The 228,576-nt window shown below is 60.0% G+C and carries 192 protein-coding genes, 2 tRNA genes, 1 pseudogene and 1 riboswitch (1 of these 196 cut by a window edge); of the genes and pseudogenes, 94 read left to right on the forward strand and 101 right to left on the reverse strand.

Annotation, left to right across the window (positions count from 1 at the left end):
* On the forward strand, nt 1-807 hold the 3' portion of the coding sequence (locus tag FHL07_RS14640) for a glycosyltransferase (RefSeq protein ID WP_095017695.1). The gene continues 78 nt to the left of window position 1, outside the view; the window shows 807 of its 885 coding nt (coding positions 79-885); its start codon lies off the left edge, out of view; its stop codon occupies nt 805-807.
* A 14-nt stretch (nt 808-821) separates the two neighbouring features.
* On the opposite strand, the gene FHL07_RS14645 is transcribed toward FHL07_RS14640, so the two are convergent.
* Together FHL07_RS14645 and FHL07_RS14650 are read right to left on the reverse strand one after the other, a co-directional pair.
* Nucleotides 822-2,030 (reverse strand): acyltransferase family protein, encoded by a 1,209-nt coding sequence (locus FHL07_RS14645; protein ID WP_232527670.1) that lies wholly within the window; start codon nt 2,028-2,030, stop codon nt 822-824.
* A 2-nt stretch (nt 2,031-2,032) separates the two neighbouring features.
* On the reverse strand, nt 2,033-3,898 hold the full coding sequence (locus tag FHL07_RS14650; protein ID WP_138738627.1) for a bifunctional O-antigen ligase/aminoglycoside phosphotransferase family protein: 1,866 nt from the start codon (nt 3,896-3,898) through the stop codon (nt 2,033-2,035).
* 157 nt (nt 3,899-4,055) lie between these two features.
* Here FHL07_RS14650 and msbA point away from each other — a divergent pair, with 157 nt between their 5' ends.
* Together msbA and hldE are read left to right on the forward strand one after the other, a co-directional pair.
* Nucleotides 4,056-5,864, forward strand: coding sequence for a lipid A export permease/ATP-binding protein MsbA (gene msbA / locus FHL07_RS14655; RefSeq protein WP_095000924.1), 1,809 nt, complete (start codon nt 4,056-4,058; stop codon nt 5,862-5,864).
* Nucleotides 5,865-6,031: 167 nt separating this feature from the next.
* Nucleotides 6,032-7,453: a bifunctional D-glycero-beta-D-manno-heptose-7-phosphate kinase/D-glycero-beta-D-manno-heptose 1-phosphate adenylyltransferase HldE gene (hldE, locus tag FHL07_RS14660; RefSeq protein ID WP_095000925.1), complete on the forward strand. Its 1,422-nt coding sequence runs from the start codon at nt 6,032-6,034 to the stop codon at nt 7,451-7,453.
* 110 nt (nt 7,454-7,563) lie between these two features.
* Here the strand turns inward: hldE and FHL07_RS14665 are convergent, their stop codons facing one another.
* The 4 genes from FHL07_RS14665 to FHL07_RS14680 form a co-directional block, all read right to left on the reverse strand.
* Entirely contained in the window at nt 7,564-8,520 is a 957-nt protein-coding gene (locus tag FHL07_RS14665; RefSeq protein WP_095000926.1) for a metal ABC transporter ATPase, read from the reverse strand.
* Nucleotides 8,521-8,561: 41 nt separating this feature from the next.
* Nucleotides 8,562-9,374: an aldo/keto reductase gene (locus FHL07_RS14670; protein ID WP_095017692.1), complete on the reverse strand. Its 813-nt coding sequence runs from the start codon at nt 9,372-9,374 to the stop codon at nt 8,562-8,564.
* On the reverse strand, nt 9,371-10,546 hold the full coding sequence (locus tag FHL07_RS14675) for an NAD(P)/FAD-dependent oxidoreductase (RefSeq protein WP_138738628.1): 1,176 nt from the start codon (nt 10,544-10,546) through the stop codon (nt 9,371-9,373). The genes FHL07_RS14670 and FHL07_RS14675 overlap by 4 nt, the downstream gene beginning before the upstream one ends.
* A gap of 124 nt (nt 10,547-10,670) precedes the next feature.
* The gene (locus FHL07_RS14680; protein ID WP_095000929.1) at nt 10,671-11,003 is read right to left on the reverse strand and encodes a DMT family transporter; all 333 of its coding nucleotides are present in this window, start codon (nt 11,001-11,003) and stop codon (nt 10,671-10,673) included.
* 145 nt (nt 11,004-11,148) lie between these two features.
* On the opposite strand from FHL07_RS14680, the gene waaA reads away from it, so the two are divergent.
* Nucleotides 11,149-12,426: a lipid IV(A) 3-deoxy-D-manno-octulosonic acid transferase gene (gene waaA / locus FHL07_RS14685; RefSeq protein WP_095017690.1), complete on the forward strand. Its 1,278-nt coding sequence runs from the start codon at nt 11,149-11,151 to the stop codon at nt 12,424-12,426.
* Here waaA and FHL07_RS14690 read toward each other — a convergent pair.
* On the reverse strand, nt 12,423-17,105 hold the full coding sequence (locus tag FHL07_RS14690; protein WP_138738629.1) for a dermonecrotic toxin domain-containing protein: 4,683 nt from the start codon (nt 17,103-17,105) through the stop codon (nt 12,423-12,425). The genes waaA and FHL07_RS14690 overlap by 4 nt on opposite strands.
* 113 nt (nt 17,106-17,218) lie before the next feature.
* On the reverse strand, nt 17,219-18,655 hold the full coding sequence (locus tag FHL07_RS14695) for a TolC family outer membrane protein (protein ID WP_095000932.1): 1,437 nt from the start codon (nt 18,653-18,655) through the stop codon (nt 17,219-17,221).
* A 172-nt stretch (nt 18,656-18,827) separates the two neighbouring features.
* A riboswitch (TPP riboswitch) is annotated at nt 18,828-18,933 on the forward strand.
* A 154-nt stretch (nt 18,934-19,087) separates the two neighbouring features.
* On the opposite strand from FHL07_RS14695, the gene thiC reads away from it, so the two are divergent.
* Both thiC and cytX read left to right on the forward strand, forming a co-directional pair.
* Complete coding sequence (gene thiC / locus FHL07_RS14700) at nt 19,088-20,977, forward strand: phosphomethylpyrimidine synthase ThiC (RefSeq protein WP_095000933.1); 1,890 nt, start codon at nt 19,088-19,090, stop codon at nt 20,975-20,977.
* Between the two features lie 140 nt (nt 20,978-21,117).
* Nucleotides 21,118-22,389, forward strand: coding sequence for a putative hydroxymethylpyrimidine transporter CytX (gene cytX / locus FHL07_RS14705; RefSeq protein ID WP_169916129.1), 1,272 nt, complete (start codon nt 21,118-21,120; stop codon nt 22,387-22,389).
* Nucleotides 22,390-22,494: 105 nt separating this feature from the next.
* Here the strand turns inward: cytX and FHL07_RS14710 are convergent, their stop codons facing one another.
* Nucleotides 22,495-23,241, reverse strand: a complete 747-nt coding sequence (locus FHL07_RS14710; RefSeq protein ID WP_095000934.1) for an RsiV family protein — start codon at nt 23,239-23,241, stop codon at nt 22,495-22,497.
* Nucleotides 23,242-23,464: 223 nt separating this feature from the next.
* On the opposite strand from FHL07_RS14710, the gene FHL07_RS14715 reads away from it, so the two are divergent.
* The 9 genes from FHL07_RS14715 to FHL07_RS14755 all read left to right on the forward strand — a co-directional run bounded on the left by FHL07_RS14715 (nt 23,465) and on the right by FHL07_RS14755 (nt 32,770).
* The gene (locus FHL07_RS14715) at nt 23,465-24,082 is read left to right on the forward strand and encodes an NUDIX domain-containing protein (protein ID WP_095001096.1); all 618 of its coding nucleotides are present in this window, start codon (nt 23,465-23,467) and stop codon (nt 24,080-24,082) included.
* Nucleotides 24,073-24,525 (forward strand): DUF1249 domain-containing protein, encoded by a 453-nt coding sequence (locus FHL07_RS14720; RefSeq protein ID WP_095000935.1) that lies wholly within the window; start codon nt 24,073-24,075, stop codon nt 24,523-24,525. The genes FHL07_RS14715 and FHL07_RS14720 overlap by 10 nt, the downstream gene beginning before the upstream one ends.
* Nucleotides 24,526-24,639: 114 nt before the next feature.
* A complete protein-coding gene (gene cpdA / locus FHL07_RS14725; RefSeq protein WP_095000936.1) occupies nt 24,640-25,455 on the forward strand; it encodes a 3',5'-cyclic-AMP phosphodiesterase in 816 nt (271 codons plus the stop codon).
* A 95-nt stretch (nt 25,456-25,550) separates the two neighbouring features.
* Entirely contained in the window at nt 25,551-26,159 is a 609-nt protein-coding gene (locus FHL07_RS14730) for a YqiA/YcfP family alpha/beta fold hydrolase (RefSeq protein ID WP_138738630.1), read from the forward strand.
* Nucleotides 26,160-26,210: 51 nt separating this feature from the next.
* The gene (gene parE / locus FHL07_RS14735) at nt 26,211-28,115 is read left to right on the forward strand and encodes a DNA topoisomerase IV subunit B (RefSeq protein ID WP_095000938.1); all 1,905 of its coding nucleotides are present in this window, start codon (nt 26,211-26,213) and stop codon (nt 28,113-28,115) included.
* Nucleotides 28,115-29,092: an esterase-like activity of phytase family protein gene (locus FHL07_RS14740; RefSeq protein ID WP_138738631.1), complete on the forward strand. Its 978-nt coding sequence runs from the start codon at nt 28,115-28,117 to the stop codon at nt 29,090-29,092. Before parE ends, FHL07_RS14740 begins: the two co-directional genes overlap by 1 nt.
* On the forward strand, nt 29,089-29,610 hold the full coding sequence (locus FHL07_RS14745) for a retropepsin-like aspartic protease family protein (protein ID WP_095000940.1): 522 nt from the start codon (nt 29,089-29,091) through the stop codon (nt 29,608-29,610). The genes FHL07_RS14740 and FHL07_RS14745 overlap by 4 nt, the downstream gene beginning before the upstream one ends.
* Before the next feature lie 11 nt (nt 29,611-29,621).
* Nucleotides 29,622-31,886: a DNA topoisomerase IV subunit A gene (gene parC / locus FHL07_RS14750; RefSeq protein ID WP_095000941.1), complete on the forward strand. Its 2,265-nt coding sequence runs from the start codon at nt 29,622-29,624 to the stop codon at nt 31,884-31,886.
* Between the two features lie 179 nt (nt 31,887-32,065).
* Entirely contained in the window at nt 32,066-32,770 is a 705-nt protein-coding gene (locus FHL07_RS14755; RefSeq protein WP_170943716.1) for a PqiC family protein, read from the forward strand.
* A 121-nt stretch (nt 32,771-32,891) separates the two neighbouring features.
* Here the strand turns inward: FHL07_RS14755 and FHL07_RS14760 are convergent, their stop codons facing one another.
* A complete protein-coding gene (locus FHL07_RS14760; protein WP_095000943.1) occupies nt 32,892-34,439 on the reverse strand; it encodes an AhpA/YtjB family protein in 1,548 nt (515 codons plus the stop codon).
* Nucleotides 34,440-34,571: 132 nt separating this feature from the next.
* Between FHL07_RS14760 and serB the strand changes: the two genes are divergently transcribed.
* Nucleotides 34,572-35,786: a phosphoserine phosphatase SerB gene (serB, locus tag FHL07_RS14765; RefSeq protein WP_095000944.1), complete on the forward strand. Its 1,215-nt coding sequence runs from the start codon at nt 34,572-34,574 to the stop codon at nt 35,784-35,786.
* Between the two features lie 115 nt (nt 35,787-35,901).
* Here serB and asd read toward each other — a convergent pair whose 3' ends face one another.
* Genes asd through FHL07_RS14775 form a run of 3 tightly spaced genes read right to left on the reverse strand, consistent with a single transcriptional unit; the run spans nt 35,902 to nt 39,180 of the window.
* A complete protein-coding gene (asd, locus tag FHL07_RS23675) occupies nt 35,902-36,768 on the reverse strand; it encodes an archaetidylserine decarboxylase (protein WP_095017685.1) in 867 nt (288 codons plus the stop codon).
* 9 nt (nt 36,769-36,777) lie between these two features.
* On the reverse strand, nt 36,778-37,605 hold the full coding sequence (locus tag FHL07_RS23680) for a rhodanese-like domain-containing protein (protein WP_095017684.1): 828 nt from the start codon (nt 37,603-37,605) through the stop codon (nt 36,778-36,780).
* 36 nt (nt 37,606-37,641) lie between these two features.
* Nucleotides 37,642-39,180, reverse strand: a complete 1,539-nt coding sequence (locus FHL07_RS14775; protein WP_095000945.1) for an HDOD domain-containing protein — start codon at nt 39,178-39,180, stop codon at nt 37,642-37,644.
* A gap of 152 nt (nt 39,181-39,332) precedes the next feature.
* On the opposite strand from FHL07_RS14775, the gene motA reads away from it, so the two are divergent.
* The gene (gene motA / locus FHL07_RS14780; RefSeq protein WP_138738632.1) at nt 39,333-40,184 is read left to right on the forward strand and encodes a flagellar motor stator protein MotA; all 852 of its coding nucleotides are present in this window, start codon (nt 39,333-39,335) and stop codon (nt 40,182-40,184) included.
* A 3-nt stretch (nt 40,185-40,187) separates the two neighbouring features.
* Nucleotides 40,188-41,174 (forward strand): flagellar motor protein MotB, encoded by a 987-nt coding sequence (motB, locus tag FHL07_RS14785; protein ID WP_095000947.1) that lies wholly within the window; start codon nt 40,188-40,190, stop codon nt 41,172-41,174.
* A gap of 109 nt (nt 41,175-41,283) precedes the next feature.
* Here the strand turns inward: motB and rsgA are convergent, their stop codons facing one another.
* On the reverse strand, nt 41,284-42,315 hold the full coding sequence (rsgA, locus tag FHL07_RS14790; protein ID WP_095000948.1) for a small ribosomal subunit biogenesis GTPase RsgA: 1,032 nt from the start codon (nt 42,313-42,315) through the stop codon (nt 41,284-41,286).
* Between the two features lie 106 nt (nt 42,316-42,421).
* On the opposite strand from rsgA, the gene orn reads away from it, so the two are divergent.
* On the forward strand, nt 42,422-42,964 hold the full coding sequence (gene orn, locus FHL07_RS14795) for an oligoribonuclease (protein ID WP_086799078.1): 543 nt from the start codon (nt 42,422-42,424) through the stop codon (nt 42,962-42,964).
* Nucleotides 42,965-43,148: 184 nt separating this feature from the next.
* The gene (locus FHL07_RS14800; RefSeq protein WP_019826256.1) at nt 43,149-43,760 is read left to right on the forward strand and encodes a trimeric intracellular cation channel family protein; all 612 of its coding nucleotides are present in this window, start codon (nt 43,149-43,151) and stop codon (nt 43,758-43,760) included.
* Between the two features lie 23 nt (nt 43,761-43,783).
* On the opposite strand, the gene queG is transcribed toward FHL07_RS14800, so the two are convergent.
* The gene (queG, locus tag FHL07_RS14805) at nt 43,784-44,851 is read right to left on the reverse strand and encodes a tRNA epoxyqueuosine(34) reductase QueG (protein WP_095000949.1); all 1,068 of its coding nucleotides are present in this window, start codon (nt 44,849-44,851) and stop codon (nt 43,784-43,786) included.
* Nucleotides 44,852-44,913: 62 nt separating this feature from the next.
* Between queG and FHL07_RS14810 the strand changes: the two genes are divergently transcribed.
* The 13 genes and pseudogenes from FHL07_RS14810 to FHL07_RS24045 all read left to right on the forward strand — a co-directional run bounded on the left by FHL07_RS14810 (nt 44,914) and on the right by FHL07_RS24045 (nt 59,379).
* Nucleotides 44,914-45,774, forward strand: a complete 861-nt coding sequence (locus FHL07_RS14810) for an NAD(P)H-hydrate dehydratase (protein WP_095017682.1) — start codon at nt 44,914-44,916, stop codon at nt 45,772-45,774.
* Nucleotides 45,762-46,232 (forward strand): tRNA (adenosine(37)-N6)-threonylcarbamoyltransferase complex ATPase subunit type 1 TsaE, encoded by a 471-nt coding sequence (gene tsaE / locus FHL07_RS14815; RefSeq protein WP_016783300.1) that lies wholly within the window; start codon nt 45,762-45,764, stop codon nt 46,230-46,232. Before FHL07_RS14810 ends, tsaE begins: the two co-directional genes overlap by 13 nt.
* 2 nt (nt 46,233-46,234) lie before the next feature.
* On the forward strand, nt 46,235-47,656 hold the full coding sequence (locus FHL07_RS14820) for an N-acetylmuramoyl-L-alanine amidase (RefSeq protein ID WP_198417412.1): 1,422 nt from the start codon (nt 46,235-46,237) through the stop codon (nt 47,654-47,656).
* A 14-nt stretch (nt 47,657-47,670) separates the two neighbouring features.
* Complete coding sequence (gene mutL, locus FHL07_RS14825) at nt 47,671-49,569, forward strand: DNA mismatch repair endonuclease MutL (protein ID WP_165446536.1); 1,899 nt, start codon at nt 47,671-47,673, stop codon at nt 49,567-49,569.
* Complete coding sequence (gene miaA, locus FHL07_RS14830; RefSeq protein ID WP_138738633.1) at nt 49,569-50,549, forward strand: tRNA (adenosine(37)-N6)-dimethylallyltransferase MiaA; 981 nt, start codon at nt 49,569-49,571, stop codon at nt 50,547-50,549. Before mutL ends, miaA begins: the two co-directional genes overlap by 1 nt.
* A 90-nt stretch (nt 50,550-50,639) precedes the next feature.
* Complete coding sequence (gene hfq / locus FHL07_RS14835; RefSeq protein ID WP_016783304.1) at nt 50,640-50,900, forward strand: RNA chaperone Hfq; 261 nt, start codon at nt 50,640-50,642, stop codon at nt 50,898-50,900.
* A 13-nt stretch (nt 50,901-50,913) separates the two neighbouring features.
* The gene (gene hflX / locus FHL07_RS14840; protein ID WP_095000953.1) at nt 50,914-52,215 is read left to right on the forward strand and encodes a ribosome rescue GTPase HflX; all 1,302 of its coding nucleotides are present in this window, start codon (nt 50,914-50,916) and stop codon (nt 52,213-52,215) included.
* A gap of 96 nt (nt 52,216-52,311) precedes the next feature.
* Nucleotides 52,312-53,493 carry an FtsH protease activity modulator HflK gene (hflK, locus tag FHL07_RS14845; protein ID WP_095000954.1) on the forward strand — a complete coding sequence of 394 codons (1,182 nt, stop codon included), beginning with the start codon at nt 52,312-52,314 and terminating at the stop codon, nt 53,491-53,493.
* On the forward strand, nt 53,493-54,371 hold the full coding sequence (gene hflC / locus FHL07_RS14850; protein WP_095000955.1) for a protease modulator HflC: 879 nt from the start codon (nt 53,493-53,495) through the stop codon (nt 54,369-54,371). Before hflK ends, hflC begins: the two co-directional genes overlap by 1 nt.
* A gap of 407 nt (nt 54,372-54,778) precedes the next feature.
* The gene (locus FHL07_RS14855) at nt 54,779-55,966 is read left to right on the forward strand and encodes an ATP phosphoribosyltransferase regulatory subunit (RefSeq protein ID WP_095000956.1); all 1,188 of its coding nucleotides are present in this window, start codon (nt 54,779-54,781) and stop codon (nt 55,964-55,966) included.
* Between the two features lie 54 nt (nt 55,967-56,020).
* The gene (locus FHL07_RS14860) at nt 56,021-57,310 is read left to right on the forward strand and encodes an adenylosuccinate synthase (protein WP_016783309.1); all 1,290 of its coding nucleotides are present in this window, start codon (nt 56,021-56,023) and stop codon (nt 57,308-57,310) included.
* A 1,013-nt stretch (nt 57,311-58,323) separates the two neighbouring features.
* A pseudogene (locus tag FHL07_RS24040) lies at nt 58,324-58,473 on the forward strand (hypothetical protein); the annotation flags it as partial.
* Nucleotides 58,474-58,674: 201 nt separating this feature from the next.
* Nucleotides 58,675-59,379 carry a methyl-accepting chemotaxis protein gene (locus tag FHL07_RS24045; RefSeq protein WP_370824333.1) on the forward strand — a complete coding sequence of 235 codons (705 nt, stop codon included), beginning with the start codon at nt 58,675-58,677 and terminating at the stop codon, nt 59,377-59,379.
* Between the two features lie 125 nt (nt 59,380-59,504).
* On the opposite strand, the gene FHL07_RS14870 is transcribed toward FHL07_RS24045, so the two are convergent.
* The 8 genes from FHL07_RS14870 to FHL07_RS14905 form a co-directional block, all read right to left on the reverse strand.
* The gene (locus tag FHL07_RS14870; RefSeq protein ID WP_095017680.1) at nt 59,505-61,058 is read right to left on the reverse strand and encodes an ABC transporter permease; all 1,554 of its coding nucleotides are present in this window, start codon (nt 61,056-61,058) and stop codon (nt 59,505-59,507) included.
* Complete coding sequence (locus FHL07_RS14875) at nt 61,058-62,083, reverse strand: iron ABC transporter substrate-binding protein (protein ID WP_095000959.1); 1,026 nt, start codon at nt 62,081-62,083, stop codon at nt 61,058-61,060. The genes FHL07_RS14870 and FHL07_RS14875 overlap by 1 nt, the downstream gene beginning before the upstream one ends.
* Before the next feature lie 233 nt (nt 62,084-62,316).
* Nucleotides 62,317-63,408 (reverse strand): cytochrome-c peroxidase, encoded by a 1,092-nt coding sequence (locus FHL07_RS14880; RefSeq protein WP_153327244.1) that lies wholly within the window; start codon nt 63,406-63,408, stop codon nt 62,317-62,319.
* Nucleotides 63,405-66,179 carry a TonB-dependent receptor gene (locus FHL07_RS14885; RefSeq protein WP_238705552.1) on the reverse strand — a complete coding sequence of 925 codons (2,775 nt, stop codon included), beginning with the start codon at nt 66,177-66,179 and terminating at the stop codon, nt 63,405-63,407. Before FHL07_RS14885 ends, FHL07_RS14880 begins: the two co-directional genes overlap by 4 nt.
* Nucleotides 66,180-66,324: 145 nt before the next feature.
* Nucleotides 66,325-67,293: a FecR family protein gene (locus tag FHL07_RS14890; protein WP_130872272.1), complete on the reverse strand. Its 969-nt coding sequence runs from the start codon at nt 67,291-67,293 to the stop codon at nt 66,325-66,327.
* A complete protein-coding gene (locus FHL07_RS14895; protein WP_095017676.1) occupies nt 67,286-67,792 on the reverse strand; it encodes a sigma-70 family RNA polymerase sigma factor in 507 nt (168 codons plus the stop codon). Before FHL07_RS14895 ends, FHL07_RS14890 begins: the two co-directional genes overlap by 8 nt.
* Nucleotides 67,793-67,984: 192 nt before the next feature.
* Nucleotides 67,985-68,071: transfer RNA gene (locus tag FHL07_RS14900), tRNA-Leu, on the reverse strand.
* 174 nt (nt 68,072-68,245) lie between these two features.
* Nucleotides 68,246-68,332 (reverse strand) — tRNA-Leu (locus FHL07_RS14905).
* Nucleotides 68,333-68,559: 227 nt separating this feature from the next.
* Between FHL07_RS14905 and rnr the strand changes: the two genes are divergently transcribed.
* The 8 genes from rnr to FHL07_RS14945 all read left to right on the forward strand — a co-directional run bounded on the left by rnr (nt 68,560) and on the right by FHL07_RS14945 (nt 78,428).
* Nucleotides 68,560-71,223 carry a ribonuclease R gene (gene rnr / locus FHL07_RS14910; protein ID WP_095000963.1) on the forward strand — a complete coding sequence of 888 codons (2,664 nt, stop codon included), beginning with the start codon at nt 68,560-68,562 and terminating at the stop codon, nt 71,221-71,223.
* A complete protein-coding gene (gene rlmB, locus FHL07_RS14915) occupies nt 71,220-71,984 on the forward strand; it encodes a 23S rRNA (guanosine(2251)-2'-O)-methyltransferase RlmB (protein WP_138738635.1) in 765 nt (254 codons plus the stop codon). Before rnr ends, rlmB begins: the two co-directional genes overlap by 4 nt.
* Nucleotides 71,985-72,290: 306 nt before the next feature.
* A complete protein-coding gene (gene rpsF / locus FHL07_RS14920) occupies nt 72,291-72,716 on the forward strand; it encodes a 30S ribosomal protein S6 (protein WP_003439045.1) in 426 nt (141 codons plus the stop codon).
* Between the two features lie 28 nt (nt 72,717-72,744).
* A complete protein-coding gene (rpsR, locus tag FHL07_RS14925) occupies nt 72,745-72,975 on the forward strand; it encodes a 30S ribosomal protein S18 (protein WP_003171373.1) in 231 nt (76 codons plus the stop codon).
* Nucleotides 72,976-73,011: 36 nt separating this feature from the next.
* A complete protein-coding gene (locus tag FHL07_RS14930) occupies nt 73,012-73,908 on the forward strand; it encodes a hypothetical protein (RefSeq protein WP_095000965.1) in 897 nt (298 codons plus the stop codon).
* Nucleotides 73,909-73,927: 19 nt separating this feature from the next.
* On the forward strand, nt 73,928-74,374 hold the full coding sequence (gene rplI, locus FHL07_RS14935) for a 50S ribosomal protein L9 (protein ID WP_003439047.1): 447 nt from the start codon (nt 73,928-73,930) through the stop codon (nt 74,372-74,374).
* A 120-nt stretch (nt 74,375-74,494) separates the two neighbouring features.
* Nucleotides 74,495-75,889 (forward strand): replicative DNA helicase, encoded by a 1,395-nt coding sequence (gene dnaB, locus FHL07_RS14940; RefSeq protein WP_016783319.1) that lies wholly within the window; start codon nt 74,495-74,497, stop codon nt 75,887-75,889.
* Nucleotides 75,890-76,121: 232 nt separating this feature from the next.
* The gene (locus FHL07_RS14945) at nt 76,122-78,428 is read left to right on the forward strand and encodes a YgiQ family radical SAM protein (protein ID WP_095000967.1); all 2,307 of its coding nucleotides are present in this window, start codon (nt 76,122-76,124) and stop codon (nt 78,426-78,428) included.
* 350 nt (nt 78,429-78,778) lie between these two features.
* Here FHL07_RS14945 and FHL07_RS14950 read toward each other — a convergent pair whose 3' ends face one another.
* Nucleotides 78,779-78,979, reverse strand: a complete 201-nt coding sequence (locus tag FHL07_RS14950; protein WP_095000968.1) for a hypothetical protein — start codon at nt 78,977-78,979, stop codon at nt 78,779-78,781.
* Nucleotides 78,980-79,311: 332 nt separating this feature from the next.
* On the opposite strand from FHL07_RS14950, the gene azu reads away from it, so the two are divergent.
* Nucleotides 79,312-79,758: an azurin gene (gene azu / locus FHL07_RS14955; RefSeq protein WP_095000969.1), complete on the forward strand. Its 447-nt coding sequence runs from the start codon at nt 79,312-79,314 to the stop codon at nt 79,756-79,758.
* A 57-nt stretch (nt 79,759-79,815) separates the two neighbouring features.
* Here the strand turns inward: azu and FHL07_RS14960 are convergent, their stop codons facing one another.
* The 4 genes from FHL07_RS14960 to FHL07_RS14975 all read right to left on the reverse strand — a co-directional run bounded on the left by FHL07_RS14960 (nt 79,816) and on the right by FHL07_RS14975 (nt 84,136).
* Nucleotides 79,816-80,838: a DUF1338 domain-containing protein gene (locus tag FHL07_RS14960; RefSeq protein ID WP_138738636.1), complete on the reverse strand. Its 1,023-nt coding sequence runs from the start codon at nt 80,836-80,838 to the stop codon at nt 79,816-79,818.
* A 214-nt stretch (nt 80,839-81,052) separates the two neighbouring features.
* Nucleotides 81,053-81,880, reverse strand: a complete 828-nt coding sequence (gene nadE / locus FHL07_RS14965; protein ID WP_095000971.1) for an ammonia-dependent NAD(+) synthetase — start codon at nt 81,878-81,880, stop codon at nt 81,053-81,055.
* A 3-nt stretch (nt 81,881-81,883) separates the two neighbouring features.
* The gene (gene pncB, locus FHL07_RS14970) at nt 81,884-83,098 is read right to left on the reverse strand and encodes a nicotinate phosphoribosyltransferase (protein WP_095000972.1); all 1,215 of its coding nucleotides are present in this window, start codon (nt 83,096-83,098) and stop codon (nt 81,884-81,886) included.
* 141 nt (nt 83,099-83,239) lie between these two features.
* Nucleotides 83,240-84,136, reverse strand: coding sequence for a LysR family transcriptional regulator (locus FHL07_RS14975; protein WP_095017674.1), 897 nt, complete (start codon nt 84,134-84,136; stop codon nt 83,240-83,242).
* Nucleotides 84,137-84,290: 154 nt separating this feature from the next.
* Between FHL07_RS14975 and amaB the strand changes: the two genes are divergently transcribed.
* The 10 genes from amaB to FHL07_RS15025 all read left to right on the forward strand — a co-directional run bounded on the left by amaB (nt 84,291) and on the right by FHL07_RS15025 (nt 95,226).
* The gene (gene amaB, locus FHL07_RS14980; RefSeq protein ID WP_095000974.1) at nt 84,291-85,781 is read left to right on the forward strand and encodes an L-piperidine-6-carboxylate dehydrogenase; all 1,491 of its coding nucleotides are present in this window, start codon (nt 84,291-84,293) and stop codon (nt 85,779-85,781) included.
* 142 nt (nt 85,782-85,923) lie between these two features.
* Nucleotides 85,924-87,207 carry an L-pipecolate oxidase gene (amaA, locus tag FHL07_RS14985; RefSeq protein ID WP_095024339.1) on the forward strand — a complete coding sequence of 428 codons (1,284 nt, stop codon included), beginning with the start codon at nt 85,924-85,926 and terminating at the stop codon, nt 87,205-87,207.
* A gap of 363 nt (nt 87,208-87,570) precedes the next feature.
* The gene (locus tag FHL07_RS14990) at nt 87,571-88,707 is read left to right on the forward strand and encodes a branched-chain amino acid ABC transporter substrate-binding protein (RefSeq protein WP_095000976.1); all 1,137 of its coding nucleotides are present in this window, start codon (nt 87,571-87,573) and stop codon (nt 88,705-88,707) included.
* 1 nt (nt 88,708) lies between these two features.
* A complete protein-coding gene (locus FHL07_RS23685; protein WP_153327708.1) occupies nt 88,709-88,864 on the forward strand; it encodes a hypothetical protein in 156 nt (51 codons plus the stop codon).
* 9 nt (nt 88,865-88,873) lie between these two features.
* Nucleotides 88,874-89,788 carry an ABC transporter permease subunit gene (locus FHL07_RS14995; protein WP_095000977.1) on the forward strand — a complete coding sequence of 305 codons (915 nt, stop codon included), beginning with the start codon at nt 88,874-88,876 and terminating at the stop codon, nt 89,786-89,788.
* Nucleotides 89,789-89,790: 2 nt separating this feature from the next.
* Nucleotides 89,791-91,074 carry a high-affinity branched-chain amino acid ABC transporter permease LivM gene (livM, locus tag FHL07_RS15000; RefSeq protein WP_095000978.1) on the forward strand — a complete coding sequence of 428 codons (1,284 nt, stop codon included), beginning with the start codon at nt 89,791-89,793 and terminating at the stop codon, nt 91,072-91,074.
* Complete coding sequence (locus tag FHL07_RS15005; RefSeq protein WP_095017673.1) at nt 91,071-91,958, forward strand: ABC transporter ATP-binding protein; 888 nt, start codon at nt 91,071-91,073, stop codon at nt 91,956-91,958. The genes livM and FHL07_RS15005 overlap by 4 nt, the downstream gene beginning before the upstream one ends.
* Nucleotides 91,955-92,671 (forward strand): ABC transporter ATP-binding protein, encoded by a 717-nt coding sequence (locus FHL07_RS15010; RefSeq protein ID WP_095000980.1) that lies wholly within the window; start codon nt 91,955-91,957, stop codon nt 92,669-92,671. The genes FHL07_RS15005 and FHL07_RS15010 overlap by 4 nt, the downstream gene beginning before the upstream one ends.
* An 811-nt stretch (nt 92,672-93,482) precedes the next feature.
* Complete coding sequence (locus FHL07_RS15020) at nt 93,483-94,250, forward strand: SDR family oxidoreductase (protein WP_095017672.1); 768 nt, start codon at nt 93,483-93,485, stop codon at nt 94,248-94,250.
* Between the two features lie 70 nt (nt 94,251-94,320).
* The gene (locus tag FHL07_RS15025) at nt 94,321-95,226 is read left to right on the forward strand and encodes a cation diffusion facilitator family transporter (RefSeq protein WP_095000982.1); all 906 of its coding nucleotides are present in this window, start codon (nt 94,321-94,323) and stop codon (nt 95,224-95,226) included.
* Nucleotides 95,227-95,336: 110 nt separating this feature from the next.
* On the opposite strand, the gene FHL07_RS15030 is transcribed toward FHL07_RS15025, so the two are convergent.
* The 6 genes from FHL07_RS15030 to FHL07_RS15055 form a co-directional block, all read right to left on the reverse strand.
* The gene (locus FHL07_RS15030) at nt 95,337-96,470 is read right to left on the reverse strand and encodes an AGE family epimerase/isomerase (RefSeq protein WP_138738637.1); all 1,134 of its coding nucleotides are present in this window, start codon (nt 96,468-96,470) and stop codon (nt 95,337-95,339) included.
* 170 nt (nt 96,471-96,640) lie between these two features.
* Complete coding sequence (gene ureG, locus FHL07_RS15035) at nt 96,641-97,252, reverse strand: urease accessory protein UreG (RefSeq protein WP_095000984.1); 612 nt, start codon at nt 97,250-97,252, stop codon at nt 96,641-96,643.
* Nucleotides 97,253-97,261: 9 nt separating this feature from the next.
* Nucleotides 97,262-97,936 (reverse strand): urease accessory protein UreF, encoded by a 675-nt coding sequence (locus FHL07_RS15040; protein WP_095017670.1) that lies wholly within the window; start codon nt 97,934-97,936, stop codon nt 97,262-97,264.
* Nucleotides 97,933-98,433 (reverse strand): urease accessory protein UreE, encoded by a 501-nt coding sequence (ureE, locus tag FHL07_RS15045; RefSeq protein ID WP_095017669.1) that lies wholly within the window; start codon nt 98,431-98,433, stop codon nt 97,933-97,935. Before ureE ends, FHL07_RS15040 begins: the two co-directional genes overlap by 4 nt.
* Nucleotides 98,434-98,594: 161 nt before the next feature.
* Nucleotides 98,595-99,227 carry a TetR family transcriptional regulator gene (locus FHL07_RS15050; RefSeq protein ID WP_095000987.1) on the reverse strand — a complete coding sequence of 211 codons (633 nt, stop codon included), beginning with the start codon at nt 99,225-99,227 and terminating at the stop codon, nt 98,595-98,597.
* 180 nt (nt 99,228-99,407) lie between these two features.
* Entirely contained in the window at nt 99,408-99,680 is a 273-nt protein-coding gene (locus FHL07_RS15055; protein WP_095000988.1) for a hypothetical protein, read from the reverse strand.
* A gap of 253 nt (nt 99,681-99,933) precedes the next feature.
* Between FHL07_RS15055 and FHL07_RS15060 the strand changes: the two genes are divergently transcribed.
* Complete coding sequence (locus FHL07_RS15060) at nt 99,934-102,000, forward strand: AsmA family protein (RefSeq protein ID WP_138738638.1); 2,067 nt, start codon at nt 99,934-99,936, stop codon at nt 101,998-102,000.
* 166 nt (nt 102,001-102,166) lie between these two features.
* Here the strand turns inward: FHL07_RS15060 and FHL07_RS15065 are convergent, their stop codons facing one another.
* Complete coding sequence (locus tag FHL07_RS15065; RefSeq protein ID WP_138738639.1) at nt 102,167-103,042, reverse strand: DMT family transporter; 876 nt, start codon at nt 103,040-103,042, stop codon at nt 102,167-102,169.
* A 97-nt stretch (nt 103,043-103,139) separates the two neighbouring features.
* On the opposite strand from FHL07_RS15065, the gene FHL07_RS15070 reads away from it, so the two are divergent.
* The 3 genes from FHL07_RS15070 (at nt 103,140) to FHL07_RS15080 (ending at nt 105,469) form a co-directional block, all read left to right on the forward strand.
* Nucleotides 103,140-103,925, forward strand: coding sequence for an AraC family transcriptional regulator (locus FHL07_RS15070; RefSeq protein ID WP_095020793.1), 786 nt, complete (start codon nt 103,140-103,142; stop codon nt 103,923-103,925).
* A gap of 63 nt (nt 103,926-103,988) precedes the next feature.
* A complete protein-coding gene (locus FHL07_RS15075) occupies nt 103,989-104,270 on the forward strand; it encodes a PsiF family protein (protein WP_095000992.1) in 282 nt (93 codons plus the stop codon).
* 188 nt (nt 104,271-104,458) lie between these two features.
* On the forward strand, nt 104,459-105,469 hold the full coding sequence (locus FHL07_RS15080) for an AI-2E family transporter (protein WP_095000993.1): 1,011 nt from the start codon (nt 104,459-104,461) through the stop codon (nt 105,467-105,469).
* Between the two features lie 48 nt (nt 105,470-105,517).
* On the opposite strand, the gene FHL07_RS15085 is transcribed toward FHL07_RS15080, so the two are convergent.
* Nucleotides 105,518-106,783 (reverse strand): Hsp70 family protein, encoded by a 1,266-nt coding sequence (locus FHL07_RS15085; protein ID WP_095000994.1) that lies wholly within the window; start codon nt 106,781-106,783, stop codon nt 105,518-105,520.
* Between the two features lie 269 nt (nt 106,784-107,052).
* Here FHL07_RS15085 and cbpA point away from each other — a divergent pair, with 269 nt between their 5' ends.
* Together cbpA and FHL07_RS15095 are read left to right on the forward strand one after the other, a co-directional pair.
* A complete protein-coding gene (cbpA, locus tag FHL07_RS15090) occupies nt 107,053-107,964 on the forward strand; it encodes a curved DNA-binding protein (protein WP_095000995.1) in 912 nt (303 codons plus the stop codon).
* Nucleotides 107,965-107,966: 2 nt separating this feature from the next.
* The gene (locus FHL07_RS15095) at nt 107,967-108,272 is read left to right on the forward strand and encodes a chaperone modulator CbpM (RefSeq protein ID WP_095000996.1); all 306 of its coding nucleotides are present in this window, start codon (nt 107,967-107,969) and stop codon (nt 108,270-108,272) included.
* 127 nt (nt 108,273-108,399) lie between these two features.
* Here the strand turns inward: FHL07_RS15095 and FHL07_RS15100 are convergent, their stop codons facing one another.
* The 26 genes from FHL07_RS15100 to cbiE all read right to left on the reverse strand — a co-directional run bounded on the left by FHL07_RS15100 (nt 108,400) and on the right by cbiE (nt 133,775).
* Nucleotides 108,400-109,533, reverse strand: a complete 1,134-nt coding sequence (locus tag FHL07_RS15100) for a sensor histidine kinase (RefSeq protein ID WP_138738640.1) — start codon at nt 109,531-109,533, stop codon at nt 108,400-108,402.
* Between the two features lie 105 nt (nt 109,534-109,638).
* Nucleotides 109,639-111,339 (reverse strand): urease subunit alpha, encoded by a 1,701-nt coding sequence (ureC, locus tag FHL07_RS15105; protein WP_095025263.1) that lies wholly within the window; start codon nt 111,337-111,339, stop codon nt 109,639-109,641.
* Between the two features lie 35 nt (nt 111,340-111,374).
* A complete protein-coding gene (locus FHL07_RS15110) occupies nt 111,375-111,683 on the reverse strand; it encodes an urease subunit beta (RefSeq protein ID WP_095000999.1) in 309 nt (102 codons plus the stop codon).
* Nucleotides 111,680-112,213: a GNAT family N-acetyltransferase gene (locus FHL07_RS15115; protein WP_095017663.1), complete on the reverse strand. Its 534-nt coding sequence runs from the start codon at nt 112,211-112,213 to the stop codon at nt 111,680-111,682. Before FHL07_RS15115 ends, FHL07_RS15110 begins: the two co-directional genes overlap by 4 nt.
* Nucleotides 112,210-112,743 (reverse strand): GNAT family N-acetyltransferase, encoded by a 534-nt coding sequence (locus FHL07_RS15120; protein WP_095001001.1) that lies wholly within the window; start codon nt 112,741-112,743, stop codon nt 112,210-112,212. The genes FHL07_RS15115 and FHL07_RS15120 overlap by 4 nt, the downstream gene beginning before the upstream one ends.
* 8 nt (nt 112,744-112,751) lie before the next feature.
* A complete protein-coding gene (gene ureA / locus FHL07_RS15125) occupies nt 112,752-113,054 on the reverse strand; it encodes an urease subunit gamma (RefSeq protein ID WP_016783355.1) in 303 nt (100 codons plus the stop codon).
* Between the two features lie 81 nt (nt 113,055-113,135).
* A complete protein-coding gene (locus tag FHL07_RS15130; RefSeq protein WP_095017662.1) occupies nt 113,136-113,975 on the reverse strand; it encodes an urease accessory protein UreD in 840 nt (279 codons plus the stop codon).
* Nucleotides 113,976-114,020: 45 nt separating this feature from the next.
* A complete protein-coding gene (urtE, locus tag FHL07_RS15135) occupies nt 114,021-114,719 on the reverse strand; it encodes an urea ABC transporter ATP-binding subunit UrtE (RefSeq protein ID WP_095024332.1) in 699 nt (232 codons plus the stop codon).
* Nucleotides 114,720-114,759: 40 nt separating this feature from the next.
* Nucleotides 114,760-115,608, reverse strand: coding sequence for an urea ABC transporter ATP-binding protein UrtD (gene urtD, locus FHL07_RS15140; protein WP_095001004.1), 849 nt, complete (start codon nt 115,606-115,608; stop codon nt 114,760-114,762).
* Nucleotides 115,605-116,684 (reverse strand): urea ABC transporter permease subunit UrtC, encoded by a 1,080-nt coding sequence (gene urtC / locus FHL07_RS15145; RefSeq protein WP_095020797.1) that lies wholly within the window; start codon nt 116,682-116,684, stop codon nt 115,605-115,607. Before urtC ends, urtD begins: the two co-directional genes overlap by 4 nt.
* Complete coding sequence (urtB, locus tag FHL07_RS15150) at nt 116,684-118,186, reverse strand: urea ABC transporter permease subunit UrtB (RefSeq protein WP_138738641.1); 1,503 nt, start codon at nt 118,184-118,186, stop codon at nt 116,684-116,686. Before urtB ends, urtC begins: the two co-directional genes overlap by 1 nt.
* Before the next feature lie 149 nt (nt 118,187-118,335).
* A complete protein-coding gene (urtA, locus tag FHL07_RS15155) occupies nt 118,336-119,601 on the reverse strand; it encodes an urea ABC transporter substrate-binding protein (protein ID WP_095017659.1) in 1,266 nt (421 codons plus the stop codon).
* A 223-nt stretch (nt 119,602-119,824) separates the two neighbouring features.
* Complete coding sequence (locus tag FHL07_RS15160; protein WP_095001008.1) at nt 119,825-120,835, reverse strand: FecCD family ABC transporter permease; 1,011 nt, start codon at nt 120,833-120,835, stop codon at nt 119,825-119,827.
* Nucleotides 120,832-121,782, reverse strand: coding sequence for an ABC transporter substrate-binding protein (locus FHL07_RS15165; protein WP_095001009.1), 951 nt, complete (start codon nt 121,780-121,782; stop codon nt 120,832-120,834). Before FHL07_RS15165 ends, FHL07_RS15160 begins: the two co-directional genes overlap by 4 nt.
* A complete protein-coding gene (locus FHL07_RS15170) occupies nt 121,779-122,567 on the reverse strand; it encodes an ABC transporter ATP-binding protein (protein ID WP_095001010.1) in 789 nt (262 codons plus the stop codon). Before FHL07_RS15170 ends, FHL07_RS15165 begins: the two co-directional genes overlap by 4 nt.
* Nucleotides 122,568-122,650: 83 nt before the next feature.
* Nucleotides 122,651-124,777 carry a TonB-dependent receptor gene (locus FHL07_RS15175; protein WP_138738642.1) on the reverse strand — a complete coding sequence of 709 codons (2,127 nt, stop codon included), beginning with the start codon at nt 124,775-124,777 and terminating at the stop codon, nt 122,651-122,653.
* Between the two features lie 165 nt (nt 124,778-124,942).
* Nucleotides 124,943-126,319, reverse strand: coding sequence for a PepSY-associated TM helix domain-containing protein (locus tag FHL07_RS15180; protein ID WP_138738643.1), 1,377 nt, complete (start codon nt 126,317-126,319; stop codon nt 124,943-124,945).
* 159 nt (nt 126,320-126,478) lie between these two features.
* A complete protein-coding gene (locus tag FHL07_RS15185) occupies nt 126,479-128,536 on the reverse strand; it encodes a TonB-dependent copper receptor (protein ID WP_138738644.1) in 2,058 nt (685 codons plus the stop codon).
* Nucleotides 128,537-128,637: 101 nt separating this feature from the next.
* Nucleotides 128,638-129,003 carry a DUF2946 domain-containing protein gene (locus FHL07_RS15190; protein WP_138738668.1) on the reverse strand — a complete coding sequence of 122 codons (366 nt, stop codon included), beginning with the start codon at nt 129,001-129,003 and terminating at the stop codon, nt 128,638-128,640.
* Between the two features lie 48 nt (nt 129,004-129,051).
* Entirely contained in the window at nt 129,052-129,546 is a 495-nt protein-coding gene (locus FHL07_RS15195) for a copper chaperone PCu(A)C (RefSeq protein ID WP_130872269.1), read from the reverse strand.
* A gap of 48 nt (nt 129,547-129,594) precedes the next feature.
* Nucleotides 129,595-129,993, reverse strand: a complete 399-nt coding sequence (locus FHL07_RS15200; protein WP_095001016.1) for a DUF2946 domain-containing protein — start codon at nt 129,991-129,993, stop codon at nt 129,595-129,597.
* 109 nt (nt 129,994-130,102) lie between these two features.
* The gene (locus tag FHL07_RS15205; RefSeq protein WP_095024324.1) at nt 130,103-130,393 is read right to left on the reverse strand and encodes an addiction module antidote protein; all 291 of its coding nucleotides are present in this window, start codon (nt 130,391-130,393) and stop codon (nt 130,103-130,105) included.
* A 3-nt stretch (nt 130,394-130,396) separates the two neighbouring features.
* Entirely contained in the window at nt 130,397-130,699 is a 303-nt protein-coding gene (locus tag FHL07_RS15210; RefSeq protein ID WP_095020804.1) for a type II toxin-antitoxin system RelE/ParE family toxin, read from the reverse strand.
* Between the two features lie 49 nt (nt 130,700-130,748).
* Entirely contained in the window at nt 130,749-131,477 is a 729-nt protein-coding gene (locus tag FHL07_RS15215; RefSeq protein ID WP_095025272.1) for a cobalt-precorrin-6A reductase, read from the reverse strand.
* Entirely contained in the window at nt 131,474-132,571 is a 1,098-nt protein-coding gene (locus FHL07_RS15220; RefSeq protein WP_095024322.1) for a cobalt-precorrin-5B (C(1))-methyltransferase, read from the reverse strand. The genes FHL07_RS15215 and FHL07_RS15220 overlap by 4 nt, the downstream gene beginning before the upstream one ends.
* Complete coding sequence (gene cbiE / locus FHL07_RS15225) at nt 132,564-133,775, reverse strand: precorrin-6y C5,15-methyltransferase (decarboxylating) subunit CbiE (protein WP_138738645.1); 1,212 nt, start codon at nt 133,773-133,775, stop codon at nt 132,564-132,566. The genes FHL07_RS15220 and cbiE overlap by 8 nt, the downstream gene beginning before the upstream one ends.
* Nucleotides 133,776-133,963: 188 nt before the next feature.
* Between cbiE and FHL07_RS15230 the strand changes: the two genes are divergently transcribed.
* The 6 genes from FHL07_RS15230 (at nt 133,964) to cobJ (ending at nt 147,480) form a co-directional block, all read left to right on the forward strand.
* Nucleotides 133,964-139,183 (forward strand): dermonecrotic toxin domain-containing protein, encoded by a 5,220-nt coding sequence (locus FHL07_RS15230; RefSeq protein WP_138738646.1) that lies wholly within the window; start codon nt 133,964-133,966, stop codon nt 139,181-139,183.
* 96 nt (nt 139,184-139,279) lie between these two features.
* Nucleotides 139,280-143,044: a dermonecrotic toxin domain-containing protein gene (locus tag FHL07_RS15235; protein ID WP_138738647.1), complete on the forward strand. Its 3,765-nt coding sequence runs from the start codon at nt 139,280-139,282 to the stop codon at nt 143,042-143,044.
* 90 nt (nt 143,045-143,134) lie between these two features.
* Complete coding sequence (gene cobG, locus FHL07_RS15240) at nt 143,135-144,466, forward strand: precorrin-3B synthase (RefSeq protein WP_306452848.1); 1,332 nt, start codon at nt 143,135-143,137, stop codon at nt 144,464-144,466.
* Nucleotides 144,459-145,085, forward strand: a complete 627-nt coding sequence (locus FHL07_RS15245) for a precorrin-8X methylmutase (protein ID WP_016783380.1) — start codon at nt 144,459-144,461, stop codon at nt 145,083-145,085. Before cobG ends, FHL07_RS15245 begins: the two co-directional genes overlap by 8 nt.
* On the forward strand, nt 145,085-145,816 hold the full coding sequence (locus FHL07_RS15250) for a precorrin-2 C(20)-methyltransferase (protein WP_086798974.1): 732 nt from the start codon (nt 145,085-145,087) through the stop codon (nt 145,814-145,816). The genes FHL07_RS15245 and FHL07_RS15250 overlap by 1 nt, the downstream gene beginning before the upstream one ends.
* The gene (gene cobJ / locus FHL07_RS15255; protein ID WP_138738649.1) at nt 145,813-147,480 is read left to right on the forward strand and encodes a precorrin-3B C(17)-methyltransferase; all 1,668 of its coding nucleotides are present in this window, start codon (nt 145,813-145,815) and stop codon (nt 147,478-147,480) included. Before FHL07_RS15250 ends, cobJ begins: the two co-directional genes overlap by 4 nt.
* An 81-nt stretch (nt 147,481-147,561) precedes the next feature.
* On the opposite strand, the gene FHL07_RS15260 is transcribed toward cobJ, so the two are convergent.
* The 14 genes from FHL07_RS15260 to FHL07_RS15325 all read right to left on the reverse strand — a co-directional run bounded on the left by FHL07_RS15260 (nt 147,562) and on the right by FHL07_RS15325 (nt 166,309).
* Nucleotides 147,562-148,158, reverse strand: a complete 597-nt coding sequence (locus FHL07_RS15260) for a MarC family protein (protein WP_095001023.1) — start codon at nt 148,156-148,158, stop codon at nt 147,562-147,564.
* 58 nt (nt 148,159-148,216) lie between these two features.
* Nucleotides 148,217-150,997 carry a hybrid sensor histidine kinase/response regulator gene (locus tag FHL07_RS15265; protein ID WP_095001024.1) on the reverse strand — a complete coding sequence of 927 codons (2,781 nt, stop codon included), beginning with the start codon at nt 150,995-150,997 and terminating at the stop codon, nt 148,217-148,219.
* Between the two features lie 99 nt (nt 150,998-151,096).
* Nucleotides 151,097-152,395 carry a phosphoribosylamine--glycine ligase gene (gene purD, locus FHL07_RS15270; RefSeq protein ID WP_095001025.1) on the reverse strand — a complete coding sequence of 433 codons (1,299 nt, stop codon included), beginning with the start codon at nt 152,393-152,395 and terminating at the stop codon, nt 151,097-151,099.
* A gap of 183 nt (nt 152,396-152,578) precedes the next feature.
* Complete coding sequence (gene purH / locus FHL07_RS15275) at nt 152,579-154,186, reverse strand: bifunctional phosphoribosylaminoimidazolecarboxamide formyltransferase/IMP cyclohydrolase (protein WP_095019746.1); 1,608 nt, start codon at nt 154,184-154,186, stop codon at nt 152,579-152,581.
* A gap of 81 nt (nt 154,187-154,267) precedes the next feature.
* Entirely contained in the window at nt 154,268-154,588 is a 321-nt protein-coding gene (fis, locus tag FHL07_RS15280; RefSeq protein ID WP_003439210.1) for a DNA-binding transcriptional regulator Fis, read from the reverse strand.
* Complete coding sequence (dusB, locus tag FHL07_RS15285) at nt 154,585-155,598, reverse strand: tRNA dihydrouridine synthase DusB (RefSeq protein WP_095020812.1); 1,014 nt, start codon at nt 155,596-155,598, stop codon at nt 154,585-154,587. Before dusB ends, fis begins: the two co-directional genes overlap by 4 nt.
* Before the next feature lie 197 nt (nt 155,599-155,795).
* Nucleotides 155,796-157,049, reverse strand: a complete 1,254-nt coding sequence (locus FHL07_RS15290; protein WP_095020836.1) for a DUF3426 domain-containing protein — start codon at nt 157,047-157,049, stop codon at nt 155,796-155,798.
* Between the two features lie 30 nt (nt 157,050-157,079).
* On the reverse strand, nt 157,080-157,958 hold the full coding sequence (gene prmA / locus FHL07_RS15295; RefSeq protein WP_138738650.1) for a 50S ribosomal protein L11 methyltransferase: 879 nt from the start codon (nt 157,956-157,958) through the stop codon (nt 157,080-157,082).
* A 272-nt stretch (nt 157,959-158,230) separates the two neighbouring features.
* The gene (gene accC / locus FHL07_RS15300) at nt 158,231-159,589 is read right to left on the reverse strand and encodes an acetyl-CoA carboxylase biotin carboxylase subunit (RefSeq protein WP_095001029.1); all 1,359 of its coding nucleotides are present in this window, start codon (nt 159,587-159,589) and stop codon (nt 158,231-158,233) included.
* A 17-nt stretch (nt 159,590-159,606) separates the two neighbouring features.
* Complete coding sequence (gene accB / locus FHL07_RS15305; protein WP_095001030.1) at nt 159,607-160,065, reverse strand: acetyl-CoA carboxylase biotin carboxyl carrier protein; 459 nt, start codon at nt 160,063-160,065, stop codon at nt 159,607-159,609.
* Between the two features lie 25 nt (nt 160,066-160,090).
* Nucleotides 160,091-160,546: a type II 3-dehydroquinate dehydratase gene (gene aroQ, locus FHL07_RS15310; RefSeq protein WP_048360251.1), complete on the reverse strand. Its 456-nt coding sequence runs from the start codon at nt 160,544-160,546 to the stop codon at nt 160,091-160,093.
* A 130-nt stretch (nt 160,547-160,676) separates the two neighbouring features.
* Complete coding sequence (locus FHL07_RS15315; RefSeq protein ID WP_138738651.1) at nt 160,677-162,443, reverse strand: protein-disulfide reductase DsbD; 1,767 nt, start codon at nt 162,441-162,443, stop codon at nt 160,677-160,679.
* Between the two features lie 180 nt (nt 162,444-162,623).
* Nucleotides 162,624-164,585, reverse strand: coding sequence for a methyl-accepting chemotaxis protein (locus FHL07_RS15320; protein WP_095024469.1), 1,962 nt, complete (start codon nt 164,583-164,585; stop codon nt 162,624-162,626).
* An 80-nt stretch (nt 164,586-164,665) separates the two neighbouring features.
* Complete coding sequence (locus FHL07_RS15325; RefSeq protein WP_095001033.1) at nt 164,666-166,309, reverse strand: response regulator; 1,644 nt, start codon at nt 166,307-166,309, stop codon at nt 164,666-164,668.
* Between the two features lie 243 nt (nt 166,310-166,552).
* Between FHL07_RS15325 and FHL07_RS15330 the strand changes: the two genes are divergently transcribed.
* The 4 genes from FHL07_RS15330 to speA all read left to right on the forward strand — a co-directional run bounded on the left by FHL07_RS15330 (nt 166,553) and on the right by speA (nt 170,967).
* On the forward strand, nt 166,553-167,620 hold the full coding sequence (locus FHL07_RS15330) for a DUF2333 family protein (protein WP_095001034.1): 1,068 nt from the start codon (nt 166,553-166,555) through the stop codon (nt 167,618-167,620).
* A 3-nt stretch (nt 167,621-167,623) separates the two neighbouring features.
* Nucleotides 167,624-168,157, forward strand: coding sequence for an NUDIX hydrolase (locus tag FHL07_RS15335; protein ID WP_095001035.1), 534 nt, complete (start codon nt 167,624-167,626; stop codon nt 168,155-168,157).
* A 310-nt stretch (nt 168,158-168,467) separates the two neighbouring features.
* Complete coding sequence (locus FHL07_RS15340) at nt 168,468-168,839, forward strand: translation initiation factor Sui1 (protein ID WP_016783399.1); 372 nt, start codon at nt 168,468-168,470, stop codon at nt 168,837-168,839.
* Nucleotides 168,840-169,047: 208 nt separating this feature from the next.
* The gene (gene speA, locus FHL07_RS15345) at nt 169,048-170,967 is read left to right on the forward strand and encodes an arginine decarboxylase (RefSeq protein ID WP_095001036.1); all 1,920 of its coding nucleotides are present in this window, start codon (nt 169,048-169,050) and stop codon (nt 170,965-170,967) included.
* A gap of 77 nt (nt 170,968-171,044) precedes the next feature.
* Here speA and FHL07_RS15350 read toward each other — a convergent pair whose 3' ends face one another.
* Nucleotides 171,045-172,388, reverse strand: a complete 1,344-nt coding sequence (locus FHL07_RS15350) for an MATE family efflux transporter (RefSeq protein ID WP_138738652.1) — start codon at nt 172,386-172,388, stop codon at nt 171,045-171,047.
* Nucleotides 172,389-172,578: 190 nt separating this feature from the next.
* On the opposite strand from FHL07_RS15350, the gene FHL07_RS15355 reads away from it, so the two are divergent.
* Nucleotides 172,579-177,468 carry an alpha-2-macroglobulin family protein gene (locus tag FHL07_RS15355; RefSeq protein WP_138738653.1) on the forward strand — a complete coding sequence of 1,630 codons (4,890 nt, stop codon included), beginning with the start codon at nt 172,579-172,581 and terminating at the stop codon, nt 177,466-177,468.
* An 868-nt stretch (nt 177,469-178,336) separates the two neighbouring features.
* Here FHL07_RS15355 and FHL07_RS15365 read toward each other — a convergent pair.
* Nucleotides 178,337-178,630 carry a hypothetical protein gene (locus FHL07_RS15365; protein WP_095001099.1) on the reverse strand — a complete coding sequence of 98 codons (294 nt, stop codon included), beginning with the start codon at nt 178,628-178,630 and terminating at the stop codon, nt 178,337-178,339.
* A 91-nt stretch (nt 178,631-178,721) separates the two neighbouring features.
* On the opposite strand from FHL07_RS15365, the gene pbpC reads away from it, so the two are divergent.
* From pbpC to FHL07_RS15385, 4 genes are all read left to right on the forward strand, one after another.
* Nucleotides 178,722-181,058: a peptidoglycan glycosyltransferase PbpC gene (gene pbpC / locus FHL07_RS15370; RefSeq protein WP_446730761.1), complete on the forward strand. Its 2,337-nt coding sequence runs from the start codon at nt 178,722-178,724 to the stop codon at nt 181,056-181,058.
* 434 nt (nt 181,059-181,492) lie between these two features.
* On the forward strand, nt 181,493-181,885 hold the full coding sequence (locus FHL07_RS23965; protein ID WP_342354477.1) for a hypothetical protein: 393 nt from the start codon (nt 181,493-181,495) through the stop codon (nt 181,883-181,885).
* The gene (locus FHL07_RS15380; RefSeq protein WP_138738670.1) at nt 181,849-183,000 is read left to right on the forward strand and encodes a collagen-like triple helix repeat-containing protein; all 1,152 of its coding nucleotides are present in this window, start codon (nt 181,849-181,851) and stop codon (nt 182,998-183,000) included. The genes FHL07_RS23965 and FHL07_RS15380 overlap by 37 nt, the downstream gene beginning before the upstream one ends.
* 193 nt (nt 183,001-183,193) lie before the next feature.
* Nucleotides 183,194-184,876 (forward strand): ShlB/FhaC/HecB family hemolysin secretion/activation protein, encoded by a 1,683-nt coding sequence (locus FHL07_RS15385; protein WP_095001041.1) that lies wholly within the window; start codon nt 183,194-183,196, stop codon nt 184,874-184,876.
* 60 nt (nt 184,877-184,936) lie between these two features.
* Here the strand turns inward: FHL07_RS15385 and FHL07_RS15390 are convergent, their stop codons facing one another.
* Nucleotides 184,937-185,350 (reverse strand): response regulator, encoded by a 414-nt coding sequence (locus FHL07_RS15390; protein ID WP_095001042.1) that lies wholly within the window; start codon nt 185,348-185,350, stop codon nt 184,937-184,939.
* A gap of 66 nt (nt 185,351-185,416) precedes the next feature.
* Nucleotides 185,417-185,644: a Flp family type IVb pilin gene (locus FHL07_RS15395; RefSeq protein ID WP_095027242.1), complete on the reverse strand. Its 228-nt coding sequence runs from the start codon at nt 185,642-185,644 to the stop codon at nt 185,417-185,419.
* Between the two features lie 333 nt (nt 185,645-185,977).
* On the opposite strand from FHL07_RS15395, the gene cpaB reads away from it, so the two are divergent.
* Genes cpaB through FHL07_RS15435 form a run of 8 tightly spaced genes read left to right on the forward strand, consistent with a single transcriptional unit; the run spans nt 185,978 to nt 193,412 of the window.
* Nucleotides 185,978-186,907 carry a Flp pilus assembly protein CpaB gene (cpaB, locus tag FHL07_RS15400; RefSeq protein ID WP_095001044.1) on the forward strand — a complete coding sequence of 310 codons (930 nt, stop codon included), beginning with the start codon at nt 185,978-185,980 and terminating at the stop codon, nt 186,905-186,907.
* A 36-nt stretch (nt 186,908-186,943) separates the two neighbouring features.
* Entirely contained in the window at nt 186,944-188,170 is a 1,227-nt protein-coding gene (locus FHL07_RS15405; protein WP_095001045.1) for a type II and III secretion system protein family protein, read from the forward strand.
* On the forward strand, nt 188,167-189,372 hold the full coding sequence (locus FHL07_RS15410) for a pilus assembly protein (protein ID WP_095020822.1): 1,206 nt from the start codon (nt 188,167-188,169) through the stop codon (nt 189,370-189,372). The genes FHL07_RS15405 and FHL07_RS15410 overlap by 4 nt, the downstream gene beginning before the upstream one ends.
* Nucleotides 189,369-190,643 (forward strand): CpaF family protein, encoded by a 1,275-nt coding sequence (locus FHL07_RS15415; RefSeq protein WP_095001047.1) that lies wholly within the window; start codon nt 189,369-189,371, stop codon nt 190,641-190,643. Before FHL07_RS15410 ends, FHL07_RS15415 begins: the two co-directional genes overlap by 4 nt.
* A 10-nt stretch (nt 190,644-190,653) precedes the next feature.
* Nucleotides 190,654-191,538, forward strand: a complete 885-nt coding sequence (locus tag FHL07_RS15420; protein WP_095001048.1) for a type II secretion system F family protein — start codon at nt 190,654-190,656, stop codon at nt 191,536-191,538.
* A gap of 1 nt (nt 191,539) precedes the next feature.
* A complete protein-coding gene (locus FHL07_RS15425) occupies nt 191,540-192,424 on the forward strand; it encodes a type II secretion system F family protein (protein ID WP_095020823.1) in 885 nt (294 codons plus the stop codon).
* A gap of 14 nt (nt 192,425-192,438) precedes the next feature.
* Nucleotides 192,439-193,128, forward strand: a complete 690-nt coding sequence (locus FHL07_RS15430) for a tetratricopeptide repeat protein (RefSeq protein WP_138738655.1) — start codon at nt 192,439-192,441, stop codon at nt 193,126-193,128.
* Nucleotides 193,129-193,145: 17 nt separating this feature from the next.
* On the forward strand, nt 193,146-193,412 hold the full coding sequence (locus tag FHL07_RS15435) for a DUF3613 domain-containing protein (RefSeq protein ID WP_138738656.1): 267 nt from the start codon (nt 193,146-193,148) through the stop codon (nt 193,410-193,412).
* A gap of 73 nt (nt 193,413-193,485) precedes the next feature.
* On the opposite strand, the gene FHL07_RS15440 is transcribed toward FHL07_RS15435, so the two are convergent.
* Nucleotides 193,486-194,268, reverse strand: a complete 783-nt coding sequence (locus FHL07_RS15440; RefSeq protein ID WP_138738657.1) for a response regulator transcription factor — start codon at nt 194,266-194,268, stop codon at nt 193,486-193,488.
* 117 nt (nt 194,269-194,385) lie between these two features.
* Nucleotides 194,386-194,859: a prepilin peptidase gene (locus FHL07_RS15445; protein WP_138738658.1), complete on the reverse strand. Its 474-nt coding sequence runs from the start codon at nt 194,857-194,859 to the stop codon at nt 194,386-194,388.
* A 71-nt stretch (nt 194,860-194,930) separates the two neighbouring features.
* Between FHL07_RS15445 and FHL07_RS15450 the strand changes: the two genes are divergently transcribed.
* Nucleotides 194,931-195,374, forward strand: coding sequence for a TadE/TadG family type IV pilus assembly protein (locus FHL07_RS15450; protein ID WP_095001054.1), 444 nt, complete (start codon nt 194,931-194,933; stop codon nt 195,372-195,374).
* Nucleotides 195,364-198,108, forward strand: a complete 2,745-nt coding sequence (locus tag FHL07_RS15455; RefSeq protein WP_138738659.1) for a PAS domain-containing sensor histidine kinase — start codon at nt 195,364-195,366, stop codon at nt 198,106-198,108. Before FHL07_RS15450 ends, FHL07_RS15455 begins: the two co-directional genes overlap by 11 nt.
* Nucleotides 198,109-198,236: 128 nt before the next feature.
* Here the strand turns inward: FHL07_RS15455 and FHL07_RS15460 are convergent, their stop codons facing one another.
* From FHL07_RS15460 to FHL07_RS15490, 7 genes are all read right to left on the reverse strand, one after another.
* Nucleotides 198,237-200,150 carry a pilus assembly protein TadG-related protein gene (locus FHL07_RS15460; protein WP_138738660.1) on the reverse strand — a complete coding sequence of 638 codons (1,914 nt, stop codon included), beginning with the start codon at nt 200,148-200,150 and terminating at the stop codon, nt 198,237-198,239.
* Nucleotides 200,151-200,384: 234 nt separating this feature from the next.
* Entirely contained in the window at nt 200,385-200,972 is a 588-nt protein-coding gene (locus FHL07_RS15465) for a DUF4136 domain-containing protein (protein ID WP_095001057.1), read from the reverse strand.
* Nucleotides 200,973-201,000: 28 nt separating this feature from the next.
* Nucleotides 201,001-201,615 carry a DUF4136 domain-containing protein gene (locus FHL07_RS15470; RefSeq protein WP_138738671.1) on the reverse strand — a complete coding sequence of 205 codons (615 nt, stop codon included), beginning with the start codon at nt 201,613-201,615 and terminating at the stop codon, nt 201,001-201,003.
* Nucleotides 201,616-201,638: 23 nt separating this feature from the next.
* A complete protein-coding gene (locus tag FHL07_RS15475) occupies nt 201,639-202,388 on the reverse strand; it encodes a methyltransferase domain-containing protein (protein WP_095020826.1) in 750 nt (249 codons plus the stop codon).
* Nucleotides 202,385-202,690, reverse strand: a complete 306-nt coding sequence (locus tag FHL07_RS15480; RefSeq protein WP_095001060.1) for a nucleotide pyrophosphohydrolase — start codon at nt 202,688-202,690, stop codon at nt 202,385-202,387. The genes FHL07_RS15475 and FHL07_RS15480 overlap by 4 nt, the downstream gene beginning before the upstream one ends.
* A gap of 202 nt (nt 202,691-202,892) precedes the next feature.
* Complete coding sequence (locus FHL07_RS15485) at nt 202,893-203,747, reverse strand: MaoC family dehydratase (protein WP_130872249.1); 855 nt, start codon at nt 203,745-203,747, stop codon at nt 202,893-202,895.
* Nucleotides 203,748-203,750: 3 nt separating this feature from the next.
* Nucleotides 203,751-205,103, reverse strand: a complete 1,353-nt coding sequence (locus tag FHL07_RS15490; RefSeq protein ID WP_095039459.1) for a 3-oxoacyl-ACP reductase — start codon at nt 205,101-205,103, stop codon at nt 203,751-203,753.
* Nucleotides 205,104-205,225: 122 nt separating this feature from the next.
* Here FHL07_RS15490 and FHL07_RS15495 point away from each other — a divergent pair, with 122 nt between their 5' ends.
* A complete protein-coding gene (locus FHL07_RS15495) occupies nt 205,226-206,500 on the forward strand; it encodes an acetyl-CoA C-acetyltransferase (protein ID WP_138738661.1) in 1,275 nt (424 codons plus the stop codon).
* A gap of 50 nt (nt 206,501-206,550) precedes the next feature.
* On the opposite strand, the gene FHL07_RS15500 is transcribed toward FHL07_RS15495, so the two are convergent.
* Nucleotides 206,551-207,603, reverse strand: a complete 1,053-nt coding sequence (locus tag FHL07_RS15500) for a bile acid:sodium symporter family protein (protein WP_095001064.1) — start codon at nt 207,601-207,603, stop codon at nt 206,551-206,553.
* An 82-nt stretch (nt 207,604-207,685) separates the two neighbouring features.
* On the opposite strand from FHL07_RS15500, the gene FHL07_RS15505 reads away from it, so the two are divergent.
* Both FHL07_RS15505 and FHL07_RS15510 read left to right on the forward strand, forming a co-directional pair.
* Entirely contained in the window at nt 207,686-208,480 is a 795-nt protein-coding gene (locus tag FHL07_RS15505; RefSeq protein WP_095019800.1) for an AraC family transcriptional regulator, read from the forward strand.
* Nucleotides 208,481-208,606: 126 nt separating this feature from the next.
* Entirely contained in the window at nt 208,607-209,500 is an 894-nt protein-coding gene (locus tag FHL07_RS15510; protein ID WP_016783575.1) for a PA4780 family RIO1-like protein kinase, read from the forward strand.
* 208 nt (nt 209,501-209,708) lie between these two features.
* On the opposite strand, the gene FHL07_RS15515 is transcribed toward FHL07_RS15510, so the two are convergent.
* Nucleotides 209,709-210,572 (reverse strand): MBL fold metallo-hydrolase, encoded by an 864-nt coding sequence (locus tag FHL07_RS15515; protein WP_095020829.1) that lies wholly within the window; start codon nt 210,570-210,572, stop codon nt 209,709-209,711.
* A gap of 92 nt (nt 210,573-210,664) precedes the next feature.
* Between FHL07_RS15515 and FHL07_RS15520 the strand changes: the two genes are divergently transcribed.
* Genes FHL07_RS15520 through FHL07_RS15530 form a run of 3 tightly spaced genes read left to right on the forward strand, consistent with a single transcriptional unit; the run spans nt 210,665 to nt 213,418 of the window.
* The gene (locus FHL07_RS15520) at nt 210,665-210,994 is read left to right on the forward strand and encodes an ArsR/SmtB family transcription factor (protein WP_095001067.1); all 330 of its coding nucleotides are present in this window, start codon (nt 210,665-210,667) and stop codon (nt 210,992-210,994) included.
* A gap of 43 nt (nt 210,995-211,037) precedes the next feature.
* A complete protein-coding gene (locus FHL07_RS15525; RefSeq protein ID WP_095024479.1) occupies nt 211,038-212,603 on the forward strand; it encodes a bifunctional protein tyrosine phosphatase family protein/NAD(P)/FAD-dependent oxidoreductase in 1,566 nt (521 codons plus the stop codon).
* Between the two features lie 8 nt (nt 212,604-212,611).
* Nucleotides 212,612-213,418, forward strand: coding sequence for a sulfite exporter TauE/SafE family protein (locus tag FHL07_RS15530; RefSeq protein WP_095001069.1), 807 nt, complete (start codon nt 212,612-212,614; stop codon nt 213,416-213,418).
* A gap of 124 nt (nt 213,419-213,542) precedes the next feature.
* On the opposite strand, the gene cueR is transcribed toward FHL07_RS15530, so the two are convergent.
* The 3 genes from cueR to FHL07_RS15545 form a co-directional block, all read right to left on the reverse strand.
* Entirely contained in the window at nt 213,543-213,953 is a 411-nt protein-coding gene (gene cueR / locus FHL07_RS15535) for a Cu(I)-responsive transcriptional regulator (protein ID WP_095001070.1), read from the reverse strand.
* A 9-nt stretch (nt 213,954-213,962) separates the two neighbouring features.
* A complete protein-coding gene (locus FHL07_RS15540) occupies nt 213,963-216,344 on the reverse strand; it encodes a heavy metal translocating P-type ATPase (protein WP_095019804.1) in 2,382 nt (793 codons plus the stop codon).
* A gap of 90 nt (nt 216,345-216,434) precedes the next feature.
* Nucleotides 216,435-216,815: a hypothetical protein gene (locus FHL07_RS15545; protein WP_016783583.1), complete on the reverse strand. Its 381-nt coding sequence runs from the start codon at nt 216,813-216,815 to the stop codon at nt 216,435-216,437.
* A gap of 147 nt (nt 216,816-216,962) precedes the next feature.
* Between FHL07_RS15545 and FHL07_RS15550 the strand changes: the two genes are divergently transcribed.
* Both FHL07_RS15550 and FHL07_RS15555 read left to right on the forward strand, forming a co-directional pair.
* On the forward strand, nt 216,963-217,163 hold the full coding sequence (locus tag FHL07_RS15550; protein WP_016783584.1) for a heavy-metal-associated domain-containing protein: 201 nt from the start codon (nt 216,963-216,965) through the stop codon (nt 217,161-217,163).
* A gap of 276 nt (nt 217,164-217,439) precedes the next feature.
* The gene (locus FHL07_RS15555) at nt 217,440-218,636 is read left to right on the forward strand and encodes a multidrug effflux MFS transporter (RefSeq protein ID WP_095019805.1); all 1,197 of its coding nucleotides are present in this window, start codon (nt 217,440-217,442) and stop codon (nt 218,634-218,636) included.
* A 1-nt stretch (nt 218,637) separates the two neighbouring features.
* Here the strand turns inward: FHL07_RS15555 and FHL07_RS23690 are convergent, their stop codons facing one another.
* Both FHL07_RS23690 and FHL07_RS15565 read right to left on the reverse strand, forming a co-directional pair.
* Nucleotides 218,638-218,808 carry a sensor domain-containing protein gene (locus FHL07_RS23690; RefSeq protein WP_130872246.1) on the reverse strand — a complete coding sequence of 57 codons (171 nt, stop codon included), beginning with the start codon at nt 218,806-218,808 and terminating at the stop codon, nt 218,638-218,640.
* 124 nt (nt 218,809-218,932) lie between these two features.
* On the reverse strand, nt 218,933-219,946 hold the full coding sequence (locus FHL07_RS15565) for a zinc-binding alcohol dehydrogenase family protein (RefSeq protein WP_095019806.1): 1,014 nt from the start codon (nt 219,944-219,946) through the stop codon (nt 218,933-218,935).
* Between the two features lie 124 nt (nt 219,947-220,070).
* On the opposite strand from FHL07_RS15565, the gene FHL07_RS15570 reads away from it, so the two are divergent.
* Nucleotides 220,071-220,988, forward strand: a complete 918-nt coding sequence (locus FHL07_RS15570; protein WP_138738663.1) for a LysR family transcriptional regulator — start codon at nt 220,071-220,073, stop codon at nt 220,986-220,988.
* 140 nt (nt 220,989-221,128) lie between these two features.
* Here FHL07_RS15570 and FHL07_RS15575 read toward each other — a convergent pair whose 3' ends face one another.
* The 5 genes from FHL07_RS15575 to FHL07_RS15595 all read right to left on the reverse strand — a co-directional run bounded on the left by FHL07_RS15575 (nt 221,129) and on the right by FHL07_RS15595 (nt 225,244).
* The gene (locus FHL07_RS15575) at nt 221,129-222,082 is read right to left on the reverse strand and encodes an adenosine deaminase (RefSeq protein ID WP_016783589.1); all 954 of its coding nucleotides are present in this window, start codon (nt 222,080-222,082) and stop codon (nt 221,129-221,131) included.
* Between the two features lie 88 nt (nt 222,083-222,170).
* Nucleotides 222,171-222,857, reverse strand: a complete 687-nt coding sequence (locus FHL07_RS15580; protein WP_095001075.1) for an SDR family oxidoreductase — start codon at nt 222,855-222,857, stop codon at nt 222,171-222,173.
* A 157-nt stretch (nt 222,858-223,014) separates the two neighbouring features.
* Nucleotides 223,015-223,617, reverse strand: a complete 603-nt coding sequence (locus FHL07_RS15585; RefSeq protein ID WP_138738664.1) for an IMPACT family protein — start codon at nt 223,615-223,617, stop codon at nt 223,015-223,017.
* Between the two features lie 13 nt (nt 223,618-223,630).
* Entirely contained in the window at nt 223,631-224,281 is a 651-nt protein-coding gene (locus FHL07_RS15590; protein WP_095019808.1) for a TetR/AcrR family transcriptional regulator, read from the reverse strand.
* Nucleotides 224,282-224,323: 42 nt separating this feature from the next.
* Complete coding sequence (locus tag FHL07_RS15595) at nt 224,324-225,244, reverse strand: LysR family transcriptional regulator (protein ID WP_095001078.1); 921 nt, start codon at nt 225,242-225,244, stop codon at nt 224,324-224,326.
* A 124-nt stretch (nt 225,245-225,368) separates the two neighbouring features.
* Here FHL07_RS15595 and FHL07_RS15600 point away from each other — a divergent pair, with 124 nt between their 5' ends.
* Both FHL07_RS15600 and FHL07_RS15605 read left to right on the forward strand, forming a co-directional pair.
* Nucleotides 225,369-226,718: an aspartate aminotransferase family protein gene (locus tag FHL07_RS15600; protein WP_095001079.1), complete on the forward strand. Its 1,350-nt coding sequence runs from the start codon at nt 225,369-225,371 to the stop codon at nt 226,716-226,718.
* An 81-nt stretch (nt 226,719-226,799) separates the two neighbouring features.
* Nucleotides 226,800-228,293, forward strand: a complete 1,494-nt coding sequence (locus FHL07_RS15605; RefSeq protein ID WP_095001080.1) for a CoA-acylating methylmalonate-semialdehyde dehydrogenase — start codon at nt 226,800-226,802, stop codon at nt 228,291-228,293.
* Nucleotides 228,294-228,576 lie beyond the last annotated feature (283 nt).

Raw genomic sequence — 228,576 nt, forward strand, 5'->3', positions numbered from 1 at the left:
AGCGTTCTGGATCAGACTTATCCCAATATCGAATTGCTGGTGATCGATGACGGCTCGCCTGATGACAGCGTGGAGCGTATCCAGCGTTTGCAGGCGGTACATGGTTTCGACTTTCGAGTGCAACAGAACCAGGGCCTGACCAATACCCTCAATGGTGCGATTGCCCGGGCCAAGGGCAGCCTGATCGTGCCCTTCGGTTCCGATGACATCATGATGCCGGACCGTATCGCGGTGCAGGTTGCCTACATGGATGGCAAGCCGGAAGTAGGTATTTGCGCGGGCAATATCGAGTTGATCGATGCCAATGGCAACCTGTTCCCGGAAAAACGCCAGCGCCGTGATGTACCGTTCCGGCGCCTGGACTTCGATGACATGTTCCTGGAGCGCAAACCGTATCCGCCTGCGCCGACCCTGATGATCCGCCGTGAAGCACTGGACAAGGTGGGGGGGTTTGACCCGAGCATTCGCCTGGAAGACTTGTATATCGAGCTGAAGATTACCCATGCAGGGTACTTTATCGACGGCCTGAACGTGGTGATGGCGCGCTATCGCAAGCACGCGACCAATTCGTACAAGAACCACCGGTTCATGATCGACAGCATTCTGCGCATTTATGCCCAGTTCAGCGATCACCCGCTGTACGACGAGGTGCGCTACAAGTTCCTCAATTCCATGTTCCTGAAAACGGCCAACCGCAATCGTGCCCTGGCTCGCGAGCTGTTGGCGCAGATTCCGTTCAAGCGCTGGACGGGCAAAACCTGGCGTGGGCTGGGGCGGCTGTATTTCTCACCCCTGGAAAAAGACTGACGGCGTGCGAGGGGTTATTCCGGCTCGACCTGTGAGGTTGTCCGGGTACGCCGGCGCAGTCGGCGCACAACCCTTTTGCCTGCGGCCATGCCCGGCTTCTCGATGTAGAGGAAGCTCAGGCTGCTGAGCACAATCAACAGGCAGCTGCTCAGGGCCGCCAGCAGCAGGAACACCAGCGGCTCTCTGGTATCCAGTGGCAGCCCCAGTGGCAGGCGTTGCAACATCAGCCAGATCAGGAAGCCGTGTAACAGGTAGGTGCTGTAGCTGATTTCACCCATCCAGCGAATGCTGCGCTTGGCCAATGCGCCAAACAGCGTATGCCCGGAGGCGATGATCGAGAACGCCAGGGTAAGCAACAGCAGCGGGAAGAACGCAAAGCTCTTGCGGAACAGGGTCAGCACGGCCATCAGCACAACCAATGCAATGACCCCTGCAACGGGCGTCCGGCTCCAGGCCAGCAGCCTGGGCGTGCGTACCCAGTACGCCGCGGCCACGCCACCGAGAAAGCTCATCAGAATGTGCTTTTTCAGCGAGTGCTCCCAACCTACCACCTGATACAGCGCATAGATGGCGATCAGGCACAGTGCAGTCTGTCGCCAGTCGCTGCGGTACAGAAACACCATCCCGAACAGCGGCAACGCCATATAGAAGAACACTTCGTAGCTCAGGGTCCAGGTGACGTTGGCAATCAGCCCGCCGGTTTGCGGGAATTGATTGATGTCCGGGCGATCAAAAAACAGCCAGGCCAGTATCTGGCCGGCAATCTCCAGCGGGGTGTCCTTGAGTGTCCAGTCCTGGATGTAGAACACGCTGACAATCACCAGCAGCATCAGCGGCAAATATAGCGGGTACAGGCGGAAAACCCGGGACACGGCGAAGGCCAGCCAGTCGTATTCACGGCCTTTCTCGAGCAAACGCCCCCAGAACAGAAAGGCCGTGATCATGAAAAACAAGGCCACGCTGGCCAGGCCGATCTGGGCGTAGAACCGGGTCGAGGGCATTTCAAATGCCCCGGTATGCAGGAACACCCAGGTAATGGCGGTGTGGTGAATGAACACACCAAAGGCCAAATAGCCGCGCAAGCCATCAACACTGCTATAGCGGCCTTGAGCTGAGTGCTCCAGATTGCGCTGGATGGTCGGCGACCACCGCAGCAGCAATGCTGACGTCATGATCGCCAGGCCATAGGCCAGCACCGCCCACAAGGGGTTACTGCTGTCCAGGCTCAAGGCGCGTTGGTTTGAGCAAGTGCCATAACCTGGTTGCGCAGGCTTGTAACGGCAGGGGCGGGAGCCAGGGTGGCATAACCTTGCAGCAGCTCGGGCAGTTGCTCTTCGAACAGCCAGCGACGGTCTTCGGGGTAGCGTTGCATATGCCGCAAGTTGCGCTGGCGCAGGGCTATGCGCAGTGCCGAAGGATAAAGATGCATGTCGGCGATATCGATCAGGGCGAACTCGCCATCGTCCATCAACAACACATTGCCCAAGTGCAGTGAGCGGAAGTAAACGCCCTTGTCATGCAGGATCGCCAGAAACTTGCCGAAGCGCTCGACCAGGGCCTGGCGCATGGCCGGCGAGCCCATCGACTGCATGACCTGGCGCAGGGTCTGGCCGGGCAGTGGTTGGTACAGCACGGCAGTGCTGCCATTGCGCAACTGAAACAGGTCGAGGATTTTCGGCGCGGGAATGCCCATCGCCTGCAAGCGCTCACTGTTGACGGCAAAACGTTCCGAATAAGGGTTGAAGCTGCCCGAGGTATAGCAGCGGCGTGCGCGGAACAACTTGAGGAAGTTGCCGTTTTGCAGGCGCAGCACCTTGGGCCCCAAGCCATCTTCTTCAATCACCTGGGCATGGCTGGCAAGGGTATTGAAGGCGGCATCGGACAGGCGGTGAACCGGCCTGTCGCGCAGGGTCTTGAGGCGCAGGCCGATATTCAGTGCGGCGATCAGGGCCAGCGGGATCCACAGCAGATACCAGTGTTCCTTGGGGCGCGAGATGATCCCTCCACCCTCGGTCAGGCCGGCACCGATACCGTATACCAGCCAGGCGGAGGCCAGGATGAACAACGGCTGCACGCGGTGACGCCAGCTGCTGTACAGGCCCCAGGCCTGCATGAACAACCAGGGCAGCAGGCCGAGCAAACCGACGTAGAAAAGTACCCCCAGGAAAAAATTATGGGGCTCGCTCAGGGGGTACTCGGGGTGCTCGGACAGCGTCAGGGACAAGTGCGCGTCATAGCCATGGCCGATCCACGGGTTTTGCGCGATCAAGTCCAGCGCCATTTGCCACAGTTCAAAGCGGAACGAGCTGCCACGGCCGACGAGCATGTCCCAGAACAGTGCCGCCACCACCACGCTGCCGATGGCCAGCATACTTATTAGGGCCAGCGAGCGCCGGTTCCAGCAGATGAAGCTGAGCCAGACCATAGCCATCACGATGGCCACCAGTGGAGTTCTGGAACCGGTGGCGATCAGCGCGACGAACATGATGACAAAGGCGGGAATGGCCACAAACAGGGCTGGCGGGCGCTTGCAGGTCATGCCCAGGGTTAGCCAGTAGATGCAAAAGAACCCGAATGCGTGGGAGCTGAGCAGCGGATTGTCGAACGCACCGGCTCCGATCATCCGCAGTTGCGGATCATGGTTGGGGTAGAACATGTACAGGTTGTACAGGGTCGCGACCAGGGCAATGACTGCGGCACCAAAAATGACCGGCTGCAGGCTGTCACTGCGGTATTTGACCAGCAATGTACCGCCCGCGAACAGCATGAACAGGTGCAGCGGGGGTTTGAACAGGCCGAGAATGCTCTCCTCGGTGTTGCTCCAGATCAGGCTGACCATGGCCCAGGCAGCAAACAGCAGGAAGCCTGCGATCAACGGTTCACGCAAGATGTCCCGGAGTTCTTTGGGCCGCAAGACAAGGGCAATCAGGGTCGGAATGCTGAACAGCCCGTAATACAGTTTGTGATGCAGGCTTCGTCCAGGCAGAAAATAAAGGTCGGATAAAAGTAATAAAAGGCCGACAGGCAGCAGCCATAGGCAAATGAAATCAAACACCCGTTGTTTTGAATAATTTAAGTAGCTCAATTGCATGCTGAAAGGTTCGTTCCAGATTTTGGACGGCCATACTAGCGCACTGGCCCTGTAGTGTCGTTTTTACTGCCCCACGAGGCCGGGCTACAAGCGGCAGTCAGTACACCAGAGAAGCTGTGATAAAGTCAGCTTCCTTTTTTACTAACCGCCGCGTGATATGACCGAATCCAGCCCCAGCACAAGCGAATCGAGCTTGAAGATATATCTGCGCCTGCTCAGCTATGTCCGGCCTTATGTCGGCCTGTTCCTGCTGAGTATCGTCGGGTTTCTTATTTTCGCTTCGACCCAGCCAATGCTTGGTTACATCCTCAAGTATTTCGTCGATGGCCTGTCCAATCCGGACGCAGTGCTGTTTCCTTCCGTTCCCTATTTGCGTGATCTGCGCCTGTTGCAGGTCGTGCCGATCCTGATTGTGTTGATCGCCGCATGGCAGGGCCTGGGATCCTTCCTGGGCAACTACTTCCTGGCCAAGGTCTCCCTGGGCCTGGTACACGACTTGCGGGTTCAGCTGTTCAACAACCTGCTGGTCTTGCCCAACCGCTATTTCGACAAGCACAACTCGGGCCATCTGATCTCCCGTATTACCTTCAACGTGACCATGGTCACCGGTGCTGCCACCGATGCGATCAAGGTGGTGATCCGTGAAGGCATGACAGTCGTGTTCCTGTTTGGCTCGTTGCTGTGGATGAACTGGCGCCTGACGCTGGTTATGGTCGCGATCTTGCCACTGATTGCGGTCATGGTGAGCACAGCCAGCAAAAAATTCCGCAAGCAAAGCAAGAAGATTCAGGTGGCGATGGGTGACGTAACCCACGTTGCCTCGGAAACCATCCAGGGCTACCGCGTTGTGCGCAGCTTTGGCGGTGAGGCGTATGAGCGCAAGCGCTTCCTGCAGGCGAGCCAGAGCAACACCGACAAGCAACTGCGCATGACCCGCACCGGGGCTATCTATACCCCGATGCTGCAACTGGTCATCTATGTAGCTATGGGCATCCTGATGTTCCTGGTGCTTTACCTTCGTGGTGACTCGTCGCCTGGCGACATGATCGCCTACATTACCCTGGCCGGCCTGTTACCCAAGCCGATTCGTCAGCTGTCTGAAGTCAGCTCGACGATCCAGAAGGGTGTAGCGGGTGCCGAAAGCATCTTTGAACAGCTGGATGAGAAACCGGAGGTCGATACCGGCACTGTTGAGCGCGACCACGTCACTGGCCGTCTGGAAGTGCGCAATCTGAGCTTCACCTACCCGGACACCGACCGTCAGGTGCTCAGGGACGTGAGCTTTTCGGCCGAACCGGGGCAAATGGTGGCATTGGTGGGGCGTTCCGGCAGTGGCAAGTCGACATTGGCGAACCTGATCCCGCGTTTCTATCACCACACAGCGGGCGAAATTCTGCTCGATGGCGTTGAAATCGAAGATTACCGTCTGCTCAACCTGCGCCGTCATATTGCCCAGGTAACCCAGCATGTGACCCTGTTCAGCGATACCGTGGCCAACAATATTGCCTACGGTGACCTGGCGGGTGCCCCGCGTGCCGACATCGAAAAAGCCGCGCGTGATGCTTACGCGATGGACTTTATCGAGCAATTGCCACAAGGCCTGGACACCCAGGTCGGTGAGAACGGCGTGCTGCTTTCCGGCGGTCAGCGTCAGCGTCTGGCAATTGCCCGGGCGTTACTCAAAAACGCACCGCTGCTGATCCTGGATGAGGCCACCTCGGCGCTGGATACCGAGTCCGAGCGCCATATCCAGGCGGCACTCGACCACGTCATGAAAGGTCGCACCACGCTGGTGATCGCTCACCGGCTGACCACCATCGAGAAAGCCGATCTGATTCTGGTGATGGATCAGGGCCAGATTGTCGAGCGCGGTACCCATGCCGAGCTGATGGCGCAAAACGGTTACTACGCACGCTTGCACTCGATGGGGCTTGATGCGCCTGAGGTCTCCGGCGATATCGCCTGAGGCCTATACTGATACCTGTGGAGGCAGGCCTGCCTCCACGGGGAATCTTCATCTTGAGTCTTGTAGCTCATGTCTGATTCTCATTCGCTGCGATTAATACCGTGAACTGACCTGCGTTCACCCTGTGTTAATATCGCGCCCCTGTTCATTTTGTATGTGGGTTGTCCATGAAGTTGTCCATGCCGCGATTCGATCAAGCCCCTGTCTTGGTGGTAGGCGATGTCATGCTCGACCGTTATTGGCATGGCGGGACCTCACGGATTTCCCCTGAGGCGCCGGTGCCGGTGGTCAAGGTCGAGCAAATCGAAGACCGCCCGGGCGGCGCTGCCAACGTTGCGCTCAACATCGCTGCACTGGGCGCGCCTGCCTCGCTGGTGGGGGTGACCGGCGACGACGAAGCCGCCGACAGCCTGGCCAACCGGCTCAAGGGCGCGGGTGTTCGAGCACTGTTCCAGCGTATTGCGCACCAGCCGACCATCGTCAAGCTGCGGGTCATGAGCCGTCACCAGCAATTGCTGCGTATCGATTTCGAAGAACCGTTTGCCACCGACGCCCTGGCGTTGGGTGCTGAAGTTGAAAACCTGCTTGAAGGCATCAAGGTGCTGGTGCTGTCCGACTACGGCAAGGGTGCCCTGAAAAACCATCAGGTGCTGATCCAGGCCGCACGTGCCAGGGGCATTCCGGTGCTGGCCGATCCCAAGGGCAAGGATTTCTCGATCTACCGTGGCGCCAGCCTGATTACGCCAAATCTCAGTGAGTTTGAAACCATCGTCGGTGGTTGCACCGACGAGGCCGACCTGGTGGCCAAGGGCGCCAAGCTGATGGCAGATCTGGACCTGGGTGCCTTGCTGGTGACCCGTGGCGAACATGGCATGACCCTGTTGCGTCCGGGCTTTGCCGCCATGCACCTGCCGGCCCGTGCCCGAGAAGTGTTTGACGTAACAGGGGCTGGCGATACCGTCATCTCAACCCTGGCCGCAGCCATTGCTGCCGGTGAGGAACTGCCCCACGCCGTGGCCCTGGCCAATCTGGCGGCGGGTATTGTGGTCGGCAAACTGGGTACGGCAGCCATCAGCGCGCCGGAGCTGCGCCGGGCGATCCAGCGCTCAGAAGGGTCGGAGCGTGGTGTGCTGAGCCTTGATCAGCTGTTGCTGGCCATCGAAGATGCGCGGGCGCACAACGAAAAAATCGTCTTCACCAATGGTTGTTTCGATATTTTGCATGCCGGGCATGTGACCTATCTGGAGCAAGCGCGGGCCCAGGGCGATCGTTTGATCGTTGCAGTCAACGATGATGCATCGGTGAGCCGCCTCAAAGGCCCGGGTCGCCCGATCAACAGTGTGGACCGTCGCATGGCTGTACTGGCCGGTCTGGGCGCCGTGGACTGGGTGATCAGCTTTCCTGAAGCCACGCCGGAAAATCTGCTGGCTCAGGTCAAGCCTGACGTGCTGGTCAAAGGCGGTGATTACGGCATCGATCAGGTGGTTGGCGCCGATATCGTGGCCGCCTATGGCGGTACGGTTAAAGTGTTGGGGCTGGTTGAAAACAGCTCGACCACAGCTATTGTCGAGAAAATTCGCGGTCAGTGATCGACCGCACACCCCCTGTGGGAGCGGGCTTGCTCGCGATCGGGTCGACTTGGTCTAACTGAAAAACCGAGTTGTCTGAATCGCGAGCAAGCCCGCTCCCACATTTGTATCTAAGACTTTTTCACCACCTTCCTGAATATCTGCCGCGCCTTGCCGGTCAGGCGCTTGAGCCGTGACTCGGGTTTGGGCGGGGTTAAACCCTGTTGCCGAACCCAATCCTTCCAGCGAATCCGCTCGTCATGGACCACCCAGCCGTCCTGCGGTGCAAAGCTCTCGGCCAGCCGCACGCCACGGGTACTGGCAGGTTGCAGACGGTCTTTGCTCAGGGTGTATAACTCGGCGCAGGGCCGGCCTTCCGTGAGCGGGATCAGGTACAGATCCGGGCGCTTGCGGTCCAGCCGCGCTACCAGTTGATCCCCTTCAAGCCGCTCTTCGACATGGAAAAGGCTCAGGGACTTGGCCTCTTTGGGCACTTCCAGACGCAGGTCGTAAATCAGTTGCAGCGATGCTGTCGGCAAGTGCACGTAGGTCCGTGGCCGCTCCAGCAAGGGCTGGCTGCCACAGCTTACAGGCCGTGTCGCACCGGACAGGGGGGTCAGGCGAAAGGGCATGGCCTCGCGGTAATGCAGCGCGGCGGCGTAGGGCGCAGGCAGCCATGTTTCATTGAACCGCCCGCTCAGCCAGCCTTCGGGGGTTTCCAGCAGGCACTCTTCGGCAATCTCCTGGATGGCTGTGTGCAGGGGCAGGCTGACCTCGTGGGCTGGCACGTAACCAGAGATCAGCTTGAGCACCACATCGCCCCGATCCTGACGACGCTGACGTACCAGCACCCAGTAGTCGCGACCTTGCCAACTCATGGTCAGTCGCACGGATACGCCAAGGTTGGCCAGCTCCAGCGAAAAACGCTCATTATCGGCAACCTTGACCGGGCGGCGCTTTAGCAGGGTCTGCGCGAAGTTCAACGGCATGCCGATGCTTTGATAGCTCAAGCCCTCTGGCGTGGCTTCGACAAATAACGGCAGGGTTTTGAAGTCGCTGGGGTTCTTGCGGATCAGCATGCGCGGCATGTCGGCTCCTCCTTGCGTCGGGGTCGGCCGCGTCGGCGGCTTCAGGTTTTACGCAGAACCTGCGCAACGGTCGCCACGTTATGGGCCAAGTGCAGCGGATTGATGGTGCCGACAATAGCACTGGCAACCCCGTGATGGCCAAACACCAGTTCGAAGCTGGCGCGCACCGGATCGACCCCAGGGCTCAAGCACACATGCCCGCTGGCCAGCGCCTTTTTAACCAGAATGGCCTTGCCGTGGGCCGCGGCGTAATCGATCACCGGCCGCTCGGCCTGTTCATTGAGGTTGTAGGTGACCATCGCGCAATCACCGGTTTCCAAGGCCTTGAGCCCTCCTTCAACGGTTTTGCCCGACAAGCCGAAACCGCGAATCTTGCCCTCGCGTTTGAGTTCGGCCAGGGTCTCGTAGACCTCGCACTCATTGAGAACCGCAAGGTCATTGCCGTCAGAGTGCACCAGCACCAGATCGATAAAGTCCGTTTCAAGACGTTGCAGGCTGCGTTCCACCGAGCGCCGGGTATGTGCGGCGCTGAAATCATGACTCGACTGGCCGTCGACAAACTCTTCGCCGACCTTGCTGACGATCACCCAGTCCTGGCGCTGACCACGCAATAGCGGGCCAAGGCGTTCTTCACTGCGGCCATAGGCGGGGGCGGTGTCGATCAGGTTGATGCCCAGATCGCGGCTGAGCTTGAGCAGCATCTGCGCTTCGTTATCATCCGGAATCTTGAAGCCGCTGGGGTACTTGACCCCCTGGTCGCGACCCAGCTTGACGGTGCCCAGCCCCAGTGGCGAAACCAGCAGGCCGGTACTGCCCAGCGGGCGATGGAAGTCGTGCAGGGTTGGCTGGCTCATGGCAACAGTTGCTCCCACGCGGTTTTTCCCAGGGGTGGACGTGGCAGCGGAGGGAGGGACGGTGCATTGCCCGGTTTGATTCCGTCGTGCTCCAGCGCTTGCAGCACCCGGTCAGAGAAGTCCGGTGCCAGTGCCAGCTTGGTCGGCCAGCCGACCAGCAGACGGCCCTGGTCCGAGAGAAAAGCGTTGTCCGGGCGTACCAGCCCCGACTGCGCAGGCTCGGCACGGTTGACCCGCAACGTGGCCCACTGCGCCTGGCTCAGGTCAACCCAGGGCAGCAGGTTGCCCAGCTCTTTTTTCGCCACGGCGATTTGCTCGGCAGGTTCGCGAGCCACGCCATCGGCTTCGGCGATATCACCGCCCAGATACCACACCCACTCGCCATTGGCCGCGGGGTGAGTGGTTACCGTAATGCGTGGCTTGGGCCCACCGCCCAGGCAGTGGGCGTACAGCGGCTTGAGGCTGGGCCCCTTGACCAGCACCATATGCAGCGGGCGCAGTTGTTGGGCCGGAACGCTGATGCCGACACTGGCCAGCAGCTCGGCATTGCCGCCACCTGCACTGAACACAATACGCTGGGCGTGAATCTCGAGACCGTCGACCCGCAGGCCAATCAGTTCGTCGTTGTCAAACAGCGGCTCAATCACCTGCCCGGCCAGCAGGCCATCCCCCGCCAACTCCGCCAGACGCTCGATCAGGCTCGGGACGTCGACTACCAGCTCCGCCAGGCGATACACCTTGCCTTTGAAACGTGGATCTTGCAGGGCCGGGGGCAACTGGTCGCCCTTGACCTGATCGACCCGGCCACGCACGGCCTTGCTGGCAAAAAAGCTGGTGAGGTTGCCCGCGAGGGTGCCCGGCGACCACAGGTAATGGGCTTCGGAAAGAAGGCGCACACCACTCAGGTCGAGTTCGCCGTCGCCGGCAAGGGCTTCGCGCCAGCGGCGCGGCATATCGGCGATGGCTTCGGACGCCCCGGTCAGGGCACCGTGCAGCGCATATTTGGCGCCGCCATGAATGATGCCTTGAGATTTCACACTCTGCCCGCCCCCCAGGCTTTCACGCTCGACCACAATCGTGGAGAAGCCCTGGCGACGCAGGCGGGCATTGAGCCAAAGGCCGGCAACCCCAGCGCCGACAATCAGCACGTCGGTGGAAATAACAGATGGCATGGGCGACCTCGGCGTTTAAAGACAAAGACCGCAAGTATACAGCCTGATCCACAACCTGGCCTGAGCCTGTAAACCTGCGTAGCAGCTGCCGAAGGAACGAGGTGTGGTGTTTTCGTTGCTGGATTCAATGCCCCGCTGTTTTCGAGAACAGTTGAATCACCACCACCCCCAGCACAATCAGGCCCATGCCGAGCATGGCCGGGATGTCGAGTTTTTGCCCGTAGATAAACAGCGCTGCGACACTCACCATCACAATGCCCATACCCGCCCACACCGCGTAAGCCACGCCCACGGGAATGGTGCGCACCACCAGGGTCAGCATCCAGAATGCCGTGGCGTAACCGGCAATCACCAGGATCAGCGGCAGCGGTGTACTGAAACCCTTGATCGCTTTCATGGAGACGGTGGCGATGACTTCGGCGCAAATGGCAATGGCCAGGTAATAGTAGGCGTTCATGGTGGAGTCCTGAGTGTGGAGCGGGGCAATTTAGCAGCAAGGCATTCTAGTAGTTGTGAAAGTGTGTAGTGCGTTCTGGTTGCGACAGGGTAGGGAGTATTCGGTGCCATCATCGTGAATACTTTTTCAAGTAAACTCCGCACCCATGAATAGAACTCTCTACACCTTGCTGTTTCATCTGGGGCTGCCACTGGTGGCGATTCGATTGTGGCTGCGGGCGCGCAAGGCGCCCGCTTATGCCCGGCGTATTGGTGAGCGTTTCGCCTTGAATCTGCCGACCCTGCAGCCGGGGGGGATCTGGGTGCATGCGGTCTCGGTGGGCGAGAGCATCGCTGCCGCGCCGATGATTCGTGAGCTGCTAAAACGTTACCCACAGCTGCCAATCACAGTGACGTGTATGACACCCACCGGGTCCGAGCGGATCCAGGCGCTGTTCGCGAATGAGCCGCGTATTCAGCATTGCTACCTGCCTTACGACTTGCCGTGGGCGGCCGCGCGCTTTTTGAATCGCGTGCAACCCAAACTCGCGGTCATCATGGAAACCGAGTTGTGGCCCAATCATATCCATCAGTGTGCCAAGCGCGGCATACCGGTGGCGCTCGCCAATGCCCGCTTGTCGGCACGCTCGGCCAAGGGCTATGGCCGCTTCGCCCGCCTGACCCGGCCCATGTTGGAAGAAATGAGCCTGATTGCCGTGCAGACCGAAACCGAAGCCGAGCGCTTTCGTCAATTGGGTGCACGACCTGAGTGCGTTGAGGTCACCGGCTCGATCAAGTTTGACCTGACCATCGACCCCCAGCTGCTGGTCGATGCCCGGGAGCTGCGTGAGCAGTGGCAGGCTCTGGCTCGCCCGGTATGGATTGCAGCCAGCACCCACGAGGGGGAGGACGAGATTGTGCTCGCGGCCCATCGGCAATTGCTTGGCCATTACCCCAATGCGTTGCTGATGCTGGTGCCTCGGCACCCGGAGCGCTTCAATCAGGTATTCGAGCTGTGCCAGCGCGAAGGGTTTGCCACGGTGCGCCGTTCCAGTGGCGAGCCGGTCACCGCAAGTACCCAGGTCATGCTGGGTGATACCATGGGTGAATTGCTGTTTTTGTACGCGCTGGCAGACACCGCTTTTGTGGGGGGCAGTCTGGTTCCCAATGGCGGGCACAACCTGCTGGAACCGGCGGCGCTGGCCAAACCGGTGTTGAGCGGGCCACATCTGTTCAACTTTCTGGAAATCAGCGCGATGCTGCGCGACGCCGGAGCACTGGAAGAAGTGGACGACGCCCAAGGGCTGGCGCTGGCGGTACAGCGCTTGTTCGAGTTGCCGCAAGACGCCCGGCGCATGGGCCAGGCGGGCCTTAAAGTCATGCAGCGCAATCAGGGCGCCTTGCAGCGGTTGCTCGATGGCCTGGGACGGTTGATGTCGCGCTAGTCGGCCAGTGGCAGAAACCAGCGTTCGGCCAGGTCTTTACCAATCTGGCCGCGATGCACGTTTACGATGGCAGGGGCAGTTTTAGCCTTGTCCAGCTGGACGATGTAGCTGAATTTTCGCTGCTCTTTTGTCTTCAAGTGAGCGGCCGTGTAGTTCGCTTTCGGGGTATGGGCCTCGTCATAGTGAAAATGGGCATACCACAGCGGGCTGCCCTGGCGGTCGTTGACGGCGTACTCCTGCATGTAGTCCTGCCGCTCACCGGTTAACGGGATGCGCTTGCCTAGCCCCGCTATCTGGACCTGTTTCTCATCAATCAGGTACTGCAGGTTGCCATGGGTCGGCGGCAGTTCGAAGCTCAACTTGATGCGCATCTCCCTGCCTTCCCTGATCATTTTTTGGGCAGCACTGCGCATGCTGTCGATCAGGGTCTGATCGTCCTGGGACCTTGAATCCTCGGCTTGGGTCTGCAGGGCCAAGTGCAGTTCAGTGGCCAGCTTGTCGAGCTTATTGGCTTCGCGAATGAGTTCTTCCTCGACTTCCTGCGGGTAGCGGGTACTCATGCTGTGCACTGTGGCCTTGTGCAGATGCCACTCGGACAAGGCGTAAAGTTTGCGCGCATCACCCTTGATGATATTCAGTGCCCGTGTGCGCGGTGATTCAGTACGCACGGTTTTAATCTCGATCCATTCGTCCTCGTGCTGCAAATAAGTCGACAGTAATTGCTCGTCATAGTCTGAGCGGATTTCAATGACATCACTCAGCCATTCGTTGTCTGCGGGCCGGAGTTCGCCGATCAATTTGCCCTTGCCACGGACATGAATCACTTTTTTGGAGCGACTGCCAGCGGCAGGTGGTGTGCGCTTTCCAGGTCTTTGTGCGGGGGGCTGCGGGGGCGGCTTGATCTCGGCCGCCAGTTGGCGGGTGACATCCTGATAGAGCTCTGTCAGCAACAGACGAAGTTTTTTGAAGTACTCGGGATCCAGTTCATCGGCATACATCAAGCCAATGCCTTCCAGGGCATCCAGCGCCTGGCCGTAGTTCTCCGCGAGGCTGTCCAGTACCTCCAGGCGTTTGTCAGCGTCGATTTCCAGAGTATTGAGCTGGTTATGGGTGTGGGTGTGCTCATTGAGCGGGTCAATGGCGCTATCAAGGCTTTCTTCTGTGAGACTGCTTGCGGAGGGGGTGGAGCTGGCCTGTTTCAGGCAGTCGAGCTGAAAACCCTTGAGGGTCAGGCTGGTATGTCCAGCCGCAGGTATTGAACGGGCCAGTTCGGTAGCGGCAGCGATGCCCGCTTCGCCGAAGTTGTACAACTGCTCCAGATAGCCGTCTCTTTGCTCGATACGTTCTATCGTGATCTCGTTGATTGCCACCTGCTCGCGGTTTGACTGTGCATACCCCTGGGGGTCTGCCTGTACCGCGGCCTCGATATCAGCGTCCTCTGCATTGAACTGCGGCCACTTGTTGATCAGGGCTCTTTGTTCGTTTGCCGAGACAACCAGGGAGATGATCCGGTTGTCGAAGGACTTCTCCAGCATGGAAATCACGATCGTTTCGTGAAAGGGGATATCAAGCTTGCTGCGTTCCTCGGCAGTGGCCAGCAATGCCTGGTAACCGCTCAACTCCGCGTGCAGTGCGGTTTTGAGCCTCTCGCGTAAAGCGGCGAGCTGCTCGGCAGTGAAGCGTGGGTCTGCCATTGCACTTCTCAGGGCGCTGTGGGTGATATCAACGGCCTTCTGCCGCGGAGCTTCAAGGGGGTAAAAGTCAGTCAGCTGTGTTTGCAGTTCACTTTTACGCCGGGCTTTTTGCGCTTGCAGGGACGCTATGCGTCTGGAGAGGCCCCCAGCCTGTAAACGCAGGCGGGTGTCTACAAACCAATTACCTTTACCATCCGTTCTCAGGTTCGGGCCAATGCGATTGATATCGGTGCTTGAAGAGATGGCGACATTATCTTCGCTGTCGATGTGCACGGGGTACAGCCCTTCACCGAGCAAGGCGTGCCACTTCTGATCAATTAAATAAAGCCCCTTGAACAGGCCGTCGGGTATCGGAGGCGGTAAAGTTTCGGGTCGCGCCACCTTGAAACTGGCCAACAGCTCGCGTCTGCTGGCAGTCAGGCGATCGCTGGCGCTGGCGATGCCCAAGTCCAGCTCGGTGCTGCGGGCACCAGGCAACTCGCCGGGCAGGGCCACGATGCCCGTGACAATTTTGGGCGGCTCCGGCTCCGGCCAGATTTCGGCGATACGGGCCGGCGCCTGCGCTCGCAAGGCCTTGCTCATTAACCCTTCTGGAAGTGGTGTGAGTTTCTGCAGAGCCGTCTGGGACTGGTGGAACAGCAACATGCCCAGGTTAAGCAATACATCGGCGGCTGCCAGCTCGCGAGTCGCGGCGTCACTGCTGGCAAGAGCGGGGATGTCCTGGCTGGCCAGTTTCGCGACACTCAGCAAACCGCCGGTCAGCATGATGGGGGGTGGCAAGCCCGGCAGCAGCAACAGGCTGTTGAAAATCAGGCTGCCACCTTCCAGTAGCACCCCCCAGCGGCTTTCCGTATTGGACACCGAATCTGTGTTCGCCTGCTCCACCAGCGCCCTGGCATTACAGCCAAAGAGGTACTGCATCAACTGGCCGTTCTGTAGAAATTGCAGTAACTCGTCGCTGCCGTTGGTGGCCAGCCTGGCAGGACCCGGCCGTTCAATCGGAGCGAACTCACTGCCCAAACCGAAGCGCAGGTAATGTGGCTCCTTGAAGCCGCCGTTGTCGTAGATCGGACGGGCAATGTCACTCAACCAGGTCAGTACGCTGGTTTGCAGAGGCGAGGGCTCGACAATGGCGTCCAGCAGTGCGTCGCGGGTGCTGAACTCCAGCAGTGATGGCGAGTAAAAAGGCCGGTACAGCACATGTGGCCCATACTCGACGTTGGCCGGCTCGATGATAAACATGTTGCCCACAATGTCGGGCAGGGCTTCGGGGTGGCGTAGCAGGGCCAAATGACGAATGACCACTGCCAGTCCTTCGACCTGTTGCTCAGCGGCGCAGGTGTGTACCACTGCGGCCACATGGCGGGCGCCCAGCGGGGTCAGGCCATTTTGTTTTTTCAGGCTCAGTTCCAGCGCTTCCATCGGCAGTTGCACGCTGGTTTGAGTGGCGAAAAACCTTTCGCGCACCAGGGCGTCGGGTGTGTTGCTCAACAGTGCGTTTTCAAGATACTTGGGGTACACCCTGCCGATATCGACCTTTTCGATCAGCCCGCCGCGTCGGGTGATGTAGTCGGGCGTCAACCATCCTGGCAGTGGCTCCCCCAGGCGATGGCGCAGGCTGAGTGCACCTTCGGGCCGACCGATCAGATTTTTCAGGGACAGCTCGGTCAGGCTCATGGTGGTGCTCTCCACGATGCCGATGGTCCCGGGCAGGCCGGTGGCGGACAGAAAAGTCAGCTCGATATCATTGGGTGCAAACTGATCCATGCGCTCTTGCATGGGGATATCTTGCTCGAATTGTCGCTGGTCGGCGCGCATTTGCCAGTGCAACGCGTCGGCGGCATAGGTGTGGATGTCGCTGATGCCATACAGGTAGGTCTTGCCTTCGCTGGCTTGTTTGGCGGCATACAGGGCAAGGCTGTAATGGCGGTAGCGTGCGATGCTGGCCGCTGACGCGTTATTCAGCCATTCGGGCAAGTGGTTTTTGACCGTTGTAAGGCTCTGCAAGGTGGCTTTGGGCGCGTCGGCAAAGTATGCCGAGGTATCCGTGATGGACCTGTAAACCCTTTGCAGTGCCTGCCAGCCGAGACTGGACGGCACTTTTAGCGTGGCTGTGCGTTCAAGTTGCCGGTTCAGAATGGCGGCGGCGCTGGCATCGAAAAAATTGCCCTCCAGCTCAAATTGCTTCATGCGAATTTCTTTTACGGTGTACGAACTGATGATTTTCCTGGCCCAGGCCTGACCCAGTGTGTCCATGCTTTTAAAGGTGAGGGTGTCGCCGTCAGCTTTGCACATCAGCACCTGGTTTCGGGTGACCAGAGCAATCCTTGTATTGAGCCCGGAGTAAACCACCTCAGGATTCAGCAGGGTTGCTTCGAGCCAATAGGCGCGCACAGCGTTCTCGCCATACAGGCGGATACGCTCTTCGAGGTCAGGCGTGGTGATGACCTGGTTGATGGCAGCAAGGGCGGCCGGGTTCAGACCGGTTTGCCGAATTGCCCCAATCGTCAGGGTGTCCCGCATCACATCGCTGAGCCACCGCCAGCGGCTGGTGCCGGTATCGGTTTTTTTTGTCCACCACTGGTGCAGTGCATTCTGCAGGCCGACGGGCAGGCGCCAGGGGAGTTCCTTGACCAGGCTTTCGATAACCTGCATATCCAACTCACCGTCATCGGGCTTGAGCCAGTCGGGGGCGTTATCGGTCAGGTAGTAGGGTTGTGTGTTGACGGGGCTTAAATCCAGCGTGACACCGCTACCCAGGTAATCCAGCACCCGGGGCATGAACGGCTCCAGCGACCAGCCTCCACCGGGCCTGGGCGCGGCCAGGCGGGTGCGTTCGAGGCTGATTCGCAGTGAGGGATAGCGCTGTGCAATGGCCGCTGCGAGCATTTGCCGGGCGACCGTTGTGAGTGGGGGCGGGTTGGCGAACTGTGCCCGTACGGCATTTTCGGGCAGGGCGAGGGAGGGCGAGGGGACTGTAGGCATGAGCGTTCCTGTGTTGCGTTCCAGAAGGTCATACGACCGATGCCGTATTAACTTCTGGAGCGTTCAAGGAACGGTGTTAGCTGGATATGTCAGCCAATCAAATTGCGCGAAAGTCAGTTGCCCGGCGAGCGCAGATTGGCTTCGGCGGCCTTGGCCAGATCCGGTGGCAGAAAGTCCTTGTCCGGGTTGTAGTCGGCTTTCAAATAATGTGACAGCGCTTCCAGATCCCCCGGGTTCAACGTTCCTGCAGCCTGCTTGAGGCGCAGGTTGTCGAGGATGTAGTCGTAGCGACTGTTGTTGTAATCACGTACCGAGTTGTACAGCTGGCGCTGGGCGTCGAGCACGTCGACGATATTGCGTGTACCCACCTGGTAGCCGATTTCCGTGGCTTCCAGTGCGCTCTGGTTGGAGATGATCGACTGTTTGCGTGCCTGCACCTGTTCAACGTCGGTGTTGACCGCGCGGTGCAGGTTGCGGGTGTTTTCCACCACCTGACGGCGCAAGGCTTCACGTTGTTGTTCGGTCTGGTCCAGGCGCGAGTACGACTCGCGCACCTGGGAGCTGGTCAGCCCGCCGCTATAGATCGGGATATTCAACTGCACGCCGATGCTGCGCTGGGACACGTCGCCGCCGTAACGCTGGTTCAGGGCGTTGGGGTTGCTCAAACCGAAAGCGTCGTTGTCGCCGGTTTTGTACTGTGCCACGGCATCGAGGGTTGGCGCATGGCCAGCCTTGCGCTGCTTGAGGGTTTCTTCGGCGGCGTTTACCGCGTAATTGCTGGCCAGCAGGTTGAGGTTCTGCTGCGCGGCGGTGTCTACCCATGACTTGGCGTCATTGGGCATCGGCGGCAGGATCGGCAAGGTGTGACGCATGCCTTCAATCGCATTGTACTGGCGGTTGGTCAGGGTGATCAGCGATTCAAAAGCGTCTTCGACCTGACGCTGGGCCAGCATCCGGTTGGCCCGCGCCGTATCGTAGCTGGCCTGGGATTGCAGCACGTCAGTCTTGTCCGACAGACCCACGTCAAAGCGCTCGCGGGACTGGTCCAGCTGGCGCTTGAACGCGGCCTCTTCGGCCTTGGTCGCCGCCAGTGTGTCCTGGGCGCGCAGTACCGAGAAGTAGGCATTGGCGCTTTGCAGAATCAGGTTTTGCTCGGTGGCCGAGAGTTGCAGTGCAGCCTGTTCGTTGATCGATTCGGCGGCTTTCAACTGGAACCAGCGGTCAATCCGGAAAATCGGCTGTGCCAGCGTGGCCTGGTAGACCATCGCGCTGCGGGTGGTGGTCAACGATGGCTGGTCGATGGCCGTGCGCACGTTGCTCGACTCGGCCCCCCCTGACAGGTTGGGCAGCAAGCCGGCACGGGCCTGGGGCACCACTTCCTTTTGCGCCTCGTAACCGGCGCGGGCCGCCGCCAGGTCGGCGTTGTTGTCGACCGCTTCGTGGTAAACGCTGACCAGGCCGTTTTGGCTGGACAATGGGGCGGTGGTTTCCAGCGCCATTGCGCTGGACGCCCAAGACACGGCGATAGCCAGTGATAGTTTGCGCAGCATGAGCGATCCCTAGTTCAAGAATGCGAAAAATGAAAGCCCGAGTCCGACTCGCGGTTTCAAGAAGTAGCGAGTGTAGTAGTGGTGGCACCTTGCAACAATGCCGTTCTTGCGCCTTTTATCACGCCATTGATTGAGGGGTTGGCGTTCTGCCTCACTCTTCTCTAGACTGGGCCCGTTCTTGTCGGGGTGCCTTGCTATGAGGCTGAGATCGAATAATTTCGGATCCCGTTGAACCTGATCAGGTTAACGCCTGCGTAGGGAACAAGATTTCTCGTCTCCCGGCGAGTCCTCTTGAGTGCTGTCCGGGATTGATTGGTCAAAAAATGATCAATCATTCGAGGCCGTCACTCAGCACCCAGTCCTTGGGTGCATCCGTACATTTTTCAGGTTCTCCCTCCGACAATCCGCCTGGATGCAGTCTGGAGAGCCGTGATGAGTACAAAACCAAAAAACGCGATCAATCTCAGTGATTCGGCCAAGGTCGATGAGCAGTCGGTCAAGCCGTTTACCCGCTCGCAAAAAGTCTACGTACAGGGTTCGCGCCCGGACATTCTGGTGCCGATGCGTGAAGTCAGCCTGGATGTCACACCTACCGATTTTGGCGGTGAAGTGAACGCCCCGGTATTGATCTACGACACTTCGGGCCCGTATACCGACCCGTCGGTGCAAATTGATGTGCGCAAAGGTCTGGGCGATGTGCGCTCGGCGTGGATTGACGACCGTGACGACACCGAGCGCCTGCCGGGCCTGAGCTCCAACTTTGGGCAGATGCGCCTTGAAGATGCAGAGTTGACCAAACTGCGCTTCGCCCACGTGAAGAACCCGCGTCGGGCCAAGGCCGGTGCCAACGTCAGCCAGATGCACTATGCGCGTCAGGGCATCATCACCGCCGAGATGGAATACGTCGCCATCCGCGAAAACATGAAGCTGCAGGAAGCCCGCGCCGCCGGTTTGCTTGACCAGCAGCATCCGGGCCACAGCTTTGGCGCGAGCATCCCGAAAGAAATCACCGCCGAATTCGTGCGTGATGAAATCGCCCGCGGCCGCGCCATCATCCCGGCCAACATCAACCACGTTGAGCTGGAACCGATGATCATCGGTCGCAACTTCCTGGTGAAGATCAACGGCAATATCGGCAACAGTGCGCTGGGCTCTTCTATTGAAGAAGAAGTGGCCAAGCTGACCTGGGGCATTCGCTGGGGATCGGACACGGTCATGGACCTGTCCACCGGCAAGCACATTCACGAAACCCGCGAGTGGATCATCCGCAACTCGCCGGTGCCGATTGGTACGGTGCCGATTTACCAGGCGCTGGAAAAGGTCAACGGCGTGGCCGAAGACCTGACCTGGGAGCTGTTCCGCGACACCCTGATCGAGCAGGCCGAGCAGGGCGTGGACTACTTCACCATCCACGCAGGTGTGCTGCTGCGTTATGTGCCGCTGACCGCCAAGCGCGTGACCGGGATTGTGTCCCGTGGTGGTTCGATCATGGCCAAGTGGTGCCTGGCGCACCACAAAGAAAACTTCCTTTACACCCACTTCGACGAAATCTGCGAAATCATGAAAGCCTACGACGTCAGCTTCTCGCTGGGCGATGGCTTGCGTCCGGGATCGATTGCCGACGCCAATGACGCGGCGCAGTTCGGCGAGCTGGAAACCCTTGGCGAGCTGACCAAGATCGCCTGGAAGCACGACGTGCAGTGCATGATCGAAGGCCCTGGCCACGTGCCGATGCAGTTGATCAAGGAGAACATGGACAAGCAGCTGGAGTGCTGTGACGAGGCGCCGTTCTACACCCTCGGCCCGCTGACCACCGACATTGCGCCGGGTTACGACCACATCACCTCGGGCATTGGTGCGGCGATGATCGGCTGGTTCGGTTGCGCCATGCTTTGCTACGTGACGCCCAAGGAACACTTGGGCCTGCCGAACAAGGATGACGTGAAGACCGGGATCATCACCTACAAGATCGCGGCCCATGCTGCCGACCTTGCCAAGGGTCATCCAGGCGCTCAGATCCGCGACAACGCCCTGAGCAAGGCGCGTTTTGAGTTCCGTTGGGAAGATCAGTTCAACCTGGGCCTGGATCCGGACACGGCGCGCTCCTATCACGACGAAACGCTGCCCAAGGATTCGGCCAAGGTCGCGCATTTCTGCTCCATGTGCGGGCCGAAGTTCTGCTCGATGAAAATCACCCAGGAAGTTCGTATCTACGCCGCCAACCAGCGCATAGATGCCATCGACGTGGATGTGGCCAAAGGCCTGGCCGAACAGGCCGAGCGCTTCAAGCAGGAAGGCAGTCAGCTGTACAAAAAAGTGTGATGTAAGCAGTCCCCTTGTGGGTGCGGGCTTGCTCGCGATTGCAGCACCTCGGTGATTCAGCTGCACCGAGTTGATTGCATCGCGAGCAAGCTCGCTCCCACAGGTTTTTTAGGCGGTTTTCTCTTTGTGGGATTCATTCCTTGAACACACCCGGTACTTACTCTCCCGACCTTGCTGTCCCTCTGGATCGGCGTGCATTCGGCGGTCGCGATTTGTTCTCCCTGTGGTTCTCCCTCGGCATTGGCCTGATGGTGTTGCAGACCGGCGCGTTGCTTGCGCCGGGGCTGGGACTGTCGGGTTCATTGCTGGCGATTTTTCTCGGCACGCTGGTAGGCGTGTCGCTATTGGCTTCGGTCGGTGTGATTGGCAGCGATACCGGCCTGTCGTCGATGGCTGCGCTCAAGCTCAGCCTGGGCAGCCGCGGTGCCATGCTCCCGGCCATGCTCAACGTGCTGCAACTGATCGGCTGGGGCTCGTTTGAAATCATCGTGATGCGCGACGCAGCCAGCCTGCTTGGCGCCCGGGCTTTTGGCGAAGGCAGCCTGTTGAGCAACCCCCTGTTGCTGACGCTGTTGTTCGGCGCCTTGGCCACCTTGCTTGCGGTGAGCGGGCCATTGACCTTTGTGCGCAAGATTCTGCGCAAATGGGGTATCTGGTTACTGCTGGCGGCCTGTCTATGGCTGACCTGGAACCTGTTTGCCAAAGCCGATCTGCCAGCGCTGTGGGCGCAAAAAGGCGATGGTTCGCTGCCGTTCGCAGTGGGTTTTGACATTGCCATTGCCATGCCGCTGTCGTGGTTGCCGCTGATTGCGGATTACTCACGCTTCGGCAAGCGTGCACAAAACGTGTTCGGCGGCACGGCCTTGGGCTTCTTTATCGGTAACTTCTGGCTGATGAGCCTGGGCGTGGCTTACACCCTGGCATTCGCCCCGAGTGGTGAAGTGAATGCGCTGCTGTTGGCGCTGGCAGGGGCCGGGCTGGGGATTCCGCTGCTGCTGATTTTGCTCGATGAGTCGGAAAACGCATTTGCCGATATTCACTCGGCGGCGGTGTCAGGCGGGATTCTGTTGCGTTTGAAAGTCGAACATCTGGCCCTGGCCATCGGCGTGGTCTGCACCTTGATCGCCTGCTTTGCGCCGCTGGCGCAGTACCAGAACTTTCTGTTGCTGATTGGTTCGGTGTTCGCGCCATTGTTCGGCGTGGTGCTGGTGGATCACTTTATCCTGCGCCAGCGCAGTGCCCGGGTTGCGCCTGAGTTGTGGCGCTGGCCGACGCTGCTGGCCTGGCTGGGCGGGGTGCTGACTTATCACCTGCTGGCGAACGTGCTGCCGGATGTAGGCGCAACATTGCCCGCGTTGTTGCTGGCCGGCGGGTTGCAGTGGCTGTTGGGGCGCGGGTCAAAAACGGCCTAGCACACTGTGGGAGCGGGCTAGCTCGCGATGCTGGCGACGCGGTTTTCCAGTGAAACCGTATCGATCCCATCGCGAGCTAGCCCGCTGCCACAGGGGCGGTTGGCGTTACCCGCGACCCGGAAACCACTCTGGCTTTAAGATCCCGTTCAAACGCGAGTACGGAATCTTCAACTCAACATGGCCCTCAGAATACGGCGCAATGCTGTACACGTCGTACTTGAGCACTACGTTGTCTTTGAGCAGCGCTACATGCGGAGTTTTCTCGAACGGCCAGTTTTTCACGAACTCCGGGTCGCTGCCGTAATGGCTGCTGATCAGCCAGTTGTTGTGAGCCACTTTGGCTGCACCCCAGAAAGCCTGTTCCTGACCCGGCAGCAGCATGTCCTGCAGGGTCACGTCCTTTTGCTGTGAGCGCGAGTAGTTGATAAAGCCGCGGCCCGGCATGCCATGGGCGCCCCCGGTATCCAGGTAGCTGGAAAGCTCGACAATCACCAGACCGTCATGCTGCTCGCGTACCTTGGCCTGCAAATAAGTGCTGTTACGGCTGTCGGCCGTACGCAGGAAGTGTTCGCGATAGGCGTTGAGCGAGGGCGCCAGTTTGTCCTCAGGCGAATTGACGGTCATTCGCAACAGGCGATTTTCGATCAGCGCATCGAGCTTGGGGGCGTCGGGAAAATGCAGTGTATCGATGTTCACCAGCGGGCAATCCTGGCCGGTGCAGCCTGCCTTGACTTGCTCGGAAGCGTCATTGGCAAACGCCAACGGCTTTTGCACCGCAGGCTGGAACACGCTTTGGCAAGCGCCCAGGGTCAGGGCGATGCAAGTCATGGAAGCAAACTTTAAAAGCGACATGGTCGTCCTTCATCGTCGGAAGAGTGGGGGAGTGATGGTGGTTCGACTGCCAGCATGGGCATCGGTTCGCCACTAAGCTTATGTAGAGCCAATTAGAGTTGTTTTGCAGGCGATCCGTCTATCCCCGTGTTAGAAAAGAGGCTGCATCCGCAGTCTCTGGCGCGTTAGGATGCGCGATGCCGAGGGTCCGCCCACGGTGAAATTCGCCAGCAAGGGGTTTGTAATGACTGACATCACCAAGGCCAGGCCAAGCACCGTCGAGATCGTAAAGCGCGAGAACGGTTATCAGGGTTTTTACAAGCTTGATCGGGTGCATCTGCGACACGAACTCTTTGCCGGAGGCATGAGTCGCGAGATCAGTCGTGAGGTGTTTGTACGACATGATGCAGTCTGTGTGCTGCCCTACGACCCGCAGCGTGATGAAGTGGTACTGATCGAGCAGTTCCGCGTCGGCGCCCTGGGCAAGACTGACACGCCCTGGCTGATCGAGCTGGTTGCCGGGCTGATCGACAAGGCTGAAGTGCCCGAGGAAGTGGCTCACCGTGAAGGTGAGGAAGAGGCCGGGCTGACGTTCTCGTCGTTGTGGCCGATCACTCGCTACTTCCCGTCGCCGGGGGGCAGCACCGAGTTTGTTCATCTCTATCTCGGGCGTTGCAGCACTGAGGGCGTCGGGGGCTTGCATGGTCTGGAGGAAGAGGCAGAAGATATTCGTGTAACGGTATGGGCGTACGAAGATGCGCTGCAAGCAGTACGTGATGGGCGTATTTCCAATGCAGCGAGCATTATTGCCCTGCAATGGCTGGCGCTTAATCGCGCTGAAGTGAGGGGGTTATGGTCGTAAATGGGGTTCGCGATCGTTATCGGGTCGATCTGATCGGGCTGCAGGCCGCTTGCGAGGCCAACTATGCGCGCCTGATGCGTTTGTTGCCCGAAATGCGCGAGCAACCCGGCCCGCGCCAGATTGCCGTGACCCAGGGCGATCAGATGCTGGGCGTGCTGACGCTGGAGGTGATCCTCGATTGCCCGTACACCAGCACCCTGCGTGTCAGCCAGGAGCACAGCTTGCCGTGGTTGCCGGTGCCTCAATTGCAGGTGCAGGTGTATCACGATGCGCGCATGGCCGAAGTGGTCGCGGCCGAGCATGCGCGGCGTTTTCGCAGCATTTATCCCTACCCCAATATCGCCATGCACCAGCCCGACGAAAAGGCCCAGCTCAATGTGTTTTTGGGTGAGTGGCTAAGTCATTGCCTGGCCTGTGGCCATGAGTACGCAGAAGTGCGCTGAAATCCTGGCAAGCGCACCAAAAAACTGGCCTCTGGATCAAGGCGCTTACTCCCATAATGGCCATACTCAATGGCATAATCGCGCCATTCACTGACCCTCCCCGGGAGAGCCACCTTGCCGAATGTATCCACGCTGACCACCGAAGACCCGGTGCTGCTGGTGCAGCTCTCTGACAGCCACCTGTTTGCAGAAGCGGATGGCTCGCTGCTGGGGCTCAAGACCGCGCAAAGCCTGCAACAAGTGATTGATCTGGTGCAGGCCGAGCAGCCGCATATTGACGGCCTGCTGGCCACTGGTGATCTGACCCAGGACGGCAGTGTCGAGGCTTATCAACGCTTTCGCACACTGACCGCGCCGTTGGCACCCTTTGGCCGCTGGATCCCCGGCAACCACGATCAAGTTGCGCAGATGCGTGAAGCGGCCGTGCAAAGCCGTCTTCTGGAGCCGGTGGTCGATATTGGCAATTGGCGCATTACGCTGCTCAACTCGGCAGTTCCCCACTCCACCCCCGGTTACCTGGAGGACGATCAGTTGCAATTGCTGGCCCAATCCTTGAGCGAAGCCCCCGATCGCCATCACCTGGTGTGCCTGCATCACCACCCGGTGTCGGTGGGCTGCCCGTGGCTGGAGCCGATCGGTCTGCGCAATGCCAAAGAATTCTGGTCGGTCATGGACCGTTATCCCCAGGCCCGGGCGGTACTGTGGGGGCATGTTCATCAGGCGTTCGACCAGCAGCGCAACGACGTTCGATTGCTGGCCACGCCCTCTACCTGCATCCAGTTCGCGGTGGGCAGCCCAGACTTCAAGGTCAGCGGCGAGGCACCGGGCTATCGCTGGCTGCGCTTGCAACCGGACGGCACTCTGCAAACCGGCGTGTCGCGCCTGGCAGATTTCACCTTTGAGCCGGATTACAGCGCCAACAATTACTGAATTATCTTGAAGCGAGTCATTGCCCCTGAGTCAGGCTAAACTGCGCGCCTTTATTGTTGCTGTGTTCAGCTTAACGGGTCTTCGGGGGTCATCGCATGTCAGGTTCCATCTTGTATATCCACGGGTTCAACAGTGCCCCCGAGTCCAAGAAAGCCATGCAGTTGACGTCGGCTATGCACAGCATGGGCCTTGGCGGGCAGCTGCGGGTGCCTGCCCTGCACCATCATCCGCGCCAGGCCATTGCCCAATTGCAGGGCGTAATCAGTGAGCTTGGCAGCCCATTGCTGGTCGGCAGCTCGCTCGGCGGCTACTATGCGACATGGCTGGCCCGCCAATACGGCCTCAAGGCCTTGCTGATCAATCCGGCCGTCAGCCCGCACCGGATGTTCGACGGCTATCTGGGCACGCAAACCAATCACTACAGCGGCGAAACCTGGGAACTGACCCTCGATCACGTGCAGGCGCTGGCAGAACTTGAAGTGCCAGCCCCTCAGGACGCGCAGCGTTGTCAGGTGTGGTTGCAGACAGGCGATGAAACCCTGGACTACCGCTACGCTGAACAGTACTACGCGGCATGTACGTTGCGTATTGAGGCGGGCGGTGATCACAGTTATCAGGGCTTTGCCCAGCAGCTGCCCGACTTGCTGAACTTTGCAGGGATCGGCGCCGAACAGTTTGAAACCATCGACTTCGCGGCCCTTTAAGGCGCCCGTCGAATGGCCCTTTTTTTCACTTACGACTAACGACGAGACCCTATGGCCACTCCCAGCGCTAGCTCTTATAACGCCGACGCCATCGAAGTCCTCTCGGGCCTCGACCCGGTGCGCAAACGCCCCGGCATGTATACCGACACCAGCCGGCCCAACCACCTGGCCCAGGAAGTCATCGACAACAGCGTCGACGAGGCCCTGGCCGGTCACGCCAAGTCGGTCAACGTCATCCTGCACGCCGATCATTCGCTGGAAGTTAGCGATGACGGGCGCGGCATGCCGGTGGACATCCACCCTGAAGAGGGTGTGCCGGGCGTCGAGCTGATCCTCACCAAGCTCCACGCGGGCGGCAAGTTCTCCAACAAGAACTACCAGTTCTCCGGTGGCCTGCACGGTGTGGGCATCTCGGTGGTCAACGCGCTGTCGACGCTGGTGCGGGTCAAGGTCAAGCGTGACGGCAACGAGTACCAGATGACCTTTGCCGATGGCTATAAAGCCACCGATCTGGAAATTATCGGCACCGTGGGCAAACGCAACACCGGCACCAGCGTGTACTTCGCGCCGGACCCGAAATACTTCGATTCACCCAAGTTTTCCGTCAGCCGCCTCAAGCACGTGCTCAAGGCCAAGGCCGTGCTGTGCCCGGGGCTGCTGGTTACGTTCGAAGACAAAAACACCAACGAAAAGGTCGAGTGGCATTACGAAGACGGCCTGCGCTCGTATCTGGTCGATGCAGTCAGCGAATTTGAACGCCTGCCCGACGAGCCGTTCTGCGGCAGCCTGGCCGGTAACAAGGAAGCCATCGACTGGGCCTTGCTGTGGCTGCCCGAGGGCGGCGACAGCGTGCAGGAAAGCTACGTCAACCTGATCCCTACGGCCCAGGGCGGTACCCACGTCAACGGCCTGCGCCAGGGCTTGCTCGATGCCATGCGCGAGTTCTGCGAGTTCCGCAGCCTGCTGCCGCGGGGTGTCAAGCTGGCGCCTGAAGATGTGTGGGAGCGCATTGCGTTCGTGCTGTCGATGAAAATGCAGGAACCCCAGTTCTCGGGTCAGACCAAAGAGCGTCTGTCATCCCGTGAGGCGGCGGCATTTGTCTCGGGCGTGATCAAGGACTCCTTCAGCCTGTGGCTCAACGCCAACCCCGAGTTGGGCATGCAACTGGCCGAACTGGCGATCAACAACGCCGGGCGCAGGCTCAAGGCCAGTAAAAAGGTCGAACGCAAGCGCATTACCCAGGGGCCGGCCTTGCCGGGCAAGCTGGCGGACTGCGCCGGGCAAGACCCGATGCGCTCCGAGCTGTTCCTGGTGGAAGGTGATTCTGCAGGCGGCTCGGCCAAGCAGGCGCGGGACAAGGAGTTCCAGGCGATCCTGCCGTTGCGCGGCAAGATCCTCAACACCTGGGAAGTAGACGGCAGCGAAGTGCTGGCGAGCCAGGAAGTGCACAATATCGCTGTGGCCATCGGTGTCGATCCGGGCGCGGCCGATATGAGCCAGTTGCGTTACGGCAAGATCTGCATCCTTGCCGACGCCGACTCCGACGGCCTGCACATTGCTACCTTGCTCTGTGCATTGTTTGTGCAGCACTTCCGCCCGCTGGTGGATGCCGGTCACGTCTATGTGGCGATGCCGCCGCTGTACCGCATCGACCTGGGCAAGGAGATCTTCTACGCCCTGGACGAAGCCGAGCGCGACGGCATTCTTGACCGTCTTGTCGCCGAGAAAAAACGCGGCAAGCCGCAAGTCACACGATTCAAGGGGCTGGGTGAGATGAACCCGCCACAGCTGCGCGAAACCACGATGGATCCGAACACCCGTCGCCTGGTGCAACTCACTCTTGAAGACTTCGCCGCCACGTCAGAAATGATGGACATGCTGCTGGCCAAGAAACGCGCCGGTGACCGCAAGTCCTGGCTCGAATCCAAAGGCAACCTGGCGCAGGTGCTGGCCTGATGCGCAGTGCCTTGCTGGGCTTGTTCTGTTTGGGTGCTGCGCCGGTCATGGCCGATACCTGGCCAGAACTGGCGTTGCAGTCAGAGCATCCGGTTGAAGGCATGCGCGGTGGCAATCTGTCCGGGCTGGCATTATGTTCGGGTGAGCTGTGGGCGGTTTCTGATCGTGATGATGATCAGATTTATCGCCTCGATACCCGCGAGTCTCTGTGGCAGGCCGAAACCTTGCCTGTCGATGTGCCGCCAGCGCCGGAAAGCGGCTTGCCGTGGGGCGTGCGCATGATGGGCAAGGCCATCAGCCCGTTGCGCGGCGGCGAGCTAGACTTTGAAGGGATCAGTTGCGATGAGGCGGGCAACCGGTTCGTGGTCAGTGAGTCCCATGCAGCGGTACTGCACATCCCTCAGGCCGGGGCGCCTTCATGGCTTAAAATCGACCCGGCGCTGGTGCGTCAGGCCCGTGCCAGCGGCATGTTGCTGCATTTCAATGCGCTGTTTGAGGGGATTGCCGTCAACCCGCAGGGTAATCAGATATGGCTGGCGGCCGAGCGTGAGCGCCGTGGCTTGCTGACGATTCGCAAAAAACAGAGTGTATGGGACTGCGAAAACGGCTGCGTGCTGATGAGCGAAGGCGGTCTTGAACAGCCGCCGCAACTCAACGCCAAGGCCCAGGCAAAGGACTTTGCCGACCTGGCGCTGTTCGAGGACAAGCTGTTTACCCTTGAGCGCATGGCCTATCGCATTTGCCGGCGTACCCCGGATACGGGCGAGATCGAACGCTGTTGGTCGTTTGCCAATGATGCCCTGACCGATGCCCGGCGTTACAACACCGGCTATGGCAACACCGAGGCCCTGAGCCTGGATGCCAAGGGCGCCTGGGTCGGGGTCGACAACGGCAGCCATAGACGCGCCGATGGCGAAAAACGTCCCATCGTCTGGCGCTTTGCTGCACCGCAAGGTGGCTGGAGTGCCAAACAATGAGCCAGCAAGCACCGGGCAAAGGCGTGGGGCGTATCTTCATGATCGTGGCCTGGTGCGCGGGCCTGTACCTGGCCACGCAGTTTTTCGGGCGCTGGGAACAGCGTCAGCAAAACCCCAATACCGAAGTGACCTCGCAGCAAGGCGAGGGTTATATCGAAGTCAAACTGCTCGGCAACGTGCAGGGCCATTTCGTAGCCAGTGGCCGGATCAACAACGTGCCGGTGGAATTTTTACTCGATACCGGTGCCACCGATGTGGCAGTACCGCTGGATCTGGCCAGGCAACTGGCACTGCCCAAGGGCCTCCCGGTGACTCTGAGCACCGCCAATGGCCGCACCCAGGGCTACCAGACCCGCATCGATCGCCTGCAGCTGGGCGCCATTGTGCTGCGCGATGTGCGAGCTGTAGCGGCCCCCGGGCTGGACGGCGAGCAGGTGCTGCTGGGCATGAGTGCGCTGAACAAACTTGAATTTACCCAGCGCGGCGGCACCATGCTGCTGCGCCAGACAACGAACTGAATGAGGTCCGCATGAGCGACTCCCTTGATCTCAGCCTGGACGGCGTAGAACGCCGGTCACTGGCCGACTTCACCGAACAGGCCTACCTCAACTACTCCATGTACGTCATCATGGATCGGGCCTTGCCGCATATCGGCGACGGCCTCAAGCCCGTACAGCGGCGTATTGTTTACGCCATGAGCGAGTTGGGCCTGGACGCTGACTCCAAGCACAAGAAATCGGCGCGTACCGTCGGTGACGTGCTCGGTAAATTCCACCCTCACGGCGACTCGGCCTGCTACGAAGCGATGGTGCTGATGGCACAGCCGTTCAGCTATCGCTACACCTTGGTCGACGGCCAGGGCAACTGGGGTGCGCCGGACGATCCCAAGTCGTTCGCCGCCATGCGTTACACCGAAGCTCGCTTGTCGCGTTACTCCGAGGTCCTGCTCAGCGAATTGGGCCAGGGCACGGCGGACTGGGTACCGAACTTTGACGGTACCCTCGACGAACCTGCGGTTTTACCGGCACGTTTGCCCAATATCCTGCTCAATGGCACCACCGGCATCGCCGTAGGCATGGCCACCGATGTGCCGCCGCACAACCTGCGTGAAGTGGCGGCGGCGTGCGTGCGTTTGCTCGACGAGCCGAAAGCCACGGTTGAGCAATTGTGCGAACACATTCAAGGCCCGGACTACCCGACCGAAGCTGAAATCATCACCCCGCGCGCCGACCTGCTGAAGATCTATCAGACCGGCCGTGGTTCGGTGCGCATGCGTGCGGTGTATCACATCGAAGACGGCGACATCGTGGTCACTGCATTGCCGCATCAGGTGTCGGGTGCCAAGGTGTTGGAGCAGATCGCCGCGCTGATGCAGGCCAAGCCGACCAAGCTGGCGATGGTAACCGACCTGCGCGATGAGTCCGACCATGAAAACCCGTGCCGTATCGTCATCATTCCGCGCAACAACAAGGTCGATCTCGACGAGCTGATGCAGCACTTGTTCGCTGTCACCGAGCTTGAGTCCACGTTCCGGGTCAACATCAATATCATCGGCCTGGACGGCAAGCCGCAGCTGAAAAACCTGCGTGCCCTGCTGGTTGAATGGCTGGAGTTCCGCGTCAACACCGTGCGCCGCCGCCTGCAGTTCCGTCTCGATAAAGTCGAGCGCCGCCTGCACCTACTGGACGGTTTGCTCACCGCTTACCTGAACCTCGATGAAGTGATCCATATCATTCGCACCGAGGAACACCCCAAGGCCGAGCTGATTGCACGCTTTGCCCTGAGTGAAACCCAGGCTGATTACATCCTTGATACGCGCCTGCGCCAACTGGCCCGTCTGGAAGAGATGAAGCTGCGCGACGAGCAGGATGCACTGCGTAAAGAGCAAGCCAAGCTGCAAGCCCTGCTGGGCAGCGAAGCCAAGCTGAAAAAGCTGGTGCGCACTGAACTGCTGGAAGACGCCAAAACCTACGGCGATGATCGTCGTTCGCCAATCGTGGCCCGCGCAGAAGCCAAAGCCCTATCGGAAAACGAGCTGGTGCCGACTGAAGCGGTCACGGTGGTGCTCTCGGAGAAAGGCTGGGTACGTTGCGGTAAAGGCCACGATCTGGACGCTACCGGCCTGTCCTATAAAGCGGGGGATGGTTACAAAACCGCCGCTGCCGGGCGTTCCAACCAGTTTGCGGTGTTTATCGACTCCACGGGGCGCAGCTACTCAGTGGCTGCGCACACCTTGCCGTCGGCCCGTGGTCAGGGCGAACCGCTGACCGGTCGTCTGACCCCGCCTCCGGGCGCCACATTCGAGTGTGTGTTGTTACCGGAAGACGATGCGCTGTATGTGATTGCTTCCGACGCCGGTTACGGGTTTGTGGTCAAGGGAGAAGACCTGCAGGCCAAGAACAAGGCAGGTAAGGCATTGCTCAGTCTGCCCAAAGGCGCGCAGGTGATGCAGCCGCGGCCGGTGTCCGATCGCGAGCACAACTGGCTGGCGGCGGTAACCACTGAAGGGCGCCTGTTGATCTTCAAAGTCAGCGATCTGCCGCAGCTGGGCAAGGGCAAGGGCAACAAGATCATCGGCATACCCGGCGACCGCGTGGCCAGCCGCGAAGAGTACGTGACCGACATCGCGGTACTTCCAGACAATGCCGCATTGGTATTGCAGGCGGGCAAGCGTACCTTGACGCTCAAGGCGGATGACCTGGAACACTACAAAGGTGAGCGTGGCCGTCGTGGCAACAAACTGCCTCGTGGGTTCCAGCGTGTAGATGCCTTGTTGGTAGAAACCCCCAATTAAGCCTGTTTAGTGCGCCCGGCCTGCGTTTTTAAGCGCAGATCGGCGCGACAGCGCTGGAGTCATGCCCAATATTCGCGGATGATATGCCGCGTTAGCGGCACGGCTTATGGCAATGTGCTTTGCGAGCCTTTCGAGAATTACACTGCGGCTCGCCCTGAGGCGGCCACCTGGATGGAATGATGAACGTTCTACGCCTTCCTATAATTGCGTTGCTGACCGGTGTGTTGGGTCTGGCGGGGTGCAGCACGCACCAGCCGGCGGCCTTGTACCAACTGGACAGCGGCACCCCCGGCCAGCCCGCGCAAAGCGCCGGCATGGCTGTGGTACTTGGCCCGATCAGCGTGGCCGACTACCTGCAACGTGAAACCCTGCTGCAACGCCAGCCTGATGGCAGTTTGAGCGCTGCGACTGACGGAAGATGGGCGGGTAGCCTGTCGGCAGATATCGACCAGCTGCTGGTGCGCCAACTGGCATGGCGCCTGGACAGCCAGCGTGTGGTCCAGGCCCCGGCACCTGCGGGCTTCAGCCCGGATGTGCAAGTGTTGTTGTCGATCACTCGGCTGGACTCGGGCAAGGATCTGCCTGCAGTGCTGGACGCACAATGGCGCTTGATTGACCGTCGCGGGCAAGTGCGTGACAACCGCATCGTGCACCTGGAGCAGCCGCACGGGGGCAGTACGGCGGACCAGGTCAAGGCTCAGGGCAAGTTGTTGCAACAGTTGAGCGAGCAATTGGCGGTGGCACTCAAGCCTCTGGCCAACCAGCCGCCTCTGGTGGAAGCGCCCAAGGCGCCGTCCAAGGCAGCCCCCAAGCAGGGTGCGGATAAACCTCGTATCCCGATGGCCTCACCGATACGCACGGATATGGAAATCTTCCGCTTCTGAGGCTGTAGCCAGAAACAAAAAAAACCCGCACATGTGCGGGATTTTTTATGGCAGGTCAAAAGCCCCTCACCACGCCTCTCCCTCCGGGAGAGGGCCAGGGTGAGGGTGCTCTTGGCTTTGGCTACCCGCGACTCTCATGCATCCGCGCCAGCTGGCGCTCCAGCATCGAAGGGTAAGGCTCCATCAGGCGCTCTACGCAGCAGGCGCCTTCCGGGCTGGCAATCGGGCGGATTCGGGCGCGCTGGCGGATCAGCGGGTCATCGCTGATCTTGCGCTCTACCAGCAACAGGTTGCGGCTGTGTTGCGACAAGGCCAGTGCATCCTGCGCCGTTTCGGTCAGCAGCAGGTCAATCTGACTCATGCCGCTCAGGCCTTCACCCAGCACCAGGCCCAACTGCAATTGCAGGGTAATGCCGCTGTCTGCCACTTCGATTTGCAGGGCGTGACCCAATGCACGCAGCAGCTCGCCGCAGCAAATGGCGTTGGTCAGGTAGTCGTCGCCGCTGTCTTCACTGTGGAACAGCATCAGTGTGCTGCCATCGTTCAGCGTATGCAGTTCGCTTTGGTACAGCGAGGCTGCCTGGTTCAGGCAATCACGATAGCGTTCCAGCAGTTCCATCAATCGGGCGCGGGGCAGGCGGCGCAATTGCTCTTGTGCCCCCAGTTGCACCGCGAGTACGGCACTCGGTTGCGGCGCCGCAGATGCGACCGGTTTTGGCTTGGCCAGGGCAACCGGCGCGGCACTCGCCGTGCTGGTGTCGCGCAGGTCGGCAAACGGGTCTTCGTCGTCGTTCTCGTCTTCTTCGGTGCTCACCAACTGTCGAGGTGCAGCCTTGGGCGCAGGTGCCGCCGCAGTCTCATCGAACGTCGGGTCACTCAGGTTGCGCACTTCAAAGCTCGGCTCGTTGTCTTCGGCCTCTTCGTAGTCGCTGTCGTCGTAGTCGTCTTCTTCTGGTTCCGGTTCAGGCTCTGGCGCCGGAGGGGCCAGGCGGGTGTGGAGCTGACGAGCCAGGTCGCCGATCTCATCCTGACGCTGAATGGCCGGGGTGTAAGGGTCGGGTTCGCGCAGCCATACCCGCAGTTGCAGCAGGGGCGTGGTGATATGACGGCCCAGACGCAAGCTTAAGGCCAGGGCAAGGGCCAGCAGGATGGCACTCAAAATGCCCATGCTTTGCAGGCTGATGGTCATCGGCTGCTCGAACTGGTGCATGTCCAGGCTGATGCGCAGATGCCCGGCGGTCACATCCTGAAAGGTGATCTTGGTTTGATACACACCTTCGGTTTCGCCCAGCAGGCCATTTTTGGGACGTTGCCCGGCTTCGGCGAGGATACGGTTGTCCACGCTATAAATGGCCGCGTGGGCCACCAGCGGGTTTTTGGTCAGGTTGTTGAGCAGCACGTTGAGGCTGAGGATGTCATTTGACACCAGCAGCTCGGTCGCCGAGGTGGCGGTTTGCGTGGTCAGGCTCTGCCCCAGGGCGTCGGCCTGCTCGTGCATGGCCTGCTTGAATTGCAGGCCCATGACCACGGCATAGATGACCAGTGCCAGGGCGACCAGGATCACGTTATGGCTGGCGATACGCAGAGCAAGCGGAACGCGGCGATCGCGCAGGGCCCGGAAGATCAGCAGGAAGAAGTTATCGGTTTTGACAGGCGATGGCCGGTTCACTGAGCGCGGCTCTTAGTCCGTTAAGTTGGTGCGCAGTATAGCGAGCGGCCTGAGGGCGGCAAAGCCTTGGCGGTGCCCGATGGTCACTGAAAGTGGGTAGAATGCGTTTTTTTTAGCGAATGGGGGTGTGCCTTGCGCGAAATCGTCCTGATAAACATCACAGGTGAGGACCGTCCGGGTCTCACTGCGGCCATTACCGGTGTACTGGCCAGCAATGGTGTGAATATTCTCGACATCGGTCAGGCCGCCATCCATGGCGTTTTGTCATTGGGTTTTCTGGTCGAAATTCCACAAGCCGAGCTGGTTTCGGCAGTGCTCAAGGACCTGCAGCCCTTAATCGCGAAGGAAGGTTTGCAGCTGCGTTTCGACCCGATCAGCGAAGAGCATTACCAGCGCTGGGTCCACGAACAAAGCCAGACCCGGCATGTGGTCACGCTGATGAGCCGCCAGGTGACCGCCCATGAGCTGCAGCGCGTGACATCGGTGATCAGCCAGCACGGTTTGAACATTGAGCAGACGGATCGCCTGTCCGGTCGCGTGCCGCTGGATGCGTCGACCGAGTCGAGCAAAAGCTGCATCGAGCTGCGTGTGTGTGGCGAGCCTGTGGATGTTGACGCGCTGCGTGCCGATTTCTTCAACCTGGCCCAGGAGCTGGGCGTGGATATCGCCCTGCAGGAAGACACCCTGTTCCGTCGCAATCGCCGCCTGGCGGTGTTCGACATGGACTCGACGCTGATCGAAGCTGAAGTGATCGACGAGCTGGCCAAGGCGGCAGGCGTGGGGGATCAAGTGGCGGCCATCACCGAGCGCGCGATGGCTGGCGAACTGGATTTCAAGGCCAGTTTCAAGGAGCGCATGGCGCTGCTCAAGGGCCTGGACGTGGGCGTGCTGGATGCCATCGGTGCTTCGTTGCGCCTGACCGAGGGCGCTGAAGTGCTGTTCGCCGAGCTCAAGCGTCTGGGTTACAAAACTGCGATCCTGTCAGGCGGTTTCACCTACTTTGCCAAACAAGTGCAGGCCAGACTGGGCATCGACTATGTCTTTGCCAACGAACTGGAAGTGGTGGACGGCAAGGTGACCGGTGTTGCGGTCGAACCGATTGTTGATGCCCAGCGCAAGGCAGATTTGCTGCGCGAACTGGCACAAAAGGAAGGCTTGAGCCTGGAGCAGACCATTGCGGTCGGTGATGGCGCCAATGATTTGCCGATGCTGGCGATTGCCGGGCTGGGTGTGGCATTCCGTGCCAAGCCGCTGGTCAAGAAATCGGCCAAGCACGCAATTTCGACTTTGGGCCTGGATGGCGTGCTGTACCTGCTCGGTCAGCGTGACCGTAACAGCCAGGGCTGAGCCCCCCTGTGAATGACCTGTGGGAGCGGGCTTGCCCGCGATTGCATCACCTCGGTGAATCAGATGCACCGAGTTGCCAGCATCGCGAGCAAGCCCGCTCCCACAGGGTTATGGGTTATTCGGCGTGCGCCGGTGCACCCATTTTCTGACCCATCATCACCGGCGTTCCTGCCGTCAGGCCTTCGGCCCATTTCACCTGATCCGCGCCAAACAGCACGATCGCCGTCGAACCCAGTTTGAAACGACCCAGCTCGGCACCTTTTTCCAGGTGGATCGGCGCACGGGCAGCTTCGTCGTAACGGAAGGTTTTCAGCTCGCGTTTCGGCGGGGTAACCAGACCGGCAAACACGGTTTCAATGGATGCCACGATCATGGCACCGACCAATACCACGGCCATCGGGCCGCGCTCGGTGTCAAAAATGCACACCGCACGTTCGTTGCGGGCAAACAGCTCCGGCACGTTTTCGGCGGTGGTCTGGTTGACCGAGAACAGGCGCCCCGGCACGTAGATCATTTCACGCAGGGTGCCCGCCAGTGGCATGTGCACGCGGTGGTAGTCCTTGGGCGACAGGTAGATGGTGGCAAATTCGCCGCCCATAAACTGGGCTGCTACTGCAGCATCGCCACCCACCAGCTCCAGCACGCTGTAGCTGTGGCCCTTGGCCTGGAACACGCGGCCGTGTTCGATCGGGCCCAGCTGGCTGACCGCGCCATCGGCAGGGCTTAGCACCGCACCTGGAGTTTGATCCAGCGGGCGGGCGCCGTCTTTCAGGGCGCGGGTAAAGAAGGCGTTGAAGTGCTCGTAGGCGGTCACGTCTTCAACCAGGGCCTGGGACATGTCTACCTGATAACGCTTGGCGAACCAGCTGGTGAACGCATTCTTGAACCAGCGTACGCGGCATTCGGCAATACAGCCGGCCAGGCGTGACAGCAGGTGATGCGGCAACAGGTACTGACTGAGGAGGAACAAACGCTTTTTCATTCAAGGTCCTTAATTTTTTACAGGTAGCTCGACGGGGGTGTCGGGGTGGTTGCCCCATTCGCCCCAGGAGCCGGCGTAGCCTTTGACGCGCGGGTAACCGAGCGCCTTGGCGACGAGATAGGTAAAGCCGGAACGGTGGTGGGTCTGGCAGTGGGTAATCACTTCTTTGTCTGGCGTGATGCCCAGATCCTTGAGGATCTGCGCCATGTCCGGGCGGATACGCAGGTTACGGGTTTTATCCATGCCGGTGGTCCACTCAAGATGCTTGGCCCCGGGGATATGCCCGCCCTTGGCTGCCAGCACTTTTTCGCCGCTGTATTCGGCGGCACTGCGTGCATCCCAGATCGCCAGGTCGGCGGCGCCCAGGCGGCTTTGCAGGTACTCGCGGGTGGCAGTGGGTTCATCGTGCAAGGTCAGCGCCACCGGGCCATTGACGGCGGCAGGCACGTCCTGGCTGAGGGCATAGCCTTCGCCAATCCAGGCGTGAATGCCCCCGTCCAGATAGTGGTATGCCTTGTGCCCGATTACATCAAGCAGCCAGATAAACCGCCCGGCCCAGCCGCCGCCTTCGTCGTCATAGACCACATAGACCGCGTCGGGATTGTGCCCCAGCTCGCCGAACAGGGTTTCGAGTGACGCTTGCGACGGCAGCAGGCCGGGTGCCGGTGGCAAGCCCAGTTGCGTGCGTTTCGGGTCGACAAAACGGGCGCCCGGAATATGCCCGGCCTCGTAGCGTGCAACACTGGTCAGGTCAACCAGGATCAGTTCGGGTGCGTCGAGCCGGGCGAGCAGGTCGCCGGGCTCGATCACTAATGGCAAGCCAGAGAAGCCAGGCATAGGAAGCCTCCAGAGCAAAAAGGGGGGATTGTAGCGCTAGCGCCCGCGACTACTAAAGGTATTCAAGGCTTTCTCGATGCATTGGGCCGTTTTGCCAAAGGCTTGCACGCTGGTTTCGGAAAATGGCCCGCCGCCCTGGTCTGCCAGTATGAGCATGACCACGCGACCGTTATTGCTCAGCGAGCGTAGCAGCAGATGCTCGCCGGGGAACAGGCTGCGCAGGCTGTAGGGCAAGACTGCGGAGATCACCGCGTTGTTTTCGGGCGTCAGGCGCACTTGTGCAGGTTGCATCATCAGGCGTTGCAGCGCGGTGCTGTCACTGATGTTGACGGTCAGGTCGAAGGCGGTTCTGCCTAGGCCGGCAATCTGGTTGACGCTCAGGCTGGTCGAGGTCTTGTCGGGGGTGAGTATCATCACCCGGCGCATGCCGCACGCCTGCAAGGCTTCGCGGGCACAGGTGCTCAGATGCATCGGGTTGCTGAATGCGCTGGGTTGCTCCAGCAGCTGCCCGCAATGTTTGCGCCAGGCGACGAGTGCCTCGGCCGAGGGAGGCGGGGCTGCCTGCGAATTGTCCCCGTTGCGGCGTGAGTCCCACGGCCAGAGCAATGCCTGGGCCGGATGCCAAAGGTCGGGGCTGGAGTGATAGCGCGCGCTGCTCGCGGCCTGCTGGTGTGCCTGCTGCTGAACTTCGTCCAGGGGCATTTGCAGGTAAAGGCTGGTGACGTACTGCCAGCGCAGGTTGTGCGGTGTGTCCCAGCCCTGCTGGGCTGACAGCGCCAGGCAGTTGGCCAGCAACACACTGTTGGCAGGCTGGTTGAGCCAGCGCCGCAGGGCCGGGTCGGCGTCCAGCAGTTGTTGCTGACGCAGGGGGTGATGGGTGTCGCGGGCGATATGCAGCACCCTGACCAGGGTGCGGCGCTCTTCGGTGATCACCGTATAACCTTGCATCACCCACCCCGGCAGACGCCACAGCTCGGCCAGGCTGCGGCAGATATCAAACAGTGGCACACCAAAAAGCTGGCGCTCGACTTTACTGGCGCACTCATTGTGCCCGACCACCCGCCGTTCCCAGGTTTCGAGCAGCAGTGGGTGGGTCAGTGCCAGGGCCCATAGCGGTGACAGAAACAGCAAGCTGCTCCAGTAGATTTCCTGCCAGAGCCGCGCCAGGCGATTGCCGAACAGGCCAATGGCCTGTTGTGCGGCGTGCTGGCTGATCAGCTGGATTTGTCGGTAGGCCAGCGGGATATCCTCGATCGCCAGCGCCGGCACATGTTCGAGCAGCATCTGGGTGCGTTTGAGGCCCAGGCGGTTGATCGCCACTTCAAGGCTCTCGGCCGGCTCGCTCAGGCTGCTTTGGGCTTGCTGGTTGGCCTCGCGGATCAGTCTGAGGGCCAGCGCCGGGCTGTCCTGCATAACCTCGGCAATTTCGCGTAACGAGCGGCGACTGTCGTTGAGGGTCTTGAAGACCCGCGCATGGCTGGTTTGCGGGATCGGCAGATCGACGGCGTCCAGGTGTGCAACCCAGGCATCCAGGGTGGTGGGTGTTGATATCGGTGCGCGGGTTTCGTTGGCCATAATGAGGACGCGATGATCATCCAATCTGGGGGTCGAATGGCTTTTCGGCTCTACCGGCTATAGTCTGGCGCAGATTCGCCGATAAGGAGAAGAAGAGTTTTAGCTACGCTGGAATATGACCTTGAACCGACCCAAGAAGTACTTTTATATCTATGGCTAAAATTATCGGCATCATCGTCGTGTTCGCGAGTGTGCTCGGCGGATACGTACTTTCCCACGGCAAAATCGGGGCGCTGATCCAGCCGTTCGAGGTTTTGATCATCGGCGGTGCGGCCTTCGGTGTGTTCCTGCAAGCCAACCCCGGTTACATGACCATGCATGTGATCAAAAAATCACTGGGCATGTTTGGTTCGCGTTTCTCCCACGCTTTTTATCTCGAAGTGTTGGGCCTGGTTTACGAGATTCTCAACAAAAGTCGTCGCGAAGGCATGATGGCCATCGAGAGCGACATTGAAGACGCGGCCGCCAGCCCTATCTTCGCCAAATACCCCACTGTCCTTAAAGATGAGCGCATGACCGCGTTTATCTGCGATTACCTGCGCATCATGTCCTCGGGCAACATGGCCCCCCACGAGCTTGAGGGGTTGTTTGACATGGAGCTGTATAACCTCAAGGAAGAGCTGGAGCATCCTTCCCACGCCGTTACCGGTATCGCCGACGGCATGCCGGGTTTCGGTATCGTCGCCGCGGTACTGGGTATTGTGGTGACCATGGCCTCGCTGGGCGAAGGTGATCAGGCGGCCATCGGCATGCACGTTGGCGCCGCGCTGGTAGGTACCTTCTTCGGTATTTTGGCGGCCTATGGTTTCTTCGGTCCGTTGGCGACGTCTTTGGCTCACGATGCCAAGGAAGAACTCAACGTGTATGAATCGATCAAGGCCTCGCTGGTGGCTTCGGCCTCAGGCATGCCGCCGTCGCTGGCGGTCGAGTTTGGTCGCAAGGTCCTGTACCCCAAGCACCGGCCCAGTTTTTCCGAGCTGGAACAAGTGGTTCGTGGTCGCTGATTTATGGAAAACAACCAGCCCATAATCATCAAGCGCGTCAAGCGCTACGCCGCAGGCCATCACGGTGGCGCCTGGAAAATCGCCTTTGCCGACTTCGCCACGGCGATGATGGCGTTCTTTCTGGTGATGTGGCTGATGACGGCGGCCACGCCCGAGCAAAAGATCGCCATTGGTGGTTATTTCAAAGATCCGATCGGATTCAGCGAAAGCGGCACGCCCTACGTCATCGACCTGGGCGGCACTCCGGCCTTGGCGCCGGACAACACCCTCAACCCTGAAGAAAAACTGCAGCCCCAGCCCGACAAGATCAAGGTAGATGCCGAGCAGGTTGAAAGCATGGCCGAGCAGGTCGAGAAAGAGCGCCTCGAACTGCTGTTGCAGGAGTTGCAGAACAAGGTCGAAGAAAACCCGCAGCTGCGCAAGTTCAAGGATCAGTTGCTGTTTGAAATCACCCCGGACGGCCTGCGTATCCAGATCATGGATGCCGCAAACCGGCCGATGTTTGACGTGGGCAGTGCACGGCTCAAACCGTACTTCGAAGATATTTTGCTGGCCATGGCCGACACCATCAAGGCAGTACCCAACAAGGTCAGCATCAGCGGCCACACCGATGCCATGCCTTATGCGGGGGGCGGTGATTACGGCAATTGGGAGTTGTCGGCCAACCGTGCCAATGCTGCGCGGCGTGCGCTGGTGGCGGGCAGCTACCCGGAAGGGCAGATTGCGCGGGTGGTGGGTTATGCCTCGTCAGTGCTGTTCGACACGGCTAACCCCAATAATCCGGTTAACCGTCGTATCGACATTGTGGTGCTGAACAAAAAGGCCCAGCAGGCGATTGAAGGCGAGCAGGGTGCGGAGTCAGTCAAGCCCCAGGAACTGCCCAAGGCGCCAGTTGACCCGATCAAGCTGCCCGCCGACAAACAGCCACTGCCGATGCATGAAGAACGGCAGAAGCTGAATCTGTTTGACGACCCGCCGCCCTCACCCTAACCCTCTCCCAGAGGGAGAGGGGACTGAGCGCACGCGGCTTCAAGAACACTGATAATTTGCCCCCTCTCCCTCCGGGAGAGGGCTGGGGTGAGGGGGCTTCTGGCCTGAATCAGTAACTCGACTCAGGCAAGCTGGCAATGATCGAGCGATAGCTGTTCATGCGCTGTTGCTGCACGCGGCCATCTTCCAGGGCCATCAGCAATGCACAGCCCGGCTCGCGGTCATGCTTGCAGTCGCGGAAGCGGCAACGGCCGATCAGGTCGTTGAACTCGATGAACCCCGCCTCGACATCGGCACGGCTGACGTGGCCCAGGCCGAACTCACGAATACCCGGGGAGTCGATCAGATCGCCGCCGCCCGGGAAGTGGAACAAGCGCGCCGTGGTCGTGGTGTGCGTACCCTGGCCGGAAATCTCCGAGAGCGGCCCGACCCGAAGGTTGACCTCAGGCAGCAGGCTGTTGACCAGGGACGACTTGCCAACGCCCGACTGACCCACAAACACACTGATATGGCCGTCCAGTTGCGCTTGCAACTGCTGCATGCCATCGCCGTGATGGGCCGACACTTCCAGCACCGGATAACCCAGTTGACGATAAACCCCCAGCAACGCATTCAGCGCCGGTGCGTTCTGCTCGTCGATCAGGTCAGCCTTGTTGAGCAGCAACAGCGGGCGAATCCCGGCGTGCTCGGCGGCGACGAGATAGCGGTCGATCAGGTTGGCGTGCGGCTCGGGCATGGGCGCGAACACAATCACGATCATGTCGACGTTGGCTGCAACCGGCTTGAGCTGACCACGGCTGTCCGGGCGGCATAGCTCGGTCTTGCGCGGCAACTGGGCGACGATAACGCCGATGCCCTGATTGCCGGCGCGCCACACAACCGTGTCACCGGTTACCAGAGCGGGCAGGTTGGCGCGCAGGTGGCAACGGAACATCTGGCCTTTGAGCTCACCTTCCTGGGCTTCGACTTCGACCTGCACACCAAAGTGCGCGATCACCAGGCCAAGTTGCTCGGGGCCTAAATCGCCGCCTTCAAGCGCTTCGACGGCACTGGATTCGCGTTTGGCGGCGCGGGCAGCGCGCTCGCCCTGGATCTTTTCGATGCGCCAATTCTGACGACGGTTGAGCTGGCGTTTGGCCATGGGTGTTCCGTGTTGATAAAACGATAAGAAGGGTAAAACGCCGGGGAGTTTAGCACGAGGGCCGCGTGCCTAAGCTAAACTGCGCACCTAAGCACTGGAGGCCATTATGCAAAACGCGCAGAACCTGATCTGGATCGACCTGGAAATGACCGGTCTGGACCCTGACAACGACGTCATTATTGAAATGGCCACCATCGTTACCGACAGCAACCTCAATACCCTGGCCGAAGGCCCGGTCATCGCCATCCACCATAGTGATGCCGTGCTGGCGCGCATGGACGAGTGGAATACCCGCACCCACGGCGGCAGCGGCCTGACCCAGCGGGTCAAGGACAGCACCACCACTATGGCCGAAGCCGAAGCGCAGACCATCGCGTTCCTTGAACAGTGGGTACCCAAAGGCAAATCGCCGATCTGCGGCAACAGTATCTGCCAGGACCGCCGCTTCCTGTACACCCATATGAAAGCGCTGGAAAGCTACTTCCACTATCGCAACCTGGACGTTTCGACGCTCAAGGAGCTGGTTGCACGCTGGGCGCCGGAAGTACGCGACAGCCTGGTGAAAAAGGGTACGCATCTGGCGCTGGACGACATTCGCGAGTCGATTGCCGAGCTGCAACACTACCGCAAGCATTTCATCAAATTCTAAGCTGCCGTTGATCCCCCTGTGGCAGCGGGCTTGCTCGCGATGCAAGCGACTCGGTACATCTACCGAACCGCAGCGAAGCCGTCGCGAGCAAGCCCGCTCCCACAAAGAACAGTATTTGTTGCCCGCTTTTGGTGCCAATGCCAACTGAGAGTAGACTGCGCGCCTTCTTGCAAGGATCGCTGCCATGTTGCTGATGCTTTATTTAGTTGCCATTACTGCCGAAGCCATGACCGGCGCGCTGTCTGCCGGGCGTCGGGGCATGGACTGGTTCGGCGTGGTGCTGATTGCCTGCGTCACCGCGCTAGGCGGCGGTTCGGTGCGTGACGTCCTGTTGGGGCACTACCCGCTGACCTGGGTCAAACACCCGGAATACCTGGTACTGACCACGTTCGCTGCATTGGTGACGATCTTTATCGCGCCCTTGATGCGTCATCTGCGCTCGCTGTTTCTGGTGCTTGATGCCCTGGGGCTGGTAGCGTTTACCCTGATCGGCTGCATGACCGCGCTGGAGATGGGCCAGGGCATGCTGGTGGCTTCGGTGAGCGGAGTGATTACCGGGGTCTTTGGCGGCATCCTTCGTGACATCTTCTGCAACGACATTCCGTTGATCTTCCGTCGCGAGCTGTATGCCAGCGTTTCGTTTGCTGCGGCGTGGTGTTTCTTGTTGTGTACTTATCTGGAAATGCCCAACGAACAGGCGATTTTCGTCACCTTGTTCGGCGGGCTGCTGCTGCGTTTGCTGGCGATCCGCTTTAACTGGGAAATGCCCAAGTTCGTTTATAACGACGAGCATTAAGCAACTGTGGCAGCGGGCTTGGCTCAGGCCCGCTTGGCGTGTTGTGTCAGCGCCCACTCCACATGCTCGCGCACCAGCTCCGACGGGTAATCACGCCGCGCATTCAGGGCTTCCAGCACCGGAATCGTCGACGGCGCATTGCCCAGGCCTACCGCCAGGTTGCGCAGCCAGCGTTCGTACCCGGCCCGGCGCAGCGGCGAGCCTTCGGTGCTGCTCAGGAATTTGTCTTCATCCCACATAAACAGCTCGGCCAAGCCGGCATTGTCCAGGTTATGCCGTGGCTTGAAGTCCCCTTCTGCAGTGGTGCGGGCAAAACGGTTCCAGGGGCAGACGATCTGGCAGTCATCGCAACCGAATACCCGGTTGCCGATCATCGAGCGCAATTCTTCAGGGATCGCGGTTTTCAGCTCGATGGTCAGGTACGAAATGCATTTGCGCGCATCCAGCACATAAGGCCCGACAAAGGCATTGGTGGGGCAGATGTCCAGGCAGGCGGTGCAGCGCCCGCAGTGTTCGGTTTCGTGGGGGGCGTCGACCGGTAGCGGCAAATCGACAAACAGCTCGCTCAGGAAGAAGTAGCTGCCCGCCTTGCGATTGAGCACCAGGGTGTTCTTGCCGATCCAGCCCAGACCCGCCTGTTGCGCGATGGCCTTTTCCAGTACCGGGGCGCTGTCGACAAAGGCGCGGAAGCCAAACGGGCCAATGTCCTTCTGGATGCGGTCGGCCAGTTGTTGCACGCGCTTGCGGATCAGCTTGTGATAATCGCGGCCCAGGGCATAACGTGAAACGTAGGCTTTTTCCGGTTGGGCCAGCAGCTGCGCCATATGAGTGTCACCGGGCAGGTAGTCCATGCGCAGGGAAATCACGCGCACTGTGCCGGGCACCAGCTCTTGCGGGTGTGAACGCTTGCTGCCGTGGGCGGCCATGTAGTCCATGTCGCCGTGGTAGCCGGCTTCCAGCCAGCGTTGCAGATGGTGTTCGTGTTCTCCCAGGTCGAGGCCGGCAATGGCGACTTGTTGAAAGCCCAACTCTCGGCCCCATTCCTTGATGGACCGGGCGAGAGCGGGGAGGTCGGCAGTAATAGCAGGCATGGGACAAGAGAAACCGGAGCTGAGATGCGTATAATTCTGCCAGACATCGGAGCCAAACACGCATGCCGCAGACCAAACACCTGTTAGCCGACCCCCAAGCCCTTAGTGCAGATAATCTGGCGCCACTACCTCGCCGAGCCCCGAGCGCCCATAAAGGCCAGTTCGGGCATGTGCTGCTGGTGGGTGGCGATCGCGGATTTGGCGGCTCGATTACCCTCAGCGCCCAGGCTGCACTACGCTGTGGCGCTGGCCTGGTATCACTGGCCACGCGCCCCGAACACGTGCCTGCTGCGCTGGTGCGGGTGCCCGAGGTGATGGTGCTCGGCGTATCGTCGGCCAACCAGTTGATGGGCGTACTGGCGCAGGCTTCGGTGGTCGTGGTGGGACCGGGTTTGGGGCAGGCGCCCTGGGGGCGCAGTCTGTTGTCGGCCGCGGCACAGGCAAAAATGCCGCAGGTGTGGGATGCCGATGCGCTTAATTTGTTGTCCAACGCAGTCATCACGCTGGCACCAGGGTCGGTGATGACCCCGCACCCGGGTGAAGCCGCACGCTTGCTGGGTATTAGCACCGGGCAGGTACAGGCCGATCGACCGGCTGCGGCCAGGGCGTTGGTTAAAAAATACTCAGCAGTGTGCGTCCTTAAAGGTGCAGGCAGTCTGATTGCAGGGCTCAATGGCGAGTTGGCCATTTGCAGTCACGGCCATCCGGCAATGGCTACGGCCGGTCTTGGGGATGTGCTGGCAGGCGTGATCGGCGCGCTGCTGGCTCAGGGGTTGGGCGCTTATGACGCCGCATGCCTGGCAGTGTGGCTGCATGCCCGCGCCGGTGAGCAACAAGGACAATTGGGCCGTGGGCTGGCGGCCAGTGATTTGATTCCAGCCATTCGTCAGTTGTTGGAGGAACACGCACCGTGCACGAAATAACACTGCAACTGGCCGACGAAGAGGCCATGACCGCATTTGGCGCGCGCCTGGCCACTGTCACTCAAGGTCACGGCCTGATTTTTCTCGACGGCGACCTGGGTATGGGTAAAACCACCCTGTCACGTGGCCTGATTCGCGGCCTTGGTCACACGGGTTCGGTCAAAAGCCCGACCTTCACATTGGTCGAGCCCTACGAGATTGGCGATATTCGGGCCTTCCACTTTGACCTGTATCGGCTGGTCGATCCGGAAGAGCTGGAATATATGGGGATTCGCGATTATTTCGACGAAGACGCCCTATGCTTGATCGAGTGGCCCGATAAAGGTGCAGGCTTTTTGCCAAAGCCTGACCTGACCATTACCATTAGGCCGCATAACACCGGGCGTTTGCTGACGCTGACGCCCCAAGGTTCTCGTGGCGAGTCTTGGTGTGCCGCATTGGCGCCGGAATACAAATAATGATGGGGTTTGGTATGCGCTTTCGCGCGTTAGCAAGTGTGGTGGGTGTGTTGCTCAGTGTCATGGCATTCAATGCTGTGGCCGCAACCCAGGTCAAGAGCGTGCGTCTATGGCGGGCGCCGGACAACACTCGACTGGTTTTTGATCTTACCGGGCCGGTGCAGCACAGTGTGTTTACGCTGACTGCACCTGATCGTCTGGTCATCGACATCAATGGCGCGACCCTGGGCGGGCCGCTGAATGTGCAAACAGCCAATACGCCAATCACCAGCATGCGCTCGGCGCAGCGTACCCCCACCGACCTGCGCGTGGTTATCGACCTGAAAAAGGCCGTGACCCCGAAAAGTTTCGTTCTGGCGCCCAATGCCCAGTACGGCAACCGCCTGGTGGTCGACCTGTATGACCAGGGCGCCGATCTGGCGCCAAGCCTGCCGGCCACCAACGTGGCAACGGTGCCGGTGGTGCCGGTGACGCCCGCGCAACCCGACGTTAAATTGCCGCCGATCCCGAGCGGTAAACGCAGCGTGGTGGTGGTGATCGATGCCGGCCACGGCGGTGAAGATCCGGGGGCCTCGGGCTCGGCTGGCCAGCGTGAAAAAGACGTGGTGTTGGCTATTGCCAAAGAACTGCAACGCCAGATCAACGGCATGAAAGGCTTCAGGGCCGAGCTGACGCGTACCGGCGACTACTTTATCCCGCTGCGTGGCCGCACCGAAATCGCCCGCAAGAAAGGCGCCGACCTGTTTGTCTCGATCCATGCCGATGCGGCGCCGTCCAAGGCTGCCTTTGGTGCTTCGGTGTTTGCCCTGTCTGAACGCGGCGCGACTTCCGAGACGGCGCGCTGGCTGGCCGACAGCGAAAACCGCTCCGACCTGATCGGTGGCGCAGGCAACGTCAGCCTCGATGACAAGGACCGCATGCTGGCGGGTGTATTGCTTGACCTGTCGATGACCGCGTCGCTGACCTCCAGCCTCAACGTCGGGCAAAAAGTGCTGAGCAACATAGGTCGGGTCACCCCGCTGCACAAGCAGCGCGTGGAGCAGGCCGGGTTTATGGTGCTGAAGTCGCCGGACATTCCGTCGATTCTCGTCGAGACCGGGTTTATCTCGAACTCCAACGAAGCGTCCAAGCTGGCTTCGAGCAGTCACCAGCAAGCGCTGGCCCGTTCGATCAGCAGCGGCGTACGCCAGTTCTTCCAGCAAAATCCGCCGCCGGGCACTTATATCGCCTGGCTGCGTGACACCGGCAAAATCGCCCAGGGTGCCCGCGAACACACGGTTCGCCCCGGCGAAACCCTGGCGATGATCGCTGTACGCTATCAAGTGGGCGTGGCGACATTGCGCTCGAGCAACAGCCTGAAAACCGATGAGCTGAAGGTCGGCCAGAACCTGAATATTCCGGCAACTGCCCTGGCGGCACAGTAATGAGTGATGAAGCATTGAGCAGCAGCGCGCGGATTGAATTGCTCAGCCCGCGCCTGGCCAACCAGATCGCTGCGGGCGAAGTAGTTGAACGCCCGGCTTCGGTGATCAAGGAACTGCTGGAAAACAGCCTCGATTCGGGTGCCAAGCGCATTGATGTGGACGTGGAGCAGGCCGGGATCAAGCTGCTGCGGGTACGTGACGATGGCAGCGGAATTTCCAGCGACGACTTGCCGTTGGCGCTGGCCCGTCACGCCACCAGCAAGATTCGTGATCTGGAAGACCTTGAGCGGGTGATGAGCCTGGGCTTTCGCGGTGAGGCGCTGGCTTCCATCAGTTCCGTGGCGCGCCTGACCCTGACCTCGCGCACCCGTGGTGCCGATCAGGCCTGGCAGGTCGAGACCGAAGGCCGCGACATGGCGCCCCGGGTTCAGCCGGCTGCGCATCCGGTGGGCACCTCGGTTGAAGTGCGCGACCTGTTTTTCAACACCCCGGCACGGCGCAAATTTCTCAAAACCGAAAAGACCGAATTCGATCACCTGCAGGAAGTGATCAAGCGCCTGGCGCTGGCACGTTTTGATGTGGCGTTCAATTTGCGCCACAACGGCAAGTCCATCCTCAACCTGCACGAAGCCCGCGACGATACTGCCCGCGCCCGGCGTGTTGCGGCCGTGTGCGGCTCCGCGTTCCTGGAACAGGCAATGCCGATCGAGGTTGAACGCAATGGTTTGCACCTGTGGGGCTGGGTCGGTTTGCCGACTTTTTCCCGCAGTCAGGCGGACTTGCAGTACTTCTATGTCAATGGCCGCGCAGTACGCGACAAACTGGTGGCCCATGCGGTGCGCCAGGCGTATCGCGATGTGCTGTTCAATGGTCGCCACCCGACCTTTGTGCTGTTCTTTGAGGTCGACCCCTCGGTGGTCGACGTCAACGTACACCCGACCAAGCACGAAGTACGCTTCCGTGACGGGCGCATGGTGCATGATTTCCTCTATGGCACTTTGCACCGTGCTCTGGGTGACGTTCGTCCCGAAGACCAACTGGCCGCACCAGCGCCGGTGCCCGGGGCCGAGCGCCCGACGGGGCTGGATGCTGGCGAATTCGGCCCGCAGGGTGAAATGCGTCTGGCGGCTAATGTGCTGGAGCAGCCGCAGTCGGCCCCGTCACCGCATGTGGCAGGTTCGGGCGCTGGTGCGGGCTATCAGTACCAATACCGTCCGCAGTCCTCCGCGCCCCCGGTGCCCGTCGAAGAAGCGCGCAATGCCTATCGCGAGTTTTTCGCACCATTGCCTGAGGCCAATGCCGCGCCTCTGCCGGACGGGCAAGGTGATATTCCGCCGCTCGGCTTTGCTCTGGCCCAGCTCAAGGGCATTTATATCCTCGCGGAAAACGCCCAGGGGTTGGTGCTGGTGGATATGCACGCGGCCCATGAGCGGATCATGTATGAGCGTCTGAAAATCGCCATGGCCAGTGAAGGCCTGAGTGGTCAGCCGCTGCTGGTGCCGGAATCGATTGCGGTCAGCCAGCGGGAAGCCGATTGCGCCGAAGAACACGCCGAGTGGTTCCAGCGCCTGGGCTTCGAGTTGCAACGCCTTGGCCCGGAAACCCTGGCCATCCGCCAGATCCCGGCCCTGCTCAAGCAGGCCGAGGCCCAGCGACTGGTTCACGACGTACTGGCCGACCTGATGGAGTACGGCACCAGTGACCGGATCCAGGCGCACCTCAACGAGCTGCTCGGCACAATGGCCTGCCACGGTGCGATCCGCGCCAATCGCCGTTTGGCGATCCCGGAAATGAACGGTCTGTTGCGTGACATGGAAAACACCGAGCGCAGCGGTCAGTGCAATCATGGTCGTCCCACCTGGACCCAAATGGGCCTGGACGACTTGGACAAACTCTTTTTGCGCGGTCGCTGATGACAGGTTCCAACGCTTTACCCCCGGCTATTTTCCTGATGGGGCCGACGGCCGCCGGCAAGACCGACCTGGCCATCGAGCTGAGCAAGGTGCTGCCGTGCGAGCTGATCAGTGTCGACTCGGCGCTGGTCTATCGCGGCATGGACATCGGCACTGCCAAGCCGTCGAAAGAAATTCTGGCGGCTCACCCGCATCAGTTGATCGACATTCTCGACCCGGCCGAGAGCTATTCGGCGGCCGATTTTTGTCGCGATGCGCTCAAGGCCATGGCCGAGATCACGGCGCGAGGCAATATCCCGCTGCTGGTGGGCGGCACCATGCTCTATTACAAGGCACTGATTGACGGCCTGGCCGACATGCCTCCGGCGGACCCCGAGGTGCGCGCGCAGCTTGAAGAAGAGGCGCAGCGCCTTGGCTGGCAGGCCCTGCACGACCAGTTGGCAGCCATAGATCCGGAGTCTGCCGCGCGAATTCACCCCAATGATCCGCAGCGTCTGACCCGGGCGCTTGAGGTTTATCGGGTCAGCGGCATGAGCGTGACGGCCCATCGGCAAAAACAATCTGAACAAACGACTAAAGCAGCGGCTTCTGGGCACAGCCAATTGCCCTATACTGTCGCGAATCTGGCCATCGCTCCGGCGAACCGTCAGGTGCTGCATGAGCGAATTGCACTAAGATTCGGGCAGATGCTGGAACAGGGGTTCATTGACGAGGTCATAAACCTGCGCAACAGAAGTGACCTGCATGCCGGGTTGCCGTCTATACGTGCAGTGGGTTACCGCCAAGTCTGGGACTACCTCGACGGCAAGCTGACAGCGGCCGAGATGCAGGAGCGCGGCATCATAGCCACGCGCCAGTTGGCCAAGCGCCAGTTCACCTGGTTGCGCAGCTGGAATGATTTGCATTGGCTTGACAGTCTGGACTGCGACAATCTGCCACGAGCCTTGAAATACCTGGAATCGGTCTCCATATTGAGCTGAGTCTTGGCAAATGCCGTCTATCCTATGGATGTGGCGACAGCGGTCATCTAATTTTTGTTTCTATTTTTTATCCTTACAGGAGTGCGGCATATGTCAAAAGGGCATTCGCTACAAGACCCTTACTTGAATACTTTGCGTAAAGAGAAGGTTGGCGTTTCCATCTATCTGGTCAACGGGATCAAGCTGCAGGGGACCATCGAGTCTTTCGACCAGTTCGTGATCCTGCTGAAAAACACCGTCAGCCAAATGGTTTACAAGCACGCAATTTCGACAGTCGTACCAGTACGTCCAATTCGTCTGCCTAGCGCAACCGAATCGGATCTGGCAGACGCTGAACCAGGTAATGCCTAAATAGGAGCATCCTTTGTTCTTTGAGCGCCACGGTGGTGGTGAGCGAGCGATCCTCGTTCACTTGGAAGGACAGGACCCTGAGGCGCGCGAAGATCCGCAGGAGTTCCAGGAGTTAGCTGTGTCGGCTGGCGCCGATACCGTCGCGTTTTTTAACGTGCCGCGTCATCGGCCATCGGCCAAATACCTGATTGGCAGTGGCAAGGTCGAGGAGTTGCGCGATCTGGTCAAGGCCGAGAAGGTCGACATCGTGATTTTCAATCACGTACTCACGCCCAGTCAGGAACGTAACCTCGAACGTGTTTTCGAGTGTCGCGTGCTTGACCGTACCGGGCTGATTCTCGATATCTTCGCTCAACGCGCCCGTACCCATGAGGGTAAGCTGCAAGTCGAACTGGCTCAGCTTGACCACATGAGCACGCGTCTTGTACGCGGCTGGACTCACCTTGAGCGTCAAGGTGGCGGCATTGGCATGCGCGGGCCGGGTGAAACCCAGCTCGAAACCGACCGCCGACTGTTGCGTGTGCGCATCAGCCAGATCAAAGCCCGTCTGAAAAAAGTCCGCAGTCAACGCGAGCAGTCCCGTAGAGGGCGTCAACGCGCCGATATTCCTACAGTGTCGCTGGTGGGCTATACCAACGCCGGTAAATCCACGCTGTTCAACAAGGTCACCGGCTCTGACGTCTTTGCCGCCGACCAGTTGTTCGCCACGCTAGACCCGACCCTGCGCCGCCTTGATCTGGGTGACCTGGGGCCGATCGTGCTGGCCGACACCGTGGGCTTTATTCGTCATCTTCCGCACAAGCTAGTTGAAGCATTCCGGTCTACGCTCGAAGAGTCGAGCAATTCCGATCTGCTGCTGCATGTGATCGATGCGCACGAGCCTGAGCGCATGGCGCAGATCGAGCAGGTGATGGTGGTACTGGGCGAAATCGGTGCGCAGGACTTGCCGATTCTCGAGGTCTACAACAAAATCGATTTGCTTGAAGGTGTCGAGCCGCAGATCCAGCGTGATGCCGATGGCAAGCCGCAGCGGGTCTGGTTGTCGGCCCGTGATGGTCAAGGGCTGGAGTTGCTTGAGCAGGCCATCGCCGAGTTGCTGGGCAATGATTTGTTCGTGGGCACCTTGCGCTTGCCGCAACGTTTTGCTCGACTGCGTGCACAGTTCTTCGAACTGGGGGTTGTGCAAAAAGAACAGCATGACGATGAGGGCTCCAGTCTGTTGGACGTACGCCTGCCGCGATCCGAGCTCAATCGCTTGGTCAGCCGCGAAGGGATGCAGCCGCTGGAATTCATCGAAGAACACACTTTGCAATAAAAGCCTCGCAAAGCGGTCGTGCCGCTGTGATAGGCATTCTGTAGCATTGGTCGGCGCGCCGTGGGCGCGTCTTTGCTTTATCAGATGGAGAGCGCTATGGCTTGGAATGAGCCGGGTGGCAACTCGAACAATCAAGATCCTTGGGGTGGCAAACGCCCTAAAAATGGCGACCGCAAGGGGCCACCAGATCTCGACGAGGCCTTCCGAAAGCTGCAGGAAAGCCTGAATGGGTTGTTCGGTGGTGGGAAAAAACGTACTGGCGGCAGCGGCAGTGAGGGTGGTTCGAATGGCAAGGGCGCCGGCTACGGTCTGCTCGGCATCGGCCTCGTCGTGCTGGCGGCTGCCTGGCTTTACAGCGCCGTGTATGTAGTCGATGAGCAGGAGCAAGCCGTGGTGCTGCGCCTGGGCAAGTACTACGACACCGTTGGGCCGGGCCTGAATATCTACTTCCCGCCGTTCGACAAAAAGTACATGGAGAACGTGACGCGTGAGCGTGCGTACACCAAGCAGGGTCAAATGCTGACTGAAGACGAAAACATCGTCGAAGTGCCGCTGACCGTGCAGTACAAGATCAGCAACCTGCGCGACTTCGTGCTGAATGTTGATCAACCGGAAGTCAGCTTGCAGCAGGCGACCGACAGCGCCTTGCGTCACGTCGTGGGTTCCACGTCGATGGATCAGGTGCTGACCGAAGGCCGTGAGCAAATGGCCGTGGAAATCAAGGAACGCCTGCAGCGTTTCCTCGATACCTACAAGACCGGTATCACCGTGACCCAGGTCAACGTACAGAACGCAGCCGCACCGCGTGAAGTACAGGAAGCCTTCGATGACGTGATCCGTGCCCGAGAAGACGAGCAGCGTGCCCGCAACCAGGCCGAAAGCTATGCCAACGGCGTTGTACCGGAAGCACGTGGTCAGGCCCAGCGCATCATCGAAGATGCCAACGGCTACCGTGATGAAGTGGTTTCCCGCGCCAAGGGTGAGGCTGACCGCTTTACCAAACTGGTTGCCGAGTACCGCAAAAATCCTGAAGTGACCCGCGACCGTCTGTATCTGGACACCATGCAGGAAGTCTTCAGCAACACCAGCAAGGTACTCGTGACCGGTAACAAGAACGGCCAGAGCAACCTGCTTTACTTGCCGTTGGACAAAATGATCGAAGGCCGTAATGGCAGCACCCCGGCAACGGGTTCGGCAGCCGCAGCGAGCAATACTGATTCCGGCTCGCACGTCAGCACGGATCTGCCGCCACAACCGCGCACCAGGGAGAGCCGCTGATGAGCAATAAATCGCTGGTTGCCCTTATTGTTGCTGTTGTCGTGGGGATCGTTGCCTGGAACAGCTTCTACATCGTCTCGCAAACCGAGCGTGCTGTACTGCTGCGCTTTGGCCGTGTGGTCCAGGCTGACGTTCAGCCGGGCCTGCATGTGAAGATTCCTTACGTCAACCAGGTGCGCAAGTTCGACGCCCGCCTGATGACGCTGGACGCGCCGACTCAGCGTTTCCTGACGCTGGAAAAGAAAGCGGTCATGGTTGATGCCTTCGCCAAGTGGCGTGTGAAAGATGCCGAGCGCTTCTACACCGCAACTTCGGGCATGAAACAGATTGCTGACGAACGTCTGTCGCGTCGTCTGGAATCCGGTCTGCGTGACCAGTTCGGCAAGCGCACCCTGCACGAAGTAGTGTCGGGTGAGCGTGATGCGTTGATGGCTGACATCACTGCATCGTTGAACAAAATGGCTGAAAAAGAGCTGGGCATTGAAGTGGTCGACGTTCGCGTCAAGGCCATCGACCTGCCAAAAGAAGTAAACCGCAGCGTTTTCGAACGTATGAGCACCGAACGTGAGCGTGAAGCACGCGAGCATCGGGCCAAGGGTAACGAACTGGCAGAAGGCATTCGTGCTGACGCCGACCGTCAACGTCGTGTTCTGCTGGCTGAAGCTTATCGTCAGTCCGAAGAAGCACGCGGTGATGGCGATGCCCAGGCAGCTTCGATCTACTCCAAGGCTTATGGCCAGGATCAGGAGTTCTACAAGTTCTATCGCAGCCTGCGCGCTTACCGCGAAAGCTTCGCGAGCAAGAACGATGTGCTGGTTCTGGACCCAAGCAGCGATTTCTTCCGCTACCTGGAAAAATCCAAGCCTTCACAGCAGTAAAAGCGCTTCAAGCCTGTGGGAGCAGGCTTGCTCGCGATGCAAGCAACTCGGTCTGTCTGCTAAATCGAGTTGATGCCATCGCGAGCAAGCCCGCTCCCACACTGTTTTCAGAAGGGTTGGCATGTTCATCACAGGCCCTGATTCACTCCGCTTGGCGGTCAAATGGCCTCGCAGGGTGATCCTTTTAGAAAACGGGTGTATGATGCGGCAGCCGGGAAATTCCCGGCTTTTTTGCGTCTGCATGTTTGATTGTCCGAATGGCTGTTACAGCATCGGCAGAATTTTCGAGGAATGTGCGAGCCTGTCGTTCAGGCTTTTTTGCTGTGCGCGTTCAAGACGCAGCCACGTTCTGCTTTACTCAAGGCTCGCCTGCTGGCTGGCCGCCCGGATCACAGGGGAATGGCGTAATGGCAACGGTAGACCGCTGGCTTTTGCCAGATGGCATCGAAGAAGTACTTCCACCTGAAGCTGCCCGCATTGAAGTGGCGCGCCGTCAGGTGTTGGATCTGTTCCAGAGCTGGGGCTATGAGTTCGTCGTGACCCCGCATATCGAATACCTGGAGTCCCTGCTGACAGGGGCTGGCCAGGACCTCGACTTGCGTACCTTCAAGGTGATTGACCCGCAAACGGGTCGCCAGATGGGTTTTCGTGCCGACATCACGCCGCAAGTGGCGCGTATCGATGCGCATACCCTGCGTCGTGAAGGCCCGAGCCGTCTGTGCTACGCCGGCAGCGTGCTGCATGCTCAACCGCGTGCACTGTCATCCTCGCGCAGCCCGATCCAGCTGGGCGCCGAGTTGTATGGCGATGCAAGCCCGAGCAGCGATGTTGAAGTGATCAGCCTGATGCTGGCCATGCTGCAACTGGCCGATGTGCCGGATGTGCACATGGACCTGGGGCATGTTGGTATTTACCGTGGTCTGGCCCGTGCGGCCAACCTGTCGGTTGAAGTGGAACAACAATTGTTCGACGCCCTGCAACGCAAGGCGATCGACGAAGTAACGGCCTTGACCCAAGGCTTGCCGGCCGATTTGGCGGGCATGCTGCAGGCCTTGGTTGGTTTGTGTGGCGGTCACGAAGTTCTGGCTGCTGCGCGCGAGCGTCTGGCCAAGGCTCCGGCTCAAGTGCTGGCAGCTCTGGACGACCTAGTGGCGATTGCCGAAGGGTTGTCTGTGCGTTTCCCGCAGTTGCCGTTGTACTTTGACCTGGGCGAGTTGCGTGGGTATCACTACCACACAGGTGTAGTGTTTGCGGTATTTGTACCGGGCGTTGGGGACTCCATCGCCCAAGGCGGTCGTTATGACGACATTGGTGCTGTTTTCGGGCGTGCCCGGCCGGCAACCGGCTTTTCGACCGATTTGAAAACCCTGGTGACCCTGGGGCGTGCGGAAGTCAAGTTGCCGTCTGGTGGTATCTGGATGCCAGACAGCACCGATGCGGCACTCTGGCAGCAGGTTTGCCAGCTTCGCAGTGAAGGCCAGCGTGTGGTTCAGGCGTTGCCTGGGCAACAGCAGGCTGGTGCCCTGGAGGCAGACTGCGACCGCCAATTGATTCAGCAGAATGGCCTGTGGCAAGTAGTGCCGCTGGTTTCTTGAGTTTTCCTGCCGGCGGCTGCCGGCACCAAGTTTGCGCGAATGAGGACAAGTGTTATGGGTAAGAATGTCGTAGTCCTGGGCACCCAATGGGGTGATGAGGGCAAAGGCAAGATCGTTGATCTGCTGACCGAACATGCTGCCGCTGTAGTGCGTTACCAAGGTGGCCACAACGCTGGCCACACGCTGGTAATCGACGGCGAAAAAACCGTATTGCACCTGATTCCGTCGGGCGTGTTGCGCGAAGGCGTGCAATGCCTGATCGGCAACGGTGTCGTGGTTGCTCCCGACGCCCTGCTGCGTGAAATCATCAAGCTGGAAGAGAAAGGCGTACCGGTGCGCGAGCGCCTGCGTATCAGCCCGTCCTGCCCGCTGATCCTGTCGTTCCACGTGGCGCTGGACCAGGCCCGTGAAAAAGCCCGTGGCGAGCTGAAGATCGGTACGACCGGTCGCGGTATCGGCCCGGCTTACGAAGACAAAGTTGCCCGTCGTGGCCTGCGTGTTGGCGACCTGCTGAACATGCCGCGCTTTGAAGCCAAACTGCGTGAACTGGTGGATTACCACAACTTCATGCTGGTTGGTTACTACAAAGAGCCGGCTATCGACTTCGACAAGACCCTGGCCGAGTGCAAGGAATACGCCGAGCTGCTCAAGCCGTTGATGCTGGACGTGACAGCCGAGCTGCACGACCTGCGTCGCGCTGGCAAGGACATCATGTTCGAAGGCGCCCAGGGTTCGTTGCTGGACATCGACCACGGTACCTATCCGTACGTGACCAGCTCCAACACCACCGCTGGCGGCGTTGCGACCGGTTCGGGCGTTGGCCCGATGTTCCTGGACTACATCCTGGGCATCACCAAGGCTTACACCACTCGGGTAGGTTCGGGCCCGTTCCCGACTGAGCTGTTCGACGACGTTGGCGCTCACCTGGCCAAGCAAGGTCACGAGTTCGGTGCTACCACCGGCCGTGCCCGTCGTTGCGGCTGGTTCGACGCCGTTATCCTGCGTCGCGCTATCGATGTGAACAGCATCTCGGGCATCTGCCTGACCAAGCTGGACGTACTCGACGGTCTGGAAACCATCAACATTTGCGTTGGCTACAAAGACGCAAACGGTGTTGATGTTGCACCGACCGACGCTGACAGCTACGTAGGCCTGCAGCCTGTGTACGAAGAAGTGCCGGGCTGGACTGAATCGACCGTGGGTGCCAAAACCCTGGAAGAGCTGCCAGCCAACGCTCGCGCTTACATCACGCGCGTAGAAGAGCTGATCGGCGCTCCGATCGACATCATTTCGACTGGCCCGGACCGCAACGAGACCATCGTTCTGCGTCACCCGTTCGCTTAAGTCGCTGTTGATGTAAAACAAAAGGCCCTTCGGGGCCTTTTGTCGTTTCTGCCTGTTGTGCGGCACGACCCTTGCTGTGAAAACCGTCAATAAGCGTGCTATCAAAATAATGGCACCTAAGTGGAGGGTTTTCCGTGTCTGCCGTTCTCTCACTGTTACAAAGCCGTCTGCTGCGGCCTGTATTCGTTACCCTAGGTATCGCTCTTTTGGTGCAGGTTTTGGTGGCTGTTGCACTGACACGGAGCACGGTGACGGCGTTGGAGTCTGATCTGGATGCGCGTCTGGGGGCAGACAGCCAAAAGCTCACCGCGGAACTGGAGCAGGCCGGGCGTGAAGTTAAAAGCAGCCTTGACGCGTTGTCTGCCAGCACCCGGCAGCGTTTGACCGCGGGCCTGGAGCCACGCTTGAAAGACGAGCAAATGCAGCTCAGGCAATCGCTGGAGAAGAACCTGAAGGACTCGGCAAACGACATGGCGCAACTGCTGGCAGCTGTAGCGCCGCGTGCCATATGGGATAGCGACGTGCCCACGCTGTCCGATTTCGCCCGACGCGCTCAACGTAATCCTAATGTGTTATTCGTGGTGTACGACGATGCCACGGGGCAGCATCTGACCCGCTATCTCAATCGTGATAACCCGATCAACCAGGCGCTTTTGGCCAAGGGCAATGGCGAGCGGGCGCTGGATAAAGTGCTCGATGCGGCCCGCCATGATCCGTCGGTGTACTACCTCGAAGCCTCTATCAACCCCAATGGGGTCGAGATCGGCAAAGTGCTGATGGGGGTTTCCACCGCCTCGGTTGAGCAGGACCTGGCGGCCCTCGACCAGCGCTTTTCGACGTTGATAGCCAATAGCGGGCAACTGGTCGGCGAAAGCTTGCAAGGTGCTGCCAGCGACAGTTCGGCAGCACTGGGCGCGCGTCTGGAGTCGGCGCAGGCAGCGGCGGCGCAGATGCAGGCCAATACCGCGCAGACCGTGCGCGAGGCGGCGGACACCTTGCGCTGGCGTATTGGCATGGGGTTGGCGATTGTCGGATTTGGTGTGTTGCTGTTACTGGCGGTGGTGCTGGGGCGGCGGGTGGTCAACAAGTTGCTGCTGCTGATTGCCGCGCTGGATGACCTGGCCGCAGGCGAAGGTGATTTGACCAAGCGTGTAGGCCTGAACAGCAAGGATGAAATCGGCGATATGGCGGCGGCGGTTAACCGCTTTGTCGACAAGCTGCAGCCCATCGTGCGTGAGGCGGGTGATGTGGCGCAACGCACCGGGGTGGAGATCGGTGTGATGACCTTGCGCAATGCCGGGGCCGATGCTGCCGCGCAGTTACAGCGCGATGAAGTAGCTCAGAGCCTGCATGCACTGTCGACCATGGCAGATGCAGCCCAGTCGGAAAGCCAGGCGATGCAGGCGGCGCTCCGGCAGGTGGTCGATATTCGTCAGGCTACTGATGAAAACACTCGCACCTCGGCCAAGGTCGGGGGGCTGATCGAGGCGCTGGCCGGACAGGTGGGCGAGGGAGCCAAGGTGATCGAGCGTCTGGCGCAGCAAAGTGAGCAGATCGAAGTAGTGCTGACGGTGATTCACGGCATCGCCGAGCAAACCAATCTGCTGGCTCTGAACGCGGCCATTGAAGCCGCGAGGGCGGGGGAGACTGGGCGTGGTTTTGCTGTGGTAGCCGATGAAGTGCGGGCTCTGGCCAGCAAAACCCAAAGCTCTACCGGTGATATTCAGGCGCATATCGTGGCCTTGCAGCAGGGAGCCAGGGAAGCCGTGGCGGCCATTGGCCTGGCGGGGCGTCAGGCCGATGAGGGCCTGGCGGTGCTGCGCGGCAGCGTGCAGTTGCAAAAGACCATGCAGGTATCGGTCGAGCAGGTGCATAGCGCAATTGGTGATGCGACCAAAGCTGCCGAGCATCAGGCGCAAGGAGCGTATGCGGTGCGTGGGCGAGTGGAAGTGATCCATGCCCAGGCCGAGCGTGCGGCCGAGGCGGTGACCCAGACCACGGCCAGCGGCAAGGTGCTGGACGGGTTGGCGGCGCAGCTCAAGGCGAGTCTTGGGCAGTTCCGGGCGTAGAGAAGCGGGGCTGCCCCTGTGGGAGCGGGCTTGCTCGCGATGCGGGCAGCGCGGTGAATCTGCATGCCCCCGTCGATGCCATCGCGGGCAAGCCCGCTCCCACACGGGGTATGCTGGATCCGCTGTCAGCGGCTCAAATACATCCTGGTGGTGAGCAAGTACACCGGCAGCCCCGACACCAGAATCAACAATGCCGCATAAGGCGCCGCTGCCGCAAACTCGATATTCGAAGTATGCGACCACACTTGTGTTGCCAGGGTGTTCAGCCCGGTCGGACTCAGTAGCAAGGTGGCGGTCAATTCCTTCATCGCATCCAGAAATACCAGGGCAAAGGCCGCCCCCAGCGCGGGGAAGATAATCGGCAGGGTCACCCGGCAAAATGCCGTAAACGAAGTGGCGCCCAGGGTCCGTGCTGCTTCTTCCAGTTGCGGAGCCGCCTTGTTCAGCGCCGTGCGGATGGGTGCCTGTGCCAGTGGCAAAAACAGCAGCGCATAGGCAATCAGCAGCAATGCCGAAGTCTGGTACAGCGCCGGCACATAATGCAGGGCGAAGTAGACCAGCGCCAAGGCAATCACCAGCCCGGGCAGTGCATGTAACAGATATGGCAAACGCTCCGCCCAGATGGCCAGCGGGCCTTTGTAGCGCACCACCAGCAATCCGACCGGCACAGCCAGCACCAGGCACAGCGCCGCACCGCCCAGGGCCAGTGACAGCGACGAGAACAGAGCCTCGCCAATCTCGGCCAGCGGGAATGCTGCCGAGCTGCCCTTGATCAGCCAGTACGCCAGCATGCCCAGCGGGATGCCGCTGCCAATCACCGCCAGCGCCAGGCAATACAGTTGCCCCGGTAGCGACCACTTGCCCAGGTTCACTTGTTCCGCATGCCGTGCAGCGCCCTGGCCGATACGAATATGCCGGCCTTTGCCACGAACCTTAAGTTCCAGCCATAACAGGCTCAGGCACATCACCAGCAGCACCGCAGACAGCATCGCCGCATTGGCATTGCTGAACTCCAGCTCGAACTGCTGATAAATGGCTGTGGTAAAGGTCTGCAGGCCGATGATCGACAGCGCGCCGAATTCCACCAGCATATGCAGGGCAATCAGCAACGAGCCGGCCAGCAGCGAAGGCCAGAGCAGTGGCAGGGTGATCTTGAAAAACACCCCCCAGCGGTTCTGCCCCAGGGTTCGAGCCGACTCTTCAAGGGCTGGGTCGAGGTTGCGCAGGGTCGCCGCCACCGGCAGAAAGATCAGCGGGTACTTGGACAGGCTCATCACCAGAATGGCACCGCCCAGGCCCTCGAAACTGGCGCTGAGCGATACCCAGGTAAAGCTGCTGACAAACGCCGGCACGGCAAATGGCAGGCACAGGATCACGCCCCACAGGCGCCGCCCCGCCAGGTTGCTGCGCTCCAGCAGCCAGGCCAGGCTCAGGCCGACCAGCGCGCAGGTCAGTGTGACGCCGATCATCAGCAGCAAGGTGTTGCGCATCAGGCCAAAGACATAAGGCCGCCACAACAGGTGCAGGGCTTCAGACCACCCGGCTTGCCAGGCCTTTGTGCCGACATACAACAGCGGCAACAGGCTCAGGCCCACCAGTAGCAGTACGGGCAACAACAGCCAGATCGAAGGCTTTTTGCGAGTGGGCGTAAAGCGTGCAGGTTGAGCGGCTGACAACATCAGAGCAGGCCTACATCACGTTCAAGGTCCAGTGCTTCTTCAGCGTTACCCAGGTCGGCAGGCGTCACTTTCGGCGGTTGCAGCTCTTCAAACGGTTTGAGGCCGCGTTCCGAGACCATGCCTTTGCGCATCGGGTATTCAGCGGTGGTGTTGGTGATAACGCGCTGACCTTCTTCACTGGCCATGTAAGCCAGCAGTTGCTGGGCTTCCTTGGGGTGTTTGCTGGCCTTGATCACGCCGGCGCTGGACACGGTGATCAAACCGCCCGCATCACCATCGGTGAAGTAGTGCAGTTTGGAATCCAGCTGGCCTTTTTCGCGTTGCAGGGCAAACCAGTAGTAGTTGTTGACCAGTACTGCGGCGACTTCACCGTTTTCTACGGCTTTGAGTGCCACCATGTTGTTGGTGTAGGTCTTGCCGAACGCACGCAGACCGGTCAGCCATTCTTCGGCGGCATCGCGCCCGTGCAGCTTGATGATTGCTACGGCCTGTTCCTGGAAGGCACCGCTGGTGGGTACAAAGCCGATCTTGCCTTGCCATTGCGGGTCAGCGAAATCCAGAACCGACTTGGGCAACTGGTCTTCGCTGATCTTTTTCGGGTTGAAGGCGACAACGCGGGTACGCGCAGTCACGCCGATCCAGGTGCCATTGGCGGCCACGTACTCTTTGGGCAGCGCTTGCAGGGTGCTGTCATCGGCCTTGGCCAGAAAGCCCTGTTCGCCCAGGCTGTTCAGAGGCGGCGACTCTTCGGCGTAGAACACGTCCGCAGGCGAGCGATCGCCTTCTTCCATGATCTGGCTGGCCAGCTGGTTGCTGCTGCCTTTGCGCACATTGACGTGAATGCCGGTCTTGGCTTCAAAGGCGGCAGCGAGGTTGTCGCCGACCTCTTTGTGCTGGCCGTTGTACAGGGTCAGCGTCACAGGATCGGCAGCGTAGGCGGCGGGAGCAAGCAGGGTCAGGCCAAGTGTTGCGATGGACAAACTGCGCAGTAGAAATGTCGCAAGCTGGGTATTTCGGAGCATCATTCGCTGGTTTCCTCGCTTGGGTACTACAAAACTTGTAACAATAATAAACGATATCGTTTCTCAAGTGCGCTTGACCCAGCGTCCAATTGCACCAGTGCGACGAAATGTGATGCTGCCGGCCTGTTCTGCTTTTGTGGGAGCGGGCTTACCCGCGATGGGTATGCTGCCGTTTTACCGGTACACCGTGTCGCCTGCATCGCGAGCAAGCCCGCTCCCACAAAGTCAGGCGCTGCCTACAGTGTGTCGAGAAAGCTGCGCAAGGCCCGCAGTTCGTCCTTGTCCATGTTCAGCGCCTTGAGCCGGTCGCTGGTGCGTGGGAACAACGGGTCGTTGACCTGTTGCGCGTTGGGGCGCGGGCGGGGCATGCCCATGTTGTAGAACGCCAGCGTGCCTTCCATGTTCACAAACAGGCCGTTGTGCATCCACGGTGCGGTTTTCATCACCAGGCGCAATGACGGCGTACGAAATGCCCCCACGTCTTCTGGTTTGCGCGTTACTTCGTAGCGCCCGAGGTCTTCGTATTTACGCCCGTAGTAACTCAGGCCGACGTTATGAAACTGCTCGTCGCTCAGCGCCGGGCCGAAGTGGCAGTTCATGCAGCGTGCCTTGGTGCGAAACAGATGCAGGCCATAGAGCTGCTCATCGCTCATGCGTTGCGGGCGCCCGCGCAGCAGTTGCTCGAAGGCGGTGTTGCGCGTGGCGCTGACCAGCGTGCGCTGAAAGGTGGCCAGGGCCTGGGCGGTTTGCTGTGGGGTGATCGGGCCTGGCCCGAAAACTTGTGCAAACTCCTCCCGGTAAGCGCTATCGGTATTGAGCCGTTGCAGCAGTTGCGGGATATCAAAGGCCATTTCCACCGGGTCGACGATGGGGTGCATGGCTTGCTGTTCCAGAGTGCCACCGCGCCCGTCCCAGAACAGCGCCGGGCTGTAGCCGCTCATTACCAGGCTGGGGGCATTGCGTCGGCCGCTCTGGCGGTCATGCCCGAACGAGACGCGGCGGCCATCGGCAAAGGCCATATCGGCTTCATGGCACGAAGCGCAGGCGATTTGCCCGGAGCGCGAGAGCTTGGGGTCGTTGAACAGTTTTTTGCCCAACTCGGCCTTGGCTTCGCTGAACGGGTTATCCGGCGGTGCGGGGGCGTGGGCGGGCAGGGCGGCCATTTCCTGCCATTGCACTTCGGCATCTACCTGGGGTGAAGGCCATTGGGCGACGGGCTGGCGGTATTGTTGGGCGATGCAGGTTTTGTAGTCGGCGGCCTGTTCGTCGCAGGCGACTGCGTTCAGGGTCAGGGTGCCGAGGGTCAGGCCGAGGAATAGGGTCTTCAAAATTTATACCCCACTTCCAGCATGAACTGGCGGCCGACTTCATAGTTGAGTACGCCGTTGGTGTCGGTGGAGCTGACGATGGTCTTGTCCAGCAGGTTGCTGACGTCGAGATTGACGAAAACGGCCTGATCCTTGGCGGTGGGCATCTCCCAGGCAACACGGGTGTCCCAGGTCAGTGCCCCGGAGAACGGGGTTTCTTCCCAGACATAGACACTGCTGCCTTCGTGCTCGACCTTTTTGTTGGTGGAGGCAATGCGCCGGTAGCCGTCGCGGTAACGCAGGAAGTTGGTCCAGGTCAGGTGCAGGGGCTCGACTTCGGTCACGGTGGTCAGGCGCGCGGTCCAGGGGCGGTTGTAGTTGCTGGCGGGCATGTCGGAATACTTCATGAACTTGCCGTCGTACTGGATCGTCGGGTCTTCTACGTAGATAGCGCCGATGCTGGCGCTGTAGCTGGACAACCCGGTGTTGTTGATCTTGCTCCAGTCCATCGCAAACTGCGCAGTGGTGCGGGTGCTGCCCAGATTGAAGGGTTGCAGGGGGGTGATGCTCAGGGTGTAGATGTCGGCGTCGCTTTTGCCGCCGTTGTAGTAGGTGTAGTAGTTGGCAGCCAGGGTCGAGGTGTCTTCGGACGGTTCGCCGATTTGCGCGCCCCAGGCGCGGCTGATCTGGTCGCGCCCCTTACGGTTGACGTACTTGACGGCGAACTCGGTGTTCCACTGCACGTGGCTCAGGCCCAGGGTCAGTTCGTCGTCGTAAGGCACTTTGAGCTGGTTGAATTTGCTGTCATTGGCGATGTGCTTGCTCAGCTCCCAGTCAGACGTCTGCGTCTTGCGGGTGTATTCGGTGCTCATCGAGGCAATACCGTCGCGCAGGCGATAGGCGTAAAGGTTGCGTCCGTAGTAACGGTTGGCGCCGGCAGTGAGGCGGGTCTTGCCATCGCCAAACACGTCCAGCTCGGTGGCCAGGCGCGGGGCGAAGGTGATCTGATTCATATAGTTGTCGCCGTCCACCCGGATGCCGGGCCTGACGGTGAGGCGCTTGTAGTGCATTTCGTCTTGCAGATACAGCGCCCATGAACGCGTGTCGAAGGCAATTTTGCCCTGGGTAACGGTCATCTTGTTCGCATACTGGCCAGGCCAGCCATTGATTGTTGGCGCCATTGAGCACAGCGGGTCATTGCCGGTGCATGACGTGGCCTTGTCCACCGCATAGCTGCTGTAGGGTGTGCCGCGCTCATAGCTGGCCGAGTTCTGCGACAGCTCCAGGCCAGTTTGCAGCGAATGATCCACACCCAGCCATTTGAAGCTGTTCCAGTCGGCCTTGAGTTTGTAGGCCAGGGTTTTTTGGGTTTCTTCGATATCGCCAAAACCGCCTTCGGTGGCGAATGCCGAGGTGCTCCAGTCGCGACTGGCCGAAGTTCGCCAGAGGATCATGTAGTCGCGGTCGGAATAGCGTGAGGTATTCAGCTCGCTCCAGCTCAGGTTCTGCTCAACCCGGGCCAGGGGCGCGTTCCACACCAGGCGCGTACTGATACTGTCGCCACCGGCATCCATATCGCGGCCGGACACCAGCGAGTTGGGGCCGTAGGTGCGGGCGGTTTCCGGCGCGTGGGTCAGGGTGGTATCGAGCTTCCAGTCTTCGTTGATCTGCCAGGTGGCCTTGAGGAAGTAGTTGTCGATGCGCCGCGATTGTTCTTCGGTCTCCATTGCCGTTTCGGTCTGGTTGGCCACGGAAAACAGGCGGGTCGGCATGGTGGATTCTTTACGCGAGAAGGTGCCCAGCAAGCCGAAGTTGTCGGTCAGGTGGCCTTCGAGGGTGGCGCGGGTGATGACTTTTTCGAAGTCGGGCTGGTAGTTGTTGCCAAAGCCGGCCTTGAAATTTTCCAGGTCCGGGTCGTCTTTGTTCAGGTGATAGCGGGTCCACTCGGAGCGGGTCATTTGTACCGACACCTTGCCGTGCAGTTCCTTGCGGGGGTCGCGGGTATTGGCTTCGACTACACCGCCATTGAAGCCGCCAAATTCTACCGGCACGTTACTGTCGTAGACCTTGATGTTTTCCAGCAGGTCGGTGTCCAGCGCCAGGCCCTGGCTGCGCCCCGGTATCTCATCGAAGTCGTCGTTGCTGTTGCCCGGGTCCAGGTCGTTGTTCATGCTCATGCCGTCAACGATAAACAGGTTCTGCCAGGGCCGTGCGCCGTTGATGCTGATATCGGCGGGGGCGATTTCCCCCGGGTTTTTGCTGCTCAACTGGCTGTTGTCGAACTGCACGTTGGGGTTGGTGCGCAGCAGGCTGGTGATATCACCGTTGCCCGAGGGCAGGTCCTCGATCATCTGCCGGTCGATCACCTGTTCGCCCTGGAACACCGGCTCCATCGCCGTGATGGGGGGGCTTTTGATTTGCAGCACATCGCTTTGGGCGGGCGGCAGGATTGAGGCGCTGTCAGACGAGGTCACTTCCCATAGCATGCCCGTGCCGCGCAACAGGTGGGCCAGGGCTTTTTCGGGGCTGGTGCTGGCATCGACTGGCGAGCTGGTCAGGCCGTTGAGCACGGTGCTTTCCGCGCTGACCTGCCAACCTGACTGCTGGGAAAACGCAATCAGGGCGCTGGCCAAAGGCTGGGCCGGGATCTGGAAGTGCAGTTGTTGACGGCTGATTGGCGTGTCGGCTGCCGGGCTGGCAGCGATGGCCAGTGCGGGCAGGCCGAGCAACAGGGCCAGGGACAACGATCGATAGCGAGCAACACTGACACAACGCAAACGCGAAGAAGGCATGAGGTGACCTACGAAATGAAACGCCATAGTCACTAATGCGAATCTTTATCAGTGACGTTCGTAGGTAAAGACTCCCGGGCCTTCAGGATTTCCAGAAATAAGTGAAAATAGTTTCGTTAGCGCAAGCCCGCGCCCGCAGGGAGGCTCAGGGCTTGGTCGAGACGATCAGGGTGTAGGGCACGCTGTCCTGCAGGCGTCCGCCCAATGGGGCAATGGCGGTTTGCAGTGCGCGTTTGGGGTCGCGCAGGTTCAGGGCTGCGGTGATGCGTCGTTGCCCCAGCGCCTTGTCCGTCAGCAGAATCAGGCCCGGCTGATAGCGGCGCAACTGTGTGATCACGTCATCGATCGATTGATCGACCGCCACCAGCTGCCAGCGACGCCAGGGCGCGATTTGCTCCTGGGGCAATTGCACGATGCGCGTGCGCTGGCCGTTTGCAGTGAAGTGCAGTTGGTCGCCATGGCCCAGCAGGTGCGTGGCCGAAACCGATGCTTGCGGCGTTTGTACCGCAACCGTGCCGCTCTCGACGCTGACGTCGACGCCGTTGTCGTCCAGGTTGACCGCAAACGCGGTGCCGGTCACCCGAACCCGCACGTCACCGGCGTTGACGTAGAAGGCGCGGTTGGCATCGTGGGTCACCGAGAAAAAGGCCTGGCCACGCAATAGCGTGACTTCTCGCTGATCGGGGTTGAACTGCACATCGGCAAGCGTATTGCTGTCGAGAAGCATCTGGCTGCCATCGCTGAGCGCCACTGTGCGGTGTTCGCCGGTGGGGCTGCGGTGGTCGGCTTGCATCGCCTGCCAGTCGGGGCCCCACATCAGCAGGGCGCTGGCGGCCACGGCGGCGCCGACCAGTGCGCGTTTGCGCCGGCTCAGGCGCTGGGGTGGGCGTGCCATCGGCGGGGCCGGTGCTGTTGTCGCCGGCAGGGTGAGCGCCTCGCCGCTCAGGCTCCAGACCTTGAGCGCCTTGCGATAAGCCGCGTCGTGCTCAGGGGCGCTGGCGCGCCAGTGGTTCAGGCGTTCGGTCAGTTCGGAGTCGTGAGGGTTCTCCTGGATCAGCAGCAGCCAGTCCAGTGCGGTTTCCCAGATCGGGTTCGGGGGCGGTTTTTCAGTCATCACTCAGTTGTTCCGCGCAGTAGGTCAGGGCGTCGCGGACCAATTGGTGGGCCAGGCTCACGGATATGCCAAGTTGCGTGCCGATTTGCTGAAACGTCAGGCCTTGCAGGCGATGCAATACGAATGCCTGGCGCGTGCGCTCCGGCAGGCGGGACAAAGCATGTTGCAATTTGCGCAATTCGTCCACATGCAAGGCTTGCTGCTCGGGCGAAGGCGCGTTGGAAATGTGTTCGTCCAATGATTCGCTATGGGTGGTGTGGCGGTTTTCCAGGGTTGCCCGGCGATTGAGGTCAAAGGCCAGGTTGCGCACGATACGGTAAAGATAGCCCACCGGTTGTGTCAGCGGGGCGAGGTTGTCCGCGCCCTGGCTGAAGCGCAGCCAGGCGTCTTGAACCACATCTTCTGCCTTGGCCCGGCAGCCCACGATGGGGGCGGCATAGTCGACCAGGGCGATACGATGCGTCAGGTAAAGCTGGAGCCTGTCATTGGTGTCGGGCACGGGTATCCAGGAGGATGAGCCAGGGATCTGAAGTTGGCCGGATATTAATGCGGATGAGATAGATTATCAAATACGACCTTTAGGCCGCAGATAAAAGGTATCGAAGAGGGCAGGAAGGAATCCCGGAAACTAAAAAGCCCGCTTTCGCGGGCTTTTTGAGTGGTTACACAGGGTGAACCTGTAAACCTGAATTGGTGCCCAGAAGAAGACTCGAACTTCCACGACCTTGCGGTCACCAGCACCTGAAGCTGGCGTGTCTACCAATTTCACCATCTGGGCAGTATCAGCAACGTTGCCGCTGTTGATGTGGCGCATAATACGTAGAGCTTTTCGATCTGTAAACCCCTGTTTTAATTTTATTAAATCAGGGGCTTAGCTGACCCGGAATGCAAAAACCCGCTTTCGCGGGTTTTTGTGTGAGGCTGAAGAGTGTACTACTCTGCAATCTCGAATTGGTGCCCAGAAGAAGACTCGAACTTCCACGACCTTGCGATCACCAGCACCTGAAGCTGGCGTGTCTACCAATTTCACCATCTGGGCAGTATCTTCAACGCTGTTGCCGTTGTTGATGGCGCGCATCTTACGGACGAACCTTTGACCTGTAAAGCGTTGTGTTTAAAAATAGTGAAAATATTTCGCGAACGGTTGGTCGACAGCAGCAAAGCGCGTCAGAAAGGACTAATAAGGCCCAGTGTGTGCCTGAAATTTCCCGTTTCAATACGCGTATGCCAAACTAACCCGCATATAGACAAGGTGAAAACTATCTAATGGCCGATTGGCAGACCCTCGATCCCGAGGCCGCACGTGAAGCGGAAAAATACGAAAACCCTATCCCTAGCCGCGAACTGATCCTTCAGCACCTGGCCGAGCGTGGCTCGCCTGCTGCTCGTGAACAGTTGGTGGAAGAGTTCGGTCTGACCACAGAAGACCAAATCGAGGCCTTGCGCCGTCGCCTGCGTGCGATGGAGCGCGATGCCCAACTGATTTACACCCGCCGTGGCACTTACGCGCCGGTGGACAAGCTCGACCTGATTCTCGGCCGTATCAGTGGCCACCGCGATGGCTTCGGCTTCCTGGTTCCGGACGACGGCAGCGACGACCTGTTCATGAGCCCTGCGCAAATGCGCCTGGTGTTCGATGGCGACCGTGCGCTGGCCCGTGTTTCGGGGCTGGACCGTCGTGGTCGTCGTGAAGGCGTGATCGTCGAAGTGGTTTCCCGTGCTCACGAAACCATCGTGGGTCGCTACTTTGAAGAAGGTGGTATTGGCTTCGTAGTGGCCGACAACCCGAAGATCCAGCAAGAAGTGCTGGTAACCCCGGGTCGCAACGCTGGCGCAAAAATCGGTCAGTTCGTCGAAGTGAAGATTACTCACTGGCCTACGCCGCGTTTCCAGCCGCAAGGCGATGTACTGGAGGTTGTAGGCAACTACATGGCTCCGGGCATGGAAATCGATATTGCCCTGCGTACTTACGACATTCCTCACGTATGGCCGGAAGCTGTGCTTAAGGAAGCAAGCCGTCTGAAGCCGGAAGTCGAAGAGAAAGACAAAGAGAAGCGCATCGACCTGCGTCATCTGCCGTTCGTCACCATTGACGGCGAAGATGCTCGCGACTTCGATGACGCCGTATTCTGCGAAGCCAAGCCTGGCAAGCTGCGCCTGTTCTCCGGCGGCTGGAAGTTGTACGTGGCAATTGCCGACGTCTCCAGCTACGTGAAAATCGGTTCGGCCCTGGATGCCGAAGCCCAGGTTCGCGGCAACTCGGTGTACTTCCCTGAGCGCGTGATCCCGATGCTGCCTGAGCAGCTGTCCAACGGCCTGTGCTCGCTGAACCCGAAAGTCGACCGTTTGGCCATGGTTTGCGAGATGACCATCTCCAAAACCGGCGAAATGACCGACTATCAGTTCTACGAAGCGGTGATCCATTCCCAGGCACGTCTGACCTACAACAAGGTCAGCACTATTCTGGAGCAGCCGAAAACCAGCGAAGCCAAGCAACTGCGCAGCGAATACGCTGATGTGGTGCCGCACCTCAAGCAGTTGTACTCGTTGTACAAGGTGTTGCTGGCAGCTCGTCATACCCGTGGCGCGATTGATTTTGAAACCCAGGAAACCCGGATCATCTTCGGTTCCGATCGCAAAATTGCCGATATTCGCCCGACCACCCGTAACGATGCGCACAAGCTGATTGAAGAGTGCATGCTGGCGGCCAACGTGGCCACCGCCGAGTTCCTCAAGAAGCACGAGATTCCTGCGCTGTATCGTGTCCACGATGGTCCGCCGCCGGAGCGTCTGGAAAAACTGCGTGCGTTCCTCGGTGAGCTGGGCCTGAGCCTGCACAAAGGTAAAGATGGTCCGTCGCCGAAGGATTACCAGGCATTGCTGGCCAGCATCAAGGACCGTCCGGATTTCCACCTGATCCAGACCGTAATGCTGCGTTCGTTGAGTCAGGCGGTATACAGCTCCGATAACCAGGGCCACTTCGGCCTGAATTATGAAGCCTATACCCACTTCACCTCGCCGATTCGTCGCTACCCTGACCTGTTGACCCACCGTGCGATCCGCAGCGTGATCCATTCCAAGATGGATACCCCGCACGTTCGCCGTGCTGGTGCGATGACCATTCCGAAAGCGCGCATCTATCCGTACGACGAAGCGATCCTGGAGCAGCTCGGCGAGCAGTGCTCCATGAGCGAGCGCCGTGCCGACGAAGCCACCCGAGATGTGACCAACTGGCTCAAGTGCGAGTTCATGAAGGATCGCGTAGGCGAGTCGTTCCCTGGCGTGGTAACGGCAGTGACCGGTTTTGGCCTGTTCGTGGAACTGACCGATATCTATGTTGAAGGTCTGGTTCACGTAACTGCCTTGCCGGGCGACTACTACCACTTCGACCCTGTGCATCACCGCCTGGCGGGCGAGCGCACCGGTCGCAGCTTCCGCTTGGGTGATACCGTTGAAGTGCGGGTCATGCGCGTCGATCTCGACGAGCGCAAGATTGACTTCGAAATGGCGGAAAAAACCCTAAGTGCGCCGATTGGTCGTAAAAATCGTACTGCTGATGCGCCTAAAACCAGGAATGCAGGCAAGGCCGGTACCAAGCCGACTGAAAAGCCGGTTGAGCCAGCCCCGGCTGCACGTCGCAGTGCGCCGGCCAAGCCCGCTAAAAAATCCTCGGATGATGCTTATCGCCCAAGCGATGCTGCGGCAAAAAACGCCGAGCTGCGCAAAAGCCGTGAACTGAAACAGGCGCTGCTGGCCGAATCGAAAAGCGGCGGTCGGACATCGGAGCCGGGAAAGTCGGGTAGGGGGGCGCCTGCAAAAGATGCGGGCAAGCCTTCCAAGCCGAGCAAACATCGTAAAGGCCCGCCAAAATCGGGCACCGCTCCAGCCGCCAAAAGCGGCGGGGCGCGCAAACCTAAGGCCAAGTCATGAGTCTGGAAAAAATCTATGGCGTGCATGCCGTAGAAGCATTGCTGCGTCACCATCCCAAGCGCGTCAAGCAGGTATGGCTGGCAGAAGGTCGCAGTGATCCGCGTGTACAAACGCTGATCGAGCTGGCCAACGAAAACCGTGTGGCTGTCGGCCAGGCCGAGCGTCGTGAAATGGACGTCTGGGTCGAAGGCGTGCACCAGGGTGTGGTGGCGGACGTGAGTCCGAGCCAGGTCTGGGGCGAAGCCATGCTCGACGAGCTGCTCGATCGCACTGAAGGTGCCCCGTTGTTGCTGGTACTGGACGGCGTGACCGATCCCCACAACCTGGGTGCTTGCCTGCGTTCGGCGGATGCTGCCGGTGCGCTGGCTGTTATCGTGCCCAAGGACAAATCTGCAACGCTGACGCCGACGGTACGAAAAGTAGCCTGCGGTGCAGCGGAAGTTATTCCGTTGGTTGCCGTGACCAACCTGGCGCGTACCCTGGAGAGGCTCCAGCAGCGCGGCTTGTGGGTTGTCGGTACGGCCGGTGAGGCTGAAGTCAGTATCTATGACCAGGACCTGACCGGCCCGACCATCCTGATCATGGGTGCAGAAGGCAAGGGCATGCGTCGCCTGACCCGTGAGCACTGTGATTACCTGGTCAAGCTGCCGATGGCCGGCAGCGTCAGCAGCCTGAACGTTTCGGTGGCGACAGGTGTTTGCCTGTTCGAAGCCCAGCGTCAGCGCGGCGCCAAGGCCAAGACTTCTTCGAAGAAGAAGTAAGCTGGCTGGCTGTTAAATGTGGGAGCGGGCTTGCTCGCGATGCGTATCACGCGGTGTCTCTGGATGACCGCAGCGATGCCATCGCGAGCCAGCCCGCTCCCACATTGGTTTGTGGCGTATACAAGTAAAGATTGTTCAAATAATCACCAATTGCCTTGCGCCTCTGTTGTCCCTTCTCTACAATTGCGCCCCTTGCCGTCATGGCGGGCGCATATGTGCCTCTCTAGGCAAGACACACAAGTGTCATTCACTCCTTGTCTGACCGCTTTTTAGTTAGCGGCAGGCTACAACCCGTAAGGAGCATTCATGCGTCATTACGAAATCATCTTTTTGGTCCACCCGGATCAAAGCGAACAAGTCGGCGGCATGGTAGAGCGTTACACCAAGCTGATCGAAGAAGACGGCGGCAAAATCCACCGTCTGGAAGATTGGGGCCGTCGTCAACTGGCCTACGCAATCAACAATGTTCACAAGGCTCACTACGTGATGCTGAACGTTGAGTGCACTGGCAAAGCCCTGGCTGAGCTGGAAGACAACTTCCGTTACAACGATGCTGTGATCCGTAACCTGGTCATCCGTCGCGACGAAGCCGTAACTGGCCAGTCCGAGATGCTCAAGGCTGAAGAGAACCGCAGTGAGCGCCGTGAGCGTCGTGACCGTCCTGAGCATTCTGACAGCGCCGATGGCGATGACAGCGATAACAGCGACGCCAGCGATAACGCTGACGAGTAATCCACGGACCTTTTGAGGAGCCAATTACATGGCACGTTTCTTCCGTCGTCGTAAATTCTGCCGCTTCACCGCAGAAGAAGTGAAAGAGATCGATTACAAGGATCTCAACACTCTGAAAGCTTACGTATCCGAGACCGGCAAAATTGTTCCAAGCCGTATCACCGGTACTAAAGCTCGTTATCAGCGTCAGCTGGCCACCGCTATCAAGCGCGCCCGCTTCCTGGCCCTGCTGGCCTACACCGACAGCCACGGCCGCTGAGACCGGGCAGTCGACAAGTAGTAAAGGATTGAAAGCATGCGCGCCTTAGCTGAGTTCATCATGCGAGGCCGTGTGCAGGCCACGTTAATCGTGGCCGGATGTGCGGCATTGCCGTTCTTGTTCTGGTTGAGTGCTGCTGCAGGTAGCCTGGTGCTTCTGCGGCGCGGTCCGAGAGATGCCTTGAGCATTCTCTCATGGGCGTTACTGCCGGCCTTGGTCTGGTGGTTTATCGGAGAGCCCCGCACCCTTATGGTGCTGCTGGGAACTCTGGGGCTGGCGTTGATGTTACGCGCCGGTCAGTCCTGGAATCGCGTGCTGCTGGTCAGCGTAGCGTTGGGTGTGGTGTATGGCGTGGTCCTGGGTACGGTTTTCCGCGAACCCATTGGTGCGATGGCGCAGGAGTTGGAAAAACTTCTGCCGCAGGTCCTCAATGGTCTCTACGACAAGTTATCTGACGTAGAGCGAGCGCGCCTTGGAGCACTGATTGCACCCGTCCTCACCGGTTTGATTGCAGCTTTGATGCAGGTCGTCAGCGTGCTGAGCCTGATACTTGGGCGTTATTGGCAGGCGTTGTTGTATAACCCGGGTGGTTTTGCCAGCGAATTTCGCAGCATCCGCCTACCGCTGGGACCAGCGCTCGTATTGCTGGCGTGCATGCTTGTAGGGCCGAACTTCGGTCCCGAAATGGCCATGCTTACGCCGTTGTGCAGCGTAGCGTTGTTCTTCGCCGGGCTGGCCCTGATTCATGGGCTGGTGGCGCAAAAGCGACTGGCCAAGTTCTGGCTGGTGGGGTTGTACGTCACGCTGTTGCTGTTTATGCAGCTGATCTATCCGTTGCTCGTGGTCTTGGCCATTGTCGACAGCCTGATTGATTTTCGCGGACGTCTGGCGCCGAAAGGCACCGATAAAGACTCTGCGGACGGTGAAGGTTAAAAGTTAAGAGGATTTTCACATGCAACTGATCCTTCTGGAAAAAGTCGCGAACCTGGGCAACCTGGGCGACAAAGTAAATGTTAAGGCCGGTTACGGTCGTAACTACCTGCTGCCGTACGGCAAAGCTACCGCTGCAACCGCTGCCAACCTGGCTGCGTTTGAAGAGCGTCGTGCTGAGCTGGAACAAGCTGCTGCAGACAAAAAAGCTTCGGCTGAAACACGCGCTGCCCAACTGGCTGAGCTGGAAGTGACTATCACTGCCACCGCTGGCGACGAAGGCAAGCTGTTCGGCTCGATCGGCACTCACGACATCGCTGATGCACTGACCGCCTCCGGCGTTGAAGTTGCAAAAAGCGAAGTTCGTCTGCCGAACGGCACTATCCGCAACGTTGGCGAATTCGACGTGGCTGTGCACCTGCACGCCGAAGTTGAAGCAACCGTACGCGTTGTTGTGGTAGCTGCTTAAGCAGTCTTAACTGACTGGCACCTTGTGTGCCGGACGGTTAACATCGGGCACGATCCTGTTTACAGGTCGTGCCCTTTGTCTTTCTGCAGATCCTGATTTTCAAACTAATTCCAAGTGGCCATGAACGATATCTCCGCTCCTGAGCAATACGATCTACAAACCGCAGCCCTGAAGGTGCCTCCGCATTCCATCGAGGCCGAACAGGCTGTGCTCGGTGGTTTGATGCTGGACAACAACGCCTGGGAACGCGTGCTGGATCAGGTTTCGGACGGTGATTTTTATCGACATGACCACCGCCTGATCTTCCGCGCCATTGCCAAGCTGGCAGATCAGAACTCCCCGATTGACGTCGTGACCCTTGCCGAGCAACTGGACAAGGAAGGTCAGACTTCGCAGGTGGGCGGCCTGGGCTACCTCGGTGAACTGGCAAAAAATACGCCGTCGGTCGCCAACATCAAGGCCTACGCCCAGATCGTGCGTCAGCGTGCGACGTTGCGTCAGCTTATCGGTATCAGCACCGAAATCGCCGACAGTGCATTCAACCCGGAAGGGCGCAGCGCCGAAGAAATCCTCGATGAGGCCGAGCGCCAGATCTTTGCCATTGCCGAGGCCCGGCCAAAAACCGGTGGCCCGGTGAGCGTCAATGATCTGTTGACCAAAGCCATCGACCGTATCGACACGCTGTTCAACACCGACAACGCCATCACCGGCCTGTCCACCGGTTACACCGACCTCGATGGCATGACCAGCGGCTTGCAGCCTGCGGACTTGATTATCGTCGCCGGTCGTCCATCGATGGGTAAAACCACCTTTGCGATGAACCTGGTTGAAAACGCCGTATTGCGCAGCGAGAAAGCGGTACTGGTTTACTCTCTCGAGATGCCAGGTGAATCGCTGATCATGCGTATGCTGTCATCGCTGGGTCGCATCGACCAGACCAAGGTCCGGGCCGGTCGCCTCGAAGACGACGATTGGCCGCGCCTGACTTCGGCGGTCAACCTGCTCAATGACCGTAAACTGTTTATCGACGATACCGCGGGCATCAGCCCATCGGAAATGCGCGCCCGTACCCGGCGACTGGTGCGTGAGCACGGCGATATCGGCTTGATCATGATCGACTACCTGCAATTGATGCAGATCCCGGGTTCCGGCGGTGACAACCGTACCAACGAAATCTCCGAGATTTCCCGCTCCCTCAAGGCGCTGGCCAAGGAATTCAACTGCCCGGTAGTCGCGCTGTCACAGCTCAACCGTTCCCTGGAGCAGCGGCCCAACAAGCGCCCGATCAACTCCGACTTGCGTGAATCCGGAGCCATCGAGCAGGACGCCGACGTCATCATGTTCGTGTACCGGGACGAGGTGTACCACCCCGAGACCGAGCACAAGGGCATTGCCGAGATCATCATCGGCAAGCAGCGTAACGGCCCGATCGGCACCACGCGCCTGGCGTTTATCGGCAAATACACGCGCTTCGAAAACCTGGCGCCAGGCAGTTACAACTTCGACGACGATTAACCTGTCCGGCTTCTGTGGGAGCTGGCCTGCCAGCGATAGCATCGACGCGGTCAATCAGATAGATCGCGCCGCCTGAATCGCGAGCAAGCTCGCTCCCACAGACAATATGCCTGCGCCAATCAATTCCGACCATTGCCGTCGGAATTGGTCATTTTTTGTGCTATATTCCGCGCCCGCGAATTTCTTAGTAAATGCCGCGCCCCCTTTTTTGCACTCAACACCGGTCATCGACATGCAATCAGCCAAGCCTCTATTTGACTATCCGAAGTACTGGGCCGAATGTTTCGGCCCAGCACCATTCCTGCCCATGAGCAGGGAGGAGATGGATCAGCTTGGCTGGGATTCATGCGACATCATCATCGTGACGGGTGATGCCTATGTCGATCACCCGTCATTTGGTATGGCCATCATTGGTCGCTTGTTGGAGTCCCAGGGTTTCCGTGTGGGCATCATTGCCCAGCCGAACTGGCAGTCCAAAGACGACTTTATGAAGCTGGGCGAGCCGAACCTGTTCTTCGGCGTTGCCGCCGGCAACATGGACTCGATGATTAACCGCTACACCGCTGACAAAAAGATCCGTTCCGATGACGCCTACACCCCCGGTGGCATGGCAGGCAAACGTCCGGATCGCGCCAGTCTGGTGTACAGCCAGCGCTGCAAGGAAGCCTACAAAAACGTACCGATCGTACTCGGCGGTATCGAAGCTTCGTTGCGCCGTATCGCGCATTACGACTACTGGCAGGACCGTGTACGCAATTCGATCCTGATCGACGCCTGTGCCGATATCCTGTTGTACGGCAACGCCGAGCGCGCCATCGTCGAAGTAGCCCAGCGTCTGTCCTACGGCCACAAAGTCGAAGACATCACCGATGTGCGCGGCACCGCGTTCATTCGTCGCGATACGCCAAAAGACTGGTATGAAGTCGACTCCACGCGTATTGACCGTCCGGGCAAGATCGACAAGATCATCAACCCGTACGTCAACACCCAGGACACCCAGGCCTGCGCCATCGAGCAGGAAAAGGGCCCGGTTGAAGACCCGAACGAAGCCAAGGTCGTGCAGATCCTGGCCAGCCCGCGCATGACCCGTGACAAGACGGTCATCCGTCTGCCATCGGTCGAGAAAGTACGTGCTGATGCGGTGCTGTATGCCCACGCCAACCGCGTGCTGCACCTTGAAACCAACCCGGGCAACGCCCGTGCGCTGGTGCAAAAGCACGGCGAAGTGGATGTATGGTTCAACCCGCCACCGATCCCGATGACCACTGAAGAAATGGACTACGTGTTTGGCATGCCTTACGCACGTATTCCCCATCCTGCGTACGGCAAGGAAAAAATCCCGGCCTACGACATGATCCGTTTCTCGGTGAACATCATGCGTGGCTGCTTTGGTGGTTGCACCTTCTGCTCGATTACCGAGCACGAAGGCCGCATCATCCAGAACCGCTCCGAAGAGTCGATCATTCGCGAAATCGAAGAGATCCGCGACAAGGTGCCAGGCTTTACCGGGGTTATTTCCGACCTTGGCGGCCCGACCGCGAACATGTACCGCATCGCCTGCAAAACGCCAGAAATCGAATCCGCGTGCCGCAAGCCGTCCTGCGTTTTCCCGGGCATCTGCCCGAACCTGAACACCGACCACTCGTCGCTGATTCAGCTTTACCGCAGCGCCCGTGCCTTGCCGGGCGTGAAGAAAATCCTGATCGCTTCCGGTCTGCGTTACGACCTTGCCGTCGAGTCGCCGGAATACGTGAAGGAACTGGTCACCCACCACGTCGGTGGTTACCTGAAGATCGCCCCGGAACACACCGAGGAAGGTCCGCTCAACCAGATGATGAAGCCGGGCATTGGCAGCTATGACAAGTTCAAGCGCATGTTCGAGAAGTACACCAAGGAAGCAGGCAAAGAGCAGTACCTGATCCCGTACTTCATTGCCGCTCACCCCGGCACTAAAGACGAAGACATGATGAACCTGGCCATCTGGCTCAAGACCAACGGTTTCCGTGCCGACCAGGTGCAGGCGTTCTACCCGTCGCCGATGGCTACCGCCACCGCGATGTACCACTCGGGCAAGAACCCGCTGCGCAAGGTCACGTACAAGAGCGACTCGGTGACCATCGTCAAGAGCGAGGAGCAGCGCCGCCTGCACAAGGCGTTCCTGCGCTATCACGACCCGAAAGGCTGGCCGATGCTGCGTGAGGCGCTGACCCGCATGGGCCGTGCCGACCTGATCGGTTCGGGCAAGGACCAGTTGATCCCGTTGCATCAGCCGGCGACCGACAGCTACCAGAGTGCCCGTCGCAAAAACTCGACGCCTGCCGGTAGCCACAAGGTCGCGGGTGAGAAGACCACCAAGATCCTGACCCAGCACACTGGCCTGCCGCCGCGTGCCAGTGATGGTGGCAACCCGTGGGACAAGCGTGAACAGGCCAAGGCTGCTGCGTTTGCCCGCAACAAGCAGGCCGCCAAGGAGCGCCAGGAAGCAGCCAAGGGCGGCAAGAGCCAGCGCCCGGCCCGCAAGCCGGTAGTGCCGCGCTAAGCCTGCCCTTGTAGATACTCTGTTGCAGGTCAAGCCCTATTGTGGGAGCGAGCCTGCTCGCGAACGACCTTCGCGAGCAGGCTCGCTCCCACAGTTGCAGTGTTCCTTCGGCAGCTGCTACGGTTTTGCGTAAATTGCAGTAAATCAACGCCAGCCTTAGGGCTGGCGTTGTGCTTTCTGCGCGCTGAGAGGCCTGCCACGGGTTTGTAGGCTGTTTGCTGTCGCGGAGTAAGGGAATGAGGTTTGAAGCGTCTGAGGGCGTTCAGGCTAACTGCGAGGATCAGCAGGCGGGCTGCTGATCCTGATCACAGATCCTGTGGGCCGGGTTGTGGATAACCGGGCCGAGGGGGTCAAGCAGTTGGAGCTTTGTCTTCTGGCGCGCCGGTATCTTCTGCGGCGTCTTCACTTTCGCTGTCGACTTCGTGGTCCAGCTCGGTATCAACAGTACCGCCTTCAGCAGCCGCTTTCTTGCGGGCAGCCTTTTCCTCTTTCTTCTGCTCTTTAGCCAAGTCTCTTTGACGCTTAGCGAAGTTATAGTTTGGTTTGGCCATGGGCGATCCTCTTGGGGTCGAAGGTGAGGTTGAGCGGCGCGTATTCTGCCCTGTATTAGTGCTTAGCCGTTAGCTGGGTTTTTGCAAGGTTGCACATTGCGCTAAAAATACGACTCTACACCCACGCAAAAGCCGGTTGTGGATTAAATCTAGTTACTTATTCCCCCAAAATTCAAAATGATGGCCTAAGGTTATAAGCCTGAAGTCCATTCTGGGATGGATTGTGTCGATTGTGGCGATAGACCATGACGCAGATCATATGAATCGATACAATTTTCAGGCAATCTGTATACAGATTTTTGCTTCCCCATACCCTGCCTTGGAGATACACCATGTTTGCCAAAGTTGTTGCGGTATCCCTTTTGACTCTGGCCAGCGGCCATTTGCTGGCGGCTGAGTGCGCTGTAACTGTCGATTCGACTGACCAAATGTCTTACAACACCAAAGAGATCGTCATCGACAAATCCTGCAAGACCTTCACCGTTAACCTGACGCACTCCGGCAATCTGCCGAAAAACGTCATGGGTCATAACTGGGTCTTGAGCAAAAAGGCAGACATGCAGGCAGTTTCTACCGACGGCATTGCCGCTGGCCTGGACAAAAACTATCTCAAGGACGGTGATGAGCGCATCATCGCCCACACCAAAGTGATTGGCGCCGGTGAGAAAGACTCCGTGACCTTCGATGTGGCCAAACTGAAAGCGGGCGAAGAATATGAATTCTTCTGCACCTTCCCGGGCCACAACTCGATGATGAAAGGTGCTGTGGTTCTTAAATAACACCACCCAAGCCCTTAACAGCCCTGACGTGCCCTGCGCCGTCAGGGCTGTTTGCGTTCAGGCCCTGGAGTCGGTCATCTTGAAAATGCCCTGGGCGTTGCTGCTGTCGAAGTTCAGATCGATGCGGCCGGTATCAGGGTCGATCTTGCGTTGGATGAACTCCACAAATGACCCCGGCACTGCGTGCTCGCGGTACACCCCGGCAGCATCGACCAGGCCGCGGCTGACCGTGCTGGCGCGATAGGCGGTTTGCATCACCCGCCCCGAGGCGGACACTTCGATGCTGTCTTTCATGGGCCGTTGCAAGTCACGTTGTTGCGCCACACAGGCTTCGAGGTCCGGCACGCGATCGGTCAGATGGTTGAAGCTGTTGCCCTCGGTTGCGATCCAGGCCATCTCGGCGCTTTCAGCGAGCAGGCAGTGGTAGTCCGTTTCCTGTACCACGCCATGCTGCCGGCCGAATGCTTGATACAGCCCTGGCAACAGGGCCTGCGCCTGGCTCAGGCTGCAGTGGTGGGTGAGGCTCAGGGTCTTGAGGATGCTGTGGTGGTGGGCCTGCAGCGGGTCAAGGCTGGAACCGACCACGCGGCTGACGGCCTGTTGAAAAGCCTCGCTGAAGCGGCCGGGGTGCAGTTCCGAGACAAAGAACTGGGCGATGTCTTCGGGCAGATCCATTTGTCGGTAGCCCCAGCCGGTCATGTTCAGCTTGGTCAGCGGGTAGGTTCGCACATCGGTAAAGCCCAGTGGCTCCAGCAAACGGGCAAATGCCTGGCGGCCGCGGGGCAGTTCGCCGTTGGCAGGCCAGTCCACCGTACGGAGGGCGCCATGGTCGAACACTACCTTGCGGCCATGCTGTGCCTGTTCCTGTACATAGCGTCGGCCTTCAGGCACGGCTTCAACCAGTTTGTGCAGCAGGCACAGGTTCAGTGCTTCGGCGAGCCACACCCGGTGCAGTGCCTGTTCATGCCAGTTGAAGCGCAGCAGCCCTTCAGGCACTTCGACATGCTCACGCAACCAGGCGGTGGCCGGTTGGCCGAGCACGGAATCGACAAGGGAGAACAAACCATCGAAAGCAGGCATGGGGCAGGGCTCTGGCGACGAAATAGACGTCTATCAAAGCCTTTGGCCGTTGCGGCCACAAGCGAAAAAAATTGCGGGGTTCATTCCGTTTTTTCCGGGTAGGAAAAAGCCCCTCACCCTAGCCCTCTCCCGGAGGGAGAGGGGACGGATTGATGGTGTTCTTGAAACCGCGTGCGGTCTGCTCCCTCTCCCTCCGGGAGAGGTACGCACGGGCTCAAGGCGCGAACGGCATCTCACGCTTGTGGTGGGTCTTTTCGTACGTCTTGCAGATGATATTGAACGCTTCTTCGCTCACCGGCTCGCCATGCAAGAAGGCATCGATCTCGGCATAGGTCACGCCGTGGGACGCTTCGTCCGGTTTGCCGGGCTCCAGGTCTTCGAGGTCGGCAGTCGGGACTTTCTCCACCAGCGATTCCGGCGCACCAAAATGCCGAGCAATGGCCCGCACCTGATTTTTCACCAGCCCGCTGAGCGGTGCCAGGTCGCAGGAACCATCACCGAACTTGGTGAAGAAGCCCATCACCGCTTCCGCCGCATGGTCGGTGCCGATCACCAGCCCGCCAGTCGCCCCGGCAATAGTGTATTGCGCCACCATGCGCATACGCGCCTTGGTGTTACCCAGTACAAAGTCCACGGTGGCGGCAGGCTTGCCTTCAAACGCGGTCACTTCAGCCGCCAGGGCCTTGACCGCAGGGCCGATGTTCACGGTCTGGCGCTCGTCCGGGTTGATAAAGTCGACCGCCGCCGTGGCGTCCGCTTCGTCATGCTGCACACCGTAAGGCAGGCGCACGGCAATAAAGCGATAGGCCTGGTCACCGGTCTGTTCGCGCAATTGCTGCACCGCACGTTGTGCCATCAGGCCTGCGGTCAGGGAGTCGACCCCGCCGCTGATGCCCAGTACCAAGGTCTTGAGCCTGGCGTTGTGCAGGCAGCACTGAATGAAAGTGATACGCCGGGCAATCTCGGCCTCAAGGGCTGCGGTGTCTTTGAACGGCGGCTGGACCTTGAGGTCTGCAGCAATCTGACGCTGTACGGCCTGCATGATTCACTCCTTGGGAGAATGTTCAGGAACTTGGAAAACGTGGCGTAAATAGGCGGCGAAATTGGGGTCGGAGCAATGGGTCTTGCCCGGTTCATCGGAAATCTTGGCCACCGGCGAGCCATTGCAGGCGTTCATTTTAAGCACGATGCTCATTGGCTCAACCCCCGGAATGTCGCAGGTCAGGTTAGTCCCGATACCGAAGCTGACGTTGATCCGGCCGCGCAGTGACCGGAAAATCTCCAGCGCCCGGGGCAGGGTCAGGCTGTCGGAGAACACCAGAGTCTTGCTCATGGGGTCGATGCCCAGCTTGTGGTAATGAGCTATGCATTTTTCGGCCCACACCACAGGGTCGCCGGAGTCGTGGCGCAGGCCGTCGAACAGCTTGGCAAAGTACAGATCGAAATCTTTCAGGAAGGCATCGGTAGTAATGCAGTCCGTCAGCGCGATGCCCAACAAGCCGCGGTACTCGCGCACCCAGCAGTCGAGCGCGGCACTCTGGCTGTCGATCAGCCGTGGGCCCAGTTGCTGGTGCGCCATGATCCATTCGTGGGCCATGGTCCCCAGCGGCTTCATGTCCAGCTCGCGGGACAGGTTGACGTTGCTGGTGCCGACAAAGCGCCCGGGGAAGTCGTGCTTGAGCACACTGACGACTTCTTCTTGCACGCGGTACGAAAACCGTCGACGAGTGCCGAAATCGGCGACTTGCAGTTCAGACAACTCTTCAGCGCTGGCATTGGCCTGCAGCCAGTCAAATTTGCGATACAGCTGCTCCCGGGCCTGTGACAGCACGGTATCGGCATAGCGCGAACGGTTGCGTACTTCGCTGACAATCGCCAGTAACGGCACTTCAAACAGGATCACATGCAGCCACGGCCCGCGCAGGCGGATAACCAGTTCGCCGTTTTCGATGCCGGTGTGTACATAGCGCATATTGAAGCGAAACAGCCCCAAAAAGCGGATGAAGTCGGGCTTCATAAAGGTGATGCGTTCCAGAAACCCCAACTGGTCCTGAGTCATGCTCAGTTCGCACAGGCGTTCGATCTGGTGACGAATTTCGTTGAGGTATGGGCGCAGATCCTCACTGTTGCGGCAGCGGAATTCCCATTCGACTTCGACGTTGGGGTAGTTGTGCAGCACCGCCTGCATCATGGTCAATTTGTAGAAGTCGGTGTCGAGCAGGTTCTGCACGATGCGATCGGCAAATACACTCTCGCTCATAGCGGCAATCTCCATGCTGCCCGTGCCTGATAGCCACGGCGTTCAGCTTTTTCAATGAATGGCGCTAGTGGCGCATATCTGCAGGCGGTTTTGCCAGCGGTTTTTGTGGTCGTAGCCTGTTTCTGCCCGCTCCCACAGGTGTTATCGCGCATCCAGCTGCTCCATGAACCAGCTCACGAATGCCTTTACCTTGGGTACGCCTGCCGTATGTTCAGGATAGGCCAGGTAGTAGGCATCGCGGCTCGGCATCAAGTGCTGCCAGGCGATGACCAGTTTGCCGTCGGCCAATTCCTCTTCCACCAGGAACCTCGGCAGCAGTGCCACGCCACAGCCAACCTGGGCTGCGCGGATGCACATGTAGAAGGTGTCGAAGCGCGGCCCATGGTAGCTGTGATCGGTATGAAACCCCTGATGCTCAAACCACTCGTGCCAGGCCTGTGGCCGCGAAGCGTTCTGCAGCAACACCAGACCTGTGAGTTGGGTCGGGTCGGTCAGTGCCGTGCCCGGCAAGCTTGCTGGCGAACATACGGCGACCAGTTCTTCACTGAACAGCTTCAGGCTCTCGGTGCCGGGCCGTGAGCCCTGGCCGAAGTAAAACGCCAGATCGCTGCGCCCTTGCAGCAAATCGTCGCCTTGCTGCTCATTGCACAGATCCAGATGAATATGCGGATGGCGTATGCCCCAACCCTTGAGGCGCGGCACCAGCCAGCGGGCGCCAAAAGTGGAAGGGGTGGAGACCCGTAGCACTTCTGTTTCGCCGCCATAGGAACGCAGGGTATGGGTCGACATCTCGACCTGGGTCAGGATTTTTCGGACTTCTACCAGATACAAATCCCCTGCTGGAGTCAGCTGCAAGCGGCGGCGCACCCGGCGAAACAGCAAGTGCTGCAACAGCTCTTCGAGCTGCGCGACCTGTTTGCTGACTGCGCTCTGGGTCAGATTCAGCTCTTCGGCCGCACGGGTGAAACTCAGATGACGGGTCACCGCTTCAAAACACTGCAACGCCGTGATCGAAGGTAGATGGCGCTTGTTGAGCATAGAAGGCCTCTGATTGTTGTTGTCAGGCAACGTTACCAGTGCAGCATGAATTTTCGGAATGATATCTCGCTTAAAGGTCGTTTGTTGCCGCCATGCCAGCCAGCTACAACTAAAGGCCTGTGAATCATTTTTTAAAGCTCAAGGAGTGCCTTCAATGGTTGCTGCATTACTGGATCGTCTTGGTGTGAACCCCGCGCTGTACCAGCAGGGCAATCAGCCGGTGTATACGCCGATTGACGGTAGCCAGATCGGTGCGGTGCACTGGGAAGGGGCTGCCGAGGCCGAGCAGCACGTGACCCGCGCCGAACACGCCTTCGAGGCATGGCGCAAGGTGCCTGCCCCGCGTCGTGGGGAACTGGTGCGCCAGTTCGGCGATTTGCTGCGTGAGTACAAGGCCGATCTGGGCGAGCTGGTGTCATGGGAAGCGGGCAAGATCACCCAGGAAGGGTTGGGCGAAGTGCAGGAAATGATCGACATCTGCGACTTTGCAGTTGGCCTGTCGCGTCAGCTCTACGGCTTGACCATCGCCTCGGAGCGACCCGGCCACCATATGCGTGAAACCTGGCACCCGCTGGGTGTGGTGGGTGTGATCAGCGCATTCAACTTTCCGGTGGCCGTGTGGGCGTGGAATACCGCGTTGGCGCTGGTATGCGGCAACGCGGTGATCTGGAAACCATCGGAAAAAACCCCGCTGACGGCGCTGGCCTGTCAGGCCTTGTTTGATCGTGTGTTGAGCTCGTTTGAGGGCGCGCCCAAGTACCTGGCCCAGGTGGTGATTGGTGGTCGTGAAGCGGGCGAAGCCCTGGTTGACGATCCGCGAGTCGCGCTGATCAGTGCCACCGGCAGCACGCGCATGGGCCGCGAAGTGGCACCTAAAATCGCCGCACGCTTTGCCCGCAGTATTCTGGAGCTGGGCGGCAACAATGCGATGATTTTGGCGCCGAGTGCCGACCTGGACATGGCCGTGCGTGCCATCCTGTTCAGTGCTGTCGGTACTGCCGGGCAGCGCTGCACCAGCCTGCGCCGGCTGATTGCCCACGACTCGGTCAAGGAAGAAATTGTCACCCGGCTCAAGGCGGCCTATTCCAAAGTGCGTATCGGTCATCCGCTGGAAGGCAATCTGGTGGGGCCGCTGATCGACAAAAGCAGCTTTGAAAACATGCGTGATGCGCTGGAGCAGGCCCTTAGCGAAGGCGGGCGGGTATTTGGTGGCGAGCGGCAATTGGCGGGCCAGTACCCTGGCGCTTACTACGTGGCCCCGGCGATTGTGGAAATGCCCGAGCAAAGCGACGTGGTGTGCAGCGAGACCTTCGCGCCGATTTTGTATGTGGTCGGTTATAGCGACTTTGCCGAGGCCTTGCGCCTGAACAACGCGGTGCCGCAGGGGCTGTCGTCGTGCATCTTCACCACCGATGTACGCGAGGCCGAGCAATTCATGTCGGCCACTGGCAGTGATTGCGGGATTGCCAACGTCAATATCGGGCCCAGCGGTGCGGAAATCGGGGGTGCCTTTGGTGGTGAGAAAGAAACCGGGGGCGGTCGCGAATCGGGCTCGGATGCGTGGCGTGGATATATGCGCCGGCAGACCAATACCGTCAACTACTCACTGGAATTGCCGTTGGCGCAAGGGATTACGTTCGATTGAGGTGATGCAAGCCCTCACCCCCAACCCTCTGCCGGAGGGAGAGGGAGCTGATCTGCTTTTGCCTTTAGTCCCCTCTCCCTCCGGGAGAGGGCCAGGGTGAGGGGCTTTGATTTTGGTTGGGTTTCATTTCTGGAGCTTGGCAATGCCTTTACAAGAACAATGTCTGTGGGAAACCCTTACCCCCCAACGCCCCCAAGCGCCAACCTTCAAGGGCGAGTTGAGCGTTGATGTGTGTGTGATCGGTGCCGGCATCACCGGTTTGTCCGCCGCCATCCATTTGCTCGAGCAGGGCAAAAGTGTCTGTGTGCTCGAAGCCTATCGCACCGGTCATGGCGGCTCAGGCCGCAACGTAGGATTGGTTAATGCCGGGATGTGGATACCGCCCGACGATATCGAAGCCGGTTTCGGCGAGGCTGTCGGCAGCCAGCTCAACCGCATGCTCGGTGCCGCCCCGGGACTGGTGTTCAGCCTGATCGACAAATACCGCATCGACTGCCAGTTGCGCCGTGAAGGCACCCTGCACATGGCCCATAATGCCCGTGGCGAAGCCGATTTGCGCAGCCGTGAAGAACAATGGAAGCGCCGTGGCGCCCCGGTTGAACTGCTCACCGGCGCCGCCTGCGAAGCCGCTACCGGCACCACAAAAATCGCCGCCGCCTTGCTCGACCGTCGCGCCGGCACCCTCAACCCTATGGCCTACACCTCGGGCCTGGCCAAGGCAGCCTGTGATCTGGGCGGGCAGCTGTTCGATCATTCCCCGGTCACCGGACTTGAACGCCAAGGCCTACGCTGGTCAGTGCAAACGGCCCACGGTGCGGTAAGTGCAGAGCAGGTGGTGCTGGCGTCCAATGCCTACACCGAAGGCGAGTGGACTGACTTGCGACGTAACTTTTTCCCCGGTTATTACTACCAGGTCGCCTCCAAACCTCTGACCGACGCCAGCGCAGCGCGAATCTTGCCAGGCGGCCAAGGGTCGTGGGACACCCGCCAGGTATTGAGCAGTATCCGTCGCGATGCCGACGGCCGTTTACTGCTCGGCAGCCTGGGCAACGGCAATCAGAAGCCTGCGTGGTTTCTCAAGGCCTGGGCCGACCGCGTGCAGCAGCATTATTTCCCGTACCTCAAGGGCGTGGAATGGGAATGCACCTGGACGGGCTGCATCGCATTTACGCCCGATCATCTGATGCGCTTATTTGAACCGGCGCCCGGTTTGGTGGCAGTCACCGGCTATAACGGTCGCGGTGTAACCACAGGCAGCGTGGTCGGCAAGGCCTTTGCCGACTATTTGTGCAGTGGCGATGCCAAGGCCTTGCCAATCCCCTTTGCACCGATGCGGCCGCTGTCTGGCACGGGGTTGCGCAGTTGTTTATACGAAGCCGGTTTTTCGCTGTATCACGCCGGCCAATGTTTAAGAATTGTGATCTGACGCGGTTTTTTTCTGGGCGCCCCGACGTTTTGCCTGGCAGCGGCTAGCCTTAAGTGGTGCGGCCTGTAGCAGTCCTGCACCGAGAGTGTGCAGTTCGGTGACGCAAGTGGTTACAGGACGTTTGCGCAACCCGGGGCAACCTGGTTGCAATACCGGCTGCGGCAGGTGGCGCCTGTAGAAACATAGCGGTTTTACCTTCCTCGGTTTAGACGGTTGCACGCCCAATGAAAATGGGCTCGAAACAGTCGATATAACAACAATAGAACGACTTTTTTAAGAATAAAAAGCCAATGGCACGCGGCTTGCTCAGCGCTTTAGGTGAAGTCGAAGTGCCATCTAATAAAACCTCAGGAGCACCACCTCATGTCGCAGACGTTCTACAAGAAAGGTTTTCTGGCCCTCGCCGTAGCAGCTGCATTGGGCGTTTCTTCGTTTGTTCAGGCTGATCTGAAAATTGGTGTTGCGGGCCCGATGACTGGCGCCAACGCAGCTTTTGGCGAACAGTACATGAAGGGTGCCAAGGCAGCGGCAGACAAGATCAACGCCGCCGGTGGGGTCAACGGCGAGAAGATCGTTCTGGTGGCCGGGGACGATGCCTGCGAGCCGAAACAGGCCGTAGCCGTCGCCAACCGTTTGGTCGACCAGGACAAAGTGGCCGGTGTAGTAGGGCACTTCTGTTCTTCATCGACCATTCCGGCGTCTGAGGTGTACGCCGATGCCGGTGTGATTGCGATCACTCCTGGCTCCACCAACCCGGCGGTGACCGAGCGTGGCCTGAGCGCGATGTTCCGCATGTGTGGTCGTGATGACCAGCAGGGCATTGTGGCGGCGGATTACATAGTTGATGTGCTCAAAGGCAAGAAAGTGGCCGTTCTGCACGACAAGGACACCTATGGTCAGGGCCTGGCGGACGCCACCAAGGCGCAACTGATCAAGCGCGGCGTGACCCCTGTGCTGTACGAAGGCCTGACCCGGGGCGAAAAAGACTTCAGTGCCGTGGTGACCAAAATCCGCTCCAACGGAGCCGACGTGGTGTATTTCGGTGGCCTGCACCCGGAAGCCGGCCCGCTGGTACGCCAACTGCGTGAGCAAGGCCTCAAGGATGTGAAGTTCATGTCCGATGATGGTGTGGTCACCGACGAACTGGTTACCACCGCAGGCGGCCCGCAGTACGTTGACGGCGTTTATATGACCTTCGGTGCCGACCCGCGCCTGTTGCCAGACAGCAAGGTGGTGGTTGAAGAGTTCCGTAAGGCTGGCACCGAACCAGAGGGCTACACCCTGTACGCCTATGCTTCGGTCCAGGCCCTGGCTGACGCCTTTGCCGGCGCCAAATCCAACAAGGGTGAAGATGCAGCCAAGTGGCTCAAGGCCAACCCGGTTAAAACCGTGATGGGTGAGAAAGCCTGGGACAGCAAAGGTGACCTTAAAGTCTCCGACTACGTTATGTACCAGTGGGACAAAGACGGTAAATATCACCAACTGGAAAAACAGAAGTGAGATGAGTCACCTACCTGATGCCAGCTTCGGCGGGCATCAGGTAGGGATGGATCTGCACCACCTGTCTTCTTTTCCAGGAGTCGCGCACACCCTGCCAGCCAAGCTGTCCTGTGACGGCGTGGATGGCTTGCGTCTGCGCAAAGGCTCCAGTGCGTGAGATTGCGTTATGGATGGTATTTTCCTACAGCAACTGCTGAACGGCCTGACCCTCGGGTCTGTCTACGGCCTGATCGCCATCGGCTACACAATGGTCTACGGCATCATCGGCATGATCAACTTCGCCCACGGCGAGGTGTACATGATCTCTGCTTACCTCGCGGCGATCAGTCTGGCTCTGTTGGCATACTTCGGTATCGAATCCTTCCCGTTGTTGATGTTGGGCACCCTTATTTTTACGGTGGTGGTCACGGGCGTGTATGGCTGGGTGATCGAGCGCGTGGCCTACAAGCCGCTGCGCAATTCCACACGGTTGGCGCCGCTGATTAGCGCCATTGGTATCTCCCTTATCCTGCAGAACTATGTGCAAATCGCCCAAGGCTCACGTCAGCAGGGCGTACCGACGTTACTTAGCGGGGCGTGGCGGGTCGATATCGGCTCAGGCTTCGTACAGCTGACCTACACCAAAGTCTTTATTCTGCTCGCCGCCTTTGTGGGCATGGGCCTGCTTACTTACATCATCAAGTACACCAAGCTGGGCCGCATGTGCCGCGCCACCCAGCAGGATCGCAAGATGGCGTCGATCCTGGGGATCAATACCGACCGGGTGATTTCCTACGTGTTCGTGATCGGTGCCGCCATGGCCGCGCTGGCTGGTGTGCTGATTACCATGAACTACGGCACGTTCGACTTCTATGCCGGTTTCATCATCGGGATCAAGGCCTTCACCGCAGCGGTGCTCGGCGGCATCGGTTCACTGCCGGGGGCCATGCTCGGCGGGATCATCCTGGGTATTTCCGAGTCGCTTTTTGCCGGGTTGATTAACTCGGATTACAAGGATGTATTCAGTTTCTCACTGCTGGTGCTGATTCTGATTTTCCGTCCTCAAGGCCTGCTGGGTCGTCCTCTCGTGGCGAAGGTGTAAGTATGTCTGTAGCCATTAATAAACCGATTGATATCAAAAAAAGCGTAGTCGACTCGATCCTGGCCGGGTTGATTTCATTGATTGTGTTCGGGCCCATCGTAGGGGTGGTGCTCGACGGTTACAGCTTCAACCTGCAACCGGCCCGGGTAGGCTGGCTGGTGGCTATCGTGATGGTCGGGCGCTTTGCCCTGAGCCTGTTTTTACAGACTGCCAAAGGGCTGAAAATCCTGCAGGGCTTTGAGTCCACAGGCTCGGGCGTGCATGTGCTGGCACCGGACTACAAGTCGCGGCTGCGCTGGATCGTGCCGTTGCTGATCGTGATTGCCATCGTGTTTCCGTTTTTCGCCAATAAATACATTCTGACCGTGGTCATCCTTGGGCTGATTTACGTGCTGCTGGGCCTGGGGCTGAATATCGTGGTTGGCCTGGCGGGGTTGCTCGACCTGGGGTATGTGGCGTTCTATGCCATCGGCGCTTATGGTCTGGCGCTGGGCTATCAATACCTGGGGCTGGGTTTCTGGACGGTGCTGCCGCTGGCGGCCATTGCGGCGGCGATGGCGGGATGCATTCTGGGGTTTCCGGTGTTGCGCATGCACGGTGACTACCTGGCCATCGTGACCCTGGGCTTTGGTGAAATCATCCGTCTGATCCTCAACAACTGGCTGTCGTTTACCGGCGGGCCAAATGGCATGCCGGTGCCATCGCCGACCTTTTTCGGTCTGGAGTTCGGCCGTCGCGCGAAGGATGGCGGGGTGCCATTTCATGAGTTCTTCGGCCTGGAATACAACCCCAATATCAAGTTCCTGTTTATCTATATCGTGTTGTTTCTGGTGGTGCTGCTGGTGTTGTACATCAAGCACCGCCTGACCCGCATGCCGATCGGCCGCGCCTGGGAAGCGCTGCGCGAAGACGAAATTGCCTGCCGTTCCATGGGCCTCAACCATGTGCTGGTCAAGCTGTCGGCGTTCACCATTGGTGCCTCCACGGCTGGCCTGGCCGGGGTGTTCTTTGCCAGCTACCAGGGTTTTGTTAACCCTTCCTCGTTCACCTTCTTCGAGTCGGCGCTGATCCTCGCCATTGTGGTGCTCGGCGGCATGGGCTCGACAGTGGGCGTGGTGATCGCCGCATTCGTGCTGACGGTGGCTCCTGAACTGTTGCGCAGCTTTGCCGAGTACCGGGTGCTGCTGTTTGGTGTGTTGATGGTGTTGATGATGATCTGGCGACCACGAGGCCTGATCCGCATCAGCCGTGTCGGAGTTGCGCCACGCAAGGGGGTTGCGCCATGAGCGAATTGTCAAAAGACGACGTGGTGCTCTCGGTCGACAAACTGATGATGCACTTTGGCGGGATCAAGGCCCTGAGCGATGTCAGCCTCAAGGTCAAACGCAACTCGATCTTTGCCCTGATCGGCCCCAACGGTGCCGGTAAAACTACAGTGTTCAACTGTTTGACCGGCTTTTACAAAGCCAGCGGCGGCAGGATCGAACTCAATGCCCGCGGTACTCGTACCAACGTGATCAAGCTACTGGGGGAGCCGTTCAGGCTGAGCGACTTTGTATCGCCCAAGGCGTTTGCCAGCCGGCTGTATTACAAAATGTTCGGCGGAACACATCTGGTCAACCGCTCGGGGCTGGCGCGCACGTTCCAGAATATCCGCCTGTTCAAGGAAATGTCGGTACTGGAAAACCTGCTGGTGGCCCAGCATATGTGGGTCAACCGCAACATGCTCGCCGGCATCCTCAATACCAAGGGCTATCGCAAGGCTGAAAGCGATGCGCTGGATCATGCCTTCTACTGGCTGGAGGTGGTTGACCTGGTGGACTGTGCCAATCGCCTGGCCGGTGAGTTGTCCTATGGCCAGCAGCGACGCCTGGAGATTGCCCGGGCCATGTGTACGCGGCCGCAAATCATCTGCCTGGACGAACCGGCGGCAGGCCTCAACCCGCAGGAAACCGAAGCGTTGAGCGGGATGATCCGCCTGCTGCGCGACGAACACGACCTGACGGTGGTGTTGATCGAGCACGACATGGGCATGGTCATGAGCATTTCCGATCACATCGTGGTGCTCGACCACGGCAACGTGATTGCCGAAGGCGGGCCTGAGGCCATCCGCAACGACCCCAAAGTGATTGCGGCCTACCTTGGCGCAGACGAAGAGGAGCTGATATGACGGGCACGATCCTCGAGCTCAAGGAACTGGACGTTCACTACGGGCCGATCCAGGCCCTGAAAAAAGTCTCGATGCATATTGAGGAGGGCGAAACGGTAAGCCTGATCGGCTCCAACGGCGCGGGTAAATCCACGTTGCTGATGTCGATTTTTGGCCAGCCCCGGGCCAGCGGCGGGCAAATTATCTACCAGGGGGTGGACATTACCCACAAGTCCTCGCACTACATCGCCTCCAACGGTATCGCCCAGTCGCCGGAAGGCCGTCGCGTGTTTCCGGACATGTCGGTGGAAGAAAACCTGCTGATGGGCACCATCCCCATTGGCGACAAATATGCCGACGAAGACATGCAGCGCATGTTCGAGTTGTTCCCCCGGCTCCTGGAGCGGCGCAATCAGCGGGCCATGACCATGTCGGGTGGCGAACAGCAAATGCTCGCCATTGCCCGAGCGCTGATGAGCCGGCCCAAGCTGCTGTTGCTGGATGAGCCCAGCCTGGGGTTGGCACCGATTGTGGTGAAGCAGATTTTTGCCACGCTGCGGGAGCTGGCAGGCACTGGCATGACCATCTTTCTGGTGGAGCAGAACGCCAACCATGCCCTGCGGTTGTCGGACCGGGCCTATGTGATGGTCAACGGTGAAATCCGTCTGACCGGCACCGGCAAGGAACTGCTGAGTAACGAGGAGGTGCGTAACGCTTATTTGGGCGGGCATTAACAGGCATTTCACATCTCTCTGTGTGGGAGCGAGCCTGCTCGCGATGGCATCACTGCGGTTTGTTTGAATCACCGCGTCGATCCCATCGCGAGCAGGCTCGCTCCCACATGTCTTTTTGTCAGACAATTCCACCCCGCCCGCCCTCGCCGCAAATTGTGGAAAACAATATTACAACGCTGTGAAAGCGCGACATAAAGCCGCTGCAATTACCTGTTTTGTCATCATTTTGACTTGTCCCCGTTTGCTGTGGAGGTGGCTGTGGGTAACGTGGGAGTAGTTGGCTGTAGCCCTTTATTTACAAGGTGTCCAGCTGGGTGGTTATTTTTCGACCAGCGGCTTTTGCGCAGCCGTTGCGCCGATTTGTCAACAGGTTTGTACGGGTGTAAAGAGCGTCTGGAAATAATGACTAACCTGTGGATAAGTCTGTGGTTAAACTCTGGAAAGAATGCTCCAGGCAGCGTAATTACTGGCCTCTGGCTATCTGGCGGATTTTCCACGGTTGCACCTTTTTGGGGCGTCTGCATGCGGGGTGTGCCCGGGTCAAGTAAAAAAGTCTTACCGATGCTCTCTATCCCTTGTGGATCGGGGCTTTGCGCTTTTTGGAGTTGCCCCCAAAGACTGTGGACGGGCCTGTGGATAAGGTGAGCGCATATGGCTCCAGCCCTTGTTCGTCGTGGCTTGTCGCGTGCTGGTTGTTTTTTGTACAGACTTGTTTTGAAAACACCGCAGGTTGCCGCTGAACGCTAGCCGGGGCATTCTGCTAAACGTCCAATTCAACGGCGGCCGATGCCCGCCAGCCAAGGAGAACATGATGACTTCCACCCTGTTTATTACGGGCGCGACTTCCGGATTTGGTGAAGCATGTGCACGCAAGTTTGCACAGGCAGGCTGGAAACTGGTGTTGACGGGGCGACGCGAAGACCGTTTGAAAGCATTGTGCGAAGAGTTATCCAAGCAAACCGAAGTACACGGCCTGGTGGTGGATGTGCGCGACCGTGCCGCGATGGAAGCGGCGATTGCCGGTTTGCCACCTTCGTTCAGCACATTGCGTGGGCTTATCAACAACGCGGGCCTGGCCCTGGGCACCGACCCTGCGCCCAAATGCGATCTCGACGATTGGGAGACCATGGTCGACACCAATATCAAGGGCCTGCTCTACACCACCCGCCTGCTGTTGCCACGACTGATTGCCTACGGCCGTGGTGCCGGGATCGTTAACCTGGGTTCCATCGCGGGTAGTTATCCTTACCCCGGCAGCCATGTGTATGGCGGTACCAAGGCGTTTGTAAAACAGTTCTCCCTGAACCTGCGCTGCGATTTGCAGGGCACGGGCGTGCGGGTCAGCAACGTTGAGCCGGGCCTGTGCGAGAGCGAGTTCTCGATGGTGCGCTTTGGCGGCGACAAGGCTCGCTACGACGCGACCTATCAGGGCGCCGAACCGATTCAGCCAGAAGACATCGCCGAGACCATTTTCTGGGTGCTCAATACTCCGGCCCACGTCAACATCAACCGCCTTGAGCTGATGCCCGTCACGCAGTCCTGGAGCGGTTTTGCCATCGAGCGCCACGCCAAGGAGTAAACTCACCCCTGGCAGCCCACCTGCGACCTCCTGAGGGGGTCGCATTCAATCGGGCTGAAAAGGAGTTTGTGTGAGTAACCGTGGTGAGCAGAAACTGCTCAAGCAATCGACCGTTCTAATGTTCGCGGTGGCCATTGCCGGCATCGTGACGGGTTTTATTTCGGGTTCCGAATCCATCATGTTCGATGGGTTTTTCTCTCTGATCGCGACTTTTATCAAAGTGCTGATGCTGATTACGGCGCAACTGATCGCCAAGGAAAGCAACCAGCGTTTCCAGTTCGGTTTTTGGCACCTTGAGCCCATGGTGCTGCTGATTGAAGGCAGCTTCCTGTTGTTGATTGCGATCTACGCCTTTCTCAATGGCGTGTTCGGCATTATCAATGGCGGGCGCGATATCGAGCTGGGGCTGGTGATCGTCTATGCGGCGGTGTTCACCGTTGTTGAATTTGCCTACTACTTCTGGGTAAAGCGCAAAAATCGCAAGCTCAAGTCAACCCTGATCCAGTTCGATAATGTCAGCTGGCTGGTGGATGCCATGTTGTCGGTGGGGCTGTTGATAAGTTTTGTCACAGCGTTGCTCTTGAAGCAGCAGGGTTATGCACAGTGGGCCGCTTATGTTGACCCGGCGATCCTGATTTTGCTGGCGCTGAGCATGCTTGCGCCGGCGTTCAAGATCCTCAAGCCGGCCTTGCGTGATGTGCTCGGGATTGTCCCGGACGCGCTGGATGACAAGGTGCGGGATGTGCTCGAGGAAATGTCGGCGCGGCATGGTTTTGAAGGCTACAAAACCTATGTGCAGAAGCACGGGCGGGCACGGTTTATAGAGATTCATATCGTGTTGCCGGCAGGTTATCCACTGACCAGCGTGAAGACCCTTGATGCACTGCGCGAAGAGATCTCCGGGCTGCTGGGTGCCGCGGACAGTGCGCGCTGGCTGACCATCAGCTTTACCGGTGATCGTAAGTGGATTGCCTGAGCCAGCCTTGAGTGGTGGGAGCGGGCTTGCTCGCGATTCAGGCGGCGCGGTTTGTCAGGACTTTTTCGGTGATGCCATCGCGAGCAAGCCCGCTCCCACAGCTGTTGGTGTTAGCCGAGGTATTGCGCCAAACCGCTGTAACAGGTGGCCAGATGATAAGGCGTGGTCGACGGCATATCCTCGCGGCTGACCTTGCCCGCGCCATCGCGGCATTCGTACCAGCCACCGGCATGTAGAAACTTCTGCTGCAGCGCCAGCAATTGACGCTGCACCTGTGCCTGGCTGTTCGGGCGCAAGGTCAGGGCGCGCAGGTACTCGGCCTGTGCCCAGATACGCTGGGTACCATCGCGCAGGCTGCCATCAGGGGCCAGCATGCCGCACACCGCGCCGCTCTGCGGGTCGACCCCCACCTGCTCGGCAAACCCGAACGCCCGCTCCAGCGAACCGTGCAACGGCGTCTGGCGCAGCAGTGGCGAAGACTCCAGCAAAAAGAACCACTCGAATTGATGCCCCGGTTCAAACCAGTTATCCACAGCTCCGAGCGGTTTTTCCAGCATGACGTTATGCACAGGCTCGATAAAGCGCTGTTGCATACCCTCGGCCAGGGCCAGCAAGGCCGTCTGCACTGGCTTATCGTCACGTACCGACAAAGTGGCCAGGAACGCTTCGGCCAAGTGCATCAACGGGTTTTGCAGCGGGCCGCTGCCCAGTGGCGACCAATCCCGCTCCAGGCTGGCTTCATACAGGCCGTTGCCGTCATTGAAACGTTCAGCCACCACTGCCAGTGCGCCATTGAGCGCCGACGCCACCTGTGGCTCGCGCACTTTCGCCCAGTAATGGGCGCAGGCAAAGATGATAAAGGCGTGGGTGTAGAGGTCTTTGCGTTGATCCAGCGGCGCGCCATCGGGGCCGATGCTGTAGAACCAGCCACCGTGCTCGGCGTCATGAAAATGCAGGTGCAGCGAGCGGAACAGTTCAGCAGCGCGTTCGGCGGCACCGGGGAACGCCGGGTCGTCGATCAGGCTGGCGAACAGGTACAGCTGCCGTGCGCAAGCCATGGCGCGATAGCGCTGGGGTGGCAGCGGCTGGTGCGCGGGGCTCAAGGCCTCGAAGGGCAGTGCGAGTTCGGCATTCCAGCCGGGGCCTTGCCAGAGCGGCACGATGACCTGGCGAAAATGCTGCTGTACTGCCGCAAATTGGGCGGTCAGTTCAAGCGGGAAGTCGGAGCTGGCTACATCAGGCATCGGTGGGTGTCGTCACGGCTGGGGCGATTGCGCGACATGATACACCGTGATTCCCCGGATGATCTCAACTCTGTGGGAGCGAGCCTGCTCGCGATGGCATCGCTGCGTTTTTCTGATGTACCCCGTCGCGGCCATCGCGAGCAGGCTCGCTCCCACAGATGATTTCACCGCTATTGGATCAACAATCCCTGACGCTCGATAAACGCCACGATGGTGTCCAGGCCATGTCCGGTCTTCTGGTTGCTGAACACAAAGGGTTTTGCACCGCGCATGCGCTTGGTGTCGCTGTCCATCAGTTCCAGCGATGCGCCCACCAGCGGCGCAAGGTCGATTTTGTTGATCACCAGCAGGTCCGATTTGCAGATCCCCGGCCCGCCCTTGCGCGGCAACTTGTCCCCGGCGGACACGTCGATCACGTAAATGGTCAGGTCGGACAGCTCCGGGCTGAAGGTGGCCGACAAGTTATCCCCACCCGATTCCACCAGAATCAGATCAAGGCCGGGAAAGCGTCGGTTCAACTGATCCACAGCCTCCAGGTTGATCGACGCATCTTCACGAATCGCTGTGTGCGGGCAGCCGCCGGTTTCTACACCAATGATCCGCTCTGGCGCCAGCGCCTCATTGCGCACCAGAAAGTCAGCATCTTCACGGGTGTAGATATCGTTGGTGACGACGGCCAGGTTGTACTTTTCCCGCAGGGCCAGGCACAGGGCCAGGGTGAGCGCAGTTTTGCCGGAGCCTACCGGGCCACCGATGCCAACACGCAAAGGCTGTGTGTTCATTGCTTTCTCCTAGGAACGAAACAGGCGGCTGTACTGGCGCTCGTGGGCCATGCTCGCCAAAGACAGGCCGAAAGCGGCACTGCCAATGTGGGATAAGTGGAGGCTACTGGCGTGTTGCTGGGCCTGCTGCAACGCAGCCGACAGTTCGCTGGTCATGCGCTGGGCCGCTTGCTGGCCCAGGGGCAGGGTTTTCATCAGCACGGCCAACTGGTTTTCCAGCCAGCTCCAGAGCCAGGCGGCCAATGCGTCCTGTGGGTCGATGCCCCAGGCGCGGGCGGCCAGTGCCCAGCCCAGCGCCAGATGGGGCTCGGCCTGTTGTGCGAGAAACTCGCGTGCGGGCTCGTCCAGCTCCGGTAAGCCGGTGAGTAACTGTTGCAGGGAATACCCCATTTGCCGGCTTTCCTGATGCAGTTCGCGGGTTTCACGGCTGGCGCGATGCTCGTCACACAAACGCTGCAAAGCGTTCCAGTCTTGATCCGCTGCGGCCTGACAGTGGGCGAGCAACAAGGGCGCCTCGAAGCGGGCGAGGTTGAGCAGCAATTGATCGCGGATCCAGCGCGCTGCCGTGGCCGGGTCAGCCACGCGGCCGTTTTCAACGGCCATTTCCAGCCCCTGGGAATAGCTGTAGCCGCCAATGGGCAGCTGCGGGCTGGCCAGGCGCAAGAGCGCCCAGGCCGGGTTCACAAGCGCACACCAAACTGATGCAACCGCGGGGCGTAGTTGAAGTCCTCTTCGCCCGCACGGGAGTGGTGATGGCCACCGCCATAGGCGCCGTGTTCGGGCTGAAACGGTGCTTCGATGGCCTCGATATGGGCACCCAGTTGCTCCAGCATGGCCTTGAGCACGTAGTCGTCAAGCAGGCGTAACCAGCCATCTCCCACTTGCAGGGCGACGTGGCGGTTGCCCAGGTGATAAGCGGCGCGGGTCAGTTCAAAAGCATTGCAGCAGGTGACATGCAGGAGTTTTTCGGGGCTGGCACAGACGCGCACGATGCGTCCGTCCTGAGCCTGCAGAAATTCGCCATCGACCAGCGGTGACTGGCCACGGTCAAGGAACAGGCCGACATCTTCGCCGCTGCTGCTGAAACAACGCAGGCGACTTTTGCTGCGGGCTTCGAAGTTCAGGTGTAACTCGGCGCTCCACACGGGGTGGGACTGGACTCTGCGATGAATCACCAGCATCGGAAGGCTTCCTGCAATGGACATTACTCCAACCACAGCAAGGGGCTTGCCAACCCGGTCGGAGGCTGCAAATGCAGGCCCAAAAAGGGTGCAGAAAGATGAAGATGTTCTATATAAGTGCGCAATCTGCGCATCGGCGCACCAATGGGGTGCGCTTGCGATTACTCGGTACTGCCCAGGCCTTTCCAGTGCTTGAGCCCGATAAAAATAAAGCGCAGTTGCTGACTGATCTTGGCCTGGGGCTGCAGGTGATCGGGCAGTGAATCTGCAGGCGGGTCGATCACGTCGGGCAAGGCGGCAAATACGCTTTTGACCACCAGATCGGCGATCACGGTAAGGCCGGCATGATTCAGGTGCGCTAACTTGGGCTTGGAGCCAAGGTCGGCCGCCAGATCCGAAGTGATGTCTTCGCGCAGGGCGCCAATGGCCTGGCGAACCGGTTGCGAACCGCCGTATTGCTCGCGGGCCAGAAACAGAAACTGCGAGCGGTTGGCTTCTACCACGTCGAGAAAAATTCGCACCGAGGCGTTGATCACACCGCCCATAAACAGTTCGTTGTGACGCACCAGGCGAATGGTTTCACGAAAGGTCTGGCCGACTTCACTGACCAGGGCCAGGCCCAGTTGGTCCATGTCGCTGAAGTGGCGATAAAAACCGGTCGGCACGATGCCAGCGGTCTTTGCGACTTCGCGCAGGCTCAGGCTGCCAAAGCCGCGACCCGACTCCATCAAGTGGCGGGCAGCATCCATCAGCGCAAGGCGGGTTTGTTGCTTCTGTTCGGCACGAGGCAGCATCGGGGCTGGTATTCCAGACAAGTACAGCGGCGCACTCTAGCAAATCGGCTTTGATGACGTCGAACGGTGTACTGCACAAAGTGTGGGGGCGGGCTTGCTCGCGATGCAGGTTACGCGGGCTAGCGGATCAGCGGCAGGGATGCATTGGCGAGCAAGCCCGCTCCCACACCTGCGAAAGGCTTAGCTCGCATGCTTGTTGCGTTCTGCCAGACGATCGGCGCCACCTTCGGCGACAAACTGGCTGCCCGGAGTGCGATCGTAGCCATCTTCGGCATAGCTGTTTTGTTGGTCCAGGGTACGTTGTGCGCCGTCTTCGGCAACCGGGTTGAGCGGCTGGCTCAAGGAGCTCGATGCTGGTTGGGCCATTGGGGTCGGCTCTTCATCGGCAGGCATGGCGAAGGCGTTGAAGGCCATCAGTGAAAGGGAAAGACCAAACAGGACTGGGCGTTTCATGGTGTGTGCTCCGTAGCAATGCAACTAAGTAGGTGTGATGGCAATGCTACGCTTGGCTGCCGGATATCAAAGTTCATACGGCCAATGGTGATAATCGACAAAATTGATTGTTCAGGCTGGGAGGCTTTAGCCCGGGGCTTTTGAAATTTTTTATACGAAAGCCGTACCGGGGTTAAACCTTCCGGCGTCTTTGCCAGTCGTACATTTATGGCGTCGTAACTGGGACGTTCTGTGGAATTCAAGGAGCCGTGACATGACGCGCACCCGTAAGACCCTTGCCTGGGCAGGCGGTATTTTCGTTCTGCTGGTGGCCGTGCTGGTGGTGATCCTCGCTACCTTCGACTGGAATCGCATCAAGCCGACCATCAACAGCAAAGTGTCTGAAATCCTCCACCGCCCGTTTGCTATTAACGGTGACCTGGCTGTGCGCTGGCAGCGCGAAGAGGATCAGGGCGGCTGGCGGGCATGGGTGCCGTGGCCCCATGTGATTGCTCAGGACCTGACCCTGGGCAACCCCGAGTGGGCTAAAAATGCGCAAATGGCCAGCCTGAAAAGAGTCGAGCTGCGCCTGTCGCCGCTGGCGCTGATGACCCAAACCGTGGATATCCCGCGCATCAATCTGACAGAGCCCAGCGCCAGTCTTGAGCGCCTGGCTGATGGCCGGGCGAACTGGACCTTTACCTTCGACCCCAAGGACCCGGATGCCGAGCCTTCAGCCTGGACGCTGGACATCGGTGCTATCGGCTTCGACAAGGGGCATGTGACCCTCAATGACCAGACCCTGAAAACCCGACTGGACGTGCTGATCGACTCGCTGGGCAAACCCATCCCGTTTAGCGAGATCGTCGGCGAAAAAGACGCGAAAAAGGCCCTGGAGAAGGGCGGCAAACCGCAGGACTATGCGTTCGCCCTCAAGGTCAAAGGCCAGTACCACGGTCAGCAGCTCAACGGCAGCGGTAAAATTGGCGGTCTGCTGGCATTGCAGGACGCGACTCAGCCTTTCCCGTTGCAAGCCCGGGTCAGCATTGCCGACAGCCATGTCGAGCTGGCCGGAACCTTGACCGACCCGCTCAATCTGGGTGCCCTGGACCTGCGCCTGAAATTGGCCGGTACCAGCCTGAGCAATCTCTATCCGTTGACCGGCGTGACCTTGCCGGATTCGCCGCCGTACTCCACCGACGGCCATTTGACCGCCAAATTGCGAGATGCCAATGGCGCGACCTTCAGCTATGAAAATTTCAACGGCAAAATCGGCAGCAGTGATATCCATGGCGATCTGAAATACGTGGCCAGCCAGCCACGGCCCAAGCTGTCCGGCAAGCTGGTGTCCAACCAGTTGCTGATGGCTGACCTGGGGCCGTTGATCGGTGCCGACTCCAACACCCAGCAAAAAGCCCGGGGCAGCGAGAGCAAGCAGCCTGCGGGCAAGGTGCTGCCGGTGGAAGAGTTTCGCACCGAGCGCTGGCGCGATATGGACGCAGACGTAGAACTCACCGGCAAACGTATCGTGCAAAGCGCCGAGCTGCCGTTTACCGACCTCTACACCCATGTGGTGCTCAATGATGGCGAACTGAGTCTTGAGCCGCTGCGTTTTGGCGTGGCAGGTGGCAAGCTGGATGCGCAGATTCGTCTCAACGGCCGTGCTGCGCCCCTGAAAGGCAGCGCCAGGCTGACCGCGCGCAACTTTAAACTCAAGCAACTGTTTCCCACCTTTGAGCCGATGAAAACCAGCTTCGGCGAACTCAATGGTGATGCCACGATTACCGGTACCGGCAATTCGGTGGCCAAGTTGTTGGGCACCGCCAACGGTGATCTGAAGATGATCATCAATGACGGCGCTATCAGTCGCAGCCTTATGGAAATTGCCGGCCTGAACGTAGGCAACTATGTAGTGGGCAAGATTTTTGGCGACGAGGACGTGAAGATCAACTGCGCGGCAGCGGACCTGGGGATCAAGAACGGGCTGGCCAGTACCCGATTGTTTGTGTTCGATACCGAGAACGCGATTATCTATATCGATGGCACGATCAACCTTGCTACCGAGCAGCTGGACTTGAAGATCACTCCAGAGTCCAAGGGTTTGCGTCTGTTTTCGTTGCGTTCACCGCTGTATGTACGCGGTACCTTTGCCAACCCGTCAGCGGGTGTGCAAGCCGTGCCGCTGCTGTTGCGTGGTGCGGGCATGGTGGCATTGGGTGTGATTGCAGGGCCGGCGGCGGGATTACTGGCGTTGGTCGCCCCAAGCGGTGGCGAACCCAACCAGTGCGCGCCGCTGCTGCAACAAATGCAGCAGGGCAAGGTGCCGAAGACGGTGAAGTAGATCAAAAGTCCCTCACCCTCACCCTCACCCTCTCCCGGAGGGAGAGGGTGAGGGGACTAAAGGCAAAAGTGGATCCGGGCAACGCCACCAGTTGACTCCCTCTCTCTGCGAAGGCTTGAGCCGGACATCGAAAGCGGGCAGGGAGAGGGCTGGGGTGAGGGCTAAATCACGCCGCCCGCAACGGCGTAGTCCAGCGCTCCGACAGAATCACTCCGCCCAAGGTCAGCGCCCCGCCAATCAGGTGATAGGCATGTAGTTGCTCTTTGAGCACCACCGCTGCGATCAGCGCGGTAATCAACGGCAGCAGGTTGAAGAACAGCGTGGTACGGCTCGGGCCAAGGTTGGCCACGGCTTTCATCCAGGCCAGCGGTGCGATCATCGACGCCAGCACACAGGCATAAAGCACCAGCCCCATGTTATGCACCGTCGGGCCGACCTTAGGTGAGGCCAGATACAGCGGAAACAACACCACAATCGCCACCAGCACCTGCATATACAGCATCTGCAGCGGCGGCAGGCGCAGTTGCCATTTTTTCAGCAGGGTGCTGTAAACCGCATAGGCCAGGGTGGCGACCAGCATCATCGCGTCACCCAGGTTGAGGCCATGATCAAGCAAGGCTGCCAGGCTGCCGCTCGACACCACCACCAGTACCCCGACAAACGATACGACCGCGCCCAGCAAGGCCCCGGCAGTCAGGCGCTGCCCCAGGCTGATAATCGACATGCTCAGCACCATCAGCGGCATCAATGACAGGATAATGCCCATATTGGTCGCCGACGTACGGGCCGCCGCGTAGTAGGCCAGGCTCTGGTACACCGCCATGCCGAGCACGCCGAGGATGAAAATCTTGCCCAGGTTGGGGCGGATGATCGGCCAGTTGCTCATCACCGGCTTGAGCATAAAGGGGGTAAACAGCAGGCCAGCCAGCAGCCAGCGATAAAAGCCGATCTCGGACGGGAAGATCGCTCCCACCGCAAGCTTGTTGATAACGGTATTGCCGGCCCAGATCAAAATGGCCAGTAGCGGGTAAGCGTATTGCATCGGTGACAACCACAGGGTTAATGAGCGGTGATTATCCGCTTGTCTGTCTGCGAGCCTATACTGCGATCCAGCCAACCTCACCCCGTATCCAGACAGCATGCACAAGAATCTGATCAACGTCCCCGAGTTCGACGGTCTGCCAGCGCCGGTTTACTTTCGCTATGCCGAGATTGAGGCCCACAGCCATGCCGTGCCCCATACCCATGCCTGGGGCTCACTGGATTATGTGGCCCACGGTGTGATGCGCTTTGAAGTCGATGGCCGGCGCTTTATGTCGCCGCCGCAATACGCGGTCTGGGTGCCGCCCAACACCGAGCACAGTGCCTACAACGCCCAGGCTATTGTTTACCGTTCGGTGTATCTGGATGCCGTGCATTGCCAGCATTTGCCGACCACCCCGGTCACCCTGGCTATCAGCGATATTCTCAAGGCCATCCTCAGCGACTTTGCCCGCCGCGATATCAATATCCCGCAAAGCGAAGCCGATATAAGACTGGCCCGGGTGCTGGTCGATCAATTGCGCCAGGCACCGGTGCATCAGTGCTTCTTGCCTTATGCCAGCCATCCGGGCCTGTTGCTGGTGTTGGAAGCGCTGCAACAGAGCCCAGGCGACAACCGCCCGTTGGGCCAGTGGGCGCAGCAGGTGCATGTCAGCGAACGTACATTGGCGCGGGTGTTTGTGCGGGAACTGGGCATGAGCTTTGGCGAGTGGCGTCAGCGTCTGCGGTTTCTGGCAGCGATTGAGGCGCTGGAATCGGCGCGCAGCGTGCAGGAAGTGGGCTTCGACCTGGGTTACAGCACCTCGTCGGCGTTTATCGCAATGTTCCAGCGCCAGGCCGGATGTACCCCGGAGCAGTATCGACGTCAGGCACGAGTGCTGTAACAGAGTTTGTCTACACTTCAGGAATCGCGCTGCCCGTTGGCGCGCCAACAAGGAGAAAACTCCATGAAGATGCTGCGTGTTCCTTTGCTGATGATAGGTCTGCTCCTGTGTTCCCAGGGCTTTGCGGCCACGGCCCAACAAAACAAAATGACCACCTGTAACGCTGACGCCAGTGCCAAGGCCCTCAAGGGCGATGAGCGCAAAGCCTTTATGAGTACCTGCCTCAAAGCCAAGCCCGCGACGCAGCAGGACAAGATGAAAACCTGCAATGCCACCGCCGGCACCCAGGCCCTCAAGGGCGATGCGCGCAAAGCCTTTATGAGTGATTGCCTGAAGAAAAAATGATCGGCACTGTGGGAGCGGGCTTGCTCGCGATGGCCTCACTGCGGTTTAACTGACATACCGCAGCGCCTGATTCGCGAGCAAGCCCGCTCCCACAGGGTGTATGCCCTCCCGCCAGTCACAAATTCTAGTGCTCGCAGCTGAAGGCTGGCAGACTGCTTGTCCTTTCACGCTGTCAGTTTTGAGGCTGTATGCCATCGTTTTCTCAGCGTCACATCGTCTTGGCCAGCTACATCATTATTGCTGGCGGCCTGCTATTGGTTTTCCCGTTGCGTTTGTTGCCCAGCCTGCTGGCGGGCTTGTTGGTGTTCGAACTGGTCAATATGCTCACCCCGCAATTGCAGCGTCTGATTGCCGGGCGCCGTGCGCGCTGGCTGGCGGTGGCTTTGCTGGGTACGGTGATTGTCAGCGTACTGGCGCTGATCTTTGCCGGTGCCATCAGTTTTCTGTTGCATGAGGCGGAAAACCCCGGCGCTTCACTGAATAAATTCATGGCCGTAGTCGATCGGGCCCGCGGCCAGTTGCCGCCGTTCCTGGACAGCTACCTGCCAGCCAGTGCTGCCGAGTTCCGGATTGCCATCGGGCAATGGATGAACAAGCACCTCAGCGATCTGCAACTGGTGGGCAAAGACGCCGCGCATATGTTCGTGACCCTGCTGATCGGCATGGTGCTGGGGGCCATCATGGCCTTGCAGACCATTCCTGATATCAGCCGCCGCAAGCCGCTGTCGGCTGCGCTGTTCGAGCGTCTGCACCTGCTGGTACAAGCCTTTCGCAATATCGTTTTTGCGCAAATCAAGATCGCGCTGCTCAACACGGTATTTACCGGGATCTTTCTGGCTGTAGTCCTGCCGCTGCTGGGCGTGCATCTGCCGCTGACCAAAACCCTGATCGTGCTGACCTTCCTGCTGGGTTTGCTGCCGGTGATTGGCAACCTGATTTCCAACACCCTGATCACTATCGTCGGTTTGTCGCTATCGATCTGGGTGGCGATCGGGGCGCTGGGTTATCTGATTGTTATCCACAAGCTGGAATACTTCCTCAACGCCAAGATCGTCGGCGGGCAAATCAGTGCCAAGTCGTGGGAATTGCTGCTGGCGATGCTGGTATTTGAAGCAGCCTTCGGCCTGCCGGGCGTGGTGGCGGGGCCGATCTACTATGCGTATTTGAAGAGTGAGTTGAAGCAGGTGGGGTTGGTGTAACGGCTTGCCCCAACCCTCTCCCGGACGGAGAGGGTTGGGGCGAGGGTTTTAGCCGTAACGCTTTTTGGCCTCAATCGCCAGACCGCTGCCGATGCTGCCGAAGATGTTGCCTTCAACATGCTGCGCATTCGGCAACATGGCCGCGACGCTCTGGCGCAAGGCCGGAATCCCGCTTGAACCACCGGTGAAGAACACCGTATCCACCTGCTCGACACCCACGCCGGCATTGCCCAGCAATTGCGTCACGCTGTTGCGGATGCGTTCCAGCTGGTTGTCGATGGACTCTTCAAACATCGCCCGGCTCAGGTTTACGCTCAACCCCGCTTCAACCCGGTCCAGCGGCACATGGCGGCTGTCGTTGTGGGTCAGTTCGATCTTGGTCTGCTCGATTTCCATCGCCAGCCAGTGTCCGGCACGCTGCTCGATCAGTTTGAACAGACGGTCGATACCGCCGGTATCCTCAATGTCGTAACGCATGCTGCCCAGCGACAGCTGGGATTTTTGCGAGTACACGGAGTTGATGGTGTGCCAGGTCGCCAGGTTCATATGATGGCTGGTAGGCATGTAGGCGCCGCTTTTCATGCGGCTGCCGTAGCCGAACAATGGCATCACGCCTTGCAGGCTCAGCTGTTTGTCGAAATCGGTACCGCCCACGTGTACGCCGCCGGTGGCCAGAATATCGTCCTGGCGGTTGTCCAGGCCACGGCGCTCGGGCGACAGGCGCACCAGGGAGAAGTCGGACGTACCACCACCGATATCGACAATCAGCACCAGCTCTTCGCGCTCGATGGTGGACTCATAGTCAAATGCCGCGGCGATCGGTTCGTACTGGAAGGACACTTCCTTGAAGCCGATGGCGCGTGCCACGTCGGTCAGGGTGTTTTCGGCTTCCTGGTCGGCCAGGGGGTCGTCGTCGACGAAAAATACCGGGCGACCGAGTACCACTTCTTCGAATTCACGACCGGCGGTCGCTTCGGCGCGCTTTTTCAGCTGGGCGATAAACAGCCCCAGCAAGTCCTTGAACGGCATCGCCGTGCCCAGAACGCTGGTGTCGTGCTTGATCAGCTTGGAACCCAGCAGGCTTTTGAGCGAGCGCATCAGGCGGCCTTCGTAGCCTTCCAGGTACTCATGCAGCGCCAGACGGCCGTACACCGGGCGGCGTTCTTCCATATTGAAGAACACCACCGAGGGCAGGGTGATCTTGTCGTCCTCCAGCGCAATGAGGGTTTCCACGCCTGGACGCAGCCAGCCGACGGTGGAGTTTGACGTGCCGAAGTCGATACCGCAGGCACGTGCTGGAGAGGCGCTTTTCATGTCTTTCGTGTTCCGGTCAAAAAACGGCCGCGCAGTGTATGTCAGACCGCCGCAGAATCGAAGCACGACTAATCGTTAAATCGCAGGTTTTAATCCACTTGAAAGACTATCCTTGATCCCCAAACTTCCAGTCATTGGCGTGGCAGTCTTTAGGCTGCCGATAAACATTGGCAGCGCTGTTCTTGAGGCCGGTCAAATGACAGGCCGGGCAACCGGAGCATTCTGGTGACCTGAGCTGCGCGATATTGATAACGGATGGTGATCCTTACATGGACTTCAAAGACTATTACAAGATCCTGGGTGTCGAGCCCACGGCGGACGATAAGGCGATCAAGACCGCCTATCGCAAGCTGGCGCGCAAGTATCACCCGGATGTGAGCAAGGAAAAGGATGCCGAGAGCAAGTTCAAGGATGTCAACGAGGCGTATGAAGCGCTTAAAAGCGCCGAAAAACGCGCTGAATACGACGAAATTCGCAAATACGGCCAGCATGGCCAGCCGTTCCAGGGGCCGCCGGGCTGGCAAGGCCGTTCCAGCGGCGGTTTCGAAGACAATGGCGATTTTTCGGACTTCTTCAGCTCGATCTTCGGTTCGCGTGGTGGCGGTTTTGGTGGGCAATCAGGCCGCAGTGCGGGCCGTCGCGGGCAGGATGTAGAAATGGAATTGCCGATTTTCCTTGAAGAAACCCTGTCGGGTGAGTCCAAGCCCATCAGCTTTCAGATAGGCGGGGTCAGCAAGACCCTGAACGTGAAGATCCCGGCCGGTGTGACCGACGGTGAGCGCATCCGCCTTAAAGGCCAGGGTGGCCCGGGCGTGGGTGGCGGGGCCAACGGTGATCTGTACCTGATCATCCGTTTTGCACCGCATCCGAAGTTCGATGTTGAAGGCCATGACCTGGTTATCACGGTTCCTCTGGCGCCGTGGGAAGCTGCGCTGGGCACCAAGGTGGCGATACCGACCCTGACCAGCAAGGTGATGATGACCATTCGCCCTGACAGCCAGAGCGGTCAGCGCATGCGCATCAAGGGCCACGGCCTGGTGGACAAGCAAGGCCAGCGTGGTGATTTGTATGCGCAACTGAAAGTGGTCATGCCGACCCATGGCGACGAGGCCACCAAGGCCCTGTGGCAAGAACTTGCCGACAAAGCAGCATTTGATCCGAGAGCCCAATGGAGTAACTGATCATGAGCAGCACCCTGATCGTTCAGCTGGACATGGAAAGGTTCTGCGAAGAGGCCAATATCCCGGCCACTTACGTGATAGAGATTGTCGAACACGGAATTATCGAACCTCAGGGCCGCACGCCTGACGTGTGGCGCTTTGAAGACTACGAACTGGTCATCGCCAGACGCGCGGCCAAGCTGCGTGATGATCTGCAGATGGAATGGGAGGGCGTGGCGCTGGCGCTGGACCTGCTCGAAGAAGTGCAGCAGTTGCGTGCTGAAAATCAGCGCCTGAAGCAGCAGTTGGGGCGGTTTGTGACGCAATAGATGAAGCCTGCCTAAAGGCTCTGTGGGAGCTGGCTTGCCTGCGATGGCCCCGGCGCGGTGTTCCTGATAGACCGCGGCGACTGCATCGCGAGCAAGCCCGCTCCCACAGATGGCGTTTGCCCAGGGCTCAGGCGTTTTTGGGCAACACCACCGTAAACGTCGTGCCCTCGGCTTCGGTCGAGGTCACGTCGATGCTGCCCTGGTGGGCGTCCACCACTTCCTTGATGATAAACAACCCCAGGCCCAGGCTGGTGGATGTACCCGGCTGGGTCAGGTCTTCGCTCGGGCTGCGCACCAGCGGGTCGAACAGGGTGCCCAGGGCGTCTTCGGCGATGGGCATGCCCAGGTTGTGCACGCGCAAGGTCACCGCTTCGCTGTCCTCGCTCAGGTGCAATGTCACCTTGCCCCGGCGCGCACCGTGCTGCAGGGCATTGCCGATCAGGTTTTGCAGCAGTTGCCCCAACCGGCGCGGATCCCAGTGCCCTTGCACATCACCTTCGACCTGCAGTGCCGGCGCGCAATCCGGTTGCCCGGCGCAGGCTTCATCCAGCGCCGCCTGGCAGGCCTGGGCCAGGTCCATCGGCTCGGGCTCGATCGGCAGGCTGGTGCCCAGACGGCTGCGCACAAACTCCAGCAGGTCATTGACCATCGCGCCCATGTGCCGCGTGCCGTTTCTGATGGCCAGCAGATAAGGCTGCGCCGCAGGGTCAAGCCTGGTTTTGCGCTCCAGCATTTCACTGGACATGCTCACTGCCTGCAACGGTGCGCGCAGGTCATGACCCAGGATGGCAAGGAAGATGTCGCGTGAGCGATTGACCTGTTCGGCATAGGCTGCGGTGGACTCGGCCAGGACCTGGTCAATGGCTTCGTTGAAGCGGATCATGTCGAGCAGGTGCTCGTGGGCCGGGGCCTGGATGCTGGCGACCCACAGACGGATGACGCAGGCGCGCAGGTGGCGGAACTCCGAAGTCATCTGCACCAGATCAAAACCCACGGTATGGCGCAGTTCGCCGTGGCTGGCAGCTGCTTCATCCAGCGCAGGGCTCGTTTCGGGGCCTTCACCCTCGGCCTTGGCCTGCTGCTCGCTGGCCGTTTGCGCGGTGTTCATGTCCCGCGAAGCAGCCAGCAGGATTTCCCTGGCATGGTCGCGCAGCGCGACGCTGTTCATGGATTCGGCTGCCGGGGTAATGGTTTCGGCAAACTGCTCCCATTCATCGACGATGCGATCTACATTGAGCACGATGAATTCAGATAGGCCCATGGCCACACGCCTTGCTGCAAGAGCGGTTGTAAAAAATGGAGCCGCATCTTAACGCCAAATGCAGCGTTCCAGTACAACCGCCAATCCCCCTGCAAATACGGGGTGTCAGAACAGGAAGTAGCGCTGTGCCATCGGCAGGACCTCGGCCGGTTCACACCACAGCAATACACCGTCGGCCTTGACCTGATAGGTCTGCGGGTCGACTTCGATCGCGGGCAGATAGCCGTTGTGGATCAGATCCTTTTTCTGCACATCCCGGCAGCCCTTTACCACCGCGATTTGCTTTTGCAAACCCAGCGCTGCGGGGACGCCCGCGTCAAACGCGGCCTGGCTGATAAAGGTCAGGCAGGTGGCGTGGCGCGAGCCGCCGTAGCTGGCGAACATCGGGCGATAGTGAACCGGTTGCGGCGTGGGGATCGAGGCGTTGGCATCGCCCATCAGGCTTGCCGCAATGGCCCCGCCCTTGATGATCAACGTCGGTTTGACGCCGAAAAACGCCGGGCGCCACAGCACCAGGTCGGCCCACTTGCCGACTTCGATCGAGCCCACTTCATGGCTTACGCCATGGGTGATCGCCGGGTTGATGGTGTATTTGGCGATATAGCGCTTGGCGCGGAAGTTATCGTTGCCCGGTGCATCTTCAGGCAGCGGCCCGCGCTGTTTTTTCATCTTGTCGGCAGTTTGCCAGGTGCGCGTGATCACTTCGCCCACCCGGCCCATGGCCTGGCTGTCGGAGCTGATCATCGAGAACGCGCCCAGGTCATGGAGGATGTCTTCGGCGGCGATGGTCTCGCGGCGGATCCGGCTTTCGGCGAAAGCCACGTCCTCGGCGATGCTCGGGTCGAGGTGATGGCAGACCATCAGCATGTCGAGGTGTTCGTCGATGGTGTTGCGCGTAAAAGGCCGCGTCGGGTTGGTGGAGCTGGGCAGCACGTTGGTCAGGCCGCAAGCCTTGATGATGTCCGGCGCATGCCCGCCACCGGCACCTTCGGTGTGATAGGTGTGGATGGTGCGGCCCTTGAAGGCGGCGAGGGTGGTTTCGACAAAGCCCGACTCGTTCAGGGTGTCGCTGTGGATCGCCACTTGCACGTCATAGAGGTCGGCAACGGTCAGGCAGTTGTCGATGGACGCCGGGGTGGTGCCCCAGTCTTCGTGCAGCTTGAGGCCGATGGCTCCGGCTTCGACCTGTTCGATCAGCGGTTGCGGCAGGCTGGCGTTGCCCTTACCGGTAAAGCCCATGTTCATCGGGAACGAATCGGCGGCCTGAAGCATGCGCGCCATATGCCACGGCCCCGAAGTGCAGGTGGTGGCATTGGTGCCGGTGGCCGGGCCGGTACCGCCGCCGATCATGGTGGTCACGCCGCTGTTGAGCGCTTCTTCGATCTGTTGCGGGCAGATAAAGTGGATATGGGTGTCGATGCCGCCTGCGGTGAGGATCATGCCTTCGCCGGCGATCACTTCGGTGCTGGCGCCGATGGCGATGGTGACGTTGGGCTGGATATCCGGGTTGCCGGCCTTGCCGATGGCGTGGATGCGCCCGTTCTTGAGGCCCACATCGGCTTTGACGATGCCCCAGTGATCGATAATCAGCGCATTGGTGATCAGCGTGTCGACCACTTCACTGGCGAGCAGTTGGCTCTGCCCCATGCCGTCACGAATCACCTTGCCACCGCCGAACTTCACTTCTTCGCCGTAGGTGGTGAAGTCGTGCTCGACCTCAATCCACAACTCGGTGTCGGCCAGGCGGATCTTGTCGCCGACGGTGGGGCCGAACATGTCGGCGTAAGCCTGACGGGAGATTTTCATGGTGAGTTCCTAAAAATTGGTTCGGACCCTGAGGGTCAATCCAGATTGCCCATCACCCGCCCGGCGAAGCCGAACACCCGGCGCAGACCGGCCAGCTCCACCAGTTCCACTTCACGGGTTTGCCCCGGCTCGAAGCGCACGGCGGTGCCAGCCGGAATGTTCAGGCGCATGCCGCGACTGTCGCCACGGTCAAACATCAGGGCGTCGTTGGTTTCAAAAAAGTGATAATGCGAGCCGACCTGGATCGGGCGGTCGCCACGATTGGCTACGCTCAGGACCAGGGTGCGGCGGCCGACGTTCAGTTCGATCTCGCCCGACTCAATGCGGTATTCGCCCGGGATCATTGCGGCTCACTCAGGGTCTTGAAGTAGATGGCCGTGGGGCTGTAGTGGCCGTCGGGGCTTTGGCAGTAGTTGGGCAACTCGCCCACGCGGGTGTAGCCCAGGGCACTGTAGAAGTTCTCCGCCGGGGAGCCGGCTTCGGTGTCCAGGTGCAACAGGCCGCGCTTTTGCTCGCGGGCGCCTTGCTCCAGGGCGTGGATCAGTACCTGGCCCAGGCCGCGGCGACGCACTTCATTGAGCACCAGCAGTTTTTGCACCTCGGCACGGTTCAGGCCGTTGGCCTTCTGGCACAGCACCAGTTGCACGCTGGCCAGCACGCGCTGGTCTTCGACCAGTACCCACAGCAGCAGATTGCCTTGTTCCAGTTGCCCGTGAACTTCGTTGAAGTAACGGCTGGCCTGAGGCTGATCCAGGTCGTTCATGAAACCCACCGATGCGCCGTGCCCGACCGCATCGAGCAGCAGCACAATCAAGTCATCGCGGTATTGAGCAAAGCTCTGCGCCGTCACGCGTACCACCTGTTCGGCGTTCATTGTGCGAGCTCCTTGGGCGGCAGGGCGCCGGGGTTAAGCATCAGTTGCATAAAAGTCAGGTCTAGCCAGCGGCCGAACTTGATCCCCACTTGCGGCATGCGCCCGCTGGTGACAAAGCCCAGTTGCCTGTGGACATGGATCGAGGCCGCGTTGGCGCCTTCGATGGCGGCGACCATCACATGCTTGTCACAGGCACGGGCGCGTTTGATCAACTCGGCCAGCAACTGTGGCCCGAGTTTTTTGCCGCGCTGCTCGGGGTGGATATACACCGAGTGCTCAACGGTATGGCGAAAGCCCTCGAACGGCCGCCAGTCGCCGAACGAGGCATAGCCCAGGGCTATATTGGTGTCGTCGACGATCACCAGAATCGGGTAACCCTGGGCCTGGCGTGCGTCGAACCACTGCTGGCGGTTGTCCAGGTCTACGGTGTTTTCGTTCCATATGGCCAGGGTGTTGAGCACCGCATCGTTGTAGATATCGCGAATCGCCGGCAGATCCGCCGCGACTGCATCACGAATGACATAAGACATGCTCGGCCTCAGGCGATGGGTTGGTGGACGGTGACCAGCTTGGTGCCATCCGGGAAGGTGGCTTCGACCTGGATATCGGGGATCATTTCCGGAATGCCTTCCATCACCTGGTCGCGGGTCAGCAGGGTGGTGCCGTAGTGCATCAGCTCGGCGACGGTGCGGCCATCGCGGGCACCTTCGAGCAGGGCTGCGGAGATATAGGCGATGGTTTCCGGGTAGTTGAGAATCACACCGCGGGCCAACCGCCGCTCGGCCAGCAGGCCGGCGGTGAAGATCAGCATCTTGTCTTTTTCGCGTGGAGTCAGGTCCATGGTCGGGTCCGTGTTCGGCAGTTAAAAATGAGTCGGGCCTTGGCCCTCACCCTAACCCTCTCCCAGAGGGTGAGGGGCTCTTCAGGTACTCCAGATGCGTGGCGCCAACGCCTCGCGCCCCAGCAATGCCGGGCGCAGCAAGCGCCATAAATCGATCAGCCAGCTGCGCGCCTGCAAGGCTTCACTGGCCAGGCAGCGCGCTACCAGTAGACCCGGTAATTGAGTCAAATCACCGCGCACCGGGTTGGCCAGCGCGCGGCAGCGTTCCAGCAGCTCGGCACTGACTTCACCCGTTACCAGCAAGGTGGCAAACACCGGGTTGCCATCCAGGCCGATGGGCGAATCCAGCAGCCCGTCGCCGCCTGCAATGCGCTGGCGTTCATGCCAGAGCAACTGGCCGTCGCGGCGGATATCCAGGCGTGACTGAAAATGCCCGTGCTCAAAACGCTCGCCGCTGGCCAGCCGCCCCAACGCCACCATGTCCCAGTAAAACAGCCGTGCATCGCCTGCAAGTTCGATACGGGTGGTGAGTTCGGCCTGGGCTGCGCTGAACACGATGGTTTCTTGCGGTAGCCATTCCAGGGTCGCGCCGGCAGCCACGTTCAATTCGACTGTCTGGTAAGCCGGGCCCGCCGCGCGATACCACTTGGCCGCGCCGGGGCTGGTCAATTGCGCCCAGGCATCGGGGCCGACGCTGGCGCTGATATTCAGTTGGTCACCCCCGGCAATCCCCCCCGGCGGGTGGACGATGATGTGCTGGCACACCTCGGGGCCTTCGGCGTACAAATGCTTTTGCACCCGCAACGGGCCGAGGTGGCGCCGCAGGGTAGGGCGGGTGCTGTCGCCAAAACGGCCATAGCCCAGCTCCAGCTCGGCGAGCCAGCTGGGGGTGAACAATGCGGTATTGGCCGGCAGGTTCATATGTAGGACTTCTTTGTAAGAAAAGCACCAGGAAAGAGGGACAGATTAAATCGTCACCAGCCCGCGCACACCCTCTGTTTGCATATTTTCACCACGCCCCTGCTGCACGATTTCACCTCGCGACATCACCAGATACTGATCGGCGAGCTCCTCGGCAAAGTCATAAAACTGCTCCACCAGCAAAATCGCCATATCGCCGCGGGCGGCGAGCATTTTGATCACTGCGCCGATCTCCTTGATCACCGAGGGCTGGATGCCTTCGGTGGGTTCGTCGAGGATCAACAGGCGCGGGCGGCTGGCCAGGGCGCGACCAATGGCCAGCTGTTGCTGCTGGCCACCGGACAAATCGCCGCCGCGCCGGTGTTTCATTTGCAGCAGCACCGGGAACAGTTCGTAGATAAACGCCGGCACTTCCCTGGCCTCGGCGCCGGGAAAGCGCGACAGGCCCATCAGCAGGTTTTCTTCCACCGTCAGGCGCCCGAAAATCTCCCGGCCCTGGGGCACATAGGCGATCCCGGCGTGGACCCGCTGATGAGGCTTGAGCGTGGTGATGGGCTGGCCCTCCCACTGCACGCTGCCTTCCTTGACCGGCAACAGGCCCATCAGGCATTTGAGCAGGGTGGTCTTGCCCACGCCATTACGGCCGAGCAGGCAGGTGACTTCACCGACTTTGACCTCGAAGGACAGGCCGCGAAGGATATGACTGCCGCCGTAGTATTGGTGCAGTTTTTCGACGTTAAGCATGTTCAGTTCTCTCCATGCCCCCTGTGGGAGCGGGCAGTTTTCAGCGACCCAGGTAGACTTCGATCACCCGTTCATCCGCCTGCACCTGCTCCAGCGAGCCTTCGGCCAATACGCTGCCCTGGTGCAGCACGGTGACGTGGTCGGCAATCGAGCCGACAAAGCCCATGTCATGCTCCACCACCATCAGCGAATGTTTGCCCGCCAGACTCTTGAACAGCTCGGCGGTGAATTCGGTTTCGGCATCGGTCATGCCCGCCACCGGCTCGTCGAGCAACAGCAGTTGCGGGTCCTGCATCAACAACATGCCGATTTCCAGAAACTGTTTCTGCCCGTGGGACAACAGCCCCGCAGGCCGCAGGGCCGAGCCGGTCAGGCGGATGGTATGCAGCACTTCGCCGATACGGTCCTTTTGCTCTCCTGTCAGTTTCGCGCGCAGGCTGGCCCACACCGACTTGTCGGTCTTCTGCGCCAGCTCCAGGTTCTCGAACACGCTCAGGGCCTCGAATACCGTGGGCTTCTGGAACTTGCGGCCAATCCCGGCCTGGGCGATCTGCACTTCGCTCATCTGGCGCAGGTCGAGGGTTTCGCCAAACCAGGCCTGGCCTTCGCTGGGCCGGGTCTTGCCGGTGATCACATCCATCATGGTGGTCTTGCCCGCACCATTGGGGCCGATGATGCAGCGCAGTTCACCGACGCCGATATACAGGTTGAGGTTGTTCAGGGCCTTGAAGCCATCGAAGCTGACGCTGATGTCTTCCAGGGTCAGGAGGGTGCCGTGGCGGGTGTTCAGGCCCGGCCCGGCGGCTTGTCCCAGGCCGATGGCGTCGCGACTGCTGCCAGCGTCCAGCACTGGTTCGAGCATGAATTCGGCGGTCGGTGTGATTCTCATTGTTCGCCCCTTTTCTTCAGCAGGCCGATCACGCCTTTTGGCAGGTACAGGGTCACGACGATAAACAGCGCCCCGAGAAAGAACAGCCAGTATTCGGGGAAGGCCACGGTAAACCAGCTTTTCATGCCATTGACCACGCCTGCCCCCAGCAGCGGGCCAATCAGGGTGCCGCGCCCGCCGAGGGCGACCCATACGGCGGCTTCGATGGAGTTGGTCGGCGACATTTCACCCGGGTTGATAATGCCCACCTGGGGCACATACAAGGCCCCGGCCAGGCCGCACAGCACGGCGCTCAGTACCCAGACGAACAGCTTGAAACCGCGCGGGTCGTAGCCGCAGAACATCAGGCGGTTTTCCGCGTCGCGCAGTGCGGTCAATACCCGGCCGAACTTGCTGCGCGCCAGTCGCCAGCCAAGGAACAGGCTGGTCACCAGCAGCAGCACGGTGGCCAAAAACAGCGCCGCGCGCGTGCCCGGCTCGGTGATGCCAAAGCCCAGAATACTGCGAAAATTGGTGAAGCCGTTGTTGCCGCCAAAGCCGGTTTCGTTGCGGAAAAACAGCAGCATTCCGGCGAAGGTCAGGGCCTGGGTCATGATCGAGAAGTACACGCCCTTGATCCGCGAGCGAAAGGCGAAAAAGCCGAACACCAGGGCCAGCAGGCCGGGGGCCAATACCACCAGACACATTGCCCACCAGAAATGCTCGGTACCGACCCAGTACCATGGCAGCTCGGTCCACGACAAAAAGGTCATAAAGGCCGGCAGCTCGTCGCCCGAGGCCTGGCGCATCAGGTACATACCCATTGCGTAACCGCCCAGGGCGAAGAACAGGCCATGGCCGAGCGACAGCAGCCCGGCGTAGCCCCAGACCAGATCCAGGGCCAGGGCGACAATGGCGTAGCAGAGAATCTTGCCCACCAGCGTCAGCGTGTAGGCCGAGACCTGCAACGGGCTGTCGGCGGGCAACAGCGAGAGCAGCGGCAGGGCCAGCAATACCAGCAGGACCAGAACGCCCACCAGTGTAGTGACCGCAGGTCCGGCCTTTTGTGCAGCAGTGACCATCAGAGGCTGATTCATCAGTCGATCACCCGTCCTTTAAGCGCGAAGAGCCCCTGCGGACGCTTCTGGATAAACAGAATGATCAGTCCCAGGATCAGGATTTTGCCCAGCACGGCACCGATCTGCGGTTCGAGGATCTTGTTGGCGATACCCAGGCCAAAGGCCGCATACACAGTACCGGCCAATTGGCCGACGCCGCCCAGCACCACCACCAGAAACGAGTCGATGATGTAGCCCTGTCCCAGATCCGGGCCCACGTTGCCGACCTGGCTCAAGGCCACGCCGCCAAGTCCGGCAATCCCCGAGCCCAGGCCGAAGGCGAGCATGTCCACGCGCCCGGTGGGTACACCGCAGCAGGCAGCCATGTTGCGGTTCTGGGTAACGGCGCGCACGTTGAGGCCCAAACGGGTCTTGTTCAGCAGCAGCCAGGTCAGTACCACCACGGCCAGGGCGAAGACGATGATCACCAGACGGTTATACGGCAACACCAGGTTGGGCAGCACTTGCAGCCCGCCCGACAGCCAGGCCGGGTTGGCCACTTCGACGTTTTGCGCGCCGAACAGCACGCGTACCAGCTGGATCAAAATCAGGCTGATGCCCCAGGTGGCAAGCAATGTCTCCAGCGGGCGGCCGTAGAGGTGACGGATGATGGTGCGCTCCAGCAGCATGCCCACGGCTGCGGTAACGAAGAACGCCACGGGCAGGGCCAGCAGCGGGTAGAACTCGATGGCGCCGGGAGCAAAACGCTGGAACAGCAACTGCACGCAGTAGGTGGAATAGGCGCCGAGCATCAGCATTTCGCCGTGGGCCATATTGATCACCCCCAGCAGGCCAAAGGTGATGGCCAGGCCGAGTGCAGCCAGCAGCAGGATCGATCCGAGGGACAAACCGCTGAACGCCTGCCCCAGCAGGTCGCCGATCAGCAGCTTGCGTTTGATTTGCACCAGGCTGGTTTCGGCGGCGGTGTGCACGCTGGCATCGGTTTCTACCCCTGGTTGCAGCAGGTTTTCGAGGCGGGTCCGGGCCAGCGGTTCGCCAGTTTCGCCCAGCAGGCGCACGGCGGCCAGACGCACGGCAGGGTTGGGGTCGACCAATTGCAGATTGGCCAGCGCCAGGCTTAATGCGCTGTGCACATCGCTGTCCTTTTCAGCGGCCAGTTGTTGGTCGAGGAAATTGAGTTGCACCGGTTTGGCGGATTTCTGCAATTGTTGCGCTGCGCTCAAGCGCAGCTTGGGGTCGGCTGTCAGCAGTTGATGGCTGGCCAGTGCGGTATCGATCAAGCCGCGCAAGCGGTTGTTCAGGCGCAGGGTTTTAACCTGGCCGTCTACGCTGATCTGGCCTTGTTGCAGGCTATTGATCAGCTCTACACGGGCGGGTGCCGGTTGTGCCGCCCAGCTTTCGAGTAGCGTGGCTTGCTGTGAGTTAGTGGCGGCGGCGAAGTCGCTGGCGTCGTCGGCGTGGGCGGCCAGGGGCAGCAACAGCAGTAGCGCGACGATAACGCGGTAAAGGGCAGTGGGCATAGTTATGGCCTTGCACAGATAGAAGCAATTCAACACACCTGTGGGAGCGGGCTTGCTCGCGATGCAGGCAACGCGGTCTTTCAGTCAAACCGTGTTGACTGCATCGCGAGCAAGCCCGCTCCCACAAAAGCACAACGATGAGGCTGGCCTCAGTTACTCTTCACCGCGTAATCCGGCTTCTTGTCATTGCCCGGGATGTAAGGGCTCCACGGCTGGGCGCGGATCGGCCCTTCGGTCTGCCATACCACGCTGAACTGCCCGTCCGGCTGGATCTCGCCGATCATTACCGGCTTGTGCAGGTGATGGTTGGTCTTGTCCATCGTCAGGGTGTAGCCCGAAGGCGCGGCAAAGGTCTGGCCCGCCAGGGCTTCGCGCACCTTGTCGACATCGGTGGACTTGGCTTTTTCGGCCGCCTGGGCCCACATGTGAATGCCCACGTAGGTAGCTTCCATCGGGTCGTTGGTCACGGCCTTGTCGGCGCCCGGCAGGTTGTGTTTTTTGGCGTAGGCTTTCCAGTCAGCCACGAATTTGGCGTTGACCGGGTTCTCTACCGACTGGAAGTAGTTCCACGCCGCCAGGTTACCCACCAGCGGTTTGGTGTCGATGCCGCGCAGCTCCTCTTCACCCACCGAGAACGCGATCACCGGCACGTCGGTCGCTTTCAGGCCCTGGTTGGCCAGCTCTTTATAGAAGGGCACGTTGGAGTCACCGTTGACCGTGGAGATCACCGCTGTCTTGCCGCCCGCCGAGAACTTTTTGATATTGGCCACGATGGTCTGGTAGTCGCTGTGGCCAAACGGGGTGTAGACCTCTTCGATGTCCTTGTCGGCCACGCCTTTGGAATGCAGGAATGCGCGCAGGATCTTGTTGGTGGTGCGCGGGTACACGTAGTCGGTGCCCAGCAGCACAAAACGTTTGGCGCTGCCGCCGTCTTCGCTCATCAGGTATTCCACCGCTGGAATCGCTTGCTGGTTCGGCGCCGCGCCGGTGTAGAAGACGTTGGGCGACATCTCTTCGCCTTCGTATTGCACCGGGTAGAACAGCAGGCCGTTGAGTTCTTCAAACACCGGCAGTACCGATTTGCGCGACACCGATGTCCAGCAGCCGAACACCACCGCAACCTTGTCCTGAGTCAGCAACTGACGGCCCTTTTCGGCAAACAGTGGCCAGTTGGAGGCCGGGTCGACCACTACGGGTTCGAGCATCTTGCCGTTGACACCGCCCTTGGCGTTGATCTCGTCAATGGTCATCAGGGCCATGTCTTTAAGCGAGGTTTCGGAGATCGCCATGGTTCCGGACAACGAATGCAAAATCCCTACTTTGATGGTCTCGGCGGCTTGCACCGTCCAGGTCATGCCCATGGCTGCGATGGAGGCGCTCAGGGTGAAAGCCTTGATCAAGCTACGACGCTTCATGGTGCGATCTCCAGGTCTCTGATTTTTAGTGATGAATTCAATGACTGGAGAGGTCTTTAGCAAAGGCTGTGCCTATACCTGAAAAGGGCTCTGGAACAGTATTTTGCGCGAAGAGTGGGCGCGACGACGCACCCGTTTGGTGCCGCCGGGAAGGCGTGGTGCGGGGTTATGCTTCACCTTGGTGCTTTGCGGGTTTGACTCACTACCGCCCTGTCAGGCGGTGTTAGCGTTTGCGCATCAACCCGATAAAAAACAGCCCGCCAATCGCCGCCGTGGCCACGCCTATGGGCAGGTCTTCGGGGGCGATCAGGGTGCGTGCCGCCACGTCGACCCAGACCAGGAACACACTGCCCAGCAAGGCGGATACCGGCAGCAGACGTCGATGCTCCGCGCCCACCAGGCGGCGGGCGATATGCGGAATCATCAGCCCGACAAAACCAATGGAGCCACTGATGGCCACCAGCACGCCGGTCATCAGCGAGGCGATCAAAAATACCCGCAGGCGCACATTGCGCGCATTCAAGCCCAGGGTCACGGCGGTTTGTTCGCCGGCCATCAGGGCATTCAGCGGGCGTGCCATACCCAGCAGCAAAACCAGCCCCAGCAGCACGCTGGCGCTGGGGATGGCCAGCAGCTCCCAGCGCGCCAGTCCCAGCCCGCCGAGCATCCAGAACAGCACCGCGGAACTGGCCCGGTGGTCGCCCAGAAACAGCAGGGTATTGGCCACGGCCATCATCACAAAGGATACGGCCACGCCGCACAACAGCAAACGGTCGCTGTCGAGCCGGCCGTGTCGGCTGGCGATGGCCAGTACCAGAGCCATGCTCAACAGCGCCCCGATAAATGCGGCAATGGGCAGGGTCAGCAGCCCGACGATTTCGCCCACATGCAGCACCACAATCACCGCACCCAGCGTGGCGCCGCTGGTCACACCCAGCAGGTGCGGGTCGGCCAGGGGGTTGCGGGTCACGGCCTGCAACACCGCGCCGATCAGTGCCAGCCCTGCGCCCACCAGCGCCCCCAGCAACATGCGCGGCACGCGGATCAGCCACACGATATGTTCCTGGCCCGCGCTCCAGTTAACGTCGCCGATGCCAAACAGCTTGTGCAGCAGAATCTGCCACACCACGTCCACTGGCACCCGCGCCGGGCCAAAACCCAGCGAAACCACACACGACACCAGCAGCAATGCGCCAAGACCAGTCAGCAACAGGGCGTAGCGGCTGGCCATCATTGCGGGTGAAAGCCTTTAGCCAGGGTTTCGATGGCGAGCACATTGTCGATGCCCGGCGTGGCCTGCACATAAGGGATAACGATAAAGCGCTTGTTACGGATCGCGTCTACCGATTGCAGCGCCGGGTTGGTTTCCAGGAAGCGTTGTTTCTGCTCGGCGGTGACCTCGCTGTAATCAACGATCACGATGACTTCGGGGTTGCGCTCGACCACGGTTTCCCAATTGATACGGGTCCAGCTGGCGTCGATATCGCTGAGGATATCGTTGCCACCGGCGGCTTCGATCAATGCGTGGGGGATACCCAGTTTGCCCGAAGTCATGGCCCGGTCTTCACCGCTGTCATACAGGAAAACCCGGGGCTTCGAGGTGGGCAGGGTGTTTTGGACGTCTGCAATTTTTGCCTGCATCTGGGCGATCAACGCACTGGCGCGATCCTGCACGTCGAAGATCCTGCCCAGGTTGCGCAGGTCGTTATAGGTGTCTTCCATGCTGGCGGGCGGGCGCTTCATCACAAATGCGCAGGACTCGGTCAGCTCATACACATTGATGCCCAGCGGGGTCAGGGTTTGCGGCGTGAGGTCGCCGCCCACGCGCATGCCGTAGTCCCAGCCGGCGAAGAAGAAATCGACGTTGGCATTGAGCAGGGTTTCCACTGACGGGTATTTGCTCGCCAGTTCCGGCAGACCATCGAGGATCACTTTCATCTGCGGGGTCACGGCCTTCCACCCGCTGATCCCGCTGTAGCCGGCCATGTGTGGCTTGAGACCGAGGGCGAGCATCATCTGGGTCATGTTGATGTCATGGCTGACCGCGTGTTTGGGGGCCTGGTCGAAGGTCACGTCGCGATTGCAACTCTTGATAGTCAGCGGGTACTGCGTGGCCTCGGCAAAGGCCAGGGGCGAGGCGAGCACTGCGCCCAGGCAGAGGGCGAAACGAATCAGGTTCATGCGTGGGTTATCCAGGTTATGCGCGGGTAGCCGGACAGCGGATGGTCGTCGATCAGGGCCGCCACGCCAAACACGTCGCGCAACAGCTCCACAGTCAAGACTTCACGGGGCGTGCCGCTGGCGATGATCTTGCCGTGGTCAATGACGTACAGCCGGTCACAAAAGGCAGCGGCCAGATTGAGGTCGTGGATGCTGGCCAGGGTGCCGATGTTCAGGCGCTTGACCAGTTGCAGCAACTCCAGCTGATAGCGCGGGTCGAGGTGATTGGTGGGCTCGTCGAGGATCAGCAGTTCGGGTTGCTGGGTCAGGGCACGGGCCAGGATCACCCGTTGTTTTTCGCCGCCCGAGAGGGTGGCGAAAGCGTGGTCTTCAAAACCCTGCAGGCCGACGGATGCGAGGGCGTTTGTAGCCAGTTGGCGATCAGCTTGGGTGTCGCCATCGAACAGGCCTTTGTGCGGGGTACGGCCCATGGCGACCACTTCATCGACGGTCAGGCCGAAAGTGTCGGGGAATTCTTGCAACACCACGGCGATGCGTTGCGCGCACCAGCGGGGTGATTGCTGCCAGAGATTGTGGCGGTCGAGCTGGACAGTGCCCGATTGCGGCTTGCTGAAACGGTAGGCGCAGCGCAACAGGCTGGTCTTGCCGCTGCCGTTGGGCCCGATCAGCCCCACAAACTCACCTGCAGCGACATGCAGGTTGGCATCACGCAGCTGGAACTGGTGATGGCAATGGCCGTGGCCCAGAGGGCTCCAGGCGAGTTGGGTGAGGGTGAGGCGGGTCATAAAAGTCCGGTTGTTCTTTAAAGTCAAAAGCCCCTCACCCTAGCCCTCTCCCTCCGGGAGAGGGTTGGGGTGAGGGCCAGCGGTTAAAAGGTGTAATCAGCCGTCACGAAAAACGAACGCGGTTCGCCCATGATCCATTGCTGGCCGCCATTGTATTGGGTTACGGCGTACTGGCGGTCGAACAAATTGTTCAAACGCAAACCCAGGGTGGTTTTGGGCATCGCTTTCCAGCTCACGCTGGCGTCTACCACGGTGTTGCTCGGCAGCTCGACGTTGTTGGCCATGTCGGCATAACGCGAGTCGACATAGCGCACGCCGGCACCGGCACTTACATCATCGTTGATGGCCTTGCTCAACCACAGATTGGCGGTGCGACGGGGTACGTCGGTGGGGCGGTTGCCTTTGCGCGATACGCCTTCATCGTCGAACTTGTCGTACTGCGCGCGCACCACCGAGGCGTTGGCTTGCAACGCCCAGCGCTGCGGCAGTTGCAGGTCAAGGCTGGCTTCCAGGCCGCTGGAGGACTGCTCGCCCACTTGCAGCGTATTGCCCGGGATATTCGGGTCGGAGGTCAGCAGGTCTTTTTTGACAATGTGATAGGCCGCCAGGGTCCATTCGCCGCGCTGATCCCAGAACATCTGCTTGAAGCCGATTTCGGTCTGGCGCGCATGGGCCAGTTCGAAGTTTTGCTGCTTCTCGCTCAGGCTGATCAAGCCGCCCACGCCATCAACGCTGGTGGCTTGCTGGGCATAGATCGACATGTCCGGTGTCAGTTCGTATACCAACCCGACTTTCCAGCTGTTGGCCGACAGGCTGCGGTCAGTTCGAGTGGCGTCGCCATTGACCGCGAAGTCATCGCGGTCCAGATGCACGATATCGCGGCGCACCCCGGTGACCAGCGACAGTTGATCGCTCAGCTCGGTGCGGTTTTCGGCGAACAGCGAAACCTGTTGCGTGGTGGTGGTGTATTGATCGCGGTACGGCGAGTCACTTTCAAATTCGCCACGATCCGGGTGGTACAGGTCAATCGGCTGACCGTTTTCATTCACGTCTTTATACGGCGAGTTGCTGTGCAGGTTGAAGTGGATGCGGTTGTAATCCGCGCCCACCAGGGTTCTGCTTTCAAGGCCGAACAGGTCGTGGTTGAGGGTGAAGGTCTGGCGGTCGCCGACCTGTTCCTGCTCGTGCTTGATGCTGAAGTAGCCCCTGCGCAGCAAGGTCTGCTGGCTTTCATTCCAGGCGTGGTTTTCGGCGTTCTGCCAGCGGCGTTGGGCCTTGAGGTAATACAGCTCGTTGTTGGCACTGAGGGCGTCGTTGATCTGCCATTCAGTATTGAGGCGCGTCCACTGGTCGTTGTAATGCAGTTTTGCATCGCGCACGTTGTAGTTCTTGTCCCGCAGGCTCTGGTGATACCGGCCATTGATCAGGGGTACGCCGAAATCGTTTTGCGGCTCCTGATCGCCATAGTCGTGGCTCAGGGTAAACGCCAGGTCATCGCTGGCCTGCCAGCGCAGAGCGGCGCTGACAAAGGTGTTTTCGGAGTCGCCGTGGTCGATCCAGCCATTGCTCTGGACGTGGTTGATATTCAACCGATAGCTCAGGGTATCGGTCAGCGAGCCGCCGCTGTCGAGTGCCTGCTGGCGGGTGTCGTACGAGCCGTAGCCCACACGGACATGGTTTTCTATGGCACCGGAGAAGGGTTTTTTCGGGATTACGTTAATCACTGCGCCGGTAGCGCCTTCGCCATACAGCACCGAGGCCGGGCCGCGCAGCACGTCGATGCGTTCCACCGACCAGTCGTCCACCGGGAAGGTCACGGTACCCGCGCCGCTGTACATGCGTACGCCGTCATAGAGCTGCATCACCGAGCCTTCGCCGACAAAACCCCGGGCCGAATAGGCGGAGCCGCCGTTACCCGGTGTGCCGGTGTTGCTGATGCCGGTCGTGCGGGTCACGGCGTCCTGCACGCTGCGGTCGCCACGGGCGCGGATTTGCGCGCCGGTCAGGCTTTCAACGCTGGCAGGCGTTTCGAGGCCGGTAAGGTTCAGGCGTGAGCCGGCGCTGGTGGCGGTCTTGAGGTCGATGCTTTCAATCTCGACTTCAGGCGCGGTAACGCTCGCGGCAGGCAGCATCAGAGAGGGGGCGGCGTCATCGGCCTGGGCGCTGTTCAGCGCCAGCAGGCAGAGACTGGACAAAAAGTACTTGTTCATCAGGGCAGTGAGTCGCTTATTTCAGAGGGTGTCCCCGCTGCCTCCTGGCGGCGGGTGATGGAGCTTAAATGGTTTTGTTATACAGTAACACTTATTTCACGCATGATATTGGCGTGCCATTATAGGGGTGGCTCTGCAATGCGCCTCTCGGATGGTTCATGCTGGTTATGAAAGGCGCTCATCCGGCCGTAGTTTGCGCACCATCAGCCATAACCGGTCGAGCCCCCACACTGCGATCAACGAGGCGCCCACCAGCGGGAACGCGATAGCCAGAGCGAGCATGATGGCAACGCCGGCCTTCCAGGTCGGCAGGTCGTGACGCAGCGGCGGAACCCCCAAACCGCCTTGCGGGCGACGCTTCCACCAAATCACCAGGCCGCTTACGGAACTGAGCAGGATCATCAGGCACACCAGCAGCATCACGATCTGGTTGAGCGGGCCAAACAACTTGCCTTCGTGCAGCATCACGCCCATTTCGGTGGCGCGGGCGACATTGCTGTAATGCTGCCAACGCACGTCGGCCAGTACCGTGCCGGTGTATTGATCGACATGCAGGGTGGCGTCGTTACGCGGGTCGTCGGCGAATACGGCAATGGTGAATACGCCGGTAGCGGTGGTCGGCAGGGTGATGCTGTAGCCGGCCTCGACCTGGCGGGCCGTGGCGGTGTCGACCACCGCTTGCAGGGTGATGCCGGGGGCGGCGGGGCCTGAGGTGTGCGCGGCGTGGGCCATATGTTCGGCGTGGGCGCCGGAGACCGGCATCGGTGTGTTTTCCATTGCCCAGGGCACGGTCTGGCGGTTGGCGGTATTGAGGCTGCCGGCCTCGATATCAGACTTCGGCACGTCGTTCCACATGGCTACCGGGAAACGGTTCCACAGGTCGGCATATTGCTTGCCCCAGAAGCCGGTCCAGGTCATGCCGCTGATCAACATGAACAGCAGCAAGGCGGCCCCCCAGAACCCTGTGACAACGTGAAGGTCGCGCCATAGCACGCGCCCGCGCCTGCTCAGGCGCGGCCATAGAATTCCGGCAGCCGATTGCCCCCGCGGCCACCACAGGAACAGGCCGGACACCACCAGCACCACGCCCCAGCCAGCGGCCAGTTCCACCAGCCGGTCGCCGAGGGTGCCGATCATCAATTCGCCGTGCAGGGCGCGCGCCACGGCTTGCAGGTTGAGCTTGGCATCCTGCTCGCCCAGCACCTGGCCGGTGTAGGGGTTGATAAACACATTGAGCTCGTGCCCGCCGTTGTGAACCACGAACTGGCCGCTGCGTTGCGGATTGATCGGCGGCAGGTACTGGCTGATATGGCCCTGTGGATAAGTGGCCTGCACACGGCTGAGTTGCTCATCGGCGCTGAGGCTGTGATGGGCCGGGGTGACGTTGAGCAGATGGTCGTACAGCAGTGGATCAAGCTGGGGTTTGAACAGGTAAATGATCCCGGTCAGGGCCAGCAGGATCATAAACGGGGCGACAAATAACCCGGCGTAGAAATGCCAGCGCCAGGCCAGGTTGTAGAAAGACGGTGTTGGTCGGCTCATGTGAGCGGCTCCGCAAGGTTGAAATTGTTGTCGTCAGCAAAGACCCTCACCCTAGCCCTCTCCCAGAGGGAGAGGGGACTGACCGCAGCGGGTTCAAGCACGGCGCAAATCAGCTCCCTCTTCCTCCGGGAGAGGGTTGGGGTGAGGGCTAGCGGTTTGTCAGAAACTCACATCCACCTTGGTCCACAGCGTGCGGCCTGGTTCATTGATGGCGCGCGGGTCATTGGCCGGGTAGCCGTACCCGGCGTTGCCCGCCATGTTCAGGTGCTCGCTGTAGTTTTTGTCCAGCAGGTTGTCGACCCCGGCGCTGACCTTGAGGTTTTTGTTGATGCGGTATGCACCGTTCAACGAGAACACGCCAAAGCCGGCACTTTTGCCGAAATCCTTGCCGACCACATTGCCCGCGTTGCGGTCTATGCGGTCCTGGCGCGCCACGACGCGCCACAGGGCGCCGGCACTCCAGTCGTCCTCGCTGTAGGTCAGGCCCAGGCGGGTGTCCAGCGGCGGCATTTGCGGCAGAGCCTTGCCATCGCTGGTGTTCTTGCCCCAGGCGTAGGCCAGGGTGGCGTCGGCTTTCCAGTTTGACGTCAACTGATACGCCGCGCCCAGCTCGCCGCCCATGACCCGGGCGTTGATGTTTTGCGCTTGGGATGAGCCCTTGGCGTAGTCGAACAGGATGTAGTCGCGAATCTCGCCGGCGTACACCGAGGCCCAGGCCTCCAGGGTGTCGGTCTTGTATTGCAGGCCCGCATCGAGCTGCGTGGTTTTCTCGGGCTTGATGGCGTCGAATGCATTCACCGAACCGGTCGGGCCGGAGCTCGGCGAAAACAGCTCCCAGTAATCGGGGAAGCGCTGAGTGTGGCCCAGCCCGGCGTACAGGGTGGTCGGGCTGTCGCTCAGGTCATGCTCGTAACGCACAAAACCGCTGGGCAGGGTGTCGGCGCGGGTCTTGTCCAGGGTCGGATTGGGCTTGCTCATCATCCCCGAGCCGAGTCGGGCGCGGTAATCCTTGGCGGATGCGCGGTCAAGACGAGCACCGGTAATCAGCCGGTCACGCTCGGCGGCGTACCAGGTCAACTCGCCAAAGGCGCCGTAGTTGTGGAAATCGGCGTCCTTGCTCCAGTTCTGGTCCTTGTAGGTATCGATGCCCATGCCCATGCGTTTGCGGTGTTCGTTGGTCTGCGCATCGATGCCGCTGATCAACTGGTAATCGGCCCAGCGCCAGGTGGCCTTGATCCGTGCACCGAGGGTGCGGCGGTCGACGTTGGACGCCATCGGCCCTGCCATCATGCCGGTGCCCGACGGGGTACGCAGTGTGTAGTTGTCCATCACATGGTCGGCGTAGTTGTAGTAGACCTGGGCTTCGATCTTGTCGAGAACGTCGCCGATATTGGACTTTTCAAAGCGCAGTCCCAGGCTTTCGCGCTTGTACTGGCTGCCGTCCATGCCGCGTCCGGCCGAGCGCGCTTCACCGTCGCCCTTGCCGGCGGTGAGTTCCAGCAGGGTGTCGGCGTCCGGGGTCCAGCCCAGGGCAATGTCGCCGTTCCATTTGTCGTAACGCGACGGCACGGTGTCGCCGTTGCCGTCCTTGTAGTCATCGGCATGGGCGGTGTTGCCGATGACCCGCACATAGCCCAGCGGGCCACCGGCGGCGGCGTCGATGGTTTTGTCGAAACGGCCGTTGGAACCCGCCAGCAGGCTGGCATTGACCCGTGTGCCCAGTTCGCCGAAATGCTCGGGCTCGCGTTCGAAGAGGATGGTGCCCGCCGAGGCGCCCGGGCCCCAGAGCACGGTTTGCGGGCCTTTGATCACCGTGAGCTGGTCGTAGGTTTCCGGCGAGATGTAGGAGGTGGGTGCGTCCATGCGCCCGGGACAGGCGCCGAGCATCATGCCGCCGTTGGTAAGGATATTCAGGCGCGAGCCGAACATGCCGCGCAGCACCGGGTCGCCGTTGGTGCCGCCGTTGCGGATCAGGGCGAAGCCGGGGATGGTCTTGAGGTAGTCGCCGCCGTCACTGGCAGGCACGGGCTGGCGCGGGTCCTTGGGGTTGGTGACGATGGTCAGCGGTGAGCTGGGGGCGATGGCGGTGATCACCAGCGGGCTCAGCTCATTGCTGTGCCCGGCATGTTCGTCGGACACAGCGGTGGTTGCCAGAATCGCACAGCACAGGGTGCTGAGGGTAAAGGGCAAACGGGAGGCAGCAGTAAAGCGGGACATAGACATTCCAATAGTCAGACGAATACAACTCGGCCACGCACCTGCGACTGTCTGAAACAGTGCATGCAGGTCGGCCAGATGATGTGTTGTGGTGTCGGTAGCTAAAGGAATACGGGAGGCGCGCGGGAGCGGGAGCCGGGGAAGACCGGTTGCCGGGCGTGGCCCAGTCGGGGATTGGCGGCCAGGTAACTGCGGGGTTCTGGTGAGTTATAGAGGGTCAGGCCCGGGGTGCCGGGCAAGGCCGGGCAACTGAACAGCAGTGTGCAGTAGCCGCACTTTTCCCAGATGGCATGGTGGTCGGCTGAAGGCTGTTCATGTTCGGCGTGCGCAGACATGTCCATGCCCATATCCATCGACATGGGCATGGAGGCGTGATGATCCATCGGCATCGCCTGGGAAATCAGCGGGCCGATAAAAATCATCAACATGGCAAACAGGCTCAGCCAACTGCCGCGAATGTGCGACATGGAGTGCCTGGCGCGAGGTTCGCGCACGGGGGTCAGCAACCTTGGCCGTTAGTGGGCGTGCATGTGTTCCATGCTGTCTTCAGGTGCCTGCTTCTGCACATTGACCTCAACCGGCACGGCGCCGGCTTTTTCAAAATGCAGGGTCAGCGGGAAGTGCTTGCCGTCCTGCAGCAGGCTGCGGTCCTTGAGACCGAACATCATCACGTGGTACGCCATGGGTGCAAAGGTGACGGTGCCGCCGGGCGGCACTTCAACGCTGGCCACGGGCAGCATCTTCATCAAGTCGCCTTCCATGATGTGCTGGTGCAGTTCGGCCTTATCGGCAATCGGCGTGTCGACACTGACCAGCCGATCGGCCGTGCTGCCGGTGTTGTGAATGATGAAATACGCGGCCACGGTGGGCGCATTGGGCGGCAGCTCCTGGGACCACGGGTGGGCGATTTCGAGGTCGCCGCTTTTGTATTCGTGGGCGCTGGCAAAACAGGCAGGCAGCAACACAGCCGCCGCAATCACGACGTGCTTGAACAGGGTAAGGTTCAACATGGCAATTCTCCGGAACGATTCAAAACGCAAAGGGGTTGCGAGGAAGAATCAGACCAGGGGCGATGCGCGGGGGTTGAGGCTCGGCCATTGCTGGCGCGGGGTGGGGCGCTTGAGGTGATCCGGGACCAGGCTGTGGCCCCGCTCGATGGCGGCAAAGTAGAGCTTGGGAATATGCGCGGGCAGCGCCACCACCGGCGCGGCGCCCGAGCAGCACCAGCAATGCTGCATGGTGGAATGATCGTCATGCTGGTTGTCGGCGGGCTCGAAAGTGCCCAGCGATACGGCGACCATCTTGGTGCCGGTGGAGGAGCAGAAGCTGCTCCACATGAACTGCTCGGTGGGCCCTCGCTCAACGGATTGGGTCGCCCCGGCCATCGACATGGCGAGCATGTTGAACAGCACTGCAAAGCAGGCGATCCAGGCAAATGCAAACCGTTGTCGGGACATGACGAATTCCGTGAGTGGAGCGATCAAGGGGCTATTTAGCCTGAATGCTCGGCGTAAGTAAAAAGTGCGGGTGTGGCGAAGTGTCGCGATCGGCCAGTACGCGCAAATTTCAGGCTGCTGTGGCATGCAGCTTGAGCCCCAGCGCCTTCATCACTTTGATGATAGTCGCGAACTCGGGGTTGCCCTTGCTGCCCAGGGCCTTGTACAGGCTTTCACGGCCCAGCCCGGCTTCGCGGGCGATTTGAGTCATGCCTTGGGCGCGGGCGATATCGTTGAGCGCCGCTCGGATCAGACTGCCGTCGCCGGGGTCCTCTTCGAAACAGGCGTCCAGGTAAGCCGCCATATCCTCCGGGGACTTCAGGTAGTCAACGGTATCGAAACGGGTAAGTTGCTCGGTCATGCGTCAGTCCTCATTACCCAGTGTGTGTGCCATTTGTTTTGCGCGTTTTATATCTCGTGTCTGGGTGGTTTTATCGCCGCCAACAAGCAGCAGGTAGAACACTTCGCCTTTGCGGGTGTAATAGACTCGATAACCGGGCCCGCAGTGAATCCGCATTTCGTAAACACCGCCACCGACGCACTCGCAGTCGGCGAAGTGACCCAAACCGGCTGCTTTCAGGCGAGCAAGAATGCGGGCTTGCCCGGTTTTGTCTTTAAGTGCGCCCAACCATTTGGCGAATTCGCGTGTTTGTTCGAAAGTGATCATGGGGCATGATCGTATTCTGAAGGATACACCATCGCCAGCTTTTACACATTCACAAATAATTCCCCTGCGCCAACCCTTCCATCAGCTCCTCGACCGTCCGGAACTCCCGATCCACCTGCGCCAGCGTCGGCCGCTTGAGGATCAACACCGGCACTGCGCGCTCGCGGGCAACTTGCAGCTTGGGTTCGGTGGCGCTGCTGCCGCTGTTTTTGCTGATCAATACGTCGATGCGCCGTTGTGCAAACAACAGGCGTTCGTCATCGATGAGGAACGGCCCGCGTGCGCCAATCACGTCGCAGCGTGCAGTGCCGGGGTAAGCGTCGAGGGCGCGCAGGGTCCAGAACTGCTCTGGCGGAATTTCGTGCAGGTGCTCCAGCGGCTCACGGCCCAAGGTGAACAAGGGGCGCTGGAAGGTGGCGAGCGCTTCGACCAGTTCGCTCCAATCTGCCACTTCACGCCAGTCATCGCCCGTCTGCGCCACCCAGGCCTGGCGGCGCAGCGCCCAGCACGGGATGCCACTGGCAGCAGCAGCGAGGGCCGCGTTATGGCTGATTTTCGCCGCGTAGGGGTGGGTGGCGTCCAGCAGCATGTCGATGCGCTGTTCGCGGATGTACTGCGCCAAACCTTCAGCGCCGCCATATCCGCCCACCCGTACCTCGCAGGTCAGGTCCGTCGGTACCCGGCCAACCCCGGCCAGGCTGTAGACATGCTGCGGGCCCAGGGTACGGGCAATGGCCAGCGCCTCGGTGACGCCGCCCAATAACAAAATACGTTTCATGCAAAGGCTCCGGCGTGACCGACAATCCCGCCCTGGCGGTCGATGGCAAACACTTCGACCTGTACCTGGGCCGGCACCACGCTGCGGGCAAAGTCCAGAGCGTGCTGGCACACCGCATCGCCCAACGCGATACCGGCCGCACTGGCCATCGCCAGGGCTTGCTGGCTGGTGTTGGCCTGGCGGATGGCCTCCTGGAGTGGATGGTCGGCCCCGATATCCGCTGCCCATTGGGCCAGTTGCGGCAGGTCGATGCTGGAATGGCGACTGTGCAGGTCCATATGCCCGGCGGCCAGTTTGCTGATCTTGCCGAAACCGCCGCAAATGCTCAGTTTATCCACAGGCACTTTGCGCAGATGCTTGAGCACTGCGCCGACAAAGTCGCCCATTTCGATCAGGGCGATTTCCGGCAAGTTGTAGACCCGGCGCATGGTGTCTTCGCTGGCATTGCCGGTGCAGGCGGCAATATGCAGGTAACCGTTGGTCTTGGCGACGTCTATGCCCTGGTGGATAGAGGCGATATAAGCCGCGCAGGAAAACGGCCGCACGATGCCGCTGGTGCCCAGGATCGACAGCCCGCCGAGAATCCCCAGGCGCGGGTTCATGGTTTTCAGGGCCAGGGCTTCGCCGTCCTGTACGTTGACAGTCACTTCAAAGCCACCGCCGTAACCCAGTTCGGTTGCCAGTTGCTGCAGGTGCTCGGTGATCATTTTGCGTGGCACCGGGTTGATCGCCGGCTCGCCTACGTTCAATACCAGACCCGGGCGGGTTACGGTGCCGACACCTTGCCCGGCAACAAAGCCAATACCCGGTTCAGGTCGCAAGCGCACCCGTGAATAGAGCAGTGCGCCGTGGGTCACGTCGGGATCGTCGCCGGCGTCCTTGATGGTGCCCGCTTCGGCGCCGTCTTCCCACAGACGGCAGAACTCCAGGCGCATTTGCACCTGTTTACCCTTGGGCAAAGTGATTTGCACGGCGTCGTTACACACGCCGCCCAGCAGCAGGCGGGCAGCGGCCAGGCTGGTGGCGGTGGCGCAGCTGCCGGTGGTCAGGCCGCTGCGCAGGGGGGCGGGTTGTTCGGCAGTTTCGTCACGCATCGAGAGGCTTGGTCATGTCCAGAAGGGTAATCGGCAACGCCTGACGCCAGGTGTCGAATTCACCCAGGGGCTGGGCCTGGGCAATATGGATGCGGGTCAGTTCGCCGCCGTGGCGCTCGCGCCAGCTCATCAGCAGCATTTCGCTTTGCAGGGTGACGGCATTGGCCACCAGCCGCCCGCCGGGCTTGAGTCGCTGCCAGCAGGTGTCGAGCACGCCTTCGCGGGTTACGCCGCCACCGATAAAAATCGCGTCCGGGGGCTCCAGACCGTCAAGAGCCTGGGGTGCCTTGCCGCGAATCAGTTGCAGGCCGGGCACACCAAGGGTATCGCGGTTACGTTCGATCAGTTGCTGGCGGCCTTCGTCGGCTTCAATCGCCAAGGTGCGGCAACTCGGCCAGGTACGCATCCACTCGATGCCGATCGAACCGCTGCCCGCGCCTACGTCCCACAGCAATTGGCCTGGCAGTGGCGCGAGGCGGGCGAGGGTTACGGCGCGCACATCGCGCTTGGTCAACTGGCCATCATGCTCGAACGCGCTGTCGGGCAGCCCACCGATACGTGACAGCGGCCGGGCGCTGGCGTCGGCCAGGCAATCGATGGCGACCAGGTTAAGCGCCGCGACGGGCGGGTCACTCCAGTCGCAGGCGCGGGTGTCGATCCTGCGTTCAGCCTGGCCGCCCAGGTGTTCCAGCACCGTCATGCGGCTGGGACCAAATCCCTGCGCGCTCAGCAGACGGGCGATGATGGACGGGCTGCTGCCATCGTTGCTCAGTACCAGCAGACGTACACCGCTGTGCAGGTGGGCATTGAGGGCGACGAAGGGGCGTGCCACTACCGACAGCGTGACTACGTCCTGCAGGGCCCAGCCCATGCGTGCTGCGGCCAGGGAAAAGGACGATGGCGCTGGCAGCACCTGCATTTCATCCCGCGCTACCCGTCGCGCCAGGCTGGCGCCGACACCAAACAGCATGGGGTCGCCGCTGGCCAGTACGCAGGTCGGCGTGTTGCGCAGGGCCAGCACTGGGGCCAGTGAAAACGGGCTCGGCCAGGTCTGGCGCTCGGCGCGAATGCAGGCGGGCAGCAGGTCGAGCTGGCGCTGGCTGCCGATTACGCGGGTCGCGCCCAACAAGGCGCGGCGCGCATTTTTGCCCAGCCCGGCAAAGCCGTCCTCACCGATTCCCACAACTGTTAGCCAGGGCGACATGCCGATCCTCTTGATAAACGCCGGGTTGTTCCTCCGCTACCGGGCGAAGGCCCTGCGGATACAGGTGCGCATGATAACGCGCCTTGCACTGCACCAGAGTTCATCTTTACAGGTGGTAGCCGGTTAATGCCGTTGTACCGGAGATTCGGGCCAAGATTTGCCTTCCGTGGGTTCTGAGGCAGTCGCCAGTGACAGATGATCAGCTTGAGCCGGATGACTGGCTCGCCGCCATGCAAACAGGGTATCTGGACAACCTGGTGCGGCTCGATGCTGCGGGGCAACTCACGGCGCAAGAGTTTATCTATCTGCAGCAGGTCATTGCGGTGCAACCGCAGCATGTCTATGCCCTTGAGCTTGGCGCGGACAACGGCCCGGCCGCCGATCTTGCCGGCCATTTCATCGTAACCCGGGCAGACAGCAACCCGCCGGGCGCATTCCTGTATTCCCCTCTCGGTGGATTGGAGCGCATCGCCAATTCAACCGCGCTGCGCACAACCCTCAAGCGGCGTCTGGCCGACCCGCTGGTACGTGACACTTTGCTGCGCTTTATGCCGATCGAGGTGCGTGAAGACCTGAAAAAACTGCGCTCCCTGAGGATCAGGCGGTGCTTGATTGAAGGTCTGGTATTTGAGCATCGCACACGCTCGTTGCAGGATCTGCGTTTGCACAACCTTGAGTTGTTGAGGGCGCGCCTGCTCGATCTTCCGTCCCTGCGCGGGGTGCTCAATGCACAGCTCACGCTGGCCCTGGAGCACGAGTTCCAGGGGTTGGGCCTGTCTGCTCAGACGCTGCAGGTCAACAGCTATGCGATGGCGACGAATGGCAGCCAGCCACCGTTGTCGAGCATGAGCCTTCTGGATCTGGCACTGGCGTACCTGGGCAAAGGCGAGTGGCCGGGTAATCACATCCGCGAGTATCTGAGCCCGACCGTAGCCTTCGATGCAGCTCAAGCACGATCACCCACGCTGGATGTGCGCATGTACCAGTTGGTCAGGGAAATTGTCGGGGGCATTCAGGCCGTGATGCAGCAGCAACTCGAAGCCTGGTGGTATCTGGACATAAAAGGGTTGAGCCTGAGGGTGCTGGCTGTTCAGTTTATGGGCGACCGGTTTTTCAATGGGTTGTTACAGGCTCGTCACGAGGGGCGGATTGATCCCGTGCAGTTCGATGCACTGCTGGCTGTGGGGCGCTCGCGCCTGAATGATGATCGATATGCCCATGGGCAATGGCGGCCCGCCCGGCTGTCATTGCTGGGGCAGGGGGGCGCCAGGGTAGAACTGGCCGGGCTGTTCAGTGTGTCTGTACCGGTCTCCACTCCCGAGCTGTTTTTGTTCAGCGAACAGGCTGCACTTGAGCGCTTTGACAATGACGAGACGCTCAAGGGTCAGGTGCTCGCACGGCTCAAGGAGCCCCGCGACAGAGACAACCTGCTCGGTCATGTGTCACGGGATCAGCGGCCGGTATTGCGCCTTATGCTTGACCCGGTCCTGAGTGTCGAGACCATCGAGGGTGATCTGTTCGAAAACCGTGTGCGCTCCATCATCGACAAGCAGGCGCGGGATTTTACCTTTCTGCTCGGTGCCATACGTGGCAAGGACTGTAATGTGAATGCCGTGGTGGATCACGGGCTGGATGTGCGTGCGCTGCTCGACCCACGCTTGACGGAGCCCAACCAGCAAGGGCGCTGGAGTACCCGGCTGGCGCTTGATGGCCCGGCGACAGCTGCGGCTACGGCAGGTGACAGCGCTACGTTACCTTTGATCCAAAGCAAACTGCAGGTGCTCAACGGGCAGGTAGCCCTGATGCTGCTGGGCCGGCCCGAGCTCAGGGGCTTTGCCCACCGACGGCTCAAGCAGCATCTGGCGTCGCCTGGTTTGAGCCATTTGATCCCCGGGGATCTGGTGCTGCGTATTTATGGCACCGCGGCTTTGCGCAAGCAGTTGGAGCCGTTGCGGGTTATCCCGCTGGTCGATGCGTTGCTGGATCGGGTCACAGGCTGGAGTCCGCTCCCGGTCGATGGCGCGCGAATACGTCTTGGCGTGCAAAAAAACAGCCCGGACATCAAGCCGATCCATTACCCCGATGGCGCAGCCGTCCTGGCCTTGCTCGACCGCGCTTCTGTGGGCCTCGTTGCGCAATTCATGCAGCAACTGCACGGTTTTTACTATATGGGGATGGCCGCATTGGCGGGTTCGACCGTGATTAGCCGACTGGCCCGGTTCCGGGGCTCGGCGCTGCGTTACGAGGCATTCGTCAGGCAGATGGACGGGCGCCTGGACAGTAACGGGAGTGCCATTGTCAGGGCTGTGCTGGAGCATTCGACTTACCTTGCACGACGGGCGCTCAACGGGTTTATCCCCGATGTCTGCGAGCTGGCGTTAACCCTGCCCGGCAGACGCCCAAGCATCACGCTGCGCAACTGCCTTGTGATGACCGGGCGCGGTGGCACTGACAGCGTCAACTCCGGGCAAGCCGTCTTGTGGACGGCAGCCTGGAGCCTGGAATGTTTCGATTCACTGGCATCATGCCTTGAGACCTTGCAGGCCCGCTTGCGGGATCGTATTGAACAATGGCATCTGTTGCGCTGTATCAGCTTGCGTGAGCGCGAAAGGGTGCAGGCCGCCGTTGATGTGAAATGGACTGCCAGCGTGATCGACACCGACTGGCTTGAAGCCTGCCAGCGCCGGGAGACAGAAAAACACCTCAGTGATATCGGCTTCCTGCTGGAGCGAGGTGTGGTGCAGCAGGTGTCGGCACCGGAACTGGTCAACCAGGTGGATTGCTACTGGTCGGAGCAGGCGCAGTTCAATGTTGACGCAACGCTCGCCGCCGCCCGCCAATGGCAGTTCCGTGAGGGTTTGCCTGACTGGCTCAAGCACGCTGCGGCCAGTGACCAGCAAGCCTACGGTCGGATCCTGCTGCGAATTCAACAGGCCGGGAGCGAGGGGTATTCGCAAGACGTGCCCGAGCTGCTCGACTATGCCCGCGAGCGGTTGTTGGCACGCTTGAGGGCTGACTTTCCGGGCGTGGCAATTGACCCGGACAAGGTCGAAATCAGTGTGGTGCAATACAGCGGACCGGCTGGCGGAGAGATCGCCGGAGGCGCGGCAGTCTCCAGGCTGAGGCGATCGCTGACGTACTTTGCCCTGAGTCATTTTTTCAATGTGCACTCTGGCGTGCGCAGCTATCGCTCACTGGGCGAAGAACCTTTGCCTGCGGGGCTGGATGACCACTATGTGAGTGAGCTGGTGCGTTCGCTGGATCTTGGCGAAAGCTATCAGGCCCTGCTGGTCGAAAAGCTCACCCCGGGCCATGAGGGGGCTGCACGGCGTCAGGGCTTGTTCTGTCAGCAGCTGCCTGCGCAGGTGCTCGAAGACGCGCTGCAAGCCCGAATCAAGGGCGCATTGAGCCTGACGGCCCATGATTTCGTTGAGCATGTACTGAACAGCCCGGACGCCAAAGCCCGCGAACGCTTCAAGGGCATCGAGCTGGTCGTGCGGCCACTGGCTTTTCGCGCCGTAACCGGTCGTCATCCCGACCGGGCGCAGGGCATGTACCTGATTGGTCCGGCTGCTCTGGATAGCGGGCCGCAGGTGTTGTATGTGCTCTACGGCAAGGGGCCTGCGCTTCGAGAGTACAGCAGCCAGTCCGATTTTCTGCATCGATTGCACGGTTCTGGAGCCTTGCAGGACGAGGTGCTGGAGCGGCTGGAACCCCGGGTTCGTAAAATTTATGAATATGGGGGATTTCGCGAGCCGCATATCGGCTATGTCGATCCGACCTTGAGCTCGCCGCAGGTGGCCAATCCTCCCGCCAGCCTCGATCCCGGTCAGTTGACCGGTAACTGCCTGAACAGGTTGTACGTCGATACCCTCAATGTGCGGCTGGCCCTGGCTCGTACCCAGGCCCGCAGCGCAGCGCAGGCGGACTGGGCTTCCCTTGTGTATCTGCTGTCGCTGCTGGCGGACACTGCTTTGCTGATTCTGCCGGGCAAGCTGAGTGTGCCCTTGATGATCTGGCAGGCCCAGACCAGTGCACAGTCAGCTGTTCAGGCCGTGGCAGATGATCGCTGGGGGCAGGCTGTGTTTGATTTTGCCACGGCGTTGTTGATGATCGCGGGTAGCCATGGCGCACTGAGGCGCACAACCGGGGAACCTCACGTCGTTGCTGCCTTCGAGGCCCCTCTGGAGACCATGACCCGTGAGCAGCAGGCCAGCTTGCGGCCCTATGCGGCCAATCATGTGTCGTTGGATAGTCTGCATGAAGACACTGGCTCCGGGTTGTTTACTGACCCCGAGTCAGGCCACCGCTTTATCGTTCTGGACGGGCAGGTGTTTCAAGTCGCAGCCTGGCAGGATCGATGGCGTATTCATATTGGTGAAGACCGCGATGGCCCTCTGGTCAAACGCAGCCCCCATCAGCGGTGGGTACTCGATCTCAAGGAACCGTTGCCAGGCGGTGGTCAGGCACTGGGCACGCGGTCGGGTACATCGGGGAGCATTTCGTTTGGCCGGGAGCACACAGTTACGGTCCTGGGCATGCCTGCCATCGAACGTCTGCAGCCACGCAAGGCCCAGGTGATTCGGGAGGCGCACGAACAGGCTATTCGCTATCTGACTGATTGCAGGGAACACCTGCAATCAGTCGGGTCCGCCAGCCAGCTGAATGCCCAGACCCGGCGCTTTCTTGCCAGGGTGTTCAGTGTGAGCCAGATCGACGACCCCTTGCTCGACAAGCTCAAACGCATCGTCGACAAACTGCTGACGGCACTGCAATCCAGCGAGTTTTCACCACAGCACTCCAGCCGCTACGGCTTGTACTCACCGCCCAACCCGCGAGAAGTGGCGCGAGTTTCTTCGCTGGGCAGCGTGATCAAACGCAAGACCGTGCTTTTTTCTCAGGGTTACTTCGCCTCGGCCGACGAGATTTTCAGCCTGTCAGTGATGGGGGTGGACGGCCGCGAGTTCGACCGGGTCAAGCATTCGACGGCCACCATTCTGCTCCATGAATTCAGCCACCTGGTCATGGGCACCATTGATATCAATTATCTGGGTGTAAGCCATCCCTTCGAAGAGTTGCTGGTTCCCGAGCGTGACTGGGATGGTCAGATACGTACGCTTAAAAGGCAGATGCAGGATCACCGTTATCGTCAACTGACCACCGAAATTCGCAAGGCAGATCTTTTCAAGGAGAAGTACAGCAACCGGCGCAGTTACCTGCCCCTCCCTTTCAAGCTGGCACACAGCTTGATCCACAAGACCCGCAGCAAAAACATCGAAGAGGTGCGTGACCGGTTTTTCAGTGACCCGGTGTTTCGCGAGAGGGTGATCCTGATGAATGCCGACTCTCAGACGTTGTTGATTACCTGGCTCGGGTACTTCAAACCGGCAACTGTCGCTGTCGTTTGATCCCCCGGAAAGTGCCCGGGTATCTATGTAGTGCCGTTGTCGTCCGGGGGCGCGATAGCGTGTTGTGCATTGTCCGCAAGCGAAGAGAGATCACCCATGAAGGCAATCACTTCCACATTTAATTCCGGCTCTGCATCGAACGAAACCTTCAATGTCCGCCCGATGGCTGCTGGCAACGGCGGGCAGGCCGAGGGGCTGGTGATGCAGTTAATGAACATCGCTTCCCAGGTTGATGAATTGTTGCGGCCATGGCCTGCACCGTTTTCGTATGCGTATTCAAGGCTGGTGAAAGCGCTGGCCCGCGCGGGGCATGACGTGCTGGAGCTCGACCGTATGCGGTTACGGGTCGCTGGCTTGCGTGAGCCGGTGTCGCTGATGGAAGCATTGTTGCAACAGGTCACCGGACTACAGCCGCTGCCGCGTGATCCCGAAAGAATAGAGGCGGGCCTGCACTTGCTGGATACCCCGGATCTCAATCCGCCCAAGCCACTTTCAGGCAGTGAATTAATCAACGTCATGGATCAGGCCGCAGCGGGGTTTTTCCAGGGGTATGTCAATCAGCTCCGTGCGTTTTTCTATACTCCGGCCCCACCGCCGAGGGCCGATACGTTGATCGACAGGCTGTGTACCCTGAGGTTGGCGATGCTACGGGCCGAATTGCAGCTGATGCAATCGGGCAACCGGCTTTCAGCGGCGGACCTGGCGGTGCTGGGCGCGGTGCTGAGCCAGCCGGTGAGCACCCGGCGTCCAGCATTGGCAGGGTTTGTTCCCGATGTGTTTGCCATTGCACTATCAATCAATGGCGCACAGGCCGGGCTGGATATCGTCAACTGTCTGTTGTTCACCGAGTGCGGTGGTCAGCAGCCTGCAACTGCCGGCCGGGCCATATTCTGGAGCCCGGGTTCGGGGTTCGAAGGCTTTGCGTCGGTGGGCGAGTGCACCACCCAACTGCAAGCCCGCCTGGCGGACAAGGCACGGCGCTGGGAACTGCTGAGCCATGTCAGCACGGGCACGCAGCCGCAGGTTACGGCCTGGCTGGACAGCACCGCTAACGGGAAAATTGGCGGGCTTCAATTCGAACGTGTTGAACACGACTTTGTCAGAGAGACCCAGCTACGGGCTATTGCCAAGGTGCTGGCGGACGCCGGCTTTGCCTGCCGTACGGCTCAAGCCATCCCCTTGTCGGCGCAAGCCTTTGAAAATCTTATCCACAGTGAACTGGTACAAGGTCGGGCAGGGCTGGTGTTGGAGCCTGTGGTTGAAATGGCGCGCCTGCAAGCGTTTGAGGCGGCAATACCGCAGTGGTTGAAAAACGCCTCGAAGGCAGACAAGTTGGCTTATGCCGGGTTGTTGCAGCGCTATCCAGGGGCAGGGCAGGAACAGCAAAACTACCTGCATGATATCCCGCCGCTTGCCGAGTACGCCCGCGCGTTACTGAAACTGCGTCTGGAGCTCGACTTCGCGGGGCAGGCGCCAGACCCGGATGCGATCGAGGTGGTGATCGACACCTATGTGCCTTCCCCGGTACCGGTTGGTAGCACGCCCTCTTTTTTGCCAGCGGCGACGACGCGCACTGTTCAGACCCTCACGCAATTTTCGCTTAACGGTTTTTACCGGCTCAATGCAGGCGCGATTTCCTTGCGAGTCCCTAATGGCAGTGCGTTGCCGACGGCCTTGAATGCGACGTATGTAAAACGACTGACCCGACAACTGGAAATCGGCGCGCATTACCGTGCTTTGTTGCAAGACAAGCTGGCGCCCGGAAAACCGGGGGTGACCTTGCGCCAACAACAATTCTCCGAGCAGCTCTCGCTGCAGGTGATGGAACAGGCCCTGCGGGAAAAACTGATCGACCCTGGCCAGGAGATGGCGTATCGGTACATACAGCAGGTCATCAACATGCCAGATGGAGCGGCCCGCCTGACGTTGGACAGAATGCCGATCATCGTCCGGCCATTTGAGCTGGTAGCCGAGCCCGAAGCGGATCCTGATCGGGCCAGGGGGCTCTACATCATTGGGCCTGTGGAGTCAGGCGCCGGGCCGCAGATCCTGTGGGTCAACTACAGCGAGCGCTTTACATTCAAAGCGTACAACAACGAAGCCGCCTTGCTCGACGACCTGCGTATCAACACGGACCTGCAGGCGCTGGTGCTCCAGCGTCTTGAGCCCGAGGCCCGTAAAACCTACAACTATGGCGGTTTTGTGGAGCCCCATATCCCGCAGTATGTGGACGCGTCCCTCGGCAGTTTCATGCTCAGGCCGGCCCCCCCGACCCTGGCGCCAAGGCCCATCGCGGGCAATCTGTTTGAACAGTTGTATGTCGACAACTACCACCTGTTGCTGGACATGGCCGCCGCCCAGTCGAAGACCTCCGCCGAAGCCGACTGGGAGTCATTCAAGTACCTGTTTTCGTTGATTGCATCGACTGCGTTGATGTTTTTGCCTGCCAGGCTGAGTATTCCCATGGTGGTCTGGCAAACGGCGGGTTTTGTGCAGCAGGGTTTCGAGGCCGCGCAAAAAGGCGAGTGGGGCGAAGCCGTGGCTGATTTTGCCTCGTCGCTGGCACAGATAGGCAGTGGTTATCTGACACTGCGCCAACTGAAAACAGTGACTCCGACAGTCTTGCGTCAGCCGCAGTCCGAAGCGGCGGTGCACCTCACGCCTGAGCAGGAGATCGGCCTGCAGCCCTTTCAGGCCAATGATGTGGCCTTGCTGGAGCTCAAGCAGGACAGCCTGACCCGGTTGTACCGTCACCCGGGCACAGGTCTTCACTATGTGCTGCTGGGCGGGCATGTTTTTCAGGTGCAGGCCTGGCGCGAGCGCTGGCGCATTTTTATCGGAGAAGGCCGCGAAGGGCCGCTGGTAAAAATCAACGAACGTGAGCATTGGGAGCTTGATCTCAAGGAACCGCTACTGGGGGGCGGCCCTGTGCTGTCGACCACGGCTTCGATATCCGACCGCCTGACCCATGAGATGCAGGCCATCGGCATGGCCAGCATTGAGCGGCGTTTTCCTGACAAGGCACAGGCCATTCGCGAGGCCCATGCCCAGGCCGTCACCTACCTGCAGCGCAGTCAAAGCGCCCTGCACACCTTGCTCGAACCGGGGACGCAGAATGCCCGGAACCGGGCGTTGATACAGACGTTCTTTGATGTGGAGCACGTTGATCAGCCGTTGCTTGACCGACTCAATGAAACGATCGGGCCCCTGCTTGCGAGGTTTTTGCATCCCGATCTGTCGCCGCTGACTTCCAGTAAATACGTGGTCTGCCGCTCCCGGTTCAACGACAAGGCCGTCGCCTGGATTCACCGCTGGGATTTGCACAAGCGCCTGTACTTGAGTGAGCATTTTTTCAGCACTCTATTTGAAACACCCAACGCCTTGAGCCAGGCATTTGTGAAAGCCACCCAGCCACCTTTCAGGACCAACGTGCATTATCGGGCGGCCTTTATGCTGCATGAGATCAGCCATCAGGCGCTTGATACCGAGGACATCAACTATCTGAATCCCGGCTTTCCTTACGAGGACCTGCTGGATGAATCAACCCCCCTGGGCAGCCAGATCAAGTCGTTTAACCAGATCGTCCAGAGTTGCCATTCACCCTATATCTCGACCGAGCACCTGTTTCAGCAATTTGATCCTGAAGAGCGCACCTGGGCGGATATACCCGCTAACCCGGGCAAGGCCAAAATCAAGGCGCTTAGCGGTGTCAGGACCCTTGAGCAAGCGCGGCCGATCTTTAAACACGATGCTCGTAAACGCATTGACCTCATGCTGGCCAATGCCGATTCCGTGGTGTTGTTGATCACCCGTCTGGGCCGGGATCATCCACAACTGCCCGAGGTTAATACACGGGAGTAGTCATTCCGTCCGGCAGGCTTTTCATGCACTCGCCCAAAGCAGGCATAATGCGCGACCTGCAATAGCGTATTGCCTGCTCTGGATAGCTCCTTGAACTTGCCACCTGAACTTTCTGTCACGACGCCTGTGCGCCCTTCGGCTTGCCCGGGGTTACTGCGTATCGTCCAGGCAATGGATGGCGGTATCTGTCGGGTCAAGCTGGATGGCGGCGCGATTAACGCCGATCAGGCTCGCACGGTGGCAGATGTGGCTCAGCGGTATGCCAGTGGTGTGATCGAAGCGACCAACCGTGGCAATTTGCAAATCCGTGGTGTGGGGCCGCAGCACAGTGCATTGATTGCGCCCTTGCTGGCGGCCGGGCTTGGGCCTGCTACTGCCGCCAGTGACGACGTGCGCAACTTGATGCTCAGCCCGAGTGCCGGCATTGATCTGCAGATGCATATCGATACGTGGCCGCTGGCCCGGCAGATACTGGCCAGCCTGCAAAGCACGCCAAGGTTCACCGAGCTGTCGGCCAAGTTCGCCGTGCAACTGGATGGCGGCGAGGCCCTGGCCATGCTGGAGCATCCGCATGATCTGTGGTTGTCGGCATTTGTGCGTAATGGCCAGACGCTGTTGGCTTTTGGCCTGGCCGGGTGCCCGGCGCACGATTGCGCGTTGGCAGCCGTACCCGTGGAGTACGGGCATGAGCTGGTGTTGGCCGTGCTGATGCAGTTTCTGGATCTGGCGCGACCTGAGCAAACCCGCATGCGTCATCTGCTGGAGGAGGTCACCACTGAGTCATTTGTCGGGCAGCTGGCACAGCGAATCAGCGTGGCACTGTTGCCTGCTGGCGACTGGCAGTGCAGGGCCATCTCGGCGTCCATGCACCTCGGCATTTGGCCACAGCAAGCGCCTGGTCGGGTCTATATCGGCGGGGCGCCGGCACTGGGGCGGCTGGATGCGGCGATGCTCACGGGGTTGGCCGAGCTGGCCGAGCGCTACGGCGATGGCACTTTACGGTTCACGCCATGGCAGAGCGTCTTGTTGCCCAACATAGCGGCCGCTCAGGCCGCTGCGGTGATGAGCCAGTTGATGGTGCTCGGCTTGATCGTAGAGGCTGGCAACCCGCTGGCGCATCTGGTGGCCTGTACCGGCTCCAGTGCCTGTGCCAAAGGGCTGGCCGACACGAAGCAGGATGCCCGTCAGTTGGCCGCGTTGCTGCCAAAGCCTTTGAATATTCACCTGACCGGCTGCCAGCGCTCCTGCGCGGCAGCCCACGTCGCGCCGGTCACTTTACTGGCCGTGGCGCCCGGTCATTACGACCTCTATTTACGCACCCCGGAGCACGCCGGTTTCGGTGTTCTGCGCGAGCGCAATCTTACAATTGAAGCGGCGGGTGCCTGGCTTGAGGCCCGCCAATGGAGCAACACCGATGATTGATTACATCCGCGATGGTCAAGAGATCTATCGCAATTCGTTCGCCATTATTCGTGCCGAGGCCAACCTCGACAGCATCCCGGCGGACCTCGAAAAACTGGCCGTGCGTGTGATCCACGCCTGCGGCATGGTCGATGCCATTGAAGACCTGCGTTTTTCGCCGGGTGCCGGCAAGGCCGGGCGTGATGCGCTGGCGGCAGGTGCTGCCATTCTGTGCGATGCGCGGATGGTTTCCGAAGGCGTCACCCGTACCCGTTTGCCGGCCAACAACCCGGTGATCTGCACCCTGCGCGAAGAAGGCGTACCTGAGCTGGCGCTGGAGAAGGGCAACACCCGTTCGGCGGTGGCCCTTGAGCATTGGCGCCCGTACCTGGAAGGCAGTGTGGTGGTGATCGGAAACGCGCCCACCGCGCTGTTTTACCTGCTGGAAATGATCGATGCCGGCGCTCCCAAGCCGGCACTGATCCTGGGCTTCCCGGTGGGCTTTGTCGGCGCCGCGGAATCCAAGGCCATGCTTGCGGCAGACAGCCGTGGTGTGCCGTTTGTGATCATGCAAGGCCGCCGTGGCGGTAGTGCGATGGCGGCTGCGGCCGTCAACGCCCTGGCCACGGAGATCGAATAATGGCGCAACCAGGACGTTTGATCGGTTTGGGCGTAGGCCCCGGCGACCCTGAGCTGATCACGGTTAAAGCCCTGCGCCTGCTGCGCGAATCGCCGGTGGTGGCGTATTTCGTGGCCAAGGGCAAGAAGGGCAATGCGTTCGGCATCATCGAAGCCCATCTGCAAGACGCGCAAACCCAGATGCCGCTGGTGTACCCGGTGACCACCGAGGTGTTGCCGGAGCCGTTGTCCTACGAGCAGGTGATCAGTGATTTCTACGATCAGGCTGCGGTTGAAGTGGCCGTGCATCTGGATGCCGGCCGTGATGTGGCAGTGATCTGCGAAGGTGATCCGTTCTTCTACGGCTCCTATATGTACCTGCACGACCGTCTGGCCCAGCGTTTTGAAGCACAAGTGGTACCGGGCGTGTGCTCGATGCTGGGCGGCGCTTCGGTATTGGGCGTGCCGTTGGTGTATCGCAACCAGAGCCTGTCGGTGCTCTCGGGTGTGCTGCCCCACGAAGAACTCAAGTCGCGGCTGGCGGTTGCCGATGCGGCAGTGATCATGAAGCTGGGGCGCAACTTTCATAAAGTGCGCGAAGTGCTGGGCGAGCTGGGGCTGGCCGAGCGGGCGTTGTATGTCGAGCGCGCCACCATGAGCAATCAGAAGATCGTGCCGCTCAATGAAGTGGAGCCGATGTCTTCGCCGTATTTCTCGCTGATTATCGTCCCAGGCGAAAGGTGGCAGGGTTGAGTCGCCCGGCACCGGCCATTGTCATTCTGGGCAATGGCAGCCTGGACACTGCACGCCGTATCCAGCAGTTGCTGCCCGGCGCTTCTGTCCTCGGGCTGGCAGGGCGGGTAGACGGCGGTGATCGCAGTTACAGCGATTTCGGCGACACCCTGCGTCAGCTTTATCAGCAGGACACGCCGATTATTGCGCTATGCGCTGCGGGTATTGTGATCCGCACGCTGGCGCCGTTGCTGCTGGAAAAAGGCGCCGAGCCACCGGTACTGGCGGTTGCCGAAGACGCCAGCGCGGTGGTGCCGTTGCTGGGCGGGCTGGGCGGGGTGAATGATCTGGCGCGGGTCATTGCGGCGGGTCTGGGCATTGCTCCGGCGATCACCACCAGCGGCGAACTGCGCTTTGGCACCTGTCTGCTCAATCCGCCTGCGGGCTATGTGCTGGCCGATCTGGAGCTGGGCAAACGCTTTGTTTCGGACCTGCTGGCCGGCGAATCAGTACGTATCGAAGGCGATGCGCCGTGGCTGGAGCGGGCGCAACTGCCCGAAAGCGGGCAGGCGCGTCTGGCGATCCATGTGGGCAGCGCCGAGCGCCTGCCAGTGGCAGACGAGTTGCTGATTTATTCGCGCAATGTACTGGCGCAGGTGTGTGCCGAGGTTTCGCCACAGTCAATCCTCGAATCGTTGTACCAGGCCGGGCTGGCACGTCAGTCGCTGGCGTGCATCGTCGCACCGGAAACCTTGATGGCCAGTGCAGCGCTGCGTGAAACGGCCCTTGAGCTGGCGGTGCCGTTGCGGTTTGTGGGCAGCGATGCAGCGTTGCTGCCTGTTGCCTGGTGTGAACCGGGCAATGGCGTGGTACTGGGTGTTGCCGCGGCGCCGCTGGAACCTGAAACGATTGGCCGGGCCCGTGGCCGTCTGGCTGTAATTGGCCTGGGCCCCGGCGCTGCCGAACTGATGGTGCCGGCGGTCAAGGCCGAGCTGGCGCGGGCCAATGATGTGCTGGGTTATGAAACCTATGTGCGTATGGCTGGCCCGTTCCGCGACGATCAGGTGATGCATTGCACCGATAACCGCGAAGAGATGCAGCGCGCCCGCCACGCCTTCGAGCTGGCGGCGCAGGGGCGTTCGGTGGTGGTGGTGTCTTCGGGGGACCCTGGGGTTTTTGCCATGGCCGCAGCCGTGCTCGAAGCCTTGCATGAGTCTGTGGACCCGCAGTGGCACAGCGTCGATCTGGAGATCCTGCCGGGTGTGTCAGCTTCACTGGCAACGGCCGCGCAGGCCGGGGCGCCGCTGGGGCATGACTTCTGCGTGATGTCGCTGTCGGACAACCTCAAGCCGTGGAGCATTATTGAGAAGCGTCTGGACCTGGCTTGCGAGGCGGATCTGGCGTTGGCGTTCTACAACCCGATTTCCCGTTCACGGCCATGGCAGCTGGGCGTTGCGCTGGATATCGTCAGGCGCCATCGCACGCCGCAAACGCCGGTGGTGCTGGGTCGTGACATTGGCCGTCCGGGCCAGACCCTGCGCACCCTGACCCTGGGCGAGTTGACCCCGGAGCAGGTGGATATGCGCACCATGGTGCTGGTGGGGTCGTCGACGACGTGCACCTTTGCTCGTGCTGACGGCATGCAATGGGTGTACACGCCGCGCTGGTATGGCGAAAAACCCTGAGCCCTGTGGGGGCGAGCCTGCTCGCGAAGCGGCTGTCAGAGCCTTTCGCGAGCAGGCTCGCTCCCACAGTTCTGTGTGTTTTCAGGGGACCATATAGCCCCTGATCCCGGTAAAGATGATCTGCGCTGCAAGGGCGCAGACAAACAGGCCCATCAGGCGGCTGACGATCTGCAAACCCTGCTCACCGAGAATCCGTTCGATTCGGTTGGACAGGTAAAGCACCACGCCCACCGTCAGGCTGGCCAGGGCAATACTGACAATCGCCATCAGCTTGTCATCCCAGTGGGGCTGGCTGACGCCCATGACCAGCAACGCACCGATCGTGCCGGGCCCGACAGTGAGCGGGATGGTCAAGGGCACAATCGTCACGTCCTGCTGCACATTGTCTGTTTGCACCGCAGACTTGCCTTGGGCCATGCCCAGCGCCGAGATAAACAGCACGCTGCCGGCACCGATGCGGAATGCATCGACGGTGATGCCGAAGACGCTGAAGATCGTGCGCCCGAACAGGTACAGCAATACACTGGAGATCAGCGTGGCCAGGGCCACTTTCCAGGCCAGCCGGCGGCGTTCCTTGTTCGAGTAACCCCGGGTCAGGCTGATAAAGCACGACAGCACGAAAAACGGGCTGTAAAGCACCAGCATCTTCAAGTACACACTGAACAGCACATGGAGCATGGTCTGAGCTCACATCGATAGGGGGCGCCGAAAGTCTATCAGGGGGATTGGCTGTCTGTTAGGACAGTTGCGTACGGGATTGACGCAGCTCACGTTGTTCGACCCAAAACTCCACCAGTTCGCGCAGTTGCGACAGTTCCACGGGTTTGGACATATGCCCGTCCATACCGGCCTGCCGGGCGCGTTCCTTGTGTTCGGTAAGGATGTGGGCGGTCAGGGCGACAACCGGAGTTCGTACCCGCTGGTGGCTGACTTCCCAGGCGCGCAACTGCTCGGTGGCGGAAAACCCGTCGAGTACCGGCATCTCACAGTCCATCAGCACCAGGTCATAGCGCTGGGTCTTCATCGCCTTGAGCGCTTCGGCACCATTGCAGGCCGTGTCCGGGTTCAGGTTGAGCTTGCCCAGCATGCCGCGGATAACCTTGGTCGAGATGTTGTTGTCTTCGGCCACCAGAATGCGGAAGTCGCCGGGCACGGAGACCGCAACGGCAGCGGGGCCATTGGCGGTGGTTTGTGCGGCGGCATGGCCTTTGTTGCGCTGGGTCAGTTCGTCCGCCAGGGTGGTCTTGAGGGTGTAGCCGGCCACCGGCTTGGCGAGGATGCGCTTGATCCCGCAGTTACGCGCAATGATCTTGCTAGGGGCATTACTGATACCGGTGAGCATGACCAGCAGGATGTCGTGGTTCAGGCTCGGGTCTTCCTTGATCTTGGCGGCCAGTTGCATGCCGGTCATGCCGGGCATGTTCTGGTCCAGCAGGACGATGTCGAAGTAGTCTCGCAAGTGCGCCTTGGTGCGCAGCAAGGCCAGGGCTTCCTTGCCCGAGGCGGCGGCGCTGACATTCAAGCCCCAGGCGGAGCATTGCTGCACCAGCACTTTGCGGCAGGTGTCGTTGTCGTCCACCACCAGTACCCGCGCGCCTTTGAGCGGGCTGTCGAGGTCCGAGGTGGGGTGTTCCAGGTGTTGCGGGTCCAGGGGCAGGGTCAGCCACAGGTTGCTGCCGGTGGTTTGACCGGACTTTATGCCGAATTCGCCGCCCATCAGCATGATCAGCTGGCGGGCGATCACCAGCCCCAGGTGGCCGCCCAGGCGGGTGGCGGCAAGGAAGTTCTTGCTGTGCAGTTCGGCGTGCAACAGGGCGTCACGCTCCTGCTCATCCATCGGCTGGCCGGAGTCCTGGATGGCAATGCGCAAGCGTGGCGGGCCATTGCGCTCCTCAAGGGCCACGACGATCAGGATCTCACCCTCGTCGGTCTTTTTCAGGGAGCTTTCGAGCAGGCTGAGCAGGGTCTGGCGCAAGCGTGTGGGGTCGCCGCTGATCACCCGTGGCACTTGTGGCTGGATAAAGCTGATGAGTTCGACGTTCTGCTGTTCGGCCTTGGTGCGGAAGATGCTCAGGCAATCCTCGATCAGGGCATTGAGGTCGAACTGCACGTCATCCAGTTCGATCTGCCCTGACTCAAGCTTGGAGATGTCGAGGATTTCGTTGATCAGCGTCAGCAGCTCATTACCGGCGCTGTGGATGGTCTGTACGTAGTCGCGCTGCTTGACCGAAAGCGGTGTGCCCAGCAGCAGCTCGGTCATGCCCAGCACGCCGTTCATGGGGGTGCGGATTTCATGGCTGATCTTGGACAGGAACTCGGCCTTGGCATTGACTTCGGCCGTGCTGGCCGCCAGTTCGCGGCTGATGCTGAACTGGGCCTGGGTGATGCTGCGGTTGCGTTCGCTCAGGGCGAAGCTCATCAGCAAGCCGCTGATGCACACCACGCACATCAGCGCCAGCACCAGCTCCTGCGGTGCGATGAGGGTCAGGCCCAGCAGCGCCGGGAGAATCACCAGGGTGCCGATATTGAAAATCACCATCGCCATGGCAAACATGCGTGCCGGTTTGTAGCCCTTTTGCCAGTGGTAAACCGATACGGCCAGAATGCTGACACTTGCCAGTCCGACCAGGGCATAGGTAATGAGGTTTAGCGGCAGGTTGTCGATAAACAGCAGCAACAGGCCACCGAGGGCGATAATAAGAATGTCCAGCAGCAGCAGTTTGAGCAGCCGATGGGCACCGCGACTCGCGAAAAAACTATAGGTGAACATCAGCCCGCACGGCGCGGTCAGCAGCAGTGTCAGGTAGGCGCCCGGGGTTTGCAGGCTGTGCCACTGCCCCAGCCAGGGGTCGAGCAGGTTCAGGAACAACACTGAACTGGCCATGAGCAATGCTTCGCAGATCGCCAGCCACAGGCTGCTGGGTGAGCGGCTGAAGGCAAAGCGCACAATGTTGTGCAGCAACAGCATCGTCATGCAGCCCAGCAACAGGCCATAGAGCAGGGGCTTGCTCTGGCTGGCGGCCAGCATCACGGCAGTGTCGAGAGTAATGTGGGGGCGCAGCTGGTGGTCAGAGACCATGCGCAGGTAAACATCCAGCGGTTCGGCGCTTTGCGGCAGGGGCAGCAGGTAGTCACTGCTGGGCACCGGTTTGCGGTTGGTGGGCAATGCCGAGCCGGTGTTGATTTCGCTGATCAGTTTTTGATCATCGAATACATACATGTCCAGGCGCGCCAGGTCAGGGGCAAACAGCCGCAGGATCTGCTCGTGCTTGTCGGGTTGCAGGCGTACGCGCAGCCACAAGGCTTCGCCGGGTTCAGCAGCACCAATGCGGTCAAGGTCGACAGGGCTGAACTGGCTGGACAGGCGAGGGGAGCGTACATCGCTCAGTTGCAGGCTGGCCTGCGGGTCTGACAGAACAGACCAACTGGTCGCTGTAGCGGCTTGCGCAGGCATCATGCCAAGCACAGTGGCCAGTAGGGCGGCGGTAAAAGCTATGGCGATCCTGAGCCAGCGCACGGCGAAATCCCTTCATGGATTGAAGCTAGACGGTAACTATGCGCGGGCCTGGAACGGTTAGGCAAGGGCGCAGACGCCCCGCCTATCCGTATGGAGTGTTTACTCCTGAGGTTCACCACGTTCGCGAGCAATGGCACGGTAGCCGATATCGTTACGGTAGAAGCAACCCTCCCACTCGATGGCCTTGGCCAGCTCGTAAGCCTTGTGCTGTGCCGCTTCTACGGTGTCGCCCATGGCGGTTGCGCACAACACGCGACCCCCCGAGGTCACCACCTCACCGGCTTGATTGAGTGCAGTGCCGGCATGGAACACTTTGCCTTCCAGCTTGGCGGCTGCGTCCAGACCCTGGATGACAGTACCTTTGGCGTAATCGCCAGGGTAGCCGCCGGCGGCAAGCACGATACCCAGGCTCGGGCGCGGATCCCATTGCGCTTCAACCTTGTCCAGCGCTTGAGCCAGAGCCGCTTCAACCAGCAGTACCAGGCTCGATTGCAGGCGCAGCATCACCGGTTGGGTTTCCGGATCGCCGAAGCGGCAGTTGAACTCGATCACTTTCGGGTTACCGGCCTTGTCGATCATCAGCCCTGCGTACAGGAAACCGGTGTAGACGTTGCCTTCTTCGGCCATGCCACGCACGGTTGGCCAGATGACCAGGTCCATGACGCGCTGATGAACGTCAGCGGTGACCACCGGGGCAGGAGAGTAAGCGCCCATGCCTCCGGTGTTCGGGCCGGTGTCGCCGTCGCCGACACGCTTGTGGTCCTGGCTGGTGGCCATCGGCAATACGTTCTTGCCGTCGACCATCACGATAAAGCTGGCTTCTTCGCCGTCGAGGAACTCTTCGATCACCACGCGCGAGCCGGCTTCGCCAAAGGCGTTGCCTGCGAGCATGTCACGCACGGCATCTTCGGCTTCGGCCAGGGTCATGGCGACGATAACGCCTTTGCCGGCAGCCAGGCCGTCAGCCTTGATCACGATCGGCGCGCCGACTTTCTGCAGGTAAGCCAGAGCCGGTTCGATTTCGGTGAAGTTCTGGTAGTCGGCTGTCGGGATCTTGTGACGCGCCAGGAAGTCTTTGGTGAAGGCCTTGGAGCCTTCCAGCTGGGCAGCGCCAGCGGTCGGGCCGAAGCAGTCCAGGCCACGGGAGCGGAACAGGTCAACCACACCGGCAACCAGCGGGACTTCCGGGCCCACGATGGTCAGGGAAACGTTTTTCTCGGCAAAATCTGCCAGTTGCTCAAGGGCCAGCACGTCGATGGCGACGTTCTCGCATTTGGCTTCAATGGCGGTGCCGGCGTTGCCCGGGGCAACGAATACTTTGGCGACACGTGGGTCCTGAGCTACTTTCCAGGCCAGTGCGTGTTCGCGGCCACCGCTGCCAATGATCAAAACATTCATTTCAAAAACCTCGGATGACGCTGAATTCTGATGAGCACCGCTGAGGTGCCTGAAGGCCGGGCTTTTGTGGGAGCCGGGCTTGCCCGCGATACAGGCACCTCGGTGTTTCAGACACTACCGAGGTGTTGCTGTCGCAGGCAAGTCAGCTCCCACAAAAGCCGGTGCCTACATGGGATCGTGCTGTTAGTGACGGAAGTGGCGCATGCCGGTGAACACCATGGCAATGCCCGCTTCGTCAGCGGCTGCAATCACTTCGTTGTCACGCATCGAGCCGCCTGGCTGGATCACGGCAGTGATACCGGCTTTGGCTGCGTTGTCGATGCCGTCACGGAACGGGAAGAATGCGTCCGATGCCATGACCGCGCCCTGCACTTGCAGGCCGGCGTGTTCAGCCTTGATCGCAGCGATACGGGCCGAGTTTACGCGGCTCATCTGGCCTGCGCCGACACCGATGGTCTGACGACCCTTGGCGTAAACAATGGCGTTGGATTTTACGTACTTGGCCACTTTCCAGGCAAAGATCAGGTCGTTGATCTCTTGCTCGCTCGGGGCGCGCTTGGTCACGACTTTCAGGTCTTCGCTGCCGATCATCTCGATGTCGCGGCTCTGTACCAGCAAACCGCCGTTAACGCGTTTGAAGTCCCAGGCCGGGGCGCGATCTTCGCTCCACTGGCCGCAGGCCAGCAGGCGCACGTTGGCTTTGGCGGCCACGATGGCGCGGGCTTCTTCGCTCACGGACGGGGCGATGATCACTTCAACGAACTGACGCTCGACAATGGCCTTGGCCGTTTCGGCGTCCAGCTCACGGTTGAAAGCGATAATGCCGCCGAAAGCCGACTCGGTATCCGTGGCGTATGCCAGCTCGTAGGCCTGGCGAATGCCGCCTTCGGCGTCCGGGCTGACGGCAACGCCGCACGGGTTGGCGTGCTTGACGATGACGCATGCCGGTTTGACAAAGCTTTTTACACATTCCAGCGCGGCATCGGTATCGGCCACGTTGTTGAACGACAGTTCCTTGCCTTGCAGCTGGGTTGCAGTGGCAATGCTGACTTCGGTCGGCTTGGCTTCAACGTAGAACGCCGCTTTCTGGTGCGGGTTCTCGCCGTAGCGCATTTCCTGGGCCTTGATGAACTGGCTGTTGAAGGTGCGCGGGAACAGGCCGCGGTCTTCGGTGCTCAGTGTTTCAGCGGCCTGGTTCACGGTGCCCAGGTAGTTGGCGATCATGCCGTCGTAGGCGGCAGTGTGTTCGAAGGCCTTGAGCATCAGGTCGAAACGCTGCGCGTAGGTCAGGCCGCCGGCCTTGAGGTTTTCCAGAACATTGGCGTAGTCGCTGGCATTGACCACGATGGCCACGTCTTTGTGGTTTTTCGCTGCCGAGCGAACCATGGTCGGGCCACCGATATCGATGTTCTCGATGGCGGTCGGCAGGTCGCAACCTGGTTTGGAGATGGTGGCTTCGAACGGGTAGAGGTTGACCGCGACCAGGTCGATCGGCTTGATGCCGTGCTCGTTCATGATGTCGTCGTCGATGCCGCGACGGCCCAGGATGCCGCCGTGGATTTTCGGATGCAGGGTTTTCACCCGACCGTCCATCATTTCTGCAAAGCCGGTGTAGTCCGCGACTTCAACAGCGGCCACACCGTTGTCTTGCAGCAGCTTGAAGGTACCGCCAGTGGACAGGATCTCGACGCCGAGGGCTTCCAGTTCACGGGCGAAATCAAGGATTCCGGTTTTGTCGGAAACGCTGATTAGAGCGCGGCGGATCGGCAGGCGGGTAGTCTGATCGGTCATCTCGATTTCCATCAAAAGCAAAGGAGTCAGCAAAAAAGGCGGCCTGTTTTATCAGGACGCCTTTCAGGTTTGATTGAATGCTTACAGCAGATCGTACTGTTTGAGCTTTTTGCGCAAGGTGCCGCGATTGAGGCCCAGCAGCTCGGAGGCCTTGGTCTGGTTGCCCTTGACGTAGTTCATGACGCACTCGAGAAGGGGAGCCTCGACTTCGGAAAGTACCAGGTTGTAGACGTCCGTGACTTCAGCGCCCTCCAGATGGGCGAAATAATTGTGCAGCGCCTTCTCGACACTCCCGCGAAGGGTCTGGCCTTCTTCGCTCGGTGTATTGAGGTGCTGTTTCAAGTTGACGTTGTCGCTCACGGGCGTTGTTCCACTCACTAATGTCTCGGTCATCATCGTCATGCGGCCACCCATCCTTCGTCCCCTGTCACCAGGCTCTTGTGTCGTTCGGCGAAAAACGCCTGAACGTTGGCGCATTGTGCTTCCGTATCTTCCAAACGATTGAAGTGGGCGCGAAACTCCTTGGCGCCCGGCAAGGTTGCCAGATACCACCCGACATGCTTACGGGCGATACGTACGCCCAGCACCTCCCCATAGAAGGTGTGCAATGCAGCCAGGTGCTCTAGCAGAATACGTTCCACTTCGATCATCTCCGGTGCCGGCAGCAGTTGCCCGGTACGCAGAAAGTGATCGACTTCGCGGAAAATCCAGGGCCGCCCCTGGGCCGCCCTGCCAATCAACAGTCCGTCAGCCCCGGTCGCGCTCAGCACGTGCAGGGCCTTTTGGGGTGAATCGATATCGCCGTTGGCAAACACCGGTATCGACACGGCCTGCTTGATCGCGGCAATGGTGTCGTACTCGGCATCACCGGTGTACAGGTCGGCACGGGTTCTGCCGTGCACCGCCAGTGCGCTGATCCCGGCTTGTTCGGCGATCTTTGCCACCGTGATGCCGTTCTTGTTGTCCCGGTCCCAGCCGGTGCGGATCTTCAGGGTAACCGGCACATCAACCGCAGCCACGACGGCCTGCAGGATCTCGTTTACCAGTGCTTCGTCTTTCAGCAACGCGGAGCCGGCGGCCTTGTTGCAGACCTTCTTTGCCGGGCAACCCATGTTGATATCAATAATCTGTGCGCCCAGCTCCACATTGGCTCTGGCGGCGTCTGCCAGCATTTGCGCATCACCGCCGGCGATCTGTACCGAGCGTGGCTCGGGATCACCGTCGTGAATCATGCGCAGGCGCGATTTGCGACTGTTCCAGAGACTCATGTCACTGGTGACCATTTCCGAAACAACCAGGCCTGCACCCATGCGTCGGCAAAGCTGACGAAAGGGCTGGTCGGTGACACCCGCCATGGGGGCGAGAATCAAACCGTTGTTCAATGTATATGGGCCGATGCGTACCGCCGACATAGGACTTCCCTGTTGTGGGGCCGGATCTTGGGAGTTCGAAAAAGGGTTGGCATGATACCCGCTCTCGATGACTGGTTAAAGCTGCAATTGAGTGAATTTTGAACAATAAGCAGCAAGTTTCAAGGGTCAAGCGGCAAGCCGGTGCGCTTTAAACGTGTCGGTTACAGCTTAAAGCTAGCAACTTGTGCGAAACCCGCTCATTCGGGCGAGTGAAAACTCAGGCTGTAGTTCACGGCCTTGGGGCCCGGGTCGAGGATGTCCAGAGCAATGTGGATAGGGGTTTGCGGTGGCATTTCGGCTTTGGCCAAGTCACCGCTGAGGTATTCGCCAGGTTTAAACCGACGACTGGCGATCATTTTGCCGTTGAGATCGGCAAATCGCAGTTCCAGCAGCGGGAAGGGCTGAGAGAACGGTGCGCGATTGTAGAGGATTGCATCCACCACCAGCGCACCGGCGAATTCCGGATGGCTGCGTACCACCAGATTGCTGCTCTTGATCCGGTCGATATCGACCTTGGAGGGCACCGTACAGCCGATCTGCGGGCACAGCTGCTGGAAGATCGGGCGGTACTGGTCCTGGCGTGCCAGTTCGTCGAAGTGGTTGGCAATGTACTGCCCGGCCAGTGCGGCTGCGGCCAGGAGTACCAGCAAGCTCCAGAGCAGGCGTTTGCCCCAGGGCGTACGGCGTTTTTGCCAGTCCAGCTGCAGCGGATCGTCCACCAGATCCATCAGCGGGTCTTCGCCCATGGCCGGTTCATTGCGTTTGCGTCTGTCCTTGCTGACGGGCGCAGGCTCAGGGAGTGCGTCGTCCTCGTCCTCGGTGGCAGACAGTCGTTCGCCTGTCAGCGGCGGTTCGAGGTCGTCGTCCAGGGAAAGCTGAAGCGGCGGGGTATCGTCGGGTTCATCGAGGTCCAGTGACAATGACGGCTCGGTGCGTCCGGTTTGCGCAATCTCGGCGGCTTGCCCGGCAACCTTGGCGGATTCGGCGCGGTCTGCCGCAGATTCGCTGAACAGGCTGTCTGACCACTCACCTTCTTCTGCGTCAGAGGTTTCGCGACGAGCGCTTAGCGACGTGGTTTTGGGCTTGTGCGGTTGGCCAAAGCTTTTGCTGGGCTGGATTTCACGCTCTTCGAGCTTGGCCAGTTCTTCGTCCAGATCCAGATGGTCGAGATCGATCGTGCTGGTCTGCCACGGTGCCGGGTTGACCGGCACGGTTGGGGCAGGTACTTCGACAGGGGCAGGTTCGATCACTTCGGGCGCGGCGACGACGGGCATCTCCACGGCGGGCGGCTGCCCTGTTTCAGTGCTCTGGTTCAGCAGCTGCTGCGCGGCATTGAACACTTGCAGGCAGGCGCCACAGCGCACCACACCGCGCGCCATGCCCAATTGGGCGTGGCTGACGCGAAAACTGGTCTGGCAATGTGGGCACTGGGTAACGAAGCTATCGCTCATGCGGCCATCCGGATTGGGCATGGTTTCATTCTAGCGCCGACGGCCGCTGATGCGCACCCAGCCATCGCGATTGGCAATCGGGTCCAGATCGAAGTCCTGGGCGTAAGCGGCGGCCACTTCTTCGCCCTGTTCGGCGAGGATGCCCGACAGTGCCAGGCGACCACCCGGTTTGACCAGGCTCGACAGTTGCGGGGCCAAAGCAACCAGTGGGCCGGCGAGGATGTTGGCGACCACGACATCGGCCTGCACTTGTGGCATGTCTTGCGGCAGGTACAGCGGGAACAGGGCCGGGTCGATGCCGTTGCGGTTGGCGTTGTCGCGTGAGGCTTCCAGCGCCTGCACGTCGATATCGGTGCCGACGGCTTCCTTGGCTCCCAGCAACAGGGCTGCGATGGCGAGGATGCCCGAGCCGCAGCCGAAGTCCAGTACGTTGCAGTCTTTCAGGTCCTGACCGTCCAGCCATTCCAGGCACAGGGCGGTGGTCGGGTGGGTGCCGGTGCCGAAAGCCAGGCCCGGATCGAGCAGCAGGTTGACGGCATCCGGCTCGGGAGCCGCGTGCCAGCTTGGCACGATCCACAGGCGCTGGCCAAAACGCATCGGGTGGAAATTGTCCATCCAGCTGCGTTCCCAGTCCTGGTCTTCGATCACTTCGGCGTGATGCTCAGGCAGTGGCGAACCGGTCAGCAGTTCCAGATGGGAGAGTGCGAGTTCGGCTTCGGTGCCGCCTTCGAACAGTGCCAGCAAATGGGTGTGCGACCACAGCGGGGTGGTGTTGAGCTCAGGTTCGAAGATCGGTTGGTCTTCGGCGTCCATGAACGTAACCGAAACGGCACCGACTTCGAGGAACGCGTCTTCGTAGGTTTCGGCTTGTTCCGGGCTGATGGCGAGGCGTACTTGCAGCCAAGGCATGGCGGGCACCTTTGAAAAATTGGAGTGTGCAGCCGGTCGGGCCGCGAGAAGCGCGCAAGTTTACGCGAGCGTAGGCATGGGGGGTAATCAAAAAACGATGAATGCAACGGATCCCTGGTGGGAGCGGGCTTGCTCGCGATACAGGCGACCTGGTCTGGCAGGTTGGCCCGTGTGAGGCCATCGCGAGCAAGCCCGCTCCCACAAGGGCAGTTACCTGCCTTGCAGAAACAACAAAGCCGCTCGAAAGCGGCTTTGTTGATCAGAATACAAACTTACTGGTTAGCCAGTTTGTGTTCCAGGTAGTGAATGTTGACGCCGCCTTTGCAGAAGCCTTCGTCATTCACCAGATCACGGTGCAACGGGATGTTGGTTTTGATCCCGTCGACCACGATTTCGTCCAGGGCATTGCGCATGCGCGCCATGGCTTCGTCACGGGTCGAGCCCCAGGTGATCAGCTTGCCGATCAGGGAGTCGTAGTTGGACGGAACCTTGTAGCCGCTGTACAGGTGCGAATCGACGCGAACGCCGTTGCCGCCCGGAGCGTGGAAGTGCTTGACCATGCCAGGGCTCGGCATGAACGTTGCCGGGTCTTCCGCGTTGATCCGGCACTCCAGCGAGTGACCGTGAATGTTCACGTCAGCCTGGGTGAAGGACAGCTTGTTGCCGGCTGCGATGCTCAACATCTCTTTGAGGATGTCGATGCCAGTGACCATTTCGGACACCGGGTGCTCTACTTGCACACGAGTGTTCATCTCGATGAAGTAGAAACGACCGTTCTCGTACAGGAACTCGAAAGTACCCGCGCCGCGGTAGTTGATGTCTACACAGGCCTGTACGCAACGTGCCAGAACTTCGGCGCGTGCGGTTTCGTCGATGCCCGGTGCCGGAGCTTCTTCCAGCACTTTCTGGTGACGACGTTGCAGCGAGCAATCGCGGTCGCCCAGGTGGATGGCATTGCCCTGGCCGTCGGAAATGACCTGAACTTCCACGTGACGCGGATTGGTCAGGTATTTCTCGAGATAGACCATCGGGTTGCTGAACCAGGCGCCGGCTTCTTCGCGGGTCTGCTTGGCAGCTTCGATCAGGTCTTCTTCACGGTGCACAACGCGCATGCCGCGACCACCACCGCCGCCAGCGGCCTTGATGATTACCGGATAGCCGACTTCACGGCCAATGCGCAATGCGGTTTCAGGGTCTTCCGGCAGCGGGCCGTCAGAACCTGGAACGGTCGGAACGCCTGCTGCGATCATGGCGTGCTTGGCCGATACCTTGTCGCCCATCAGGCGAATGGTGTCGGCTTTCGGGCCGATGAAGGCAAAACCGGATTTCTCGACCTGTTCGGCGAAGTCGGCGTTTTCAGCCAAAAAGCCGTAGCCCGGGTGAATCGCCGTGGCACCGGTCACTTCCGCGGCCGCGATGATGGCCGGAATGTGCAGGTAAGACAGGTTGGCCGGTGCCGGACCGATGCAGACGGTTTCGTCTGCCAGGCCCAGGTGCATCAGCTCTTTGTCGGCAGTGGAGTACACAGCGACAGTCTTGATCCCCATTTCCTTGCACGCCCGCAGGATGCGCAAAGCAATCTCGCCACGGTTGGCGATCAGGACTTTTTCCAGCTTCTGAGGCTTCAACATCGTTGGCTCCCCGTGGTTCAAACGATGGTGAACAGCGGTTGGTCGAATTCAACCGGCTGACCGTTTTCTACCAGGATGGATTCGATAACACCGGCTTTTTCGGCGGTGATGTGGTTCATCATTTTCATCGCTTCCACGATGCAAATGGTGTCGCCGACCTTGACGGTCTGGCCCACTTCAACGAAGGCAGGCGAGGTAGGCGCCGGGGTGCGGTAGAAGGTACCGACCATTGGCGACTTGACCACAAAACCGTTCAGTTTCGGTGCAGCAGGCGCTTCGGTCACGGTGGCAACCGGGGCAACAGCCACTGGCGCTGCAGCAGGCGCTTGCATTGGGGCTGGCGCGTAGTACTGCTGGGCAGGTGTCTTGCTGTGACGGCTGATACGTACGGACTCTTCGCCTTCTTTGATTTCCAGCTCGTCGATGCCGGACTCTTCCAGCAGCTCGATCAGTTTCTTAACTTTACGGATATCCATGAATCGTCAACTCCCAATGGGTCGGTCAGGGGCGTTTAGCTTGTAGTTCAAGCTGTTCCAGGGCGGCCTCCAAGGCCAGTCGATAACCGCTGGCGCCAAGGCCGCAGATCACACCTACCGCAACGTCGGAGAAGTAGGAGTGATGGCGGAAAGGTTCGCGTTTGTGCACGTTAGACAAATGCACTTCGATGAATGGGATGCTCACCGCCAGCAGCGCGTCACGTAATGCCACGCTGGTGTGGGTAAAAGCCGCCGGGTTGATCAGAATAAAATCCACCCCTTCGTTGCGGGCAGCGTGTACGCGGTCGATCAATTCATACTCGGCGTTGCTTTGCAGGTAGAGCAAATGGTGGCCGGCATCACGGGCCCTTTGTTCCAGATCCTGATTGATTTGCGCCAGGGTGGTAGCGCCGTAGACGCCCGGCTCGCGGGTGCCGAGCAGGTTCAGGTTGGGGCCGTGTAGTACCAGGAAAGTCGCCATCTGCTGTTCCTTATTATCTGTGTGCAGTTGTCAGTGCCGGGCGACTATGCCGAAAAGCGGATTCGCTGTCCAGTTAACTGCAATAGCCAGCACGATGACCGATGTTCGCGAAAAGTTTGTGACTGAGGCTCTAGATCTGGTCATTCGCGATCGCAACACGTTCGGCGAAGTCCGCGGCATTGATCTCGCCGATGACCCGTTGGTCACTTATTTCGGCTCCCTCCTTGCCGAAGAACATCAGTGCCGGAGGGCCGAACAATTTGTAGTGATCGAGCAGGGCGCGTTGTTCGGCATTGCTGGCAGTCATATCGAAACGCACCAGTCGGTAACCCTTGAGCAGATCCAGCACCCTGGGGTTATTCAGCACCTCTTGTTCGATCACTTTGCAACTGATGCACCAGTCGGCGTACCAGTCCAGCAACAGTGGTTGCCCAGCGGCTTTGGCCTGGGCCAGTGCGCTGTCCAGTTCGGCCGGGGTGCTGACAGTGAGCCATTGGCCTGCTGGTACTGCAGAACCATTTGCGGCGCTGGCAACCGGTTGGGAATGGCCGATGGGGTTGAGCGGATCGCTCTGACCGCTCAGGGCGCCAAACCAGCAGGCCAGGGCATAGACCAGTAAAAACAGGCCCAGCAGTTGAGCCAGACGCTGGCGCGGGGCTTTGCTGGTGAACTCGAGGGTGCCAAGGAACAAGCTGACACCCGCCGCCAGCGCGCCGATCAGCAGCAGCGTGACCGGCCCGGGCAGCACGCGGCTGAGCAGGCCGATTGCCAGGCCGAGCAGCAGTACGCCAATCGCGTTTTTCACACTGACCAGCCACGGTCCGCTTTTTGGCAGCCAGGCCGCACCACCGGTTGCGACCAACAGCAACGGTGCGCCCATCCCCAGGCCCAGGGCGAACAGCTTCAAGCCGCCACCCAGCGCATCGCCACTGGCGCTGATGTACAGCAGCGCCCCGGCCAGCGGCGCCGATACACAAGGAGAAACCAGCAGGCTGGAGACCACGCCCAGCACCGCCGCGCCCCACAGCGAGCCACCCTGGGTGCGATTGGCGACACGGTCGAGGCGATTGCTGATGGCTTGCGGCAGTTTAAGTTCAAATACACCGAACATGGCGAGGGCGAAAATGGCGAAGAACAGCGCGAAAGGCACCAGCACCCACACCGATTGCAAACGTGCCTGCAAATTGAGTTGCGCACCGAACATGCCCATCAAGGCGCCCAGCAGGGCAAAGCAGGCCGCCATCGGCAGCACGTAGGCCAGCGACAGGCTGAAACCGCGCAGCCCGCCCACCTGGCCGCGCAACACCACGCCCGACAGAATCGGCAGCATCGGCAGTACGCAGGGAGTAAATGTCAGGCCCAGGCCGGCCAGGAAAAACAGCGCCAGTTCGCGCCAGTTCCACGCGGTTGCCGGTTCGCCGGTGCTGCTGGCTGTGCCGCCATCGATGCTCAGGCGCTCGGTTTCCGGCGGGTAGCACAGGCCCTTGTCGGCACAGCCCTGGTAGGTGACCACCAGGGTGAAGGGGCGCTGGTCTTTGGCCGGGCGCGGGATATCGACGTCAAGAATCCCGTGATAGACCTCGACATCGCCAAAGTACTCATCGTGTTTGGCTTCGCCGGGGGGCAGTTGCGCGGTGCCCAGGGCGATATCGGCGGGTTCGGTCTTGAAGGCGAACTTGTGCCGGTACAGGTAATAGCCTTCGGTGGGCACGAAGCGCAGCTTGATCGACTCGGGTGTGCTGCTGATGAGGTTGAGCTTGAAGGCTTCGCGTACTGGCAGAAAGTCGCTGCTGTTGTTGATGGCGCCCAGGGTTGCGCTGGGGCGGTTATCCAGCAAGCCCGCGCCCATGGCAGGCACGGCAAACAGCAGACACAGGAGCAAAAGCAGGCGGCGCATAGGAATCTCGCAAAGCAAACGTGCGGGCATGATAGCGCGGTGCATGGATTGGGTGCAGCAACCCCTGTTGTAGGCGGAAGTTGTGGGAGCGGGCTTGCTCGCGATGCGGGCGGCACGGTCTGCCTGCATGACCGCAGTGATGCAATCGCGGGCAAGCCCGCTCCCACAGGGTGTGCGGGGTTACACCCGGAAGGCCTGTACCGCGGTGTTGAGCTGCGAGCCCAGTTCGAGCAATTGCTGGCTTTGGTCGCGGGCAATGCCGATACGTTGCAGGTTTTCGTCGCCCAGTACGTGAATCCGTTCACCGTGATCGCGGATCTCACCGACCGCCCCCGTCTGCTGCGCGGTAACGTCGGCGATGCGTACGGCGGTAGTGGAGATGGTGGCAATCGCCCCGACAATTTCATCCAGTGCCCCATCTGCGTCCTGGGCTTGCTGGGCGGTGGCCCGGGCGTGGGTCACTTGTGCGCGGATGCCCTCAACCGATTGGCGGGCGGCCAGTTGCAGGCCGCCAATCAGGGTCTGGATTTCGTTGGTCGCGCCTGCGGTGCGCTGTGCCAGCGAGCGCACTTCTTCCGCGACCACGGCAAAGCCGCGGCCCATTTCACCGGCGCGGGCCGCTTCGATAGCGGCATTCAGGGCCAGCAGGTTGGTCTGGTCGGCAATCGATCGAATCACCGTCAACACGCCACCGATGGTGGCCGACTCTTCGGCCAGGCGTTCGATGGTTTGCGCGTTACCTTGTACTTCACCGACCAGGGCATGCAGCCCGGTCAGGCTCTGGCCAATCACCCGTTGCCCCTGGGCCACCGCAAGGCCGGCACTGCGGCTGGCATCGGCAGCCTGGCTGGCGTCGCCCGCCACCTGGGAAATGGTGGCCTCCAGCTCACCCAGCGCGTCGCGGATTTGTGCGCTATCGCCGGCCTGGCGCTCGGCGCCGCTATGCAGTCCGGAGCTCAGCTCGGCCAGGGTCCGGCTGCTGCCGGCCACTTGCTCGGCATTCAGGCGCAAGGTGCCCACCAGGTTCACCAGATAGCTGCGCAGGCGGTTTAGTGACGCCTCGATATCACGCAATTCCCGGTTGGTTTTACCCAATTGAATGTCGCGGCTGAAATCACCTTCGGCCCAGGTCGACAGCAGCGGTGCAAGGTAGGTCAGTACCCGCGCCAGTTTGCGCTGCAAGGTGTCGATCAGGAGTGCGATCAACAGGATAAGGCCAATCATCAGGCCCTGGATCAGCCGCACTTCATTCTGGATTTGCCCGTGTTCGGCGCGCACAACGGGCTCCAGCCCGGCAATGGCCTGCTGTACGGCGTTGAGCTTGAGGTGGGTGGCGGCGCTGAGCTGGCTGCGTTGTTCGATCTGATCCCGGGTGCGCTTGAGTTCTGCGGGGTAGCGGCTTAGCAGGCTGTTAAGTTCGCGCTTGAGAGCAATTCCTGCATCTTCGGCTTGGGTTGTTTCGGTGGGATCAAGGCCCATCATCGCGGCAAAATCATCGGTGCCCGAGGCACTTTTACTGCTCACGCCCAGCAGGGGCAGGGCGTCGATTTGCCTGGCCTGGAGCTCAATGCTGTCCAGCTCACGTTCCACATCTCCGGCCAGTTCACTGCGTCCGCTACTGACCAGTTTTTCGCGGGCGAGGGACAGCTTGGCCAGGTGTTGCGAGGCAGTAAACAGCAGGGGCAGATAAGCGCGGGCCTCGTTGGAAGTGGCGTCACTGGCATATTGGCCGAGTTGTTCCAGGCCGGCGCTCAGCTCGCGTTCGGCCTGTAGCAGTAAGGCCTGGGGGTCGCCGGCCAGTTTGCCAGCGGCCAGCAGTTCGGAATTGCTGTAGGTGCTGAGGTTTTCCAGGCTGGGGCGCAGTGCATCGGCCAGTGCGGGCGGCAAAGGAGTGAGTTCGCTTTTGAGAGTGTCGAGGGCGCTGTTGGCATCACTCAGGCGCAGGGCGTCACCGCTGGCCAGGTAGTCCTCGATATTGCGTGCCACTGTGTTGTGGAACTGCTGCGAAAGGCTCAAGTAGCGTTCCATCAGCAAAAATGGGCGTTCCAGGGCCTGTTGTGACCACCACAAGGTTGCACCCAGCGCGAGGCACACGGCGACCAGCAATAGCGTGTTGAGGTTGGTTAGCAGCTTGAGGCGCATGTGGGATTTTGCCTACTACACAGTCAGAAGCGGCAAAAGTTATTGCACTTAAGTTACAGCGTTGTGACGAAAACTCGGGATCAGGGACAAATAGTGGCAATTGGCCTTGTCTGGTGAAAGGGTTGTACCTGATTGCGCCCATTGTTCTTGGCGCGGTACAGCGCCTCATCGGCCTGGGAGGCCATTTGCAGGCTGTCGGCTTCGCCCTGCATCTGCACCACGCCTGCGCTGAAGGAGCACGACAGGTCTGCGGGCTGGGCCGGGTAGTGGATTTCGGCAAAGCGCTGGCGAATCTGATTGAGTACCTTATAGGCCGACTCTTGATCGGTGTCAGGCATCACAATCGCGAATTCCTCGCCGCCGTAGCGGCCAATAAAGTCGCTTTTGCGCAGGCGCTGCTTGAGAAACAGCGCCAGGCTCTTGATCACCCGGTCGCCCATGGGGTGGCCGTAGCCATCGTTGACGTGCTTGAAGTGATCGAGGTCGAGCATGGCAAAGCTCAAGGGGCGGTTCTCGCGGCGGGCGCGAAAGGTGCAGTCTTCGAGCAGTTGCAGGATATGGGTGTGGTTGTACAACCCGGTCAGGCTGTCGCGCACCATCCGCGCCTTGAGATGGCGGGCGCGCACGGCACGGTTGCGTACGGTGGTGATCAGATGGCGCGGCTGGATTGGCTTGGTCAGGAAGTCATCGCCGCCCTCGCTCATGGCATCAAGCTGCTTGTCCATATCGTCTTCGGCCGACAGATAAATGATTGGCACGCTGACGTAGCGGTCGTTGTGGCGGATGACCTTGGCCAGCTCGGTGCCGGTACAGGAGGGCATGTACATGTCGAGGATGATCAGGTCTGGCTGGAAGTCTGCCAGCTCGGCCATCGCCTGGATCGGATCGATCAGGGTGCGGGTAACAATGCCTGCGCTGTTGAGCAGGCGCTCGGTGTGCAGCGCCTGGGCCCGGGAGTCGTCAATGATCAGCACTTTGTAGGGCTCATATTGGGCGACACAGGTCAGCACCTCGATTTTCTCCATCAGGCTGGAGGCTTCCAGGGTGCCGGTCAAAAACGCCTGCCCGCCTGCGCGCACCGCTGCAAGGCGGGTCGGGGTGTCGGTTTCATGCAGGCTGAAAAACAGCAGCGGCAATTTTTGCTCAAGACCGGCCTGGGCCTGGGCGGCCAGTTCAAGGCCAAAACCGGGGCTGGCAAAGTCCACGTCCATCACAATGGCGGCCGGATGACGCTCGGCCATGGCCTGACGAAATGCTGCCGGGCTGCTGATCGCCTGGGCGCTGAGCTCGAAAAACTCCAGCTGCCTGGCTAGCCGGTCGGCGCGCGGCAGGTCTTGCAGCAGGATATACACCGGCTTGCGCAGCGGTGGCAGGTTGATATTTCCCATCAAGTCGCCCTGACGCAGGCCGGTGCGTGACAGGCGCTGCATAAGGCGATTGAGTTCGGTGATGATCGAGCTGCTCAGGCGGCTCTGGTTGGCGGCCATGTCCTGCAGCGCCAGGCCGATGGCCCGCGCCAGCGCGGTATGCTCCGGTTGCTCGAAGCGCTCGGCAAAGCGCAGCAGGCGCAAATTGGCGTCGTCGAGCTCGGCCAGGCCGGCAGGCGACCACTCATTGGCCTGCAGACGTTGCCAGATCTCAAGGATCTGGCGGGCCTGGTGGGTGACACGCTGGGCAAAGTGGTTTTTCAGACGCTCGCGACTGGGATCTTCTTGCTCGGTCATAACCTGGCTGCTGGGTAGGGAGGCATGCTGAAATCGAATGATGGCTCTATGCTAGCAGCTCATTGCAAATCTACGAGTTTCTCCTTGAAATTAACTGTCGGGCAGCCATATTGCCCATCACCTGTGCGCTTGTTCTATAGTGCCGGGCGTAGTGGCCCCCTGAGATAAAAAGCGTGCATGCAAGGCACGATGGGTTAGGGTTGTGGTCGAACCGTTGAATCAAGCATATGAAAGGATATAGCCATGCTGGACTGGAAAAAACGTGAGGGCACAGCCCGCGAATCGGTCAAAGAGCCCAAAATACAGTCGCGTGGCTATTTCAAGAGCATCCTGCTGAGCCGTTCCATCGCGGTGCTGGTAGGGATTTTTGTGCTGGTGAACCTGGGTCTGGGCTGGTACTGGAGCCAGGAGCCGGATCTGTTCCCGGTGCAGCAAAACGCGCAATTGGCGGCCGAAAAAGAAGGCAAGCAGATGGTGCCTGGCTTCACCACCGTCGAAACCCTCAAGACCGTGGCCGGCACATTGCTGAGCAAGCCGGGCGGTTACCTGTCCAATGACCGTTTTCCACCGGGCATTTTTCTGGACAACATCCCTAGCTGGGAATACGGCGTTCTGGTGCAGGTGCGCGACCTGACCCGCGCCCTGCGCAAAGACTTCGCCCGTTCACAGTCGCAGTCTGCGGAAGATGCCGATCTGGCCAAGGCCGAGCCGCGTTTCAACTTCGACAACAAAAGCTGGATGCTGCCGTCCAGCGAATCCGAATACCAGGAAGGCATCAATTCCCTGAGCCGTTATCAGGCACGCCTGTCTGACCCGAATCAGAAAAACGCCCTGTTCTATGCCCGCGCCGACAACCTCAACAACTGGTTGGGTGATGTCGGCACCCGTCTGGGCTCCCTGTCGCAACGCCTGTCGGCCAGCGTGGGTCGGGTCAAGCTCAACAGCGCGCTGAAAACCGAAAGCCTGCAACCGGGTCAGGTGCCGGTGGTGGATGAAGAAGTGGTAGAAACCCCGTGGATGCAGATCGACAACGTGTTCTATGAAGCCCGTGGTCAGGCCTGGGCGCTGTCACACTTGCTGCGTGCCATTGAGGTCGACTTTGCCGATGTGCTGGCGAAAAAGAACGCCACGGTCAGCGTGCGCCAGATCATTCGCGAGCTGGAAGCGGCGCAAGAACCGGTCTGGAGCCCGATGATCCTCAATGGCAGCGGCTATGGCGTGCTGGCCAACCATTCGCTGGTCATGGCCAACTATATTTCCCGCGCCAACGCGGCGGTCATGGACTTGCGTCAATTGTTGTCGCAAGGCTAAGCAATGGCCATTTCAGCCTTGGAGGCCGCACACCGTGCGGCCTCTGATGTCGAGCAAGTTGCCTGGGTGGATCGCGATGATCGCCTGCTGGGCGGCCTGCCCCGTCATGAATTGCGCGAGCGCGGCCTGATCGGGCGGGGTACGTTCATTTTGCTGTTCAACTCTGCCGGGGAGCTGTGCGTGCATCAACGCACCCTGAGCAAAGCGCTGTACCCGGGGTTCTGGGATGTGGCAGCGGGCGGCATGGTCGGGGTGAATGAAACCTACGCCGAATCGGCGGCCCGTGAGTTGGCCGAAGAACTGGGTGTGAGTGGTGTGCCGCTGACGGCCCATGAGCGCTTTTACTTCGAGGCTCCGCAAAACCATCTGTGGTGCGCAGTGTTTTCAGCGGTGTGGGACGGCCCGTTGCAGGTGCAGCCCGAGGAAGTGCAGCAAGCGTGCTTTATGCCGGTGGCCGAGGCATTGCGCCTGAGTACGCAACTGGACTACTGCCCTGACTCACTGGATGCGCTCAAGCGTTATATGACCCAGGGCTGACGTTGATTCCCCCTGTGGGAGCGGGCTTGCTCGCGATTCAGTCGACCCGGTTTTTCAGTTGCACCGCTGCGATCCCATCGCGAGCAAGCCCGCTCCCACAAGTTCGTGGCTGGCGCTTTAAAAAATGCCGCCGATTGGCTATTGGGATGCAGCGATTTTGTCGTTACACTGCGCGACCTTTTTCAGGCTCAGGCGGTTTTCCCTCCTGAGTTGCGCTGCCCCTGCCAGAGTGGGGCTTCGCGGTCGGTACACCCTGGCGCAACAGCGCCAGGCACCGGCCAATTATTTGTCCTCCGAATGAGGATTGCCGGTGGCCAAAAAAGCCGCATCCTTCGCCGCCCTGGGTGGCCTGGTATTTTCCACCGACGCAGGTCGTCACTGTCCGGACTGCCGTCAGCCGGTGGATGCCTGTACCTGCAAACAAACCCTGATCCCCGAAGGTGATGGCATCGCCCGTGTGCGCCGCGAAAGCAAAGGCCGTGGCGGCAAGACGGTGACCACCATTACCGGCGTGCCGTTGGCTGAAGACGCACTCAAGGAACTGGCCACGACGTTGAAAAAACGCTGCGGCACCGGTGGCGCGTTGAAAGACGGCATCATCGAGATCCAGGGCGACCACGTCGAACTGCTGCTGGCCGAGCTGGTCAAGCACGGTTTCAAAGCCAAGAAGTCCGGCGGCTAGCAGCCTCTGTGAAAGCCACCGCACAGCCGTTCTGGCGCCCCTCGAAGGCTGGTCAGAGCGTGCTCGCCATGGTTTTCACAGAGCCTGTTATCACCGGTTTCTAAACTCGGCGCTATTGTCAGGGTCTGACTAATCGTCACGTTCACACTTTAGACTGCGCCAGCCTGCTTTCAGGCTGGGCTATTTGACTTATTTATAGGGGACTTCGATGTCCGTACGACGCACACGCAAAGACGATGGCAGCCAATGGACAGTTGCGGACAGCCGCAGTGTTTACGGGATTCGCCATTGGGGGGCCGGGTATTTCGCGATCAATGAAGCCGGTCGCGTAGAAGTCCGTCCGAACGGCCCGAACAGCTCGCCCATCGATTTGTACGAGCAGGTCGACGAGCTGCGCAAGACCAGCGGTTTGTCCTTGCCGTTGCTGGTGCGTTTCCCGGATATCCTGCAAGACCGTGTACGCCAGCTGACCGGCGCATTCGATGCCAACATCGCGCGCCTGGAATACCAGAGCGAATACACCGCGCTGTACCCGATCAAGGTTAACCAGCAGGAAGCGGTGATCGAAAACATCATCGCTACCAAGAACGTGTCGATCGGTCTTGAAGCCGGCTCCAAGCCCGAGCTGCTGGCCGTGCTGGCCCTGGCGCCCAAGGGCGGCACCATCGTCTGCAATGGTTACAAGGACCGTGAGTTCATCCGCCTGGCGCTGATGGGCCAGAAGCTGGGTCACAACGTCTTTATCGTGATCGAGAAAGAATCCGAAGTAGACCTGGTGATCGAAGAAGCGGCCTCGCTCAAGGTCAAGCCACAGGTTGGCCTGCGCGTGCGCCTGTCGTCCCTGGCGTCGAGCAAGTGGGCCGACACCGGCGGTGAAAAATCCAAGTTCGGCCTTTCTGCTGCGCAATTGCTGTCGGTGGTTGAGCGCTTCCGTGCGGCCGGTCTGGACCAGGGCATCCGCCTGCTGCACTTCCATATGGGCTCGCAGATCGCCAACCTGGCGGACTACCAGCACGGTTTCAAGGAAGCGATCCGCTATTACGGCGAACTGCGCAACCTCGGCCTGCCGGTTGACCATATCGACGTGGGCGGCGGTCTGGGCGTGGATTACGACGGTACCCACTCGCGCAATGCCAGTTCGATCAACTACGACATGGACGATTACGCCGGTGTGGTTGTGGGTATGCTCAAAGAGTTCTGCGATGCGCAGAGCCTGCCGCACCCGCACATCTTCTCGGAAAGCGGCCGCTCGCTGACCGCCCACCACGCCATGCTGGTGGTGCAGGTGACCGACGTCGAGAAACACAACGACGACGTGCCGGTGATCGAAAACAAGGAAAGCCTGCCGGAAACCGTGCAATGGCTGGTGGACCTGCTGGGGCCGACCGACATTGAGATGGTCACCGAAACCTACTGGCGCGCCACGCACTACATGAGCGATATCGCTGCCCAGTACGCTGATGGCAAAATCACCCTGGCGGAAAAGGCCCTGGCCGAGCAGTGCTACTTCGCGGTGTGCCGTCGCCTGCACAACTCGCTGAAAGCGCGTCAGCGTTCCCACCGTCAGGTGCTGGACGAGCTCAACGACAAGCTGGCCGACAAGTACATCTGCAACTTCTCGGTGTTCCAGAGTCTGCCGGACACCTGGGCGATTGGCCAGGTACTGCCGATCCTGCCGCTGCATCGTCTCAACGAAGAGCCGCTGCGCCGCGCCGTGTTGCAAGACCTGACCTGTGACTCCGACGGCAAGATCAAGCAATACGTCGACGAGCAGAGCATCGAAACCAGCCTGCCGGTGCACGGGCTGAACGAAGGTGAAGACTACCTGCTGGGGATCTTCCTGGTGGGCGCTTACCAGGAAATCCTCGGTGACATGCACAACCTGTTCGGTGACACCGACTCGGTGAACATCTACCAGAACGAAGACGGCAGCGTGTACCACGCCGGTATCGAGACCCATGACACCATCGAAGACATGCTGCGCTACGTGCACTTGTCGCCTGAAGAGCTGATGAACCACTACCGCGACAAAGTGGCCAGCGCCAGCATCAGTGCCAAGGAGCGTACCCAGTACCTCGACGCACTGCGCCTGGGCCTGACCCGCTCGTCGTACCTGTCGAGCCACTGATCCCCACGGGCTTCAGAGCTGACCGAAAAACGCCGGCCTGTGCATTGCACGGGCCGGCGTTTTTTTTCGCCTCAGTGTCAGGCGCCGAACCACTGATTCTTGCGCTGCATCTGCCATGCATACACGCCCAGGGTCAGGCTGCGCAGCACCATAAACAGCAGGAAACTTATCCACAGCCCGTGGTTGCCATAGCCGTGCAGGACCCAGGCGGCGGGGAAGGCGATGGCCACGCTGATCACCATGGCGTTGCGCATTTCACGAGCGCGGGTAGCACCGATAAACAGCCCGTCAAGCAAGTAGCTCCACACTGCAATCAGCGGCAGCAGGGCCAGATAGGGCAAGTACTGGAAAGCGGTTTCGCGCACAACGGGAATATCGGTCTGCATTTGCACAAACAGATGCCCGCCGAACATAAACAGCAGCGCAAAACCCAGGCTGGCCAATAGTGACCAGCCGCAGGCCACCACCATCGAGCGGCGCAACGCCTCACGGTCGCGGGCGCCAATAGCGTGTCCGCACAGTGCCTCGACGGCGTGGGCCAGACCGTCCAGGGCATGGGCAGCCAGCAGCAGGCCATTGAGCAATAACGCATTGGCAGCCACGGTGGCATCGCCCAGGCGGGCGCCTTGCAGGGTGATGGAGAAAAACACCAGTTGCAGCATCAGGCTGCGGATAAAAATATCGCGATTGACCCCCAGTAACGGCTTCCAGTTGTGCCACATGCCCAGGGCGGCCCACACTACCTTGCCCGGATATCGACGCAGGGCACCGCGGGTCAGCCACAGGCCGAGCAGGGCGCCGCTCCATTCGGCAATCACCGAAGCCCGGGCCGAGCCTGCCACCCCCCAGTCCAGCCCGAGGACGAACCACAGGTTCAGCGCGATATTCACCAGATTGGTCGTCAGCAGGATCGCCAGCGGTGCGCGGGCGTTTTGCGTGCCCAAAAACCAGCCTACCAGTGCATAACTGGCCAGTGCGGCGGGCAGGCCAAATAGCCGTGTGTGGAAGAACTCCAGAGTCAGCGCGTGCAGTTCGGTGGAGGGCTGCATCAGGCTCAGGGCCACGCCGCTAAAAGGAATCGCAATGGCCCCCAGCAGCACCGACAACAGCACGCTGAGCAACAGGCCCTGCAGCAGGATTTGCCGCAGCGCGGCGCCATCACCGCGTCCGGCGGCCTGCGCGGCGAAGCCGGTGGTGCCCATGCGCAGAAAACCCATCATCCAGGCCAGGAAGATATACAGGCTGGCGCCCACGGCGACGGCGCCCAGTTGATGGGCGTGGGGCAAATGGCCGATGACAGTACTGTCGACCAACGCTACCAGCGGCACGGAGATATTGGACAGGATCATGGGGGCCGCCAGCGCCCACACCCGGCGATGGGTAGGACGGTCGCGCCAGTCGGCTAACAGGGAAGATGACATGCAGGCTCCTTGGGGGAGCGCGATTGTAGCCGCAAAGCCTGCCCTCACCCCAACCCTCTCCCGGAGGGCGAGGGGGCTGATCTGCGCTTTTGTCCCCTATCCCTTCGGGAGAGGGCTAGGGTGAGGGGCTCTTGATCTTCATCCAGCTGTTATATAGTCAACCCTTAACTGCCCGGTAAACGAGTACACCATGCTGAACAAAGGACTGCTTTTGGCCTGCACGCTGGCGCTGCTGAGCGCTTGTGATTCTTCCAGCGTCGACAAACCCGCCACGCCACAGGTGGCCACGAGCCAGCCGGCTAAACCGGTACAGGACGTCAAAGTGCTGGCCGAGCGTTATGCCGGGCGCGAGTTGAGTGTGGTAGACGTCTCTGAAGTGCAGCTGGACGGGGCCAGCACCTTGTCCGTGAGCTTTTCAGTGCCGCTGGACCCGCAGCAGAACTTTGCCGACAAACTGCATCTGGTGGACGCCAAGGCCGGCAAGGTCGATGGCGCCTGGGAGCTGTCGGACAACCTGATGGAGTTGCGCCTGCGCCACCTTGAGCCGCAGCGCAAGTTGATCCTTACCGTCGACCCCGGCCTGCGCGCCGTCAACGATGCCAAGCTCGCCGCCGAATACGTCAGTCGCCTGGAAACCCGCGACCTGCAACCCACGGTCGGCTTCGCCAGCCGTGGCAACCTGCTGCCCACGCGCCTGGCCGAAGGTCTGCCGGTGATCGCGCTGAACGTCGACAAGGTCGATGTCGAGTTCTTTCGGGTCAAACCCGAGTCGCTGCCGGCGTTTCTCAGCCAGTGGGGGCGCAACAGCAGCCTGCAAAGCTACGAAGCCAGGGATCTGCTGAATATGGCCGATCTGGTTTACAGCGGCCGTTTTGACTTGAACCCGGCGCGCAATACCCGGGAAACCCTGATCCTGCCCACGGCCGGGATCAAGCCCTTGCAGCAGCCGGGAGTTTATCTGGCGGTGATGACCGCCTCCGGCAGTTACAACTATTCGACCCCAGCCACCTTGTTTACCCTCAGCGATATCGGACTTTCGGTGCATCGCTACCAAAAGCGCCTGGATGTGTTCACACAGGCCCTGGAAGGTGGCAGTGCACTGAGCGGCATCGATCTCGAGTTGCTTGATGGCAAGGGCAAGATGCTTGGCCAGGGCAAGACGGGCAAGGACGGGCATGCCGAGCTGGCCTTGCCACCCAAGGCCGAAGTGCTGCTGGCGCGCCAGGGCGACCAGACCAGCCTGTTGCGCTTGAACACGGCGGCGCTGGATCTGGCCGAATTCGATATTGGCGGCCCGCAGGCGCATCCGTTGCAGTTCTTTGTATTTGGCCCCCGTGATCTGTATCGCCCCGGCGAAACCGTGCTGCTCAATGCCTTGCTGCGCGACCGCGACGGCAACCCGGTCAAGCCGCAGCCGGTCAGCGTCGAGGTGCGTCGCCCGGACGAGCAGGTGAGCCGCAAGTTCGTCTGGACGCCGGATGCTTCCGGTCTGTATCAGTACCCGCTGCAACTGGCCGCCGAAGCACCGACCGGGCGCTGGCAGCTGGTGTTCGACTTTGGTGACGGCAAGCCGCAGCTGTACGAGTTTTTGGTCGAGGACTTTTTACCCGAGCGCATGGCACTTGAACTCAAGGGCAGCGATACCCCGCTGAGCCCCGAGCAAACCGCTGAAATCCAGGTTGCGGGGCGTTACCTGTACGGTGCTCCGGCAGCCGGTAACCGCTTGAGCGGGCAGGTCTATGTGCGGCCATTGCGCGAGGCGGTCAGTGCCTTGCCGGGCTATCAGTTCGGTTCGGTGACAGAACCGGAGCTGACCCAGGATCTGGAGCTGGACGAAAGCGTGCTCAACGCCGACGGCAAGCAAACCCTCAGCATTGACAGTCAATGGAGCGATGCCAAATCGCCGTTGCAACTGATTGTGCAGGCCAGTTTGCAGGAGTCGGGCGGGCGCCCGATTACCCGTCGCCTGGTGCAGCCGGTATGGCCGGCAGACCGTCTGCCGGGGCTGCGCGGCCTGTTTGACGGTGCTGAAACCGATGGCGACGGCCCGGTTGAGTTCGAGCTGCTGGTTGCTGACAGTCAGGGCAACAAATTGGCGGCCGACAACCTCAAGGTGCGTCTGGTGCGTGAACGCCGCGATTACTACTGGAACTACTCGGACAACGACGGCTGGAGTTATCACTACAACGAGAAGTTTCTGAACCTCAACGAAGAGACCCTCAGCCTCAAGGCGGGCGAAACCGCCAAGGTCAGCTTTCCGGTGGAGTGGGGCCCTTACCGCGTAGAGGTTGAAGACCCGCAAACCGGCTTGATCAGCAGCCTGCGTTTCTGGGCCGGTTATCGTGCCCAGGACAACGCCGAAGGCGGTGCCGTGCGCCCCGACCAGGTCAAGCTGGCGCTGGACAAGGCCGCTTATGCCGATGGCGATACGGCCAAGGTCACGGTCACGCCACCTGCGGCTGGCAAGGGCTACTTGCTGGTTGAAGGCAGCGATGGCCCGTTGTGGTGGCAGGAAATCGAAGTGCCGGCCGAGGGCAAGGCCTACGCAATCAGACTCGACCCGAGCTGGGCCCGGCATGACTTGTATATCAGTGCACTGGTGATCCGCCCCGGTGAGCGCAAGACCAATATCACTCCCAAGCGTGCTGTAGGGGTGCTGCACCTGCCCATCGATCGCAGCCAGCGCAAGTTGGCTCTTACGCTGGATGCCCCTGAAAAAATGCGTCCCAAGCAACCTCTGACGGTGAAGCTCTCGGCTAAAAATGCCGATGGCAGCATTCCCAAACAGGCCCATGTACTGCTGGCTGCCGTGGATGTGGGCGTGCTCAATATCACTGAGTACCCGACCCCCGACCCGTTCGCCAGCCTGTTCGGGCGCAAGGCCTATGGGGCGGATCAGCTGGATATTTACGGGCAGTTGATTGAGGCCGGGCAGGGCCGTCTGGCCAGCCTGGCGTTCGGCGGCGATGCGGCACTGGCCAAGGGCGGCAAGCGACCTGCCACCAGTGTCACCATCGTGGCGCTGCAAAGCGCACCGGTGACGCTCAACGAGCAGGGCGAAGGTGAAGTCAGTGTGGATATCCCTGACTTTAACGGCGAGTTGCGCTTGATGGCACAAGCCTGGACCGACGATCGCTACGGCATGGCCGAGGCCAGAACCGTGGTCGCTGCACCATTGGTGGCCGAGCTGGCTGCGCCGCGCTTTCTGGCCGGTGGCGACGAGACGCGGCTGGCGCTGGACCTGTCCAACCTCACCGACAAGCCGCAAACGCTGCACGTGAACCTTAACACCGAGGGGCAACTGAGCCTGCTGGGTGACGCGACACAGAGCCTGACACTCAGCCCCGGCCAGCGCAGTACCTTGCAGGTTCCGGTCAAGGCGCTGGGCGGGTATGGCACCGGTGTGGTCAAGGTGACGGTCAATGGCCTGGACCTGCCGGGTGAAACCCTGGCGCCGTTCACCCGCGAATGGACGTTGGGGGTGCGCCCGGCGTATCCAGCATTGCTAAAGCATTACCGTGCTGTGCTCAACGACCAGCCCTGGAGCCTGCCCGAGGGCGAGCTGCAGGCCTTTGAACCGGCCGGGCGTGAAGCCTTGCTCAGCTTGTCGAGCCGCCCGCCGCTGAATCTTGGCGAGCAGATTCGTGCGCTCAAGGCTTACCCGTATGGCTGTTCCGAGCAAACCACCAGCGGCCTGTACCCGGCTCTGTATGCCGATGCAGCCCTGCTCAAACGCCTGGGCCTTGAAGGCGAGCCGGACACCGAGCGCAAACGCAAAATCGAGTTGGGTATCGAGCGCCTGCTGGGCATGCAGCGCTACAACGGCAGTTTTGGCCTGTGGGGCGCGGACGGTCAGGAAGAGTACTGGCTCACGGCCTATATCACCGACTTCCTGCTGCGCGCCCGCGATCAAGGCTACGCGGTACCTCCCGAGGCGCTGAAAAAGGCCAGCGAGCGGTTGCTGCGTTATGTGCAGGAACGCAACCTGATCGAGGCCGACTACAGCGACAACCTCGACCACACCCGCTTTGCCGTACAGGCCTATGCAGCGCTGGTCCTGGCCCGAAGCCAACAGGCGCCGCTGGGTGCGCTGCGCAGCATTTTTGAGCGCCGCAGCGATGCCCGTTCCGGTTTGCCTCTGGTGCAGTTGGCCATTGCCCTGCAGAAAATGGGCGATCAACCGCGCGCCGATCAAGCGTTGGTGGCGGGGTTGGCGGCGAAGCGCAAGGCTGATCAATGGCTGGGCGACTACGGCAGCCCGCTGCGCGATCAGGCGTTGATTCTGGCCTTGCTGGAAGAGAACAACCTGATGAGTGGTCAGCGTGAACAGCGACTGTTCGACCTGTCCGATCAACTGGCGGCGAGTCAGTGGCTGTCGACCCAGGAACGCAATTCACTGTTCCTCGCCGGTCGCGATTTGCTGGGCAAGCCTGAGGCCAGCTGGAGTGCGCAACTCACCAGTGGCGAAGAGACCCGCGAGCTGAACAACGCCCGCTCAGGGCTTAAGCTCGACGGGCCGCTGCTAGCCTCGCCCCTGACCCTGCGTAACGCAGGCAGCGCGCCGAGTTATCAACAGCTGACGATTTCGGGTTATCCACAGCACGCCCCGGCGGCGGGCGGCGAAAACATGAGCATTCGCCGCGACTACCTGGGTATGAACGGTGAGCCGCTGGATCTCAAGGCGCTGAAAAGTGGTGATCTGGTGCTGGTGCATCTGGCCGTGACAGCCAAGCAGCAAGTGCCTGATGCGCTGGTGGTGGATTTGCTGCCGGCAGGCCTGGAGCTGGAAAACCAGAACCTGGGGCAGAGCGCGGCCAGCCTTGAAAACGCCAGTACTCAAGTGAAGCAATGGCGCGAGTCGATGCAGAACGCCAGCGTGCAGCATCAGGAGTATCGGGATGATCGTTATGTGGCGGCAGTCAAACTGGATGGCTACGGGACCACGCACCTGCTGTACCTGGCCCGTGCAGTGACTCCGGGTACCTACCGGGTACCGCCGCCGCAAGTGGAATCGATGTACCGGCCCAACTGGCAGGCCGTGGGTGAGGCGGCGGGGGAGATGGTGATCAAGGGGCGTTAGGTCTGTGGCCGCGGTAGGGTTTAACAGGTACACCGGGTACATATCCGGCATTCGCGTTTGAACGGGATATTGGTTTCGCCCTTACGGCGAGTCACTTTTTCCAGACGCCGAAAAAGTAACCAAAAAGGCTTGCCCCTGGCGTACGGCCTTCGCTGCGCTCAGGTTCCCTCGCTCCGGTCCCGCTCCGTGGGCACGCCGCCACGGGCCATCCTTGGCCCATCGCGGCTCTCCCGGCATCCATGCCGGGAGGCCCACTGCGCAGAACCTCCACTCGGCCTCCCGATGGGGCGGGTAGATCAACAGCCGTCGAGGCGGCCGACCGGCCGGCCTGTTTGAATACAGGATCTGCGACCGACATATTTCCCTGTGGGAGCCGGGCTTGCCCGCGATGCAGGCACCTCGTTCTATCTGGAGGAACAAAGTGCTGGCATCGCGGGCAGGCCCGCTCCCACAAGAGTTGGTGTTGGTTAATTTTTTTGCTTTTGCTTTTGCTTTTGCTTTTGTTGTGGCCACTCGATTGTGCAGGCGACGCGAATGCCCCTCACAGAAGGCCGAACGTAGGTGCTGTTATGGGGGTGGAGCGGCAGGACGCCGCGCCAGCCGCGATGGGCCATGGATGGCCCGTCGCGGCGTGCCCCCATAACAGTGCCGGAGAGAGGGAACCGGGGAGCCTTGGCGAGTCGGCCGTATGGTAGGGCGAGGACTTTTTGGTTCCTTTTTGGTCCTTCAAAAAGGGACTCGCCGTAAGGGCGAAACCGATACTTCAGTTAACCGCAGATGCCGGATATGTACCCGATGTACCGCTTAAACCGCCACAGCGGCTAAAGCGGCTACAGGTTTGGCGCATCGCTCCCACAGGAGTAAAAGCTCAACTGATGATCCAGCTCAAGAGCCACAGCCCCAGCACCAGCCAGATCACACCGCCGATGATCGAGGCGCGGATAAAGGCGCGCACGGCGTTGTACAAAAACAACAGGCCGATGATCAACACCGCAATGCTGATGATCGAGGTGTCCATGCCCAACGCCCGGGCCATGCCGTCGACAAAGTTGCTGCCTGCCTCAGTGATGGTGCCGAACAGGCCGTTCAGGGTCTCGACGATAAAACGCACCAGCGTGCCCAGCCACAGGCCAAGATTTCCAATAAAACTTTCGACGTGCATGGTCAGGTTCCGATGAGTAAGGTGGCCACTGTGCCAGATATACACATTAGGCATCCATTCATGGTGCAAGTTGCGTAGCGAGTGAGTTTGAGTGGGGCCAGGGATCAAAAAATTACTGGGTTGGACGGCTGGCGGCCTGCTGGCGCTGTGTACGTTGCTGTGGCTGGTTGACAGGATCTGGCCGCTGCCGTTGCCCAAGGATGACCAGGCCCGCGTTGTCCTGGCCGAAGACGGCACGCCACTGTGGCGCTTTGCCGATGCCAACGGTGTGTGGCGCTACCCGGTGCATGTCGAAGACGTGTCGCCGCTGTACCTGGATGCCTTGCTGACCTACGAGGACCGCTGGTTCTTTCAACACCCCGGGGTCAACCCGCTGGCGCTGGGCCGTGCGGCCTGGCAAAACCTTAGCGGCGGGCGGGTGTTATCAGGCGGTAGCACCTTGTCGATGCAGGTTGCACGCCTGCTCGATCCCCATGAGCGGACGTTGCCTGGCAAATTGCGTCAGCTATGGCGCACCGCTCAGCTGGAATGGCATCTGAGCAAGCCGCAGATTCTTGAGCTGTACCTCAATCGCGCGCCATTTGGCGGTACCCTGCAGGGTGTTGCTGCGGCCAGTTGGGCTTATCTGGGCAAGTCGCCGCAGCAGCTCACCCGTTCCGAGGCAGCCCTGCTCGCCGTGTTGCCACAAGCGCCGAGCCGCTTGCGCCCCGACCGTCACCCGCAACGCGCACAAGTGGCTCGGGACAAGGTGCTGCGTCGCCTGGCCGAGTACCGGGTGTGGCCACAGCCGGCGGTGGATGAAGCTCTGGAGGAGCCGCTGCTGCTGGCACCGCGCCTTGAACCGAGCCTTGCACCCTTGCTGGCGCGACGCCTTAACCGCCCCGGCAGCCCGCCACTGATCCGTACCATGATCGACGCCAGTTTGCAGCGTCGCCTCGAAGACTTGCTGCTGGGCTGGCGCGCCCGTTTGCCCGATCACACCTCGGCGGCCATTGTGGTGGTCGAAACCGAAAACATGGCCGTACGCGCCTATCTGGGGTCGGTGGACATCAACGATGCACGCCGCTTTGGCCATGTCGACATGATCACCGCCATGCGCTCGCCGGGCTCGACCCTCAAGCCGTTTTTGTACGGCATGGCCATGGATGCTGGGCTGATTCACTCTGAATCGCTGCTGCAGGATGTGCCGCGGCGTTATGGCGACTATCGTCCGGGCAACTTCTCCATGGGTTTCAGCGGGCCGGTATCGGCCAGTGCCGCGCTGGTCACTTCGCTCAACTTGCCCGCCGTACAACTGCTTGAAGCCTATGGGCCCAAGCGTTTTGCCGCCGATATGCGCAACGGTGGCGTGCCCTTGAGTTTGCCAGCACTGGCCGAGCCCAATCTGGCGCTGATTCTGGGCGGCGCCGGCAGCCGTCTGGAAGATCTGGTCAGCGGTTACAGCGCCCTGGCACGTGAAGGGCGCAGCGCCAACCTGCGGCTGCAACCCGACGACGAACTGCGCGAGCGGCGCATGCTGTCGCCGGGGGCGGCATGGGTGATACGGCGCATCCTCAGCGGGCAGGCGCGCCCTGACCGCGACCCCCATGCCGACCTGGTGCTGCGCCCGCAACTGGCCTGGAAGACCGGTACCAGTTATGGCTTTCGCGATGCGCTGGCGGTCGGTGTTGGGCCGCGTTACCTGATCGGTGTGTGGATCGGTCGCCCGGATGGAACCCCCGTGCCGGGGCAGTTCGGCCTGGCGTCGGCGGCTCCCTTGATGCTGCAAGTCCACGACGTATTGAGCAACCGCGACAACCAGCGTGGCATTGTCGCGCCAGTACAGGCGGTGCCGGACAGTGTTGGGGTGGCAGCGATTTGCTGGCCATTGGGGCAGCCCATGAACAAGAGCGATGCCAATTGTCGTCGCCAGCGGTTTGCCTGGACCCTGGATCACACCACGCCGCCGACCTTGCTGGCGGCGGATCAACCTCTGGGTGTGGGCCTGCGCGAAATCATCCGGGTCAATCCGCAAGGCTTGCGTGTTGGCCCGCAATGCGCCGACGGGCAACAACACGAGGTGGCATTGTGGCCAGCCCCCCTTGAGCCCTGGCTACCCAGGGTAGAGCGACGTGAAGCGCGGCTGCCTGCGGCTTCCACACAATGCCCGCCACCGGCCTTGAGTGCGCTGACCCCGCTGTCGATTGTCGGTGTACGTGACGGCGACCGACTGCGCCGTCCTGCTGCCAGCCAGGCGATGTTGCGCCTGGCGCTATCGGCCTTGGGCGGTGAAGGTCGGCGCTGGTGGTTTATCAATGGCGCGCCGCTGGGCGACAGTGCACAACCAGAGGTATTCAACACCAGCCTGGAACTACCGGGGCGTTATGAGCTGAGCGTGCTCGATGAAAGCGGGCAAACTGCCCGTGTCGAGTTCAGTGTGGTGGAGTAACAGCCCCTCTTTGTGCCTGTTTTACGCACTGAATATCAACTTGAAACCCGTCAATTATGCTTATACCTAAAGTAGAGTCGCTGCTGGCAGTGTTTTTTCGGGGAAGTAATGGCGTTGATATATATGGTTTTTTTACTGGCGTTTAAAACCAAAGTATTAATCATCAAGAAGGGGGCAAGGTGTTTTATATAAGGGGTTAATACCAAGTTGTGAATTGTTTGATAAGGCCCGCGGCGTTGTTATGTACCCAACGGACGAACGTATCCCCGACACAGAGCAGGGAACTTCGAACTCAGGCATAACAGGTGCAAGGGACTTAATCATGAATACTCAACTTTTTCTGAAAACCAGCACAGCGCTCCTCTTGGTCATGACTGTCAGCCTGGCTGGCTGCAGCGGCGGCGGTGGCGGCCACAAGAGCTATGTAGCCAGCAGTGATACCGGTACTGACGCAGGTACTGGCGGTGGTACAGGCGGTGGCACAGACGGCGGCACAGACGGCGGCACTGGCGGCGGTACCGGTGGTGGTACAGACGGCGGTACTGGCGGTGGAACTGGTGGTGGTACAGACGGCGGTACTGGCGGTGGAACTGGTGGTGGTACAGGCGGCGGTACTGGTGGTGGTACAGGCGGTGGAACTGGCGGTGGAACCGGTGGCGGCACTGGCGGAGGCACCGGCGGTACAGGCGGTACAGGCGGTACAGGCGGTACAGGCGGTACAGGCGGTACAGGCACAACTCCTCTGGTTACAGGTCAGGTCGCAGGTCAGGTCGGCAGCGCCCTTGGCGGCGTGGGCACCACGGTCAGCGGGGTTGGTGGCACCCTGAGCACCGTGCCTGTGGTCGGTACCGTGGCTGGCGGCCTGGTGACCAATACCGGCAATGCCGTGACCTCCGTAACAGATGGCATTACTGGTGGCCTGGGCTCGCTGGGTACCGACAAGAACTCCCTCGGCCTGACTGTCGGTGGTGTTACCAACGCGGTTGGTGATGTAGGCAAAGGCGTTTCGTCAGTGGGTACCGGTCTGAGCACCGTGCTGGACAACACCCCGATCAGCCAGATTCCGCTGGTGGGTGGCGTGGTTGGCAAGGTGACTGATACCACGGGCGGGCTGGTCAACAAAGTGGGCACCACGGTGACCATGATCGGCAATACCCTGACCACCGATGTGAGCAGTGGCAAGCTGGGCGCCTTGACCGGCGGCGTAAATGACAAGGTGCTGGTGCCGGTGATTTCCCTGGTCGAGAACGTCACGGGCAAAGTGGGTACCACCACAGGGCTGGGGGCACCGGTAGATGGTCTGCTGAACAAAGTAGGCGGCACCGTGAGCGGCCTCGGCGACAAGGTGACAGCTACCGGCGGCGACAACCCGGTGACTTCTCTGGTGGGTGGTGTGCTGACCGGTGTAGGCGGTGCGGTTGACAAGGCTGGCGGCTACGTGAATCCGGCAGCGGGCTCCACAGGCAGCGGTACTGGTACTGGTACCGGGACAGGGCTGGGTGGTCTGCTGGGCGGGCTGGGTGTGGGCGCAAGCGCCGGGGCCGGTGTAGGTGCCGGTGCCGGGGTTAGTACAGGTGGTGTGAGCGCAGGTGCGGGGGCCGGTGCAGGCGCTGGTGCAGGCGCTGGTGTAGGCGCCGGGGTTGGCGGTCTGCTGGGCGGTCTGGGTGTGGGGGCAAGCACTGGCGGCAGTGTCGGAGCTGGTGCTGACACTACAGGTGCAAGTGCAAGTGCAAGTGCAAGTGCAGGTGCAGGTGCAGTCGGTGGTGTTGGCGGTGTCGTCGGTGGGGTAGTTGGTGGTCTTGGCGGCTTGCTGGGTGTCAAAGTGGACTCAGTCAACAACACTGCCGATACAACAGCAGGAGCCGCGGGCGCTGGTACAGGCGGTCTGGGCGGAGTACTTGGGGGCGTGGTTGGCGGGCTGGGCAACCTGGGCAAGAAATAACTGAAGAATATTGCACCTGGCCGGTTCGACGGCCTTACCTACAGCGCCTACGCTTGGTTGGGACGAGAGATTCAGATGAGTCTCTCGTCTTTTTTCATGTGCAGATTGTAGGACTGATGCTCGGGCCGCTTTGCAAAGCATTCTAAAAATAAAGCCCTTCGTTATGTCGCCGTAGTTGAACATGGAGTGTCCTATGCGTAATTGCGTTCCCTTTTTGTTGTTGGCTCTGGCCCCGTACGCGGGTGCCGAGACCCTTCCGCGTTTTCTCAACAGCAATGACAGCATGCAAACCCTGCCCACGCCCAACCTGCCGGTGGATGCCTATCGCCCTGCGGCGCCTGCGCTGGAGCTACCCAAGCCGGCGGCTGCACAACCCCGGCCACTGGAAATGGGTACCCGCCTGACCATTCGCAAGTTGCAGATCGAAGGTGGCACGATCTATCCGTTGCCAGAGCTGGGGGCGGTGTACAAACCGCTGCTGGGCCATGAAATCACCCTGGCCGAACTGATCGAGGCCACACGCAAGATCACCAAGCGTTACCAGGACGATGGCTATTTATTGTCCTATGCGTTTTTGCCTCAGCAGAACTTCGACCAGGGCCTGGTGCGTGTGGTGCTGGTTGAAGGCTATATCAGCGAGTACAAGGTTGACGGCGATATCGGGCGGGTCAAAGGGTTTGTGGATGAGCTGGTCGATAAGCTCAAGGGCGAACGCCCGCTGACCCGCAAGACGTTCAACCGCTACAGCACGCTGTTGAGCCGCATCCCCGGCGTCACCCTGGAGGCGCAAGTGCCACCACCCGGCACCACCGATGGTGCATCGACGCTGAGTATCAGTGCCAGCCGCAAGCCCTTCACCACCAGCATGAGCCTGGTCGAAGGCAATCGCAGCAGCACCCAGGCGCTGCTGGCGGCCAGCAGCAATTCGCAAACGGCCATGGCCGAACAATTGACCCTGAGCGGGTTGTTTCCCCCGGGCAATGACAAGGAGCACTACTACCGCCTTGATTACAGCCAGTACCTCAACGCGGAAGGCACGCAGTTGAACCTGTTTGGTTCCAGTTATCGCAGTGATCCAAGTACCAGTATCGTCACCAGCGACGGTTTTGAACTCAAGCCCCATCGCGAGAATGACCGCTTTTCGATCGGTATCAGCCATCCACTGATTGCTGCTCCGGATCAATGGCTCAGCGCCGCCGCGCGTTTCTACGGGGTCAATGACAAGACTGACTACGAGATCGTCGGCTACGGGCAGACCATCAGTGACAAAACCAACGTGCGGGCACTGGCGTTTGAGGGCGACTGGCGCAAGTCCGATGCCAAACAACTGCGCATCGTCAGTGCCGGCTTGTACCAGGGCATAGATGGCATGGGTGCCAAGAGCGAGACCAACCTGACCGGCACGCAGTACGATCTGGACTTCTTCCGTTTGCGTCTGTCGGGCGTGCAGAGTAACGGCTACTTCGACAATTGGCAGGGGGTGATATCGGGCGCTCTTTACTGGAGTGACGACACCCTGCCTGACAGCGAAAGGGCGGTATTTGGCGGGCAGAACTTCGGTCGCGGCTACCCGGACGATCAGGCATCCGGCGACAAGGGCTGGGGGGCGGCATACGAACTTAACTACAGCTTCAATCGCGAGGGTGAATGGGTCAAGTTGCTGCAACCCTATGCCGTCGTGGACAGGGCCAAAGTCTGGTACAACGAGTTGCCGTTAAAAGGTTCGGATATGTCTTCGGCAGCACTGGGCTTGCGTTTTGGTGACAAGCGCTATTACAACGTTGCCCTGGAAGTTGCCAAGCCCATGTCGGATATAGCGCTGGACAGTTTTAATCGCCGGCCGCGATATACATTGAGTTTTAGCTATCAGTTGTAGTGTGTGACCGTAAAAGCCCGCCTCCCCAAGTCAGGGGGGCGGGCTTTTATAGTATGGGGGTCAAGTTCTTGCCAGGTGTAAGTGTGTGGGCTGTGGAAAGAGGTTTTCGAGGGTGTCGAGCAGGCGCACGTGGTAGATGGGTTTGCGAAACAGGTCCAGCACCTGCAGGCGCAGAAGGTCGCTTACATCGTCCATATCGGCGTGCCCGGAAATGACAATCACCGGCAAATGCTGGCGCGATGTGTGCTCGCGCAGGCGCTTGATCAGCGCAATACCGCTCTCTTCCGGCATGCGCAGGTCGGTGATGACCAGCGCAATATCCGGATGTTGGGTCAACTGCGAAAGGGCGAGTTTGACTGAAGTTGCCGTATAGCAACAAAAGCCCTCGCCCTCCAGCAGCTCAGCCAACTCCAGCAGTGCGTCCTCTTCGTCATCCACCAGGAGAAGCTGTTGGCGTGATGGGGAGAGGGGCATGTTGTAAGCTCGCATTGGTTGGTTAAGTTTAACTACCTGTTGCTACTAGCTTGTTTAGGTCGGTTGTTATGTTGCTACTGGCTTGTTTAGGCCGGTTGTTATAGTAGTGAAGATGGTTGTTACTGCTTCCTGTACTTTAGGTGAGAGCCCTGCAATAACCACCGCTACCATCGCCGCAATAATTGCGTACTCAATGCCCGAAGCGCCTTCAGTCCGTTTTGCAAACAACTTGGCCTGGCGCGCTACAAATACCTGGGCAGGTACATACACTTTCAGAACAGTATTTAACATCATCTGACTTCTCCTTAGTGCGCCGGATCGGGCACTGCGTAACAAGGGTGCGGGGTGATCTCCATCTGCAATCACAGCATTGGCAATAAATGACTTTCCCACAACTGTATCATTGGACTAATCACAAAGTATTAATCCAAATGACTATTTAAAAAATGCGTGTCAAATCAAACTATTCACAATTGGTTAGAGATTTTTTAGTTCGCTAATGGCATTTTGCTTTACCTGAGCTATTTTTAAATAGCGATTGGTTTCAAACGCATTAAAGGTTCGTAGCTGCCTGATTGTGAATGGGTTTTTTAGTCTGCAGTGCGCAGTGATAAAGGGAGTTTGTGCATGAACAATCGACGCAGTCTGATATTGGCCGCCATTTTGTTTGTCGGGGCAATTGCCGCCGGTTACTGGGGGCTGGTATTGAGTCGACAGCAGCCGGTCGCCGAAGTTCCGGTGGCTCAGTCTGTAGAACAAGGTGTAGCGGCCGTTGAAGACAAAACCCGCCAGGCGGTGGTGGTACTGGTTCGCGATGTCCCCCCGAATGTGGCCTTGACGGCCGATGACCTGACCCTGGAAAAACTCCGTACCGCCCCCGCTGGCAGCCTGACTGCCATCGATCAGGCGGTGGGCCGCACCCCGTGGCGCAGCCTGAGTGCAGGCACCTGGCTCAGTGATCAAAGCTTTGACGTGGGCGGGCCGCTGGCTCGCATGATTCGCCCGGATGAGCGCGCACTGGGGGTCATGATTGACGAGGTGTCCGCTGCGGGTGGGCAGCTTAGCCCCGGTGATTACGTCGATATCCTGTTGTTTTTGCGTCAGGACAGTGGCAACCCTCAGCAGTCGGCCCAAGTGGTATTGCCGGCAGTGCGGGTGCTGAGCGTGGGGGGTGAGCTGGGCTTGACCAGCGATGGCAAGTTGGCCAGCCAGCCGAAAAATGCCGAGGAAGCGCTCAAGCAAGAACAAAGCCGCATCAATGCGCGATCCGCAGTCCTGGCGGTTCCCGAGCAGCTTCTCAATCAACTGATGCTGGCGACCCAGGCAGGCACCCTGCGCCTGGCCGTGCGCAGTGCCGACGAGCAACGTTTGAGCAAATATTGGGCGGGCGAGCAGGAATCTGCGACTAATCTTGATAATGCCAAGCGCAGTCTTTATCAATTTAACCAGTTAGCCATGGCCAGTCCGGCAAGAGTGCCAGTCAGCAGCAATCCCGCTGTCGCCCCTCGGGTACGCGGTATTGAAGTGATCCGCGGCAATCAAACGGCTCAGCAGTAGGCCCAATAAAAATCCTTATCTGAAAGGAAAACCAACATGAGCCACCGTTGCCCTCCACTTTATAAACGCGCTTTCTGGACGCTGCTGCTGAGCAGCTTGCCCCTGGAGATGGCCTTGGCCGCAGGCGAAAACTGCGCGGCATTCAACGCATTGCCTTCGGTATTGGAAGTGGCCCAGGGGGCCCAGAAGGCCATGGGCTTTCCGGTGAACATCTCGCGCATTGCCGTGGGCGACCCCACCATTGCCGATATTCGCTCCAATGGGCCAAACGCTTTTTTGCTCACCGGTATTGCCTCGGGCACCACCAGCCTGATGGTCTGGAGTGCCTGCTCGAAAGAGCCGCACCAAACCATGCTTTTCGTCAAGGGCAAGGCCGCCTCGGGGCTGACCGGTACGACGTTGCCGCCCTCCGAAGACCCGACCTTGCCGGTGCAGGTGCAAACCGATATCCGCTTTGTCGAAGTCAGTCGCACCAAACTGCAGGAAGCCAGTACCTCGATCTTCGGTATGGGCAGCAACTTCCTGTTCGGCTCGCCGGGCTCATTCCTCAGCACCGCTGAAGGGATCATCACCGGTGGTCCGGTGGCCAACGCCAAGTATTTCAACATCGGCTTTGGCGGCGGCAAGGTCAGGGCCATGATCAATGCCCTGGAAGGCAGCGGCTTTGCCTACACCCTGGCGCGTCCCAGCCTCGTGGCCATGAGCGGGCAGAGTGCAACCTTTCTGGCCGGTGGTGAAGTGCCAATCCCGGTGCCCAGCAGCGGCAGCGATAACGTGTCGATCGAGTACAAGGAGTTCGGTATCCGCCTCACGCTGACCCCGACCGTGGTGGGGCGTGATCGCATCATGCTCAAGGTGGCCCCCGAAGTCAGTGAGCTGGACTACACCAACGCGGTGAATATCGCCGGCACCCTGGTACCGGGCCTGACGGTTCGACGCACCGATACCAGCATCTCACTGGCCGACGGCGAAAGTTTTGTGATCAGTGGCTTGATCAGTTCGCGCAACAGCTCCCAGGTCAACAAATTCCCGGGGCTGGGCGACATTCCGATTCTTGGCGCTTTTTTCCGCGACTCCAATATCAGTCGTGAAGAGAAAGAACTGCTGATGATCGTCACCCCGCATCTGGTCCAGCCACTGGCTGCCAATGCGGCACTGCCGACGATGCCCGGGGAGCAATTGCGCAATTACGACCCTAACTGGTATCGCCTGTATTTCCTGGAGAACGGCAAATTCAATAGCCGTAGCGGGTTATCTCAATGAGCCAAAGCCTAAGCCAGACATTTCTCGCGCTGACGCGCAACAACACCGATCTTGAGTGGCTGCAGGGAGCATTAGCGCCGTTGGGTCAAGTGGTGGGTGCAGGCACAAGTAGCCTGGATGAACTGCTGGCCCTGGTTGATGTGACGTTTGCCGGCCTGATATTTGTTGGCCTGGATCGGGACAAGGTAGTCAGCCAGTGCGCGCTGATTGAAGGTGCTCTGGAAGCCAAGCCCATGCTGGCCATCGTTGCCCTGGGCGACGGTATGGATAACCAACTGGTACTCAATGCCATGCGCGCCGGGGCGAGGGACTTTGTGGCCTACGGTTCGCGCTCCAGTGAAGTGGCGGGGCTGGTACGGCGCCTGAGCAAGCGCCTGCCACCTGTAGCACCGAATGCCCAGTTGGGTGGTCTGAGCGTGTTGTTCAGTGCGCAATGCAATGCCGATGGTGCATTGCTGGCCAGCCACTTGGGGCTGGTGGTGCAAAAGCACGATCAAAAAACCCTGTTTCTGGACCTGGGCGTGCCCCGTGGTGATGGCCTGGCCGTGCTGGGCCTGGAAAGCTCGTTCTTTTTCGGTGATGCCCTGCGTCATTTGCGGCGCCTGGACAGCACCTTGATTGACAGTGCCTTTACCAAGACTGCCAGTGGCTTGCGGGTGTTGGCCCACAGTGACAGTGACGAACCGCTGGAGCAAACCAGTGCCGCCGAACTGTATATGTTGCTCAGTGCCTTGCGTCAGCACTTCCAGCATATTGTGGTCAACCTCACCGGTCAGCCTGACAGTGAAGCGCTGCGTACCTTTGCCACCCATTGCGACAGCCTGCTGTGGTACACCGACCAAAGCGTGCTCGATTGCCGCCGCAATCTCGACGTACTCAGCCGCTGGCGGGCCAAGGGCATGAAGTTCGAGCATACGGGCTTGTTGATCGACCGCTATATGAGTGGCGTTGCTCCCAATGCCGATGCCCTGGGTAAAAGCTTTGGCCTGCCGGTGCTGACAACACTCCCACCCAGCCCGGAGCTGCGCATCAATGCCAAGAATCAGGCCACCACCCTGTTTGACCTGGCCCCGCGCGAAGCCCTGAGCCAGGCTTTGAAAAAACTCGGTGAACGGTTGGTCTTGCGTTCACAGGTGCCTGAACAAGCGACTTCCAAATCGGGTACCTGGCTGAACCTGAACCGCCTGTGGGGGGCCAAATGAGCAATGAACAGCTGTTTGGCTCAGGCCTGTACAAGGATGGTCGTGCGGACCATGACGGCCTGAAACTGGTGCTGCACCGCTATATCATCGATGCCATTGAAGAGACCGGAAAAAACCTGCTGGAAGGTTCCCGGGTGTCTTTGGCCCAGTTTGTTACCGAGCGGGTAGCCGAGTATGTGTCGCGCCTGCATCTGGCTATTTCCCGTTATGAGATGGAGCGTCTGGCCGAGGAGATCGTCGACGAACTGACCGGATTCGGCCCCCTCGAAGTGCTGCTGCGCGACCCGGCCGTGACTGAAATTCTGGTCAACGGCCCCCATCGGGTGTTTGTCGAACGCGAGGGTCGACTTAGCCAGAGCGATCTGCGCTTTATCGATGACCATCATGTGGAACGGGTGATGCAGCGCATTCTGGCGCCCCTGGGGCGGCGTCTGGATGAGTCCTCGCCGATGGTCGATGCGCGCCTGCCCGATGGCAGCCGGGTCAACGCCATCATTCCGCCCATTGCCCTGGATGGCCCGTGCCTGTCGATCCGGAAATTTCGCAAGGACATGCTGCAAAGCAGCGACCTGGTGGCCATGCAGACCATCGACCAGGCAATCTTTGAATTCTTCCAGGAGGCGGTGGGCAAGCGCTGCAACATCCTGATCAGCGGCGGTACCGGTACCGGTAAAACCACGCTGCTCAACATCCTCAGCCAGTTGATCAACCCCCATGAGCGCCTGGTCACCATCGAGGACGTGGCTGAATTGCAGTTGGGCCACCCTCATGTGGTGCGCCTTGAAACCCGCCCGCCCAATGCCGAAGGGCATGGTGAGGTGAAATCCAGCGACCTGATCCGCAACGCCCTGCGGATGCGTCCGGACCGCATCATTCTCGGCGAGATCCGCGGTGTGGAAGTGCTCGATGTATTGACCGCGATGAACACCGGTCACGATGGTTCCATGAGCACCGTCCACGCCAACACCGCACAGGATGCCCTGCTGCGACTGGAAACCCTGGTGGGTTTGACCGGGCGTACGGTGGCGGAGAAAACCTTGCGCCAGATGATCTGCGCCGCACTGGACGTGATTATCCAGCTGACGCGCATGCCCGATGGCCGCCGTTGCGTCAGTGAAGTGCTGGAGGTGGTGGGGGTGCGTGACGATGTGTATGTGACCAACACCCTGTTCCGTCTCGACAAGCGCACCGGCTTTGGTTTTATGCGCGAGGCCTTGAACCCGGCAAGCGACAAGTTGCGTCGTGACCCCGTCCTGAACGCCCACGGCTGAGGCACTGCATATGAACCCGGCCTTACTGCTTTTTACCATCAGTTTCCTGATGTTCGCGCTATCGCTGAATCTGGTGTATCGCGCCCTGACCGACCCGACCACGGGCCGTGTGCTGGAGCGTCTGGGTGAAGGCCAGCCGCAGTTGCTGGAGAAAGCCCAGGGCGTGGCCTGGCTGGACCGGGCTTTTTTGCAGGCAGGCCTGGGGCGCCCTTCAGAGCGTCTGGGTTTGTGGCTGTCGCTATGGGCCGCTGCGGTGATTGTGGCGGGCCTGATCGGTGGCTGGGTGTTCTTGCTCGCGTTGCTGGTGTTGCCGCCGGTGCTGCTCAAACTCTTTGTCAGCTGGCGTTACCACCGCCGGGTTCGGCGCATGGTTGAGCAACTGCCATTGCTGCTCGATCACTGCGTGCGCAGCCTCAAGGCCGGACGCACCTTGGCCGATGCGGTGTTGACCGCGATCGAGGCATCCAGCGACCCGCTCAAAAGCAGTATCAGCCGGGTATCGCGCAACGTGCAGATGGGGGTGAGCCTGCCCGAGGCAGTGAACGACTTTGCCGAGCTTTATGAACGTGATGAATTTCGCATGTTTGCCCTGGGGCTTAAGGTCAACCATCGCTACGGTGGTAATGCCAGTGAGTTGCTGGAGAACCTGATCGTGCTGATTCGCGAGCGTGAGCAGGGGGCGCGCAAGTTGCGCGCCATGACCGGTGAAACCCGGATGACGGCGCTGGTATTGGGCTCGTTGCCGGTGTTTGTGGTGGGTTTCTTTATGGTGACCAACCCCAGCTACATGCTCAAGATGTGGCAGGACGGCGGAGGGCAGCAGATGCTCCTGACCGCAATGGCCATGCAGATAATCGGCAGTGTAGCGCTGTGGCGCATGGTACGGAGCGTATGACATGGCCTTTTTGATTTGTGTGGTGTTGCTGCTGGGCGCCATGGCGCTGTTGATCAATAACGTGGTTCAGGATCGCATGAGCCAGCAACGGGTCATGCAGCGCCTGGATGGTGACAAGACCGGCCCCGGCAAGCTCAGCCTGTGGATGCGGGCGGTGGGCAACAGCAAGTTTGGCCAGCGCTCGGTGTCGATGGACAGCGAAACCCAGACCCTGCTCAACCGCATCGGCTGGCGCACCGCCAGTCAGCGCTCGCTGTTTGCCGCTTTTCAGGTTGGCACCCCGATAGCTTTTGCCGGGCTGGTGTTCTTGGGCTATGAGCTGTTTTTTCCGCGTTCGGGCAATCTGCTGGTGGTGATGCTGTTCTCCCTGGCTTTGGGCTATCTGATCCCCAAGCGATTGTTGGCCTATGCTGCAAAAAGGCGCCAGCAGGAAGTGGCGATCGAAGTTTCAACCTTTATTCCGTTGCTGCGCATTCTGTTTGAGTCGGGCATGGCAGTCGAACAGGCGCTGCGGGTGTTGAGCCAGGAAGCGCGGCACCTGCTGCCGGTACTGACCGGTGAGTTGCGGGTGATTCTGGCCCGGGTCGACTCGGGGCTGGAGTTGAATCAGGAACTGAGCAAAACCGCGAGTCTGCTGGATGTAGACGAGTTCAATGACACCTGCGTGATTCTGCAGCAATTGATTCAGCAGGGTGGTGGCGCGATGAAGTCATTGCAGGCACTCAAGGAGCTGCTGGATGACCGTCGTTTGACCCGCATGGAGGAATATATCTCCAAGATGTCCGCCAAAATGTCGGTAGTGATGATGGTGTTTCTGTTCCCCGCTTTGATGATCGTCTTGGCCGGGCCGAGTTTTGTCGCTATCTCACGAGCCTTTCTCTCTTGACCAGGGGTATGAACATGAAAGCTGTCATCGTCGTGTGCGGGCTGCTGATGCTGGGCGGCTGTGCCACAGGAGGTCAGAGTAATCCGCCGTGCATGGCCATGGGCGGCAGTTGCACCAAGTTGAGTGGTGACCAGGAGCTGTCACTGAACCTGGCCGATGACATGGCCAAGGAAGGCAAGCTGCACGCCAGCCTGGCCAACCTGCAAAACCTGCCGCAGGGGTCGGCGCAGGTACAACTGCGCAAGGCACGGATTTATCGCCAGTTGGGCCGCGATGAGGCCGGGCCGCTGTATCAAGGGTTGCTGGGGTCGTGCCTGGCAGCCGAAGGGGAGCATGGCCTGGGCCAACTGGCAGCCGGGCACGGTGACAACGCCCTGGCGATCACCCATCTGGAGCGTGCGGCACAAATGGCGCCGACCGATGCCAAGATCCGCAATGACCTGGGTGTGGTTTATCTCAATCAACGGCGGGTTGATGAAGCGCGGTTCGAGTTTTTGACCGCTCTGGAGCTCAAGCAGGATGAATCTCCGGCGGCATTGAACCTGGTGACCTTGCTGATTTATCAGGACCAGTGGAAGCAGGCCGCAGAACTGGTAACCCGCGCGGGCCTGACCCCCGAACAGGTAAGTGATGCCCAGTACCGGGCACAAGCTTTGAAAGCTCAAGCCAGGACCGCCAGCAACCAGGTGGCTGTCGTCAAATAACGCGTTGGAGGTTTGCCATGACTTTATCTATTCGTGTGGGGGTGCTGCTGGCCCTGATGCCGCTGGGTGCGCTGGCTATCGAGCCTGGCCCCACCCCCAGAACCCAGCAGCAAACCGAGAACTGGCTGCAATTGCAAGTGAGCGGCAGCGTCCAGTCGCCCATCCACCAAACGGCTACGCCGGCGGAGCGTGAGCTCAGCCTGCAGCGCTGGCTGGACAGCTATAAACATGAGATCCCGGAGTACTACAAACAGGATGAGGGCGGTAAAGCCAAGAAAGAGTAAGTGCGCTGCTATCGCGGGCAAGCCTGTGATCCACAGGTGTTGCCAGCGATTGCGACGGTACGCCAGTCAGCCGTTAATGCGCAGCCTGGCGATGGGCGCCGGCGTTTGGCGACAGGGCCAGGGCCAGTTGGGTGCGGTTGTTCATATGGGTCAGGCGCAGCACTTGCGACACATAGAGCTTGACCGTGTTTTCGGTGATGCCCAGGTCACAGGCGATCTGGTAGTTGGTCTGGCCCTTGCTGACCAGCTTGGCGACGTCCAGCTGGCGTGGTGACAGCTGTTTGAAGATCGTCGGGATCTGTTGCCAGGGGCCTTCACCTGGTTCCTGGCTGTTCAAGGGGTGAGTGGCAGCTTGCGGAGGGCGCCGGGCGGACTCCATGTCCTGATACAGGTCATCGATGGATTCGGCCAGGAACTGCAATTTCTGGTTCAGGTGGCCCAGCTGATCGCTCTTGTGGCGCTCACGCAAAATAGCTTCCTGGCGCTGGATGCCCTCGAGCAGCTCATTGAGGTCGACCGGCTTTTGATAGTAGTCGGCGATGCCGATACGCAGGGCCTTGATCACATCCTGTTTATCGGCGCGACCGGTCAACAGGATGCTTTCAAAGGCGCGGTGTTTGCCGGCCAGTTTTTGCAACTGTTGGGTCAGTTCGATGCCGTTCATGTCGGGCATGTGCAGGTCGCAGAGCACCAGGCCGATTTGCGGGTCGGCCACAAACGCATCAATGGCTTCACGGGTTGTATTGCAAGGCACGCAACGGTAACCGCTGCTTTCCAGAAACTCGCACAGTTCTTCGACAATCAACGACTGATCGTCGACTACGAGCACTTTTATTAGGGGGTTGGGCGTGTTCACGTGGTTCTCCTTCCTGGTAAACCAATCAGGGACATCTTGGTCCACATACTTGCGGTGATTGAATTAAACGTAGACCTACTTTACGACTATGTACAAGGTATTAATCCCTCGTAATGACTAGTGAAGCAGAGCCATTGTCAGGGTAAAACCACCGAACAGGAAGGGTGCAAAGGGAAGCTTTTTTGACACTGTGGCGCCTTTTGCAAGCGAGAGCGTCTTAACTTGTTGATTTATTGACGGCAGTATTTTTGACGCACAAAACCACCAGATGCCAGTACAGATGCCAGCACCAATAACGGTGCCAAGAATTGTCGGACGATCGGTTGTCAGCGCCAGGGCGATCAACAGCTTTACGTCGCCGGCACCCAGCTTGTTCAAGGCATAACCGGGCAGTGTCAGCACCAGCGCGATCAGCAGCGCCCAGCCTCCTTCGGTTGCGCTTGCTCCCAGCCAGGTGTGACCGGTCCACAGCAGATACAGCAGCGCCAGCACTGCGCCACCCAACGTCAGGAAGTTGGAAATATGGCGTTGGAGCAGGTCTTGAATGGAACAGGCCACAAACCACAGCAACACAACAGCTAACTGGATCACGTAAAGAGCCTCCGTTTTTTACCAATGATTCTATGATGATATTACTGTCGACAGTCAGGGTAGACGCAGTCATGAAAACAAGACTTGGCAAAAAGCAGCAGGGCGCGGCGGCGATTGAGTTCGCGCTGGTGTTTGTGATTTTTTTTGCGGTGCTTTATGGCGTGCTCAGCTACAGCTTGCCCCTGCTGTTGGTGCAGTCATTCAACAATGCGACGGCCGAGGCGGTGCGGCGCAGCATGGCGGTGGATCCGACGGCGGCCAACTATGGCGGGCTGGTGGAAGACTTGGCCAAGAGCGTGCTGAACGAGAAACTGACCTGGGTGCCTAAGGCGGTCAAAGACAGTCTGGTTCCGGATGCGATCTATAACCCGACAACCAAAGTGCTGACTGCCAGTGTGACCCTGCCTGCTACGGCGTTGACCACCATCATGCCGGTGCTCAAATTGGGAACGATCACAGTGCCTAGCCTGCCAACAAATTTGAAAGCCGAATCGAGTGCTCAACTTGTCCCCTAGCGAAGGGCTGTTCGGGCGCTTGTTGGGACGGACCGACGAGCGCTTGCCTGAATCCACCGATCCGCAATCACGCACCCATGCGGGTATCCAGCTGATGCTTGATCCGCTGGGGCACGTCATTGAAATCCACGGCCTGCAACGCTACGGCCTGGCGCGGGGCAGCAGTGATGGCTCACCGCGCCTGCTCCTGAGCTATCTGGTGCCGGGCAGTACGCTGGCCCTTGAAGGCGTACCGGCAGACTGGGTTGGCCAAAGCCTTGACCTGGACTTTCAATGTGCTGGGCTGCGCGTGGTGCATACCCGGGGCTGGGTGCAACCCCAGGGGGGCGGCTGGCTTTTGCAGTTGCTGGATATCAGCGACCTGCGCCTGGGTAGCGAGCAGGCCCGTAGCCGCGAGCGCTGCACGCAACTGATTCTGGGGCTGGCCGGGCAATTGCGTCAGTGCAGCGTGCTGCGCCTGCCCGAGGTGATGCACGAAGCACTGCGCAGCGTCGCCCAGCATGGGCGTGTGCCGTGCATGGCGCTGGCGTTGCGCGAAGCCTCGCAGGCTTCCTGGTATATGCACAGCACGTATCACGCCTTTGATGCGCCGCAACTGTGGCTGCCCGAACAAAACCTGGGCAGCCTGCTCGACCCGCTGGGGGGCACCTCGCCCCAGCGGGTCGAGCGCGACGGTAACCCGCGGTTAAACGATTTGTTTGGCAATGCCGATGGTGTGCTGGTGCCTTACAGCGACCAGCAAGGCTTGTGTGCCTGGTTGATGCTGGGTTTTTACCCGGCGTCCCTGCACGGCCCGCAAATGAGTGAAAGCGACTGGATGCAGGTGTGTGCCGCCCTGGCCGCGCCGCTGCTGGACCGTTTGCGTGAGCAGCAGCATCTGCAGCAAAGCGAGCGCATGGAGGCCCTGCAAGGCTTGCTGGGCACCGGCTGGTGGGAATGGTCGAGCACCAGCGAACTGCTGGAACTGGCTCCACAACTGGCCATCAACCTGGACGCTGTGGCCGAGCCGCAGGCCATGACCCGCCAGGCATGGCTGGCGTTGTTTCACCCGGCTGACCGTGATGAACTTAGCGGTCGCTTCAATGAACTGCTGGAACATGGCAAAGAATTATTACTGTTTGCCCGGGTACATGAGCCACAGGCCACAGAGCCTGCCCGCTGGTACCGGATTCAGGGCCAGGTGCTGGGCAGCGGCACCCGGCGGCGCATCGTAGGTTTTATGCTGGATGTCAGCGATATCAAAAACCAGCAGCAACAAGTCGCCGCCGCCCATGCGCGGCTGGACAACCTGATCGCCAGTTCCCCGGCGGTGATTTATGTACAGCGTTATGTTGAAGGCGCGCTGGTACCGGCATTTTTCAGTGACAGCCTCAAGCCTTTACTGGGCTGGACGCTGGAGGAATGTACCAGTGAAACCTTGATCGAGTGGGTCCATCCCGATGACCTCGAACAGTTTTTTGGCCGTACCCGGCAGTTGCTGCGCGAAGGCAGCGCCCGCAACCGTTATCGCCTGCGCGATCGGCGCGGCGATTATCATTGGTTGCTGGATGAGGCCAAGCTGTTGCGTAACGACCTTGGTTTGCCGGTAGAAGTGGTCGGCTTGTGGCTGGATATCACCGAAGCCACCGAAGCGGCCGAGCGGGTCAAAAACAGCGAGGAGCGTTATCGGATACTGGTTGAGGACTCACCGGCGATGATCTGCCGTTACCTGCCCGATCTGACCCTGACCTTCGGCAATCAGCCGCTGGCCAGCTACCTGGAATGCACCACTGCGCAACTGCCGGGCATCAACCTGAGCAGTTGGCTATCCACTGAGCAGCGCGAGGCCTTTGTGCAGCGTATTGCCGGCTTGACTCCGCAGGCACCGGTCAGCACGGCGGAAATCAGCCTGCAACTGCCGGGGCGTGAATATGCCTGGTGGGTGTGGTCGGACCGGGGCATTTTCGACGAGCAGGGCAACTTGCTTGAAGTGCAGGCCGTGGGCCGCGACAACACCGAAGTGCGTCGCTCGCAACAGCAACTGACCCACAGCGCGAAAATGGCCACCCTGGGCGAAATGGCCACGGGGCTGGCGCACGAAATCAACCAGCCGCTGAACGTGATGCGCATGGCCGTGGTCAACGTGCTCAAACGCCTGGGTAATGGCGATGCGCAGATCGATTATTTGCAAGACAAACTCACCCGTATTGACGGTCAGATCCAGCGTGCGGCGCGGGTGGTAGACCACTTGCGGGTGTTTGGCCGTCGTTCCGAAATCGAACAGCAAGTGTTCAACCCGGCGCAGGCCATGGAAGGCTCTGTAGCCTTGCTGGGTGAGGGCTTGAGGGGCAAGGGTGTGCAATTGCGCAGTGAGGGCCAGGCTTGCGCTGTGCAGGTGCGCGGCCATGTGGATCAGTTGGAGCAAGTGCTGATCAACCTGATGGTCAATGCCCGTGATGCGCTGATGAGCAAGCGTGAAACCGACCAGGAGTTTGTGCCCTGGATTGCCCTGAGCGTTGAGTCCGATGCGCAGAGTGTGCGCCTGCGGGTGGACGACAATGCGGGTGGGATTGATCCGCGGCTTTTGGAACGGATCTTCGAACCGTTTTTCACCACCAAGCCCATCGGCCTGGGCACCGGCCTGGGGTTGTCCGTGAGTTACGGCATTATCGACAATATGGGCGGGCGGCTGAGTGTCAGCAATACCGAGCATGGGGCGCGGTTTTGTGTGGAGTTGCCGGTGGTTGCAGCCTGAATTCAGCGTTCCACCCTTCATGTGGGAGCGGGCTTGCTCGCGATTGCATCACCTCGGTATATCAGATGTACCGAGGTGCCTGAATCGCGAGCAAGCCCGCTCCCACAAGGTATTGCACTCCATTTAGGTCAAAGCACCAGCTGGGCGCGGCCACCCTGGTTGCAGGAGAGGTTGGCATCAACTTCCGTCACCATGAGGTTGACCCCCAACAGCGAGAGCAGGTTGTTGATCACAGGATCAAGCAATGGGCTCAAAACGCCTGTAATCAACCCTCCAGCAATGTTTACCACTGCCAGCAGCGTTGCGGTGACAGCATTCGACAAATTCGTTGCGAGTGCCCCGAGGATGCCGGTGCTATCCACTGGTGCGTACAGTTGAATCGGCAAATTGCTCAGCGTACTTTTCAGGCTGGCCACCACGTTGGTCGTGGGGCTGGCGTTTTTGGCCGCCGGTGGAAGTTTCAAATTGGGCGGCTCCGAGCTTGAGGCTGCAGAAAAAAGCAGGGTGCTGGGAGTTGGAGCAATGGGTAGCTTTGCCATGATCGCAATGCCGCCGCCGCCATAATCCTTTGAAGAACAAATGAGGGCCAAGCAGGTCTTGCTGACGATGTTCACAATGGGCAGTGGTGTAACGGTTACGGAGGCTGAAGAGGAAAAAGCCTTGCTGCCATCAATGTTGCCGACATTCAAATTGGCCAGGGCCGTGTGTGCCAAAACCGTAAGGCTTTTAGTGCCGGTACTTCCCGTAGGGCAGCTATATCCGGTCACCAGTGCATCTGCGCCACCTGCATCCAGATTGACACTGAGGATTAATGGCGGCGGAAGTATTTGAGGGCTGTAGGTCGTACCGATAATGGCCCCGAGCAAGCCTGTAACAAGATCCAGAACTTTACTCACAAGTGAAGCCACGGTATTGAGAACCGGAAGCTCAATGGTGATTAAAGACCTCACTTGCGCCGTGCGCACAAAAAGCCTGTCCGTGGCCGGGTTGCCGATGGCAGAGAACTGCGGGGGCTCGATTACTTTTACCGTGGTCGTTACCTTGGCCAGTCCCAGCACGTTAACCGGTAGGCTGACGGCAGCGGCATTATTCTTGTTGGCAATTTGAATGGCGGCTTGTATCACTGAAAATAAGTTAAGGTTGGTGTCCAGGCCAGCAGTTGAAGTTCCGGTTTGTAGTTGTAATAAGTCACCAACTTTTATGGGTGTGTTTTTAATAGCGGCAACTTGTAGGTTGGTCAGTGCTGTTTGTACATCTGCCGTAGCTCCGTTAAGTTTTGCGACAGTAACCGCCGCTTTTATAAAGTCAGTCACCGTGGCATTGGTAGTGAGTAGCGTTGTGTAATCTCCTGCCTTGACGTTCAAGTTAACGGCCAATTGATTCAAGTACTGCAGTAAGTTGATGTCTGCTTTGACCAAGCCGTCCCAGCCAACGGCCGAAATGGCTACGTTACCTCCCAGCAGGCCTGTAAACAGGTTGTTGAGCAGCGGCGATTGTGAGGAGTCGACCGTAGCCAGTGTGGTACGAATACTTATTTGCGCCAGCGTCGGCCCCGGTGTTGAGCCCACCGCACTCGCCGTCAAATTGGTATTCAGATTAAACCCGTTTTTGGAAAACATACTCCACAAGCCTCCGGCCACGCTGGTCGGCACAGTGGTGGTGGCGATTACGCGAATGGCATCGGATTTGGTTGCGTCGGCAGTGAATACCCGCAACTGGCTACTGTTGGTGCTCAGGGTGCCGCAAGTGGTGTTTACTTTTTGCACGCTGCCGGGGGTGAAGCTGTTGCGAGTGGCACTCTGGTTGGCGAAACCGGCAGCAGTACTGGCGCCAGCACAGTTACCGCCCCGACTCACCGCCTCCAGCACCGCCATATCCGCCACGCGCTGCAACTTGCGCTGCTCCAGGTACAGGCGCCCGCTGTCGACCACCAGCAGCATAAACAGCAGCACCATGCCCAGCGTCACGGCAGCCATCAGGCCGATTGCGCCATGCTGCTGCCGGGGACCATAAAAACCCATACCGCGTAGTTGGGGAGACATCGAGCACTCCTGATGCTGGAACAGTGCCCAGCGCTAACTCTCCAAAGTTTCAGCGAGTGTAGACAAGAAGTGATCGGTGCGCTGGCCAGTTGCCAGTTTTATAAGCGCGATGTGAACGGTTAATCAAAAGACAACGACAAGTGGTCAGAAAAACAGTGTAAAAACCAACTTGCTCACGAAAGTATTAATACCAACTTACTTATATACATCGTGAGCAAGTTAATGCTGCGTAACTTACTTGGGCGGATACGTACTCAGGATCTTGGTGACTGCTTGCTGGATTGCAGCGCTGCGTTCAGCCGGGGTCGGGCTGCTGTCTACGACTTTCTCTGCACTGCCTCGCCACACCAGCTTGCCGTCTTTGGCATCGATCAGGTCGATCTGCAGCGTACCAACCTGGTAGACCACGTTGCGGGTTTCGTTATACATCGGTGCGCCCCAGTAACCTTCCCACGGGCCGCCCCAGTAACCCCCCCACGGCCCGCCCCAAGGGCCACCGTAGCCGTAGTTGGTCACCACTTGCTCCTGGCGGTTGGCCACGATCAGCCAAGTTTGCACCAGCAAGTCCGGCTTGCTGCCTGCCGCTACCGGGCGCAGGCCGCGCTGGTCCAGCTGGCTGCTGACGGCCTGGACAATGCGCTGCTCGGTCAGGTCGCTTCTAAGCATCGGGTTGTTGGGTTGGTATTGCACGGCAGGGTCTTTCCAGGCCCAGGTACGGAACTGGGCGAAATCGACAGCAGGGTTGTAATCATGGCTGACCTGCATGGTTTCGCAGGCACTGAGCAGCAGGGCCAGGCCCAGTAATGCAATGCGACGAAGCATGATGATTTCTCCACTTCACTATTGAGACTCAATGGGGAGGGTAAGCCTGTACTGCCTTGTTCAGTGATTCGCGCAGGGCGTCACTGCGTTCGCTCAGGCTGCCTTTACTGCTGGTTTCTGCACTGGAACTCCACACCGGCTGGCCGGTTTTACCGTCATACAGGTTGAGTCTAACCACCATGACCTCAACCTCATAAGTACGTATGACGGGGACAGAGTTGTACATGCCGTATTGGCTGCCGTAGCGGCCGTAACCGCTGCCGTAGCCGGCCTCGTAACCATAGTCGTCCTGTACCTGGCGCAAGCGTTTTTCGGTGTGCAAATCAGCACTGACCCAAAGATCCGCCGGACGGTTGGGTTGTGCCGGGCGCAAGCCGCGCTGGTCCAGGGCATTGTTAACCGCTTCGGCGATTTGCGCCGAGTCGGCCCATGCCGTGCCAACCGGCAGCCGACCATTGAGCCAGGCCCAGCTCTGGTAGCGCCCGTAATCCCGTGGCGGGGCCGGGTAGGCACTCAAGTCCAGGGTATTGGCTGCCTGTGCCGGAGCCGGAGGCATGGGCATTGAGGTGGCGGTGTACGGGTTGGGGCTTTGGCAAGCGCCCAGCCCCAGGCTCAAAACGATCAAGGCAACGCGGCGATACATCATGCTCTCCCCCGCAGGGCGATTTAAACCGGGCGACACACCCAATGAAGATAACGTCCCAGCCCGGCAAACGCAGGGTGGCGACGGTGGGCCAGCTCCATTTCAACCAGGGCTTCAAGCTCGGCGCGGGCCTGGAACTCCACTGGCATGTAATCGTGAAACACCCGCACGCCGCTTTGGGTTTCGACCTGCCACAGCCCTTCGAGTGCTATGGCCAGCTCCCGTGGGTCGAGTGGCTGCTGCGGGGTGAGGCTCTGTTTTTCGCCGGCCATGTCGTTCTTGCGCATCTTGCGAAAGTGCCCCTTGAGCAAGTTGCGATAGATCAGCGCGTCGCGGTTGTAAAACGCCAGCGACAACCAGCCATCTTTGGCGGTCAATTGATGCAGCACCGGCAGGATCGCGTGGGGCTCGGCCAGCCACTCCAGCACGGCGTGGCACAACACCAGATCGTACGGTTGAGTCAGTTGGCCGAGCAGCTCCTGCCACGGCGCCTGAATAAAGGTGCCAGTCTGGCCAGCTTCGGCAAAACGCTGGCGGGCGCCTTCCAGCATCGGCGCGGCCGGTTCGGCCAGGGTCACATCGTGACCTTGCTGGGCCAGCCACAAGGACATATGGCCCAGCCCGGCGCCGATATCCAGCACCCGCAACGGGCGTTTGGGCAGGGCTTCCTGCAGGTCGGCCTGGAGCACGGCCAGACGAATCGCACCCTTGGCGCCACCGTAGATTTTCTCGGCGAAGCGGGTGGCCAGTTGATCGAAGTGACGGTCACTCATTTGTTGAAACGCCTTTCATTGTCGGCCAGTTTATTGCGTACCACTTCATTCATGTCCAGGCCCAGTTCGGCACAAAGCAATACCAGGTACAGCACGATATCGCCCACTTCCTGGCCGGCGTGGGTGAGCTTGTCGGCAGGGAGCTGGCGTGACTGGTCTTCGCTCAGCCACTGAAAGATCTCCACCAGCTCGGCCATTTCGACACTGGCGGCCATGGCCAGGTTTTTCGGGCTGTGGAACTGCTTCCAGTCGTTGTTATCGCGGATGCGATGCATGCGTCGGGTTATTTCGTCGAGGTTCATTGCGGGCGTGCTCTCCAGAAGGCGCAAAGCTTGCGACCGAACGGGGATTGGTGCAAGTGAAAGGCACGGGCAGCCCGGCGGGATTTTCGGCTCGCATGCCATCCTCTGTGGGAACGGGCTTGCTCGCGATGCAGGCGCCGCGGTTTAACAGGTAAAACGCGCGGATGCCATCGCGAGCAAGCCCGCTACCACAGGGGGGTGGTCAGCTAACCGGTCGCCAGTTGCCGATCAAGTGCACCAGGCCGTCATGGCCATTGAGCTGGAAGTCGCCACTGGAACCCGCCTCACTGCTGAGCAAAATCACTTCGCCGGGCAAGCGCACCGGTTTTTTGAAGGCAACAAAAACCTCAACATTGGCCGCCGGCAGGTGCGAATTGAGTGCCGCCAGCGTTCGGGCTTTTATCCACAGGCCGTGGGCAATTGCACTGGGCAGGCCAAACAGCTTGGCGCTGGCGGCACTGAGGTGGATGGGGTTGTAGTCGCCCGAGACTTTGGCATAACGCCGGCCAATATCGGCGGGGGCATACCAGCGGGTCAGTTCGCTCAGGGCCACCGGCGCAGGATCGTTGATTTGGGGCAGGTCGCCCGGCAGTTCCACGCCTTTGCACAGCAGGGTGCTTTCGGCCTCCCATATTGGCCCCAGCAGATCGTCAACCTGGGTGACCACCTCGAAGGTCGCGCCCTTGGGGTGTTTTTGCAGGTTGTGTACATATACCCCGATGCGCAGCTGCGTCACGCTGCCCATCGGGCGCAGCAGACGGATCCGATTGGTCAGATGAATCAGCCCCAGCAGCGGGAAGGGGAAGTCCTTGGCAGTCAGCAACTGCATTTGCAGACCGAAGGCCAGGATGTGTGGATAAGTGGGCGGCAGCAATGGGCTTGGCACCAGGTCGCAAACATCGCGAAACGCCGCCAGGGCCTTGGGCTCCACCTCGACCCAGCAGCGCACACCTTGCTCCGGCAAGGGGCTGGAGGTGATCTTGCGCCGGGCCGCGGCATGGGCGTACAGCGCGGGCAAGTGCGGTGGGCCGCTGAGGTCGAGCCATTTCACGGTCATGGCTTATGCTCCCAGAATACTTTGGCCACACACCCGCAGTGCCTGGCCGCTGAGCGCGCCCGAACCCGGCTGGCCGAGCCAAGCCACAGCCTCGGCGACGTCCTGGGGCTGGCCACCCTGGCCCAGCGAACTCATGCGTCGTCCCGCTTCGCGCAGGGCAAAGGGAATATGCGCGGTCATTTGGGTTTCGATAAAACCCGGGGCCACGGCATTGATACTGATGCCACGCTCGCCCAGCGCCGCTGCCCAGGCCTGAGCAAGGCCGATCAGCCCGGCCTTGCTGGCGGCGTAGTTGGTCTGGCCGCGATTGCCGGCGATACCGCTGATGGATGCGAGCAGGATTACCCGGCCGTTATCGCGCAGGGTGCCGCTATCAAGCAGGGCCTTGGTCAGCACTTGCGGGGCGTTGAGGTTAACGGCGAGTACCGAGTCCCAGAATTCCGGGGTCATATTGGCCAGGGTTTTATCACGGGTGATACCGGCGTTGTGCACCAGGATATCGATACCATCGGCCAGTTGCCCGGTCAGTTGTTCTGCGGCATCGGCGGCACAGATGTCGAGCGCGATGCTGTGCCCGCCCAAGCGCGCGGCCAGCGCATCGAGATCGCTCTTGGCGGCCGGCACGTCGAGCAGGATCAGTTCGGCGCCATCCCGGGCCAGGGTTTCGGCAATCGCGGCGCCAATGCCACGGGCCGCACCGGTAACCAGTGCCTTGCGTCCGGCCAGGGGGCGGGTCCAGTCCTGCACCTGGTTGGCGCAGGCCTTGAGGCGCAGCACCTGGCCGCTGATAAAGGCACTTTTTGGCGAGAGAAAAAAGCGCAGTGCGCCTTCAAGCTGATCTTCGGCCCCCTCGCCGATATACAGCAGTTGCAAGGTACTGCCGTTACGCAATTCCTTGGCCAACGAGCGACTGAAACCTTCGAGCGCACGTTGCACGCTGGCGGCAAAAGGGTCGCTTAATGTTTCAGGGGCACGGCCCAGGATCACCATATGGGTACAGTGCTCGAGATTGCGCAGCAGCGGCTGGAAAAATTCGCGCAGTTGCTTGAGCTGCCCGGTGTGCAACAGCTCGCTGGCGTCAAACACCACGGCCTTGAGCTTTGGTCCCTGGCCTGGAATCCACGGTGTGGCATGCAAGGGTTCAGGGCCATAGCTGAACACCGCATCGGTGAGTTTGCCGCCAAAGCGGGCCACCTGTGCGGCAAGCGCACCGCCGCCAATCAGCAGAGGGCCTTCGACGGGGCGCAGGCGCCCGGCCTGCCAGCGCTCCAGTCGTCCCGGTGACGGCAGCCCCAACGCGCCGACCAGCCGCTGGCCGAGGGATGAGTTGACGAAGTCGATATAACGGTCTGACATGGAACACTCTCCGACAGGTGGGGTTCAAAGGGTTGACCACAAACAGACCGTGGTCGTTAGTTATCGGCAATAAGGCCTACGCTGGTAACGATTAATGGATTTAAGAGAATAGGGTGAATCGTATGAGTCTGCGTCGTGTAGCAATTATTGGTGGTAATCGAATCCCGTTTTCTCGCGCCAACGGGCCTTATGCGACTGCCAGTAATCAGGACATGCTGACGGCGGCGCTGGAAGGGCTGATCGAGCGATACAACCTTCACGGGTTGCGCATGGGCGAAGTAGTGGCCGGGGCGGTGCTCAAGGATTCGCGGGATTTCAGCCTGACCCGCGAATGTGTGCTGGGCTCGCGGCTGTCGCCGCAAACTCCGGCCTATGACTTGCAGCAGGCCTGCGGTACAGGGCTTGAGGCGGCATTGCTGGTGGCCAACAAGATTGCCCTGGGGCAGATCGAGTGCGGGATTGCCGGTGGCGTGGACTCTGCCTCCAATGTTCCGATCGGCATCAATGACGGGCTGCGCAAATGGCTGCTGCAGTTCAACCGCCTCAAGGCACCTGTGGACAAGCTCAAGGCGTTGCTGCAATTGCGTCCGGGCTTTTTGAAGCCCGAATTTCCACGCAACGGCGAGCCTCGCACCGGGCTGTCGATGGGCCAGCACTGCGAGTTGATGGCGCAAACCTGGAACATCCCCCGGGTTGAGCAGGACGAGCTGGCGCTGCACAGCCATCAGGCACTGACGGCGGCTTACCACGCCGGCTGGGAAGATGATCTGCTTACGCCATTTATGGGCCTGAGCCGTGATAACAACCTGCGTGCCGACCTGACCCTGGAGAAACTGGCCGCCCTCAAGCCCGTATTCGAGCGCAGCGCCAAGGGCACGTTGACGGCGGGCAACTCCACGCCACTGACCGATGGTGCGTCGACGGTCTTGTTGGGCAGTGAAGAATGGGCCAGGGAGCGCGGCTTGCCGGTCTTGGCGTATTTGCGCGATGGTGAAACAGCTGCTGTAGATTTCGTACACGGTGCAGAAGGGTTATTGATGGCACCGGTATATGCCGTCCCACGGCTGCTGGCGCGTAATGGCCTGACCTTGCAGGACTTTGACTACTACGAGATTCACGAAGCCTTTGCTGCCCAGGTGCTGTGCACCTTGAAGGCCTGGGAGGATGGGCCTTACTGCAAAAGCCGGTTGGGTCTTGATGCAGCGCTGGGGGCGATTGATCGCAGCAAACTCAACGTCAAGGGCAGTTCCCTGGCGGTGGGTCATCCGTTTGCGGCGACGGGCGGGCGTATCGTGACCAATATGTCCAAGCTGCTGGCCACCGCCGGGCAGGGTCGAGGTTTGATCTCGATCTGCGCGGGGGGCGGGCAGGGTGTTACTGCAATAATTGAGCGATAGCCGTCTGTGGGAGCGGGCTTGCTCGCGATGGGCGCAATGCGGTGTGCCTGTTACGCCGTGGCGTCGGCATCGCGAGCAAGCCCGCTCCCACCCGAGATGTTGTTGTGTTTGGCTTCTGCGCGACTGCGCGTGGCATAACTCTCGGCCATCACCGAACACACGATCAACTGCAGTGGGTGGTAGATCATGATCGGCAATAAAATCAGGCCCAGCCCCGGGTTGGCCCCGAAAATCAGGGCCGCCATCGGCGCACCCGCCGCGAGGGATTTCTTGCTGGCGCAGAACACTGCAGCGATTTCATCTGCGGTGCTGAATTTCAGGGCGCGGGCGGTGCGGGTGGTCATCCACAGGATAATCGCCAGCAGGACCGCACTGCCGACCAATGCACTGACAATCACCGAACTGCCCTGCTGTTGCCACATGCCCGAGACCATCGAGTTGCAGAACGCGGCGTAAACCAGCAGTAGAATCACCACCTTGTCGCAGATATTGGTGTAGCGCTTGTGCCGGGCAAAAAAGCGTCCGCACAGCGGGCGCACCAACTGGCCCAGCACCAGCGGCAGCAACAGCATGGCGCACAGGTCGAGCAGGGTTGAACCCAGGTCGATGCCCCCTGCGCCGCTGCCCACCACGAAGCTGACCAGCAAGGGTGTCAGGAAAATCCCCAGCACGCTGGACAGGCTGGCGTTAAGAATCGCTGCCGGCACATTGCCTCCAGCACTGCCGGTCAGTGCCACCGACGAGGAGATGGTCGAGGGCAGGGCACACAGGTAGAAAAATCCCAACATCAGCAGCGGCGGGATATGGGCGCCCAACAGCTTGTTGGCGACCACCCAGATCAGCGGGAAGACGATAAAGGTAAAGCCCTGCACCATAACGTGCAGGCGAATGTTTTTCAGACCGTGACTGATCTGCTCACTGGACAGGTTCACCCCGTGCAGGAAAAACACCAGAAACACTCCGATATTGATCACCCATTCCGCGTGCATTGCGCCGCCAGTGCTACCGAAATGCGGAAACACATAGGCCAGGAAAGTCGCCAGCAGCATGCCGCACAGAAACCAGTCGGTGAACATTCGTTTGAGATGTTTGAGTACAGGCATTGTCAGCACCGCAACATTGTAAGAATTGATGACTTAGCCTAACGTCGCAGCAATCTGTCGTCTTGCGATATAAGGCCAATCAATGCCGCCAAACGGACAACGTGGGCTGCCGCGTGCCATTCCGGTACTCGATGCCCTGCCACGACCCCTGTATGCCCGGGCCGAAAGCCTGGGCGCGGGTTCGTGGACGCCGCGCCATCGACACGATTGGGTGCAGTTTTCGTACGCTATTAGTGGTGTGCTGGGCGTACATACAGACGAGGGCAGTTTTTTTGCGCCCCCGCAGTGGGGTATCTGGATTCCGGCCGGGCTGGAGCATGAAGTAATCACCTCGATGCGCGCTGAAATGCGCAGCCTCTATGTGCGCCGTGAGGACTGCCAATGGGCGCCGGGGCAGTGCCGGGTACTGGAGGTCACGCCGCTGGCCCGGGAGCTGATCAAAAGCTTTTGTGCGCTGCCCGTCGACTACCCCGAGGAGGGGAGCTGCGAGCAACGCTTGGTGGCGGTGCTGCTGGACCAGTTGGCAAGCCTGCCCGAGGTCGGTTTTTCACTGCCGTTGCCCCGTCATGAACGTTTGCTGGTGCTGTGCAATGAGCTGGTCGAAACCCCTGATGCCGAGGCGAACCTGGGCCTGTGGTCGTATCGGCTGGGGATGTCCGAAAAAACCCTGATGCGTTTGTTTCAACGTGAAACAGGCTTGAGTTTCCGCAGTTGGCGGCAGCGGGTGCGTCTTCTGTCATCGTTACGGGTGCTGGAGGAGGGCGGTCATGTCACGCGGGCGGCGCTGTCTTGCGGGTATGAATCAACGTCGGCGTTTATTGCGGCGTTTAAAAAGATGTTCGGCTTTACCCCGGGTGACTTGTTTCGACAGGGTTAAGTCGGTGCTCAAAACGTGTTGCTCGTCTATCATTCAAATCGTTTGCCCTCTCCCCGTGGTGAGTGGATTGCCGTATAACGAATGACATTCGCGTGTTTGGTAATAAAGGACCCACAATAAAAGCTGATGAAGACTCCAAAACGCTTAGAACCCCTGATCGAAGACGGTCTGATCGACGAGGTGCTGCGCCCACTCATGAGTGGCAAGGAAGCAGCTGTATACGTAGTCCGCTGCGGCAATGAGCTGCGATGCGCCAAGGTTTACAAGGAGGCCAACAAACGAAGTTTCCGCCAGGCCGCCGAATATCAGGAGGGTCGCAAGGTTCGCAACAGCCGTCAGGCCCGAGCGATGGCCAAGGGCTCGAAGTTCGGTCGTAAAGAAACCGAAGATGCCTGGCAAAACGCCGAGGTAGCGGCACTGTTTCGCCTGGCCGGTGCGGGTGTGCGGGTTCCTAAACCGTTCGACTTCCTCGAAGGCGTGCTGTTGATGGAACTGGTGGCGGACGAGTACGGCGATGCGGCTCCGCGTCTCAATGACGTGGTGCTGGAGCCGGATCAGGCCCGCGAGTACCACGAGTTCCTGATTCAGCAAATCGTGCTGATGCTGTGTACGGGGCTGGTTCACGGCGACTTGTCCGAGTTCAACGTTTTGCTGACGCCAACCGGCCCGGTCATCATCGACTTGCCCCAGGCGGTCGATGCGGCGGGTAACAACCACGCCTTCAACATGCTGGAGCGTGACGTGGGCAACATGGCTTCCTATTTCGGGCGTTTTGCGCCGGAACTGAAGAAGACCAAGTACGCCAAGGAAATGTGGGCACTTTACGAAGCTGCCACCCTGCACCCTGGCAGTGTGTTGACGGGCGAGTTTGACGAGCCGGACGAGCTGGCGGATGTCGGCGGGGTGATGCGCGAAATCGAAGCTGCACGTCTGGACGAAGCTTTCCGCCAGGCAGTGCGTGCTGCCGATGATGCGCCACCGAGCAAGGCTGAAGAGCCACCACCCCCGTGGATGCAGTAATTGGCTAACTAAAAAATCCGGCTCAGGCCGGATTTTTTATGCGCCTGGGGCTGCCCGGGTTCTTGTGGGAGCGGGCTTGCTCGCGATGGAATCACCGTGTTTTACCTGTCAGAGCGCGGTGTTTGCATCGCAGGCAAGCCAGCTCCCACGGGTAATGCGCCGCTAATCAAAACCGCTGCTGCCCTGTTCCTGGCAAGTGTTTGGGCGCTCAAAACCGGTTCAGCGGAATCTTCAGGCTGCACAGGCCGCTGTCATCCGCAGGCGGCAGGTTGCCTGCACGAATATTGACTTGAATCGCCGGAATCAGCAGCGCCGGAACCCCCAGAGTGGCATCGCGGGCCGTACGCATGCCGACAAAACCTGCCAGGTCGATGCTGTCATTGACGTGGATGTTTTTTGCCCGCTGTTCACCCACCGTGGTCGACCAGCAGGCTTCGCGCCCGGCTGGCGGGTAGTCATGGCACATAAACAGGCGGGTCGACTCAGGTAATGCCAGCAGGCGCTTGATCGATTGATACAACTGCCGCGCATCGCCACCCGGGAAGTCGCAACGGGCGGTGCCCACATCAGGCATAAACAGGGTATCGCCCACAAACAGGCTGTGGTGTTCTACCTGATAGGCCATATCGGCCGGGGTATGGCCGGGCACATGCAGCGCCCGCACCTCTAGTCGCCCGATATGAAACAGCTCGTCGGGCTCGAACAGGCGATCGAACTGCGAGCCATCAAGCTTGAATTCCGGCTCAAGGTTATAGATATCGCGGAACACCCCCTGGACCTGGGTGATGGCAGCCCCGATGCCGATCTGCCCGCCCAGCTTGCGCTTGAGGTAAGCGCTGGCCGACAGGTGGTCGGCATGGGCGTGGGTCTCCAGCAGCCATTGCACCTTCAGGCCTTCAGCCTGCACGAAAGCGGCGATGGCGTCGGCACTGACGGTGCTGATACGCCCGGCGGCGGCATTGTAGTCCAGCACCGGGTCGATGATTGCGCACTCCACGCTGCCAGCAGCATGGACCACGTAGCTCACGGTCGACGTCGCCGGGTCGAAGAAACCTTGAATTTCGGGATGCATGAGGGGCCTCGTGGCGGTCGTTGAATGATCAATATATTGAAAGATATATTATCGAGTCGTAGACTGTCGACCATCACGCACCGGAGCTTTTCATGACTGCTCAGCTAACCAGCGAAGAAATCGGGCTTCTGCGCGACTCTGCTTCCAAAGCCTGCACCCTTCTCAAAGCGTTGGCCAATGAAGATCGCCTGCTGCTGCTCTGCCAGTTGACTCAAGGTGAGCGCAATGTCGGCGAACTTGAAGCGCTGACCGGCATCAGACAACCCACACTGTCGCAACAACTCGGTGTGTTGCGCGATGAGGGCATGGTCAATACCCGAAGGCTGGGGAAATACATTTTCTACTCACTCGCCAGCTTTGAAGTGGTTTCTGTGATGCAGACCCTGTCGGGGCTGTATTGCGGGCAAGCGCTCAAAAAGTAACGCCCTCCCAATCCATTCATTTTAGTTGTGCCTGGAGTGCTCAATGGAGCAAAGCATCAAGCGAATCGACGCGTCATTTTCCGTGACCGGTCAGATCGAGCAGTCTGATCTCCAATCCTTGGCTGCGCTGGGTTTTGCCAGCGTGATCTGCAACCGCCCCGACCATGAAGGCGGGCCTGAGCAACCCGAACACACCGCGATGCAACAGGCCGCGCAGGCCCTGGGGCTGAGCTTTGCCTATCTGCCAGTAGCGACCAGCGGCGCAACACCCGGGCAGGTGCAGCAATTGCGTGAACTGCTCGACGAGTTGCCCAAACCGGTGCTGGCGTACTGCCGCACGGGCAATCGCTCTGCCAAGCTTTTTGAAGCGGCCACCCAGGGCACGCGTGAGGCCAGGCAGTACGATGTGGTCGTGGTGGGCGGTGGCTCGGCCGGTATTTCGGTGTCGGCCAGCCTGTTGAAGCGTAACGGGGCCTTGCGTATCGCCGTGATCGAGCCCAGCACCGAACACTATTACCAGCCCGCCTGGACGCTGGTCGGGGGAGGGGCCTACGATATCAAAAACACGGTTCGCCCCACCGTTGCGGTCATGCCCAAAGGTGCTGTGTGGGTCAAGGCGTCGCTGTGTGCCTTTGCTCCGCAGCGCAAGGTTGTGCTGCTCAGCGATGGCAGCGAGCTGGGTTACCAGCAACTGATCGTTTGCCCGGGGCTGGAACTGGCCTGGGAAAATATCGAGGGCCTTGAAGAAACTCTGGGCAAGAATGGCGTGACCTCCAACTATCGTCACGATCTGGCGCCCTATACCTGGGAACTGGTGCGCAGCCTGAAGGGCGGCAAGGCACTGTTTACCCAGCCGGGCATGCCGATCAAGTGTGCGGGTGCGCCGCAAAAAGCCATGTATCTGGCCTGCGATCATTGGCGCAAACGCGGTGCTCTGGACGCTATCAAGGTGGAGTTCAACCTGGCGGGGGCGGTGTTGTTTGGCGTGCCGGCTTTTGTCCCGCCGCTGATGAAGTACGTTGAAGCCTACAAGGCTCAATTGGCCTTCCAGTCCACTCTGGTCAAGGTTGACGGTCCCGCCAGAACGGCCTGGTTTGATGTGACTGATGCCAAGGGCGGTGTGACTTGTGTTGCTAAAACCTTCGACCTGCTGCATGTGGTGCCACCGCAGCAGGCGCCCGATGTGATCCGCCGCAGTGAACTGGCGGACAAGGCGGGCTGGTTCGAGACCGATCCGGCGACCCTGCAACATCCACGCTACCCCGAAATCTTCGCCCTGGGCGATGTGTGCAATACACCCAATGCCAAGACCGCGGCGGCAACCCGCAAGCAAGTGGTCGTGGTGGCCGAAAATCTGCTCGCACTGCGCAAGGGCGTGACCTTGCCCAAGCGCTATGACGGCTATGGCTCCTGCCCGCTGACCGTGGAAAACGGCAAGGTGATCCTGGCTGAATTCGGCTATGGCGGCAAACTGCTACCCACCTTTCCCCTGGACCCGACCGTACCCCGCAAATCGGCGTGGCTGCTCAAGGCCACATTGCTGCCGTGGTTTTACTGGCAAGGCATGCTCAAAGGCCGCGAGTGGTTCACTGACTGCAAGCCGGATTGACCCTGACCATGTTGATTATTTTATTTGGCATGCTGGTGGGGTTGGTGCTTGGGCTGACCGGTGCCGGTGGCGGCATCCTGGCCATCCCGGCGCTGACTCTGGGGCTGGGCTGGACCCTGGCGCAAGCGACACCGGTGGCGTTGCTGGCCGTAGGCACGGCAGCGGCACTGGGGGCGCTGGATGGCCTGCGCAAGGGGCTGGTGCGCTACAAGGCAGCGGCGTTGATGGCGCTGGTCGGCTCGACCACCTCGCCCATCGGGCTGCACCTTGCCCGGTTGATGCCGGCCAAGGTGCTGGTGTTGATGTTCAGCGCGGTGATGATGTTTGTCTCAGTGCGCATGTTCCTGCAGGCCCGGGCGGATGCCCGCGATGACGGCAGCCTGGGGGTACTGGAAAAAAACTGCATGCTCAACCCTGCAACCGGGCGACTGACCTGGAATGCCCGCTGCAGCATGACCCTGGTATCCATTGGTGCTACCTCGGGGTTGCTGACGGGGTTATTGAGTGTGGGCGGCGGGTTCTTGATCGTGCCGGCATTTCGCAAGTTCAGTGACGTGCGTATCCACGCCGTGGTGTCCACGTCTTTGATGGTGGTGGCGCTGGTATCGCTGGGCACCTTGGGCAATCTGATGAGCCAGGGCGTGAGCCTGTCGAATGAAGGCGTGATATTTATTGGCGCGACCCTGGCCGGAATGATTGCCGGGCGGGTGATTGCCCCGCACGTCTCGGCCCAGTGGCTACAGCAGGGATTCGCGGGGCTGTGTGCGGTGATTGGCGTGCTGATGCTGGCTAAAGTGCTGCTGACAGCTTTCTGATTAACGTTCCTGTGGGAGCGGGGCTTGCTCGCGATGGCATCACCTTGGTCAGCCAGATACACCTTGGCGCCTGAATCGCGAGCAAGCCCGCTCCCACAGGTTTATCAGCAGATCATGCAGATGATCATATCTTTACGGTGCAGCATGGGCCTGACTCCAGGTCCTTGAGGATCGGGCAGTCAGGGCGGTGGTCGCCCTGACAGCTTTCGACCAGATCCTGCAAGGTGTCGCGCAGGCTGCTCAGCTCGGCGATCTTCTGGTTCAACTCTTCAATATGCTGGCGCGCCAGTGCCTTCACATCGCCGCTGGCGCGCTGGCGATCCTGCCACAGGGTCAGCAGCTTGCCGACCTCTTCCAGCGAAAACCCCAGGTCCCGCGAGCGTTTGATAAACGCAAGGGTATGCAGGTCGTCATCGCTGTAAAGGCGGTAGCCGCTGTCACTGCGTTGCGCGGGTTTGAGCAGACCGATGGATTCGTAATAACGAATCATCTTGGCGCTCAAGCCGCTGTGTCTGGCGGCCTGGCCGATATTCATGACGCCTCCTTATTCAAGATCCCTGGGCTTCCAGAATTTGAGCAGCAACGCATTGCTGACCACGCTGACACTGGAAAAAGCCATGGCCGCGCCTGCCAGCACAGGGTTCAAAAAGCCGAAAGCAGCCAACGGAATGCCGATCACATTGTAGATAAATGCCCAAAACAGGTTTTGCCGGATTTTGGCGTAGGTCTTGCGGCTGATCTCCAGTGCTGCCGGTACCAACCGCGGGTCGCCGCGCATCAGAGTGATGCCCGCTGCGTGCATGGCCACATCGGTGCCACCGCCCATGGCGATACCGATATCGGCCGCGGCCAGTGCCGGGGCGTCGTTGATTCCGTCGCCGACCATGGCCACTACACCGGTTTTTTTCAGTTCGGCCACGGTCGCGGCCTTGTCGGCGGGCAACACTTCGGCGTGAACATCGCTGATCCCCAGGGCCTCGGCCACTACTTTGGCACTGCCGCGGTTGTCGCCGGTCAACAAGTGGCTGCTGATATGACGGGCATTGAGCTGGGCGATGGCTGACTGGGCACCGGGCTTGAGTGTGTCACCAAAGGCGAACAGGCCCAGCACTTGGGGCTGCGGGCTTTGTTCGATCAGCCAGGACAGCGTGCGACCTTCGGTTTCCCAGGCGCTGGCCGATGCGGCGAGCGAGCCCGAATTGAGACCGGTTTCTTCCAGCAGGCGGCGGTTGCCCAGGGCCAGGCGGCGGCCCTCCAGGGTGCCGGCAATACCGCGGCCGGTCAGCGACTGGCTGTCGGTAACGTCCGGCACTTTTAAATCACGCGCCGCGCAAGCATCCAGTACGGCCTTGGCCAGCGGGTGTTCGCTGCCCCGCTGCAGGGCACCGGCGGCTTGCAGCAAGTGCGCTTCATCGCCATCGAGTGCGCTGAAGTGAGCAATTTGCGGCGTGCCTGAAGTCAGGGTGCCGGTTTTGTCGAAAACCACGGCACTGACTTCGTGGGCGCGTTCGAGGGCTTCGGCGTCCTTGATCAGAATCCCGTGGCGGGCTGCAACGCCGGTGCCGGCCATGATTGCAGTGGGGGTCGCCAGGCCCAGGGCACAAGGGCAGGCAATTACCAGTACTGCGACAGCATTGATCAATGCTGTTTCAATCGGCGCGCCGTAGAGCCACCAGCCGAGCAGGGTGGCAAGGGCGATCAGCAGCACCACCGGGACAAATACCTGGCTGACCTTGTCCACCAGCTTCTGGATCGGCGCCTTGGCGGACTGCGCGTCCTCTACCAGGCGGATAATGCGCGCCAGTACGGTCTCCGTCCCCAGGGCCATGGTCTTGATAATCAAGCGACCTTCGCCATTGATGGCGCCGCCGGTGACTTTATCCCCAGGCTGTTTCGGCACCGGCAGGCTTTCGCCACTGATCAGGGCCTCGTCGGCATGGCTTTGGCCTTCAACCACTTCGCCATCCACCGGGAACCGCTCGCCGGGTTTGACCAGCACCAGATCATTGAGACGCAAATCACTGATGGCGACATCCTGTTCCTGGCCGTCGACCATGCGCAAGGCGCGTTCGGGGCGAAGGGCTTCAAGGGCGCGGATGGCGCTGGCGGTCTGGCGCTTGGCACGGCTTTCGAGATATTTGCCCAGCAGCACCAGGGCGATCACAACCGCCGAGGCCTCGAAATACAGATGGGGCATGCTGCCAGGTTCGGCGATGGCCCATTCATACAGGCTCAGGCCATAACCGGCGCTGGTGCCGAGGGCGACCAGCAGGTCCATATTGCCCGCGCCGGCCTTGACGGCTTTCCACGCGGCCACATAAAAACGTGCGCCCAGAACAAACTGCACCGGGGTCGCCAATACAAACTGGGCCCAGGCGGGCAGCATCCAATGGATGCCAAAAGGCGCAAGTAGCATCGGCAGCACCAGCGGCAGCGCCAGTACGATAGCCAGGGTCAGCGCCCAGCGTTCACGGTGCAGGCGTTTTTGCTGATCGTCTTCGGTGGTTTTTTCGCTCTGGTGCAGGCTGGCACCATAGCCGGCCTGAGTGACCGCATTGATCAGCAGGCCCGGATCAACCTGGCCGAGCAATTCGACATGGGCCCGCTCGGTGGCGAGGTTGACGCTGACGCTCTTGACCCCGGGCACCTTGGCCAGGGCTTTTTCTACGCGCCCTGCGCATGAGGCGCAGGTCATGCCGCTGATATCCAGTTCCAGGCTGTGGGCGGGCACGCTATAGCCTGCCTGTTGCACAGCCTCGACCAGTGCCGGCAGGCTCTCGGCAGGCGCTTCGATACGGGCCTGTTCAGTGGCCAGGTTGACGCTGACCGAACGTACACCGGGCACTTTGGCCAGGGATTTTTCCACACGCCCTGCACAGCTGGCACAGGTCATGCCATCAATCGGCAGATCGAATTGGGTGGGCACGAGCAGTCCTCCTCAAGAAGTTATCTATCCATAGAATCGACCTTGACCCCATGGCAAGGTCAAGGCTTCTTGCTGTTCGTTGTTTGCCGCTCAATATTCCAGTTTGGCGGGCTTGAGGTACATACCCTGTTTACCCAGGGCGATGCGGTATTTGCGCACATCCCCGGCCTTCAGGGTGAACTGCTGCGCGGGCGGCACCAGCATGCCGGGCAGGCAGCCGGGGGCTTGCCCGGGGAGCAGCTTGAGGCGGATATCGACGCTGGCGGGCGGCAGGTTAAAGGCCAGGGCCTGCTCCTGAAACAATCGCCCGGCCAGTTGGTCGTCGATGTACACACCCACTTCGCAGTTGGTCGGCACCTCAAGGCGTTCGCGGGAAATGATCAGCACTCCGTAGTCCTGATCGGCATTTGCCCACAGCGGCACACTGGCAAGACCCAAAAGGCTGACTAGGCTCAAAGCGGTCCAGCGCATGGCTAAGTATCCTGTTATCAAATCGCAAGGCTTGCAGCTTGGCCGAGCACGGGATGGATTGCCAGTCAGCGCGTGAAACAACGGGCTTGACCTTGCCACGATGGCAAGGTCGAAGCTGTAGGCATATCTCAAACAGGAGGCGTAATCATGCAAACGTTCAAGGTAGACGGTATGACCTGTGGTGGCTGTGTGGGCGCGGTGACCCGTGCGGTGCAGACGGTGGATAAAGACGCGAAGGTTGAAGTGGACCTGGCGAGCAAAACCGTCAAGGTGGACAGCAACGTATCACCGTTGCAAATTATCGACGTGATCACCAATGCCGGGTTTGAGGCGCGCACGGCGCACTAAACCTGTATGTAGCAGCTGCCGAGGAACGAGGCTGCGTCCGGCGACGTAGTCGTCGTGAATGCTAAGAGCAAGCTCTGACTGGCGCACCGCAATGTCAGACTTACGACGGCTGCGCCGCCGAACGCAGCCTCGTTCCTCGGCAGCTGCTACGGCGGTGTTGTTTCAGGACGGGTTCAAGGTGATTTATTAGCTAGCTCGCTAACTTAATGTTCAGGGTCGATAACCACAGCTAAACTGTCAGCTTGCGCTAACCGCAGCCTGATCCCTGGATACCTGATGAACCTTCGAACAATCTTGATTCTTGGCGCCCTGAGTGCCTTCGGTCCTTTGGCGATCGACTTTTACCTGCCCGGCTTCCCGGCGATGGCACAAGCCTTTGCAACCGACGAAACCCAGATACAACTGACGCTGGCCGTGTACTTTCTGGGCCTGTCCATCGGTCAGCTGGCCTATGGCCCGGTAGCGGACCGCTTCGGCCGGCGCGTGCCGCTGCTGGTGGGCGTCGGGCTATTCACTGTCGCGTCACTGGCATGCGCCTTTGCGCCGACCCTGGAGTGGCTGATTGGTGCCCGGTTTGTCCAGGCCCTTGGCGGCTGTGCGGGCATGGTCCTTTCGCGGGCAATTGTCAGTGACAAATGCGACGCGGTGCAGTCGGCCAAAGTGTTTTCACAATTGATGCTGGTTATGGGCCTGGCGCCAATCCTGGCGCCGATGTTGGGTGGGTTGCTGGTCAACCTGTATGGCTGGCAATCGATTTTCCTGGTGTTGACGGTGTTCAGCGCATTGGCGGCAACGGCCGTAGCGCTTGGCTTGCCTGAAAGCCTGCCGGCCAACGTGCCACGTCAGCCGCTGTCGGGGGCATTGCGCCAGTACGGGCGGTTGCTCAAGGATCGCGAGTTCCTTGGCCATGCCCTGACGGGGGGGATCGCAATGGCCGGGATGTTTGCCTACATCGCGGGTTCACCTTTCGTATTTATCAAACTCTATGGCGTGCCTGCCGAGCATTACGGCTGGTTGTTCGGCACCAACGCGGCCGGCTTTATCCTGGTGGCGCAGTTGAACGCCCGCCTGCTGGCCAAGCGTGGCCCGGCCTTTTTGCTGTCGCGCATGGTGTGGGTGTATCTGGCGGCGGGTCTGGCCTTGCTGGGCGTCAGCAGTTTGCATACCGAACAACTGTGGCCGCTGCTGGTGCCGCTGTTTATCTGCATTGCCAGCCTGGGCTGCATCATTCCCAATGCCTCGGCCTGCGCCATGAGCGGGCAGGGCGCGCGCGCCGGCAGTGCTTCGGCGATGCTGGGTTGTTTGCAGTTCAGCGTGGCGGCGGGGGCGGCATCACTGGTGGGGGTATTGCACGACGGCAGCGCAATGCCAATGGCGATGGTCATCACCCTGTGCGGGCTTGTGGCAGTGGGCCTGGCAGTGGCGACCCGGCGCCTGTACACCGCACGGATCGCCGCTCAGCAGCCGGTCTGATTCAGCCAGCCAAACGTTCGGGCAGGCGGTGCGGGGCATGCAGGCGCGATTGCAGCTTGTCGACAAAGGCCCGGGCCTCGGCCTCGCTGCGAAAGTTGACGGCTTGCTGGTCGATTTGCACCTGCCATTTGCAGTCGCGGGATCTTGCTAGCGCTTTTATCAGGATTTTCATGACTGGCCTCCTTCGGTTCGCAAAGGAGGCCAGTGTATGCCGAAAAACTTTGATTAAAATGCCCGGAATCAAGTCTCTGACTGACGGTTAAAAAATGACCACATGGGTCCCGTCAGACGTCCTCTCAGAAGCCTTCGAGCACAATCTTGCCCTTGGCCTTTCCGCTTTCCAGCAGTGCATGGGCGCGGCGCAGGTTGGTGGCATTGATGCTGCCAAAGTGCTCGCCGACCGTGGTACGCAGGGTGCCCGCATCGATCAGCCCGGCGACACGATTGAGCAGGAGATGTTGCTCGATCATGTCCGGGGTCTGGAACAGCGAGCGGGTGTACATGAACTCCCAGTGCAGTGACAGGCTCTTGCGTTTGAGTTTGGTGATATCCAGCGCCTTGGGATCATCAATCAGCGCCAGTTTGCCCTGTGGTGCCAGTGCTTCTACCAACTGATCAAGATGCTGGTCAGTCTGGGTCAGGCTGGCAACATGGGTGACGGCGTCGATGCCGTGACGCTTGAGTTCTTCGCTCAGCGGCTGGCTGTGGTCGATAACCAGATCGGCGCCCAGCTCACGGACCCAGGCCTGGGTTTCAGGGCGAGATGCGCTACCAATCACCTTGAGCGCAGTCAGTTGGCTGGCCAGTTGCGTCAGGATTGAACCTACACCACCCGCCGCGCCGACGATCAGCAGGCTTTGTTGCTCGTCGGTCTTGCCCTCGTTGACGCCAAGGCGCTCAAACAACAACTCCCAGGCAGTGATGGCGGTCAACGGCAACGCTGCGGCCTGTGCGAAATCGAGGCTTTTGGGCATATGCCCGACGATGCGTTCATCCACCACATGACGTTCACTGTTGGCCCCGGCACGGGCAATGGAGCCTGCGTAAAAGACCTTGTCGCCGACCTTGAACAAGCTGACTTCACTGCCGACGGCCTTGACCACACCGGCCACATCCCAGCCCAGTACCTTGGCAGTGTCGGCCTCGGGCTGCACGTTCTGGCGCACTTTGGTGTCCACCGGGTTTACGGAAATGGCTTTGACCTCGACCAGCAAATCCCGGGGGCCGGCCACCGGCTCTGGCAACTCGATATCTTGCAGGGCCAGCGGGTCTTGAATCGGTAACGAGTGGTAGTAGGCGACAGCTTTCATGGGACATGTCCTGAAGATGATTAAAAAACTGGCAGTGATAATTGGCTATTTCACCGCGCGATAAAACCGGCTAAAACAGCAGTCTCTTTCAATTTTTTATTGATAATGGTCGGGTGGATTGTGAATGCTGCGTTTCGATGATCTGCAATTGTTCGTTCACGCGGCTGACTTGGGCAGTTTGTCTGCGGCGGCCCGGGTGATGGATATGTCCCCGGCGGTGGCTAGCGCTGCTCTCAAACGGATAGAAGCTCTACTGGGCGCGCGCCTGCTGGCGCGTTCAACCCGAAGTTTGCGTCTGACGGCCGAAGGCGAAGGCTTTCTTGAATATGCGCGTACGGCACTCGCTAGCCTCGATGAGGGGCGACGCTTGTTGGCGCGTGGGCAAGATCAGGTTAGCGGAGTGTTGCAACTGTCGGCACCTTCAGACTTTGGCCGTAATCTGTTGCTGCCCTGGCTGGATGAGTTCCAGCGTGAGCATCCGCAACTCACCGTGCGCCTGTTATTGGGTGACCGGATTGCCGACCTGTTCCGCCAGCCTGTGGATATCGCCTTGCGTTACGGCGAGCCGGAAGACTCCAGCCTGGTGGCACTGCCGGTGGCCCCGGGTAACCGCCGGGTGCTGTGTGCGTCCCCCGACTACCTGGCGCGCAAGGGCGAGCCGCGTCAGCTTGAGCAGTTGCTGCAACACAATTGCCTGTTGTACATGCTCGGCACGCGGGTTCACGACCATTGGCAATTCAATGACGGCAAGCGCGAACTGGGGCTGACGGTAAGCGGCAATCGTTTCAGCGATGATGCCGACGTGGTGCGCTTGTGGGCGGTTGCCGGGCAGGGCATTGCCTACAAGTCGTGGCTGGATGTGGCGGGAGATGTGCAGAGCGGGCGGCTCAAGGTGTTACTGCCGGGGCTGATGTGCGAGCGGGCGCCGCTGAATCTGCTGTGTGGTCACCGGGCGCAATTGAGTAAACCGGTGCGGCTCTTGCGCGACATGCTCAGTGAGCGCTGTGCGATGTTGAGCAAGTTGTACCCGGGGAAACAGTAAAACTGCTGTGGTAGTGACGGTGTTGCAGTTTCAAATGTCTGTGGGAGCGGGCTTGCGCGCGATGCTGACAATCAGGTGTGTCTGCCTGATCGAGTTGATGCCATCGTGGGCAAGCCCGTTCCCACAGGGGAGACCGCGTGTTACGGCTTGACCAACCGCGCATCCAGACCGTTTTGCGCCAGGCGTTTGGCCTGGTCCTGGGTCATGCCCAGATCGGTGTATAGCGCGTGGAAGTTCTCAGTCATATAACCGCCAAAGTAGGCCGGGTCATCAGAGTTGACGGTCACTTTTACGCCACGCTCAAGCATGTCGAGAATGTTGTGTTGCGACATGTGATCAAACACACAGAGTTTGGTGTTGGACAACGGGCATACGGTCAACGGGATCTGCTCGTCGATGATGCGTTGCATCAGACGTTCGTCTTCAATGGCGCGCACGCCATGGTCGATACGCTGGATCTTGAGCAAGTCCAGGGCTTGCCAGATGTACTCCGGCGGGCCTTCTTCACCCGCGTGGGCAACGGTCAGGAAGCCTTCATCACGGGCGCGGTCGAATACGCGCACAAACTTGCTCGGCGGGTGGCCCATTTCTGAACTGTCGAGGCCAACGGCGACAAAGGCATCGCGAAATGGCAGGGCCATATCGAGGGTCTTTTCTGCTTCTTCTTCGCTCAAATGGCGCAGGAAGCTGAGGATCAGGCCGCTGGTGATACCCAGTTGCTGCTCGCCATCTTTAAGTGCGCTGGCAATGCCATTGAGCACGACTTCAAACGGCACGCCACGATCGGTGTGGGTTTGCGGGTCGAAGAAGGGTTCGGTGTGAATGACGTTCTGTTCTTTACAGCGCAACAGGTAGGCCCAGGTCAGGTCGTAGAAGTCCTGGGAGGTACGCAGTACGTCGGCGCCTTTGTAATAAAGATCGAGGAATTCTTGCAGGTTGTTGAAGGCATACGCCTTGCGCAGGGTTTCAACGTCGTTCCAGGGCAGGGCGATCTTGTTGCGCTCGGCCAGCGAAAACAGCAACTCGGGTTCCAGGGAACCCTCCAGATGCATGTGCAGTTCAGCTTTTGGCAGGGCGTTCAGCCAGTCATACATAAAAGGTTTTCTCATCAAATCGGGTACAGATGGCGACATTCTACAGGTCGGAGGGGGCACAATTCCCCCGCCATTTGTCGCAGGCTGCCTACCAGGGAATCGTCTGGCCCTTGTAGTCGATAAAGTGATGGCCGCCTTTTCCGGCAAATGCCTTGACCTGTGCCACCAGGCCACGGGTGCTGGTTTCGACATCAATGTCGGCGCCTTCGCCGCCCATATCGGTTTTTACCCAGCCCGGGTGCATGGACAGCACAGTCGGGTTATTGTCGCCCAGTTCATACAGTACAAAGGTATTGGTCATCGAGTTGAGAGCCGCTTTGCTGGCCTTGTAGAGGGCCATTTCGGGGGCATCAGGTTGAGTGACACTGCCGAGTACTGAGCTCATAAATGCCAGTACGCCACTGTCCTTACGGATCCGGCTGACAAACTCCCGGGCCACATTGATCGGTGCCACGCTGTTGGTGAAAAACAGCTGCCCCACCTCGGCCAGCGTTGCATTGCCCGACAGCTGGTCGTCCGGGCCTTTGACCCCGGCATTGATAAACAGCAGATCGAAGACTTCATTGTGCAAGGTATTGCCCAATGCCTTGATCGCCTGTTGATTGTTCATGTCCAGTTGTTCGATGCGCACCGGCCCCAATGCCTTCAGGGCATCGGCTTTTTGTGGGTGGCGCACAGTGGCGGTTACGTCCCAGCCATCGGCAAGCAACTCCTTGACCAGACCCAGGCCCAGGCCACGTGAAGCTCCGATGATCAGTGCTTTTTTTGCGGTCATGAGTAGCGTCCTCTACAAAGTTGATATGAGTTGGTTAAAAATCGTACAAGTGCTTCAAGCCCCCAGCACACAAGGGCTGTGGCCGCATGTGCTCAGGTTATCCACAGGTGGGTGCACAGTGACTGTGGGCAACTATGGATGTCGGAAAATAGCATTTTTATGGGGCTGGCTCGACAGCGTCACGATGCAGCAGGATCCTGCCGCGGCTAAGGTCCGCTAAAAGCTGTCGCGCGGGAGCAATCTGTTCTTCGACCAGCGCCAGTTGCAGGTCAACGCCATTGGCAGTGAAGGCTTCGCCGGTGATCAGGCCGTTGAGTTCACCCAGGCGCAGTTTGACCAATGCCAGCTCGCTGAAACTGCAAGAGCAGTTGAGTGCGATACGGCTGACCAACGGCAGTTTTTCGGCGTTTTGCAGGCATTTGTTAGCGCCACCGCCATAGGCCCGAGCCAGGCCGCCGGTGCCCAGTTGAATGCCGCCATACCAGCGGATAACCAGCACCGCGACCTGATCGCAGTCCTGCGCTTCAATGGCCGAGAGTATCGGGCGGCCCGCGGTGCCGCCAGGTTCGCCATCATCACTGCTGCGGTACTGCCCACCAAGTTTCCACGCCCAGCAATTGTGCGAGGCATTCAGGTCGCTGTGTTGCTCGATAAATTCGAGGGCCTGCTGGGCGCTGGTGATGGGGGCAGCAAAAGTAATAAAGCGGCTTTTACGGATTTCTTCGCGGTACTCGCAAAGCCCCGTGAGGGTCGAAGGCATGTCGGTTCCAGGCTTAGACTGCGGGCGTCAGGCCGCAGCCTTTGAGAATGATACGGATCAGGTTGTCGCAGGCCGCATGCATATCCTGTTTGGTCAGGTGCTTGCGCCCCGTTACGCGGCAAATCTGTGTCGAAAAGTCGGCGTAATGCTGGGTGCTGCCCCATAGCAGGAAAATCAGATGGACCGGGTCGACCGGGTCCATCTTGCCTGCATCTATCCAGGCCTGGAACACAGCTGCACGACCTTGAAACCAAGCTCTGTAGTCTTGTGAGAAATACTCGGTCAGGCAGGCCCCGCCACTGATGATTTCCATCGCAAACACTCGCGAAGCCTGGGGCTGTCGCCGGGAAAACTCCATTTTTGCGCGGATATACTGAGTCAGGGCCTGGGCCGGGTCATCGTCAGCGGTCAAAACGTTGAAGGTACGGTCCCATAGCTCGATGATATTGCTCAGTACTGCGATATACAGGCTTAGCTTGTTGGTGAAGTAATAATGCAGATTGGCCTTTGGCAGCCCGGCACTCAGGGCGATGGCGTTCATGCTGGTGCCTCTGAAGCCGTGACGGGCAAACTCATCTTCGGCGGCCTTGAGAATGGCCTCTTCGTTTTTCTGCCGGATACGGCTGGGAGGCTTGCCGTCATGGGCAGGAACTTCAAGGGTCATGGGCGCTCCGGGCAACCTGTTTGTGTAGCGAAGTTTTTCACGTTAACGCGTCGCTTCCAGGCTCTCAAGGAAACTTTCCAGGACCAGATGCGGGCGCCGGCCTTTACGTGTCACCGATGCCAGGCTCAAATCGTAGAAACGTGTTTTTGCCTTCAGTGCCCGCAAGCGGCCCTGCTGAACCCACAGGCTGGCGTAATGGTCGGGCAGGTAACCGATATAGCGCCCGGTCAAAATCAAAAAGGCCATGCCTTCGCGATCCGACGCGCTGGCGGTGCAATTGAGCGCCTGGTAGTGGGCCTGGATATCCGAGGGCAGGCGAAAGGTGGGGGCAATGGCATCCTGCGCATTCAACCGTGCATCTTCCAATTGCCTGTCGTCGACATAAAACAGCGGATGGCCTACGGCGCAATACAACAGTGAACGCTCACTGTAGAGCGGCTGGTACTCAAGCCCGGACAATGTGCTGGCCTGGGGCACCACACCCACATGCAGGCGGCCGTCGAGCACACCCTGTTCAACTTCATGGGGCGAGATCATGCGGATATGAATCTGTACATCAGGCCCACGCTCCTTGAGTTGGGCCAGTGCATGGGTGATACGCATATGGGGCAGGGTGACCAGGTTATCGGTCAGGCCAATGGTCAGTTCGCCGCGCAAATGCTGGTGAAGGCCGTTGACCTCGGTGCGAAAGCTCTCAAGAGCGCCGAGTAATTGCAGCGCAGAGTGGTAGACCTCACGACCTTCCTCTGTCAGTGAAAAACCCGCTCGCCCACGTTGGCACAGGCGTAAACCCAGGCGCTGTTCAAGATCGCTCATCTGCTGGCTGATGGCAGAACGGCCAATGCCCAGTACCGTCTCTGCTGCCGAAAAGCCGCCGCACTCCACGACGCTGCGAAAAATACGCAGCAGTCGAATATCAAAGTCGCTGACCTGGGCCAGTGCATCGGGGCGACGGCTGCTCATAGTTTAGTGTATGCCTGACTAAAGGTTAGAAGAGTTGGATTTCATGGACTTTATAGCCGTGGCAATTTAGGCGCAACAACGCTTTCAACATCCCACGCCGCTTTTGCCTTGCGAGGTTTTGCTGATGAACATGCCCGAAAACGCCGAATTGAACCTGACCAGCCAGCTCAAGCTGGATGCTCACTGGATGCCTTACACTGCCAACCGTAACTTCCATCGCGATCCGCGCTTTATCGTCGCGGCCAAGGGCAGTTATCTGACGGATGATAAGGGTCGGCAGATTTACGATTCGCTGTCAGGTCTTTGGACCTGCGGCGCAGGGCATACCCGTACTGAAATCCAGGAAGCCGTGGCCAGACAATTGGGCACCCTCGATTACTCGCCGGCGTTCCAGTACGGCCATCCGCTGTCTTTCAAGCTGGCAGAAAAAATCACCGAGTTGACGCCGGGCAACCTCAATCACGTGTTCTTCACCGACTCGGGGTCGGAGTGTGCCGACACGGCGGTGAAGATGGTGCGTGCCTACTGGCGTCTAAAAGGCCAGTCGAGCAAAACCAAAATGATTGGCCGTGCCCGCGGCTACCATGGAGTGAACATTGCAGGCACCAGCCTGGGTGGGGTGAACGGCAACCGCAAACTGTTTGGCCAGGCAATGATGGATGTGGATCATCTGCCGCACACCCTGTTGGCAAGCAACGCATTTTCTCGCGGCATGCCCGAGCAGGGCGGGATTGCCCTGGCCGATGAACTGCTCAAGCTGATCGAATTGCACGATGCGTCGAACATTGCTGCCGTTTTTGTAGAACCGATGGCAGGCTCGGCTGGGGTATTGGTTCCGCCTCAGGGTTATCTGAAACGTCTGCGGGAAATCTGCGACCAGCACAATATCCTGTTGGTGTTCGATGAAGTGATCACTGGCTTTGGTCGTACAGGCTCAATGTTTGGTGCTGACAGCTTCGGCGTGACACCTGACTTGATGTGTATTGCCAAACAAGTCACCAACGGCGCGATTCCGATGGGGGCTGTTATCGCTACCAGCGAGATTTATCACACGTTCATGAATCAGCCGACGCCTGAGTACGCGGTTGAATTCCCTCATGGCTATACCTATTCGGCTCACCCCGTAGCCTGTGCTGCGGGTATTGCTGCGCTTGATCTATTGCAAAAAGAGAACCTGGTACAGAGCGTGGCTGAAGTTGCACCGCATTTTGAGAATGCATTGCACGGTTTGAAGGGCGTGAAGAACATCATCGACATTCGCAACTATGGCCTGGCGGGTGCAATCCAGATTGCGCCGCGTGATGGTGATGCAATTGTGCGCCCGTTCGATGCAGCGATGAAACTGTGGAAAGCCGGTTTCTACGTGCGCTACGGCGGCGACACCCTGCAGTTCGGGCCAACGTTCAACAGCAAGCCGCAAGACCTGGATCGCTTGTTCGATGCGGTCGGCGAAGCGCTGAATCAGATCGACTGATCCTTCTATATAGAAGCGACACTTAATGCATTCACCCAGGCGCGCAGCGTTCGCGCCTGTGGACAACTTTCTGGAGCATCCATGAGCACTATTCAACACCTGATCAATGGCGAGTTGCTGAACGATTCCGGGCGCACCGCAGATGTGTATAACCCGTCCACCGGTAAAGTGATCCACCAGGTTCCCCTGGCCAGCCGTGAAACAATCCAGCAGGCGATCGATGCAGCCAAGGCCGCCTTCCCGGCATGGCGTAATACCCCGCCTGCCAAGCGCGCCCAAGTGATGTTCCGTTTCAAGCAGTTGCTTGAGCAGAACGAAGCGCGGATCTCGCAGTTGATCAGCGAAGAGCATGGCAAGACTCTGGAGGATGCTGCGGGTGAACTGAAGCGCGGGATCGAGAACGTCGAATACGCTTGCTCGGCTCCGGAAATCTTGAAGGGCGAATACAGTCGTAACGTAGGCCCGAATATTGATGCTTGGTCGGACTTCCAGCCACTGGGTGTCGTTGCAGGGATTACACCGTTCAACTTCCCGGCCATGGTTCCGTTGTGGATGTACCCGTTGGCGATCGTGTGCGGCAACTGTTTCATTCTTAAGCCCTCGGAGCGTGATCCAAGCTCGACACTGTTGATTGCTCAACTGCTGCAAGAAGCTGGTTTGCCCAAGGGGGTTATGAACGTGGTGCACGGCGACAAGTCAGCTGTTGATGCACTGATCGAGGCGCCGGAAGTGAAAGCGCTGAGTTTTGTTGGCTCGACCCCGATCGCCGAGTACATCTACGCCGAAGGCACCAAACGCGGTAAGCGCGTGCAGGCACTGGGTGGGGCGAAAAACCACGCAGTGTTGATGCCGGATGCGGATCTCGATAACGCAGTCAGTGCACTGATGGGCGCAGCGTATGGTTCGTGCGGCGAGCGTTGCATGGCCATCTCGGTTGCAGTGTGCGTCGGTGATCAGGTGGCAGATGCCCTGGTGGCCAAACTGGTTCCTCAAATCAAAGCGCTGAAAATTGGTGCGGGGACTTCGTGCGGTCTGGACATGGGCCCCCTGGTTACCGGTCAGGCGCGGGACAAGGTCAGTGGCTATGTCGATGATGGCGTAGCAGCAGGTGCGCAGTTGGTGGTCGATGGTCGCGGGTTGAGTATCAAGGGGCATGAAGAAGGCTTCTTCCTGGGGGGCTGCCTGTTTGATCGCGTGACACCTGAGATGCGTATCTATAAAGAAGAGATCTTCGGGCCGGTATTGTGCATCGTGCGGGTCAAGAGCCTGGAAGAGGCCATGCAACTGATCAATGATCACGAGTACGGTAACGGTACCTGCATTTTCACCCGTGATGGAGAGGCGGCCCGTTTGTTCTGCGACGAGATTGAAGTGGGTATGGTGGGGGTTAACGTACCGTTGCCAGTACCTGTTGCCTACCACAGCTTCGGCGGCTGGAAGCGTTCGCTGTTTGGTGACCTGCATGCCTATGGCCCGGATGGCGTGCGCTTTTACACGCGTCGCAAGGCGATCACACAACGTTGGCCGCAACGTGCCAGCCATGAAGCCTCTCAGTTTGCCTTTCCGAGTCTGTAAGGCAGGCGATAGCAGCCTATAGAAGAAAAGAGGCCAGCCGTCAGGCTGGCCTCTGCTTTTAGGCCCCTTTCAAGGCTATATGACAGAAGTGTGAAACTAGTGCTTGACCCGAGGTTCAAACGGCCTATAATTCGCACCTCTTCCGGCGCAGTCGAAACGGAAAACTCCTTGAGTTTCAAAGAGTTGGATGGTTTTTGGCAGTGCCAGCTTCAAGTCATCGAAGCAGGAAATGAGGTGTTGACAGCAGCGTGTAACGCTGTAGAATTCGCCTCCCGCTAACGAG

This window comes from Pseudomonas sp. FSL W7-0098, assembly GCF_005930585.1.
GTDB lineage: Bacteria > Pseudomonadota > Gammaproteobacteria > Pseudomonadales > Pseudomonadaceae > Aquipseudomonas > Aquipseudomonas bubulae.

Excerpts from the sequence above, each read along its gene's own strand:
- FHL07_RS24045 (WP_370824333.1), top strand. The coding sequence starts at position 58,675 with ATGGCAGATGCAGCCCAGTCGGAAAGCCAGGCGATGCAGGCGGCGCTC.
- FHL07_RS15555 (WP_095019805.1), top strand. The coding sequence starts at position 217,440 with ATGAACCTTCGAACAATCTTGATTCTTGGCGCCCTGAGTGCCTTCGGT.
- rlmB (WP_138738635.1), top strand. The coding sequence starts at position 71,220 with ATGAGTCTGGAAAAAATCTATGGCGTGCATGCCGTAGAAGCATTGCTG.
- purD (WP_095001025.1), bottom strand. The coding sequence starts at position 152,395 with ATGAATGTTTTGATCATTGGCAGCGGTGGCCGCGAACACGCACTGGCC.
- FHL07_RS15510 (WP_016783575.1), top strand. The coding sequence starts at position 208,607 with ATGAAGACTCCAAAACGCTTAGAACCCCTGATCGAAGACGGTCTGATC.
- FHL07_RS14870 (WP_095017680.1), bottom strand. The coding sequence starts at position 61,058 with ATGTTGTCAGCCGCTCAACCTGCACGCTTTACGCCCACTCGCAAAAAG.
- FHL07_RS15485 (WP_130872249.1), bottom strand. The coding sequence starts at position 203,747 with ATGACCGTGAAATGGCTCGACCTCAGCGGCCCACCGCACTTGCCCGCG.
- urtB (WP_138738641.1), bottom strand. The coding sequence starts at position 118,186 with ATGCCCACTGCCCTTTACCGCGTTATCGTCGCGCTACTGCTGTTGCTG.
- azu (WP_095000969.1), top strand. The coding sequence starts at position 79,312 with ATGTTTGCCAAAGTTGTTGCGGTATCCCTTTTGACTCTGGCCAGCGGC.
- FHL07_RS15075 (WP_095000992.1), top strand. The coding sequence starts at position 103,989 with ATGAAGATGCTGCGTGTTCCTTTGCTGATGATAGGTCTGCTCCTGTGT.
- FHL07_RS15205 (WP_095024324.1), bottom strand. The coding sequence starts at position 130,393 with ATGACCGAGCAACTTACCCGTTTCGATACCGTTGACTACCTGAAGTCC.
- FHL07_RS15435 (WP_138738656.1), top strand. The coding sequence starts at position 193,146 with ATGACTTTATCTATTCGTGTGGGGGTGCTGCTGGCCCTGATGCCGCTG.
- FHL07_RS15175 (WP_138738642.1), bottom strand. The coding sequence starts at position 124,777 with ATGAACAAGTACTTTTTGTCCAGTCTCTGCCTGCTGGCGCTGAACAGC.
- FHL07_RS15330 (WP_095001034.1), top strand. The coding sequence starts at position 166,553 with ATGCTGGACTGGAAAAAACGTGAGGGCACAGCCCGCGAATCGGTCAAA.
- FHL07_RS14950 (WP_095000968.1), bottom strand. The coding sequence starts at position 78,979 with ATGGCCAAACCAAACTATAACTTCGCTAAGCGTCAAAGAGACTTGGCT.
- FHL07_RS15020 (WP_095017672.1), top strand. The coding sequence starts at position 93,483 with ATGACTTCCACCCTGTTTATTACGGGCGCGACTTCCGGATTTGGTGAA.
- FHL07_RS15385 (WP_095001041.1), top strand. The coding sequence starts at position 183,194 with ATGCGTAATTGCGTTCCCTTTTTGTTGTTGGCTCTGGCCCCGTACGCG.
- FHL07_RS14820 (WP_198417412.1), top strand. The coding sequence starts at position 46,235 with ATGGGGTTTGGTATGCGCTTTCGCGCGTTAGCAAGTGTGGTGGGTGTG.
- FHL07_RS15570 (WP_138738663.1), top strand. The coding sequence starts at position 220,071 with ATGCTGCGTTTCGATGATCTGCAATTGTTCGTTCACGCGGCTGACTTG.
- FHL07_RS15415 (WP_095001047.1), top strand. The coding sequence starts at position 189,369 with ATGAGCAATGAACAGCTGTTTGGCTCAGGCCTGTACAAGGATGGTCGT.
- FHL07_RS15460 (WP_138738660.1), bottom strand. The coding sequence starts at position 200,150 with ATGTCTCCCCAACTACGCGGTATGGGTTTTTATGGTCCCCGGCAGCAG.
- FHL07_RS15410 (WP_095020822.1), top strand. The coding sequence starts at position 188,167 with ATGAGCCAAAGCCTAAGCCAGACATTTCTCGCGCTGACGCGCAACAAC.
- FHL07_RS14890 (WP_130872272.1), bottom strand. The coding sequence starts at position 67,293 with ATGACTGAAAAACCGCCCCCGAACCCGATCTGGGAAACCGCACTGGAC.
- asd (WP_095017685.1), bottom strand. The coding sequence starts at position 36,768 with ATGAAAAAGCGTTTGTTCCTCCTCAGTCAGTACCTGTTGCCGCATCAC.
- FHL07_RS14690 (WP_138738629.1), bottom strand. The coding sequence starts at position 17,105 with ATGCCTACAGTCCCCTCGCCCTCCCTCGCCCTGCCCGAAAATGCCGTA.
- FHL07_RS15365 (WP_095001099.1), bottom strand. The coding sequence starts at position 178,630 with ATGCACGTCGAAAGTTTTATTGGAAATCTTGGCCTGTGGCTGGGCACG.
- motA (WP_138738632.1), top strand. The coding sequence starts at position 39,333 with ATGGCTAAAATTATCGGCATCATCGTCGTGTTCGCGAGTGTGCTCGGC.
- cueR (WP_095001070.1), bottom strand. The coding sequence starts at position 213,953 with ATGAATATCGGCCAGGCCGCCAGACACAGCGGCTTGAGCGCCAAGATG.
- FHL07_RS15110 (WP_095000999.1), bottom strand. The coding sequence starts at position 111,683 with ATGATCCCGGGCGAATACCGCATTGAGTCGGGCGAGATCGAACTGAAC.
- accC (WP_095001029.1), bottom strand. The coding sequence starts at position 159,589 with ATGTTGAAGCCTCAGAAGCTGGAAAAAGTCCTGATCGCCAACCGTGGC.
- FHL07_RS14810 (WP_095017682.1), top strand. The coding sequence starts at position 44,914 with ATGCCGCAGACCAAACACCTGTTAGCCGACCCCCAAGCCCTTAGTGCA.
- FHL07_RS15165 (WP_095001009.1), bottom strand. The coding sequence starts at position 121,782 with ATGAACCTGATTCGTTTCGCCCTCTGCCTGGGCGCAGTGCTCGCCTCG.
- FHL07_RS15490 (WP_095039459.1), bottom strand. The coding sequence starts at position 205,103 with ATGTCAGACCGTTATATCGACTTCGTCAACTCATCCCTCGGCCAGCGG.
- FHL07_RS15010 (WP_095000980.1), top strand. The coding sequence starts at position 91,955 with ATGACGGGCACGATCCTCGAGCTCAAGGAACTGGACGTTCACTACGGG.
- FHL07_RS14960 (WP_138738636.1), bottom strand. The coding sequence starts at position 80,838 with ATGCCTGCTTTCGATGGTTTGTTCTCCCTTGTCGATTCCGTGCTCGGC.
- FHL07_RS15250 (WP_086798974.1), top strand. The coding sequence starts at position 145,085 with ATGGCGCAACCAGGACGTTTGATCGGTTTGGGCGTAGGCCCCGGCGAC.
- FHL07_RS15005 (WP_095017673.1), top strand. The coding sequence starts at position 91,071 with ATGAGCGAATTGTCAAAAGACGACGTGGTGCTCTCGGTCGACAAACTG.
- FHL07_RS15355 (WP_138738653.1), top strand. The coding sequence starts at position 172,579 with ATGCTGAACAAAGGACTGCTTTTGGCCTGCACGCTGGCGCTGCTGAGC.
- FHL07_RS14675 (WP_138738628.1), bottom strand. The coding sequence starts at position 10,546 with ATGCCATCTGTTATTTCCACCGACGTGCTGATTGTCGGCGCTGGGGTT.
- FHL07_RS14680 (WP_095000929.1), bottom strand. The coding sequence starts at position 11,003 with ATGAACGCCTACTATTACCTGGCCATTGCCATTTGCGCCGAAGTCATC.
- amaB (WP_095000974.1), top strand. The coding sequence starts at position 84,291 with ATGGTTGCTGCATTACTGGATCGTCTTGGTGTGAACCCCGCGCTGTAC.
- FHL07_RS14670 (WP_095017692.1), bottom strand. The coding sequence starts at position 9,374 with ATGAGCCAGCCAACCCTGCACGACTTCCATCGCCCGCTGGGCAGTACC.
- cbpA (WP_095000995.1), top strand. The coding sequence starts at position 107,053 with ATGGACTTCAAAGACTATTACAAGATCCTGGGTGTCGAGCCCACGGCG.
- FHL07_RS15350 (WP_138738652.1), bottom strand. The coding sequence starts at position 172,388 with ATGTCATCTTCCCTGTTAGCCGACTGGCGCGACCGTCCTACCCATCGC.
- parC (WP_095000941.1), top strand. The coding sequence starts at position 29,622 with ATGAGCGACTCCCTTGATCTCAGCCTGGACGGCGTAGAACGCCGGTCA.
- rsgA (WP_095000948.1), bottom strand. The coding sequence starts at position 42,315 with ATGGCCAAACGCCAGCTCAACCGTCGTCAGAATTGGCGCATCGAAAAG.
- hfq (WP_016783304.1), top strand. The coding sequence starts at position 50,640 with ATGTCAAAAGGGCATTCGCTACAAGACCCTTACTTGAATACTTTGCGT.
- amaA (WP_095024339.1), top strand. The coding sequence starts at position 85,924 with ATGCCTTTACAAGAACAATGTCTGTGGGAAACCCTTACCCCCCAACGC.
- cbiE (WP_138738645.1), bottom strand. The coding sequence starts at position 133,775 with ATGTCGCCCTGGCTAACAGTTGTGGGAATCGGTGAGGACGGCTTTGCC.
- FHL07_RS15405 (WP_095001045.1), top strand. The coding sequence starts at position 186,944 with ATGAGCCACCGTTGCCCTCCACTTTATAAACGCGCTTTCTGGACGCTG.
- cpaB (WP_095001044.1), top strand. The coding sequence starts at position 185,978 with ATGAACAATCGACGCAGTCTGATATTGGCCGCCATTTTGTTTGTCGGG.
- fis (WP_003439210.1), bottom strand. The coding sequence starts at position 154,588 with ATGACGATGATGACCGAGACATTAGTGAGTGGAACAACGCCCGTGAGC.
- FHL07_RS15130 (WP_095017662.1), bottom strand. The coding sequence starts at position 113,975 with ATGAACCTGCCGGCCAATACCGCATTGTTCACCCCCAGCTGGCTCGCC.
- FHL07_RS14875 (WP_095000959.1), bottom strand. The coding sequence starts at position 62,083 with ATGATGCTCCGAAATACCCAGCTTGCGACATTTCTACTGCGCAGTTTG.
- ureG (WP_095000984.1), bottom strand. The coding sequence starts at position 97,252 with ATGAACACACAGCCTTTGCGTGTTGGCATCGGTGGCCCGGTAGGCTCC.
- dnaB (WP_016783319.1), top strand. The coding sequence starts at position 74,495 with ATGAACGATATCTCCGCTCCTGAGCAATACGATCTACAAACCGCAGCC.
- rplI (WP_003439047.1), top strand. The coding sequence starts at position 73,928 with ATGCAACTGATCCTTCTGGAAAAAGTCGCGAACCTGGGCAACCTGGGC.
- speA (WP_095001036.1), top strand. The coding sequence starts at position 169,048 with ATGTCCGTACGACGCACACGCAAAGACGATGGCAGCCAATGGACAGTT.
- miaA (WP_138738633.1), top strand. The coding sequence starts at position 49,569 with ATGACAGGTTCCAACGCTTTACCCCCGGCTATTTTCCTGATGGGGCCG.
- FHL07_RS15080 (WP_095000993.1), top strand. The coding sequence starts at position 104,459 with ATGCCATCGTTTTCTCAGCGTCACATCGTCTTGGCCAGCTACATCATT.
- FHL07_RS14930 (WP_095000965.1), top strand. The coding sequence starts at position 73,012 with ATGCGCGCCTTAGCTGAGTTCATCATGCGAGGCCGTGTGCAGGCCACG.
- hldE (WP_095000925.1), top strand. The coding sequence starts at position 6,032 with ATGAAGTTGTCCATGCCGCGATTCGATCAAGCCCCTGTCTTGGTGGTA.
- parE (WP_095000938.1), top strand. The coding sequence starts at position 26,211 with ATGGCCACTCCCAGCGCTAGCTCTTATAACGCCGACGCCATCGAAGTC.
- FHL07_RS15590 (WP_095019808.1), bottom strand. The coding sequence starts at position 224,281 with ATGACCCTTGAAGTTCCTGCCCATGACGGCAAGCCTCCCAGCCGTATC.
- FHL07_RS15525 (WP_095024479.1), top strand. The coding sequence starts at position 211,038 with ATGGAGCAAAGCATCAAGCGAATCGACGCGTCATTTTCCGTGACCGGT.
- purH (WP_095019746.1), bottom strand. The coding sequence starts at position 154,186 with ATGACCGATCAGACTACCCGCCTGCCGATCCGCCGCGCTCTAATCAGC.
- hflC (WP_095000955.1), top strand. The coding sequence starts at position 53,493 with ATGAGCAATAAATCGCTGGTTGCCCTTATTGTTGCTGTTGTCGTGGGG.
- hflK (WP_095000954.1), top strand. The coding sequence starts at position 52,312 with ATGGCTTGGAATGAGCCGGGTGGCAACTCGAACAATCAAGATCCTTGG.
- FHL07_RS15030 (WP_138738637.1), bottom strand. The coding sequence starts at position 96,470 with ATGCCTGATGTAGCCAGCTCCGACTTCCCGCTTGAACTGACCGCCCAA.
- FHL07_RS15465 (WP_095001057.1), bottom strand. The coding sequence starts at position 200,972 with ATGCTTCGTCGCATTGCATTACTGGGCCTGGCCCTGCTGCTCAGTGCC.
- FHL07_RS14855 (WP_095000956.1), top strand. The coding sequence starts at position 54,779 with ATGGCAACGGTAGACCGCTGGCTTTTGCCAGATGGCATCGAAGAAGTA.
- rnr (WP_095000963.1), top strand. The coding sequence starts at position 68,560 with ATGGCCGATTGGCAGACCCTCGATCCCGAGGCCGCACGTGAAGCGGAA.
- FHL07_RS15420 (WP_095001048.1), top strand. The coding sequence starts at position 190,654 with ATGAACCCGGCCTTACTGCTTTTTACCATCAGTTTCCTGATGTTCGCG.
- FHL07_RS15515 (WP_095020829.1), bottom strand. The coding sequence starts at position 210,572 with ATGCATCCCGAAATTCAAGGTTTCTTCGACCCGGCGACGTCGACCGTG.
- FHL07_RS15220 (WP_095024322.1), bottom strand. The coding sequence starts at position 132,571 with ATGCGTGACGAAACTGCCGAACAACCCGCCCCCCTGCGCAGCGGCCTG.
- accB (WP_095001030.1), bottom strand. The coding sequence starts at position 160,065 with ATGGATATCCGTAAAGTTAAGAAACTGATCGAGCTGCTGGAAGAGTCC.
- FHL07_RS14665 (WP_095000926.1), bottom strand. The coding sequence starts at position 8,520 with ATGCCGCGCATGCTGATCCGCAAGAACCCCAGCGACTTCAAAACCCTG.
- FHL07_RS15575 (WP_016783589.1), bottom strand. The coding sequence starts at position 222,082 with ATGTATGACTGGCTGAACGCCCTGCCAAAAGCTGAACTGCACATGCAT.
- FHL07_RS15170 (WP_095001010.1), bottom strand. The coding sequence starts at position 122,567 with ATGACCCGCCTCACCCTCACCCAACTCGCCTGGAGCCCTCTGGGCCAC.
- FHL07_RS14990 (WP_095000976.1), top strand. The coding sequence starts at position 87,571 with ATGTCGCAGACGTTCTACAAGAAAGGTTTTCTGGCCCTCGCCGTAGCA.
- thiC (WP_095000933.1), top strand. The coding sequence starts at position 19,088 with ATGAGTACAAAACCAAAAAACGCGATCAATCTCAGTGATTCGGCCAAG.
- FHL07_RS15260 (WP_095001023.1), bottom strand. The coding sequence starts at position 148,158 with ATGCTCCATGTGCTGTTCAGTGTGTACTTGAAGATGCTGGTGCTTTAC.
- FHL07_RS14775 (WP_095000945.1), bottom strand. The coding sequence starts at position 39,180 with ATGGCCAACGAAACCCGCGCACCGATATCAACACCCACCACCCTGGAT.
- queG (WP_095000949.1), bottom strand. The coding sequence starts at position 44,851 with ATGCCTGCTATTACTGCCGACCTCCCCGCTCTCGCCCGGTCCATCAAG.
- FHL07_RS15450 (WP_095001054.1), top strand. The coding sequence starts at position 194,931 with ATGAAAACAAGACTTGGCAAAAAGCAGCAGGGCGCGGCGGCGATTGAG.
- FHL07_RS14975 (WP_095017674.1), bottom strand. The coding sequence starts at position 84,136 with ATGCTCAACAAGCGCCATCTACCTTCGATCACGGCGTTGCAGTGTTTT.
- FHL07_RS15120 (WP_095001001.1), bottom strand. The coding sequence starts at position 112,743 with ATGTCTTATGTCATTCGTGATGCAGTCGCGGCGGATCTGCCGGCGATT.
- urtD (WP_095001004.1), bottom strand. The coding sequence starts at position 115,608 with ATGAGAATCACACCGACCGCCGAATTCATGCTCGAACCAGTGCTGGAC.
- aroQ (WP_048360251.1), bottom strand. The coding sequence starts at position 160,546 with ATGGCGACTTTCCTGGTACTACACGGCCCCAACCTGAACCTGCTCGGC.
- FHL07_RS15115 (WP_095017663.1), bottom strand. The coding sequence starts at position 112,213 with ATGAACGCCGAACAGGTGGTACGCGTGACGGCGCAGAGCTTTGCTCAA.
- FHL07_RS15070 (WP_095020793.1), top strand. The coding sequence starts at position 103,140 with ATGCACAAGAATCTGATCAACGTCCCCGAGTTCGACGGTCTGCCAGCG.
- FHL07_RS15605 (WP_095001080.1), top strand. The coding sequence starts at position 226,800 with ATGAGCACTATTCAACACCTGATCAATGGCGAGTTGCTGAACGATTCC.
- FHL07_RS15180 (WP_138738643.1), bottom strand. The coding sequence starts at position 126,319 with ATGAGCCGACCAACACCGTCTTTCTACAACCTGGCCTGGCGCTGGCAT.
- FHL07_RS15470 (WP_138738671.1), bottom strand. The coding sequence starts at position 201,615 with ATGTATCGCCGCGTTGCCTTGATCGTTTTGAGCCTGGGGCTGGGCGCT.
- FHL07_RS14710 (WP_095000934.1), bottom strand. The coding sequence starts at position 23,241 with ATGTCGCTTTTAAAGTTTGCTTCCATGACTTGCATCGCCCTGACCCTG.
- FHL07_RS15095 (WP_095000996.1), top strand. The coding sequence starts at position 107,967 with ATGAGCAGCACCCTGATCGTTCAGCTGGACATGGAAAGGTTCTGCGAA.
- FHL07_RS15320 (WP_095024469.1), bottom strand. The coding sequence starts at position 164,585 with ATGCGCCTCAAGCTGCTAACCAACCTCAACACGCTATTGCTGGTCGCC.
- FHL07_RS15085 (WP_095000994.1), bottom strand. The coding sequence starts at position 106,783 with ATGAAAAGCGCCTCTCCAGCACGTGCCTGCGGTATCGACTTCGGCACG.
- FHL07_RS15200 (WP_095001016.1), bottom strand. The coding sequence starts at position 129,993 with ATGTCCCGACAACGGTTTGCATTTGCCTGGATCGCCTGCTTTGCAGTG.
- FHL07_RS14800 (WP_019826256.1), top strand. The coding sequence starts at position 43,149 with ATGTTGCTGATGCTTTATTTAGTTGCCATTACTGCCGAAGCCATGACC.
- FHL07_RS15550 (WP_016783584.1), top strand. The coding sequence starts at position 216,963 with ATGCAAACGTTCAAGGTAGACGGTATGACCTGTGGTGGCTGTGTGGGC.
- FHL07_RS15595 (WP_095001078.1), bottom strand. The coding sequence starts at position 225,244 with ATGAGCAGCCGTCGCCCCGATGCACTGGCCCAGGTCAGCGACTTTGAT.
- FHL07_RS15500 (WP_095001064.1), bottom strand. The coding sequence starts at position 207,603 with ATGCCTGTACTCAAACATCTCAAACGAATGTTCACCGACTGGTTTCTG.
- FHL07_RS14715 (WP_095001096.1), top strand. The coding sequence starts at position 23,465 with ATGACTGACATCACCAAGGCCAGGCCAAGCACCGTCGAGATCGTAAAG.
- urtC (WP_095020797.1), bottom strand. The coding sequence starts at position 116,684 with ATGAATCAGCCTCTGATGGTCACTGCTGCACAAAAGGCCGGACCTGCG.
- motB (WP_095000947.1), top strand. The coding sequence starts at position 40,188 with ATGGAAAACAACCAGCCCATAATCATCAAGCGCGTCAAGCGCTACGCC.
- FHL07_RS15060 (WP_138738638.1), top strand. The coding sequence starts at position 99,934 with ATGACGCGCACCCGTAAGACCCTTGCCTGGGCAGGCGGTATTTTCGTT.
- FHL07_RS15100 (WP_138738640.1), bottom strand. The coding sequence starts at position 109,533 with ATGGGCCTATCTGAATTCATCGTGCTCAATGTAGATCGCATCGTCGAT.
- FHL07_RS15600 (WP_095001079.1), top strand. The coding sequence starts at position 225,369 with ATGAACATGCCCGAAAACGCCGAATTGAACCTGACCAGCCAGCTCAAG.
- FHL07_RS15480 (WP_095001060.1), bottom strand. The coding sequence starts at position 202,690 with ATGAACCTCGACGAAATAACCCGACGCATGCATCGCATCCGCGATAAC.
- FHL07_RS15245 (WP_016783380.1), top strand. The coding sequence starts at position 144,459 with ATGATTGATTACATCCGCGATGGTCAAGAGATCTATCGCAATTCGTTC.
- FHL07_RS15185 (WP_138738644.1), bottom strand. The coding sequence starts at position 128,536 with ATGTCCCGCTTTACTGCTGCCTCCCGTTTGCCCTTTACCCTCAGCACC.
- FHL07_RS15325 (WP_095001033.1), bottom strand. The coding sequence starts at position 166,309 with ATGACCGAGCAAGAAGATCCCAGTCGCGAGCGTCTGAAAAACCACTTT.
- FHL07_RS15050 (WP_095000987.1), bottom strand. The coding sequence starts at position 99,227 with ATGCTGCCTCGTGCCGAACAGAAGCAACAAACCCGCCTTGCGCTGATG.
- ureA (WP_016783355.1), bottom strand. The coding sequence starts at position 113,054 with ATGGACCTGACTCCACGCGAAAAAGACAAGATGCTGATCTTCACCGCC.
- orn (WP_086799078.1), top strand. The coding sequence starts at position 42,422 with ATGCAAAACGCGCAGAACCTGATCTGGATCGACCTGGAAATGACCGGT.
- FHL07_RS15520 (WP_095001067.1), top strand. The coding sequence starts at position 210,665 with ATGACTGCTCAGCTAACCAGCGAAGAAATCGGGCTTCTGCGCGACTCT.
- FHL07_RS23680 (WP_095017684.1), bottom strand. The coding sequence starts at position 37,605 with ATGCCTGGCTTCTCTGGCTTGCCATTAGTGATCGAGCCCGGCGACCTG.
- FHL07_RS15065 (WP_138738639.1), bottom strand. The coding sequence starts at position 103,042 with ATGCAATACGCTTACCCGCTACTGGCCATTTTGATCTGGGCCGGCAAT.
- FHL07_RS15545 (WP_016783583.1), bottom strand. The coding sequence starts at position 216,815 with ATGCGCTGGACCGCTTTGAGCCTAGTCAGCCTTTTGGGTCTTGCCAGT.
- FHL07_RS15505 (WP_095019800.1), top strand. The coding sequence starts at position 207,686 with ATGCCGCCAAACGGACAACGTGGGCTGCCGCGTGCCATTCCGGTACTC.
- FHL07_RS15565 (WP_095019806.1), bottom strand. The coding sequence starts at position 219,946 with ATGAAAGCTGTCGCCTACTACCACTCGTTACCGATTCAAGACCCGCTG.
- FHL07_RS15530 (WP_095001069.1), top strand. The coding sequence starts at position 212,612 with ATGTTGATTATTTTATTTGGCATGCTGGTGGGGTTGGTGCTTGGGCTG.
- FHL07_RS14650 (WP_138738627.1), bottom strand. The coding sequence starts at position 3,898 with ATGCAATTGAGCTACTTAAATTATTCAAAACAACGGGTGTTTGATTTC.
- FHL07_RS15190 (WP_138738668.1), bottom strand. The coding sequence starts at position 129,003 with ATGTCGCACATTCGCGGCAGTTGGCTGAGCCTGTTTGCCATGTTGATG.
- FHL07_RS15290 (WP_095020836.1), bottom strand. The coding sequence starts at position 157,049 with ATGAGCGATAGCTTCGTTACCCAGTGCCCACATTGCCAGACCAGTTTT.
- FHL07_RS15335 (WP_095001035.1), top strand. The coding sequence starts at position 167,624 with ATGGCCATTTCAGCCTTGGAGGCCGCACACCGTGCGGCCTCTGATGTC.
- FHL07_RS14860 (WP_016783309.1), top strand. The coding sequence starts at position 56,021 with ATGGGTAAGAATGTCGTAGTCCTGGGCACCCAATGGGGTGATGAGGGC.
- livM (WP_095000978.1), top strand. The coding sequence starts at position 89,791 with ATGTCTGTAGCCATTAATAAACCGATTGATATCAAAAAAAGCGTAGTC.
- dusB (WP_095020812.1), bottom strand. The coding sequence starts at position 155,598 with ATGTCGGCGGTACGCATCGGCCCATATACATTGAACAACGGTTTGATT.
- FHL07_RS15580 (WP_095001075.1), bottom strand. The coding sequence starts at position 222,857 with ATGACCGCAAAAAAAGCACTGATCATCGGAGCTTCACGTGGCCTGGGC.
- nadE (WP_095000971.1), bottom strand. The coding sequence starts at position 81,880 with ATGCAGGCCGTACAGCGTCAGATTGCTGCAGACCTCAAGGTCCAGCCG.
- pncB (WP_095000972.1), bottom strand. The coding sequence starts at position 83,098 with ATGAGCGAGAGTGTATTTGCCGATCGCATCGTGCAGAACCTGCTCGAC.
- urtE (WP_095024332.1), bottom strand. The coding sequence starts at position 114,719 with ATGCTTAACGTCGAAAAACTGCACCAATACTACGGCGGCAGTCATATC.
- FHL07_RS14885 (WP_238705552.1), bottom strand. The coding sequence starts at position 66,179 with ATGCCTTCTTCGCGTTTGCGTTGTGTCAGTGTTGCTCGCTATCGATCG.
- FHL07_RS15475 (WP_095020826.1), bottom strand. The coding sequence starts at position 202,388 with ATGAGTGACCGTCACTTCGATCAACTGGCCACCCGCTTCGCCGAGAAA.
- FHL07_RS23690 (WP_130872246.1), bottom strand. The coding sequence starts at position 218,808 with ATGAAAATCCTGATAAAAGCGCTAGCAAGATCCCGCGACTGCAAATGG.
- FHL07_RS15315 (WP_138738651.1), bottom strand. The coding sequence starts at position 162,443 with ATGCGCCGCCTGCTTTTGCTCCTGTGTCTGCTGTTTGCCGTGCCTGCC.
- FHL07_RS14740 (WP_138738631.1), top strand. The coding sequence starts at position 28,115 with ATGCGCAGTGCCTTGCTGGGCTTGTTCTGTTTGGGTGCTGCGCCGGTC.
- FHL07_RS14945 (WP_095000967.1), top strand. The coding sequence starts at position 76,122 with ATGCAATCAGCCAAGCCTCTATTTGACTATCCGAAGTACTGGGCCGAA.
- FHL07_RS14755 (WP_170943716.1), top strand. The coding sequence starts at position 32,066 with ATGAACGTTCTACGCCTTCCTATAATTGCGTTGCTGACCGGTGTGTTG.
- FHL07_RS14695 (WP_095000932.1), bottom strand. The coding sequence starts at position 18,655 with ATGCTGCGCAAACTATCACTGGCTATCGCCGTGTCTTGGGCGTCCAGC.
- FHL07_RS14720 (WP_095000935.1), top strand. The coding sequence starts at position 24,073 with ATGGTCGTAAATGGGGTTCGCGATCGTTATCGGGTCGATCTGATCGGG.
- prmA (WP_138738650.1), bottom strand. The coding sequence starts at position 157,958 with ATGCCTTGGCTGCAAGTACGCCTCGCCATCAGCCCGGAACAAGCCGAA.
- FHL07_RS15395 (WP_095027242.1), bottom strand. The coding sequence starts at position 185,644 with ATGATGTTAAATACTGTTCTGAAAGTGTATGTACCTGCCCAGGTATTT.
- rpsF (WP_003439045.1), top strand. The coding sequence starts at position 72,291 with ATGCGTCATTACGAAATCATCTTTTTGGTCCACCCGGATCAAAGCGAA.
- FHL07_RS15215 (WP_095025272.1), bottom strand. The coding sequence starts at position 131,477 with ATGAAACGTATTTTGTTATTGGGCGGCGTCACCGAGGCGCTGGCCATT.
- msbA (WP_095000924.1), top strand. The coding sequence starts at position 4,056 with ATGACCGAATCCAGCCCCAGCACAAGCGAATCGAGCTTGAAGATATAT.
- FHL07_RS15425 (WP_095020823.1), top strand. The coding sequence starts at position 191,540 with ATGGCCTTTTTGATTTGTGTGGTGTTGCTGCTGGGCGCCATGGCGCTG.
- FHL07_RS15430 (WP_138738655.1), top strand. The coding sequence starts at position 192,439 with ATGAAAGCTGTCATCGTCGTGTGCGGGCTGCTGATGCTGGGCGGCTGT.
- FHL07_RS23685 (WP_153327708.1), top strand. The coding sequence starts at position 88,709 with ATGAGTCACCTACCTGATGCCAGCTTCGGCGGGCATCAGGTAGGGATG.
- ureE (WP_095017669.1), bottom strand. The coding sequence starts at position 98,433 with ATGCTGGTGATTCATCGCAGAGTCCAGTCCCACCCCGTGTGGAGCGCC.
- FHL07_RS15210 (WP_095020804.1), bottom strand. The coding sequence starts at position 130,699 with ATGATCACTTTCGAACAAACACGCGAATTCGCCAAATGGTTGGGCGCA.
- FHL07_RS15585 (WP_138738664.1), bottom strand. The coding sequence starts at position 223,617 with ATGCCTTCGACCCTCACGGGGCTTTGCGAGTACCGCGAAGAAATCCGT.
- FHL07_RS14745 (WP_095000940.1), top strand. The coding sequence starts at position 29,089 with ATGAGCCAGCAAGCACCGGGCAAAGGCGTGGGGCGTATCTTCATGATC.
- FHL07_RS15390 (WP_095001042.1), bottom strand. The coding sequence starts at position 185,350 with ATGCCCCTCTCCCCATCACGCCAACAGCTTCTCCTGGTGGATGACGAA.
- ureC (WP_095025263.1), bottom strand. The coding sequence starts at position 111,339 with ATGAAAATCTCCCGTCAGGCTTACGCCGACATGTTCGGCCCCACCGTC.
- waaA (WP_095017690.1), top strand. The coding sequence starts at position 11,149 with ATGAATAGAACTCTCTACACCTTGCTGTTTCATCTGGGGCTGCCACTG.
- FHL07_RS15195 (WP_130872269.1), bottom strand. The coding sequence starts at position 129,546 with ATGTTGAACCTTACCCTGTTCAAGCACGTCGTGATTGCGGCGGCTGTG.
- urtA (WP_095017659.1), bottom strand. The coding sequence starts at position 119,601 with ATGAAGCGTCGTAGCTTGATCAAGGCTTTCACCCTGAGCGCCTCCATC.
- FHL07_RS14730 (WP_138738630.1), top strand. The coding sequence starts at position 25,551 with ATGTCAGGTTCCATCTTGTATATCCACGGGTTCAACAGTGCCCCCGAG.
- FHL07_RS15160 (WP_095001008.1), bottom strand. The coding sequence starts at position 120,835 with ATGATGGCCAGCCGCTACGCCCTGTTGCTGACTGGTCTTGGCGCATTG.
- FHL07_RS15235 (WP_138738647.1), top strand. The coding sequence starts at position 139,280 with ATGAAGGCAATCACTTCCACATTTAATTCCGGCTCTGCATCGAACGAA.
- FHL07_RS15495 (WP_138738661.1), top strand. The coding sequence starts at position 205,226 with ATGAGTCTGCGTCGTGTAGCAATTATTGGTGGTAATCGAATCCCGTTT.
- FHL07_RS15055 (WP_095000988.1), bottom strand. The coding sequence starts at position 99,680 with ATGAAACGCCCAGTCCTGTTTGGTCTTTCCCTTTCACTGATGGCCTTC.
- rpsR (WP_003171373.1), top strand. The coding sequence starts at position 72,745 with ATGGCACGTTTCTTCCGTCGTCGTAAATTCTGCCGCTTCACCGCAGAA.
- FHL07_RS14995 (WP_095000977.1), top strand. The coding sequence starts at position 88,874 with ATGGATGGTATTTTCCTACAGCAACTGCTGAACGGCCTGACCCTCGGG.